195 protein-coding genes, 1 tRNA gene and 3 pseudogenes (2 of these 199 cut by a window edge) are annotated in these 229792 nt (G+C 70.8%); 126 read left to right on the top strand and 73 right to left on the bottom strand.

Annotation, left to right across the window (positions count from 1 at the left end):
* On the top strand, positions 1-5 hold the 3' end of the coding sequence (locus ACSNN8_RS24920; protein ID WP_436651935.1) for a hypothetical protein. The gene continues 271 nt to the left of window position 1, outside the view; only the last 5 of its 276 coding nucleotides appear in the window; its start codon lies off the left edge, out of view; it ends in the stop codon at positions 3-5.
* Here the strand turns inward: ACSNN8_RS24920 and ACSNN8_RS24915 are convergent.
* Positions 2-196, bottom strand: a complete 195-nt coding sequence (locus ACSNN8_RS24915; protein WP_436651933.1) for a hypothetical protein — start codon at positions 194-196, stop codon at positions 2-4. The two genes, ACSNN8_RS24920 and ACSNN8_RS24915, sit on opposite strands and share 4 nt — an antisense overlap.
* A 60-nt stretch (positions 197-256) precedes the next feature.
* Here ACSNN8_RS24915 and ACSNN8_RS24910 point away from each other — a divergent pair, with 60 nt between their 5' ends.
* The 6 genes from ACSNN8_RS24910 (at position 257) to ACSNN8_RS24885 (ending at position 4934) form a co-directional block, all read left to right on the top strand.
* Positions 257-673 (top strand): PPOX class F420-dependent oxidoreductase, encoded by a 417-nt coding sequence (locus tag ACSNN8_RS24910; protein WP_436651931.1) that lies wholly within the window; start codon positions 257-259, stop codon positions 671-673.
* Between the two features lie 129 nt (positions 674-802).
* The gene (gene ald / locus ACSNN8_RS24905; RefSeq protein WP_436651929.1) at positions 803-1918 is read left to right on the top strand and encodes an alanine dehydrogenase; all 1116 of its coding nucleotides are present in this window, start codon (positions 803-805) and stop codon (positions 1916-1918) included.
* Positions 1915-2826, top strand: a complete 912-nt coding sequence (locus ACSNN8_RS24900; RefSeq protein WP_436651983.1) for a site-specific tyrosine recombinase XerD — start codon at positions 1915-1917, stop codon at positions 2824-2826. Before ald ends, ACSNN8_RS24900 begins: the two co-directional genes overlap by 4 nt.
* 127 nt (positions 2827-2953) lie before the next feature.
* A complete protein-coding gene (locus ACSNN8_RS24895) occupies positions 2954-3886 on the top strand; it encodes a ParA family protein (protein WP_436651927.1) in 933 nt (310 codons plus the stop codon).
* 3 nt (positions 3887-3889) lie between these two features.
* Positions 3890-4558: a hypothetical protein gene (locus ACSNN8_RS24890; protein ID WP_436651925.1), complete on the top strand. Its 669-nt coding sequence runs from the start codon at positions 3890-3892 to the stop codon at positions 4556-4558.
* 106 nt (positions 4559-4664) lie between these two features.
* Positions 4665-4934: a hypothetical protein gene (locus ACSNN8_RS24885; RefSeq protein ID WP_436651924.1), complete on the top strand. Its 270-nt coding sequence runs from the start codon at positions 4665-4667 to the stop codon at positions 4932-4934.
* On the opposite strand, the gene ACSNN8_RS24880 is transcribed toward ACSNN8_RS24885, so the two are convergent.
* Together ACSNN8_RS24880 and ACSNN8_RS24875 are read right to left on the bottom strand one after the other, a co-directional pair.
* The gene (locus ACSNN8_RS24880; protein WP_436651982.1) at positions 4879-5532 is read right to left on the bottom strand and encodes a class F sortase; all 654 of its coding nucleotides are present in this window, start codon (positions 5530-5532) and stop codon (positions 4879-4881) included. The genes ACSNN8_RS24885 and ACSNN8_RS24880 overlap by 56 nt on opposite strands.
* Before the next feature lie 50 nt (positions 5533-5582).
* On the bottom strand, positions 5583-6407 hold the full coding sequence (locus ACSNN8_RS24875; protein WP_436651922.1) for a DUF4397 domain-containing protein: 825 nt from the start codon (positions 6405-6407) through the stop codon (positions 5583-5585).
* 138 nt (positions 6408-6545) lie between these two features.
* Here ACSNN8_RS24875 and ACSNN8_RS24870 point away from each other — a divergent pair, with 138 nt between their 5' ends.
* The 3 genes from ACSNN8_RS24870 to ACSNN8_RS24860 all read left to right on the top strand — a co-directional run bounded on the left by ACSNN8_RS24870 (position 6546) and on the right by ACSNN8_RS24860 (position 8520).
* The gene (locus ACSNN8_RS24870; protein WP_436651921.1) at positions 6546-7124 is read left to right on the top strand and encodes an RNA polymerase sigma factor; all 579 of its coding nucleotides are present in this window, start codon (positions 6546-6548) and stop codon (positions 7122-7124) included.
* Entirely contained in the window at positions 7078-7785 is a 708-nt protein-coding gene (locus ACSNN8_RS24865; protein ID WP_436651920.1) for an anti-sigma factor, read from the top strand. The genes ACSNN8_RS24870 and ACSNN8_RS24865 overlap by 47 nt, the downstream gene beginning before the upstream one ends.
* 81 nt (positions 7786-7866) lie before the next feature.
* A complete protein-coding gene (locus tag ACSNN8_RS24860) occupies positions 7867-8520 on the top strand; it encodes a fasciclin domain-containing protein (RefSeq protein ID WP_436651918.1) in 654 nt (217 codons plus the stop codon).
* 91 nt (positions 8521-8611) lie between these two features.
* On the opposite strand, the gene ACSNN8_RS24855 is transcribed toward ACSNN8_RS24860, so the two are convergent.
* A complete protein-coding gene (locus ACSNN8_RS24855) occupies positions 8612-9028 on the bottom strand; it encodes a nitroreductase/quinone reductase family protein (RefSeq protein WP_436651917.1) in 417 nt (138 codons plus the stop codon).
* Positions 9029-9206: 178 nt separating this feature from the next.
* On the opposite strand from ACSNN8_RS24855, the gene ACSNN8_RS24850 reads away from it, so the two are divergent.
* Genes ACSNN8_RS24850 through ACSNN8_RS24835 form a run of 4 tightly spaced genes read left to right on the top strand, consistent with a single transcriptional unit; the run spans position 9207 to position 13178 of the window.
* Positions 9207-10343, top strand: a complete 1137-nt coding sequence (locus ACSNN8_RS24850) for a segregation and condensation protein A (protein WP_436651916.1) — start codon at positions 9207-9209, stop codon at positions 10341-10343.
* Positions 10340-11941 carry an SMC-Scp complex subunit ScpB gene (scpB, locus tag ACSNN8_RS24845; protein WP_436651914.1) on the top strand — a complete coding sequence of 534 codons (1602 nt, stop codon included), beginning with the start codon at positions 10340-10342 and terminating at the stop codon, positions 11939-11941. The genes ACSNN8_RS24850 and scpB overlap by 4 nt, the downstream gene beginning before the upstream one ends.
* Positions 11928-12665: a pseudouridine synthase gene (locus tag ACSNN8_RS24840; RefSeq protein ID WP_436651912.1), complete on the top strand. Its 738-nt coding sequence runs from the start codon at positions 11928-11930 to the stop codon at positions 12663-12665. The genes scpB and ACSNN8_RS24840 overlap by 14 nt, the downstream gene beginning before the upstream one ends.
* A 57-nt stretch (positions 12666-12722) precedes the next feature.
* Positions 12723-13178 carry a DUF4383 domain-containing protein gene (locus ACSNN8_RS24835; RefSeq protein WP_436651910.1) on the top strand — a complete coding sequence of 152 codons (456 nt, stop codon included), beginning with the start codon at positions 12723-12725 and terminating at the stop codon, positions 13176-13178.
* A gap of 169 nt (positions 13179-13347) precedes the next feature.
* Here the strand turns inward: ACSNN8_RS24835 and ACSNN8_RS24830 are convergent, their stop codons facing one another.
* The gene (locus tag ACSNN8_RS24830) at positions 13348-13593 is read right to left on the bottom strand and encodes a hypothetical protein (protein WP_436651909.1); all 246 of its coding nucleotides are present in this window, start codon (positions 13591-13593) and stop codon (positions 13348-13350) included.
* 1066 nt (positions 13594-14659) lie between these two features.
* On the opposite strand from ACSNN8_RS24830, the gene ACSNN8_RS24825 reads away from it, so the two are divergent.
* Together ACSNN8_RS24825 and ACSNN8_RS24820 are read left to right on the top strand one after the other, a co-directional pair.
* On the top strand, positions 14660-14938 hold the full coding sequence (locus ACSNN8_RS24825) for a hypothetical protein (RefSeq protein WP_436651907.1): 279 nt from the start codon (positions 14660-14662) through the stop codon (positions 14936-14938).
* A gap of 486 nt (positions 14939-15424) precedes the next feature.
* The gene (locus ACSNN8_RS24820) at positions 15425-15796 is read left to right on the top strand and encodes a DUF4267 domain-containing protein (RefSeq protein WP_436651906.1); all 372 of its coding nucleotides are present in this window, start codon (positions 15425-15427) and stop codon (positions 15794-15796) included.
* Positions 15797-15816: 20 nt separating this feature from the next.
* On the opposite strand, the gene ACSNN8_RS24815 is transcribed toward ACSNN8_RS24820, so the two are convergent.
* On the bottom strand, positions 15817-16476 hold the full coding sequence (locus tag ACSNN8_RS24815; RefSeq protein WP_436651904.1) for an enoyl-CoA hydratase-related protein: 660 nt from the start codon (positions 16474-16476) through the stop codon (positions 15817-15819).
* Positions 16477-16583: 107 nt separating this feature from the next.
* Here ACSNN8_RS24815 and cmk point away from each other — a divergent pair, with 107 nt between their 5' ends.
* From cmk to ACSNN8_RS24800, 3 genes are all read left to right on the top strand, one after another.
* A complete protein-coding gene (gene cmk / locus ACSNN8_RS24810; protein WP_436651902.1) occupies positions 16584-17264 on the top strand; it encodes a (d)CMP kinase in 681 nt (226 codons plus the stop codon).
* Complete coding sequence (der, locus tag ACSNN8_RS24805; RefSeq protein ID WP_436651900.1) at positions 17261-18646, top strand: ribosome biogenesis GTPase Der; 1386 nt, start codon at positions 17261-17263, stop codon at positions 18644-18646. The genes cmk and der overlap by 4 nt, the downstream gene beginning before the upstream one ends.
* Before the next feature lie 51 nt (positions 18647-18697).
* Positions 18698-18771, top strand: a tRNA-Pro gene (locus ACSNN8_RS24800).
* Positions 18772-18951: 180 nt separating this feature from the next.
* On the opposite strand, the pseudogene ACSNN8_RS24795 reads toward ACSNN8_RS24800, so the two are convergent.
* Positions 18952-19054 (bottom strand): annotated as a pseudogene (locus ACSNN8_RS24795) (site-specific integrase); the annotation flags it as partial.
* A 32-nt stretch (positions 19055-19086) separates the two neighbouring features.
* Between ACSNN8_RS24795 and ACSNN8_RS24790 the strand changes: the two are divergent.
* From ACSNN8_RS24790 to ACSNN8_RS24780, 3 genes are all read left to right on the top strand, one after another.
* Positions 19087-19770: an AAA family ATPase gene (locus tag ACSNN8_RS24790; protein WP_436651898.1), complete on the top strand. Its 684-nt coding sequence runs from the start codon at positions 19087-19089 to the stop codon at positions 19768-19770.
* A 793-nt stretch (positions 19771-20563) separates the two neighbouring features.
* Complete coding sequence (locus tag ACSNN8_RS24785; RefSeq protein WP_436651896.1) at positions 20564-22357, top strand: GmrSD restriction endonuclease domain-containing protein; 1794 nt, start codon at positions 20564-20566, stop codon at positions 22355-22357.
* A gap of 532 nt (positions 22358-22889) precedes the next feature.
* On the top strand, positions 22890-25634 hold the full coding sequence (locus ACSNN8_RS24780; RefSeq protein WP_436651894.1) for an ATP-dependent helicase: 2745 nt from the start codon (positions 22890-22892) through the stop codon (positions 25632-25634).
* 41 nt (positions 25635-25675) lie between these two features.
* Here the strand turns inward: ACSNN8_RS24780 and ACSNN8_RS24775 are convergent, their stop codons facing one another.
* Genes ACSNN8_RS24775 through ACSNN8_RS24750 form a run of 6 tightly spaced genes read right to left on the bottom strand, consistent with a single transcriptional unit; the run spans position 25676 to position 36172 of the window.
* Positions 25676-28357 (bottom strand): site-specific DNA-methyltransferase, encoded by a 2682-nt coding sequence (locus ACSNN8_RS24775; RefSeq protein WP_436651893.1) that lies wholly within the window; start codon positions 28355-28357, stop codon positions 25676-25678.
* Positions 28358-28378: 21 nt separating this feature from the next.
* Entirely contained in the window at positions 28379-31450 is a 3072-nt protein-coding gene (locus ACSNN8_RS24770; RefSeq protein WP_436651892.1) for a BPTD_3080 family restriction endonuclease, read from the bottom strand.
* 37 nt (positions 31451-31487) lie between these two features.
* A complete protein-coding gene (locus tag ACSNN8_RS24765; RefSeq protein WP_436651891.1) occupies positions 31488-32801 on the bottom strand; it encodes an AAA domain-containing protein in 1314 nt (437 codons plus the stop codon).
* Positions 32798-34264, bottom strand: coding sequence for a hypothetical protein (locus ACSNN8_RS24760; protein WP_436651889.1), 1467 nt, complete (start codon positions 34262-34264; stop codon positions 32798-32800). Before ACSNN8_RS24760 ends, ACSNN8_RS24765 begins: the two co-directional genes overlap by 4 nt.
* On the bottom strand, positions 34261-35343 hold the full coding sequence (locus tag ACSNN8_RS24755; RefSeq protein WP_436651887.1) for a hypothetical protein: 1083 nt from the start codon (positions 35341-35343) through the stop codon (positions 34261-34263). The genes ACSNN8_RS24760 and ACSNN8_RS24755 overlap by 4 nt, the downstream gene beginning before the upstream one ends.
* 34 nt (positions 35344-35377) lie before the next feature.
* Positions 35378-36172: a hypothetical protein gene (locus ACSNN8_RS24750; RefSeq protein WP_436651886.1), complete on the bottom strand. Its 795-nt coding sequence runs from the start codon at positions 36170-36172 to the stop codon at positions 35378-35380.
* A 104-nt stretch (positions 36173-36276) separates the two neighbouring features.
* Between ACSNN8_RS24750 and ACSNN8_RS24745 the strand changes: the two genes are divergently transcribed.
* The 10 genes from ACSNN8_RS24745 to ACSNN8_RS24700 all read left to right on the top strand — a co-directional run bounded on the left by ACSNN8_RS24745 (position 36277) and on the right by ACSNN8_RS24700 (position 50437).
* Positions 36277-38262: an AAA family ATPase gene (locus ACSNN8_RS24745; RefSeq protein ID WP_436651884.1), complete on the top strand. Its 1986-nt coding sequence runs from the start codon at positions 36277-36279 to the stop codon at positions 38260-38262.
* Positions 38259-38651: a hypothetical protein gene (locus ACSNN8_RS24740; protein ID WP_436651883.1), complete on the top strand. Its 393-nt coding sequence runs from the start codon at positions 38259-38261 to the stop codon at positions 38649-38651. The genes ACSNN8_RS24745 and ACSNN8_RS24740 overlap by 4 nt, the downstream gene beginning before the upstream one ends.
* Before the next feature lie 508 nt (positions 38652-39159).
* Positions 39160-40068, top strand: coding sequence for an IS5 family transposase (locus tag ACSNN8_RS24735; protein WP_436649504.1), 909 nt, complete (start codon positions 39160-39162; stop codon positions 40066-40068).
* 66 nt (positions 40069-40134) lie between these two features.
* The gene (locus ACSNN8_RS24730; RefSeq protein WP_436651882.1) at positions 40135-41733 is read left to right on the top strand and encodes a hypothetical protein; all 1599 of its coding nucleotides are present in this window, start codon (positions 40135-40137) and stop codon (positions 41731-41733) included.
* Positions 41730-42491 carry a hypothetical protein gene (locus tag ACSNN8_RS24725; protein WP_436651880.1) on the top strand — a complete coding sequence of 254 codons (762 nt, stop codon included), beginning with the start codon at positions 41730-41732 and terminating at the stop codon, positions 42489-42491. The genes ACSNN8_RS24730 and ACSNN8_RS24725 overlap by 4 nt, the downstream gene beginning before the upstream one ends.
* A complete protein-coding gene (locus ACSNN8_RS24720; protein ID WP_436651878.1) occupies positions 42488-46930 on the top strand; it encodes a hypothetical protein in 4443 nt (1480 codons plus the stop codon). The genes ACSNN8_RS24725 and ACSNN8_RS24720 overlap by 4 nt, the downstream gene beginning before the upstream one ends.
* On the top strand, positions 46927-47976 hold the full coding sequence (locus ACSNN8_RS24715; RefSeq protein WP_436651876.1) for a Wadjet anti-phage system protein JetD domain-containing protein: 1050 nt from the start codon (positions 46927-46929) through the stop codon (positions 47974-47976). The genes ACSNN8_RS24720 and ACSNN8_RS24715 overlap by 4 nt, the downstream gene beginning before the upstream one ends.
* A gap of 139 nt (positions 47977-48115) precedes the next feature.
* Positions 48116-49198: a hypothetical protein gene (locus ACSNN8_RS24710; protein WP_436651874.1), complete on the top strand. Its 1083-nt coding sequence runs from the start codon at positions 48116-48118 to the stop codon at positions 49196-49198.
* Positions 49199-49776: 578 nt separating this feature from the next.
* Entirely contained in the window at positions 49777-50025 is a 249-nt protein-coding gene (locus ACSNN8_RS24705) for a hypothetical protein (RefSeq protein WP_436651872.1), read from the top strand.
* 145 nt (positions 50026-50170) lie between these two features.
* Positions 50171-50437 (top strand): hypothetical protein, encoded by a 267-nt coding sequence (locus ACSNN8_RS24700; RefSeq protein WP_436651870.1) that lies wholly within the window; start codon positions 50171-50173, stop codon positions 50435-50437.
* Between the two features lie 95 nt (positions 50438-50532).
* Here the strand turns inward: ACSNN8_RS24700 and ACSNN8_RS24695 are convergent, their stop codons facing one another.
* The gene (locus tag ACSNN8_RS24695; protein WP_436651869.1) at positions 50533-51339 is read right to left on the bottom strand and encodes a hypothetical protein; all 807 of its coding nucleotides are present in this window, start codon (positions 51337-51339) and stop codon (positions 50533-50535) included.
* Positions 51340-51635: 296 nt separating this feature from the next.
* A complete protein-coding gene (locus ACSNN8_RS24690) occupies positions 51636-53102 on the bottom strand; it encodes an FUSC family protein (protein ID WP_436651868.1) in 1467 nt (488 codons plus the stop codon).
* Positions 53103-53341: 239 nt separating this feature from the next.
* Here ACSNN8_RS24690 and ACSNN8_RS24685 point away from each other — a divergent pair, with 239 nt between their 5' ends.
* From ACSNN8_RS24685 to ACSNN8_RS24675, 3 genes are all read left to right on the top strand, one after another.
* Entirely contained in the window at positions 53342-54520 is a 1179-nt protein-coding gene (locus tag ACSNN8_RS24685; protein ID WP_436651866.1) for a helix-turn-helix domain-containing protein, read from the top strand.
* Between the two features lie 612 nt (positions 54521-55132).
* On the top strand, positions 55133-57634 hold the full coding sequence (locus tag ACSNN8_RS24680) for a NucA/NucB deoxyribonuclease domain-containing protein (protein WP_436651864.1): 2502 nt from the start codon (positions 55133-55135) through the stop codon (positions 57632-57634).
* 65 nt (positions 57635-57699) lie between these two features.
* A complete protein-coding gene (locus ACSNN8_RS24675) occupies positions 57700-58167 on the top strand; it encodes a hypothetical protein (RefSeq protein ID WP_436651862.1) in 468 nt (155 codons plus the stop codon).
* A gap of 17 nt (positions 58168-58184) precedes the next feature.
* On the opposite strand, the gene ACSNN8_RS24670 is transcribed toward ACSNN8_RS24675, so the two are convergent.
* The 3 genes from ACSNN8_RS24670 to ACSNN8_RS24660 all read right to left on the bottom strand — a co-directional run bounded on the left by ACSNN8_RS24670 (position 58185) and on the right by ACSNN8_RS24660 (position 60186).
* Positions 58185-58976, bottom strand: coding sequence for an SDR family NAD(P)-dependent oxidoreductase (locus tag ACSNN8_RS24670; protein ID WP_436651860.1), 792 nt, complete (start codon positions 58974-58976; stop codon positions 58185-58187).
* Between the two features lie 176 nt (positions 58977-59152).
* Complete coding sequence (locus tag ACSNN8_RS24665) at positions 59153-59485, bottom strand: hypothetical protein (protein ID WP_436651858.1); 333 nt, start codon at positions 59483-59485, stop codon at positions 59153-59155.
* Positions 59482-60186, bottom strand: coding sequence for a hypothetical protein (locus tag ACSNN8_RS24660; protein ID WP_436651856.1), 705 nt, complete (start codon positions 60184-60186; stop codon positions 59482-59484). Before ACSNN8_RS24660 ends, ACSNN8_RS24665 begins: the two co-directional genes overlap by 4 nt.
* A gap of 194 nt (positions 60187-60380) precedes the next feature.
* Between ACSNN8_RS24660 and ACSNN8_RS24655 the strand changes: the two genes are divergently transcribed.
* Together ACSNN8_RS24655 and ACSNN8_RS24650 are read left to right on the top strand one after the other, a co-directional pair.
* Positions 60381-62321, top strand: a complete 1941-nt coding sequence (locus ACSNN8_RS24655; protein ID WP_436651855.1) for a sensor histidine kinase — start codon at positions 60381-60383, stop codon at positions 62319-62321.
* On the top strand, positions 62318-62980 hold the full coding sequence (locus tag ACSNN8_RS24650) for a response regulator transcription factor (RefSeq protein WP_436651853.1): 663 nt from the start codon (positions 62318-62320) through the stop codon (positions 62978-62980). The genes ACSNN8_RS24655 and ACSNN8_RS24650 overlap by 4 nt, the downstream gene beginning before the upstream one ends.
* A gap of 91 nt (positions 62981-63071) precedes the next feature.
* Here the strand turns inward: ACSNN8_RS24650 and ACSNN8_RS24645 are convergent, their stop codons facing one another.
* Both ACSNN8_RS24645 and ACSNN8_RS24640 read right to left on the bottom strand, forming a co-directional pair.
* Complete coding sequence (locus ACSNN8_RS24645; protein ID WP_436651852.1) at positions 63072-64895, bottom strand: BCCT family transporter; 1824 nt, start codon at positions 64893-64895, stop codon at positions 63072-63074.
* Between the two features lie 171 nt (positions 64896-65066).
* Positions 65067-65318: a Rieske 2Fe-2S domain-containing protein gene (locus ACSNN8_RS24640; protein WP_436651851.1), complete on the bottom strand. Its 252-nt coding sequence runs from the start codon at positions 65316-65318 to the stop codon at positions 65067-65069.
* Positions 65319-65590: 272 nt separating this feature from the next.
* Between ACSNN8_RS24640 and ACSNN8_RS24635 the strand changes: the two genes are divergently transcribed.
* From ACSNN8_RS24635 to ACSNN8_RS24620, 4 genes are read left to right on the top strand one after another with little or no spacing between them, the layout of a single operon-like run.
* Complete coding sequence (locus tag ACSNN8_RS24635) at positions 65591-66838, top strand: sarcosine oxidase subunit beta family protein (protein ID WP_436651849.1); 1248 nt, start codon at positions 65591-65593, stop codon at positions 66836-66838.
* A 16-nt stretch (positions 66839-66854) separates the two neighbouring features.
* Positions 66855-67133 carry a sarcosine oxidase subunit delta gene (locus ACSNN8_RS24630; protein WP_436651848.1) on the top strand — a complete coding sequence of 93 codons (279 nt, stop codon included), beginning with the start codon at positions 66855-66857 and terminating at the stop codon, positions 67131-67133.
* The gene (locus tag ACSNN8_RS24625) at positions 67130-70018 is read left to right on the top strand and encodes a 2Fe-2S iron-sulfur cluster-binding protein (RefSeq protein WP_436651846.1); all 2889 of its coding nucleotides are present in this window, start codon (positions 67130-67132) and stop codon (positions 70016-70018) included. Before ACSNN8_RS24630 ends, ACSNN8_RS24625 begins: the two co-directional genes overlap by 4 nt.
* Complete coding sequence (locus tag ACSNN8_RS24620; RefSeq protein ID WP_436651844.1) at positions 70008-70631, top strand: sarcosine oxidase subunit gamma; 624 nt, start codon at positions 70008-70010, stop codon at positions 70629-70631. The genes ACSNN8_RS24625 and ACSNN8_RS24620 overlap by 11 nt, the downstream gene beginning before the upstream one ends.
* A gap of 206 nt (positions 70632-70837) precedes the next feature.
* On the opposite strand, the gene ACSNN8_RS24615 is transcribed toward ACSNN8_RS24620, so the two are convergent.
* The 5 genes from ACSNN8_RS24615 to ACSNN8_RS24595 all read right to left on the bottom strand — a co-directional run bounded on the left by ACSNN8_RS24615 (position 70838) and on the right by ACSNN8_RS24595 (position 75950).
* Positions 70838-71830, bottom strand: a complete 993-nt coding sequence (locus ACSNN8_RS24615; protein WP_436651842.1) for a DMT family transporter — start codon at positions 71828-71830, stop codon at positions 70838-70840.
* A gap of 28 nt (positions 71831-71858) precedes the next feature.
* A complete protein-coding gene (gene purU, locus ACSNN8_RS24610; RefSeq protein ID WP_436651840.1) occupies positions 71859-72710 on the bottom strand; it encodes a formyltetrahydrofolate deformylase in 852 nt (283 codons plus the stop codon).
* Between the two features lie 10 nt (positions 72711-72720).
* Positions 72721-74097 (bottom strand): L-serine ammonia-lyase, encoded by a 1377-nt coding sequence (locus tag ACSNN8_RS24605; RefSeq protein WP_436651838.1) that lies wholly within the window; start codon positions 74095-74097, stop codon positions 72721-72723.
* A gap of 150 nt (positions 74098-74247) precedes the next feature.
* Complete coding sequence (locus tag ACSNN8_RS24600; protein ID WP_436651981.1) at positions 74248-74607, bottom strand: bifunctional 3-phenylpropionate/cinnamic acid dioxygenase ferredoxin subunit; 360 nt, start codon at positions 74605-74607, stop codon at positions 74248-74250.
* Entirely contained in the window at positions 74607-75950 is a 1344-nt protein-coding gene (locus tag ACSNN8_RS24595; RefSeq protein WP_436651837.1) for an NAD(P)/FAD-dependent oxidoreductase, read from the bottom strand. Before ACSNN8_RS24595 ends, ACSNN8_RS24600 begins: the two co-directional genes overlap by 1 nt.
* A 17-nt stretch (positions 75951-75967) precedes the next feature.
* Here ACSNN8_RS24595 and ACSNN8_RS24590 point away from each other — a divergent pair, with 17 nt between their 5' ends.
* The 9 genes from ACSNN8_RS24590 (at position 75968) to ACSNN8_RS24550 (ending at position 89417) form a co-directional block, all read left to right on the top strand.
* Entirely contained in the window at positions 75968-76759 is a 792-nt protein-coding gene (locus ACSNN8_RS24590; RefSeq protein WP_436651835.1) for an IclR family transcriptional regulator, read from the top strand.
* 3 nt (positions 76760-76762) lie between these two features.
* Positions 76763-78109 carry a serine hydroxymethyltransferase gene (gene glyA, locus ACSNN8_RS24585; RefSeq protein WP_436651834.1) on the top strand — a complete coding sequence of 449 codons (1347 nt, stop codon included), beginning with the start codon at positions 76763-76765 and terminating at the stop codon, positions 78107-78109.
* A gap of 145 nt (positions 78110-78254) precedes the next feature.
* The gene (locus tag ACSNN8_RS24580) at positions 78255-79340 is read left to right on the top strand and encodes an S-(hydroxymethyl)mycothiol dehydrogenase (protein ID WP_436651832.1); all 1086 of its coding nucleotides are present in this window, start codon (positions 78255-78257) and stop codon (positions 79338-79340) included.
* Positions 79341-79595: 255 nt separating this feature from the next.
* The gene (locus tag ACSNN8_RS24575) at positions 79596-82046 is read left to right on the top strand and encodes a GcvT family protein (RefSeq protein ID WP_436651831.1); all 2451 of its coding nucleotides are present in this window, start codon (positions 79596-79598) and stop codon (positions 82044-82046) included.
* Positions 82047-82077: 31 nt separating this feature from the next.
* Complete coding sequence (gene solA / locus ACSNN8_RS24570) at positions 82078-83253, top strand: N-methyl-L-tryptophan oxidase (RefSeq protein ID WP_436651829.1); 1176 nt, start codon at positions 82078-82080, stop codon at positions 83251-83253.
* Positions 83250-84374, top strand: coding sequence for an aromatic ring-hydroxylating oxygenase subunit alpha (locus tag ACSNN8_RS24565; protein ID WP_436651827.1), 1125 nt, complete (start codon positions 83250-83252; stop codon positions 84372-84374). The genes solA and ACSNN8_RS24565 overlap by 4 nt, the downstream gene beginning before the upstream one ends.
* Positions 84375-84776: 402 nt before the next feature.
* Positions 84777-86606, top strand: coding sequence for an amino acid permease (locus ACSNN8_RS24560; protein ID WP_436651825.1), 1830 nt, complete (start codon positions 84777-84779; stop codon positions 86604-86606).
* A complete protein-coding gene (locus ACSNN8_RS24555; protein ID WP_436651823.1) occupies positions 86603-87487 on the top strand; it encodes a universal stress protein in 885 nt (294 codons plus the stop codon). The genes ACSNN8_RS24560 and ACSNN8_RS24555 overlap by 4 nt, the downstream gene beginning before the upstream one ends.
* 586 nt (positions 87488-88073) lie before the next feature.
* Positions 88074-89417, top strand: a complete 1344-nt coding sequence (locus ACSNN8_RS24550) for a threonine/serine ThrE exporter family protein (RefSeq protein WP_436651821.1) — start codon at positions 88074-88076, stop codon at positions 89415-89417.
* A gap of 169 nt (positions 89418-89586) precedes the next feature.
* Here the strand turns inward: ACSNN8_RS24550 and ACSNN8_RS24545 are convergent, their stop codons facing one another.
* The 3 genes from ACSNN8_RS24545 to ACSNN8_RS24535 are packed head-to-tail and all read right to left on the bottom strand — an operon-like array spanning position 89587 to position 90746.
* Positions 89587-90021: a hypothetical protein gene (locus ACSNN8_RS24545; protein WP_436651819.1), complete on the bottom strand. Its 435-nt coding sequence runs from the start codon at positions 90019-90021 to the stop codon at positions 89587-89589.
* Between the two features lie 54 nt (positions 90022-90075).
* Entirely contained in the window at positions 90076-90249 is a 174-nt protein-coding gene (locus ACSNN8_RS24540) for a hypothetical protein (protein ID WP_436651817.1), read from the bottom strand.
* Positions 90250-90296: 47 nt separating this feature from the next.
* Positions 90297-90746 (bottom strand): DUF5994 family protein, encoded by a 450-nt coding sequence (locus ACSNN8_RS24535; RefSeq protein WP_436651815.1) that lies wholly within the window; start codon positions 90744-90746, stop codon positions 90297-90299.
* 313 nt (positions 90747-91059) lie between these two features.
* Between ACSNN8_RS24535 and ACSNN8_RS24530 the strand changes: the two genes are divergently transcribed.
* Entirely contained in the window at positions 91060-92118 is a 1059-nt protein-coding gene (locus tag ACSNN8_RS24530; protein WP_436651813.1) for a fatty acid desaturase family protein, read from the top strand.
* Here ACSNN8_RS24530 and ACSNN8_RS24525 read toward each other — a convergent pair.
* Both ACSNN8_RS24525 and ACSNN8_RS24520 read right to left on the bottom strand, forming a co-directional pair.
* The gene (locus ACSNN8_RS24525) at positions 92078-92728 is read right to left on the bottom strand and encodes a GAF and ANTAR domain-containing protein (protein ID WP_436651812.1); all 651 of its coding nucleotides are present in this window, start codon (positions 92726-92728) and stop codon (positions 92078-92080) included. The genes ACSNN8_RS24530 and ACSNN8_RS24525 overlap by 41 nt on opposite strands.
* 119 nt (positions 92729-92847) lie before the next feature.
* A complete protein-coding gene (locus ACSNN8_RS24520) occupies positions 92848-93585 on the bottom strand; it encodes a GAF and ANTAR domain-containing protein (protein ID WP_436651811.1) in 738 nt (245 codons plus the stop codon).
* A 284-nt stretch (positions 93586-93869) separates the two neighbouring features.
* Here ACSNN8_RS24520 and ACSNN8_RS24515 point away from each other — a divergent pair, with 284 nt between their 5' ends.
* Both ACSNN8_RS24515 and ACSNN8_RS24510 read left to right on the top strand, forming a co-directional pair.
* On the top strand, positions 93870-94676 hold the full coding sequence (locus ACSNN8_RS24515; protein WP_436651809.1) for a SigB/SigF/SigG family RNA polymerase sigma factor: 807 nt from the start codon (positions 93870-93872) through the stop codon (positions 94674-94676).
* A 360-nt stretch (positions 94677-95036) separates the two neighbouring features.
* The gene (locus ACSNN8_RS24510) at positions 95037-96071 is read left to right on the top strand and encodes an ATP-binding protein (protein ID WP_436651808.1); all 1035 of its coding nucleotides are present in this window, start codon (positions 95037-95039) and stop codon (positions 96069-96071) included.
* A 51-nt stretch (positions 96072-96122) separates the two neighbouring features.
* Here the strand turns inward: ACSNN8_RS24510 and ACSNN8_RS24505 are convergent, their stop codons facing one another.
* A complete protein-coding gene (locus ACSNN8_RS24505; RefSeq protein WP_436651806.1) occupies positions 96123-96326 on the bottom strand; it encodes a cold-shock protein in 204 nt (67 codons plus the stop codon).
* A gap of 409 nt (positions 96327-96735) precedes the next feature.
* On the opposite strand from ACSNN8_RS24505, the gene ACSNN8_RS24500 reads away from it, so the two are divergent.
* On the top strand, positions 96736-97401 hold the full coding sequence (locus ACSNN8_RS24500; RefSeq protein WP_436651804.1) for a DivIVA domain-containing protein: 666 nt from the start codon (positions 96736-96738) through the stop codon (positions 97399-97401).
* 10 nt (positions 97402-97411) lie between these two features.
* Positions 97412-98161: a PAQR family membrane homeostasis protein TrhA gene (gene trhA / locus ACSNN8_RS24495; protein ID WP_436651802.1), complete on the top strand. Its 750-nt coding sequence runs from the start codon at positions 97412-97414 to the stop codon at positions 98159-98161.
* A 38-nt stretch (positions 98162-98199) separates the two neighbouring features.
* Here the strand turns inward: trhA and ACSNN8_RS24490 are convergent, their stop codons facing one another.
* Positions 98200-98424, bottom strand: a complete 225-nt coding sequence (locus tag ACSNN8_RS24490; protein ID WP_436651800.1) for a hypothetical protein — start codon at positions 98422-98424, stop codon at positions 98200-98202.
* A gap of 262 nt (positions 98425-98686) precedes the next feature.
* On the opposite strand from ACSNN8_RS24490, the gene ACSNN8_RS24485 reads away from it, so the two are divergent.
* Positions 98687-99136, top strand: coding sequence for a DUF5994 family protein (locus ACSNN8_RS24485; protein WP_436651798.1), 450 nt, complete (start codon positions 98687-98689; stop codon positions 99134-99136).
* 49 nt (positions 99137-99185) lie between these two features.
* Here ACSNN8_RS24485 and ACSNN8_RS24480 read toward each other — a convergent pair whose 3' ends face one another.
* The 4 genes from ACSNN8_RS24480 to ACSNN8_RS24465 all read right to left on the bottom strand — a co-directional run bounded on the left by ACSNN8_RS24480 (position 99186) and on the right by ACSNN8_RS24465 (position 103383).
* Entirely contained in the window at positions 99186-101420 is a 2235-nt protein-coding gene (locus tag ACSNN8_RS24480) for an RCC1 domain-containing protein (RefSeq protein WP_436651797.1), read from the bottom strand.
* Positions 101417-102031, bottom strand: coding sequence for a hypothetical protein (locus ACSNN8_RS24475; RefSeq protein ID WP_436651795.1), 615 nt, complete (start codon positions 102029-102031; stop codon positions 101417-101419). The genes ACSNN8_RS24480 and ACSNN8_RS24475 overlap by 4 nt, the downstream gene beginning before the upstream one ends.
* A gap of 46 nt (positions 102032-102077) precedes the next feature.
* Complete coding sequence (locus tag ACSNN8_RS24470) at positions 102078-102719, bottom strand: hypothetical protein (RefSeq protein WP_436651793.1); 642 nt, start codon at positions 102717-102719, stop codon at positions 102078-102080.
* 73 nt (positions 102720-102792) lie between these two features.
* The gene (locus tag ACSNN8_RS24465; RefSeq protein WP_436651792.1) at positions 102793-103383 is read right to left on the bottom strand and encodes a signal peptidase I; all 591 of its coding nucleotides are present in this window, start codon (positions 103381-103383) and stop codon (positions 102793-102795) included.
* 141 nt (positions 103384-103524) lie between these two features.
* Here ACSNN8_RS24465 and ACSNN8_RS24460 point away from each other — a divergent pair, with 141 nt between their 5' ends.
* The 3 genes from ACSNN8_RS24460 to ACSNN8_RS24450 are packed head-to-tail and all read left to right on the top strand — an operon-like array spanning position 103525 to position 106551.
* The gene (locus tag ACSNN8_RS24460) at positions 103525-104406 is read left to right on the top strand and encodes a hypothetical protein (protein WP_436651791.1); all 882 of its coding nucleotides are present in this window, start codon (positions 103525-103527) and stop codon (positions 104404-104406) included.
* Between the two features lie 46 nt (positions 104407-104452).
* Positions 104453-106006: a diguanylate cyclase gene (locus tag ACSNN8_RS24455; protein WP_436651790.1), complete on the top strand. Its 1554-nt coding sequence runs from the start codon at positions 104453-104455 to the stop codon at positions 106004-106006.
* Positions 106003-106551 carry a hypothetical protein gene (locus ACSNN8_RS24450; protein WP_436651789.1) on the top strand — a complete coding sequence of 183 codons (549 nt, stop codon included), beginning with the start codon at positions 106003-106005 and terminating at the stop codon, positions 106549-106551. The genes ACSNN8_RS24455 and ACSNN8_RS24450 overlap by 4 nt, the downstream gene beginning before the upstream one ends.
* 9 nt (positions 106552-106560) lie before the next feature.
* Here ACSNN8_RS24450 and ACSNN8_RS24445 read toward each other — a convergent pair whose 3' ends face one another.
* Positions 106561-107226, bottom strand: a complete 666-nt coding sequence (locus tag ACSNN8_RS24445; RefSeq protein ID WP_436651788.1) for a VOC family protein — start codon at positions 107224-107226, stop codon at positions 106561-106563.
* A gap of 85 nt (positions 107227-107311) precedes the next feature.
* On the opposite strand from ACSNN8_RS24445, the gene ACSNN8_RS24440 reads away from it, so the two are divergent.
* The gene (locus tag ACSNN8_RS24440) at positions 107312-108343 is read left to right on the top strand and encodes a hypothetical protein (protein WP_436651786.1); all 1032 of its coding nucleotides are present in this window, start codon (positions 107312-107314) and stop codon (positions 108341-108343) included.
* A 73-nt stretch (positions 108344-108416) separates the two neighbouring features.
* Here the strand turns inward: ACSNN8_RS24440 and ACSNN8_RS24435 are convergent, their stop codons facing one another.
* The 3 genes from ACSNN8_RS24435 to ACSNN8_RS24425 are packed head-to-tail and all read right to left on the bottom strand — an operon-like array spanning position 108417 to position 111339.
* Positions 108417-110039, bottom strand: a complete 1623-nt coding sequence (locus ACSNN8_RS24435; protein WP_436651785.1) for an RICIN domain-containing protein — start codon at positions 110037-110039, stop codon at positions 108417-108419.
* On the bottom strand, positions 110036-110689 hold the full coding sequence (locus ACSNN8_RS24430) for a PulJ/GspJ family protein (RefSeq protein ID WP_436651784.1): 654 nt from the start codon (positions 110687-110689) through the stop codon (positions 110036-110038). The genes ACSNN8_RS24435 and ACSNN8_RS24430 overlap by 4 nt, the downstream gene beginning before the upstream one ends.
* Positions 110686-111339, bottom strand: a complete 654-nt coding sequence (locus ACSNN8_RS24425; RefSeq protein WP_436651783.1) for a type IV pilus modification PilV family protein — start codon at positions 111337-111339, stop codon at positions 110686-110688. Before ACSNN8_RS24425 ends, ACSNN8_RS24430 begins: the two co-directional genes overlap by 4 nt.
* A 110-nt stretch (positions 111340-111449) precedes the next feature.
* On the opposite strand from ACSNN8_RS24425, the gene ACSNN8_RS24420 reads away from it, so the two are divergent.
* The 5 genes from ACSNN8_RS24420 to ACSNN8_RS24400 all read left to right on the top strand — a co-directional run bounded on the left by ACSNN8_RS24420 (position 111450) and on the right by ACSNN8_RS24400 (position 113893).
* The gene (locus ACSNN8_RS24420) at positions 111450-111644 is read left to right on the top strand and encodes a hypothetical protein (RefSeq protein WP_436651782.1); all 195 of its coding nucleotides are present in this window, start codon (positions 111450-111452) and stop codon (positions 111642-111644) included.
* A gap of 111 nt (positions 111645-111755) precedes the next feature.
* The gene (locus ACSNN8_RS24415) at positions 111756-112043 is read left to right on the top strand and encodes an NAD-dependent epimerase/dehydratase family protein (protein ID WP_436651780.1); all 288 of its coding nucleotides are present in this window, start codon (positions 111756-111758) and stop codon (positions 112041-112043) included.
* Positions 112044-112052: 9 nt separating this feature from the next.
* A complete protein-coding gene (locus ACSNN8_RS24410; RefSeq protein WP_436651779.1) occupies positions 112053-112481 on the top strand; it encodes a hypothetical protein in 429 nt (142 codons plus the stop codon).
* A 48-nt stretch (positions 112482-112529) separates the two neighbouring features.
* Positions 112530-113150 carry an SGNH/GDSL hydrolase family protein gene (locus ACSNN8_RS24405; protein ID WP_436651777.1) on the top strand — a complete coding sequence of 207 codons (621 nt, stop codon included), beginning with the start codon at positions 112530-112532 and terminating at the stop codon, positions 113148-113150.
* Positions 113151-113212: 62 nt separating this feature from the next.
* On the top strand, positions 113213-113893 hold the full coding sequence (locus ACSNN8_RS24400) for an alpha/beta hydrolase (protein WP_436651776.1): 681 nt from the start codon (positions 113213-113215) through the stop codon (positions 113891-113893).
* Positions 113894-113902: 9 nt separating this feature from the next.
* Here ACSNN8_RS24400 and ACSNN8_RS24395 read toward each other — a convergent pair whose 3' ends face one another.
* From ACSNN8_RS24395 to ACSNN8_RS24360, 8 genes are all read right to left on the bottom strand, one after another.
* Complete coding sequence (locus tag ACSNN8_RS24395) at positions 113903-114049, bottom strand: hypothetical protein (protein WP_436651774.1); 147 nt, start codon at positions 114047-114049, stop codon at positions 113903-113905.
* 6 nt (positions 114050-114055) lie between these two features.
* On the bottom strand, positions 114056-114244 hold the full coding sequence (locus ACSNN8_RS24390) for a hypothetical protein (protein ID WP_436651772.1): 189 nt from the start codon (positions 114242-114244) through the stop codon (positions 114056-114058).
* 104 nt (positions 114245-114348) lie between these two features.
* Positions 114349-116319, bottom strand: coding sequence for a DNA/RNA helicase domain-containing protein (locus ACSNN8_RS24385; protein ID WP_436651771.1), 1971 nt, complete (start codon positions 116317-116319; stop codon positions 114349-114351).
* A 69-nt stretch (positions 116320-116388) separates the two neighbouring features.
* Complete coding sequence (locus ACSNN8_RS24380) at positions 116389-116745, bottom strand: nucleotide pyrophosphohydrolase (RefSeq protein WP_436651769.1); 357 nt, start codon at positions 116743-116745, stop codon at positions 116389-116391.
* A 45-nt stretch (positions 116746-116790) separates the two neighbouring features.
* The gene (locus ACSNN8_RS24375) at positions 116791-117732 is read right to left on the bottom strand and encodes a cyclase family protein (protein ID WP_436651767.1); all 942 of its coding nucleotides are present in this window, start codon (positions 117730-117732) and stop codon (positions 116791-116793) included.
* Positions 117733-117799: 67 nt separating this feature from the next.
* A complete protein-coding gene (locus ACSNN8_RS24370) occupies positions 117800-119245 on the bottom strand; it encodes an MFS transporter (protein ID WP_436651765.1) in 1446 nt (481 codons plus the stop codon).
* Between the two features lie 15 nt (positions 119246-119260).
* Entirely contained in the window at positions 119261-120268 is a 1008-nt protein-coding gene (locus ACSNN8_RS24365) for a PDR/VanB family oxidoreductase (RefSeq protein WP_436651764.1), read from the bottom strand.
* 6 nt (positions 120269-120274) lie between these two features.
* Positions 120275-121465 carry an aromatic ring-hydroxylating dioxygenase subunit alpha gene (locus tag ACSNN8_RS24360; RefSeq protein ID WP_436651762.1) on the bottom strand — a complete coding sequence of 397 codons (1191 nt, stop codon included), beginning with the start codon at positions 121463-121465 and terminating at the stop codon, positions 120275-120277.
* 116 nt (positions 121466-121581) lie between these two features.
* Between ACSNN8_RS24360 and pdxY the strand changes: the two genes are divergently transcribed.
* Entirely contained in the window at positions 121582-122433 is an 852-nt protein-coding gene (pdxY, locus tag ACSNN8_RS24355; protein WP_436651760.1) for a pyridoxal kinase PdxY, read from the top strand.
* Positions 122434-122448: 15 nt separating this feature from the next.
* Here the strand turns inward: pdxY and ACSNN8_RS24350 are convergent, their stop codons facing one another.
* A complete protein-coding gene (locus ACSNN8_RS24350) occupies positions 122449-123702 on the bottom strand; it encodes a GAF domain-containing protein (RefSeq protein WP_436651759.1) in 1254 nt (417 codons plus the stop codon).
* Positions 123703-123815: 113 nt separating this feature from the next.
* Between ACSNN8_RS24350 and ACSNN8_RS24345 the strand changes: the two genes are divergently transcribed.
* A complete protein-coding gene (locus ACSNN8_RS24345) occupies positions 123816-124124 on the top strand; it encodes a putative quinol monooxygenase (RefSeq protein ID WP_436651758.1) in 309 nt (102 codons plus the stop codon).
* Here ACSNN8_RS24345 and ACSNN8_RS24340 read toward each other — a convergent pair.
* Positions 124121-124402 (bottom strand): Atu4866 domain-containing protein, encoded by a 282-nt coding sequence (locus ACSNN8_RS24340; RefSeq protein ID WP_436651756.1) that lies wholly within the window; start codon positions 124400-124402, stop codon positions 124121-124123. The genes ACSNN8_RS24345 and ACSNN8_RS24340 overlap by 4 nt on opposite strands.
* Before the next feature lie 152 nt (positions 124403-124554).
* Here ACSNN8_RS24340 and ACSNN8_RS24335 point away from each other — a divergent pair, with 152 nt between their 5' ends.
* The 4 genes from ACSNN8_RS24335 (at position 124555) to ACSNN8_RS24320 (ending at position 127678) form a co-directional block, all read left to right on the top strand.
* Positions 124555-126072, top strand: coding sequence for a diguanylate cyclase (locus ACSNN8_RS24335; protein ID WP_436651754.1), 1518 nt, complete (start codon positions 124555-124557; stop codon positions 126070-126072).
* Between the two features lie 49 nt (positions 126073-126121).
* Entirely contained in the window at positions 126122-126412 is a 291-nt protein-coding gene (locus ACSNN8_RS24330; RefSeq protein WP_436651752.1) for a YiaA/YiaB family inner membrane protein, read from the top strand.
* 31 nt (positions 126413-126443) lie between these two features.
* Positions 126444-126722, top strand: coding sequence for an SCO0607 family lipoprotein (locus tag ACSNN8_RS24325; protein WP_436651750.1), 279 nt, complete (start codon positions 126444-126446; stop codon positions 126720-126722).
* A 212-nt stretch (positions 126723-126934) separates the two neighbouring features.
* Positions 126935-127678 (top strand): hypothetical protein, encoded by a 744-nt coding sequence (locus ACSNN8_RS24320; protein ID WP_436651748.1) that lies wholly within the window; start codon positions 126935-126937, stop codon positions 127676-127678.
* Between the two features lie 58 nt (positions 127679-127736).
* Here the strand turns inward: ACSNN8_RS24320 and ACSNN8_RS24315 are convergent, their stop codons facing one another.
* On the bottom strand, positions 127737-129320 hold the full coding sequence (locus tag ACSNN8_RS24315) for a lysyl oxidase family protein (protein WP_436651746.1): 1584 nt from the start codon (positions 129318-129320) through the stop codon (positions 127737-127739).
* Positions 129321-129535: 215 nt separating this feature from the next.
* Here ACSNN8_RS24315 and ACSNN8_RS24310 point away from each other — a divergent pair, with 215 nt between their 5' ends.
* The 5 genes from ACSNN8_RS24310 (at position 129536) to ACSNN8_RS24290 (ending at position 134203) form a co-directional block, all read left to right on the top strand.
* Entirely contained in the window at positions 129536-130351 is an 816-nt protein-coding gene (locus ACSNN8_RS24310; RefSeq protein WP_436651744.1) for a transporter substrate-binding domain-containing protein, read from the top strand.
* Between the two features lie 3 nt (positions 130352-130354).
* The gene (locus ACSNN8_RS24305) at positions 130355-131149 is read left to right on the top strand and encodes an amino acid ABC transporter permease (protein ID WP_436651743.1); all 795 of its coding nucleotides are present in this window, start codon (positions 130355-130357) and stop codon (positions 131147-131149) included.
* Between the two features lie 5 nt (positions 131150-131154).
* Positions 131155-131931 (top strand): amino acid ABC transporter ATP-binding protein, encoded by a 777-nt coding sequence (locus ACSNN8_RS24300; RefSeq protein WP_436651741.1) that lies wholly within the window; start codon positions 131155-131157, stop codon positions 131929-131931.
* 87 nt (positions 131932-132018) lie between these two features.
* Positions 132019-132678: a cupin domain-containing protein gene (locus tag ACSNN8_RS24295; protein ID WP_436651739.1), complete on the top strand. Its 660-nt coding sequence runs from the start codon at positions 132019-132021 to the stop codon at positions 132676-132678.
* A gap of 70 nt (positions 132679-132748) precedes the next feature.
* Entirely contained in the window at positions 132749-134203 is a 1455-nt protein-coding gene (locus ACSNN8_RS24290; RefSeq protein WP_436651737.1) for a GGDEF domain-containing protein, read from the top strand.
* A gap of 4 nt (positions 134204-134207) precedes the next feature.
* Here the strand turns inward: ACSNN8_RS24290 and ACSNN8_RS24285 are convergent, their stop codons facing one another.
* Positions 134208-136244 (bottom strand): cellulose binding domain-containing protein, encoded by a 2037-nt coding sequence (locus ACSNN8_RS24285; protein ID WP_436651735.1) that lies wholly within the window; start codon positions 136242-136244, stop codon positions 134208-134210.
* Positions 136245-136445: 201 nt separating this feature from the next.
* Between ACSNN8_RS24285 and ACSNN8_RS24280 the strand changes: the two genes are divergently transcribed.
* The 3 genes from ACSNN8_RS24280 (at position 136446) to ACSNN8_RS24270 (ending at position 141674) form a co-directional block, all read left to right on the top strand.
* Positions 136446-137318, top strand: a complete 873-nt coding sequence (locus ACSNN8_RS24280; protein ID WP_436651733.1) for a hypothetical protein — start codon at positions 136446-136448, stop codon at positions 137316-137318.
* A gap of 1153 nt (positions 137319-138471) precedes the next feature.
* Positions 138472-138939: a hypothetical protein gene (locus ACSNN8_RS24275; RefSeq protein WP_436651732.1), complete on the top strand. Its 468-nt coding sequence runs from the start codon at positions 138472-138474 to the stop codon at positions 138937-138939.
* Positions 138933-141674: a CHAT domain-containing protein gene (locus ACSNN8_RS24270; protein WP_436651730.1), complete on the top strand. Its 2742-nt coding sequence runs from the start codon at positions 138933-138935 to the stop codon at positions 141672-141674. Before ACSNN8_RS24275 ends, ACSNN8_RS24270 begins: the two co-directional genes overlap by 7 nt.
* Here the strand turns inward: ACSNN8_RS24270 and ACSNN8_RS24265 are convergent.
* From ACSNN8_RS24265 to ACSNN8_RS24255, 3 genes are all read right to left on the bottom strand, one after another.
* Positions 141655-142728, bottom strand: a complete 1074-nt coding sequence (locus ACSNN8_RS24265) for a hypothetical protein (protein WP_436651728.1) — start codon at positions 142726-142728, stop codon at positions 141655-141657. The two genes, ACSNN8_RS24270 and ACSNN8_RS24265, sit on opposite strands and share 20 nt — an antisense overlap.
* Positions 142729-143044: 316 nt before the next feature.
* On the bottom strand, positions 143045-146647 hold the full coding sequence (locus ACSNN8_RS24260; RefSeq protein WP_436651726.1) for a CHAT domain-containing protein: 3603 nt from the start codon (positions 146645-146647) through the stop codon (positions 143045-143047).
* Positions 146644-148512 carry a caspase family protein gene (locus ACSNN8_RS24255; protein ID WP_436651724.1) on the bottom strand — a complete coding sequence of 623 codons (1869 nt, stop codon included), beginning with the start codon at positions 148510-148512 and terminating at the stop codon, positions 146644-146646. Before ACSNN8_RS24255 ends, ACSNN8_RS24260 begins: the two co-directional genes overlap by 4 nt.
* A 365-nt stretch (positions 148513-148877) precedes the next feature.
* Between ACSNN8_RS24255 and ACSNN8_RS24250 the strand changes: the two genes are divergently transcribed.
* The 8 genes from ACSNN8_RS24250 (at position 148878) to ACSNN8_RS24215 (ending at position 156045) form a co-directional block, all read left to right on the top strand.
* Positions 148878-149321, top strand: a complete 444-nt coding sequence (locus tag ACSNN8_RS24250; protein ID WP_436651722.1) for a hypothetical protein — start codon at positions 148878-148880, stop codon at positions 149319-149321.
* A gap of 14 nt (positions 149322-149335) precedes the next feature.
* Positions 149336-151111, top strand: a complete 1776-nt coding sequence (locus ACSNN8_RS24245; RefSeq protein ID WP_436651721.1) for a hypothetical protein — start codon at positions 149336-149338, stop codon at positions 151109-151111.
* 1 nt (position 151112) lies between these two features.
* Positions 151113-151340, top strand: a complete 228-nt coding sequence (locus tag ACSNN8_RS24240; protein ID WP_436651720.1) for a hypothetical protein — start codon at positions 151113-151115, stop codon at positions 151338-151340.
* A gap of 2 nt (positions 151341-151342) precedes the next feature.
* Entirely contained in the window at positions 151343-151891 is a 549-nt protein-coding gene (locus tag ACSNN8_RS24235) for a hypothetical protein (RefSeq protein WP_436651718.1), read from the top strand.
* 14 nt (positions 151892-151905) lie between these two features.
* Positions 151906-153471, top strand: a complete 1566-nt coding sequence (locus ACSNN8_RS24230; protein ID WP_436651716.1) for an AAA family ATPase — start codon at positions 151906-151908, stop codon at positions 153469-153471.
* Positions 153472-153886: 415 nt separating this feature from the next.
* A complete protein-coding gene (locus ACSNN8_RS24225; RefSeq protein ID WP_436651714.1) occupies positions 153887-154531 on the top strand; it encodes a hypothetical protein in 645 nt (214 codons plus the stop codon).
* 221 nt (positions 154532-154752) lie between these two features.
* Positions 154753-155334 (top strand): hypothetical protein, encoded by a 582-nt coding sequence (locus tag ACSNN8_RS24220; protein WP_436651712.1) that lies wholly within the window; start codon positions 154753-154755, stop codon positions 155332-155334.
* A 15-nt stretch (positions 155335-155349) separates the two neighbouring features.
* Positions 155350-156045, top strand: a complete 696-nt coding sequence (locus ACSNN8_RS24215; protein WP_436651710.1) for a hypothetical protein — start codon at positions 155350-155352, stop codon at positions 156043-156045.
* Here ACSNN8_RS24215 and ACSNN8_RS24210 read toward each other — a convergent pair.
* Positions 156034-156516 (bottom strand): DUF6197 family protein, encoded by a 483-nt coding sequence (locus ACSNN8_RS24210; protein WP_436651708.1) that lies wholly within the window; start codon positions 156514-156516, stop codon positions 156034-156036. The two genes, ACSNN8_RS24215 and ACSNN8_RS24210, sit on opposite strands and share 12 nt — an antisense overlap.
* 99 nt (positions 156517-156615) lie before the next feature.
* Between ACSNN8_RS24210 and ACSNN8_RS24205 the strand changes: the two genes are divergently transcribed.
* The 3 genes from ACSNN8_RS24205 to ACSNN8_RS24195 all read left to right on the top strand — a co-directional run bounded on the left by ACSNN8_RS24205 (position 156616) and on the right by ACSNN8_RS24195 (position 161362).
* Complete coding sequence (locus ACSNN8_RS24205) at positions 156616-157014, top strand: SRPBCC family protein (protein WP_436651706.1); 399 nt, start codon at positions 156616-156618, stop codon at positions 157012-157014.
* Positions 157015-157043: 29 nt separating this feature from the next.
* Positions 157044-157304 carry a Prokaryotic metallothionein gene (locus ACSNN8_RS24200; protein WP_436651704.1) on the top strand — a complete coding sequence of 87 codons (261 nt, stop codon included), beginning with the start codon at positions 157044-157046 and terminating at the stop codon, positions 157302-157304.
* 158 nt (positions 157305-157462) lie between these two features.
* Positions 157463-161362, top strand: coding sequence for a UvrD-helicase domain-containing protein (locus ACSNN8_RS24195; RefSeq protein ID WP_436651702.1), 3900 nt, complete (start codon positions 157463-157465; stop codon positions 161360-161362).
* 166 nt (positions 161363-161528) lie between these two features.
* Here ACSNN8_RS24195 and ACSNN8_RS24190 read toward each other — a convergent pair whose 3' ends face one another.
* Positions 161529-163733, bottom strand: a complete 2205-nt coding sequence (locus tag ACSNN8_RS24190) for a putative bifunctional diguanylate cyclase/phosphodiesterase (RefSeq protein ID WP_436651700.1) — start codon at positions 163731-163733, stop codon at positions 161529-161531.
* A gap of 91 nt (positions 163734-163824) precedes the next feature.
* Here ACSNN8_RS24190 and ACSNN8_RS24185 point away from each other — a divergent pair, with 91 nt between their 5' ends.
* The 6 genes from ACSNN8_RS24185 (at position 163825) to ACSNN8_RS24160 (ending at position 169409) form a co-directional block, all read left to right on the top strand.
* Complete coding sequence (locus tag ACSNN8_RS24185) at positions 163825-165426, top strand: diguanylate cyclase domain-containing protein (RefSeq protein ID WP_436651698.1); 1602 nt, start codon at positions 163825-163827, stop codon at positions 165424-165426.
* Positions 165427-165469: 43 nt separating this feature from the next.
* A complete protein-coding gene (locus ACSNN8_RS24180) occupies positions 165470-166549 on the top strand; it encodes an NAD(P)/FAD-dependent oxidoreductase (RefSeq protein WP_436651696.1) in 1080 nt (359 codons plus the stop codon).
* The gene (locus ACSNN8_RS24175; RefSeq protein WP_436651695.1) at positions 166546-166836 is read left to right on the top strand and encodes a hypothetical protein; all 291 of its coding nucleotides are present in this window, start codon (positions 166546-166548) and stop codon (positions 166834-166836) included. The genes ACSNN8_RS24180 and ACSNN8_RS24175 overlap by 4 nt, the downstream gene beginning before the upstream one ends.
* Positions 166837-166962: 126 nt before the next feature.
* The gene (locus ACSNN8_RS24170) at positions 166963-167619 is read left to right on the top strand and encodes a hypothetical protein (RefSeq protein ID WP_436651693.1); all 657 of its coding nucleotides are present in this window, start codon (positions 166963-166965) and stop codon (positions 167617-167619) included.
* 69 nt (positions 167620-167688) lie between these two features.
* Positions 167689-168861, top strand: coding sequence for a GTPase HflX (gene hflX, locus ACSNN8_RS24165; protein WP_436651691.1), 1173 nt, complete (start codon positions 167689-167691; stop codon positions 168859-168861).
* Complete coding sequence (locus ACSNN8_RS24160) at positions 168858-169409, top strand: hypothetical protein (RefSeq protein ID WP_436651689.1); 552 nt, start codon at positions 168858-168860, stop codon at positions 169407-169409. The genes hflX and ACSNN8_RS24160 overlap by 4 nt, the downstream gene beginning before the upstream one ends.
* On the opposite strand, the gene ACSNN8_RS24155 is transcribed toward ACSNN8_RS24160, so the two are convergent.
* Complete coding sequence (locus tag ACSNN8_RS24155; RefSeq protein WP_436651687.1) at positions 169363-170868, bottom strand: FAD-dependent oxidoreductase; 1506 nt, start codon at positions 170866-170868, stop codon at positions 169363-169365. The genes ACSNN8_RS24160 and ACSNN8_RS24155 overlap by 47 nt on opposite strands.
* A gap of 38 nt (positions 170869-170906) precedes the next feature.
* Here ACSNN8_RS24155 and ACSNN8_RS24150 point away from each other — a divergent pair, with 38 nt between their 5' ends.
* The 3 genes from ACSNN8_RS24150 (at position 170907) to ACSNN8_RS24140 (ending at position 174919) form a co-directional block, all read left to right on the top strand.
* A complete protein-coding gene (locus ACSNN8_RS24150; protein ID WP_436651686.1) occupies positions 170907-171800 on the top strand; it encodes a DUF6910 family protein in 894 nt (297 codons plus the stop codon).
* Positions 171801-171883: 83 nt separating this feature from the next.
* On the top strand, positions 171884-173989 hold the full coding sequence (glgX, locus tag ACSNN8_RS24145) for a glycogen debranching protein GlgX (RefSeq protein ID WP_436651684.1): 2106 nt from the start codon (positions 171884-171886) through the stop codon (positions 173987-173989).
* Positions 173990-173992: 3 nt separating this feature from the next.
* Positions 173993-174919, top strand: a complete 927-nt coding sequence (locus ACSNN8_RS24140) for a YihY/virulence factor BrkB family protein (protein ID WP_436651683.1) — start codon at positions 173993-173995, stop codon at positions 174917-174919.
* Positions 174920-175041: 122 nt separating this feature from the next.
* Here the strand turns inward: ACSNN8_RS24140 and ACSNN8_RS24135 are convergent.
* The 3 genes and pseudogenes from ACSNN8_RS24135 to ACSNN8_RS24125 form a co-directional block, all read right to left on the bottom strand.
* Positions 175042-175164 (bottom strand): annotated as a pseudogene (locus tag ACSNN8_RS24135) (IS5 family transposase); the annotation flags it as partial.
* A 120-nt stretch (positions 175165-175284) separates the two neighbouring features.
* A complete protein-coding gene (locus tag ACSNN8_RS24130; RefSeq protein ID WP_436651682.1) occupies positions 175285-176028 on the bottom strand; it encodes an SDR family NAD(P)-dependent oxidoreductase in 744 nt (247 codons plus the stop codon).
* On the bottom strand, positions 176025-176900 hold the full coding sequence (locus ACSNN8_RS24125; protein ID WP_436651680.1) for an SDR family NAD(P)-dependent oxidoreductase: 876 nt from the start codon (positions 176898-176900) through the stop codon (positions 176025-176027). Before ACSNN8_RS24125 ends, ACSNN8_RS24130 begins: the two co-directional genes overlap by 4 nt.
* Positions 176901-177096: 196 nt before the next feature.
* Here ACSNN8_RS24125 and ACSNN8_RS24120 point away from each other — a divergent pair, with 196 nt between their 5' ends.
* From ACSNN8_RS24120 to ACSNN8_RS24080, 9 genes are all read left to right on the top strand, one after another.
* On the top strand, positions 177097-177957 hold the full coding sequence (locus ACSNN8_RS24120; protein ID WP_436651678.1) for a helix-turn-helix transcriptional regulator: 861 nt from the start codon (positions 177097-177099) through the stop codon (positions 177955-177957).
* A 170-nt stretch (positions 177958-178127) separates the two neighbouring features.
* Positions 178128-180071: an acyltransferase family protein gene (locus ACSNN8_RS24115; RefSeq protein ID WP_436651677.1), complete on the top strand. Its 1944-nt coding sequence runs from the start codon at positions 178128-178130 to the stop codon at positions 180069-180071.
* A gap of 134 nt (positions 180072-180205) precedes the next feature.
* Positions 180206-181174 carry a hypothetical protein gene (locus ACSNN8_RS24110; RefSeq protein ID WP_436651676.1) on the top strand — a complete coding sequence of 323 codons (969 nt, stop codon included), beginning with the start codon at positions 180206-180208 and terminating at the stop codon, positions 181172-181174.
* Positions 181175-181396: 222 nt separating this feature from the next.
* Positions 181397-182281, top strand: a complete 885-nt coding sequence (locus ACSNN8_RS24105; protein WP_436651675.1) for a dolichyl-phosphate beta-glucosyltransferase — start codon at positions 181397-181399, stop codon at positions 182279-182281.
* Between the two features lie 70 nt (positions 182282-182351).
* The gene (locus ACSNN8_RS24100; protein ID WP_436651674.1) at positions 182352-183734 is read left to right on the top strand and encodes a glycosyltransferase family 4 protein; all 1383 of its coding nucleotides are present in this window, start codon (positions 182352-182354) and stop codon (positions 183732-183734) included.
* Positions 183731-185170 carry a glycosyltransferase family 39 protein gene (locus tag ACSNN8_RS24095; protein WP_436651673.1) on the top strand — a complete coding sequence of 480 codons (1440 nt, stop codon included), beginning with the start codon at positions 183731-183733 and terminating at the stop codon, positions 185168-185170. Before ACSNN8_RS24100 ends, ACSNN8_RS24095 begins: the two co-directional genes overlap by 4 nt.
* Positions 185167-186735 carry a glycosyltransferase family 2 protein gene (locus tag ACSNN8_RS24090; protein WP_436651671.1) on the top strand — a complete coding sequence of 523 codons (1569 nt, stop codon included), beginning with the start codon at positions 185167-185169 and terminating at the stop codon, positions 186733-186735. The genes ACSNN8_RS24095 and ACSNN8_RS24090 overlap by 4 nt, the downstream gene beginning before the upstream one ends.
* Positions 186736-187031: 296 nt before the next feature.
* The gene (locus tag ACSNN8_RS24085; protein ID WP_436651669.1) at positions 187032-190013 is read left to right on the top strand and encodes a PIG-L family deacetylase; all 2982 of its coding nucleotides are present in this window, start codon (positions 187032-187034) and stop codon (positions 190011-190013) included.
* On the top strand, positions 190010-191098 hold the full coding sequence (locus ACSNN8_RS24080) for a glycosyltransferase family 4 protein (RefSeq protein WP_436651668.1): 1089 nt from the start codon (positions 190010-190012) through the stop codon (positions 191096-191098). The genes ACSNN8_RS24085 and ACSNN8_RS24080 overlap by 4 nt, the downstream gene beginning before the upstream one ends.
* Here the strand turns inward: ACSNN8_RS24080 and ACSNN8_RS24075 are convergent.
* The gene (locus ACSNN8_RS24075; protein ID WP_436651667.1) at positions 191088-192983 is read right to left on the bottom strand and encodes an MFS transporter; all 1896 of its coding nucleotides are present in this window, start codon (positions 192981-192983) and stop codon (positions 191088-191090) included. The genes ACSNN8_RS24080 and ACSNN8_RS24075 overlap by 11 nt on opposite strands.
* A gap of 202 nt (positions 192984-193185) precedes the next feature.
* On the opposite strand from ACSNN8_RS24075, the gene ACSNN8_RS24070 reads away from it, so the two are divergent.
* The 4 genes from ACSNN8_RS24070 (at position 193186) to ACSNN8_RS24055 (ending at position 196157) form a co-directional block, all read left to right on the top strand.
* Positions 193186-193617 (top strand): universal stress protein, encoded by a 432-nt coding sequence (locus ACSNN8_RS24070; protein WP_436651666.1) that lies wholly within the window; start codon positions 193186-193188, stop codon positions 193615-193617.
* Between the two features lie 21 nt (positions 193618-193638).
* Positions 193639-194865, top strand: coding sequence for a PP2C family protein-serine/threonine phosphatase (locus tag ACSNN8_RS24065; protein WP_436651664.1), 1227 nt, complete (start codon positions 193639-193641; stop codon positions 194863-194865).
* The gene (locus ACSNN8_RS24060) at positions 194862-195203 is read left to right on the top strand and encodes an STAS domain-containing protein (protein ID WP_436651663.1); all 342 of its coding nucleotides are present in this window, start codon (positions 194862-194864) and stop codon (positions 195201-195203) included. Before ACSNN8_RS24065 ends, ACSNN8_RS24060 begins: the two co-directional genes overlap by 4 nt.
* Positions 195204-195560: 357 nt before the next feature.
* Positions 195561-196157, top strand: coding sequence for a transglycosylase family protein (locus ACSNN8_RS24055; protein WP_436651662.1), 597 nt, complete (start codon positions 195561-195563; stop codon positions 196155-196157).
* Between the two features lie 48 nt (positions 196158-196205).
* Here ACSNN8_RS24055 and ACSNN8_RS24050 read toward each other — a convergent pair whose 3' ends face one another.
* Positions 196206-197315 (bottom strand): serine hydrolase domain-containing protein, encoded by a 1110-nt coding sequence (locus ACSNN8_RS24050; RefSeq protein ID WP_436651661.1) that lies wholly within the window; start codon positions 197313-197315, stop codon positions 196206-196208.
* Positions 197316-197434: 119 nt separating this feature from the next.
* Positions 197435-199429, bottom strand: a complete 1995-nt coding sequence (locus tag ACSNN8_RS24045) for a serine/threonine-protein kinase (RefSeq protein ID WP_436651660.1) — start codon at positions 199427-199429, stop codon at positions 197435-197437.
* 528 nt (positions 199430-199957) lie between these two features.
* Here ACSNN8_RS24045 and ACSNN8_RS24040 point away from each other — a divergent pair.
* The gene (locus tag ACSNN8_RS24040) at positions 199958-201241 is read left to right on the top strand and encodes a cation:proton antiporter (RefSeq protein ID WP_436651659.1); all 1284 of its coding nucleotides are present in this window, start codon (positions 199958-199960) and stop codon (positions 201239-201241) included.
* Between the two features lie 319 nt (positions 201242-201560).
* Here ACSNN8_RS24040 and ACSNN8_RS24035 read toward each other — a convergent pair whose 3' ends face one another.
* Both ACSNN8_RS24035 and pepN read right to left on the bottom strand, forming a co-directional pair.
* The gene (locus ACSNN8_RS24035; protein WP_436651658.1) at positions 201561-202424 is read right to left on the bottom strand and encodes a sulfotransferase domain-containing protein; all 864 of its coding nucleotides are present in this window, start codon (positions 202422-202424) and stop codon (positions 201561-201563) included.
* A 933-nt stretch (positions 202425-203357) separates the two neighbouring features.
* Entirely contained in the window at positions 203358-205772 is a 2415-nt protein-coding gene (gene pepN / locus ACSNN8_RS24030; protein ID WP_436651657.1) for an aminopeptidase N, read from the bottom strand.
* A 143-nt stretch (positions 205773-205915) separates the two neighbouring features.
* Between pepN and ACSNN8_RS24025 the strand changes: the two genes are divergently transcribed.
* The gene (locus ACSNN8_RS24025; RefSeq protein WP_436651656.1) at positions 205916-206869 is read left to right on the top strand and encodes an acetylxylan esterase; all 954 of its coding nucleotides are present in this window, start codon (positions 205916-205918) and stop codon (positions 206867-206869) included.
* Here ACSNN8_RS24025 and ACSNN8_RS24020 read toward each other — a convergent pair.
* Positions 206858-207481, bottom strand: a complete 624-nt coding sequence (locus ACSNN8_RS24020) for an MBL fold metallo-hydrolase (protein ID WP_436651654.1) — start codon at positions 207479-207481, stop codon at positions 206858-206860. The genes ACSNN8_RS24025 and ACSNN8_RS24020 overlap by 12 nt on opposite strands.
* A gap of 65 nt (positions 207482-207546) precedes the next feature.
* Positions 207547-208056 carry a hypothetical protein gene (locus tag ACSNN8_RS24015; protein WP_436651653.1) on the bottom strand — a complete coding sequence of 170 codons (510 nt, stop codon included), beginning with the start codon at positions 208054-208056 and terminating at the stop codon, positions 207547-207549.
* Positions 208057-208332: 276 nt separating this feature from the next.
* Here ACSNN8_RS24015 and ACSNN8_RS24010 point away from each other — a divergent pair, with 276 nt between their 5' ends.
* Positions 208333-210231, top strand: a complete 1899-nt coding sequence (locus ACSNN8_RS24010; protein WP_436651980.1) for a cellulase family glycosylhydrolase — start codon at positions 208333-208335, stop codon at positions 210229-210231.
* Here ACSNN8_RS24010 and ACSNN8_RS24005 read toward each other — a convergent pair.
* A complete protein-coding gene (locus ACSNN8_RS24005) occupies positions 210224-212026 on the bottom strand; it encodes a sensor histidine kinase (RefSeq protein ID WP_436651651.1) in 1803 nt (600 codons plus the stop codon). The genes ACSNN8_RS24010 and ACSNN8_RS24005 overlap by 8 nt on opposite strands.
* Positions 212027-212101: 75 nt before the next feature.
* Between ACSNN8_RS24005 and ACSNN8_RS24000 the strand changes: the two genes are divergently transcribed.
* From ACSNN8_RS24000 to ACSNN8_RS23985, 4 genes are all read left to right on the top strand, one after another.
* Positions 212102-213178 (top strand): Ku protein, encoded by a 1077-nt coding sequence (locus tag ACSNN8_RS24000; RefSeq protein ID WP_436651649.1) that lies wholly within the window; start codon positions 212102-212104, stop codon positions 213176-213178.
* The gene (locus tag ACSNN8_RS23995) at positions 213178-214122 is read left to right on the top strand and encodes a DNA polymerase domain-containing protein (protein WP_436651647.1); all 945 of its coding nucleotides are present in this window, start codon (positions 213178-213180) and stop codon (positions 214120-214122) included. The genes ACSNN8_RS24000 and ACSNN8_RS23995 overlap by 1 nt, the downstream gene beginning before the upstream one ends.
* A gap of 34 nt (positions 214123-214156) precedes the next feature.
* The gene (locus ACSNN8_RS23990; RefSeq protein ID WP_436651646.1) at positions 214157-215113 is read left to right on the top strand and encodes an SDR family NAD(P)-dependent oxidoreductase; all 957 of its coding nucleotides are present in this window, start codon (positions 214157-214159) and stop codon (positions 215111-215113) included.
* Between the two features lie 253 nt (positions 215114-215366).
* The gene (locus ACSNN8_RS23985) at positions 215367-216350 is read left to right on the top strand and encodes a hypothetical protein (protein ID WP_436651645.1); all 984 of its coding nucleotides are present in this window, start codon (positions 215367-215369) and stop codon (positions 216348-216350) included.
* Position 216351: 1 nt separating this feature from the next.
* Here ACSNN8_RS23985 and ACSNN8_RS23980 read toward each other — a convergent pair whose 3' ends face one another.
* Positions 216352-217110: a hypothetical protein gene (locus ACSNN8_RS23980; RefSeq protein WP_436651644.1), complete on the bottom strand. Its 759-nt coding sequence runs from the start codon at positions 217108-217110 to the stop codon at positions 216352-216354.
* A 204-nt stretch (positions 217111-217314) separates the two neighbouring features.
* Here ACSNN8_RS23980 and ACSNN8_RS23975 point away from each other — a divergent pair.
* A pseudogene (locus tag ACSNN8_RS23975) lies at positions 217315-219609 on the top strand (ATP-dependent Clp protease ATP-binding subunit); the annotation flags it as partial.
* A 410-nt stretch (positions 219610-220019) separates the two neighbouring features.
* Here the strand turns inward: ACSNN8_RS23975 and ACSNN8_RS23970 are convergent.
* Positions 220020-221981 carry a GmrSD restriction endonuclease domain-containing protein gene (locus ACSNN8_RS23970; protein WP_436651642.1) on the bottom strand — a complete coding sequence of 654 codons (1962 nt, stop codon included), beginning with the start codon at positions 221979-221981 and terminating at the stop codon, positions 220020-220022.
* A 277-nt stretch (positions 221982-222258) separates the two neighbouring features.
* Here ACSNN8_RS23970 and ACSNN8_RS23965 point away from each other — a divergent pair, with 277 nt between their 5' ends.
* Positions 222259-222903, top strand: coding sequence for an HAD family hydrolase (locus ACSNN8_RS23965; RefSeq protein ID WP_436651640.1), 645 nt, complete (start codon positions 222259-222261; stop codon positions 222901-222903).
* Here ACSNN8_RS23965 and ACSNN8_RS23960 read toward each other — a convergent pair.
* Positions 222816-223490 (bottom strand): TetR/AcrR family transcriptional regulator, encoded by a 675-nt coding sequence (locus ACSNN8_RS23960; protein WP_436651638.1) that lies wholly within the window; start codon positions 223488-223490, stop codon positions 222816-222818. The genes ACSNN8_RS23965 and ACSNN8_RS23960 overlap by 88 nt on opposite strands.
* Before the next feature lie 46 nt (positions 223491-223536).
* On the opposite strand from ACSNN8_RS23960, the gene ACSNN8_RS23955 reads away from it, so the two are divergent.
* A complete protein-coding gene (locus tag ACSNN8_RS23955) occupies positions 223537-224556 on the top strand; it encodes a hypothetical protein (RefSeq protein ID WP_436651637.1) in 1020 nt (339 codons plus the stop codon).
* Positions 224557-224675: 119 nt separating this feature from the next.
* Positions 224676-226124 carry an alpha-amylase gene (locus ACSNN8_RS23950; RefSeq protein WP_436651636.1) on the top strand — a complete coding sequence of 483 codons (1449 nt, stop codon included), beginning with the start codon at positions 224676-224678 and terminating at the stop codon, positions 226122-226124.
* A gap of 14 nt (positions 226125-226138) precedes the next feature.
* Here ACSNN8_RS23950 and ACSNN8_RS23945 read toward each other — a convergent pair whose 3' ends face one another.
* Positions 226139-226387 carry a hypothetical protein gene (locus tag ACSNN8_RS23945; protein WP_436651635.1) on the bottom strand — a complete coding sequence of 83 codons (249 nt, stop codon included), beginning with the start codon at positions 226385-226387 and terminating at the stop codon, positions 226139-226141.
* Positions 226388-226502: 115 nt separating this feature from the next.
* On the opposite strand from ACSNN8_RS23945, the gene ACSNN8_RS23940 reads away from it, so the two are divergent.
* The 3 genes from ACSNN8_RS23940 to ACSNN8_RS23930 all read left to right on the top strand — a co-directional run.
* Complete coding sequence (locus tag ACSNN8_RS23940; RefSeq protein ID WP_436651634.1) at positions 226503-228299, top strand: thiamine pyrophosphate-requiring protein; 1797 nt, start codon at positions 226503-226505, stop codon at positions 228297-228299.
* A gap of 9 nt (positions 228300-228308) precedes the next feature.
* Entirely contained in the window at positions 228309-229496 is a 1188-nt protein-coding gene (locus ACSNN8_RS23935) for a cytochrome P450 family protein (RefSeq protein ID WP_436651633.1), read from the top strand.
* A 66-nt stretch (positions 229497-229562) separates the two neighbouring features.
* Positions 229563-229792 carry the 5' portion of a hypothetical protein gene (locus tag ACSNN8_RS23930; protein ID WP_436651632.1) on the top strand. Its footprint extends 118 nt past the window's final position, so the window shows 230 of its 348 coding nt (coding positions 1-230); it begins with the start codon at positions 229563-229565; the stop codon falls past the right edge of the window.

The raw sequence follows: 229792 nt of genomic DNA, 5'->3' as shown, positions 1-229792 counted from the left end.
GCTAGCGGTCCGCGGGGTTCGGCGGGGGCTCGGCGATCTGGTTGCCGGCGTCGTCGACCAGGCCGGGCGCCATGCTGCCGCCGTGCGCCTGCTCCTCGGGCCGGGCGCGCTCGGCGGGCGACGCCTTGCCGTCGGCGGATCCGGGGCCGTCCTCGGACACGTACTCCTCGTACTGCTCGGTGCGGTCATCGCTCATGATCCGGCTATACCCCACCGGGCTTGACTTCAACGTCGGTTCAAGTCGCAGGGTGGTCGGATGACCTTCACCGAGGCCGAACGGGCCTACCTCGCCTCGCAGCACCTGGGCCGGCTGGCCACCCTGCGCCCCGACGGCACCCTGCAGAACAGCCCGGTCGGCTTCCGCCACAACGAGGCCACCGGCACGATCGACATCGCCGGCCACAACATGGCGGCCAGCCGCAAGTACCGCAACGTCGCCGCGACCGGCCAGGTCGCCTTCGTCGTCGACGACATCTCCTCGACAAGCCCGTGGCGGGTCCGCTGCCTCGAGATCCGCGGCACCGCCGAGGCCCTCGACGCGCCCGCCGACTCCGGCTACGGCACTCCCGGCCCGATCATCCGGATCCACCCGCGCCGCATCCTGAGCTTCGGCCTGGACGAGCCCGACACCGAACCGCACGCGCTGACGCTCAACAGCCGCACCGTGTCCTGAAGCCCCCGCACGGTGAGCCAGTAAGAGGATCATCCGCGCGGTGGGCGGAGTAGTCTGCGGCGGGGCGGGCCGGGCACCCCGGCCGCTACGGGACGTCACTCAGCGTTGAGAAAGGACGGTGTCGGCTCAATGAAGGTCGGCATTCCCAGTGAGGTCAAGAACAACGAGTTCCGGGTGGCCATCACGCCCGCCGGGGTGTACGAGTTCCGGCGCGCGGGGCACGAGGTCTATGTGCAGGCGGGCGCGGGCGCGGGGTCGTCGATCACCGATGGTGACTACGTGGCGGCCGGGGCGACGATCCTCGACGAGGCGGACGACGTGTGGGGCACGGCCGACCTCGTCCTCAAGGTCAAGGAGCCGATCGCGGAGGAGTACCCGCGGATGCGGCCCGGGCAGGTGCTCTTCACCTACCTGCACCTCGCCGCGTCCAAGGAGTGCACCGACGCGCTCATCGACCGCAAGGTGACCGGCATCGCGTACGAGACGGTCGAACTGCCGGACCGCTCGCTGCCGCTGCTGGCCCCGATGAGCGAGGTCGCGGGGCGCCTCGCGCCGCAGGTGGGGGCGTACCACATGATGCGCTCGGGCGGCGGGCGCGGCGTGCTCATGGGCGGCGTGCCGGGCGTCTACGCGGCGAAGGTCGTGGTCATCGGCGCCGGCGTCTCGGGCATGAATGCGGCGGCGATCGCGCTGGGCATGCAGGCCGAGATCCTGGTGCTGGACCGCAACATCGCGCGGCTGCGGGCGGCCGACGCCGACTACCGCGGTCACCTGCAGACGGTGGCCTCCAACGCGTACGAGATCGAGAAGGCGGTCCTGGACGCGGACCTGGTGATCGGCGCGGTGCTGATCCCCGGGGCCAAGGCGCCCAACCTGGTCTCCAACGAGCTCGTGTCGCGGATGAAGCCGGGCAGCGTGCTCGTCGACATCTCGATCGACCAGGGCGGCTGCTTCGAGGACTCGCGCCCCACCACGCACGCCGACCCGGTCTACAAGGTGCACGAGTCGCTGTTCTACTGCGTCGCGAACATGCCGGGCGCGGTGCCGCACACCAGCACCTACGCACTGACCAACGTCACCCTGCCGTACGCCCTGGAACTGGCCAACCTCGGCTGGCGCGACGCGCTGAAGGCCGACCCGGCGCTGGCTCTCGGCCTGAACACGCACGACGGGCACGTCACCTACGGACCGGTCGCGGAGGCGCACGGCATGCGGGCCCTCACCCTCGACGAGGTGCTCAACTGACGGTGCAGCGCGTCATCACGGCCTACCTCGACCACCTGACCGTCGAGCGTGGGCTGTCGCGCAACACCCTCGCGTCGTACCGCGGGGACCTGGAACGGTATGCGCAGGCGCTCGCCGCGGCCGGGATCGACGATCTCGCCGCAGTGGGCGCCGCGCAGATCACCGAGCATCTGGCCACGCTGCGCGCCGAGGGCCTGGCTGCCTCGTCGGCGGCGCGGGCGATCAGCGCGGTCCGCGGGCTGCACCGGTTCGCCGCCCGCGAGGGGCTGGTGGCGGCCGACGTGTCCGCGGACGTGCGCCCGCCGTCACCGGCCAAGCGGCTGCCCAAGGCGCTCGACGTCGACCAGGTGACCCGGCTGCTGGCCGTGCCCGACGACACCCCGCTCGGGCTGCGCGACAAGGCCCTGCTGGAGTTCCTGTACGGCACCGGGGCGCGCATCTCCGAGGCGGTCGGCGCGGCCATCGACGACCTCGAGCTGGGCGACGAGCCGGCCGCGATCCTGCACGGCAAGGGCGGGCGCACCCGGCTGGTGCCGGTGGGCGGCTATGCCAAGGCCGCGCTGGGGGCCTATCTCGTACGGGGAAGGCCCGCGCTCGCCGCGAACGGCCAGGGCACGCCCGCCGTCTTCCTCAACGCGCGCGGCGGCCGGCTGTCGCGGCAGAGCGCGTGGACGATCCTGCGGCGCGCGGCCGAGGCGGCGGGGCTGCCCGTGGAGGGGCCGCACGCGGTGAGCCCGCACACGTTGCGCCACTCGTACGCCACCCACCTGCTCGACGGCGGCGCCGACGTGCGGGTCGTGCAGGAGTTGCTCGGGCACGCGTCGGTGACCACGACGCAGATCTACACACTGGTCACGGTGGACCGACTTCGCGAGGTGTACGCGACCGCTCACCCGCGCGCTCGTTAGAAGCTTGCGCACCCATAGATGGCGACACGCCGAAGGCTGACCCTCCGATCGACGACGCGCGTGGCGTACAGTCGGGCATCGGCTCCACCTCGTACGAGGCTGCACGAGTCGGAAGGGGGCGAGGGTCATGGCAGGAAGCGGCGATCGGGCGGAGGCCTGGACCTCGGTGCTCCGCGAGCAGCAGGGCTCCATGGACCTGGGCGCCGACCTCGGCCCGGCCGACCCGACGGCGTACACGATGCGCCGTCCGATCCCCGAGCCGATGCCCACCGACCGGCACGGACCCGCGCGGATCATCGCCCTGGCGAACCAGAAGGGCGGCGTCGGCAAGACGACGACCACGATCAACCTCGGCGCGGCCCTGGCCGAGTACGGCCGCAAGGTGCTGCTGGTCGACTTCGACCCGCAGGGCGCCTGCTCCGTGGGTCTCGGGGTGAACCCGCACAACCTCGACCTGAGCATCTACAACCTGCTCATGCAGGACGACGTCACCGCCGAGGACGTCATCATCAAGACCGACGTCGCCGGCCTGCACCTGCTGCCCGCCAACATCGACCTGTCGGCCGCCGAGATCCAGCTGGTCAACGAGGTCGCGCGCGAGATGGCGCTGGCCCGGGTGCTGCGCTCGGTCCGCAAGGAGTACGACTTCATCCTGATCGACTGCCAGCCCTCGCTGGGCCTGCTGGCGATCAACGCGCTGACCATCGCGCACGGCGTGCTCATCCCGCTGGAGTGCGAGTTCTTCTCGCTGCGCGGCGTGGCGCTGCTGCTCGACACCATCGACAAGGTGCGCGAGCGGCTCAACTTCGACCTCGAGCTCGAGGGCATCCTCGCCACCATGTACGACTCCCGCACCACCCACTGCCGCCAGGTGCTGCAGCGGGTGGTCGAGGCGTTCGGCGACAAGGTGTACCAGACCGTCATCACCAAGACGGTCAAGTTCCCCGAGTCCACCGTGGCCGGCGCGCCGATCCTGACGCTCGACCCCGCGTCCTCGGGCGCCCGCAACTACCGCCAGCTCGCCCGCGAGGTCATCGCCGCCAAGGCCGAGCGCGGCTGACCCTTGCTCTACGCGCTCGGTGAGCCGGTGGCGTTCTGCGCCCTGGTCGTCTCGTTCCTGCTCGCGCTGGTGCTGCGCGCCTTCGCCATCCGGCTGACCGCGCGCAGCCTGGGCCTGGCCGACCGGCGCGAGTCGATCACACCCCGGCTGCGCGAGGACGTCGACCCGTTCGGCGCCGTGGCGGCCGCGATCGGCGGCATGGGCTGGGGCCGGATGATCTCCGTGGACGAGATCCCGCGCTACCGCGGACGGGCCCGGGCCATCGCGGTGTTCGCGGCCGGGCCACTGGTGTGCATCGTGGTGTCGCAACTGCTCCTGCTGGCGTACGCCCTGACGTACCCGGAGAACGTTCTGTCGTTCATCGGACCGGCGGACGTCCTGCTCGGCATCGGGCTGCCGATCGGGCACCAGGTGCTGCTGTCGCTCGCGGTCGGGCTGCTCTGCTTCGGCCTGCTCGAGCTGATCCCGATCCCGCCGCTCGACGGCTTCGGCATCCTCTACAACGCCGTGAGAAAGCCTGGTCAGGGCCTGCAGTGGATGCGGCTGTGGTTCGAGGACAAGAACGTCGGCGTGCTGGTGCTGCTGATCCTCTGCATCTTCCCGTTCGGCACGCCGTTCCTGCTGCAGATCCTCAACGGGCTCGGCCTGGTGTTCGTCCGCGTCTGGGGGTAACCCCCGAATTCGTGCCTCCGGGAGAAACCTGGAGGCGATCTGTGGCGCGGCAGGCGCACTCTGAGGGTGTTCCTCACTCAAGGCTCTTCCACCGGAGTTGATCGAGATGCGTAACCAGTTGCTCGCCGCCCGCGCCGCCGCCCTGTTCGCCAGCGACCTGCCGTCCGGCTCGCGCCCCAGCCCCGACCTGGTCGAGGCAGCCATCGCCCGTACGGTGCGCCTCAGCGGCGGCACCCGCGGATGCGTCGCCGCCCTCGCCGCCGCCTACGGCGACTACCCCGAGTCCGCATGCGTGCGCATGCGCTGGGCGCGCAGCGTCGTCATGAACGTGTACGACCTGAAGGGAGCACCGGCCGAGATGGCCCTGGCCGCGTGACCGCGGTGACCACCACGTTGTCGCGGTAGTGCCCGGTCGCGGCGTCGAACGGGCCGCCGCACGTGATGAGCGTCAGCCGCACCGCGCCGTCGCGGGCGAAGTACCTCTCGAGCGGGATCGCGGTCTTGCGGAACCGCTCGCGGGCCAAGACCTCGAACGACCGGGCCCGCCCGTCCGCGGCGGTCAGCGTCACGACGTCGCCGGCCTCGAGCGAACCCAGCCGGAAGAACGCGCCCTCGCCCTCGGCCGCGCTGTCGACGTGGCCCGCAATCACGATCGAGCCGGTGCGGGCGGCGAAGCCGGGACCGTAGCGGTACCAGCCGACCCGGTCGACGCTGGGCGGGACGGCGAAGTCGCCGGTCCGCGGGTCGATGCCCACGGCCTCGACGGACGCGTCCAGGTCCAGCGCGGGGATGCGCAGGCGAGCCGGTGCGTCGGCGCCGGTGCGGGCGGGCAGCCGGCCGTCGTCGACGCGGACGCGTACGGCAGCCGCCGCTGAGGCCGGTGCGGCGCTCACCGGGGTGCCGAAGTCGGCCGCGGGCCGCGACCGCCACACGACGGCGCCGGCGGTGGCGGCGAGGACGGCGCCGACGAGCATGAGGAGCAGGGCGCGCCCCGGCCGAGGCCGGGGCGCGCTGTCGTGCGTGCTCATCGGCGGGCGGCGACCAACCGGAAGGCGCCCAGCAGGACGAGCAGGATGCCGGCCCCGCCGAGGCCGTACCAGGGCAGCGACGCTCCCCGGTCGGCGCGGCCACCGCTGCCGCCGGGCACGCCGCCCGGCGCCGAGTGCAGGCCGTCGATCGTCTGGGACACGATGTCCAGCGTCTTGTCCTCGGCCGACCCGACGGCGTACACGATGGTCGCGGCGCCCTCGGCGAGGTTCAGCTCGGCCGGGCCGAGCACCCGGGTCTGCGTGCCGGCGAGCACCACGTCGGCCGAGACGCTGCCCGCGTCCAGGTCCGCCTTGCCCTCCTTGCCGTTGGTCACGTCCTCGAAGACGGGCTTTCCGCCGGCCCGGATGTCGACCGCCGGAGCCGCGGCGGTGTGCCGCACGATCAGCCGGGTCTTGCCGGGGGCGAGCCTGCTGGTGTCGTTGGCGAACGGGGTCAGGGCCGGGTCGCCGCCCTCGTTGAGGTGGGCCACCAGGCTGATGCTCGCGTCGCTCGGGATCTCGGCGTCGTCGACGGTCAGCAGCGCGTTGCCGATCGCGTCGCCGGGCTTGGTGAGCGCGATGTCGTACTGCCCGGTGGGCAGGCTGAGCGGGCCGGCGACCTTGCCGGGCTGGAAGCCGGGGATGCTCCGCTCGCCGTTGACGTAGACGTCCACCGGCTGCCCGGGGATGCCGTGCACCACGTACACCTGCGAATTCGCCCGGGCGGACGCGGGCCCGGGGGTGAACGCGCCGGCGGTGCCGAAGGCGATGAGCGCGACCGCGCCGACCGTGGCCGCGCGGCGGAGGTTCTTCTGTGCCATCGATGCTCCTCGTCGGGGTTGACCTACGCCCGGTCCTTCGCCGCGGCCCCGCCGGATGGATGCACGGAATTTGGATGCATCCATCCGGGCCTCCGGCTCCGAATGACTCGGGAGAACCCCTGCGCGGGAGGGAGGTCGATGAGCTCCGACGACGAGCTCGCCGAGCGTTTACGCGGCGGCGACGAGAAGGCATTGCGAACGGCGTACGAAAGACATGGAGCAGCAGTGTTGTATCTGGCTCAGCGTCTGCTGGGCAACCGGGCGGACGCGGAGGACGTCACCCAGCTGACCTTCGTGGCGGCGTGGACCGGGCGCGACGGGTTCGACCCGCAGCGCGGCACCATGCTGGGCTGGCTGCTGGGGATAGCCCGGCGCAAGGCGGTCGACCGGATGCGGTCGGCGGCCCGCGACGACCGGGTGACCGAGACCGTACGGGCCCAGGTGGCGCCGCCGGACGGCACCGAGACACCCGAGCGGGTCTGCGACCGGCTGGTCGTCGCCGACGAGCTCGGCCGGCTGCCGGAGGAGCAGCGCCGCACCCTGGAGCTGGCGTTCTTCGACGACCTGACCCACCCCCAGATAGCGGCCGTCACCGGGCTCCCGCTCGGTACGGTCAAGAGCCATATCCGGCGGGGAATGGCGAACCTGCGACGTCGTTGGGAGGTGGACGGTGCAGCATTTGGATCCCGATCGGCTGGTCCTACTCGCGCTCTCTGAACAACCCGAGCTGGGCGAGACCGACCACCTGGACGAGTGCGCCGGCTGCCGGCACGACCTGCAGACGCTGCGCGACGTCGCCGGGCTCGGCGCCGAGGGCCAGGACCTGCAGGACCTGCCCGCGCCGCCCGAACGGGTCTGGCGGGCGATCGAGGCTGAGATCGCCTCTCCGGTCGCCCCGGTCGTCGACCTGGCTGATCGCCGTGTGAAGGCGCCCCGGGCCCGTCGGCGCTGGCTGATGCCGGCGATCGCCGCGGCCGCCGCGGCAGTGGTCGCGGTCGCGGGCACGGTGGCCGTCGACCGGGTGCTCGAGCGTCCCGCGACCGAGCCGGTCACGGCGCGGGCGACGCTGAAGCCGCTGTCCACAGTGCCGGCCGACGCGAGCGGGAACGTACGGGTGCTGGCCGACGGGCAGCTGGAGATCGACGTGCGCAACCTGCCGTTGACGACCGGCTTCCACGAGGTGTGGCTGATCGACCCGGACGACACGACCAAGATGGTGGCGCTGGGCAACCTCACCGACCGGCCGGACGTGATGCTGCCGGTGCCCGCGGGCACCGACCTGAACCGCTACCGGCTGGTCGACGTCAGCGACGAACCGCACGACGGCGACGCGGCGCACTCGGGCCGCAGCCTGCTGCGCGGAACTTTGACGTCCTAGGTGCATCCACGGGGGCCCTTCCCGGCGAAGGACGGGATGGTGGCGGAGCTGCCACCATCCCGTACCGGAAAGGACGCACAGATGAGGACCATCCGACTCGGCAAGCGGGCCGCAGCCGTGGCCACCGCCGCTATCGTCGCCTCGGCCCTGACCGCAGCGCCGGCCGCCGCGCACGGAAAGACCAAGCCGCTGGGCACGAAGTCGCTCGCCGCGGTGCTGACCGCCGACAAGAGCGGGTTCGACCACAACGGCCACGACTACGACATCCTCACCGCCGCGGTGCTCGCCGTGCTCAAGGCCAAGCCGGCCAGCCCCGTCGGCGTGCTGACCGACGGCAAGAAGCCGCTGACCGCCTTCGTCCCGAACGACCGCGCGTTCCAGATCCTGGTCGCCGACCTGCAGAAGACCAAGCGGCTGCCGAGCGAGAAGCAGGCGTTCACCGCCGTGGCCGGGCTCGGCATCAACACCGTCGAGGCCGTCCTGCTCTACCACGTGGTGCCCGGCGCCACGATCACCAAGAAGACCGCCCTCAAGTCGGACGGGGCCCGCCTCAAGACGGCGGCCGGCGCGAAGGTGAAGGTCGACGTCTACGGCTACTGGCACAAGAGGGTCAAGCTGATCGACGCCGACCGCAACGACCGCGACCCGCGGATCATCCGGTTCGACATCAACAAGGGCAACCGCCAGATCGCCCACGGCATCGACCGGGTGCTGCGCCCGAGCGACCTTCCCTGATCCACCGCGTACGGACGATGGGGCAGCCCGTGGGCTGCCCCATTTCCGTTTGTCAGCGAACGTTCCTGTTGTCAGCGGGCGGTTTCCGTTGTCAGCGGGCGGTGATGACGGCGACCGGGAACTTGCGGTCGGTCTTGGTCTCGTAGTCGGCGGCGTCGGGCCAGTAGGCCTTCCACAGGCCGTACAGGCGCTCCCAGTCGTCGTCGCGGCCCGGGCGGACGACGCGGTGGTCGGCCTGGAGGGTCTCGGTGCCCAGCTCGATCGTCACGGGGCCGTCGAGGGCCTCGAGGTTGGCGACCCACTGCGGGTCGGAGGGCGCGCCGCCGCCGCTGCCGCAGACGATGTACGAGCCGCCCTCCGGCAGGGCGACGAGCGGGTTGATGGTGACCTTGCCGGACTTGCGGCCGGGGGTGTGCAGCAGGAGCGTGGTCTTGCCCTCCCAGTGGCCGCCCAGCACCCCGTCGTTGGCTCGGAACTGCTCGATGATCTGATCGTTGAACGAAGCCATGATCCCCAGATTAGTTGACGTGCGTAGTTCCTAGGTGGACGGTGTGATCCAGGCTACGTCCGAATAGCGGCTTTCAGGGCAGTCACCCCGTACGGACTCCGGCGTTGATCACCGTGAGCGATGGGAGTGACCTGTGACGCGGGAGCAGGTTGTCGGTGCCGTGGTCTACGGTCAGCACGTGCCTGAAGAGTCGACCCCTCCGCCCGCTGCCGATCCGCCCCTCGCCGAGGAAGAAGTGGCCGCGGCGGTGGCCGGCGTCGTGGAAGACGTGGCGGTCGCCGCCGACGGCGTCGCCGTGGACGCCGACGGCGACCCGGTCGACGACCCCGGCAGGTTCCTGGTCCGGCTCGACAACTTCACCGGCCCGTTCGACCTGCTGCTCCAGCTGATCGGCAAGCACAAGCTCGACGTCACCGAGGTCGCGCTGCACCAGGTCACCGACGACTTCATCGCGTACATCCGGGCGATGGGCGACGACTGGGACCTCGGCGAGGCCAGCGAGTTCCTGCTGGTGGCGGCCACGCTGCTCGACCTCAAGGCGGCCCGGCTGCTGCCCGCCGCCGAGGTCGAGGACGAGGAGGACCTCGCGCTGCTCGAGGCACGCGACCTGCTGTTCGCCCGCCTGCTGCAATACAAGGCGTACAAGGAGGCCGCGGCGCACATCATGGAGCTCGAGGCCACCGGCATGCGCCGCTGGCCGCGGGCGGTCTCCATGGAGCCGCGGTACGCCGAGGCGCTGCCCGACCTCGTGCTCGGCATCGGCCCCGAGCGGCTGTTCAAGCTGGCGCTCAAGCAGTTCGCCCCCAAGCCCGGCCCGCCCCAGGTGTCGATCGCGCACATCCACCAGGTGCGGGTCAGCGTCCGCGAACATGCCGCCCTGCTGCGCGACCGCCTGCGGCGCGCCGGGCAAGCTACGTTCACGCTGCTCGTGGCCGACTGCGAGAACACGCTCGAGGTGGTCGCCCGGTTCCTGGCCCTGCTGGAGCTCTACCGCGAGGGCCTGGTCGACTTCGACCAGCCGGTGTCCCTCGACGAGCTGACCGTACGCTGGATCGGCGGCGACGCGGCCGATGCCGAGCTCGACATCGACGACTACGAGGGCACCAAGCCCACCCCAGACCCCGACGCTGCCTACGATGCGGATCCCGCGCCGGCCGCCGTCGAGCTGGAACAGCCTGACGGTCCTGCCGAGGGCGAGCTCCGCGACCTTGCCGAATCCTCCGAGCTCGTCGACCTGTCCGACGTCGGGCGTGATGGCGGCCGGGCCAGGCATGATGATCTTGACGACGTGGACGACGCGGAGGAGCAGGCGTGAGCAACGACGAGCAGTCGGAATCACTTGCGGCGCAGGCTGCTGCCTGGGTGCCGCCGTGGGAGCGGGCGTCGCGGCCTCCGGATCGGGCATATCAGGCGCAGGCGGAGGAGGAAGCGCGGGCCGCCGCCGCTTCTGCCGAGGCCGAGACCTGGGACGAGGGGGACGGCGCTCGCGCTGGGGATGCCGAGCTGGATGACATTCGCGGGGGCGCGAATGACGGCCGCTCGCGGATCGAGGCACGCGCGGACCAGGCGGACCCGGGGGACGATGGTGCCGGCGCCGGTCAGGGGCCGGGGGACGGGGACTTGCTGGACGAGGCCGGGCTTGCGGACGACGACGACTTCGATCCGGCGTTCGAGGGGCCGGCGCTCGGCTCGCCGGAGGACGAGGGCGTCGGGGTCGACGCGCCGGTGGGGGACGGGGAGCAGGAGCCGGTCGAGGTGACGCCGGGCCCGGAACTGCCGGTGCCGGATGCGATCGAGGAAGCGGCCGAGACGGCGAACGACGACGAGCCAGGCATCCCGGTGGACGCGCCGCTGCCCCCGGACGGCGACGACGCGGGCGACGTGTTCGACGCGGCGGCCGACGACGACGTCAGCGACGACGGCGAGGTGGACCTGCCGTTCGCCGACGAGGTTCCGGCCACGGACCGTGACGACGAAGACCCGCCCGCCTACGAGGACGACTTCGCTGACGACGACGAAGCCGCTGACGACGCCGACGCCGCTATCGCCGAGCATGATGCCGACGCCGCCAGCGCCGAGCACGCCGCTGACGACGACGCTAGCGCCGAGCACGATGCCGACGCCGCGCACGCTGCCGACGCCGCGCACGCTGCCGACGCCGCGCACGCCGCTGACGCCGCGCACGCCGCTGAAGCTGACGTCGACGAGGCTGCCGACGGCGGCGACGATGCCGTGCAGGCGGCCGCTGCTGCGCCGGTCGGTCGGGGCGCGGTGGTGCCCGGGCAGCAACGCCGCGAGGGTGAGCCCTACGGGACGGCGGTGGCTGAGGATCGTACGGCGGAAGTCTTTGATCTGCCGGGGTTGACCGACGACGCCGAGCTGGCGGGGGCGTTGGAGGCGATCATGCTGGTGGTGGACGAGCCGGTGGGGGAGCTGCAGCTCGCGCAGATCCTCGAGCAGCCGACCGAGCGCGTGGCGCGGATGCTCGACAACCTGTCGGCGCGGTACACGGCGGCGGGGCACGGGTTCGACCTGCGGCGCGTCGCGGGTGGGTGGCGTCTCTACACGCGGCCGGAATACGCGGCGTACGTGGAAAGGTTCGTTCTCGACGGGCAGTCCGTGCGGCTGACCCAGGCCGCGCTCGAGACACTGGCTGTGGTCGCGTACAAGCAGCCGGTGACCCGCTCGCGGATCAGCGCCATCCGCGGTGTGAACTGCGACGGCGTCATGCGTACGCTTGTCACCCGCGGCCTGATCGAGGAATGCGGCACCGAGAGCGAAACCGGGGCACACCTGTATCGCACGACCGGGCTGTTCCTCGAGAAGCTCGGCCTCAACTCGGTCGACCAGCTGCCGCCGCTCGCCCCGTTCCTGCCCGACGACGTGGAAGAAGTGCTCGATGCCTCAGGCTGACACCGCCGAACGCCTCCAGAAAGTCCTGGCGGCGGCCGGTGTTGGATCCCGCCGCGCCTGCGAAGACCTGATCTTCCGCCGGCGCGTGACGGTCAACGGCAAGGTCGCCAAGCTCGGCGACAAGGTCGACCCGGCCACCGCCGAGATCCTGGTCGACGGGCAGCGGGTGATCACCGACACCAAGCTCGTCTACCTGGCGCTCAACAAGCCGCGCGGCGTCGTGTCGACGCTCGACGACGAGAAGGGCCGCAGCGAGCTCGCGGACTTCGTCGGCCAGTTCGACGTGCGGCTGCACCACGTGGGCCGGCTCGACGCCGACTCCGAGGGCCTGCTGCTGATCACCAACGACGGCGAGCTCACCAACAAGCTCACCCATCCGCGGTACGGGATCCAGAAGACGTACCTCGCCGAAGTGATCAACGGTCCGCTGCCGCGCAACGTCGGCCGTCAGCTGCTGTCCGGCGTCGAACTGGAGGACGGCCCGGCCAAGGCGGACGCGTTCAAGCTGGTCGGCGCGCTCGGCAAGACCGCGCAGGTGGAGATCACCCTGCACGAGGGCCGCAAGCACATCGTCCGCCGCATGATGGAGGCGGTCGGGCACCCGGTGAGCCGGCTGATCCGTACGGCGGTCGGCCCGGTGCGCCTCGGCGACCTGCGTCCGGGTGGCTTCCGTCACCTCTCGAACGCGGAGATCGCGGCCCTGTTCAAGGCGGCCGGCGACTGACGTTTGTCGCTGCCTGCGCCGGGAATGCGCACGGTCTCATAGGAGAGGACCGTTCTCATGGTTACCCACTCGGCGGCCGGCGGCGTAGCAGGCGTACGCAGCCCAGTCCGTACCGCGGCGCTGGTTGTCAGCGTCGTTTTCCTGCTCGTCGGCGTGGCCGGTTTCATCCCCGGCATCACCACCAACTACAGCGACCTGACCTTCGCCGGGCACCACTCGGACGCGCAGCTGCTCGGCGTGTTCCAGGTGTCCGTGCTCCATAACATCGTGCACGTGCTGTTCGGCGTGGCCGGCCTGCTGCTGGCCCGCACCGCCCCGGGCGCGCGCAACTTCCTCATCGGCGGCGGGGCCGTCTATCTGGTGCTCTGGCTCTACGGGCTGGTCATCGGGCAGAACAGCGCCGCGAACTTCGTGCCGGTGAACACCGCGGACGACTGGCTGCACTTCTTCCTCGGCGTTGGCATGATCGCCCTCGGCCTGCTCACCTCCCGGCGGGCCGCGCCCGCCCGCTGATCACGCGAAAGTGGCCCGAAGCGTGTTCTACGCTTCGGGCCACTTTTCTTTGTTTGTCTTGCCTTCGGTTTCACGCGTTGTCGCCGGCTACGGCGCGCTTTTGCGTGTTGTTGCTTGCCTTGATAGCGCTCGTTGTCGCCGGCTTCGGCGCGCTTTTCCCTGTTGTTGCTCAGTCCGGTCGGTAGTTCGGCGAGTCGCCGGAGGTCGCCCGCGTGTTGTAGCCCGCGCGGTCGACCTCCGCCGGCTGCGGCCCCTCGTCCTGGGTGCCGCGCTTGTCCTCCGGCGCCAGGTCGCCCTGGTCGTCCTCCTCGAACTCGACGGACCGACCGGGCGGTTGCAGCGACGCCTCGTAGGCCGTCGTGCCGTCCGGCTCGTCGGTCGGGTGTATGTCGATGCGGTGCGGTTGCTCGGTCATGACCACCGGATTCCCGCCTGACCCGCGGACAAACCGGTCGGCCGAGCGAACCGCCCCGGCCGGGGCCGACCGTTCCAGCCGGGGCGGACCGTTCTCTAGTCTTAGGCCGATAACTTCAGCGGTGGCTGACCTTTTCAGCCGTGGGCGGACCGTTCCAGCCCAAGCCGGATCTCTTCAGGGGTGGCGGGCCTTTATAGCCGTGGGCGGTCCGTTCTCTGGCCTTAGGTGGATCTCTTCAGCGGTGGCGGGCCTTTGTAGCCGTGGGCGGTCCGTTCTCTGGCCTTAGGTGGATCTCTTCAGCGGTGGCGGGCCTTTGTAGCCGTGGGCGGTCCGTTCTCTGGCCTCAGGCGGATCTCTTCAGCGGTGGCGGACCTTTGCAGCCGTGGGAGGACCGTTGCAGCCCTAGGCTGACCCTCTTCAGCGGTGGGCGGCCCTTTCGGTCGTAGGCGGACCGTTCCAGTCCTGGGGCGGACATCTTCAGTTGAAGGCGGACCATTCCAGCCTTCGGCAGACCTCTTCAGTCGTGGGCAGACCTTTTCGGCCGTGCACAGACCTTTTCAGCCGTGGGGCAGACCGTGCCAGCTCTAGGCAGAGCTCTTCAGCCGTGGGCAGACCATTCCAGCCCTAGGCAGATCCTCTTCAGCGGTGGGGCGGACCTTGCAGCCGTGGGCGGATCGCTCCAGTCCTGGACGGACCCACTTCAGCGGTGGGACGGACCGCAGCCTGGGTGGACCGCTCCAGGCTAGGCAAACCCCACTTCAGCGCTGGGGCGGATCGCGCAGCCGTGGGCGGATCGCTCCAGTCCCAGACGTACCCACTTGCGGTGGGGCGGATCGCGCAGCCGTGGGCGGACCGTCCCAGCCCTTGGCAGACCTCTTCAGTTGTGGGCAGACCATTCCAGCCCTAGGCAGATCCTCTTCAGCCGTGGACGGACCTTGCAGCCGTGGGCGCGCCGGAACCAGCCGTGGGCGCGCCGGAACCAGCCGTGGGTAGCCGAATCGGTGAGGCGACCGGCCGACTGCGGACGCAACGGTGTAATCGGTCGCCGGCTGGGCATGCGGGCTGCATGAACGCTGTCGCCGCGTCGAGTGAGTGGATCGGGTCGGACGGGGTGCGGCAGCCGGGCGGCGAGGTGCACGCCTGGCGGCAGGGCACCAACCAGACCGTGTGCGGGCTGCAACTCAGCCGTACGCGTTTGCGCCGATTCCCGCACGTTCCTTTCGACTTCCGCGCTACCGACCAGGTGACGCCCCAGGACGAGGTGCGCTACATCTGCGAGCGGTGCGTGAAGGCCACGTCCCGGCGCGGGGAGCGGAACTGGACGCGGGTCTCGCCCCGTCCGTGAGGTCCACGCCGCGCAGCGCGAGAAGCGGCTGACACGATGGCGTCCTTCCTCCTGAGGTAGCTGCAGAGAACGGGCCTTCTGAGCTACCTGCAGACAACGGGCCTTCTGAGGTGGCTGCAGAGAACGGGCCTTCTGAGCTAGCTGCAGACAGCGGGCCTTCTGAAGTAGCTGCAGAGAACGTGCCTGCTCGGCGGCAGGCCGTTGCGCGCTTGGTGATGGTCGAGGCCGACGGCCCGGTGCCGATACCCGAGGGCTTCGTCTACCCCGACCCTGGCCCCGCTCGTCTACAAGCTCCTGGTCACCGTGCCCGCCGCTCGACCCTTGGTCACTTGCCGTGCCGCCGCGATGATTAGCCGCTTGCGTTCGACCTGTTCACCGCCGATGTGATCGTGCAGACACGGCCGCTTCCTAGCAGCGCTAGCCGATCTATCGGCGATCTGTTAGCGTCGTTCTTGTTCCTAGCGATGCTAGATCTAAGGATGCTCCGTGTTCACTGTCATTGCCTATGGGCTCGCCATCGTTGTCATCGCTCTCGTGGCCCTCATCGGCCTGCGATTCCTGCTCGCCCCGCGTACCGCGGCCGTCGGCTACGGGGTTTCCGCGAAGGAGAACGGCGACTCCGCGTACCTGACCATCAAGGGACTGCGCGACTTCACGCTCAGCCTCCTCGGCGCGGCGCTGCTGGCGTTCTCGGGCCCGCACGCCGCCGGCTGGTACATGCTCGTCGGCGCCATCATCCCGCTGGGCGACGTGCTGATCGTCCTGCGGCACGGCGGATCCAGGGCCGTGGCATTCGGCATCCACTTCGCCACCGCTGTCGTCCTGTTGATCAGCGCCGCCCTGCTGTTCGCGCTCTGATGCACAGGGCGGACCAGTCGTCAGTCGAGCGCGCGCAGTGCCTCGACCACGGGGGCGTACAGACGGGATTTGATCGTCTCGAGCGTCGGCCCGGCCTTGGCGACGTGGGCGGCGGCGAGCTCGATCGACGCGGTGAGCACCTCGGACTCGCTCACCGCGCGGTCGACGATCTGCCGGGCGTACGCCTCCTCGCCCCCGAAGCGGCGGGCCGTGACCATGGCTTCGTGCGCGGTCTGCGGGGTCAGCCGGGACTGGATGAGCGCCGACATGCCCGGCGTGAACGGAATGTTGATGTCCGCCTCGGGCAGGCACCAGAAACCGCGATCAGCACGCATCACTCGGCAATCGTGCGCAAGCGAGAGCATGGCACCCGCGGCGAACGTGTGGCCCTGCAGTGCGGCAACAGTGAAGAACGGCAGCGTGAGCACGCGGGCGAGCAGCGCCTGCACGCGTACGCCGTACGCGGGAAATTGATCGGGATTTTCGAAGAGCCACTCGAGATCCAGGCCGTTCGACCAGATCTTCCCCGTCGCCGCGGTCACCAGGGCCTTGTCCCCGTCGGACTTCTCCACCTCGTCGAGCAGCGACTCGACCTGCGACAGCCAGTCGGGGTGGAAGCGGTTCTCGCCGTCGCCGAGATCCAGAACGAAGACGGCGTCGCGGCGCTCGAGCGTGGGCATGACGGCTCCCTCCGGTTACTTGCCGGTAACATACCCTAGTTCGTCGCCCCACGGCGCTACGGGCACAATGAGAGGGGTCAGTCGGGCGGGCGAACTCGGGAGGAACGGTGGCGGAAGAAGTACGGCCGGAGAAGTGTGTGGTCGCGGTCGACGGCCCCTCCGGTTCCGGCAAGTCCACCGTGTCGCGGCGGCTGGCCACCCGGCTGGACGGCGTCTACCTGGACACCGGCGCGATGTACCGCGCTGTGACCTGGGCGGTCCTGCAGGGCGGCGCCGACCTCAACGACCCCGACGCGATCGCGAAGATCGCGCTGGAGACCGAGCTGTCGATCGGTACGGACCCGGCGGCTCCGCACTTCGCGGCCAACGGCGTGAACGTCGACGCGCCGATCCGCGGGGCCGAGGTCACGCAGGCCGTGTCCGCGGTTGCCGCCGTGCCCGCCGTACGCAAGCATCTCGTCGCCCTGCAGCAGGCGATCATCGCCGGACACCCGCGTATCGTTGTGGAGGGCCGCGACATCGCGTCGGTGGTCGCCCCCGACGCCACGCTCAAGGTCTACCTGACCGCTTCGTCGGCAGCCCGCGCCCAGCGGCGCAGCGCCGAGGACGCCGCCGACGTCTCGGCCACCGAGGCCGACCTGGCCCGGCGCGACAAGCTCGACTCGTCACGCGCGACCGACCCGCTGCGGCAGGCCTCGGACGCCATCGAGGTCGACACCACCGGCATCGGCATCGACGAGGTGGTCACATACCTCTGGAATCTTTTGAACAGCAAGGTGAGTAAGTGAGCGACGTTCCCGCTTTTGCGGTCGCCGACGAGGAGGTCGCCGGCCCGGTGCCGGTGGTCGCCGTGGTCGGCCGTCCCAACGTGGGCAAGTCCACCCTGGTGAACCGCATCATCGGCCGGCGTCAGGCCGTCGTCGAGGACGTTCCCGGCGTGACCCGCGACCGCGTGCCGTACGACGCCCAGTGGAACGGGCGCCACTTCACGGTCGTCGACACCGGCGGCTGGGAGCCCGACGCGCGCGACCGCGCCGCCGCCATCGCCAACCAGGCCGAGATCGCCGTGCAGACCGCGGACGTCGTCGTGTTCGTCGTGGACGTCACCGTCGGCGCCACCGACGTCGACGAGGCCGCGGTCAAGATGCTGCGCCGCTCGCACAAGCCGGTCATCCTGGTCGCCAACAAGGCCGACAACGCCTCGCTCGAGATGGAGGCCGTGTCGCTGTGGTCGCTGGGCCTCGGCGAACCGCACCCCATCTCTGCCCTGCACGGGCGCAGCTCCGGCGACCTGCTCGACGACATCCTCGCCGCCCTGCCCGAGCCGCCGCCGATCGTTGAGGGCGGCCCCCGCGGTCCTCGCCGCGTCGCCCTGGTCGGCCGTCCCAACGTCGGCAAGTCGTCGCTGCTCAACCGCGTCTCCAAGGAGGAACGCGCCGTCGTCGACTCGGTCGCCGGCACGACGGTCGACCCCGTCGACAGCCTCGTCGAGATGGACGGCGAGCTCTGGCAGTTCGTCGACACCGCCGGCCTGCGCAAACGGGTCAACCAGGCTTCCGGCACGGAGTACTACGCGTCGCTGCGCACCGCCGGCGCGGTCGAGGCGGCCGAGGTCGCGGTCGTCCTGCTCGACTCCTCCGAGGTCATCTCGGAACAGGACCAGCGCGTCCTGTCCCAGGTCGTCGAGGCCGGCAAGGCCCTGGTCATCGCCTTCAACAAGTGGGACCTGGTCGACGCCGACCGCCGGATCTTCCTCGACAAGGAGATCGAGCGCGAGCTCAAGCGCATCCCGTGGGCCGTGCGCGTCAACATCTCCGCCAAGACCGGCCGCGCTGTCGACAAGCTGGCTCCCGCGCTGCGCCGCGCATTGGCGTCGTGGGAGCAGCGCATCCCCACCGGCGCGCTCAACCAGTGGCTGACCGCGCTGACCCAGGCCACCCCCCATCCCGTACGGGGCGGGCGTGCGCCGCGCATCCTGTTCGCCACCCAGGCCGGCGTCGCCCCGCCCCGGTTCGTGCTCTTCACGACCGGCCCGCTCGACGCCGGGTACCTGCGGTTCATCGAGCGCAAGCTGCGCGAGGAGTTCGGGTTCGAGGGTTCGCCCATCGAGCTGTCCGTCAAGCCCCGCAAGAAGACCGGCCCGGGGGGTCGGGGCAAGGCCCACGGGTAGGGCTTGGTAAGCTTTCCTCTGTTGCCGCGCGGTGTTCGTGCCGGGCGGCGGCGGGCTGTAGCGCAGCTTGGTAGCGCACTTGACTGGGGGTCAAGGGGTCGCAGGTTCAAATCCTGTCAGCCCGACGATCAAGAAGGCCGTTTACTGGAGTGTTTGCCCTGGTAAACGGCCTTCTCTTTGTTTTCCTTGATCTTCAAATCCCTACTTGCTTATGGGTTTTTGGGGACCGTTTAGGGATCGGACGACACATTCGCGGACGCCTTGACTCTCGTTTGTCCTGGTCAGACGGCCCGTAGCCGGGGGACCGGCTAGCCAGGTCAGGCCGGTGTGCCGCAGGTCGTGGCGTCGCAGGTGCTCGTAACCCAGCTCGGTGACCACCTCATCCCAGTGCGTGGCGTCCCGCGCGATGGGATGTCAGCGTTTTCACCATCACGGAGGCAATGGTTCTATCCGCGGAGGGCCTAGTCGAGAGCCAATCGCGTTCAAAGCGAGTGGTGCGCGCACCGGAGCAGCCAAGGCCGCGGCCCCAAATTCGCCTTCGTAGTCCGCAGGTGCTTGTGGTGGGTGGCTACGCAGGGAGTGGCAAGACAGAGTTGGGGCGTATCCTCGCTCGGCAAACGGGATGGCCGATGTTAGACAAGGACAAACTTACAAGGCCAGATCTTGAAGCTGCTTTGGAGCTAATCGGCCTTTCTCCGCATGACCGTGAATCGGAGACGTATCTATCATCAATGCGTCCGCGCGAATATGAAGCGCTAATGGCTGCTGCCAATGAGAACGTGTCATGCGGAAATAGTGCAATCCTCGCTGCGCCCTTCATTCGTGAATTCAAGGACACAGCGTGGCTCGACCGTACGGAAGCGGCCTTTGCCGCTCTGAACGCACAGGTTTCGGTGGTGTGGGTCTACTGCGATGCCGACTCAATGCATGGCTACGTAAGGCATCGCGGCGCGGCGAGTGACGGCTTCGAGCTGAACGATTGGGATACCTACCTCAGAGCTATCGACCTAGACTCCCGTCCGCCAGTACCCCATACCGTCATCAACAACTGCACGTCAAGCACGCCGCTGCAAAAGCAAGCCGCGGACTTCTTAGCCGGCATCACGGGTGGCGAGAGCGCGTGAGTGTCGGTGTCATCATGTACGGCCCGCCAGCGTCGGGAAAGGACACGGTCACACAAGCACTGGCGAAGTTGATTCGTGACTATTTGCAATTTCAGCGCCTCAAGGCTGGCGATGGCCGAACCGAGGGATATCGCATGACTAGTGCGCAGCAAATCGCCAGGCTTCGTGAGGCGGGGAATGCATATGGGAAAACGAGCGATATGGTGCAACGTACGTAGTGGATCGCTCTTTTCTGGCAGGTCAGCTATCCCGCGGGGTGCCGGTTCTTCATTTGGGCAGCCGGGGCAATCTCTGCGATCCGCAGCGCATTTCCTGATGTGAAGTGGGTCATTGCATACCTGTGGTGTTCGCGTGAGGTCGCCGAGGCGCGCGTGGTCGCCCGTGCCACAGGGGACTCCGTCGCCAGGATGGAAGCGTGGGATGCGACTGAGCTCATCGCCGCAGACCTCTCGATCGACACGAGGACCATCAGCGCCGATGCCGCGGCCGGCCTAATCCATGAGGCCGCAACGCGCCTATAGTCGGCGGGGTGTCACTGGTGTCACTGGTGTCACCGGATGGCATCTCACCTGCAGAAACGTTGAGTGACACGTTGTGCCGATGTCACTCAAGAGCGGGGACCACGGCCCTTGGGAGCCCATACGCCATGCGCGGCAGTGCGCGGAACCGCACTACCTATGGTCAGGTCGTGCGCAACCCGCCCGCTCATCGAGGGGCGCTCAAGGGCGAACAACCTCTGAAGCTGCCGAGCCGGGTAGAGTCGCCTTGATTACCTGGATGAAGGGGCACAGGCGTGGCCGAGCTGAGTAGCAACCTGATCGTTCGTGGCGAGAATATCCAGACGCTCTATAACGGCTACGTCAGTAACTCGTTCGTTGTAAACCGGCGTTACCAGCGTAAGTTGGTGTGGGTTACTCCGGAGAAGCAAGCTTTTATCGACTCTCTCCGCCGTCAACTGCCCGTGCCGTTGGTACTCACCGCCGAGCGTGTCTCGGATGGGCAAGCTGTATTGGAAATTATCGACGGGCTGCAGAGGCTAAACGCAGTCTTTTCCTTCATCGAGAATGCGTTTGATCTCGATGGTTTTTTCTTCGATCTTGAAACTCTGGCTGAGACCAAGTTGCGTCGGGATAGCGGCCAGTTGGTCCAGCGCGAGCCCAGGATGTCCCGAATCGACTGCGTGCGCATTGCGAACTACGTGCTTCCTATGTCGACGTACCGCGCGCCTAGCGAATCGTTGGTTGAGGAAGTCTTCCGCCGTATCAACTCGAACGGCCGATACCTATCTCGCCAAGAGATCAGGCAGGCAGGGGCGGTATCTAACTTTGCTGACTTGGTCAGGGAAGTGTCGTCGTTCATTCGGGGAGACGCTTCCATTCGGGATCTGGTCAAGCTCACGGCTATGCCGGCCATTAGTATTTCAAGCGATAAAGATTCCCGAGGAATCTTCATTGATGACGTCTTCTGGGTCCACCACAGGATTCTTGAGAAGGATCAGGTGCGTGAATCACGCGATGAAGAAATCGTTGCGGACTTGCTTGCCACCATGGTCCTTGACGTAACGCCTCGGTACCACTCTGAAGCGTTGGATTCATACTACGGGTTGGGCCCGTCAGATACCGACCGGCGTAACGAGCGTATCGAGTCGGCCGTTCAGCGCGATGATCCGGAACTTGTGCGTCAGCGCTTCGAGTATGTGCACGGTGTGCTAGAAGAAATTCTTGCTGCAGCGAAGAAGACTTTCGTGCAATTGGTCTTCAAGTCGCCGAGGCAGCGAGTCCCGCGCTACTATGAAGCGATCTTCCTCGCGCTCTATCAGTTGCTTATTAAAGAAAATCGACAAATCACCAACATGCCGCAGGTCGTCAAGTCCTTGGATGGATCCGGCGACAGGGTGCTGAACATTACCGGTGGCGGCGGGACATGGTCGGCTGAGAATAAGAGAATCAACATTGCGGCGGTTTCGGACTTGCTCCGGGACCACACGGCTCTTGCGGGCGAGTCGCGCGACCTGCTCCTAGAGCCGAACGAATCCAAGATCGATCGCCTGCTTGCAGCGGCTGTCGCCGAGCAGGGTTTGTTTGAGTTGAAGCAGGGCTTGCATAACCTAGATGCGGCGGCCGATCTCAATGCGAGGTTGCTTGATCGAGTTTTGCAAACCGCTTCTGCCATTGCGAATGAAGGACTCAACACGGCTGGGTATATCATCATTGGCATCTCAGACGACAAAGATGACGCGGAGCGTGCTAGGCAAGTCCATGGGACGCCGCTCCTTGCGCGACACGGTTTCTTCATCACTGGTGTGGACAATGAACTGCCCAAGCACGGCGGGACCATTGACGGATATCTAACATTCTTGACGGAAAAGATTAAGAATTCCACGCTGGATCCGGAGCTGGCAGCCAACATCGTTAGAATGATGAGGCCGGCACGTTATCACGGCAGGCTGGTTATCTTGATGCCTGTTCATGCTATCGGCCGGCCTGTTACTTATTCCGATAAGTGGTTCGAGCGTCAGGGCCCCAGTACACGGGAAGTGCCACCCCGTGAGGTGGGACGCCTCTTCGCGCGCTTCCCAACTACCTAGCCACTCACGGGGCTCCGGGACCACCTGGGGACCACACGGTATGTACGCGGGTGCGTGGTCCTGACACTCGACAGTTGCGTGAACGCTGCGCACCGCGCTTGACGTGCGGCAACATCAACCCCAACGGCCTGGGGGTCAAGGGGTCGTAGGTTCAAATCCCGTCAGCCCGACCGCGTTATCAAGCCGCTGATGAGGACGAAAGTCCTGGTCAGCGGCTTTTTCTTATGGATGGATATCGCTCGACGAGATTACGTTAATGTCTCTTGTGGTTGCAGGCGTGGTCACAGGCTCGAGGAGGCGTGGTCACATGGGTGACGGACAAAACCCATCAAGCCACCTGCTGGTCTATATCTACGCGGCAGCTTTGCGAGCTTTGCTCTCATCGCATTTGATTGATTTGAGTGTGCTGTCTGTGGCGTCTGGTGATGCCGTGTCCTAACGAAGACGCCGACACGCCTTAGATGGCGCGCCGGGTTGCCGAACCGAAGGTGCGGCTAGGACTACGCTGTGCGACACCGAGAGGTAGGTGTGGATGTCTTCGCCCAACGCAATCCCACAGCTCACCGGCATGGCGCTCGCCGCCGTTCAACACCGTGGGAGTCACCTGCAGATCATCGCTTCGGCCGGGTCAGGCAAGACCGAGGTGGTCTCCCAGCGCGTTGTGGATCTGCTTGCGGACGGTGTCGATCCCGAGGGCATCGTAGCGTTCACCTTCACCGAGCGGGCGGCCAAGGAGCTGAAGACTCGCATCGTTCAGCGAGTCGAGGGCCGGCTCGGTCGAGGAGTAGTCGATCGGCTCAACGGCTTGTTCGTGGGCACGATCCACGCCTTCTGCTTTCGCCTGCTTCAGCAGCGAGTACCGCGCTTTGAAACCTATGACGTGCTGGACGACAACCAGCTCACGGCCTTTCTGGCCCGGGAGGCGAACCGACTCAACATCCGGACGCTGGACGCGGGCTACCGGCTGTTCGCCTCGATAGAGGCGTTCGGCAAGGGCGTTGACGTGGTGGAGAACGAACTGCTCGACCCGGCATCGATACCCGAACCGCTTGGGCCGATACTGCGCGACTACTACGCGACCCTCGAGCGGTACCGACTTCTGACCTATGGCCAGCAGGTTGTCCAGGCCGTGCGCCAACTCGAACGGCCGGAATTCGCGGCCGAGATCCATGCGACGCTCCGTCACCTGATCGTGGATGAGTACCAGGACGTCAACCCCGCTCAGGAGCGCCTCATCGAGCTTCTCACCGGCCCTCGGGTCGAACTGTGCGTAGTCGGAGACGACCAACAGGCCATCTATCAGTGGCGAGGCTCAGACGTGGCGAACATCGTTACGTTCGCCGACCGCTATCCGAACGTGTCGACTTTCGAGATTACGGTGAACCGGCGCAGTCGGCCCCAGATCATCGCCACAGCCAATCGGTTCGCGCAGACGATTCCGGACCGCATCGACAAGGAGATGCTTCCGTATCGCGAATCCGGGACCGTTCCGGAGTCTGAAGTGGCCGTCTGGTGTGGCTCCGATGAGGAAGAAGAAGCCGGCTGGATCACGTCCTACATCCTCGATCTGGTCGAGCGGGGGCTGCGGTACCGCGATATCGCCGTGCTCGTGCGCAGTCGGGCCGCCTATGGCCGCCTGGTCGAGCAGCTCGCGACGTTCGGCATTCCCGTTCAACCCGGTGGACGATCTGGTCTGTTCGAGATGCCGGAAGCGCGCGTGCTGGGCCGCGTGTTCGCCTGGCTGACCGACACCCATTGGCGGGACTACCGCCAGGCACCGCAACCAGTCACCGACGCGGCCCTCTTTGGCGAGCTGACTCAGGTCTTTGAGCTGGACGCCGTACGACGAGCTGCGGCCATTCGCTTGCTGCGCGAGTGGAAGACGTTTGTACCGAGAGAGACGCGAACCGCCAACCTGGTGGGGGAACTCTATGAGCTGTTCGAGGAGTTGGGCGTACGCCATTGGGATTTGAACGAGCCTGGGGTAATTAACCGGCTCGGTACGTTGGCTCGGGTCTCTGCATTGCTCGCTGACTACGAGTCGGTGCGCCGGCGAGCTCGGCCGGACGCGGACGCTCTTGGCGAACAGGTGGGTGGACAGGATCGTGGCACCTGGTACTACCGGAACCTGGCGCTGCACATCATCAACTACGCCCAGAATGCGTACGAGGGCTTCGACGGTGAGGGTGACTTCACGCTCGATGCGATCGACCTGACGACGGTGCATCGGGCGAAAGGTCTCGAGTGGCCAGTTGTCTTCGTGCCATCGATGACCAAGGGTCGTTTCCCGTCTTCGCGCACCGGGAAGCCGCAAGAGTGGCTTGTACCACGGACGATGTTCGACGCAGCCCGCTACGAAGGATCCGACGCCGACGAGCGGCGGCTATTCTATGTTGCTATGACCCGGGCGCGCGACTGGCTTTCTGTCTCCCGGCACGAGCGCGTAACGACACGGCGAGTTGCGCGAAGCCCGTATCACCAGGAGATCTCTCCTGTTGAGGTTAAGCCAGACGATGTCGGCTTCCCGTCGATCGAGCGAAGGGGATCCGACAGCGATGAGGCCATCACCCTGACTTACAGCCAGATGGCGGCGTTCATGGATTGTGGGCAGGCATTCCGGCTGCGCGAGTTGATCGGCTTCCAGCCGCGGCTGGCGCCCGAGCTCGGTTACGGCAAGGCGGTACACCACGTCTTGCGGTCGGTGGCCGAGTCGACGAAGGTGTCCGGGAAGGTTCCGTCGCCCGCGGAGATCGATGCGCTTCTCGACGCCAGCTTTTTCTTGCCCACCGCCAACAAGGCTGCACATCGGCAGCTGAAAGACGCCGCTCGACGGCTTGTCGGCACCTACACCGACAAGTATGCGAGCGATCTGCACCGCGTGTGGGAGACGGAACGGCCGTTCGAGCTGCACCTTGACGGCGTGATCGTGGCCGGCCGAGCGGATGTGATTCTGGACCTCGAAGGCGGCGTCACTGAGGCGTTGGCGATCGTCGATTACAAGACCTCAATGTCCGGCGACCACGAGCAGCATGCACTTCAACTGCAGGTGTACGCCGATGCCGGGCGTCGAGAGGGACTGGACCTGCGAGCTGCGTACGTGCACGACCTCAAACATGCAACGCGCATGCCGATCGAGGTGGACGCCGGGGCGATTGCGCGAGCGGAGGCGACGGTCACCGAAGCGGCTGAGCGCGTCAAGGCGCGTGACTATCGGCCCAATCCCGGCGCGCGATGCCGCGGATGCGAGGTACGAACAATCTGCGGCTCCGCGCGCTGACTGGCCGATGGGTGGCAGGGCTCCGGCCACCCATCGATGCCTCAGACGGTGAAGACCTTCATGACCTCGTCACCGTAGTCGTTGATCACCTTGACCGCGATCTTGCCGGTGTCCGGACGGGCGAACGGGCGTGACTCCGTGGAGTAAAGGCTCGCCCAGGCATCCGGGTCGATCTCGGCCTTGAGGGCCGCCTTGAGGCGCTTGTACGGGTCCTGCCCGCCGGTGAAGTAGCAGTGGCGAACGAAGAATGACTCGCCGTTGTAAGCCGTGTCGATCATCCACAGTGCGATCTGGTCGGTGCTGTTACTACGCAGCTCACCCGTGTTTGGGTCGTACACGTCGACGCCGTGCAGTAGCACGCGCAGCTCGTCGTCCTCGGTTTTGATCTCGATGTCCGGTTCGCCGAACACGGTGAACAGGTTGCCGGCGCCGGTCTTCTTTAGTTCTTCGCCCATGACCAGGTCGGCGTTCATCCGGACCAGCAAAACGGGCACGCGACCGAGCCGCCGCTCAGCTGCGACGTTCGCGAATCCTTCGGCCGAGGTCACGTACTCCTCGTCCGCCGTGCCGAGCACTGAGGGGTCGAACGCGAATGCTAGAACACAGAGCAGATCAATGTCTTTGGCTCGGATCGCCTCACGGGCTGCATCCTTAATGAACTGCGGACCCACCGTCCCGTATTGCGGGCCGACGGTGATGCCGACTCGCTTCGCGGTGCCATCGTTGGCCTCGTCACGCAGGCCGACAGCCTGGATGTACGGGGAGGCGTAGGGCTCCACCGAGTCGAAGCTGAGGCGTTCGTTCTTGCGGCCGTTCTGAATACCGGCGGTGCGCAGATTGGCCAGGACGGTCTGCTCGAAATTCGTGTCACCGTCGGACGTTTCCTCGTCGGCAACTGCCGTGTTGCCAGTCTGATCAACCGCACTGCCGGCAAATGCCAGGGAGCGGTGGGGAGACAGGCTCTCAACAGTAAATGGGCCAGCAACGCGGACCTTCCGCTTGTCCTCGTACGGTCTGTCGTAGCGCAGCTCGTACTCGGCGTGCCGATTAATGGCCGCATCGATCTCGGCGCGGCTCATACCCTTTCGGATGTCCGGGTTATTGGCAATTGACTTTAGTGTTATGTGCTGAACGCGCTCGTAGACGAAACCCTGCCGGATGTCGCGCTGAGTTTGGGCGAGAGGCAGCGGCTTGCCCAATGCTTCCGCTTCTTTCGCCCGCCCCTCGGGTGAATCAGCGAGCAGGTACCACGGGAAGCGCGCACCCATGATTCGTTGCCTGGCTAGCGCGAGCGCCACTCGCGAGGTGTCAATTGTGATCCAACGCCGCCCCCATTGCTCCGCGACAAAGCCGGTTGTTCCCGATCCGCATGTTGGATCAAGTACAAGATCACCAGGATCCGTTGTCATCATCATGCATCGCTCTACGACTTTAACATTCGTTTGTACGACATATACTTTCGGGTCAGCGAATCCCGATGTGACTGTGTCATCCCACATGTTGCTGTAGGTCCCTACGGGGAAGTCCTCGAGATATCGGGCATATCGAAGCGTTTTACCTACCGGCTTTAGGCGGCCCGCCGTCGCCAGCCGCTTCATGCCCTCAGGGTTAGTCTTCCAGTAGCCGGGATAGGGCCGGAAATCTTTCCCGTCGATTTCCACCGCGAAATCACCGGGAGGTCGCTGGCTGATTACAGTGTCCAGGTAAACTCTTCTTGCGCCGTCTTGCAAGGGCTCTACTCCGGCAATTTGTGCCTTAGTTAGCTTGACTATACGTCCGTCAGGCATTGCGGCATTCGTATACTGCTCAGCTGCGGTCTTGTCCTTATTTGTATAGAGTTTTCTGTACTTCATTGAGCCGATGTCGCGCGCATACCAGACTATGTAGTCTGCTACTCCCGGCAGGCTTGCTGCGGTCGCACTCGCCGTCTTTTTAAACGTCACCAGGCTGACGAAATTCTCGCTTCCAAAAACTTCATCGAGAAGCGAGCGGATAAGATGTAAGTTCTCATCGCCGATCTGAATAAAGATGGATCCGCTTTCCGTCAGCAGCTCCCTGGAGATCGTCAAGCGGTCACGGAGGTAGGAAAGATAGGAACTGATCCCGTACTCCCAGGTGTCGCGGAACGCTTTAATCTGTTCGACCTCACGCGTCGCGTCCTCGAATTTGCCGTCCCTAACTTCCCGCCTTCGTGCCGAAACCTGCCAGTTCGAGCCGAATTTGATGCCGTAAGGCGGGTCGATGTAAACCATCTGGACTTTGCCGCGCAGTCGTTCCCGCTCGGCGAGGCTTGCCATTACGTTGAGCGAATCGCCGAGGATCATGCGGTTCGACCAGTTGGCCTCGTGTTGGTAAAAGTCCACCATGTCGAGTTCGCCGAGGCCGTCGAACGCATCGAACAACGTCAGCTCGGGCTCTTCCCCTGGCGACGCCGCTGTGTCGCGCAGATTTTCGATCAGCACCCGGGGATCGATCTTCTCCTGAATATAGATGGGAGGGACCTTACCCTCGAGGTATTCGGCGAGGTCCTGCTCCTCCTTGCCGCGCCACACGAGCTGGGGACTGTACAGCGGCCGTGGGTACCGGAACGTAAACGGGTATTCCACGTCTGGATCAACGAACTCGTGGGCGTCTGCAGTGGGCAGGTTGACGCGCTTGTCGGGGTGCGTGATCGCGTCGACCGGGGTGGGCCCGGCCGGAGCGGCCTTCTTCCTCGGGGGCATGTCTCGTTCCCTTTCGCAGCGTCAGTCGGGCAGACCGATGATCGGCCGGTCGGCGTACAGGTTCTCGATGGCGTCGTGCAGCACCTCGCGGAACTGCATCGGGTGGGTGGCTTCGACGTAGCCCCAGCGGCCGTACTCACCCCAGTTATTCACGGCGGCGCACCACTCGTGCCTGGCGGTGTGGGCCTTGGCGGCGGTTGGCCCGGGGGACTTGCGGCTCCCTGAGACTTCGACAATGAGCGTCCGTTCGACGTCGTCGGCGTCTCGTGGAACGAGCCGCACGATGAAGTCGGGTACGTAGTCGTGCTGGCGGCCTTCATGGACGTAGGGGATGGTGAAGCCGAGGCGTTCATTCTTGACGTACGCGTGGACCCGCGAGTCTCCCTCGAGGATCTCGGCGAGGCCTTCCTCCCAGGTGTTGCCGCGCTGGCCGTCGAGCACTACCTCGGTGAGGTGAGATTTCTGGGGCGGTGGAGACATGACTACCTTGCGGGTCACGAAGTCGACGTCGTCCGTCGAGCCTTCGGGATCGAATCGGCGCAGGACGGGCATCAGCACCTTGGCGCGGTTGTCGAGCTGGCGGATGATCGATCCGAAGACCTTCTCAGCTGCCCGAGAGGTTGCCTGAACCAGCAGAAGGTTGCCCTTCGACACGTCCGGGTCGGTGGTCACCCACTCCTCCAGCCACTGTCGGCAGATCTCGACAACCTGCGGGAAGAGCCAGGGTCTTTCCACCCCGTCCGCGGCAGCCAGGTACTTCTCGTCCTCCATGAGCCGCTTGGCGATGGTGTAGGCGATGCGTTGGTCGCGAGCACCCCGGATGTCGGCCAGCTCGACCTCCAGCCGTTCGCCCACGACACCCTGGTTCTCCACCCACAGCGCCACGAATTCCTGGGTGACGTGCAGACGTGACTTCTCATCGAAGTCTGCGATCAGCGTTTCGTCTGGAAGCTCGACGCGATAGCCGTCCAGCTTCGGCCACCGGATCGAGAGGTCGGCTCGCTCGGACACCGCATACACCCGAACCGCCGGCCGTATGTCCTTCTGCGGCGGTGGAGTGGCGCGGTCGGACGGGATGAAAGCGAACGGTACGCCGTAAACCTCGGCGTACTCTGGCTCGAACTTGCCGTCTTCGTTCGCGGCATAGCTGCGGCGGCGCAAGCCGCGTCCGACCACCTGCTCGCACAGCAGCTGGCTGCGGAACGGCCGCACGCCGAGGATGTGGGTGACGGTGTTGGCGTCCCAACCCTCCGTCAGCATGGCTACCGAGACGACACATCGGATGTGCTCGCCAAGCTTTCCCTTCTTGCCGATGGTGTTCATCGCCTCGCGGAGCAGGTCGGCGTCGTTGAGCTTCTCCACGTCAGCGCCCGGGTTACGCAGCCGGAACTCCTGCTTGAAAGCCTCGATCTCGCGAGCCGCGGCCTGCTTGAAGTCAGGCCCAAGCGGATCCCCGGACTCCAACGCGACCGAGTCGACCAGGATGGTCCGTTGCCGGGTCGTCCAGACCCCGTCCTCGATGTTGCTGAGCAGTGACAGGTTGCCGGGGCGCAGCCGCTTCTCACCGTCCTGGTCGACCTCCCAGCCGGCAATCCATTCGTAGACCAGCTTGGACACGACCGTGTTCGGGCAGACGATGATCATTACCGGTGGCGGCTCGCCGAGGCCTGCTAGGTCCTTCTCATAGCGGACGTGGTTCTGCTCGTACGAGCGATACAGGCTGCGTATTGCACCCTCAAGGGTTTCCGGCATCACCCATCCCTGCGAGGTGATCGGTGCGCCCTTGGAGGACTGGCGCTGGGGCAGGGGTGGCCGGATGTTGTCCCACAGGTTGAGGTACACCGGCTGCTGGGCAACGGCGTCGTCGTCCACGGGGATGCGCGGAATTTTGACGATGCCGGACTCAATGGCGTCCATCAGCGAGAAGTCGCTGACCACCCAGGGGAAGATGTGCCCCTCGTTGTAGCCGGAACCCTTGAGGTAGTACGGGGTGGCCGACAGGTCGTAGACCGTCTTGATCGACGTCCGGCGCGAGATGTCCTGCAGCCCGCGGAACCACACGCGTGCCTCGCGGTTGCGATCCTTGTCGGATTTGTCAGCGACGTCTTCCGGGTGCTCCAGCAGCTTGTCCTGGTAGCAGTGGTGTGCTTCGTCATTGAAGACGACAAGGCCGCCCTCGGTCGACCCGAACGCGCCGAGCACCCGGTCCGCGACCATTTCCGGGGTTTCCTGGAATGCGTCGGCGTCACCGGGCGGTCGGTTCCCGCGCAGCAGCTTGCGGGTATTGGCGGAGACTCCCTGGATCTCCTTGGCGTCCCTTGGCAGGAACGTGTGGTAGTTGACCACCTTGACGTTCGCTTGGAGGACGGCCTCCCAGAGATCCGGTGGCACCAGGTCCCGTTGGTCGTAGTAGTTGTCGTCCCGCTCAGGCTGCAAGACGCCGAGTCGGTCGCGGATGGTAATGCCCGGCGCCACGATCAAGAATCGTTTCGCGAACCGCGCGTCCCGAGGAGTCATCACCTTGTTGACGGTTTGCCAGGCGATCAGCATGGCCATCACGACGGTCTTGCCGCTGCCCGTGGCCATCTTCAGCGCGACGCGCGGCAGGCCGTCGTTGTGCATGCGGTTTTCTGGCTCCAGCCGCCGACGGTAGTCCGTCGTCCCGTGCCGGCCCGCTACTTCGGCGAGGAAGATGGCGGTTTCTACCGCCTCACGTTGGCAAAACAACACCGGGTCCGCCCGATGTGGCCCGGGCGCCCAGTGGGCCAACAGCTTCCGGGTGTACGGCGTGACACCTGTCCAGTTGTTCGCCCGCCACCTCTCGACCTCGCGGCGGATGTCGTTGACGAGGCTGTTGACTTCCCGCCGTTCGCCGGTGATGTCGAAGTCGAGCGCTTCTTGCACATGCTTCTGTCGTGTCTTGCGACTTGGCGGCAAGGGGATGAACGACTCGCTCGGCCTGCGGCCCGGCTTGAGGACGCCGGTCGGTCCGTGTGGCCCGATCTCGAAGTGTTGCTGCGGCGGCTCGTACGGCGAGTTGATGATCGGGTTGCTGAGGTCGGGCGCCTCTGCCGCGACTTCGGACAAGGTCATGCTCTAGGTCCCCCGGAGGTTCGGTCGGCTGGTGACATCATGCACTCATGGGGATGCGGTGCGTCTCAAGGTGGGTCATTACAGTCTGATTTGCGGCCCAGCCGTCGGGGAACTTGACCGGCTCGTAGAGGTGAACGGGCTCTGTCGACGGGTGGGCGTCGAGCAACTCGTGAATGCCTGCCCGGCCGACGATGACGCAGGTCTGACGGTGGCGGGACGTCAGCACACACAAGCGGCCCGCCTCGAGGTGAAACGCGGTCGCGTCCCGGCGGCCCGACAGCGGATGCAGCACCACCGTCACGTCGTACTCCCGGCCCTGCAAGCGGTTCGCGGTGTCCACCGTGATGTCGGGTTGATCAGCCAAGGCAGCCCGCAACGCGGCGACCTGGTCTCGGTGGGCGGCTCCGACAGCGATGCGAGACGGCGTCACCGGACCTGACGTCGAACCGGACCGGGCGACGGGGCCTCGCTCCACAAAGCGCCGGGCAACGGCGGCCACGGCGTCGACCGCCTCGGCGTCGGTCCGCATGGTGTGCCGGGCGGGCAGCTCGAGGTAGCCCCAGCCGGAAGTCGCGGCTTCCTCGAGCACGGCGTCCACGGGCGTCCGGCCGAGGGCGCGCGTCGTGAACGTCAGCTCCCGCTCACCTGGGCCAGCTCCGGTGCGGAAGCCGGTGAACGGGTAGAACGCCGAGGCGATCAGGTCCTGCGCGGTGTGCGGCAGGCGCCACGAGACCGGTAGCTGGTGCTCGGGCACGCCGTCGTTGTTGCGGAGTAGGCCGGACACCGCCGACTGCATCGGGTCCCAGGTCAGCCCCCGCCAGCGGTCGTTCTCCACCACCGAGAACGGGTCGAGCTGGCCGGGGTCGCCGACGAACAGGGCCCGCTCGAACAGACGGGCAATGGCAAGCAGGGCGTCGGAACGCATCTGATAGGCCTCGTCGACGATGGCCCACTCCCAGGAGCGGTCCTTGACGTACGCCCACTTCGCCGCGGTGGCGACCGTGACCGGGCAGTCGGCGAGGTTGCCGGCGTCCTTGTCGCAGGCGACGTTGGGTAGGCCCGCGACGCGCGCCGACGGCACGTACTCGGCGCTGCTCAGGCGCCCGATCAGCGCGGATGGGAGCCGGCGGGCGAGCGAAGCGGTCAGATCGTCGACCTGCTCGTTCGTCTGGGCGACGATCATCAGGCGCTCGCCGGCCTCGACCAGCTCGGCCGCGGCGCGCACCACCAGGGTGGATTTACCGGCGCCGGGCGGCGAGTTGACCACCACGCCGCGGTGCTTGCCGGAGCGGAAGTCTTCTAGGATGGCCAGCGTCGCCTGCGACGCCTCGACGGCCGGGTCGAAGCTCATTCCCACACCTCGCGGGCGTCGTCGTCGGTCGGCGTGTACGGTTTCGGCGGCCCGCCGTGGGTCCACGGGGTGTCCTCGGGCGCCGGCAGTTCCGGTGAGCGCATGCTCTTCGGGAACACGCTGGTGTAAGTGAGCTCCTCGCCGAGCGTCGGGACGGTGCCCGGTGCGGCGGTTCCGGCGCGGCCCATGCCGTTCTCGATCTGCAGCTCCACCCGGTCGCCGTTGACGCTCAGGATGGTGACGTCCTGCTTCGGGCGGCTGGGGGAGCGCAGCTTGGTCGCGGCGAGGAGCCGAACCGGGTCGCCGGTGCGGACGACGACGCGCGGGCGCAAGACGCGGCGACCCTTGTCCGACAGGATTTTGCGGTCGGGCTCGACCTCGACGACCGTGCCCGCGAAAGCCTCGCCGGTCACCCGGAAGCTTGCCATCACCAGCGGGTCGTCGAAGGCGCACGTGGCGTCGTACTCATTCTGTTCGCGCTCCAGGCGTTGCAGTCGGCGCGCCGCGGCCACCGCCCCGTCGCGACGTGCCTGCGGGAAGCCGCCGCCGCTGACGTAGGTGTGGTAGCTGGTGAACTCGGTACGGTCGTTGGTCCAGCGGACGGGCACCGTGTCGCCCGGCGGCAGCGTGCGCAGCAGGTCGATCGCCCGCCACATAAGCCGCCACGTCGGCTCGAGCTGCGAGCGCAGGTCGCGTTCCAGCACGGCCAGGGCGCGGTCGTGTTTTCCCTCGTCGTACAGGCGGATCGCCGGCGCCAGGATCTCGTTGTCGAAGGTGGGGTCGGTGCTGGGGCCGGCCGGCGGCCAGATCGTCGGGTCCTCGGCTTCGCGCGCGGCGTCAGTCGCGGCCACACCGGCGGGCGGGTCGATCCAGGCCAGCAGGGCGGCGAGGTTGGCGTCCTCCATCGCGCTCTGCCCGGTCGCCCAGTGCCGGCCGAGCGCGGACGTCATGGCGACCAGCGCCGACGAGCCGGGGTGCTCGAACCGCTCACCGAACCAGGTGAGCCAGCGTCCCAGCAGCGGCACCTGCGGCGACACGGCGTACTCGCCGGTCGTGCGCCGGAAGCGGGTCGAGCGGCCGAAGAGGCGCACGAACGCCGCGCCGGCCGGGTTGGGCACCAGCATCTGCGGCGCGTCCAGGTAGCGCGTCCTGGCGTCCTTGCCGTACGTCTCGACGCCCTTGCGGGGGCAATCCTCGATGTACTTGAGGACGATCGTGGCGAGCTGGTCGGCGAAGGCGAACCGCAGGGTGCGGTTGCGCGGCTGCGGCACGAACAGCATCGTCGGGTTGTCCCGGTCGGTGCCGACCATCGCCGCGAGCGGTGCGTTGGCCTCGCCGGCCATGGTGAGCGGCACGAAGGCCAGTGGGTGGTCGCTGAGGTGCAGATGGCGTCGGGTGGCGATGGGGTACGCCCGGCCGGCGTCGACGGCGAGGGCCCGGGCGTACGAGGAGATCGCGCTCATGCCGCCACCGACCCATAGATCTGCGCCGTGGTGCGCAGCATTGCGGCGGCCTCTTCCTCCTCGACGGAGGCAATGGCCTTGCCCTGGGCCAGGTCGAGCGCCCGCCGGACGTACTCGACTCCGCCGAGCTCCTCGCGGACCGTGGTGCCCAGCGCCGACGTGCAGCCGGCGGCCTCGTGGCGGCAGAAGTATGCCATCTCGCAGCTGTTCAGGCAGGACGGCGCGTACCGCGCCTCCATGATGGACAGTGCGGACACCAGCTCGTCGGGGGTGTGAGTGGCGAGGTCGAGGCTGAGCCCGTTCGGCAGCTGCTCGACCAGGTTGTCGATGCGCGCCAGGCGGGTGAGCTGGTGGTCGAGGGTGATCAGCTGCTTGCGGACGTCGATCTTCACCGCGGTGGACTGGTTGGAGAAGTCCTTCGGGCACACCAGCACCACGTCGTGGGAAACCTTGTCGTCGCCGAGCAGGCGGCGCAGCGCGAGAACGTAGACGGCCGACTGCCGTGCGGCCGCGGCGACCTTCGACCCGTCCGCCTGGTCGTCGATGATCGCGAAGGACTTGATCTCGACGACGTGCAGGACGCCGTCGTGGTGGAAGGCGACCAGGTCGGGCTCGAGGTAGACGATGTTGCCGCCGACGTCGAGGCGCAGCAGCGGGTGGTCGAGGAACGTGAGCGGCTCGCGGCCCTCGACGGCGGCCTTGAGGGCCTGGCGGGCGCGGGTGTGCCGCACCTCCTGGCTCGCGTTGCCGCCGACGTCGTTGAGGTCGGTGCTGCCGACCTCCTTGATCTCCAAGCCGAGCACCTCGCGCAGCAGGCGCAGCAGCTCGGCGTACCCGTTGGCCTTGACCTGGGCCTCGAACGAGTTGCCCCGGGTGATCGCGAACTGGGACTGGCCGAACTTGGCAGGGAAACCGATCTGCTTGGCCAGCGCGTCCTTGTCGACGCCGGCCGCGTCGAGCACGGCACGCCGCGCGCATCCGGGGTTTCCGGTCAGGGCGGCCACCGTACGGGCGTTGTGTCGTTTCGCGGGAGCGGAGCCGCGCAGCTGATGAAGTCGGTGGGGGATGTCGTCGGACATCTTCGTTCCTTCGCGGCAGAACGGGAGAACGAGGTCAGGAGCCGGTGGCCGCGGCGCGACCGAGCCGGGTGCCGAACAGTTGTTGTGCCGGGGTGAGCTGGTCGAGGGCCCGCTTCGCGGCCGCTTCGCGGTGCGACCGGTCGGCGTCAAGGTGGATGGCCAGTTCGGCCTGGGCGGCCTCGGCGACGGCAGCCGGAGTCATGGAGTAGGCGCTGGTGGCGGCTCCCGGGATCGTGGCGGCGAAGCGCCACAGCAGCCGCCGGGCGTTCGGGCCCGTCTCGCCGAGCCTTTCCAGATGTTCGGCAAGCCGGGTGGCGGCGGTGAGGAAATCGACGCGCAGACTGAGCGGCCCGATGATCCGCGTGGCCATGGGCCACGACGAGACGGCGATCAGGCCGCGGGCCGGCGCGAGGTGGTCGGCGGTCAGGGCGGCGCAGAGATAGTACGGGCGAGAGTACGGCGCGGACTGGAACGAGCGCTCCTCGTCGCGCCGCAGACTCGTGAGCTTCGTCGGTGTGAGCTCGCCAGTGGCAAACGCTTCGTGTACGGCGACGACGAGCTTGGGAGCAGCCGGAGCGCCGAGCAAGGTCAGCGCTTGGTGCACCTGTTCCCGTACGGGAAGAAGTGGCCCGGAAGCGAGCCGCGGAGCCGGAACCAACGGCGTCTCGTCCGCCAGTTCCTCATCGAGGAGCGCTTCCCACTCGCGCTGCGCCTGGCGTAACTGCTTGCGCAGGCTCGCGACGCGCTCGCGGTCGCCGGCGGTCAGCGCCCGCCGCACTTCGGTGCGCAGATCTTCGATCCGCCGATCGAGGGCCTCGACTTGTTCCATGCCAATACCGTACAGTCTTCCAGCAAGTTCCAGCAATCCCCAGTAACTGTTTAAGGTTGCCTTCCCTGAGGTGGCCCACCGTAACGTCGGCATGGGAGCACACGGTGAGCACGACTCACGCACTTCTGGAGCATCTTTTCGACCGTTTGGCCGAGCGACGTACGTCTGATCAGATTGCCGAGGTCGTTCTCGGCGCCTTCGCGGGGGAACAGCAGCTCCGCGCCGTGCTTGATGGTGCCCCGGCTGACCTGCCTGTCCGGGAGGCCGAGACGGCCGAGCAGCGGCACGTCTTCCTCGAGCGCATCACGGTGACCGGCTTTCGCGGCATCGGCGCCAAGGCCGCGCTGCATCTGCAGCCGCAACCCGGTCTGATGCTGGTCATCGGGCGCAACGGTTCGGGTAAGTCCAGCTTCGCCGAGGCTGTCGAGCTCTCTCTCACCGGCGACAGCAAGCGCTGGGCCGATAACAACCGGATTTTCCGCGAAGGCTGGCGCAACCTGCACCATCCTGACCAGGCGGCCATCGAAGTCACGGCGCGCCTCGACGGATCTCCCGCACCCGTGCACCTGCGCCGCCGCTGGCGCGACGATGCCGCCGAACCCAGCGATGCGGCCGCCGACGTCCGCCACGGCGACCAGACGTACGCCGACGTCGACGCTCTCGGCTGGCGCCAGCCCTTGGAGGCGTACCGCCCGCTGCTGACCGCCAACGATCTGGGCCGGCTCATCTCGTCGCGGCCCAGCGACCTGTTCGACGCGCTCGCGCCGCTGCTGGCCATCGAGCCGATCACTAACGCCGAGAGCCTGCTGAAGCGGATCAGGCGCGAACTGGACGCCCAGCTCAAGGCGGTGTCCGACCGGCGAAAGTCCCTCCGGCAGGCGCTCGGCGAGGTCGATGACGAGCGTGCCCGCGCGGCGGCCAAACTGCTCGCGTCCACTCGGCCCGACCTTGACGCCGTGGACCGGCTGCTGGGCAACACAGACGACGTCTACCCTCAGGTGACGGCGTACCGGAGGCTGGTCAGCCTGCCGCCGTTGCCGACGGCCGAGGAAGTCACCGCGGTGGCGGACACGCTGACGGCGGCTGCGGTCCGCGTCCAGGAGGCACCCAACAGCAGCGTCATCGAGGGCACGGCCCGGCTGCTTGAAGCTGCCACCGAACACTACGACGCGCACGGTGGCGGCCCTTGCCCGTTGTGCCATGCCGGCGTGCTGGACCAGCATTGGCGTACCGACGCTCAAGCGGAACTGGATCGCATCCGCGACGATGCGGCTGCCCGCCGCTCCGCAATGGAGAGCCTGGCCATCGCCCGCCGGAAGGTCCAGGCACTTCCAGTCGGCGCGGGAGTGCCCACGACGCTGCCGGAGGACTTCCCAGCCGAACTCCGCGAGCGGCTCAGGACGGCGTGGACCATCTGGTCGGGTCTCAGCGCCGATGCCCACCCAGAAGCGGTGGCCGCGCATCTCTCCAGCACCTATCCAGCGTTGCTGCAGACGGTCGCGACGGTACGCGAAGCGGCCATCCTTTGGTTGCAGGCGCGTCACGACCAGTGGCGCGACCTCGCTGCCCAGCTGCAGCAGTGGCATGCCGACGCCGTCGCGGCGCGTGTTCACGAGGCTCCGCTGGCGCGCGTCAAGGAGGCCCTCGACTGGTACAAGCCACTGATCGAGAACCTTCGCGCGGAGCAGCTGGCGCCGTTCGCCGCCCGGTCGCAGCAGATCTGGGAGGAGCTGCGCCAGCAAAGCAACGTCGAGCTCGCGGGAATGAAGCTCGACGGGTCGAGCACCCGCCGGAGGGTCGCCTTTCCTGCCACCGTGGACGGCACGGCGACCAGCGCGATGTCGGTGATGAGCCAGGGGGAGATGCAGGCTCTCGGTCTGGCCGTGTTCCTGCCGCGGGCCAGCGCGGACGCCAGCCCGTTCCGGTTCCTCATCATCGACGACCCGGTGCAGAGCATGGACCCGGCCAAGGTGGATGGGCTCGCCCGGGTCTTCGCCGACCTTGCCCAGACCCGGCAGGTCATCGTCTTCACCCACGACGATCGGCTCCCGGAGGCCGTCCGTCGCCTCGAGATCACATCGACCCGGTGAAGCGCTACCTCGATGATGCCGCGGCTCTGGCCAAAACTCGGGACATGCCTGTCGAGGTCCGTACGCCGGTCGTCGTGACCTACTGCCGGTCGGCCCTTGAAGCTCGTTTCCATCAGATCGTCCGTGCCCGTCGCATCGGGCGCGGCGAACCTCATCGCGATGTCGATGCACTGATCGGCCGGGCCCGCACCACGATGCAGGTGGCCGCGCTCGCTCTCTTTGACGACATGGATGCCGGCGGCCAGATCCTCGGCAAGCTCAACACCGCGCACGGCGGGTGGGCGGCAACCGCCCTGCGCACCTGCAAAGAAGGCGCCCACGGCGCCGCCGTCAACGACCCCGAACAGCTTGTGGCCGATGTGGCTCGTCTCGTTGTGAGGCTGAAATGATCTCTGCCGAGAACTACCTGGCCAGCGCCGCAGAGCTGATGACAAAGCCGGCCACTGGCACTCGCGGACTCTGGCCGCGGGCGAGTGCGTGGCTCCTTCGTCTCGCCCTGGAGGCAGCACTGGACCGCTACTGGCAGGCCGTGGCCCCAAGCGTGGCGGAATGTCGTAATCGGCGGGCGCAACTGATGATGCTGCGGAAGTACGCCGGAGCCGAGACTGCACAGCGGGCGGCTTACCTATGGTGGGCGCTGTCGCGGGCCGGACATCATCACGGATACGAACTGGCTCTCACGGCCAGAGAGCTCCGGCACCTGCACACCGAGTCGCGTGCCATGGTCGCGGCCCTCAGGCAGACGTCGAAGTGAACCGTGATTGTCGCGAATTGGACTTCATCAGACACGCCGCGGCTAGGGCGCGTCTCGAAGTGGGTGTGTTGATCATCGATAGACGAAGAGGTCTCCGGTAAAGGGTTCATCGACGAAGAAGTACCTTGAATACCGGAGACCTCGTGGCCACCTTAGCGGTGACGAGGCGGTTCGATCTGACCGACGCACAGTGGGCGCTGCTGGCGGCGTTGCTGCCTGCGCCGAAGCGGTCAGGTCGGCCGTCGCGATGGACGAAACGGCAACTGATCGACGGGATCCGCTGGCGAGTACGCACGGGGGCGCCGTGGCGTGATGTGCCAGACTGTTACGGCTCGTGGCAGGCGGTCTATGCAGTGTTTCGGCGCTGGCAGCGCGCCGGGATCTGGGCGCAGATCGTGACCAGACTGCAGGCCCGCGCGGATGCCGCTGGTCTGATCACCTGGGATGTCAGCGTGGACTCGACCATCGCCCGGGCCCATCAACACGCAGCCGGAGCCCGTAGCGATGTTCAGCGTGAACCCGCCGGCGGGGTCAGACCGGAGCCGACCGATCATGCTCTAGGACGTTCACGCGGTGGCTGGACCACGAAGTTGCATCTGGCCTGCGAGCAAGGTGGTAAGCCGTTGTCGATGCTGCTGACCGCGGGCCACCGTGGTGACAGCCCGCAGTTCGCGCCTGTGCTCGCCGGTATCCGGGTGCCACGCTGCGGGCCTGGCCGCCCACGGGTGCGCCCTGACCTGGTCCTGGCGGATCGGGCCTACACCTCACGCGCGAACCGGGGCTACCTGCGTCGACGCGGGATTAGGGCCTGCATCCCGAGCAAGACAGACCAGGACGCCCACCGCTTGGCCAAAGGCTCACGCGGTGGGCGCCCACCCGCGTTCGACGCTCAGCTCTACCGGCAACGCCACGCCGTCGAGTGCGGCATCAACCGCCTCAAACGACACCGCGCAGTCGCGACCCGCTTCGACAAACTCGCCGTCCGCTACGAAGCCACCCTGCACATCACCGCGATCAACGAGTGGCTACACGCACTTCGAGACGCGCCCTAGCGCAGCCATTGATTGACTTACACCTACGGTTACCGTACGAATACGGAAGTGCATGGAAGGGGACAAGTGGACGACCTGTTCGACTTGCCCAGTGGCTCCGCCGTGTCAGGGTCACCTGCACCAGCGGAGCTCTCCGTCTTCGACCCCACCTTCCCGGCGCGGGTTGCGGTGCTCATGCGGTCGCGCCCGATCACCGAAGCGATCGTCGCCGCCAATCGGCAGGAGTGGCCGGCGGCCACCTACGACGTCGCGACGTTCGCCCTCGCCGCCATTGATCTCGCCATCGCCCAGCAGGGCTTCGCGGAGGAGGCCACGTACAACGACGTCGTAGGCGGACTCACCACACTCGCCCGGCGTACCGCACCGGAACGACCCGCTTCGGAACACCGCCGCATCGGCGAGCACACCGTCGACGCCCTTCTCAACCGAGGCGAGCGCGAGGCGCCGTTCACCTACAGGATCAGCGACTTCACCGACAAAGCCCGGAGCCACCAGCGACGGCAGGTGCAGTTTCGGCTGCTGGTTGAACGAGAGGACCCCGTGCGGGGCGAGGTCGTGCTCTACGCCACCCGAGACGCGATCAACGCGCTGGTGGGTGGGCTCGAGTTCGATGTCGAGGACGAGCAGGTTGCGAACGAAGTGCTGCTGGAACGCCAGCTGGCGAAGGGCGCGTTCGATGCCGCGGAACGTGCCGCGGTCCGGGCTAGGCTGCTGTCGGTGTCGCTCGCCGAGGACCTTCATGAGCTGATCAAGAACACGCGCAGGGATCTGCGCGCCGTTATCCAGGAATGGGCGACGGCCGTTCCGCAACGCCTCACCACGGCTCGGGAACACATCGCCGGCCGCATGGAGGCCGAGCACCGCCTGCTCGCCAAGGTCCGCGAGTCACTGGAATCCGATGATCAGCAGGTGACCATGGCGGCGGCCCGAATCGCCGCGCTGCTCACCGAGTGCTCGCGCCGCCACGACGCATTGCACCGGCAGGTCATCGCCGCCCGAGGGGTGTTCCTCGAGGAGCAAGACCGGCAGTCGTTCCGGCCGCCGGCGCTGGGGCACCTACCCGACATCAGTCGGGAGATCCTTGCCCCATTGCTCGCTCTGGACAGCGAATCTGCGCTGACGGTCACGGACAGGTGGCTGTCGGACATCACGGGTCCGCGACCTCCGAAACTGCCCCGGCTGTACCGACTGATCTACGACCTGTGGGCGGTGCGTGACTCCGCCGCCGATGATCGTGACCTCGACGACGATGACGAGGCGGGAGATCCAGATCCGCCGACGATCGGACCGCACATTCTGGACGCAGCCCGGCGAGTCGTCGTCAGGACCGGCTTGCCTGCTCGTCTGTCGGCCTTGCTTGTTGGCGCCCTGACGGACCCTGGCCTCGACAGCAGCGCTGAACGGCAACGAGCTGCGGAGGTCCTAGCGCTGGCCGCGCTGTGGTGCTTCGCACCCGAGGCGACCGACACCGAACACACCGCATCGGTCGACTTGACCGCACGGATCTTAGGGCCGCGCGCCGTCGCGGACGCTGATGACCTAAAGCTTGATCTGCCGGGCTGGGACGGCGACGACCTGATCATCGCCCCTCACCCCGAAACCTTGGCAACCGCTGCCCCGCAACCGGTCACTGAGCATCCGTGGAAACACGCGGAGGCGGTATGACTCTGACACAGAACGATCACACCGACATCGGAACCCTGATCGCGTACGCGATACAGCCCACCCAGCGTCCCGGACGCAGTCAGGAATACCGCAGGGTGCTCGGCCGATACCGTACCGAGTCCGACTTTCGGATCGCCGCCGATGCCGTTCTGCACGGTTTGTCCGCCCAGGTCCTATCCGACGGCGATTTCGGGCTTGTCCTCGGCGTCAGCCCCGAGTCGCCGTTCGCCTTCCGGGTCGGCGACATGCCCCACGCGGCGACTCGGATCGGGCGATTGATGGCCGGCCTCGTCCTAGTCGGCGTGGCCGCCTACGCCTACCCCACACCGGCCGACCTAGAAGAGGTACGGGTCCGCCGGGTCACGGACGTCGAATTCGAGCAATGGATGCGCGCGATATGCGAGCGCATGCAGAAGCACGACGCCGCCGGCGAGCCGGTTCCCGACGACGGCTTGGACGAGGCGTGGCGCGCCTACCACGAGATGCCCTCCACACTCGTCGGCGACAGAGGTCGTGGCTCCGGACGGCTGTCACCCAAGTGCACCCTGTACTGGGTTCGAAACATTTTGGGCTGGCTCGTGGAGCAAGGCATGGCCCGTGCCGACAGCACCGGCGGGACCTGGATGCTCACCGAGCGATTCCGGATCCAGGTCAAGGACATGGCCAGCGAACCCGCCTACACCTTCCTGGCGGAGATCGCCCGACGGCCGCAGGCCGACAGCCAGCCCTTCGCAGCCGACAGTGGGGAGGAGGCGTGACCTATCATCTGGCCGCGTTCCGGCTCCATTCGATCGGAGAACGATCCGCTCGCTTCACCGATATTACGCTCGACCTCACCGCCCCGGACGGCGGCAGTAGGAGCTCCGCCGATTCGGTCGTGTGGCTGCGCAACGGCGGCGGCAAGTCGTCGCTGCTGTCGCTTTTTTATGCGCTGCTGCTGCCGAGAGCGATCGACTTCATGGGTCGCACGGTCAAACGCAGCCTCACCGACTACGTCGACAGTGGCGACACCGCGCACACCGTCGCGGCATGGCATCCGGCCGCCTCGGACACCTTGGACGGCTCACCGGACCGCATCCTCATCACCGGTGTCGTCTATGAGTGGTCCGACCTGCGCCGGCCCGCCGACGCCGACCGGGCTCGCGACCGGCTCGACACGACCTTCTACGCGTTCTACGCGGTGCCTGGCGTACTCGACCTGCCATGCCTTCCCATCCTCGATGCCGCCGGTGAACCGCGTCGCCGGGCGGACTATGTCGCCGCTCTGAAGGAGTTCGCGGCGACCTACCCCCAGGCCACGGATCTGGTGATCGCCGAGAAGCAACACGAGTGGACGGCCGCGCTGACGAGCCGAGGCCTCGACCCAGCATTATTTCGCACGCAGAAACAGATGAACCACGTCGAGGGCGGCGTGGAGGACATGTTCCGATTTTCGTCGGCCCGCGAGTTCATCGACATGCTCATCGATCTCACGGTCGCACCTGAAGACGCGATCGGCGTCGCGGATCGCCTGGCCTCGATCGCGTCGCTACTCGCGACCAAACCCGCTAAGACAGCCGAGCGTGATTTCTGCCTCGACTCGGCAACGGGCCTGGACCGCGTCCACGTCTGTCAGCAGGAGGTCGGCGCGGCGGCGCTCGCCCTGCAGCGGGCCGTCGACGAGGCGGCCAAGCTGTCCGCCGCCTTCGCCGCGACCGTCTCCCAAGCGAACAACCGAATCGAGGCGCTCGCCGAGCAGCGCGACGGCATCGAGAAGCGCCGCGCTGCCGCCGTGACCGAGGGCGGTGCCGCCTACGAGCTCGTCTACCTGTACGAGGAACGTGCCGCCCAGATGCGACTGCGTGCCGCACAGGAGCAACTCAGCCGGGCCGATGACGACGCCAAGGATGCCGCCGCTCTTATCGAAGCATGGGAGGCAGCCGAACATCTGGCGCAGAAGCAGGAGCTCCAGGACGCGTTGGAGCGCACCCGGCGAGAGGCCAGTAAGGAACGCGAGCGAACCGCGCCATTGCGGCGCGAGCACGACGAGCACAGCGCGCGCCTGAGAACCCGGCTGCGCACCCTAGCGAGGGCACACCAGGCCAAAGCTGAAGCGGCTGCCGAAGCCGCCAAGGCTGCGAAGGCAGACGTGGCGGCCCACCGTGCCGCGGCGAAGGAAGCTGACCAGCAGGCTCAGGCAGCCGACAAGGACGCGGCGACCGCGACAGCGCGGCTAGAGTCGCTGACCACAGACCTCCGTACGGCCGTCCGTGACGGCGCGCTTCCGAACGAAAAGACCGACCCGGCCGAGCACGACGCCGTTCTCGCCGAACAGCACGTGACCCTCACGGGCATTCAGGAAGAGATCCGGAGCCGTCGTGAACAACGCCCGGCGGTTCGACGCGCACTGATGAGCACACTCACCACGCAGACGGGCGAGCAGGTCCGGCTCGACGCGGAACGTACCCGGCTTGCGGAGGAACACGCCGCACTTGCCGAACGCGCTTCCAAGCTGGTCGCCCGCGAACGAGTGCAGGATCTGACCGAGGCAACCGGCGACGCCCCCGTGGATCTCTGGGCCGAGGCGGACACCCTGACCCGCCGGCTGTCAGACGCGATCGTCGATACCGATATGGCTCTCGTCCAGCTGGAGGCCGAACGCATCGACGACCAGCGCATCCTCGACGTGCACGCGCGCACCGGGCTCCTACCCACCACCCTCGACGCCGAACGGGTTCAGGCCGTTCTGGCCGAACATGACATCACCGCCGAAACCGGTTGGGCGCACCTGCGCACGCTGCTACCCAGCGCACGCCTGCTGGAAACGGTCACCGATCCGGACCTCGCGCGCCTCGGCGTTGGTCTCGTGATTCCCACCGGCCAGGCAGACGACGCCGAGATCGCATTGGCCATCGTTGACACGGCAACCACGGCACTCGTCGGGGTCTACACCGCCCAGGCCGCCGCCGCGATCGTCAGCGCCACCAAGGTAGGGCCCGATGGATCGGATCCAGTCTGGACCGGTCTGCATCGAGGCTTGGTGGACCCGGCCTGGGCCGAAGGCAACGTGCGACAGGTCGCCGCCCGCGCCGAGACGTACACCGAGCAGCAGTCCCGGCTGTCCGAAGCGCGTGCGGCCGACCGGGCGTTGCTCGACGAGCTCACCGAGTTGCTCACCGACTGCCCCGGCGGGCACCTCGACAGCCTCACCAGCCGCGTCGACGACCTCGACAACACCCTGCTTGGCATCGCGGCAGCACTCGAAAAAACTGGTGCGGAACTCGCCGCACTTGATGAAGCGGATGCCGGGGACACGGCGGCCGAGCAGGGGACGCAGCGACAGATCTCCCGTATCGAGACATCTCGCGCCCGCCTTTCCAACCTGATTCAAAAAGTGGAGGCAGCCGCGCAGTGGCGTCGCGACCTCGCTGAGGCTGGGTCTCGATCGAAGGACGCCCGCGATCAGGCCGACCGCTGCACGGAGAAGGCGAACAATGCCCTCGACGACGCGACGGAGCAGGGCAGCCTCGCCGATACCGAGGGCAGGACCGCCGACGCATACCGGACCGAGGCCGCCGGCCTGACATTCCTCGACTCCGATCCGGAGAGCCCCGACGATCCGGCGGTATCCCTCGACGTCCTCCGCGCTCGCCATCAGGAGGCCGCCCGCACCTGGCAGGTCCAGGCCTCCCAGTCGGTCCTCGCCGAGCGGGAGCGCAACCTCACCACGGGGCTGTCGACCGAAGAACAGGCGCTCGCCGCGGTCATCGCCGAGACCCGGCAACGCGCTGCCGCCCTGCTTGTAACCGCGGAGGGGCAGACCAAGCCGTCTCGAGCGGCGGCACTGGCTGCCGCCCGGAAGGCGAAGGAGGAGGCGGTCGGCCGGAACGGCCGCGCCTCCGGCGACATCGAACGGCACGATGCGACGCTCGCCAGGATTCGGAGGCGACGCACCGATCCGCCCAAGCGCGCATTGCTGATCGAGCCGACCACCGCGGAGCAGGCCGACGCTTTGGCAGCTGAACAGGATGAGATCGGCCAAGGGTGCGTTGAGAAGCGGACAAACGCGGAGGGCGAACTCCGCGACCTTGAGGGTAAGCAGGGCCACTACCAGGGTCGGATCACTGCCTTTGAGTTGCTCGCCGATGGTCTTCCCGACCCGGCCGGCTGGGTTGTCGCGCCGTTCGCCGGGACCGACGACGAGGCCAAGACCCACAAGCAGGCGCTGATACAGGCCCTGCGTGCTACGGAGAAACGCGCCGGCGACGCTGCAATCTCCCGGGCGAACGCAGTCGGAGACCTACGGACAACAGGCAGCAGGTATCCCGGGGTCACCACACCCGCAAAGGACCGCGTCATCCACGACAACGAAGAAGTACTGGCGCAGCACGCGGGAACCCTCGCGAACCAGCTCAGACTGCGCGCAAACATGATCGACGGCGAACTCGCCGACATCGCCAAGGACCAGGCGATCGTGACCGACTCCCTCGCCCGCCTCGTCTCGAACACCCTCGACACCTTGCGCAAAGCCGAACGCTACTCACGAGTGGCGACGAAGACCGGAGGCTGGGCGGGGAAACAGATGCTCAGAATCTCCTTCGAAGCGCCCGCCAGCGACGCCGACCTGCGCACCTACGTCAACCGCGTCGTCGAGCGGCGTATCGCCGACGGCATCAAACCGGAAGGACTGCCGCTGCTCAAGGACGCCGTTCACGAGGCGGCCGGAACCCGAGGCTTCACCGTCAAGGTCCTCAAACCCGCCCTCGACCTCGTCCCCACCACCGAAGACATCACACGGCTCGGCAAATGGTCCGGCGGAGAAAAACTGACCGTCTGCGTCGCGCTCTACTGCACCATCGCGGCGCTGCGCGCCGCCAACGCCGGACGCCGTGACCGCTCCGGCGGCGTCCTGCTGCTCGACAACCCGATCGGCCGCGCCTCACACGGCAGTCTCGTCGGCCTCCAGCGGACAGTCGCCGCTGCCCACAAAGTTCAGCTGGTGTACACCACCGGGGTGAAAGACCCCGATGCCGTCTCGCGGTTTCCCAACGTCATCCGGCTGGACAACCGGCCGGGTCGCACCCGGAACCGCCGCTACATCGTCCCGGACGACACCCTTACCGACACTGACCAGCGACTCATCACCGGCGTCCGTGTCGCACACGACGAATCGTCCAGCGGCGGGGGAAGCCAGTCCCAGACGGAGGCGTCGCCATGACGACAGCGCTGGGCGACATCATCGCCACCTATGTCGCGGAACAGCCGACAAGCCGCGTACGGGTCGACGGACTGCTGCGGCACGCCACCGCCGTCGACCCCACACTCGTTGGCGATCCCACAGCAAGAACCCGGCTTGCCGCCGTCCTGGCCGGCTTAGCCGAAGCAGGCGCCGTCGTTCTGCCGAAGACACGCTCCGGCTGGGACGACCGGACGAACCCGCCCCTACCGCTCTGGGTGGGCAAGACCGAGCCCCGCCGGGTCCGGACGACACCGACACCGCGAGTCTGGCCGCAAGCACTCGAAGCAGCCGCCGCGATCGCCACCCGGCCGGACGAACACCAACTCCTTGACAGAATCGCCACCTGGCTGCGGAACAATCCCGGCGCCGAAGCTGTCCCTCTCGAGGAGCGCTCGCTGGAGATCCTCGACGATGAGAAGGCTCTCGCCATCGAAACGACTAAACGACTGTTCACTACCGGCGTGCTAACCCTCGACCTCCTTGCCTGCTATCCCACGCCCATACCGTTCCCCTCCCAGCACGTGCCCGGAAGAGGACCGACACGGCTACTAGTGGCGGAGAACAACGCTACGTTCCACTCGCTCCTGCGGGCCGCCCGGCAGCTCGACCCGGATGTTCGCCCGGATCTGCACATCGGTTGGGGCTGCGGCAATCAGTTCCCTACCTCCATTACAGCGGTGGCCCTGCTCGATCCGGCGCCGACTGCGCTCTACTACGTAGGCGACCTTGACGTCGCCGGCTTGCGCATCGCAGTCAGCGCTGCCGCGGTGGCAAACGCCCAACGGCTGCCACCGCTACAACCGGCCGCCGCGCTGTACCGCTGGATCTTTGACCGCGGCGTTCCCCGCCCAGACAGGTCGAACACCGGCGCCAAGGCCTCGAGCACGCTCGTTGCTTGGATGCCGCAAGATCTACACCAGCCAGTCGCGCAACTGCTTGAGCAGCGACAGCGCATCGCCCAAGAGACTCTGGGCCTTCGCGCGTTGCGTGCCGAGCCGGATCTGCTCCTTCGGTCCGTCGAATGATCGCGAGACCAAGACTGGTCGACGCACCGACGGGAGCGGGTGCTGGCCAGCTAAGCCCGTACTTAGCGCATGGCCTCTTACCAGCCCTGTCCTGAAACCTCTACTCGCATGTGGCACTACAACACCTAGGAAGGTGATCGTGAGTCCTGCAGCGCATGTCTTCCGCATTGACGGTGTCGATGCAACGCCGTTCCAGCGCTCTGCCATGGCCGAACAGGGCCTGCTTGAGGTCGAACATCTCGAACGTTGGGTCGTTGACCACCCGGAGATACTCGGCGGCAGTGTACGGATCGTCACGAAGCAGTTTGATCGCTGGGCGACCAGCGGCGGGCAAGTCGCGGCAGAGCGCTTGGATATTCTCGGACTCGACTCCACCGGACAGCTCGTCGTCGTAGAACTTAAACGCGACGGCGATAAGCGCGTGCATCTCCAGGCATTGACGTATGCTGCCCTGGTTGCAGGATTTACCAAGGAATCCCTCGGCTCGGTACACGCGGACTATCTCAATAAGTCACCGCAAGAGTCGCCCGTGACCCCTGAAGCAGGACTTGCGGCATTGGCCGACCACGTCGAAGGCGACTGGGGCGAGGAGCTGCTGACGCGACCTCGCATCGTCCTCATCGCAGAGCGCTTTCCTTCACAAGTCATGACTACCGTCAACTGGTTGACCGAGCTCTCTCCTCGCGATCTCGTTATCCAGTGTATTGAGCTCAGCCTTTTTAGAGAGACGGACGAGTCGAGGAAACTTTGTGCCACGTTTCAACAGATCTTCCCAATTGACGACATCGCAGATCGGATCCTCGGACCAACGGTTCAACACGGTACCTCCGGCGTCAGCGCAGAATTGGCCGCCCGGTCTCGTCGACAACGCTCCGTGGCGGTCATCGTCGATAACGGTCTGATCCCGAAGGGCGCCACTTTAGCGCTGAGCGTCGAGACCCTTGTACGGCCACAATCGGTTGCGGCGGTGCGTGCTTGGATGGAAGCGGACCCGAATCGGTCGACGATTACGTGGACTGGAGATCGAGCGAAGCCTCTTAAATGGGCGGGTGCACCCGATGTCGACTGCTGGTCTGCATCGAAACTTGCGCAGAACATCGTCGAAATGGCAACGGGCGAATCTAGGGTGCTGTCCGGTCCCGATGCTTGGACGTACGAGGGTAAGAGCCTTTACTGGATCGCGAATGAGTTTCTTGCGGGCGCCGACGCTGAAACTACCTAGTGCGATTTTCTGACGTACTGGATGGCAGGCAGAGCACTTGATTTACCGTGGTCACACGCTTGGTCACGGCGTTGATCAACTTCCACTGGATTAGGTGAAATCGGGCGGCACGGAGGTGCCGTTCTGTCCGCTTCTGCGCACGTAAAAGCACCCGTTGGCACCGCTTAACCGAATTGTGATGCGACTGGGGGTCAAGGGGTCGCAGGTTCAAATCCTGTCAGCCCGACTTTTTAGACGTCTTCGCGGGTCAGAAGCCTGCGGAGGCGTTCTTTCCATTTGTGCTGATTGATTCCAAGGGTGCGTGGAGCCCTTTACTGGGCATCCGCGCAAGCGGATCAAATTGCATTCAGGAGGATGTTTTCGCAGCTCAAGGCCGATCCCATGGGTCGGGAGGTCGTTTTCGCGGAGTCCTTTACTTGGCTGCCTTCGCCGTTGATGATCGGATGGTCTTCGAGGCTCCGCTGTGTATCGCTGCAGTTCAGCGGGCCGTGTAGGCCGTTCGGGTGTTGCTCTTGTGGCCGTTGACCAGGCGACACCACTCTTACTCGTGAGCCGGGGGCGCGCTTTCGAGAGAATTCGTGGCTGAGTTGTCACCGGAGGTGGTCGCCTCCGCGCTCCGCCGGGTCGCCGCTGAGGATCGGCTGGTCGCGGGCTGGCTCGACGCCCTGACCGCCTCCGGGCCGATCGGAGCGCTAACCGAGGAACTGGCGACGGCCCGGGCGGCGAACGCCGCACTCCAGAGCCGGGTCGATGAGCTGGAGGAGTGGTGGACGGCCCTTGAGCAGAGCACCGATCCGGGCACCGCAATCCGTCAGCCGGGTAGCTGAGGAGCTTCTGGTGCGCCGGCCGTGGCGATGGCTGCCGGAAGGATGCCGCACCACGCCAGGCCAGCACACCGGCCACCGTGTGCTGGCCTGGTTCCGTCAGCGCTGCGAAAGTGTCGGCCACCCAGTCGGCGATGAAGGTGCTGACGTGAGGGAGATGGTCGAGGCCGATGTGTTCGGTGGCGCCTTGCTCGGGGGTGAAGATGCGCAGCTCGCGGTTGGGAGAGTTGACGGCCTGGTCGTACGAGCGGTGTGCGTATTCGAGGGGATCGGCCGATCGTTGGCGCAGTGGGCGATCAGGAACGGCACGGTGATGTTCTCGACGACGCCGTCGAGCGTATTCACTAAAGCTTTCAGGCGGGCTGATCGGAGAAGCGATCATCTGAGTGCTTCGCCTCGCTGCATGATTGCCTGAGCGTTCCGCCTAGTTCTCTCTTGCCGGCGCAATTGGGCGGCAGGTGAGTATAGTCCTCTATCCTCGCGTTCCACGAAGCACGTTTGGCCGACTCCTTACCCGGTGACCGTGACGGTCGCGAACTCTCTTGACCCGAACTGGTTGGCGTTCCCCACCTCGTCGTACATCGTCGCCGAGTAGACGTGCCACGTACCGACAGGCGCGCCGGCAGCAAGCGTCACGGTGTATTCCCATGTGCCGTTGGTGGGGGTGCCGGACACCTTGGTGCCCCATTCTGACGGGGACCAGTCGCCACTCGGGCTCGCCAAGAAGACCTCGCCAGGCGTGCTGATGACACCGCTCAGGTCATCCGTAGCGTTCACCTGGACCTTCAACACTCGGTCCTGGCTGTTGTCGAAGGTGTCGGCGCTCAACTTCGCTGATTCCCAATGGACGACCGGCGGCGTGGTGTCAGCCTTGCCGATGACAGTGAACGACAGTGGTTTCGTGATCGTCGTCAGGTTTTGTGCCCGGTCCCACAGGTCGGCCTGAAACACCCGCCACGTCCCGGGCGCGGCGAACCGCGGCAGCGTGGTGGCGAACTGCCACAGGCCATCGTTCTCGGTGCCCGAGACCCGGATGACTTCGTTCAGGTCCACTACCATTCCCTGGGGTGACTGCATCCGGAGCTGGATTTGACCCGGCTCCCATCCGCTCCCCTTGTCGGTGATCCGCAGAAGCACTGAGATCCTGCGGATGCCGTCGTTCCACACCACCGCGGGCACGATGCCGCCGGACACGACAGTGACGGCCGGCGGAGTGTGGTCGGACGTAGTCGACGCCGCGGCGGCTGCCGGTTCCGTCGAGGTCAGCATGCTCGCGACGGCGAGGAGTCCGGTTGCGGCAAGGGGGATCAGCCTCACGAGTTGTTCCGTTCCGTTCGAGGGCGAGGTCGGATGAAGCAAGCCATCGACCGGCGATCGCCGCACCTGAGAAGCTACCGACGCCGACTCGTCGTGAGCCCTGTCACGGTGTAGTCAGGTACGCGGCAGACTCGCTGTATGTAGCGCTGATCGTTTTTCACACCGTTTGGCGAGCCTCGTTCGATGGTGATTGGCGTCGCTGCTCCTGCTCGTCCAACCATCGCGGCTCGGCTACGTCCGCGAGTTCAGCAATGGCCGATGCGTGGACCATCGTGCGACCTCGGTGAGTGCCCGGCTCATTCGCTTGACGGCCACCGGCCGGCCCCGGGCTCGGCAGGCCCCGGTTGCCCGGTCGGCGAGGCCGCATCCGGTTCGGTCGCCGGCGACGCCGCATCCTGTACGCCGGCCCGCCCGACCGACGGCTCGGCGCCGGCCTCTCGCCTGCGCGAACGTGCGGCCCGGGGGTCGGGGATGGCCAGGTTCTCCGCCGCCGCGCCCGCGGCGGTGGTCATCATCCGGCGTACCGCTTGGCGGGATCGGTCGGTCACCCTCGGAAGCGTCTGTCCGGCCGCGCCCACGACCCGCCGAGCCGCGCGGCGCGGACGGGTTGCCAACGGCGGCGGACGCCACGGCTGGCCGGCCGGCCGGACCGCAGCCTCGATCTCGACGCGGAGCCGGTCCACCGCAGTGAGCAGCGCGCCGTGCTGCTGCCACGCCGCGGCGTCGGCTCGCGGGTCGACCAGCAGCAGCCGGCCCAGCAGCTCTCGCCGCTGGTGCAGCTCGGCCAGCTGGGCCGCCACCCGGGCGCGAGCAGCGTCGAGCGGCTCGGCGCCCGAGGCGACGTCGGCCACGCCGTCGAAGGCCTTGGCGGCGGCGTCCAGTGCGTCGGCGAGTGCGACGCGAGCAGCGGCGGAGTAGGCCTCCGCCTCGAGCTCGGGCGGCAGATAGAACGTACGGTCGAAGATTTCCCGGGACAGGGTCCGTACGACGATGGTGCAGTACTCGATCGCGGTGAGGGCGGTGCGCAGGCGGGGCTGAGCCATCCGGACCTCGCCGCCGCGCGGATTCAGCACGGCACTCTGCTCGGCCCGGAGCAGCGAGTGGTCGGCCTCCAGGACCGTGACGCTCAGGCCCCGGGCCGCGGTGAGCCAGTCCTGCGCGGCCTGGCGTGACCACTCGGCGCGCAGTTGCGTGGCCAGTGAGCGCAGGAAGTCGCCGAGCCGGGTGGCCAGGCCGGCAACCGCCGAGCCGGCCGACTCCACATGCACCGGCGGCACGATCGCCAGGTTCACCGCGATGCCGGTCGCGGTGCCGATGAGCGTCTCGTACACCCGGCCGGTCGCCGCCTGCGGTGCCGCGCCGCCGCCGACCGCGAGGACGAGCATCGCGCTGATCGGCACCTCCAGGGTGTGGGGTCCCAGGCGGAGAAGCTGCCCGAGTACGAGACTCGCGGCCACCACGAGCCCGAGACTCCACCAGCTCAGCCCGGCGATGGCGGCCAGCCCGACCGAGACCATGACGCCGGCCAGCACGCTCAGGACACGTTGGAATCCCTCGGTGACGGTCTGGAAGACGGTCACCTGCACCACCAGAATCGCGGTCAGCGGCGCGAGGATCGGCGACGGGGTGGTGTTGAGCGAATCGGCGGCTACATAAGCCAGTACGGCGGCAAGCGTGACCTTCGCGGTGCGAATCCCGGGAACGCGACCCCAGCGGACCAGCGCAGCGTCCCACGGCCGGCGCGCAAAGGTGAGCAGCCGCATCGCTCCTCCTCGTCGGCCGTCGCGGCCGCTTCCGGCAGGTGCTGTCGGGGGATGGCCGCCGGGGCCGGTGGCCGAAATTCACCGTAGCGTTCGAATGCCGGTCCAGGCGACATCGCAGCGCGTAGCCGTTACGCGCCACGCCGGCGATGAGGTGCCCGGACGCGGGTCCGGGTTCATGCCATGGATCTCGCGCTAGCCTGAGGATGCGTCGGGCGCTGTCCTCTACCGGGGAGCATCACATGGCCGCCTCGATCGGTGAACGACTTCGGCAGCTGCGTAGCGAACGCGGTCTGACCCAGCAGGAATTGGCGCGTCTCGCCGGCGTGAGCGTCGACCTGATCAAGAGACTGGAGCAAGGCCGCCGCGAGTCTGCGCGGCTGAGCTCGCTGGCGGCATTGGCCGATGCTCTCGATGTTCCGCTGGCCGAACTGACAGACAAACGACCCCGGCTCGACGGCGCCGGCGACCGGCTCGTGCTCAGCCTTCGCGATGTGCTGCTGTCTCCCGGTCTTCTGCCGGGCCTGGAGGACGACGAGCACGAGCCCGCACCGACGCCTCAGCTGCAATCACTGCTCAGAGACGGATGGCGCGACTACTGGTCGGGCCGGTTCGGCGAGTTGGCGCGGCGCGTACCCGGATTGGTCGCCGAAGCCCGCAGCACCGGGCGCGCCGGTGCGGACGGCAGCGACGTTCTGCTGTCGCAGGCCTACCAGCTCGCCGCTTGTCTGCTCGTTCACCTCGGCCGTGACGACCTTGCATTGATCGGAGCCGAGCGGTCCGTCACCGCGGTGGAGGCCGGGTCCGACGAGCTGCAGTGGGGCGCCGCGCATGGCACGTACGCGTGGGTCCTGATGAACCGGGCCCGCAACGATGAAGCCGAGCGGGTCGCCCGCCGCATCGCTGACCGGATCGAGCCGCGGCTGAGCACCGCCACCCCGCAGCACCTGACCGTGTGGGGCGGCATGGTGCTCTGGGGGATGGCCGCCGCGTGCGCCGCCGGCCGGGCCGACGCCACCGACGACTACCTGACCTTGGCCCGGGCCGGCTCCGCCCGGATGTCCTCCGACCGGCTCGACCACGCCCTCAACTTCGGGCCGACGCAGGTGGCGATGCAGGACACTTTCGCTCAGGTGTCCCTCGATCGGCCAAATCGGGCGCTGGCCGCGGCGCAGCTGGTCGACCCGACACGACTACGGCCCATCTCGTACGGACGGCACCTGCTCGACGTCGCCCGGGCGCAGGCGGATCTGCGTCGAGACGCCGACGCCGTGGACACGCTCGTGCAAGCCGAGGCGATGGTGCCGGTGTGGTTCCGTCACCAGGTGCAGGCTCGCGCTCTGGTCGCTGAGGTGTGCGAGCGGCGTGCGCGCCTGACGCCTTCGATGCGCGATCTCGTCCGGTCGCTCGACGCGCGTTGAGAGGACACAGCGTCCTCCCTGGACGTCAACACGCCAACCAGTAGGGGCATGGTGTTCCTGTCGGCCGTGTGATCGCCGCCCTGGGTTCCGAGGTGGGCGGCGGACGGCACCCCCAGAGCACGTTCGCCGCCTTGCGGACCGGGCGAGGGGGTACGGATGCCGCCAAGAATCGAGGTCGTACGCCGGCTGTTGTGGCGGCGCCGCGTGGCTGCTGCCTATGCGTGGCGGGACGCCGAACGCGTCCAGGCAGCTGAGCACAGCGACGCCGTACGGCGGATTCTCGACCAGGCAGCCATGTCATCTGCGGAGCGGCGGCGGCCCTCGTGACGAGGATCGTGACCCTTACGGCGCGAGTGCGATGGACGCGGACCAGCTCGAGCAGCTGCGCGTCGAGCTGGTGGCCGAGGCGGCAGCTGGGGGGCTGTAGGAGCCCGGATCCGGGCGGCGCGGTCCGATGGTCCGGCGAGACTCTGTGTTGATCGGCTCCCTGACAGTGCCCCCACAGCATCGACGATCGCGGATATAGTCCGCCATGGAGTGTTGGGAGCGCTCCCACCTCGGTTCGCCTGGCTGTCGTGCCGGGGTGAGTCCACGGGGAAACGGGGATCTGCCATGAGCCTGACCAGAAGACCGACCGCGGCGCTGGCCGCCGCTGGAGCACTGCTCGCCATGGCCGCGACGGCGCCCGCTCCGGCGGCTGCCGCACCGGCGCCTGTCGCGGCTCAGCAAGCCGAAGCCGACCGGCACGTCATGGGAATGGTGCCGGCCGGGAAGCCGATCCCCGTCGCGCCCAGCGCCGCTGAGCGCCGCAGCGCCGCCGCCGACCCAGCCCCGCTGACGGTGCAGCAGGCGCAGCACGAGGCCCGCCGGCACGCCAGGCCCGCGCCGGCCGAGGAAGCCGGGTTCGACGTGGCCCGGGCGGCCGGACCGCGCATCCTGCGTGAGAAGTTCTCGCCGCCGTCGCAACCGGAGGACGACTTCGTCTCCGAATGTCAGACCACGGCGGCGGCCACCAGCGAGCGCGGGCACATGCGCAACCGGCTGATGTGGTGCGCCCGCTACGACGCGTACGACTACATCCTCGACACCCGCGGGCGGCAGACCGGCTTCCTGTTCATGCCGGTCATCGCGATCGGGTACGGGCGGGACGACGGGCAGCGCAACATCACCATGTTCCTGCGGCCCGAAGCCGTGTACGTCGGTGGCAGCTACACGCCGGCGTCGACGTTCGGCTTCGAGATGGAGTGCTACCGCAACACGCCGGGCTGTTCGATCAGCGGCGGCAAGCAGCTGCTGCCGGTGGCGGCGTGGCTGGCCCACGCCACGGCCAAGACCTGGGTGTCGTGGCAGCTCGACTCCGACGAGACGGTGTCCACCCTGGACGACAAGGCGCTGTACCACCCGTTCAACTTCGAGGTGACCGCGCGCGACGGGCGCACCGCCGACGAGGAGAACCAGTACTTCGTCCGCTGTGACTCCGCCGAGTACTTCCTGGCCTCGCGGACCAAGGCGTGCATCTTCCACGACGTCATCCCGCATCTGCAGTACCGCATGTACGAGGCCGACGGCAGCCGTACGGTCGTATATGCCGTCGCCGAGCACATCCGGGACGCCTTCGCCAACCCCGACGCCACGTACCCCCGCAAGCTGGACGGGCCGAAGCGGATTCCGGGCCGGTACGGCGCCCAGCCGGTGCAGGAGCAGTACCTGGAGCGGGTGCCGGTCGGCGGGACCGTGCACACGGCCAACGGCCGGGAGAAGGACCGCGCCTGCGACCGGACGACGCCGTACCAGGACACCGGTCTGCCGCAGTCGCCGGGCGAGGGCGAGCAGTGCGACGAGTACCCGTTCGCCAGCACCCAGCAGGGCGCGTCCAACCCGAATTGGGACTTCTCCGTACGGGCCGTGCCCACCGGCGACAACAGCCGGGCCGGGTCGGCGCTGCGCGACTTCTACCGCGACGACCGGATCCTGTACTCGGAGAACAAGCCGTTCGGGGAGTGGAACGACGCCTTCTACGTGGAGATCATCGAGTCGTCCGGCGGCTCCGGTGGCGGCTCCGGCGAGGTCGACCACGCGCCGGTGGTCAACGCCGGGCCCAATGTCAGCGGTGACGAGGGCTCGGCGATCGCCCTGCACGGCTCGGCCGCCGACCGCGAGTCCAGTCCGGCCGTGTCGTGGAGCTACACGCCGGGTACGGACGTCGACGCCGGAGCCACCTGCCGGTTCGCCGACGCGAACGACCCGCAGACCTCGATCACCTGCACCGACGACGGCACGTTCACCGTCACCCTGACCGCCGACGACGGCGTCAACGCGCCGGTGTCCGACAGCGCCACCGTCTCGATCGACAACGTCGCCCCGCGGCTGACCCTGACCGCCCCGAACCCGTGGCAGCTGTTCAGGGCCCGCACCTCGATGGCCGTCACCGCCACCTTCACCGACCCGGGCACCAACGACACCCACACCTGCACCGTCGACTGGGACGACAACGCCACCGGCAGCGCCGCCGCCGACAACCGCACCTGTACGCTGCGCCGCGCGTTCGCCCACGCCGGCATGTACACCCTCGGCGTACGGGTGACCGACGACGACGGTGGCGCCGACGACGGCGGCGTCATGATCGTCGTCTACGACCCCGACGCCGGCTGGGTCAACCTCGACGCCGCCACCGCCACCCCGGCCGGCGCGCTGACCGGCGCCAACCCGGCCGCCTGGAGCTGGTCGCACCTGACCGCGCGCTACTACACCCAGGCGGGCCCGCCGACCGGCGAGGCGAAGACGTGGATCCCGGACGTGTTCCGCATGGAACCCACGTCGCGGCTGGAGTGGCTGGTCGTCACGCCGGACGGCAAGGTCGCCGCCAAGGGCACCAGCACCACCGGCACCGGCACCGCGGTCGGGTTCGTCCTCTACGGTTACCGGGGATGCGCCGCCACCGGACCGGACTGTCAGGCCGGGCCGTCGCGGATGCGCGCGGTCGTGTGGCCCAGCAGCACCGGAGCCATTCCCGGCGCGACGATCACGTACGACAATGTGCGGGGCGGTGACTACGACATCGACCGCTTCACGCCGCTGCCCCTGACCTCAGGGTCCGTCCAGATCCACCACTGATCACCGTACGGCTGGGCCGGTCCTGGTGAGGGCCGGCCCAGCGCCGCGTCTCTCCGGGAGGCACCGTGGCAACGTTGCTCGGCCGCGTCGAAGCTGCCGTCATGCCCGAGCGCCGGCTGATCACTCTGATCGGCGCCGAGTTCGACGGATTCGAGCATCCGGACCCCGACCGGTGGCCGCTGTGCTGGGCCGGGACCGAGCAGATCCACCTCTTCAGCGAGCTCGCCGACGGCCATCAGGCACTGGTCACAGCCGAGGCGTGGGACGGCCCCGCCCCGGCGCTGAGAGCCGAAGCGACCGGCGTCGCGCAGCTGCGCTCCATCAGCGGGCGGATCCTGATCAGCATCCTGGACGAACGGGCTCTCACCGACTACCTGCAGCTCGGCGAGCCCGGTGACTACACCGTCGACGTCCAGGTCACCGGCCGGCAGCAATTGCGCGCGCTGTCGCGCCAACCCGCCTGGTACGACAGCACGCCCCGCGGCGTGGAGCACTTCCAGGTACGGCTGTGGCCGTCGGACCGCGATCGCTGAGCCCGCGTCGGTGCGGCTCACAGCGTGGTGGTCAGGACGCCCCCGTCGACCCGTACGGCCGATCCGTTGATGGCGGACGCGGCGGGACTGGCGAGGAAGGTCACTGCGGCGGCGATCTCGCGGGGCTCGATGAATCGTCCCAGCAGGGTGGTCCGGTTGGCTCCGATGATCGCCGCTTTCATCTGCTCCTCCGGGAGGGACTTGGCGGCGGCCAGCGTCCGGACTGTGTCGGCGACGCCGTCGGAGTAGGTGGGTCCGCCGAGCACCGAGTTGACGGTCACGGCGGAGCCTTTGGTGAGCTTCGCCAGGCCGTTGCCGACCGCGAGCATGGCCGCCTTCGACGTGCCGTAGTGGATCATGTCGGCCGGGATGTCGACGCCTGACTCGCTGCTCACGAAGACGATCCGGCCCCAGCCGCGCTCGAGCATCGTCGGCAGGACGCGGCGGGCGAGCCGGACTCCGCTGAGTACGTTGATCTCGTAGTAGCGCCGCCAGTCGTCGTCGGAGATGAGCTCGAACGGCTTGAGTTCGAAGAGGCCGACGTTGTTGACGAGGATGTCGATGTGGGGCAGTTCGGCGCACAGCCGGTCGACGTCGTCCGAGATGGCGAAGTCTGCGCGCAGGCTGGTGATCGACGCGCCGGGCACCTCGCTGCGCAGCGTCTCGACCGCGGCGGTGAGTTTCGCTGTGTCGCGGCCGTTGAGGATCACATCGACGCCTTCGCCGGCCAGGGCCTTGGCGGTCGTGTATCCGATGCCGCGGCTGGATCCGCTGATGAAGGCGGTCTTGCCATTGAGTTGCAGGTCCACGTGGTACTCCTCGTCACCAGTCGCCGGCCGAACCCGGCTCGAAGCCCCGCCGGATCGCCCGGCGGGTGTGCGTCTCCAAGGTGCCGCGGGCCGATGAGCATCTGATGAGCGGCCGATCTTGCCGCTGGGCGCCGGGGTGCCCCGTCTCCGCGGCACCCCGGCTCCGGTGATTCTGATCAGGCCGGCGCCCGCCGGGCCGTGGTTCTGAGGCAGGCCGCAGCCAGCAGCAGGCCGCACAGGCTGACGGTCAGGCCGATGACGGCTCCCTCGCGGGCGGACACCAGGGCGACCAGCGCGCCGGCCACGTTCAGCGCGGCGACGACGGTGACGGCCCAGGGGGCCCACGGTGCTCTGCGGACCAGACCCACGGCGGCCACGAGACCGGCCACGCCGAGCAGCGTGACCAGCCACCCGAGCGGCGCGGCGACGTCCGCGTCGAAGGCGAACGGCAGGTTCAGCAAAGCCATCAGGACGGTCACGGTGGCTGTCGCGTACGTCAGGAATTTCACGACTCCCCCCGCGGCCGACGCAGCAGCTGGACCCCGACGGCGGCGAACCCGATGCCTTGCACGATTGCCCCGGCAACCTCGAACAACTCGACTCCGGCCGCCAGGCCGGCGATGTGCAGCAGCGGCCAGGCCATGATCGCGGCGCCGGCCCATCGGGGGACCGCCCGGGAGCGCCACAACGCCAGACCCAGCAGGAACGTCCCGACGATGTTGCCGAGGACGAACAACAGGAAGACCCACGTGCCGGCGGCGAACTCCTGCCTGGTGTCGAGCACCCGGGCGAACTCGGCCATCGGGCCGCCGACGCGAACCATCGCGAGGGTGGTGAGGTCGGACATCAGCACGGCCAGGTAACAGACGTAGCCGGCGGCGACCAGCGTGCCGCCGATGAAGGACAGCCGCCCGGCTCCGGCGATCCGGGCCGCCCCGAGCGCCGCCGGAATCATCAGCAGCGCGCCGATCATGCCGAAGAGGACGACGTTGTACAGCAGGTCCGGATGGGCCGCGGCCGCGGCGAGTGAGTCCGCGCCGGTTTCGTCGCTCGCGCCGTCGGCCTGCGCCATCGCCCAGCCGGTGTTGCAGGCGAGAAGGAACCAGGGCGCGAGCAGCGTGCCGGCGGCGAGGCCGAACCGTCTCAGGCCGGTGCCGGGTGGGCGCACGGCTGTCGCCCCGGCTCGTTCGGATTTCATGGAAGTAGTCATGGCATCAGCCTGTGTCCGGCCGCCGACCCTGGACCAGGGTGCCGGTTCCCGGGTGCCGGGAGAAGCTCCCGACCGGCCGGGAACGGCGGCCATTGCGTTGCCGGTCGGCCCGGCGGCATGCTCGGCTCATCGTCACGCGAACTGTTTCAGCCAGGTTCGGCGCCGGCCGGTGGGCGGCGGCGACGCTGGTTGCTGTGTTCGCCGGGACGGTGTTCCTGACGGTGTGGGCGGCGTCCGGCCGGGCGACGCCCGTCGGCCAGGATCAGCTGCCGGCCTGGGTGAGCCCCATGGTCACGATGATCTCGTACGGGGTGGCCGGCGCGGTCCTGCTCGACCGGCGGCCGGATCTGCCGTTCGGGTGGCTGCTCAGTGCGGTCGCGGTGCTCCTCGTGGTCGAGGTCGTCGTGGCCTTCCCCGCGGCCGACGCGATCACCGGCGGTGACCGCGGCGGCCTGGCGAGGTGGGCGCTGACGCCGCTGACCTTCGGCTTCCTGCCGGTGGCGGTGCAAGGGCTGGTCAACGTACGGTTCCCCACGGGTCGCCCCGCGACCAGGGCCGGCGCCTGGCTGGAGAAGGCGATCGTGGCCGGAACCGTTCTGGTGGTGCTCGGCGGGTTTCTCGGCGGCACGATGGACGGTCTGGTCGACGGGGCGGCGTCGCTGGCCCATCCGCTCACCGCCGGCACCGTGGCCGGTCGGGCCGGCGACGCCCTGGTGCTGCTGGCTCCGGTGGTCGTGCTGCTGGGCCTGGTGGCCGGCATCGGCGTGGTGTGGCGGTTCATCCGCTCCGCCGGGCTGCAACGCCAGCAGCTCAAGTGGCGGGCCGCCGGCGTGGTCCTCGCGCTTGCCATGTTTCCGCTGGCCGTCACCGACGGGCTCGGCGCGCTCGGCGTCCTGGACGCCCCGGTTTTCGTGCTGACCCTCGCGATCCCGGTGATGCGCTACCGGTTGTGGGCCATCGACACCATCCTGCGGCGCTCGATCGCGTACGCCGTGGTGACCGCCCTCCTGGTCGTGGCCTACGTCGCCGTCGCCGTCGCGGTCAGCAGGATCGCCTCGGCCCGGGTCGCGGCCCCGGTCGCCGCCGCAGTGGTCGCTCTGTCGTTCGCGCCGGTGGTCCGATGGGCGCAACGCCTGGTCGACGGCCTGTTCTACGGCGATCGCAGCGACCCGTACCGGACGCTGCGCGCGCTCGGGCGGCGGCTCAGCGCGATGCCGCACCACGACGTGCTCGAGTCGCTCGTCCAGTCGATCGCCACCTCGTTGCGGCTGCCCTACGTGGCCGTCGAGCGGCCGGACGGCACCCTCCTGGCCGAGCACGGGGTGCCGGGCGCGAGCCGGGAGCGCTGGCCCCTGACGTACGAGCAGCGGTGTGAGGGATTCCTCGTTGCCTCGCCGCGCCGTGGCGAGGACGTCTTCGACGACCGCGACCAGGCGCTGCTGAGTGACGTCGCCGAGCAGGTGGGCGTCGCCGTGCACGCGGTCGGCCTGACCGCCGAGCTGCTGGTCTCCCGCCAGCGGCTGGTCACCGCCCGCGAGGAGGAACGCCGGCGGCTGCGCCGGGAGCTGCACGACGGCCTGGGTCCCGTGCTCACCGCCGTCGGGCTGAACCTCGACGCGGCGCAGGCCGGTGTGGGCACCGACCCGGCGGCCGCCCGCACCCATCTCGGGAACGCGAGGAAGGCGACGACGCAGGCGCTGGGCGACCTGCGCCGGCTCGTGCACGACCTGCGACCGCCGGCCCTCGACCTCGGGCTCGCCGCTGCGCTGCGCGTCCAGATCGAAAGTCTCACCGCGGGCTCGGCGCTGTCGGCCACCGTCGCGGCTCCCGAGCTGCCCGAGTTGCCCGCCGCCGTGGAGGTGGCGGTGTTCCGGATCGCCGTCGAGGCCGTCACCAACGCCGTACGCCACAGTGGCGCCACCCGGTGCGAGGTGTGCCTCAGCGTGACCGGCGACGAGCTGACCGTGCGTGTCCACGACGACGGCGCCTCCACCCGGTCGTGGACGCCCGGCGTGGGCATGACCGCGATGTGGGAACGCGCAGCCGAGCTGGGCGGCACGTTGCGGGCCGGACCGGAAGCGACCGGTGGCGCCACGGTCGTCGCCACCTTCCCACTGGCGAGGACGGACCGATGATCCGCGTGCTTCTGGCCGACGACCATCCGCTGGTCCGCCAGGGACTGCGGGCGGTGTTCGCGACCACCACCGACATCGAGGTGGCCGGCGAGGCGGGCGACGGACCCGAGGCGGTGCGCAGCACGGTCCGGCTGTCCCCGGACGTCGTCGTGATGGACCTGCAACTGCCCGGCCTGCACGGCACCGAGGCCACCCGGCAGATCCTCGACCGCAAGCCCGGCACCACCGTGCTGGTGCTCACCATGTTCGAGGACGACGACACCGTGTTCGCCGCCATGCAGGCCGGAGCCACCGGCTATCTCGTCAAGGGCGCGGACGGCGCGGACATCATCGCGGCCGTCCGAGCTGCGGCGGCCGGGCAACCCGTGTTCGGGGCGGCGCTGGCCGGTCGCCTGCGGCGGTGGTTCGCCGCTCCACCACAGCGCGACACGCCGTTCCCGCAACTCACCGAGCGGGAGTTGCAGATCCTCGACCGCCTGGCCGCCGGGATGTCGAACACCGAGATCGGCCGGCAGCTGCACCTGTCGGCGAAGACCATCGCCAACAACGTGTCGACCATCCTGACCAAGCTGCGGGTGTCGCAGCGCACGCAGGCGATCGTGCAGGCACGGGAGGCCGGACTCGGTCGCCTGGGTCAGCGCACCGATCCGGGCCCGTGATCCGTCTCCGCCGGAGTGCTCGACTACTGGTGGTCCATCACCCGGCGCCCCAGCGGCGGGGTCGCCCGATCGACCTCACCGGTCTTTGACGTCAATCGGGCCGGCTCGCGCCCTTCGTCTCCGCGATGCCATCGCTGCTCGGCTGCTCCGGGATCGGCCCGGCCGGCTTCTGCTGGTCCGGGCCGGCCACGGAGGCTGTCGCGCCGTCCGCGACGCCACCGGCCGGCATCGGCTTGACCGTCAAGAAGAAGCTGTCGCCATAGCTCTGCGTGCCGAAATCGACTGCCTGCTCGATAGCCCGAGCGCAGCGTTGGCCGCGACGAACCAGCGGATCGTTACGCAAGTCCTTCGTCAGCGCGACGCACATGACCACCATGACCAGCAGGAACGGCGCGGCCATGATGATCGTGACGTTCTGGATGCCCGACAGCGCGTCGCTGCCGCCTACCAGAAGCATCAGCGCCGCGACCGCACCCATGGCGACCCCCCAGAACACCACCGAGCGGCGCGGGGGGTGAATCGTTCCCCGCTGCGACAGCGTGCCCATCACGATCGAGGCCGCGTCGGCGCCGGAGACGAAGAAGATCGCGGTCAGCGTCATCGCCACGACACCGAGCACGGAGCCGAGCGGCAGCGTGTCGAGCAGACCGAACAGCTGACCCTCGATGGGCTGCGACGCAAGGTCGGTGCCGCCTCGCTGGGCCGTGATCGCCGCACCACCGAAGATGGCGAACCAGAGAAGGCTGACCGCGCTCGGGATGAGAATGACTCCCGCGACGAATTGCCGGATGGTGCGGCCGCGGCTGATCCGGGCGATGAACATACCGACGAACGGCGTCCACGAGATCCACCAGGCCCAGTAGAAGACCGTCCACCCGGAGAGCCACTCGGCTGTGGCATCGCCGCCGCTCGCGGCGGTGCGGGCGGCCATCTGTGCGAGGTTCCCGAAATAGTCTCCGATCATGGTGGGCAGCAGGTTGAGGATCAGGATGGTCGGGCCACCCACGAAAACGACCAGCGCCAGCAGCGCGGCGAGCACCATGTTGACGTTCGACAGCCATTGGATCCCTTTGGCTACGCCCGACACCGCGGACGCCACAAAGGCGATCGTCAACACCACGATGATGATGACTGACAGGCCCGTCCCGACCGAGTCGATGAACCCACCGGCCCGCAGGCCGCCGCCGATCTGCAGCGCCCCCAGCCCCAGGGATGCGGCGGAGCCGAACAGCGTCGCGAAGATCGCCAGGATGTCGACGGTGCGGCCGAAGAATCCGTCGGTCCGGTGGTGGCCCAGCAGCGGGGCGAACGCCGAGCTGATCAGCTGCCGGCGGCCGCGGCGGAACGTCCCGTACGCGATGGCCAAGCCGACCACGGCGTAGATCGCCCAGGGATGCAGCGTCCAGTGGAACAGCGTGGTGGCCATCGCCACGTCCAACGCCTCCGGCGTGTCAGGTGACACCGTGCCGGGCGGCGGCGACGTGTAATGCGACAGCGGCTCGCCGACGCCGTAGAACATGAGACCGATGCCCATTCCGGCGCTGAACATCATCGCGATCCATGACACGGTGCGGAACTCCGGGACCTGGCCGTCGCGGCCCAACGGGATACGCCCGTACTTGCTGAGCGCGAGCCAGAGCGCGAACACGACGAAGCCGCTCGCTGTCAGGACGAACGCCCACCCGCCGCCGGTGATGACCCCGGTCAGCGCGGTCGCGGACACGTCGCTCAGCGTCTCCGTGTCCACCACGCCCCAGACGATGAACGCCATCACGAGCAGTGCGGACACCGCGAAGACCACCCAGTCGGTCGGGTAGTGCTGCCCCTCCGCCTCCTGCTGAAGGGACGGCGGTTCGAACGGCGGGTGAACCCCGGGGTCAGGTTCGTGGCGTTTGTCGTGCGCGTTGACGGCCATCAGCGGACGCTCCCTCGTCAGTTGTGTTCGGACGGGAACCGTCCGACTGGTCTGGTTCTCGTCGCGCCCGGCACGGATGTTGTTGTGGTCAGGTCCTGGACCGGCCGACAGTGGCAAGCTCCCGGCGCAGGCGGGTGAACAGTCGAGGACTGTTCATCGCAAGGACTGCGGTCAGGTGCCGGCAGGAGCCGATGCCTGCGTCGAATGCAGCGGGCACTCGATCGAACAGCCCTCGAGCCATCCCTGCGACAACGACGCGTCCTGATACGTACAGGTGTCGTCGATCGCGAGCAGCACGCCGTCGACGGTGAGAACCGCAATGGGGACATGCGTGGTGACGCGCATCGACTCGCCCGGATGAGAATCTGCCGGCGCGCATATTCTGATCACGCGGCCTCCAATGCGTTCGGCGCATCGAGCCATGCTGGGCGGTGCGGGAGATTGCCGAGCGTGGATTCACGATGCGCCTCTTTTCCCGGGCGCGTCAAGAGCGCGGATCGGGTGCGGACAGCGCGATGTGTCGACGTCGCCGAGGCCTTGCAGAGCGGTGATTCGGCCTGCTTTCGAGCGAACTTGACGCTCTACATCGACGGTCGTAGCCTACCGCGAGGGGTCGAATATGTCGTTGCTGCGCGAGCCGGCGCCCCGTTTGGCGACACGATGTCCCCTCCACCCACAGCCGGCGGAGGTCTTCGATGACCACGGTAGACAGCGGACCAGTGCGTCCCGGAGCCCACCTACCGGAACACCCCGACTTCCTGTGGCGCAATCCGGAGCCGAAGCGCTCGTACGACGTGGTTGTCGTCGGCGGAGGTGGGCACGGCCTCGCGGCGGCGCACTATCTCGCCAAGAACCACGGCATCACCGATGTCGCGGTGCTGGAGCGGGGTTGGCTGGCGGGCGGCAACATGGCCCGGAACACGACGATCATCCGGTCCAATTATCTGTGGGACGAGAGCGCCGCACTCTACGAGCATGCCCTGAAGCTGTGGGAGACCCTCGAGCAGGAGCTCGATTATCCCATTCTGTTCAGTCAGCGAGGCGTCCTGAACCTTGCGCACACTCTGCAGGACGTGCGCGACAGCGTGCGGCGTGCCGAGGCGAACAGGCTCAACGGGATCGACGCGGAGTGGCTCACTCCCGATGAGGTCAAGAAGGTCTGCCCGATCGTCAACATCTCGCAGGAGCTGCGCTATCCGGTGCTCGGCGCCGTCTACCAACCGCGCGCCGGGATCGCGAAGCACGACTACGTCGCATGGGGATACGCGCGCCGCGCCGACCAGGCCGGTGTGGACATCATTCAGGACTGCGCGGTCACCGGCTTCGTCACGGACGGCGATCGGGTCACCGGTGTGCGGACGACGCGGGGGGACATCGCGGCGGGCCGGGTGGCGTTGTGCGCGGCGGGCAGTACGACCGTGCTGACCGACATGCTCGGTCTGCGGGTCCCGGTGCAGAGTCACCCGCTGCAGGCGCTGGTGTCCGAGCTCCTCGAGCCGGTCCACCCGACCGTGGTGATGTCCAATTACGTGCACGTCTACGTCTCGCAGGCGCACAAGGGCGAACTGGTGATGGGCGCCGGCATCGACCCCTACAACGGCTACGGTCAGCGCGGCTCCTTTCACATCATCGAGCGGCAGATGGCGGCCGCGGTGGAGCTGTTCCCGGTGTTCGCCCGAGCGCACCTGTTGCGCAGCTGGGCCGGAGTCGTCGATGTGTGCCCCGACGCGTCTCCCATCGTCAGCAAGACACCGTACGAGGGGCTGTACCTGAACTGCGGGTGGGGCACCGGCGGGTTCAAAGCCACGCCCGGCGTCGGATGGTGTCTCGCGCACACGATCGCCAACGACGAACCGCACCCGTACAACGCCCCGTTCAGCCTCGACCGTTTCGTCACCGGGGCTCTGATCGACGAACACGGCGCCGCCGGCGTCGCGCACTGACCCCCGAGGAGCGATCGTGCAGCTGATCCGGTGCCCGTGGTGCGGGCCGCGCGAGGAGGTCGAGTTCCACTACGGCGGCCAGGCGCATGTGCCGTATCCGGCGGATCCGAGCGCAGTGTCCGACGAGGAGTGGGCGCGCTACTTGTTCTTCCGTGACAACCCCCGTGGCCTCTTCGCCGAGCGGTGGATGCACGCCCTGGGGTGCCGGCGCTGGTTCAACGCGGTCCGCGACACCGTCACCTACCGCTTCCACCATGTCTATCGGCCCGACCAGACGAAGCCGGAGACGACATGAGCGACGTCGGCGAGGGGCCCACCACGTCCGCGGCGTCGCTGCGCCTTCCCTCCGGCGGCCGGATCGACCGCACCGCCACCTACGGGTTCACCTTCGACGGCCGTCGCCTCACCGGGCATCCGGGGGACACGCTCGCGTCAGCGCTGCTGGCCAACGACGTGCACCGGATCACCACCAGCATCAAGCTCGGCCGGCCCCGTGGAATCGGAGCAGCCTGGGCCGAGGACCCGAACGGCCTGGTACAGATCGAGGAGCCGTTTCCGGAGCCGATGCTGCTGGCCACGACGGTCGAGCTGACCGACGGCCTCGTCGCCCGCGGCATTCCCGGTCAGGGCCGGCTCGCCGACGTCGCCGACTCCGCCCGCTACGACGCCCGGAACGTGCATACCGACGTACTCGTGATCGGCGCCGGCCCCGCGGGCCTCGTCGCTGCGCTCACCGTGGCGCGAGCGGGCGGCCGCGTCGTGCTCGTCGACGAGCAGTCCGAGGCGGGTGGGTCGCTCCTCGGGAGCAACGACCGCGTCGACGACCGCCCGGGCCTCGACTGGGTGGGCGCGGTCACCGCTGAGCTGGCTGGTTTCGCCGACGTCCGGCATCTGCAGAGAACGACGGCCTTCGGGTATTTCGACGACGGTTTCGTGCTGGCGCTCGAGCGGCGCACCGACCACCTCGGCGCCGCCGCCCCGCGCAACCGGTCCCGGCAGCGGGTCTGGCGGATCCGGGCCCGGCACGTGGTGATCGCGACCGGCGCGCACGAGCGCCCTGTCGTGTTCAACGACAACGACCGGCCGGGGATCATGCTGGCCGGTGGTGCGCGGACGTTCCTGCACCGCTACGGCGTCCTGGCCGGACGCGACGTCGTGGTGTTCACCACGGACGACAGCGCCTACGCCGCGGCAGTCGACCTGGCGGCGGCGGGGGCGCGTGTGCACGCGGTCGTCGACGCCCGCGCCGAGACGCCCGCCGCAGGGACCGAGGCCTGCGCACGGCAGGGGATCGAGGTGCGTGCGGGTCAGGTCGTTATCGGGACTGAGGGTGTCGAGCGGGTTGCCGCTGTTCGGGTAGCGGCCTTCGGCGACACGTCGCCGGCACGCAGCGAGCGCATCCCCTGTGACCTGTTGCTGGTCAGCGGCGGCTGGAACCCGGCGGTCCACCTGTTCAGCCAGGGTGGCGGCCGGCTTCGCTACGACGGCCGCCTCGGCGCGTTCGTGCCCGGTGAGGACCTGAGCGGCACGACGGTCGCCGGAGCCGCCGCCGGAGTCGTGGAGCTGGGCGACTGCCTCGACGACGGCCGGGTGGCCGCCGAGGCGGCGCTCACCTCGCTCGGTATGCGCGGCCCGGAGCAGCGGGTGGCCCCCAGCACCGAGCCCGGCCCCGGCCGGCTTGCGCCGCTGGTGCTCTGGCGGGTACCGGATCCGGACGGCGACGGAACGACGCAGTTCGTCGACCTGCAGCGCGACGCCACGGTGGCGGACATCGCCCGCGCCGTGGGTGCCGGAATGCGCACGGTCGAGCACATCAAGCGCTATACGACGATCGGCACCGCACACGACCAGGGAAAGACCTCCGGGGTCGTGGCCTCCGGGATCGCCGCCGAGCTGACGGGACGGCCGGTCGAGGACATGGGCACCACGACCTTCCGGCCGCCCTACACCCCGGTGGCGTTCGCCGCGTTGGCCGGTCGCCACCGCGGAGCTCTGTTCGACCCCGAGCGCACCACCGCCGTGCATGCCTGGCACCTCGCGCGCGGCGCGGTGTGGGAGGACGTCGGGCAATGGAAGCGTCCGCGGTATTACCCGCTCGCAGGCGAGGACATGGAGACCGCCGTGCTACGCGAATGTGCGGCGGTCCGCACCGGGGTCGGCATGATCGACGGCTCGACCCTAGGCAAGATCGATGTGCAGGGGCCCGACGCCGGGGTGTTCCTGGACCGGATCTACACCAACATGATGAGCAGCCTGAAGGTCGGCTCCATCCGGTACGGCGTCATGTGCCGGGCCGACGGCATGGTCCTCGACGACGGAACGGTGTTGCGGCTCGCCGACGATCGGTTCCTCGCCTACACCACCACCGGGAGCGCCGCCGCGGTCGTCGACTGGATGGAGGAGTGGCGGCAGACCGAATGGCCCGACCTGCGGGTGTACCTGACCTCGGTGACCGAGCAGTGGGCGACGTTCCCGGTGGTCGGCCCGCGCTCCCGGGATGTCGTCGGCGCCGTCTTCGCCGACGTGGACGTGTCGAAAGCGGCGTTCCCGTTCATGACCTGGCGCGACACGACGATCGGCGATGTGCCCGTGCGCCTGGCCCGGGTCAGCTTCTCGGGCGAGCTCGCCTACGAGGTCAACGTCGGCGCGTGGTACGCCGAGGCGCTGTGGGACCGGCTGATGGCGGCCGGGAAACAGTACGGGATCACCCCGTACGGAACCGAGACCATGCACGTGCTGCGGGCGGAGAAGGCGTACCCGATCGTCGGTCAGGACACCGACGGAACCGTGACCCCGCAAGACCTGGGGATGGACTGGGTGGTCTCGAAGAAGAAGCCCGACTTCATCGGGAAGCGATCCTTCGCACGTGCCGAGAACCGCCGTCCCGACCGCAAGCAGCTCGTCGCGCTGCTGCCGCAGGACCGGAGTCTGCTGCTGCCCGAAGGTGCACAGGTGGTCGACGGCCCGGCGCTGCCGGCGCCGCCGGTCCCCATGCTCGGGCACGTCACCTCCAGCTACCACAGTGCCGAGCTGGACCGATCGTTCGCGCTGGCCCTGGTCAAGGCCGGTCGTAGCCGGGTCGGGGAGACGGTGTACGTCACGGTGGCCGGCTCGCTGGTTCCGGTGGAGGTTGCCGGACCTGTCCTGGTTGACCCGGAAGGAGCTCGCCGTGACGGCTGAGGCGCTGGCTCGCACCAGTCCACTGCAGCAGTTCATCGAGTCCGCCTCCCACCGGCCCGGCGACGCTCGTGGGCCCCTGCTCCTCGGATTTCCGGCGAGCGCGCAGGTCGTGCCCGAGCCGTTCATCGCGATGGCCGATCTCCGGGTTGATCCAGCCGGCGCCGCCGCCGCGGACGTCGGCAGTCACCTGGGCATCGATCTGCCCACCACGCCCTCCACCTGGGTGGAATCGGGGGACAGGCGGGCGATCTGGCTGGGGCCCGACGAGTGGCTGGTCACCGATCGCTCCCGGACGCCGCAGGAGCTGGAGGCCGGACTGCGGGAGGCGGTCAGGGGGCGCGGCGCAGTGGTCGACGTCTCGGCGCAGCGCACCACCTTGAGGCTCGCCGGTGCGAACGCCCGGGACGTGCTGGCGGCCGGGTGCTCGATCGACCTGCATCCCGCCGTCTTCCGTCGTGGTGCGGCGGCGCAGACCCTGCTCGGGCTCACCGGCGTGGTGCTGATCGCCCTCGACGACACCGGGAACAATTATCAGATCCTGGTCCGCTCGTCGTTCGCCACCTACCTGGCGCGATGGCTGCTCGACGCAGCGGTGGAGTACCGCGACAGCTGATCCTCCGGACCATCGAGACCCTCGGCGGTCTGCACAAGCCCAAGTAGGTAAGGGCCAGCCGTCCGGCGCCCTGTTCAGCGGCGTCCGCGAAGGTGTCCGGCCATCACGAGACCGGGAAGGAAGAGGCGATGCAGGAGAACGAGCGGTCGGCAGGCCAGGAGAAACACACCGAGGAGGCGCCGGTGGCGGTGACCTCGGGTACCGCTTCAGGCCTGCACGAGACGTTCCTCGGTGGGGGGCAGCGCGGCCACCGCGATGAGGATCAGGGCTCCCCCCAGCAGGGCCGGCCAGGGCAGGCGCTCGCCGAGTAACGCGGTGGCGAGCACGGCCGCGGACACCGGCTCGAGCAGTGTCGCCACGGTTGCGGCCGACCCTGACGTGGTGCGCAGACCGGCGTACAGCAAGAAGTACGCCAGCGCCATGGTGGCGATGCCGAGATAGGTCAGCAGGACCAGCGACCCCGGGCTGGCCCCGAGCAGAGGGTGGCCACCGATCGCTGTGACCGGCAGGACCGGAACGAGGACGAGGGCGCCGACGGTGGTGGTACAGGTCGTCAATGCCACCGGGTCGCTCCGTTGCGCAGCGCCGTGTCCGAGAACCGTCGTCGCAGCGTATGCCGCCCCGGCGGCCCCAGCCGAGAGCAGACCCAGGTACGGCGAGCCGCCCGTTCCTCCCGATCCGTGGTCTGCTGTCGCGCCGATCAGGACCAGCCCGGCCAGCGCGGCAGCCAGCACCCCTGCCTGCCGCGCCGAGGGCCGGGTGCGGGCCCGCAGATGTTCCCAGGTCGCGGACAGAAGTGGGGCGAGGCCCATCGTGACCACGGTCGCCACGCTGACCCCGACCTCCAGCACCGAGACGAAGAAGAGGCCCTGAAAGGCGGCGGTGCAGCAGCCCATCACGACGGCCAGGACCGGCTGCTCGCGCATCGTCGCCCGGACCGATGTCCACCGACGTGTCGCGACGGCGCACCCGATCAGCGTGGCCGTCGCGAGCAGCATCCGCCAGGCGCTGACGGTCAACACGCCGAGCCCGTCGCGTTGGTGCAGCACGGTGACGGCCAGACCGCCGGTTCCCCACAGAACTCCGGCGGCGCAGACCTGAAGCAGACCGATCCGGGACCTTCCCCGATCGAACCGTGGTGCGCCGCGGGCAGATCGGACGGACGACCGACGCTTCCCGGGATCGGCGACCCCGGTCAAACCGGCCCTCTCTCAGCGGCGCCCACGCTCATCGGAAGACCACCGTGCTCCGCTCGTTGAGCAGTACGCGTCGTTCGGAGTGCCAGCGCACGGCCCGGGACAGCGCGAGTGCCTCGGCGTCCTGGCCGATGGTCGCCAGCGCCCGGGGATCGTAGCTGTGATCGATCCGGATCACCTCCTGCTCGATGATCGGACCCTCGTCGAGGTCCGGCGTCACGTAGTGGGCGGTGGCCCCGACCAGTTTCACGCCCCGGTCGTAGGCCTGGTGGTACGGCTTCGCCCCCTTGAACCCGGGCAGGAAGGAGTGGTGGATGTTGATGGCTCGTCCGAGCAGTCTCAGGCACAGATTGTCCGAGAGAACCTGCATGTAACGAGCAAGAACCACCAGTTCGGCGCGATGCTCATCGACGATCTCGAGCAATCGTTGCTCGGCCTGCGGTTTGGACACGGGCGTGACCGGCACGTGGTAGAACGGCAGCCCCGCGGCCTCCGCCATCGAGCGGAGATCCTCGTGATTGGACACCACGGCGACGAGGTCGGCGTTGAGGCTGCCGGCGCGCCACCGGAAGATCAGGTCGTTGAGGCAGTGCCCCATCCGGGAGACCATCACCACGACCCGCTCGGGGCTGCCGTCCGACAACAGGAATGTCATCCCGAACTCGTCGGCGACCTCGCTCTTGAAGGCGTCGGACAGTTTCCCGGCGTCGGCGTCGCCGACCATCGCGAATTCGGTCCGGAGGAACAGCGCCCCCCGGATGGGATCGTCGAACTGCTGGTGCTCCACGATGTCGCAGCCGTGGGCGAAGAGGAACGCGGTGACCGCATGGACGATACCCGGGCGCTGGGGACAGCTCAGGGTGACGATGAACGTTCGTGACATCGAAGCCTCCTCAGCACTCGATCACGTTGACTGCCAGACCGCCGCGGGCCGTCTCCTTGTACTTGTCTTTCATGTCCGCCCCGGTGTCCCGCATGGTCTTGATGGCCTTGTCCAGGGAGACGAACTGCTCGCCGTCGCCGCGCACGGCCATCCGCGCGGCGGTGATGGCCTTGATCGACCCGATGGAGTTGCGTTCGATGCAGGGAATCTGCACCAGCCCACCGATCGGGTCGCAGGTCAGCCCGAGGTTGTGTTCGATCCCGATCTCTGCTGCGTTCTCGACCTGATCCGGGGTGCCGCCGAGAACCTCGGCGAGCCCGGCGGCCGCCATCGAACACGCCGACCCGACCTCTCCTTGGCAGCCGACTTCCGCCCCGGAGATGGAGGCGTTCTCCTTGAACAGGATGCCGACCGCCGCGGCGGTCAGCAGGAACCGCACCACCCCGTCCTCGGAACAGGACCCGACGAAGTCCCGGTAGTAGTGCAGAACGGCCGGAACGATGCCGGCGGCGCCGTTCGTGGGCGCGGTGACCACGCGACCTCCCGCCGCGTTCTCCTCGTTGACGGCAAGCGCGTACAAGGTCACCCATTCCATGGCCCGGAGCGGGTCGTTGCGGTCCTCGGTGGCCTCCAGGGTCTGGCGCAGAAGCCCTGCGCGCCGCCGCACGTTGAGCCCGCCCGGCAGGGTTCCCGTTCCCCGGATGCCGCGATCGACGCAATCCTGCATCACCGACCAGATGTGCAGCAGGCCGGAACGCGTTTCCTCCTCGCTGCGTCGGCTCGCCTCGTTGGCGAGCATGAGATCGCTGATGCTCAGGCCCGTCTCGCGGGTGCGCCGCACCAGCTCGTCGCCGGAACTGAACGGATACGGCACCGGCCTCTGCCGGTCGTCAGCCATGAGGTCGGAGTGCTCGATCTCGTCCTCGTCCAGCACGAAGCCGCCGCCGACCGAGTAGTACTCCCTGCTCATCAGCACGTGCCCGGTGGCGTCCCGGGCCCTGAAGCGCATGCCGTTGGTGTGGAAGGGGAGTCTCTTGCCGCGATGCAACACCAGATCGTCGTCCATCGAGAAGGGGATGGGCCGGGTGCCTGCCAGCCGTAGCTGCCTCTGCGTGCGGACGGCTTCCACGCGTGGCTCGGCGGCCGCCGGATCCACCAGGTCGGGCTGTTCGCTCTCGAGCCCGAGCACCACGGCCTTGACGGTGCCGTGGCCGTGGCCGGTGACGCCCAGCGAGCCGAACATCTCGGCTCCGACGCCGCAGGTGCGGTCGAGCAGACCCTTGGAAATTAACCGGGCCACGAAAGAGTTCGCCGCACGCATCGGACCGACCGTGTGGGAGCTCGACGGCCCGATTCCCACCTTGTACATGTCGAAGACGCTGATCATATCGGGCCCCCAGGAAGCCGGCCGTTCTCGAACCGAACATGTCACTTTCCCCGGTGCCGGCGCCGATCATGCCCTTACCGGGGCCGTGCCGGCCGCGACCGTGCCGGGAAGGAACTCACGGCCTGGCGATTGCTCGATGCTTCGCGCGCCTCACGCCGGTCGGTCGCCGGCGGCGGTCGCCGGACCGGGTGGCAGGTTCGGCTCCTGGCCGGACAGCGCGACGTGGACGATGCCGTCGCTGATCATGACTTGGTGGGTGCGCACCGGTCTTTTCGCCGGGGGCGCATCGACCTGTCCGGTGCGCAGATCGAAGCGGGACGCGTGCAGCGGGCACTCCACCTCGCAGCCTTCGAGCCAGCCGTCGGCCAGCGACGCGTCCTGATGGGTGCACGTGTCGTCGATGGCGAAGACCTGGCCGTCCTCGGTGTGGAAGATCGCCACCGGGGGATCGGCCGCCCAGCGGTAGGACTCGCCGGGCGGGATCGAGCTGAGGGGGCAGACAGGGAACATCACGCACTCTCCTGTTGCGGTAGGTTGCTGACGCCTGACGGGAACCCGGTCCGGGCCACGGCGTGCAGCCCACGGGCACGGTCGGGGATGTGCACCTGGCGCCGCCACCGCGTGAACAGCTTCGGCTTGTTCATGGCGAGCACCGCGACGGTCCGGCCATCGCGCTCATACACCGCGAGGAAGCTGCGGTCCTCGGTGGCGCCCTCCACGATGCGAACCGTGTCGCCTTCCCTGCGGTGCCCGGCGAACTGGATGCGCACGCCGTACTGATCCGACCAGAAGTACGGCACGGCCGTGTGCAGCGGGCCGCCGTGCCGGCCTGCGAGGAGCGTTGCGACGGCAGTAGCCGGCTGCTCAAGGGCGTGCGTCCAGTGCTCGCTGCGGACGATGCCGTCGGCGTACGGGTTGAAGGGAGCCGCGCAGTCACCCGTCGCGACGATGTTCGGCAGGTTGGTCGCGCAGGTTGCATCGGTCACCACTCCACCGAGGATCTCCAGTCCCGAATCGGCCAGCCACTCGACGTTGGGCTGGGCGCCGACTCCGACCAGCACCACGTCGGCGGGCAGCCGGGTCCCGTCCAGGAGCTCGACCGCTTCCACACGGCCGCGGCCGGTGATGCGGGCGACCCCGGTCCCGGTGATGAGGCGTACGCCATGGTCGGCGTGCAGCGCCGCGCATGCCGATCCCATCTGCGCGCCCAGCGGCCCGGCGAGCGGCGTGGGAAGGGCTTCGACGACGGTGACGTCGAGGCCGAGCGAGCGGGCGCTCGAGGCGACTTCCGCACCGATGAAGCCGGCCCCGACCACGACGAGCCGTTCGGCGCCGGAGAGCGCGGCACGCAGGCCGACGGCGTCGTCGAGGGTGCGCAGGGTGTGCACACCCGCCAGTCCCTCCGTGCCCGGCAGCCGCCGGGCCCGTGCGCCGGTCGCGAGGACGACGCCGTCGACCCGGATCTCCTGACCGCCGTCGAGGATGATCGTGCGGCGGTGGTGATCCAGCCGCACTGCGGCGGCGCCGAGGCGCCAGTCGACCTCCAGCGCCTCATCGGGGTCCCGCAGGGCGAGGTCGGCCTCCGTGCACCGTCCGGTCAGGAAGTCCTTGGAGAGCGGCGGTCGGTCGTACGGCTCGTGCCGCTCCGCGCCGATGCCGATGATCTGACCGTCATAGGACTGCCGGCGCAGAGCGCGGACGGCGGACAAGCCTGCCAGCGACGCACCGACGACCGCGATCCTGCGCATCATCGCCCGGCCTCCGTTGTGTAATAAAAAACAATTACTGTGATACGCAACAGAGTCCACCCGTACGAGGACCCCGTCAAGGGGGTTCGGATGCGAAAGCGTCACTCGCTTATCGTTGCGTCATGAGCAACTCAGCTGACATGCCGGCCGGCGAGCCCGGTCCAGCCCTCGTCCAGTCGGTCGACCGGGCGCTCGCCATCCTGGAGATCCTCGCCCGTCGTCGCGACGCCGGAGTCACCGACATCGGCAAGGAGCTGGGGGTGCACAAGTCGACCGCGTTTCGGCTGCTGGCGGCGCTGGAGAGCCGGGGGTTCGTGGAGCAGTCCGAAGACCGTGGCAGCTACCGGCTCGGTTTCGGCATCGTCCGGCTGGCCGGCACGGTCACCGCGCAGCTGGACATCACCCGGCAGAGCCGGTCGGCGTGTGAGCGTCTCGCCGCCGAAGTGGGGGAGACGGTCAATATCGCGATTCTCGACGGCGACCGGGCCGTCAACATCACCCAGGTGCGCGGCGGCGCGTCGATCGCCAGCCACAACTGGGTCGGTCAGCAGACTCCGTTGCACGCCACGTCCAGTGGCAAGGTGCTCCTCGCGTACGCGCCGGCCGACGTTCGTGCGGCCGTGCTCACCGCGCCCCTGCAGCGGTTCACGGCGGCGACGATCGTGGACGCCGCCGCCCTCAAGGACGTGCTGGGGGAGGTCGCGACCGCCGGCTGGGCCGGCACGGAGGAGGAGTACGAGGTCGGGCTCAACGGGGTCGCCGCCCCCGTCCGTGGTGCCGACGGGTCGGTGATCGCCGCGCTCAGCGTCTCCGGTCCGGCCTACCGCCTGCAGCCCGCCACCTATCCCGAAGTGGCGCGACTGGTCCGGTCGGCCGCGGACGAGGTGAGCGCCCGGATGGGATTCTTCGCCTAGCCGTTGTGCTGTGCGCAACACGCATCGTATGGTGCAACTTCGCCGTCTGTAGCGAAGGAGTCACCCACGATGCACGTCACGTCCCCCTCCCTCCTCGATCGGCCCCTGGCGGAACTTGATCCAGAGGTTGCCGTCGCCGTCCGGCAGGAACTGCGGCGCCAGCAGTCGACGCTGGAAATGATCGCGTCCGAGAACTTCGCCCCCCGCGCCGTCATGGAGGCGCAGGGATCGGTGCTGACCAACAAGTACGCCGAGGGGTACCCGGGACGCCGCTACTACGGCGGGTGCGAGTTCGTCGACGTCACCGAGCAGCTCGCGATCGATCGGGTGAAGGCCCTGTTCGGCGCCGAGTACGCCAACGTGCAGCCGCACTCCGGCGCCCAGGCCAATGCCGCGGCGATGATGGCGCTGCTCGCACCCGGCGACACGATTCTCGGTCTCGACCTCGCGCACGGCGGCCACCTCACGCACGGCATGCGGATCAACTTCTCCGGCAAGCTCTACAATGTCGTCGCGTATCACGTTCGCGAGTCCGACTGCCTGGTCGACATGGACGAGATCGAGCGGCTGGCACGCGAGCACCGGCCGAAGCTCATCATCGCCGGCTGGTCGGCGTATCCGCGCCACCTCGACTTCGCGCACTTCCGCCGCATCGCCGACGAGGTCGGCGCCTACCTGATGGTGGACATGGCGCACTTCGCCGGCCTCGTCGCGGCGGGCCTGCACCCGAATCCCGTGCCACACGCGCACGTGGTCACGACCACCACCCACAAGACGCTCGGCGGCCCCCGGGGTGGCGTCATCCTGGCCACCGGTGACATCGCGAAGAAACTGAACTCGGCGGTGTTCCCGGGGCAGCAGGGTGGTCCGCTCGAGCATGTGATCGCAGCGAAGGCCGTCGCCTTCAAGATGGCTGCTTCGGAGGACTTCCGCGACCGGCAGGCGCGCACCTTGGCGGGGGCTCGCATCGTGGCCGAGCGCCTTGCCGGTAGCGATCCGGCGGCCGGGGTGAAGGTGCTCACCGGCGGCACGGATGTGCACCTGGTGCTCGTCGATCTTCGCGAGTCGGCACTCGACGGACAGCAGGCCGAGGACCGGCTGCATCAGGTCGGGATCACGGTGAACCGGAACGCCGTACCGTTCGACCCCCGTCCGCCGATGATCACCTCCGGGCTGCGCATCGGCACCCCGGCGCTGGCCACCCGCGGCTTCGGTCCCGAGGACTTCCACGAGGTGGCCGAGGTGATCGCCACAGCACTGCACCCGGGCTTCGACCACGCGGTCGGCGCCGACCTGCGCGACCGCGTTGCCAAGCTCGCCGACCGGCATCCGCTCTACACGGGCTTCTGACGCCCCGCCGACCCGGTCGGGCGCGACGTCGAATGCCTGGCGCTCGACCACGGTGCCCGCCGATCGTCGCGCGCTCCGGTGTGTTGCACCCCGATCGCGCGGCCGTCTTCCCGCTCATCAACTCACGGACAGGAGCGCAACCACGATGGCACACGAGGTACGCGGAGTCGTCGCCCGGCGCAAGGGCGAACCCGTTTCGGTCGAGACGATCATCGTCCCCGATCCGGGCCCGGGGGAGGCCCTGGTCAAGGTGCAGGCCTGCGGCGTCTGCCACACCGACCTGCATTACCGCGAGGGCGGCATCAACGACGAATTCCCCTTCCTGCTCGGCCACGAGGCCGCCGGAGTGGTCGAGGCGGTCGGTGACGGGGTGACCGGGGTGGTTCCCGGCGACTTCGTCGTCCTGAACTGGCGCGCAGTCTGCGGTCAGTGCCGGGCGTGCCGGCGGGGCCGGCCGTGGTACTGCTTCGACACCCACAATGCGACTCAGAAGATGACCCTCGCGGACGGCACGCCGCTCTCGCCGGCGCTGGGGATCGGCGCCTTCGTCGAGAAGACCCTGGTGGCGGCGGGCCAGTGCACGAAGGTGGACGCCTCGGCGTCGCCGGCTGCGGTCGGGCTGCTGGGCTGCGGCGTCATGGCCGGGCTGGGCGCCGCCCTCAACACCGGCGCGGTGGGCCGCGGTGACTCCGTGGCGGTCATCGGGTGCGGTGGCGTCGGGACCGCGGCGATCGTCGGCGCGCATCTGGCCGGCGCGACGACGGTCATCGCCGTCGACCTGGACGACCGCAAGCTCGACGGGGCGAAGGGACTGGGCGCCACCCACGCGATCAACGCCGGCGCCGGTGACCCGGTCCAAGCGATCAGGGATCTCACCGGCGGGAACGGCGCAGACGTCGTGATCGACGCGGTCGGCCGGCCGGAGACGTACCGGCAGGCGTTCTACGCCCGTGACCTGGCCGGCACGGTGGTGCTCGTGGGCGTCCCGACGCCGGAGATGACGCTGGAATTGCCACTGCTGGACGTCTTCGGCCGCGGTGGGGCGCTCAAGTCCAGCTGGTACGGCGACTGTCTGCCGTCGCGTGACTTCCCGATGCTCGTCGAGCTGTACCGGCAGGGCCGCCTCGACCTCGACGCGTTCGTCACCGAGAGGATCAAGCTCGACGAAGTGGAGGCCGCGTTCGACAAGATGCACCACGGCGACGTGCTGCGCTCGGTGGTCATGTTCTGATGACCGCACGGATGGAGCACCTGACCACGTCCGGCACGTTCAGCCTCGACGGCGGCACTCGATGCCGCGCCGATGACGACGTTGTCTGCGCGTCTCGGCCATGAGCCCGTAGCAGGCTTCAGGACCGGAAACTTCACTCTCATCGGATGTCTTGACTACGCGTTGCGTACGACGCATTCTGTTGCGTATTCCGCTACTCGCTGCAGCTGGTCGAACACGCAGGGGTCGCGCACCGAGCCACCTGAAAGGACGCTCATGACCAAGCCCTCCCGCGTGGTGATCATCGGCGCCGGCATCGTCGGCGCTTCGCTCGCCGACGAGTTGACCGACCGCGGCTGGACCGATGTCACCGTGGTCGACCAGGGACCGCTCTTCGCCACCGGCGGCTCGAGCTCCCATGCGCCTGGCCTGGTGTTCCAGACGAACGGCTCGAAGACGATGACCGAGTTCGCGACCTACACGGTACGCAAGCTCAGTGACCTGACGCTGGACGGCCAGTGGTGCTTCCGGCAGGTGGGCGGCCTCGAGGTCGCCACCACCGAGGAGCGGTGGGCCGACCTGAAGCGCAAGCACGGCCTGGCCACGTCCTGGGGCGTCGAGGGTGTCCTGCTCAGCGCCGAAGAGTGCGCGGCCCGGCACCCGCTGCTCGAAGCGAGCAAGGTGCTGGGCGGTCTGTACGTCCCCACCGACGGTCTGGCCAAGCCGGTGCGGGCGGTCGAGGCGCAAGCGCGGCGCGCGATCGAGCGCGGCGCCCGGTTCCTCGGCGGCCACACCGTGGTCGGCATCGCGCAGGAGGACGGACGAGTCACCGGCGTGCAGACCGATCAGGGTCTCATCGCCTGCGACATCGCGGTGTGCGCGGCCGGCTTCTGGGGCCCCAGGATCGGGGAGATGGTGGGCCTGACCATCCCGCTGCTGCCGCTGGCGCACCAGTACGCCAAGACCGGTCAGGTGGCGTCGCTCGTCGGGGTCACCGATCCGGCCCTCGAGGCCGGTAGCCCCATCCTGCGCCATCAGGATCACGACCTCTACTACCGCGAGCACGGCGACCGCATCGGCATCGGCTACTACGGGCACCGCCCGATGCCGGTCCGGATCGACGAGGTGCTCTCGTCGGCCGAGGCGCCGGTCATGCCCTCGGTGCTTCCGTTCACCGAGGAGGACTTCGAGCAGGCGTGGGAGCAGAGCGTCGCCCTGCTGCCGTCCCTGGCCGAGACCAAAGTGGAGGAGGGCATGAACGGCATCTTCTCCTTCACTCCCGACGGGGCGCCGCTCATGGGCGAGCATCGGGAACTCGCAGGCTTCTGGGTAGCCGAGGCGGTATGGGTGACCCACTCGGCGGGCGTCGCGCGCGCCATGGCGGAGTGGCTCGTGGAGGGCCGGCCGCGGACCGACGTCCACGAGTGCGACCTGCACCGTTTCGAGCAGGTGCAGCTGGCCCCCGACTACATCGCCGAGCGCGGCCGGCAGAACTTCGTCGAGGTCTACGACATCATCCATCCGCTGCAGCCCATGGAACGGCCCCGGCCGCTGCGCACCAGCCCCTTCTACGCCCGTCAGCAGGAACTCGGTGCCTTCTTCCTGGAAGGCGCCGGCTGGGAACGGCCGTACTGGTACGACGCCAACGCCGGCCTGCTGGACTCCGTGGAGGTTCCCGGCCGCGACGCGTGGTCGGCGCGCTACTGGTCACCGATCGCGGCGGCGGAGGCCAAGGCGACCCGCGAGCGGGTCGCGATGTACGACATGACGCCGCTCACCCGCTTCGAGGTGACCGGTCGCGGCGCGCTGGATTTCCTGCAGCGCATGACGACCAACAACCTCGCGAAGTCGGTGGGCTCGGTCACCTACACCCTCATGCTCGACCACGACGGCGGCATCCGCAGCGACCTGACGGTGGCGCGCCTCGGGGAGAGCGTGTTCCAGGTCGGCGCGAACGGCCCGCTGGACGAGGACTGGATGCGCCGGCACCTACCGGCCGACGGTTCGGTCCAGATACGCGACATCACGGCCGGGACCTGCTGTATCGGCCTGTGGGGCCCGCTGGCCCGGACGCTCGTCCAGCCACTGACCACAGCGGACCTGTCCCACACCGGCTTCAAGTACTTCCGCGCCAAGTCGGCCTACATCGGCGAGGTCCCGGTCACCGCGATGCGCCTGTCCTACGTCGGTGAGCTCGGGTGGGAGATCTACACCGGCGCCGACACCGGCCTGAAGCTCTGGGACACGCTCTGGGCCGCGGGCCAGGAGCACGGCGTCATCGCCGCCGGGCGTAGCGCCTTCAACAGCCTTCGGCTGGAGAAGGGCTACCGGGCGTGGGGCACCGACATGACGACCGAGCACGATCCGTACGAGTCGGGCCTCGGCTTCGCCGTGCGGATGGACAAGGGCGACTTCGTAGGCCGCGCAGCCCTCGAAGGCCGCTCGGCGGAGACCGCGGGGCGCCGGCTCACCTGCCTGACACTGGACGACCCGGCGTCGGTGGTCATGGGCAAGGAACCGGTGTTCGCGGCGGGCGACCCCGCCGGCTATGTCACCAGCGCCTCCTTCGGCTACAGCATCGGGCGCACGATCGCGTACGCCTGGCTTCCCAGCGCAGTGTCGGTGCCCGGCACCGCCGTGACCATCGAGTACTTCGGCGAGCACCTGCCGGCGACCGTGGCCGAGGAGCCGCTGTTCGATCCGCAGATGGAGCACATCCGCCGTTGACGGCCGATCCCGGAAATGGGGCAACAGACCAATGGCAAGCTATGACGTCATCGTCGTCGGACTCGGCGGCATGGGCAGCGCCGCGGCCTATCACCTGGCGGCCCGAGGGCGGCGGGTCCTCGGCCTGGAGCGCTTCGGACCCGTGCACAACCGCGGGTCCAGCCACGGCGGCTCGCGCATCATCCGGCAGTCGTACTTCGAGGACCCGGCCTATGTGCCGCTTCTTCTGCGTGCCTACGAGCTGTGGGAGAAACTGGAGCGCGACACCGGACGGGACATCTTCTCGCTCACCGGTGGCGTGTTCATCGGCAGACAGGACAGCCTCACGTTCTCCGGCAGCCTCCGCGCCTCCCGGCAGTGGGGCCTGGCGCACGAGGTCCTCGACGCCGCCGAGATCCGTCGTCGTTTCCCGACGCTGAGCCCGCACGACGACGAGTTCGGGCTGTACGAGGCGATGGCCGGCTTCGCACGCCCGGAGGCGACGGTCGCCGCCCACCTGCAGCTGGCGGAGCGGTCCGGTGCCGATCTGCGCTACGAGGAGCCGGTCCGCAGCTGGAAGGCGTCGGCCGGCGGCGGCGTGCAGGTCACGACCGTGGACGGTGTGTACACCGCCGATCAGCTGGTGATCTGTCCTGGCGCCTGGGCTCCCGATCTGCTCGCCGACCTGGGTCTGCCGTTCGCCGTGGAGCGGCAGGTCATGTACTGGTGGCAGCCCGAGGCCGGGGTGGCCGCGTTCCGGCCCGAGCGCCATCCCGTCTACATCCACGAGGACGCTTCCGCCACACAGATCTACGGCTTTCCGGCCATCGACGGTCCGGAAGGGGGAGCGAAGGTCGCGTTCTTCCGCCGGGGGCAGATCTGCACTCCGGAGACGATCGACCGGAAGGTGCACCCGGAGGAGATCCGCGCCATGGGTGATCACCTGGCCGGGGTGCTGCCCACTCTGCCCGGGCGTTTCCTGCGCGCGGCGACCTGTATGTACACGAACACTCCGGACCAGCATTTCGTCATCGCGAACCATCCGGAGCACCCACAGGTCACCGTCGCTTGCGGGTTCTCCGGGCACGGTTTCAAGTTCGTGCCGGTCGTCGGCGAGGTGCTCGCCGATCTCGCTACCGCCGGCTCCACCTCCCATCCCATCAGCCTGTTCGACCCGCGGCGTGACTTCTCGACGTCGCCCGAGGCCCTCCTTGAGGTGTACCCGTGACTGCTGTCAACCTGCCCGCCAGCCTCATCCCGACGCTGGCCGGCGAGTACTACACCGATCCGGGCGTCTTCCGGCGGGAACAGTCGCACATCTTCGAGAACATGTGGTTCTGCGCCGTGCGCGCAAGCGACCTCGCCACGCCGGGAAGTTTCCGGTCAGTGCAGGTCGGCCGGGAAAGCGTGCTGGTCGCACGCGGACGCGACGGCCGGCTGCGCGCCTTCCTCAACATCTGCCGGCACCGCGGGGCCAAGCTGTGCACCGACGAGGCGGGCGAGGTCAAGCGCGCCTTCCAATGCCCGTACCACGCATGGACCTACGGGCTAGACGGCAAGCTCATCGCCGCCCCGAACCTGACCAGCATGCCGGACATCGACCGTACCGAGTACGGCCTGGTCGCCGTGCACCTGCACGAGTGGCTCGGGTACGCCTGGGTCTGCCTGGCCGACGAGCCGCCGTCGTTCGCCGAGCAGGTGCAGGGGGCGGTGACCGAGCGGCTCGGGTCGCTCGAGGCGATCGACGCGTACGAGATCGAGGACCTCCAGGTCGGCCGGCGGATCACGTACGACGTGAAGGCCAACTGGAAGCTGATCGTCGAGAACTTCATGGAGTGCTACCACTGCGCCACGATCCACCCCGAGCTCACCGAGGTTCTGCCGGAGTTCGCCGACGGGTATGCCGCGCAGTTCTTCGTCGGCCACGGCGCAGAATTCGGCGAGGAGATCAAGGGCTTCACCGTCGACGGCAGTGAGGGCTTCGACAAGCTGCCAGGGGTGCACGACGAGCAGGACCGGCGCTACTACGCCATCACCGTCAAGCCCACCGTCTTCATCAACCTGGTGCCCGACCACATCATCTTCCACCGGATGTTCCCGGTCGCGCAGGACCGCACCATCGTGGAGTGCGACTGGCTGTACTCCAAGGCGGTCGTCTCGTCCGGCCGGGACGTCTCCTCCTCGGTCGAGCTGTTCCACCGGGTCAACCGGCAGGACTTCGACGCGTGTGAGCGGTGCCAGCCGGCGATGGACTCCCGCGCGTACGCGAGGGGCGGCGTCCTCGTTCCGTCCGAGCACCACATCGGGGCCTTCCACGACTGGGTCGTCTCGAGCATCGGCAGTCAGTGAGCGCGGCGGGCCGGGACCGCGGCAGGCCATGTCGCGGACAGGCCCCCATCCCTGCGCGCGGCGGCCAGATGGCGCGGTTCACAGCTGTTTCCTGACGACCCCCGCCACCATTCAAACCATGGGCGTCTCTATTGGGGACTTCGCGAAAGTCCGCGATGTGCCGCTTCTACCACTTGACCGGCAACCACCGTGCCCTGCACTGTGGCCTATAGCACGATCCCATGCACGTAACGCAGCGGAGGACCTGATGAATCAGGCGCGCTCTCCGGCTGTTTACCTCGGAGAGCCGGCCTCGTATTCGGTCCGCGAACCGTTCGCGTCGTCCCATCCAGACTGCGATTGATTTCGCCATCCCCTGCGCGTGCGCGCAGCGGGACATGCCGATGGAGCCGGAGGGTTTCCATGAGCGCAACAAGCTTGAAGAAAGGGCTCAGCGACCGCCAGCTGAGGATGATCGCTATCGGCGGAGTCATCGGAGCCGGACTGTTCGTCGGCTCCGGCGTCGTCATCGACAGCGCCGGACCCGGTTCGTTCCTCGCTTATGCGATGTGCGGGTTCCTGGTCATCATGGTCATGCGGATGCTCGCAGAAATGGCGGTGGCCAACCCTTCGACCGGGTCGTTCGCCGACTATGCGCGCGCTGCGCTGGGAAATTGGGCCGGCTTCTCGGTCGGCTGGCTCTACTGGTACTTCTGGGTGATCATCGTCGGGTTCGAGGCGATCGCCGGAGCGAAGATCGTACAGTACTGGATACCCGGCATCCCGTTGTGGTTGTGCTCGCTGGTGCTATTGACCGCCATGACGCTGACGAACCTGTTCTCGGTCTCGTCGTTCGGCGAGTTCGAGTACTGGTTCGCCGGCATCAAAGTCGCCGCGATCATCGCCTTCCTCGCGCTCGGCGCCGCCTTCGTGTTGGGTCTGTGGCCGGACAAGTCGGTGAACTTCACCAACCTGACAGCCCACGGCGGATTCCTGCCGCACGGGTTCGTCGGCATCACCGCCGCCATTGTGACCGTGATCTTCTCGATGACGGGAGCCGAGGTGGCCACCATTGCCGCGGCCGAGTCGAAGAATCCGGAAAAGGCGGTGGCCAAGGCGGCCAATTCGGTGATCGCGCGCATCGCGATCTTCTACGTCGGCTCCATCTTCCTGTTGACCGCCATCATTCCGTGGAACGATCAGCTGGTCGCCGCGTCGCCGTTCGTCGCCGCGTTCACCGAGATGGGGCTGCCCTACGCCGACCACGTCATGAACGCCGTGGTGCTCACAGCGGTGCTGAGCTGCTTGAACTCGGGCATGTACACCGCATCGCGCATGCTCTTCGTCCTCGCCGCGCGCCGTGAGGCGCCGATGCAACTGGTCAGCGTCACCAAGCGTGGAGTTCCCGCCGTCGCCATTCTCGTGTCGTCGATCATCGGCTTCCTGTGCGTCATCGCGGCGGCGGTCTCGCCGGACACGGTCTTCGCGTTCCTGTTGAATTCCAGCGGCGCCGTCATCCTGTTCATCTACTGCCTCATCGGCATCTCTCAGATCGTGCTGCGGCGTCGCATCGGGTCGGCGAACCTTCGCGTGAAGATGTGGTTGTTCCCGGTGTTGTCGATCTTCACGGTCGCGGCGATCGTGGCGATTCTGACGCAGATGGGCCTCTCGAAGGATTCGCGGTCGCAGCTGATCCTGAGCCTGCTGTCCTGGGCGGTCGTGATCGTCTTCTACGTCGCCAACAAGCGCTTCATCGCCCGTCGTCCGGTGCCGGCCGAGCTTGCTCCGGCTGTCGAACCCCGCCGGGTCCTGGTGCTGGCCAACGAGACGGCCAACTCCGCCGAGCTGCTCGACGAGTTGCGCCGCATCGGCGCCGACCATGCCTCCCAGTACTACGTCGTGGTGCCTGCCAGCCCGATCGAGACCGGCGTCGCTGCGACCCATGGCCCGCTCGACGTGATGGAGGCAACCCAGCAGGCGGCCAGCGCACGGCTGGAGCACACGGTGTCGGCCCTGCGCTCCGAGAACCACCGTGCCGACGGCGCGCTCGGCGACTACCGGCCACTGCGCGCTCTGGCCAACGCCGTCGACACCTTCCACCCGGATCAGATCGTGATCGCGACGCTGCCGCTCGACGAATCCGTGTGGCATCGGTTCGAAGTGGTCGACCGGGCCCGCGCCGAGTATCCCACCGTGCCGGTCACGCACATCGTGGCGACTCCGGTGGCGTCGGCGGCACAGGCCTTCCGATGACGATCATCGCCGCGTTCAGCTCGAGCCGGTTGGGCAGCGCGCCGGTCAACCTGGCGGCGCGCTTGGCCCGCACCACGGGCGAGAAGGTCATCGCCGCCGTCGTCGTCGAGCGGTCGCTGCCGGCCGGCGTCGATCCGATCGAGGACGAGTACCGCGGCTACCTCGCGTCCCGGGCCACCGCCTCGCTGGAACGGGTGGTCGAACAGGTGCGTGGCGACCTGGACATCTCCGTGGTGGTCCACGATGCGACCTCGATCCCCAACGGGTTGACCGAATTGGTGAGTCGGCACGGCGCGGATCTGGTGGTGGTCGGGTCGTCGTCCTCCGGTCTGCTCGGCCGGGTCACCCTGGGAAGTGTCACGGAGCGGCTGATCTACACCTCGCGCGTGCCGGTGGCGCTTGCACCGCGTGGTTATCCCGCGAGTCCCGTTCCCGTTCGGCGGCTGACGGTGGCCTACGGGGGCGCCGCGGACGCGGTGGGGCTCATCGCCACCAGCGCCGAACTGGCGAAGCAGTGGAACGCGCGGCTGCGGATCGTGTCGTTCCACGTCTCACCGGTGGGATCGTTCGGCATGTCGATCGAGCGTTCCGCCGAGGATCTCGTCGTCCGGCAGTGGGCGCGCAAAACCATGGAGGCGGCGGCCCGTCAACTCGACGACGTCCGCTCCACGGTGACGCTTCCCGACGTGGACGTCGTGATCGGAACCGGCGTCGATTGGCGGGGGGCCGTCGACGACGTTGCCTGGGAAGACGGTGACATGCTGTTGCTCGGATCCGGAGCGGCCGCCCCCGCGTCACAGGTGTTCCTCGGTTCGGTCGCGTCGCGAATCCTGCGCCACGTGCCCGTCCCGGCCATGATCGTGCCCAGGCGGCAGACCTAGCGCTCCGAGACGAGACGAGGCCCGCGCGATGCGTCCGGACCGGTCGGCGCGGGGCCGGGAGCAGTTGTGCTTCACGGATGCTTTCTCCCTTGCCGGTCGTGGGAGAAAGCTCCACCAGCGGCGTTAGCCCCGAGCTCGAGGAGACCCGGCGGGCCCGCCGCGGAACGCCGCCCATGGACCAACCATCTGAGCGGCCGAAACGTCGATTCCGCGGCGTCGTGGGCTCGGCGGTCACGCCGATCGGCGGCCGTCCCCTGCGTGGCCTTCCTGTCGGAGCCGTCCTGCCTGCGGCGGTCCCGAATCCCGTCCCTCTCGTGGTGCCGGTGCCCCCGCCGTCGTCGCGCGTTTCCGCGTCCGGCGCCTGAGCGCCTGACGACTTCGGCGTTTGTCCGTCCCGATCGAGGGCTGTGCACGGTGCGAAGCTTCGGCCGCGGAGGGACCGGACTGTGCTCCACGCCGCGTGACCCGCAGGCCTCAGCGCACCTGAGCTCGCCGTCAGCACCAGCCGTGTCCCAAGCCGACATGATTCGTTGGATGTCAAACCGCGGCGGAACAGACGGAGAGGGAACGCATGCAACGGGGCCGGATGGTCCACCGGCTCCGCGGAGTGGTGCGGCGCGAGGCGCGCGACCTGATGCGTGGCGGGGAGCCCACCGCCGAGCTGCTCCGGCACATCGGACCGGACGTGCCGACGGACATGCAGGTGCTCGAGGTCCTTGACCTCTGTATGCAGGTCGGTGGGGTGCTGCTCTCCACCGGTGAGCCGGCCGGCGAGACCTCCGCCACGATGATGCGGCTGGCCGCGGCCTGCGGGCTGCCCGCCGTCGACGTCGACATCACGTTCAACTCGATCACCATGTGCTGTCATCGCGGGAACGTGGCGGCGCCCGTGACCACGATGCGGCTCGCGCACCACCGCACCACGGATCTGACACGACTGGCCCTGACCACCCGGATCGTCGACGAGGTGATGCGGGCGAGGATGACCGTCCCCGCCGCCGCGTCCGCCATGGCCGCGGCCGTCGACGCCCGCCATCCGTACCCCCGCTGGGTGGCCACCGCCGGGTGGGCCGGACTGGCCGCCGCGGTGGCGGTCCTGCTCGGTGGCTCGGCGATGATCGCCATGACGGCGTGTGCCGTGACCGCGCTCATCGACCGACTCGGCCGGCTGCTCAACCGGTGGGGTGTCGCGCCGTTCTTCCTCCAGCTCGCCGGGGCGCTGGTGGCCACCACTGCCACGCTCGCACTGTTCGCGGCCGGCGCGCTGCCCTCGGGAACCCAGCCGTCACTGGTCATCGCGGCCGGCATCACGGCCCTGCTCTCCGGATTGTCGGTGGTGGGTACCGTCCAGGACGCCATCTCCGGCTTTTACGTCACGGCCGCCGGCCGCGCGGCGGAGATCGCGCTGCTGTCGGCCGGGCTGCTCGCGGGCGTCATCCTCGGCTTGAAACTGGGCCTCGTGCTCGACATCAACCTCGATCCCTCCGAGCCGGTCGGAGCCGACGTCGCCCGCTTCGGTCTCTCCGCGGCGGCCGCCGCCACGTCGGCCGCCATGTTCGCGCTGGCCAGCTATGCGCCGCTGCGCTCCTTGCCCGCAGCCTTCGCCACAGGGGGTACGGCTTGGGCCTGTTACGGCGCGATCACCCTGTTCACCGATCTCGGCTCCGTAGCGGCCACCGGCGCCGCGGCCACCGTCGTCGGACTCGCGACCGGCGTGTCGCGCCGCGGCGCGGGCGCGCTCACGCAGATCATCCTGCTGTCCGGGATCATCCCGTTGTTGCCGGGCCTCACCGCCTATCGCGGTTTCTATCAGCTGGCCACCCACGACGTGGTGCACGGCCTGGTCACGATCATTCTTGCGCTCGCCATCGGCTTGGCCCTGGCCGCGGGCGTGGCGCTCGGCGATTTCGTCGGCCGGCGCGGCGCCTGATTCAGGTTGATCTCGTGGTCCCCTCGACCTCAGCCGTGTCCATCCGCTGCGCGGCGCTCGGCCGCGATGACGGCGGCGCCCATTGCTGTGCGCGCCCGCCGCAACCGAAGCGTTGATCCACGAGCTGCGTCGCGCCCATCCGCGGTGGGGTTACCGCCGGATCGTGCACTCACAGTGCGCGAGGTGCCGGCGGCTCGGCCCCAATACCCGTCTCCGCAGCCCTTGTGCGTCCTTGCTTGCGATCGCTGGCGCTGCCGGCCGCCGACCCGCGCACTCCTTTGGACCAGGGGGATGACGAGGGCGCCGTCGAAGTTGCGCTCGTGCCGGGCGCGCTCGGCCGCGAGCTCCTCGACATGGCCTCGGACGGTGCGCGCCCACTCGGCGATCTCCGCCTGCAGCTTGTTCCGGTCTCCGGGTGGACGGTGCGCCAGGCCTGGAAACCCGGCAACCATTGTTCATGTATGCGGGTGCCGCGCGTGAGGACCGTACGGGCGCACGCCAGCGCCTCGTCCTCGACGGTGAACGCCGCGTCCGGGTCGAAGCGGAGCAGCCGGTTGGTCGCGGCGATCTCGTCGGCGGCGATGACGTGGACGTGGTGGTCCAACGGGCTGGTTCCTGGTGCGGCGTCCGGGTCGAGCGGGCCGCGCGCACGGCCGGGTCAGGACGGGTCGGGGTCGGCCAGGTCGGACGCGTTGAGGCGAAGTGTGGCCAGCAGCCCGCCGTGGCGGGCGGGGTCGATGCGGTCGGGTAGGTTCCGGTCGACGAAGTCGGCCCGGGCGTGCTGGCCGCGCTCGTGAAGAACGGCGACTACGGCCGCCTTGGCGATGGTCATTGTGCTGCCTTCCTGACGGGTCGAGCCGCCGAAGTCCGGAGCGACAGTCAGTTGACTGCCTTGACCGCGGCGAGGAGCTCGGGCGTGTGGCGGTTGTCGGTCGCGTCGGCCGCGGCGGCCAGTGCCGTCTCGGCCGAGGCCCGGCTCGCTCCCGGCGGGACCACCAGCAGATCGAAACGGTCCTGCCCGAAGTCGCCCATGATGGTGATCAGCCCGGCCGGCTGGGAGGTGAACCAGCCCAGCCGCACCGTCTGACCACCGGCAGTGGTCCGACGCGGGTGCGGTAGATCCCACTCGCCGGCGTTCAGCAGGACGTGCGTGATCCGGCCGCGCAGACCGGCCAGGGCTTCGACGAGCGCGGGAAGCTCCGCGACGGCGTCGGTCGACCGTGGCCACCAGGCCCCGTCGAGGACGGTGGTGCGCGACGGCACCGCGTCCATCCGCAGGCGTACGGCGTTGTCCTGTGCTCGTGGGGTGCGGGTCTTCGTGCTCTTCATCGGGGTGCCTTCCTGTCGGCGACGTCCGCGCCATCGAAAGGCGGGCGCGGTGCGCTCGTCGGAGGAGACGTCGAGAAGCCGGGTGTCCTTCCACCGTACGCGCGCTCCTCCCGGTTGCGCGCCCGCGCCGGCCCGGTCGAGCAGACCGGCCTGTTTACCCCCTCGCGGTACGGGTAGGCAGCACGGACACGTTGCACCGTCTCGGGCGGTGACGCGTCGGCCGTCCAGACTCCGCGGCCGTCGTCAGTTCTTCGTTCGCCGGGTTTCTCGCCATCGGCGTACCCGGCAAGCAGTGTTCGTGAGGAGTCGCTCCATGAGTGCACCGGCAAGACCGCGTCCGAAGACCGCCGGCAGTGACTTTGCCGTGCTGAACCGTCAGATCGTCGAGTCCGGACTGCTCGAACGCCGGCCCGCCTACTATGCCGTACGCATGAGCGTCGTCACGGTGATGCTCACCGGTGCGTGGGCCGCCTTCGCGCTGATCGGCTCGTCCTGGTGGAACATGGCGGTGGCCGGGCTGCTGGGCGTGGTGTACTCGCAGACGGCTCTGCTGGCCCACGACATCGCGCACCGGCAGGTGTTCCGGACGAAGGCGTCCAGCACGTTGGTGGGCCGGATGGTGGCGAACGTCGCCGTCGGGATGAGTTACGGCTGGTGGAATGAGAAGCACACCCGTCACCACAACAACCCCAACCACGACGATCTCGACCCCGACGTGCAACCCGAGGTGCTGATCTGGGCCACCGAGTCGGCCTGGGGCCGGCGCGGCATCAAGGGCTTCGTCAGCCGGCACCAGGCCGGGCTGTTCTTCCCCCTGCTGACGTTGCTCAGCATCGACCTGCGCATATCCAGCATCAAGGCGCTGCGGCGCCCGGACATGAAGCGCCGCGGCCTGGAGGCGAGCCTGATGGGGCTGCACCTGGCCGCCTACGTGGCCGCGCTGGTGCTGGTGCTGTCCCCGCTGCAGGCCGTGGTCTTCTTCCTCGTGCACCACGCGGTGTTCGGCGTGTACCTGGGGATGACCTTCGCGCCCAACCACAAGGGCATGCCGCACCCGACCGGCGACGAGGACTTCCTGCGCAAGCAGGTGCTGCCCTCCCGCAACGTCAAGGGCGGCCGGTTCACCGACGTGGCCCTGGGCGGGCTGAACTACCAGATCGAGCACCACCTGTTCCCGGCGATGCCCACCCCGAACCTGCCCAAGGCGCAGCCCATCGTCAGGGCGTACTGCGACCGGATCGGCGTCTCCTACGAGGAGACGAGCCTGATCGAGTCGTACCGGCGGGCGCTGAAGCATCTGCACGAGGTCGGAGCCCCGCTGCGGGCGGGCGTCACCGCCGCCCCAGGTCGGGAAGGCGCGGCAGCCCGGTGACGATGGTTTCCGCCACCTCGCCGAGGCGTCGGTTGTTCCGGCGGGCGAAATCGCGGATCAGCAGGAACGCGTCGTCCGGGCTCACCGCGCGCGCCTGCGCGACGATGCCCTTCGCCTGTTCGATCACGACGCGACTGTTCAGAGCGCCCTGAAGCTGGCCGGTCAGCTCCTCGCCGCGGCGGATGGCGCGCTCCTGCAGCAGCCCGATCACGGCGACATCGGCCAGCGACTGCACGATGTGGGCATCCGCATCGTCCAGCTCGGTGGAGCTGCCGAACACGCCCATGGCACCGATCACCTCTTTGCGCAGCCGCAACGGGAAGGCGTGCACCGACTCGAAGCCGGCCAGGGCGGCGCGGGGGGCGAATCTCGGCCACTTGGCGGCCGCGGCAGCCAGGTCCACGTTGGTCACCGGCTGCGCGGTCCGGAACGCGTCGAGGCACGGGCCGTCGCCGTGCTGCAGCTGGAACAACTCCATGAGCCGGGCGCTCTCGTCCGAGGCGGCCATGAACGTCAACCGGTCACGGTGATCGGCAAGCATCAACCCCACCTCGCCGGTCGCGAACAGGTCCGCCACCCGGCGAGTGAGCATCTGCAGGAACTCCACCACGTCGAACTCGTCGACGAGCGTGTCGGCGAGGTCGACGAACAGGGTCGCCAGCCGCTCGGGGGAAACGGTCGTCACAGCGGTCTACCGCCCCTTCTGGCAAATGTCCGGACCGGCGGCGGTCACCATCGGCCGCTGTCGAACGAGACCCTCCGTGCCACCACGTCGCGTGCGACGTCGCCCAACGGCTTGTCCTCGGCGTACGCGTGAGCGCGTAACCGAGCCAGTGCGTCCGCCAAGGAGATACCCAGCTGCACCGCCACCATCCCCTGCGCCTGGAACAACTCGGCCCGGTGGCCTACCACGTCGTCGTCCAGCCCGTCGGCGGCCGACCCCGGCGCCGCCCGAGCCTGACCGTCGAGCAGCGTGGACACCGCCACGTCGGCGAAGGTCAACGCGTCGCGGAACTCTCCGGCGGTCAGGGAGCCCGCCTCGGTTCGGAAGACGTCGAGCGCCCCCAGGCGCGCGGCGCCGATCTGCAGAGGGAACGCGAACATCGCTCGCACACCGCTGTCGTGCAATGCGGCCGTGTAGCCCGGCCACCGTCTCACCGCCTCGGCCGGCAGGTCGGGCACGAGCACGGGCCGGCGACTGGCCACCGCGTCCATGCACGGACCTTCGCCGAGCGAGAACTGGTACTCCTCCAGCGGCTCGTAGGCCGGCTCGGACACCGCGGCCACACCGGGCATCCCGTTGCCGGCCAGCACACTGATCCCGGCGCCCGAGGCGGACAGGGCCCGACCGGCGGCACTGCACAGCCGGCGCAGCTTTCCCGCGGTGCCGCGACTGTCACCCGGGCGCGTCGGCTCGTCCGCGACCAGGCGTTTCACCCGGACGATGCGTTCATCCGGCGTGGTCATCGGACGATCGGCGTCTGCGCGGCTTCGGGACATTCGTGGCTGGTCATGGCTGCACCTCTGCCTGAGTGAGGGAAACCGCCGAGGGCCAAGGCAGCAGCAAGTCGGACATTCAACCGCCAGATCTCACCCTACGCCTGCGGGCGCCTGGGTACGCCCGACGTCGGCCATCCACCGTTCGGCGGCGTCGACGAGCTGTTTGGCCGAGTTTGACCAGGTCCAGGAAGTGGGCATAGGGGGAGCGAGGTGCCGGCTGTCGCCGGAGCCAGGACGTGAGGAGTCAGTTCATGACGGTTGTCGCCAGCCCCGCCACCAGCACCGTTGATGCTGCCGAGGAGCCGGCGACGACCGACCGGGCCAGTGAACTGATCGCCGCCCTGGCGGCGCTGCCGGACGGGCACCCGTCACGGCCGGCGGTGCGGGAGCGGGCGATCGAGGCGTGGATGCCGATGGCCCGGCACCTGGCGAACCGGTACGCCGGGCGGGGGGAGCCGAGCGACGACCTGTTCCAGGTGGCGCTCGTCGGCCTGATCAAGTCGGTGGACCGGTACGAGGCCGACCGCGGCGTCGAATTCGCCGGGTTCGCCATCCCCACCATCGTGGGCGAGCTCAAGCGGCACTTCCGTGACCGCACCTGGTCGATCCGGGTGCCCCGCCGGCTGCAGGAGCTGCGCCTGGCCATCACCGGCGCGAACACCGCGCTGAGCCACACGCTGGGCCGTTCGCCTACGGTCGCCGACATCGCCACCTACCTCGACGTCAGTGAGGAAGAGGTCCTGGAAGGCCTGGAGGGCGCCCGCGCGTACAACGCGACGAGTCTGTCCACCCCGGTCGGCGCCGAGGGCACCACCGAGCTCGGGGAGACCCTCGGCGCGGAAGACCGCGAGTACGAGCTCGCCGAGACCCGACTGGCGCTCGAGCCGGCGATGGCGGCGCTGGACGACCGTGAGCAGAAGATCGTCAGCCTGCGGTTCTACGGCAACCTGACCCAGACGCAGATCGCCGAGCAGGTCGGCATCTCGCAGATGCACGTCTCACGTCTGCTCACCAAGGCTCTGGCCAAGATGCGCGGCCACCTGGACGTCGCCGCCTGACCCGGGCCGCGCCGGACGTGCGCGCGTGCGATGACTTCCTCCGCCTTCGTGGAACGGACACCGAAGGTGAATCACGTGCGGGTTGGTGACGGGTAATCGGGGTACTCCTTGGAGCAGTTCATCCCTTTTGGCTTTTCTGAGGAGATCTTGTGCCCGTTACCGTGCCGGCGTTCTCGGTCGAAACGTCTGCCACTGCGGCGCCGCGCCGCCCGGTGGCCGACCGCAGCGTGGAGACGATGCAGCGCTTGCGGCACCCGTTTCGGGCGCAGCCGGACCGCGACAACGACCCCATGTCTGATGCGTCCTGACAGCGCGGCGTGTGCCGCCGCGTACCCCTTGTGAAGGACTGCAGGACATGACGTGCACGTTCCTCGGCCCGGCGCCACCCGTGAAACGACCATGACGCCGGAACGGGAACACGGCCACGGCACGGCGCACACCGCGCTGGTCACCGACTCGGACGACGAACTGCTCACCGTGCTCGTACCCGAGCTGCTCCGCTCGGCCGGTCGCTACGACGAGATCCTGCTCGTGGTCGGCAGCGACACCCGCACCGCGCTGGCCGGGCGCGTCGGCGACCTCGGCGGCGCGCTGCGGTGGGGCAACCCGTCGGGCTTCTACCAGCGGCTCGGATTCGCCTACGAGGGCTTCCGCCGCCACCTGGCGGAGCAACACGCCGCCGGTCGCCGGGTGCATGTGGTCGCCGAGCCCGACCTGACCGGTGGCGTGGACGCCGGCATGCAAACCGACCGTGCGGTGGCTTACCTGGCCTACGAGGCGGTGTGCAACGAGACCTACGACCCGTACGGCGGGGCGGTCACCTGCATCTGGAACCAGCGGCACCATCCGGCAGCCGTCCTCGACGGAGTCCGCGCCACGCACCGCTACCTGCTCACGCCGGCCGGCCGCGTCCCGTCCCCGCAGTACCGGGACGCCGAGCGCTACCTGATCGAACACGACATGCCGCTGCAGCCCGCTCCGGCCGACGTCGAGCACGAGATCATCTTGGCCGACGTGGCCGATCTGAGCCGGCTTCGCGCGGTGCTGCACCAGTGGGCCGGCAGACACCACTTCGCCGAGGAACCCGCCGACGACCTCGTCGTGGCCGCCGTCGAAGTGGCCGCCAACGGACTGCGCCACGGCGCTGCGCCGGTGCGTGTGCGCTGCTGGCACCGCCACGACACCCTCATCGTCCAGTGCGACGACACCGCAGGCCGTCCGGTTCCGGCCACGGCCGGCTACCGCCGCCCCGGGCTGGCCGGCACCGCTCCGGACGGCCGCGGGCTGTGGCTGGCCCGGCAACTCGCCGACGTCGTGATCACCGAATCGGTGCCGGGCCGCACCTCGGTCCGGCTGCATTTCCCGTACGAGGTCATGCACCCCACCCCGGCATAGCCGAACGGCGGCCCGCTGAACCAGTCGGGCCGCCGTTCGACGAATTGCGGATCAGAGCACGCGAATATTTTCCGCCTGCAGGCCGCGCTGGCCCTGGGCGATGTCGAACTCCACCCGCTGATTCTCGTCGAGGCTGCGGAATCCGCTTCCCGAGATCGCCGAGAAATGAGCGAACACGTCGGCGCCGCCACCGTCCTGGGCGATGAAGCCGAACCCCTTGTCGCCGTTGAACCACTTCACAGTGCCTGTCGTCATGTCTGCTCCCTCGCAGTTGTCGCCGGACCGCACCCTGCGGACCCGCACGCCGCCGCGTTGATGACCTGCGCCGGAACCGACACACAAAACGAAAAAGCGCCTGGATGGATCACCAATCCATCAGGCGCTGAAAACGTCTCCGGAAACCAAAACTGCAACCCGGCGAGCGTAGCACAGAAATCGCCCGCCACTTCCCTCCGCGAATTCCGTGCAGGGCCGGGGCAGTTGATCGCACTCTTCACGGACCGGCACGCCCATCTTCGCCGGCACTGCGGCGGTTGCTCGATCATCCGCGTACAGTGGCCTTGCTCCAGCGTTTCGCGCCTCCCCGGCGACGATCACCGCCGGCCGTCCCACGGCCGGGCATCCATCCGATCGCGCCCCCCATCACCGCGACCCAGGGAGCACCATGACCTTGACACCGGCCGACATCCACAACACAGAGTTCACGAAGGCATCTCTCGGCCGGCGTGGCTACGACAAAGACGACGTCGACGTGCTCCTGGACGAGGCCACCGCAGAGATGATCAGACTCCTCGAGGAGAACGACGCGTTGCGGAACAGGCTGGATGCCGCCGGCCCGGACCGGCCCGGCCGGGCTGCTCGAGCCGAGTTGTCCGCGGCGACCGCCGCGCTCGACCGCGCCCGTCAGGCATGCGACCGTGCCGAGCACGACGCCCGGCTGACTCGGGGGCATCTCGACGAGGCGCGCCGGGCCGCCGCCGTGGCGGAGACCGCCCGTGGCGAGGGGTCCCCGGAGCGGGTTCTGGCGAAGGCGCAGCAGACCGCTGACGTGTACGTGCGCGAGGCTCAGGAGAAGTCCCGGGGCCTGCTCGCCGAGGCCCGCGATCGGGCCGACCGCATGGTCCGCGATGCTCAGGACATGGTCGATGCCATCGACCGGAAAGCGCGCGACCGTCGCAACGAGGCCGCAGCCGACGTGGCGGGCGTCGTCCGGGACATCGACGAACTGGCCCGGTTCGCCGCGGAGTACCACACCGCCTTGGAACGCCACCTGCGCCGCCAAGGACAGGTTCAGGCCGAGTCGACGTTAGCGCGACCTACAGCCGGGTAAGCGCGGTGCCGTGTGTACGGACCGTGCACGGCGAACAGAAGCCGACGACCACCCGGGCACAGGCCCGGATGCCGATCCGCATCGGCTGGAGGATCGGATCGAGCAGGGCCTGGACCACATCAACGCCGTGCTCAAGCCCCGGCTCCGGGGGTGGCTGCACGCCGGCACCTTTCCTCTCGCGGTCGCCGCCGGCGGGCTGTTGACCATGTGGTCCCCGGACGCCCGTTCCCGGCTCGCGCTGGCGCTGTTCACGCTGTCGGCTGCGCTGCTGTTCGGCATCAGCGCGGTCTACCATCGCGGCACCTGGAGCGCGCGCACCCACAAGGTGCTGCAGCGGTTCGACCACGCCAACATCTTCCTGATCATCGCCGGCACCTACACGCCGTTCTGCGTGCTCGTGCTGCCGCCCGGGCAGGCCCGGACCCTGCTGTGGATCGTGTGGTGCGGCGCGCTGGCCGGCGTCGCGTTCCGGGTCCTGTGGACCGACGCTCCACGGTGGCTGTACGTGCCGGTGTACATCGCCCTGGGATGGGTCGCCGTGATCCACCTGCCCGGATTCTGGCGCTCCGGCGGCGCTCCGGTCGTCACGTTCCTGTTTCTCGGCGGCGTGCTCTACACCCTCGGCGCTGTGGTCTACGGCTTCAAGCGGCCCGACCCCAGCCCGCGCTGGTTCGGCTTCCACGAGGTCTTCCACGCCCTGACCGTCGTCGCCTTCGCCGCTCACTGCATCGGCATCTCCATCGCCCTGCGCACCGCCTGACGGCCTGCCGGCCTCCGCTCGACGGGGTTGGCGTCCCGTCAGAGCACAGCGCCGCGAGGCGCGACCTCGATCGCCGCCACCCCCCGCCCGTACAGCACGACGAGCCGGTCACCGTGGTTCGCGCGCAGTACACCCGAATCCTCTGCCAGTGTCGCGATCACGTGTTCGACAAGCTGGTCCTCGTCGGAGACGTCCGGCTTGTCGTACGTGATGTCCATGCGGTCGCCGCCAATGAGCCGGACGCGTAGCACCGTGGTCGCCATGTCCAAACGCTACCCGCACGGCTGCCGTAGCCGGTCACGCTGTCGCGAGCCGCGCGGCCCTCTCGCGCAGCCATGCCACTGAGTGTCGAGAGCGTACAGTGGGTGGTAACCGGTGGCTTCGTCATCGGTGCCGGCCTCGGCCGGCGTGCGCGGCGCGGCACGTGCCGGAGCCGCGCCCTTCACCGGCCTCGGTGGACCTCGTCTCGCCCTTGTCATCGGGCTGGGCCCGCGCCTGCGTTGGTCCTGACGACGGGAACCTCTCATGGCATCACCGACCTACCAGCCTCATTCGCCCACCCCCTGCGCATCGCCTCAGGTGCAGCCCGAGCCGAACGGATCTCGTCGCACATCCCTCGACGCGGACTGGTGGTTCAGTTCGACCGACCTCGACGCGGAGTTGCGCGTCCTGGTGCCGGTCCTTGATCACGTGCGGGGTCCGGTGAAACGGCTGCTGTTGAGCGCCGGAGGCTGGGCGGCCCGGCCGCACGAGATCGTCATGGACGGCCGCACGGTCACCGTCGGCTACCTGGCTGCGCAGTCCCCCTTGATGATGACAGTGCTCTGCGCCGACGGCGGCACGTTCACCATGCGGGTGGCTCCCCCGGGAACGACACCCGGCGCACCGAGCCGGCCGGGAACCGGACGGGACGAGAATCGCTGCCGGATCGAGGAAGGCGGGCTCGGCCTGCCGCCGAACCGGGCAGCTCGATGACGCCGGCGATCGGACCGCGCACCCGCCAGGACCGTCGCACGGGGTCGCTCTAGTAGCCGATCAGCGACATCATGTTCGAGGCGGGACCGCCGGCCAGGGGGCGGCCGGTCACGCCGATTCGTACGGGTGTGAGTTGGTCGGTGAACGAGCTGCCCAGACCGAGCTGACCCCGGGAGTTGGCGCCCCAGCACCAGACGGAGTTGTCGGCGCGGACCCCGCAGGTGTTCGGGTTGCCGCCGCTCACCTTGCGCCACGCGCTCGACCCGGTGGTCTGGGTGGGCACGTATTTGTCGCTGGTGGCGCCGTTGCCGAGGCGGCCGTTCCACCCCGTGCCCCAGCACCACAGCGTCCCGTTGTTCTTGATCCCGCAGCTGTGGTCGGTGCCGAGTCCGACCCAGATGTACCCGCCGGTGCCCGAGACGGCGGTGGGGGAGAGGGCCGGGGGAGCGCCGGAGCCGAGGCCGAGCCGGCCGCTGCCGTCGCTGCCCCAGCAGTAGATCTTCGTGTCCGTGCGCAGCGCGCAGGCGTGCTGGAAACCGGCGCTCACCTGCACCCACCCGGTCGCGGCCGGGCTGGTCACCGGCGCCGGAGTGGTCTGCGGCGTACCCGAGAAACCCTGGCCGGTCTCGCCGAAGGTGTTCTGGCCCCAGCAGTACATGGTGGTGTCGGAGCGGATGCCACAGGTGTAGAGGGCGCCGGCCGAGATGCTGGTCCAGCCGCCGGCGGCCGGGCTCGTGACCTGCACCGGGCTGTTCTGCTGAGTGTTGTTGCCCTGCCCGGTCTGCCCGTAGTTGGCCGCCCCCCAGCACCACAACGTGGTGTCCGTGCCGACCGCGCAGGCGTGCACGTTGCCCGCGGTGACCTGGCTGAACGCCGTACCGGCGGTGGTGGTGACCGCGGTCGGCGCGAAGTGGCTGGCGGTGTCGCCCGTACCCAGCCGGCCGCCGGACTGCGGGCCGAAACAGTAGAGCGCGCCGGCGTCGCGGATGCCGCACGCGAACTGGTCGCCGACCGCGGACTGATGCCACGTCGTGGCGGTGCCGACCTGGGTGGGCAGGAAGAGCGGCAGACCGGTCAACCCCCAGCACCACAGCGTGGCGTCCGTGCGGATCGCGCAGGACAGGTTGGCGATCTCCCCGGGCGCCACCGTCGACCACACCGATCCGCCGATCCTGACGGGCGAGTACTGGTCGGTGACCCCGCCGTCGCCCACCTGGCCCCACGTGTTCGCGCCCCAGCACCAGAGCGAGTTGTCGGTCCGGGTGGCGCAGGTGTGCGCCTGACCGGCGGACACCGATCGCCACGTGGTCGTGATGCCGCCGACGAGCGCCGGGCCGGTGGTGGTGGAGGCGGTGGAGCCGCGGCCCAGCCGTCCGGATGCGCCGTCGCCCCAGCAGTAGAGCTGGCCGGTGGTGTTGATACCGCAGGTGTGGTTCGACCCGGCCGTGACGCTCGTCCAGGATCCGAGGACCGGCGCCGGCGAGGGGAACGGAGCGGTGCCGACCTGGCCGAGCCGGTTGGCGCCGCCGTCACCCCAGCAGGACAGCGCGCTGCCCTGCAGGCCGCAGGCATGCTGGTAGCCCAGCGCGACGGAGGTCCACCCGCTGCCGGCGACCGGCAGGGGCGTACTCGAAGAACCGGGCGTGGTGGCGCCGATGCCCAGCTGGCCCTGGGAGTTCCTGCCCCAGCAATAGAGGGTGCCGTCCGTCCGGGTGGCGCACGTGAAATCGGTGCCGGCCGACACCGACGACCATCCCGCGGCGGCCGGGATCGTCACCTGGGCGGGCGTCTTGGCCGACGTGATGCTCGTGCTCTGCGCGAGCTGACCCGAGTTGTTGGCACCCCAGCACCACAGCGTGCCGTCCGACTGGATCCCGCACGTGTGGTTGGACCCGGCCGCGACGGTGGTCCAGTCCGCCGTGCCGACCTGCTGGGCCGTGTAGTGCGCTGCCGTGTCGTTCACGCCCTGTTGCCCGCTGCCGTTGTTGCTGCCGAGGCAGAACAGCTTGCCGCCGGCGATCCCGCACGCCAGGTGGTCGCCGACCGTGGCCGAGGTCCAGCCGGTCGCCGTGCCGATCCGGCTCGGGCTCAGCTGGACGCCTCCGTTGTCGCCCCACACGTACAGGGCGCCGTTGATCGAGAAGTCGGTGTCCGAGGCGAACGAGTTGCCGGTGTTGGTGATCGTGGAGATGAAGACCGCCTGCGCGGGTACGACGACGAACCACGCCAGGACGACAACGACGGCGACGGCGGCGGCGAGCGCACGGTAGGAGCGAGTGATCATGCCCGCGCATCCCAGGTGAACGACGCCGTCGCCGACCGGCCGCGCGCCGCCGCCGGGTCGAGCACGTCGACGGTGAGCTGATACCAGTGCGCCTCGTTGGTGGCCCAGTTGAGTTTGGGGTCGGTGAGGCCGGTGGCCTGGCCGGACGGGTATCCCGCGAGGGTTCCGCTGTAGAGCACCCCCGGGCCCAGCAGGTTGTAGTCGGTGGTGTCCGCGGTGAAGCCGGTGCAGGCGGGGAACGTGCCGGTCACGCCGGCGCCGCGGGTCACCGACACCATGAGGTGGTCCTCGAGGCCGGTGCCGCCGGTCGTGGCGCCGAACAGCCTGATGGTGGAGTTCAGCGTGCCCTCGTACACGACCTTGACGCACCGGCTGGGCGCGACACCCGGCCGGAGCCCGGTCACCGTCATCAGCGTCTGACCGGCGGAATTGTCGGTGAGCACCACGGTTCCCGCGTTCAGTTGGTTGCCCGGGCTCGTCGTCCGGCCGCTGAAGGCCGAGTGGGTCGCGTTCGCGGTGAGCAGCGCGGCGACGAGGGCGCCGGCGACCAGCGAGCGCGCGACACGGCCACCGCCGTTCCGGCGGTGGCGCCCGCCGGTACGAGTCCTCACGAACACCCGATCGGCGTCATCCGGCCAAAAGAAAGCACAACGGCGATCAGGCCTGTGCTTCCCAGACGACCTTGAATCGGACCGCGTCGCCCTGTGCCGAGTTGGTCGCCGCGGAGGAGAACGCGTAGGTGAACTGGAAGGTTCGCCACTGGTTGCGGGTGACGGTTCCCCAGTTCGACGCCAGGCTGTGCGCGAAGTCGGTGTTGGCAGTGGCGAGCGTACGGATGCTGGTGGCCGGCGTCACGTCGGTGAAGGTGCCGGCGCAGCTGTTGCCGGGATTGCTCGCGGAATCGGTCGTGCTGACCTGGATGCGCAGCGTGGTGAGGTCGTCGACCTCAGCGGCGGTGGTGGTGTCGGTCAGAGGCGCCCAGATTCCACTTGTCATGTCGTACTCGGCGGCGTCGGTGAAGTACATCCGGATGGCCGGCGAGGTCAGCGAGCCCGTGTACTGCACGCCCATGCACACCGTGGCCGAGGCGCCCGGCGCCAGCGGCGCCGACGCGGTGTCGAACATGGCCGAAGCGGTGTTGTCGGCGATGCTCACCGTACCGGCGCCGAGCGTGTTCACGCCGTTGGACGTGGTGGCGCTGAACGCGGCGTGCGAGGACTGCCACACGACGGCCGAGCAGGCCATGAGACCGACCAGAACGGCGAGGGCGCCGCGGCGACGACGCTTGTTGTCGGACACTTGTCGAGCTCCTGTCTTCCGGCTGGCGAGAGGGGGTTCTCGCGACACGGGGCGATTCGTGTCCAGCCGGGTGTCATTTCGGTTGCAGCTCGGGGCGGCTCCAGGCTTTCGGCGGTTGCAGAACGGTTGCCGGTTTCCGGGCGCGCGGCTGCCACATGATCAGCGCCAGCAGAAGGACGGCGGCGGCCACGACCGGGATGAGCTCACCCTGGCGCACCCACAGGAACGGCAGGCCCGCGAACGGCACGCGGAGCTTGGCGATCCCCACGACGTCCGACGGGGGCACGGGGGTGCTGTCCGGGGCCGCGTTGGCGTCGCCCTGCAGCACCAGGCGGCCGTCGTCGTCGTAGCGCACGAGGCGGTGCATCAGCAGCTCGCCCGGCTCGACCGGATCCTCGACCAGTACGACCGTGCCGGGAGGAATGCTGCTCCGGCCGATGCCGTGCACCGGCTGGGCCGCCACGACATCGCCCGGCCGGATGCGCGGTCCCATCGAGCCGGAGACCACCACGGTGGAGGTCCACCCGAACAGGACCGGTGCGACGGACACCAGCAGCATCCCCACGACGAAGGCGACGACCACGTCCCGCAGATCCAGCAGCGCTCCGGAAACCTGCTCGGCCGGGTCCCAGGCTCTGCGATGCCGGCCCGCGCGCGACCGCATCGCGCCCCCTCCCTCGACCTTCTGTCCTTTCCATCGGCGCCGGTACGGATGTGCTGAGCCATGCCGGAGGGGTGATTCCTCAACAGGGCCCACCCCGTACCGATAGCCACTTGCCGGCCGGGACACCGAGGGGAGAGGGCGTTGGCTGACCTTCTGCCGTCCGACGCCGCCCCCACCCGGCTGACCGCCCCCGTGCTGATCACCCTGGGCGCAGCCGGAATGCTGCTGTTCGCTGCCGCCGGCGGACCGGCCACCGGCTCGTCCGACCGGCTCGAGCAGATCTCCCTCGCGGCCGGCGACAGCTCACGGGCGCTGTTCGAGGCGCGGCAGCTGGTGCCCGGCCACACCGTCAGCAACTGCCTGTCGATCACCGGCGGCGGCAGGAACGGCCGCGAGGTGCGCCTGAGCGCCACCGACCTCACCGGAACGCTCGTCAGCGGGCTGAACCTGCGGGTGGAGGTCGGCGTCGGCGGCTGCGCCGTCTTCACCGGTCGCACCGTGTTCGACGGCCCGCTGACGGCCCTGGCCGCGGCGGGCGCCACCGGCGTCACCACCGGCTGGGCGCCGGTCGCCCGCGAGACCCGCACCTATCGCCTGACGGTCCGGGTCGCGGACGACAACCGGTTCCAGCACGCCACGGCGGGCGCCACGTTCTCATGGCTCGACGTGGCCCGGGAAGAACCGAAGTCGGCCCGGCAACCGTCGCCCGGGACCCCGGTCACGTCGGCGCCGGCGGACGATGAGCGCCGGCCTGCGGGACGCACTCCGCCGGAATCACCGGACAGTACGCACTCGTCCGGCCCCGGCCTGCTTTCCGCCCTGGCACAGACCGCGTGGAAGCTGCTCGTCGCCACCGCGGGGCACCCGTGGTACCTCGCGATCTCGCTCATCGCGATGTGGCTGTTCCTGTTCATCGCCGACCGGCGCGAGGAACGAGACCCCAAGCTGTCGCTGGCCCCGGTGCTGCGCGACCCGTACCTGACCTTCCCCCGGAACGAGGACCACCGTGCCGAGACGGACTGAACATGCGCGCACCTCGAGACACGGCCTGGTCAAACCCGGTGAGCTGGTGCCCATCGCCGACCGCATCCGATGGGTCCTCGGCTGGCGGGCCGTCCTGGCCGTCATGGTGCTGGCCATCTTGTGGTTCAGCGACGCGCCGCACGGCTCGGACACCACCTGGGTCGGCTGGGCGGTCGCCTGGCCCGCCGTCACCGCGCTGTCGTTGCTCGCCCTGCGGGCCGGGCGGCGCGTCGCGCGGGGTTCGCTGACCCTGTCGCTGCTCGGCGACGGCATCCTCCTCGGCGCCGCGAACTGGGCTCTGCCCGACCAGCACGACGCCCTGGCCTTCCTGATCGTCCTGCACGCGATGGCCGTCACGCTGCTCGCCTCGTTCCGCACCGGCATCCGGATCGCGATCTGGCACTGCGTGATCACGGTGCTGTTCGTCGACGCGATCACCCTGGGAATGCTCGCGGACACCCGGCCCAACGTCTCGGGGGCCACGCTCTGGCTCCAGTTCGCCGCGCTGTGGCTGGCGGTGCTGAGCACGGCCGCGTTTGCCGCCAAGAACGAGCGCGAACTGCGGCGCCGCCGCCACGACGCCGACCTGCTGCGCCAGTTCGGGCTCGAGGTGACCTCGGCCCCGGACACCGTCACCGTGGCGGCCGCGCTGGCCGAGTTCGGCCACACCGAGCTGGCGGCGCGCCGCACCCTCGTGCTCGCGCACATCGACGGCCGCGGCGCGGGCGGCGAGCGGCGCGGCATCGCGGTCACCGTCGGGAACGGCCGGGTCGTCCCGCTGAGCGATGTGGGCCCGGACAGCGAGCCGGGTCCGCGCTCGGTGCTGCGGCGCGCCATCACGGCGGGCCCCCAGCTGGAGCGTGGCATCGACCCCCGGACCGACCCGTGGCTCGCCCGGATGCTGCCGGACGCCCGCAACATCGTCGTCGTGCCGTTCGCCCTCGACAAGGTCGCCGGTGCGCTCGTCGTCGAGGTGGCTCGGCGCCGGGTCGAGCGCCGGGTCGTGGAGACGACCGCGCAGGCGGCCCTGCACGCCTCGGTGGCACTGGACCGCGTCACCCTCACCGAGCAGATCCGGTCCGCCGCCGAGACCGACGGCCTCACCGGCGTCGCCAACCGTAAGCGGTTCGACGAGGCGTTCGCGGCCGAACTGCGGCGCTCCGCAGCCGACGGCACCGACCTCGCCCTGACTTTGGTCGACGTCGACCACTTCAAGAAGCTCAACGACACCTTCGGCCACCTCACCGGCGACGAGGTGCTCCGGCTGATCGCCGCCGCCATCACACAGGCGGCCGGCGACACCGACCTCGTCGCCCGCTACGGCGGCGAGGAGTTCGCGGTCATCATGCCCGGCCGGGACGCCGCGGCGGCGCTGGCGGTCGCCGAACGGATCCGTCTGCGGATCGGCGCCATCGGGACGGTCGCGCCGGTGTCGGCCAGCCTCGGCGTGGCCATGTGCCCGGCGCACGGCACGGAACCGGCGGACCTGATCGCGTCGGCCGACGCGGCGCTCTATCGCTCGAAGGGCGACGGACGCGACCGGGTGACATTCGCCGAGGCGGCGTCCGGGTCGCAGCTCCGGTCGTGGGCGGTGCGATGAACCGCCGCCGGATCGCCTTCCTCGCCGGCCTGGTGACCGTGGCCGGCGTGGTCGTGCAGGCGACCCACGCGTCGCTGTCGGAGACAGTGGTCAACTCGGGCAACAGCTGGGCGACCGGGGCGGTGACGGTGACCGACAACGATCACGGCCAGGCGCTGTTCTCGGACACGGCGCTGGCGCCCGGCACCGGACCGGCCACGTGTGTCGAGGTCACCTATCGCGGCGACGTCGACGCCGAAGTCCGGTTGTATCTCACCGGCCTGGACGAGCGCGGGCAGCGGCTCGGCACCCTGTTGAGGCTGCGCATCGACATCGGGTCGGGCGCCTCGTGTGCCGCGCCGGGCACCTGGATCCTGCTCGGCGACGCGACCCTGCGCGAGACGGCCGCGGCCAGGAACTGGTCGACCGGGCTCCGGCCCGGGCTGTGGCGTCCCCGGCCGGCCCAGACGCGGCCGTACCGCTTCACGCCCACGCTCGCCGACGACAACGCGGCGCAGGGCAGCCGGGCGGACTTCGGGTTGATCTGGGAGGCCCGCAGCCGATGACGGCGAGACCTAGGGGGCACCGGGCGTGCGGCGGCTCAGCCATGGGCCGAGGCCCTGGTCGTTCTCGGCGGCGATGAAGGCCGCCGGCGCGTTGATCAGCGCCTCCTCGGCGTGCGTCAGGCAGCCCCACACCGTCACGCCCCAGGTGTCGGCGAGCTTGACCTCCGCCGGCTGCGAACAGGAGCCGCCGTCGGGGGCGCCGATCTGGCACGAGGCCGGCGCGTCGCCGCGACGGCTGAGCGCCTCGGCGGCCTGCCGGATCAGGGAGGAGCGGGTTGCCGGGTCGACAGGGGCAGCGGTCCCGGTCCGGGGGGAGCGTTGCCCCACCAGGACGACGTTGCCGTCGGGGTCGTGGACGCGGATCTCACCGCCGGGTGCGTGGTCGGGACGACCGACCACCTCGTACGGGCGCCCCACCTCCTCGAGCCGCTGCTGGACCCGCTGCAGGTCGAAGACGTACAGGTAGACCAGCAGGGGCAGCTCGGCCTGGAACAGCGGAGGCTGGACCGACGCCAGCAACAGGGTGTGCTCGCCGCACTGCAGGTACGACCAGCGCGCGTCGTTGTCGCCGCCCGTCTGGGCCTCGCGGTAGCCGAACAGCTCGTAGAAGTCCCGGGCGGACTCGATGGCGCGTACGTACAACACCGGCACCGCCGCCTGTACCCCGATCTGCATGCGCGCAAGGTACCGCAGCGGGGGACCCCGGGCACCGGCCTCCCCCGCCGGGGTGAGGACGGCGGCGAGGTGGGTAGGCGACCGGATGCGTTGGACGCGCGAGGACGAGCCTCGATCCATCACGGCGGTGCTGCTGCTTCTGCTGACCGTACTGCCGGCCGCCGGGTCGCCGCCCGCAGTGCGCGAGGGCCCGGCGCGGGCGGTGGCCGGATATCTCGGCGTCGTCGCCCGGCGCGACGGCACCCTCAGCGCCGCGCAGACCGACCGGGCCGCGGCACTGCGCGACCGGCTCTCTGCCGTACAGCGGGACAGGCTCGACGAGGTGCTGGCTGGGGCCTTACCGGCGGCGCAGGGCTACCTCGCGGCGGCGTTCGCGGCCGGGCACCCGGTCGCCGAGATCGCGTCGTTCGCCGCGACAGTCGCCGGGCGTACGCCGTATTGGTTGCGGAGCCGCCTGCGGCCGGTCGATGCCACGAGACCCGGCGCGGTGCAGTTCCGCGGCAATCGGATCGGGCAGTACGACGACACCACGTGCGGGTCCACCGCCGTGCTGGTCGCCCGGGCGTACGTGGATCCGCTGTACGCGCTGTACCTGACCACCGGCGGCCGACCGGGCACCGCGGAGGAGTCCGACGAGCGCTTCCTGCGCCGGTTGCAGGAGGAGGAGCAGCGCATCCACGACGAGACCGACGTGCTGTGGCCGCAGATCGCCGGGACGCCGCCCTGGGGGCTCAGCGAGCGGCTGAACCGGGACCCGGTCGCGCTGGGCGGCCGGTACCGGTGGCGGCCCGCGCTGCCGGTGCCCGGCGTCGACCGGGCGGTCCTGCGGCAGGCGCTGACCGAGGCGAACCGCGGCTACCCGGTGCCGGTGCTGATCGGCGACGTCGTTCCCCGCCACTACGTGCTGCTGTTGCGGCACGACGACGCGGGCGGGTGGTTCTACGAGCCGACCACCGCCGAGATCGTTCTCGTGCCGCCTCGTGACCTGGACCGCCGCGACTTCGGCCGGCTCGGCTATCCCCGTCTCGCCGGCGTGATTCTGCCGTCGCCGGGAAACGGCTCGATGTCGGGCCGGGGCGCGAGTCCGGACAGTGGCCGGGGAACGCAACAGCAGTAGATGCCGCCGGTCGCCGTGCTCGACCCCGAGCTCTACGCGCAGACCAGGGGCGCGCGGACACGCGGTCGTGCTTCTACTTCTCGCGGTAGTCCGACACCACGGAGCTCAGGATGCTGGGTGAGGCGTTCCACTTCTGCAGGTTGGCACCCGTGCAGGCGGCCAGGACCAGCTTGCTGATCTTCATGGCGCTGAACTGGTCCCAGTAGTCCGTCGGCGACGGCTGCATGCAGTACGGGGCCGACGCGTTCGTCCCGAACGTCGACTCGATGCGGTACGAGGTCTGGTTGACGCCGGTGAACACCCGCCGCGTCCACATTTGGTTGGCGGGGATGGCGGTCGTCAGATCGCACAGCGCAACCCGCACGTACGCCCCCGCCGCGGTCGAACCGGGACTGTAGAGGCAGTACGTCGTGACGCCGTTGCTGCCCTTGAGATAGACCCGGCCCTGCCCCGAGGTGCTGCCCGTGGCGACAGCGGGCAGGAACCACACCTGATTCCACTGGATGATCTTGTTGGGTGACTGCTTGCACGGGAAGACGACCAGGAACGCGTAATTGACGTCGTTGGCCGTCACGTCCAGGCAGCGGCCGAACTGGTCGTAGTTGACCAGCTGCTTGGTGACGTCGCCGGCAGCGCCGGTGCCCGCGCTCGGGTCCGGGAAGAACGTCTTGTACTTGGTGTAGTCGCCGGAGATGCCGCTGCACGGGGTGCCGTCGGTGCCGTCGCCCTGGGTGTTGGCGACCCGGTTGCTGTTGTTCCCCAGCACGTTGTTGATCACGACGGTGGGCGGCACCGTCGTCCAGTCGACGTTGAAGCACTTGCCGTTGGGGTTCTCGCCGTCGGTGGTGCCCTCGAAGTTGTCCCGGTTGTTCAGGCTCCAGATCTGAGTGCGTTTGGTCGCGTCGCAGTCGGCGAAGGTCACGGGAGTGTGGTCGACGCTGGCCGCGGAAAGGCAGGCGCCGTGCGGGAAGCTCGCCGACCCCTCACTGCCCTTGAGCTCGACCAGCAGAGTGGGATTGTAGGTGAACACCTGCTTCGGATCGTTCGCGGCGCAGGTCGCCAGGACCAGTTGCGCGCCTACGGCCAGCGGGAGCGAGTCGGCCGGGCCGCGCGGCGCGGCGAGGCACTGGTCGCTGTTGTAGACCTTGATCGTGCCGCCGGGCACGTTCGGCTTGGTGCGGCTCTGGAACAGGTAGGTGGCCTGCAGCGACCGTTTGGCGTTTCCCGCCGTGCCGGTCGCGGCCAGCAGCGCGTACATCGGCGCGGTGCTGACCCCGCCACCCGCGGCGCAGCCGAGGCGGTTGGTGCGTGCCCACGACTCCTGGTCGGTGTCCGACGGCGGGACGGACGGCACGTAGTAGACGTTGACGGTGTAGGCCGTCGGCCGGCCGGCGGCGACCGCCCCGGAGAGAACCAGGTTCGGGCTGCCCGCGCCCGCGACGCAGGGCAGGCTGGACAGCGCCGCGTCGCCGGTGGCGTTGACCGGCAGGCCCCGCAACTGGGCCAGGCCGGTCTCGACGCCGCTCTGGGCGGCGTTCAACGCCATGGACCGGTCGGCGTCGTACCGGGTGTTGCCGAGCTGCCGGACGACGGTGTTGCCCAGCAGCGACAGCGCGCCCATGCCGACGATCGTCAGGAGCATCACCAGCGGCAGGGACCCGCGCTCGTCAGTGGGCCGCAACCAGCGCATCGTCATGACCGGACCGCCGTGTCGTAGCAGGGCTCCGCCGTGGCGGCCAGAGCGTTCCCATCGGCATCGAGCGCGGTGCTCGCGTACGTGTTGAGAGCGGTGTAGGTCAGCGCGCTGCTCTTGGCCGACGTGCCGGAAAGGGCGCTCAACCGCACGGTGAGCAGCTGGTGGTTGAGCGCTGCGGTGGGCTGCGTGCGCACGAACGGCGCCGACCCGGCGGTCGTCGTCAGGTTCGCCGCCAGCGGTGTCCACGTGGTCAGGCTGCCCGGCGCCGCCTGCTTCCAGGATCGCTGCTGCAGTTGCAGGTTCTGCGGGTCGGCCCCGGTCAGCCGCAGCTGCACACAGCGCTTGACGTAGGTTGACTGGCCGGGCACCGGCGCCAGGGTCAGATATTCGACGTACGTACCGCCGGCCTCGGTGTGAACGGCGCCGATCGAGTACGCGTACCGCAGCGAGTTGTCCAGGCGCAGCAGCGCCTGGCTGAGCTGGGACTGGATCGCCAAGTCGGCCTCTCCCGCGGCCGCGGTGCGGTAGATCTGCAGAATGCCGGTCGTGAAGATCGTGCCGACGATCGACATGATGCCGAGCACCACCAGGATCTCGACCAGGCTGAAGCCGTCGTCGTCGCGCCGCCCGGCGCCGGTCCGGGCGGTCATCCGCCGAGGAAGGGGTCGGTGACGGCCGAACTGAACAGGCCGGCCTCGGCGTAGGCGCAGGTACCGCCCTCGCACTGGGCGTCACTCCAGGTGACGGCGACGACCAGCCGAACCAGCGAGGCGGAGGTGACCGTCGTGCCACAGCTGATGTCCGCGGTGCTGGTGGTGACCGCGGGCTGCGAGCAGGCGCCGACGTGGTAGTAACGCTTGAACCAGCGGCCGTCGAGCCGTACGACTTCCGGGTCGAGGGGCGAGTCGACCACCGACCCGTCCGGCTGGGTGCCCGGCTGGGGCACGGTCAGCGTGCCGGCGGCGGCCGCGTCCCAGCGCACGGCGCCCGCGAGCAGCGTGCCGGCCACCGGCGCGGCGACGGGCGAGCAGCCGCTGTCGCACGCGGCGCGGCCGCTGAGCAGCGCGGAGCCGCGCACGCCGCGCGCCTTCTCCATGCCGTCGACGGCCAGCTGCACCGCGGTGTCGCGCAGCGTGGCATAGCGCTGCGCCTTCCGGGAATTGATCATGAAGACCGTCAGCGACGTCAGCACCATGGTGAGCAGGGCGAGCGACACGATGACCTCGACGAGGGTGAACCCTTCGTCGTCGCAGCGGGGCTTCGAGGTCACGATGTACCGATCGGCCACCGCCGTGGACATCTGAAGCTCCTTGTCGTTCCGGTTCCACCTGTCCCTCGCCGCTGCGACCTCTTTCGCCATGATCGCGACGAACGTGTGCCTGCGGCGGCTCGAGCAGCGGGGAACGACGGGTGCTGCCGGCCGGCCTGGGCGGCCCGGACACCGACTGGCAGCCGGGGGCGCGTTGCGCGCCGGCCGAGACGCGGTGGGTGGGCCCGCTGCCGGTCGACCCCGGCCAGGAGGCCGGCCGACGGGAGCGGGACGGCATGACCGAGCCGAGCAGCCCGGCGATCCGCAACCACCTGCTGTGCTGCCCGACGGCGTAAGGCGGATCGACGTCTTCCTGCAGCCCGATCTGTTCCCGATCTTCCGGCAGCCGGTGAGTCTGCCGCCCGGGCCGGATCTCCCTGTATGACGACAACACCAGGAGGGATGCGATGACGGCAATCGCCGGAAGATCCGTACTTGTGGTCGGTGGCAGCCGCGGCCTCGGGCGCGGCATCGCCCATGCCGCACGCGATGCCGGGGCACGGGTGACCGCTGTGGCCCGTGACGTCGTTGCTTCGGACGGCATCGACGCGGAGCGGGGCGACGCCACCGACGAGACGTTCGCCGACAAGGTGCTCGCCCGTGTCCGCCCCGACCTGCTGGTCGTCACGGCCGACGCGATCCCACCGATGGGGCGGCTGACCGAGCACACCTGGGAGACGTTCTCCGCGCACTAGCACACCGACGTGCGGATCGCGTTCGCCTGGCTGCGGGCCGTGCTGCGGCTGCCGCTTGCGTCCGGCGCTCGGGTGGTGATGTTCGGCAGCGCCGCTGAGCTGCGCGGCTCCCCGCTGAGCGGGGGCTATGCGGGCGCGAAGGCCACCGTACGGCTGATCACCGGCTACGCCGCGGGCGAGGCGAGCGGTACGGGCATCACGATGACCACCGTGCTGCCGGTCATCACGCCCGGCACGACTGTCGGTGACACCGCGATCGAGGGGTACGCGCGAAGCTCCGGCCGGACGCCGCAGCAGTTCCGTGACGCGTTGCCGGCCGCGCCCAGCCCGGCGTCCGTGGGAGCTGCCGTGGTCGGCCTGGCGGCGATCCCCGACGCCGATCTGGCGAGCGCCTATCTGGTGGATGCCGGCGGGCTGCGGCCGCTCGGTTCGGCGTGATCCTGCCGCCGTGGGAAGCGACCCGGAGGTGGGGCAGTTGTACCTTGAGTGACACTCAAGTTCGCGATCTTCGGCGACTCGATCGCCTACGGCCAGGGTGCCTCCTCCGCCGCCGACACGGTGGCGCAGCGTCTCTCGGCCGATATGACAGCCCATGACCTTCCCAACGAGGTGCGGGTCTTCGCCGTGCCCGGAGCCCAGAGCCGCGACCTGCGGGCCCAGGTGGAGCGGGGACTCGCCTGGCGGCCGCAGCTCGCACTGATCATCATCGGGGCCAACGACCTGACCCGCTTCGTGCCGCCGGAGCAGGCCGCCGCCCAGCTCGCCGACGCCGTCCGGCGCCTGCGCGCGGCCGGCGCCGAGGTGGTGGTCGCGCCCGCGCCCGACCTCAGCGTGGTGCCGTGGGTGCCGCCGCAGATGCGGGCGATCGTCCGGGCCGGCAGCCGGGTGCTGCACGACGCGCAGAGCCGGGCCGCGCTCGCCGAGGGCGCCCGGGTGGCCGACATCGGGATCACCTCGGCGGCGGGCTTCGCCGTCGACCAGGACCTGTTCAGCGCCGACCGGTTCCATCCGTCCAGCGCCGGGTACGCGGTCATCGCCGGCGCGCTGGCCGCCACGGTGCGCGAGGCAGCGGCGGCGGCCGTCGCCGGCCTCGAGGATCGGGTCTGACGGCTGCTTCCGGGGCGCCGATGGCCGCGGTTTCACGCCGGTCGGCCGGGGTAGGCGGCCGGATGAGCAGAGGATCGGGGCAGGCCGGTCGCGGCCGGCTGGGCGTACGCCTCGGAGCGACGCCGTCCGCGACCGGCCCGACCGGGACGATGCCGATCGAGGACACCGACGGCGGCCTGCTCGCGCTGGTCTTCGTCCCGCAGCCCGCCGGCGGCACCGCGTACCGGCTGGTGGTGTCGTTGCACGGCGCGGGCGGGTCGGCCCGGCACGGGCTCGGCCTGCTGCTGCCGGTCGCCGCCGAGCAGGGCCTGCTGATCGTCGCGCCGCAGTCGTCCGGGTCCAGCTGGGACATGATCCACGGTCGCTTCGGCCCGGACGTACGGCGGCTCGACCGGGTGCTGACCGGGATCCTCGAGCAATACCCCGTCGATCGGATGGCCATCGGCGGGTTCTCCGACGGAGCCTCGTACGCCCTTTCGCTCGGCATGGCGAACGGCGACCTCTTCGAGGCGGTGCTGGCCTTCTCGCCGGGCTTCGCCGCGCCGCAGGTCCGCACCGGCGAGCCGCGGATCTTCGTGTCGCACGGCACCGCCGACCGGGTCCTTCCCATCGACCGGTGCAGCCGGCGCCTGGTGCCGCGGCTGCAGGCCATGGGCTACGACGTCACGTACGAGGAGTTCGCCGGCGGCCACGAGGTGCCGGCCCACCTGGTGCGGCAGGCCGCGGCATGGTTGCCGGCGTAACGCTCGCGCTCAGTCCGAGGGCTCCGTCGTTCCGGCTTCCGGCTCGTCGGACTGCTCGGGCCCGACACGGACGTCGTCGCCGGCCGGCAGAACCGGCGCGTCACCCTCGGTCTCGGTTCCGTCGTCGTTGGTGGGCTGCTGCGGTTCTGTGGTCATGGTGCCTCAGTCCTGGGGCTTGAGCGGTTCGTCGGGCAGCGAACGTGCCGGCTGATCACCGGCCGGGCCGCCGTGAGTCGGCCGCGCCGTCGCCTCGGGGGTGGTGCCGGGTTCGCCCTGGGCCCGTTCGGGGTGGGCGTCGCTGTCGGCCAGGGAGCCCTGGTTGGCTCCCGCCCTGTTCTCCTGCTCGGACACGTCGGTCCCCTCTGTTCCGCCGCGATGGCTGGCAGGGCCTGGCATACCGTTTCCCGAGTCATGTAAACGCCACTACGCTCGGTGCCCGCGGCCGGAGAAGGCCTTCAGCTGGAGAGAGCCTCGTCGGCCGGATTGACGATGCTGGCGAGCATCTCCACCGTCCGGGGGTCCGTGGAGTAAAGGATCACGCCACGCATGGCCCGTGTCAGCAGGACCCGGTACTGGTTGCGCACCCGGGCTGCAGCGGTGGGATCGCGGCGGTGCAGGCTGACCAGCTTCTTGTACTTCGACTCCTCCATGCGCACGGTCATCTGCTCGGTCTCGGCATTCCACACCAGGTCGGGGCCGATGATGACGCCGCAGCGGTCGAACTCGAAGCCTTGCGCGGTGAAGATCGAGCCGACCTGTTCGGCGCCTCGCGGGTCGTGGGCCCAGGCGGTGTCCCTCGGGAAGCCGTCGATGCCCTTGCGGAGGTTCCAGCGCTTGTGCCAGCCCTCGATGGAGATGTCGGCGGGAACGTCCTCGATGGTGATGGCCCCGGGAGGCGGGGTGCTCCATTCCCAGCAGAAGCCGGCCAGCAGGCGCGCCTTCTCCTCGGCGGCGTTCTCGAGGGTGAGGCGTTCCAGTTCTTGAGGGGACCGAGCGACCCGTACGGTGAAGTTGTCCTCGTCGTGCCAGACGGTGGGCGTGCCGTCGAGGAGGGCGTCGACCCAGGCCTCGTACGCCTCGGAGCCGCCGCTGCGGTGCTGCTCGCGCAACTCGAAGATGTCGAACGAGGCGCCCGTGCGCTGAGCGACGCTCAGTGCCTCGTCGATGGTGACGAAATCGCGGTACGTGGACGCCTGGTCCTCGTCGATGAACAGGACCAGCACCTTCGCCGACTTCTTGAGTTCGAAGATCTGCGTGATGTGCTGTTCTTCCAGCTGTTGTTGCAACGTGCGCGGATTGGCATGGCCGGTGCGTACCGTGTATTGCTCGAGCCGGTGGGCCTCGTCGACGATCAGCAGGTCGAGCGGGTGGCGCCAGCGCGAGCTGTCCCAGTACGTGCGGGCAGAGGTGATGAGCTCCTTGGCGGGTGCGTCGAAGGTGGAGCGGAAGTCGGCGGACTTCTGCAGGGCCTCCCGCAACGAGCCGGAATTCGTCGCGTACGCCACCTGACGCCGGGCGTGCGCGTTCGCGCCCAGCAGGTGCATGGCGATCCACGTCTTGCCGGTCCCTGGGCCGCCTTTCACGACGAAAACGGCCTGATTGCGGTCGGCGGTCACGCTCATCGCGTCCGAGACCGCATTCTGAATCTCGGCGAAGATGGCGTACTGGTCGTCGGTGAGCGGATAGCGGGCGGGGTCGCTGAAGATTGCCGCGGCTGCCTCGAGCAGAGCCGGGCCCTGCTCGTAATGGGCGTCCATGAGCCGGTCCTTGACCGGCGTGCCGCTCCGATCCGCATCGAAGATCTCGAGGAGCCGCTCGCTGAAGCGCCGGCGCCCCACACCGTCGCCGCTGAACGTGCCGGTGCTGCGGCGGTGACCCGCGGTCCGCAGCGTCTCGATGGACGCCTCCGTCGCGTTGTGCAGAAAAGCGGCCGCCTCGATCGTCACCTCGGATTCGTCATGCATGCCCGAGGTGTAATTGCGAATGAATTGCGCGTACGCCGCCGCCTGATCATAGGGGTGACGCGGCGTCTCGTAACGCGCCCCCGTGTCCGTGACCTGTTCGCGCACGGAATCCCAGACAGCCCGCTGCCACTGCTTGAGCTCCACGACGACGTATGCCGGCCGCCCGTTGTCACCGACGCCCATGAGCACCGCGTCGGCCCGGCGGAATCCCGCGTGGAACGGCCGGAACTCGAGCGCGATCGAGAGCCGCGTCAGGCCGGCCTCGTGCAACACATCGGCGAGCGCGGGCAGGCTCGCGGCCCAGGAAGCGGTCTCGCCACGATCGAGTACGGGCCGGTTGTTGCTCAGCAAGGCAATGAGGTTCGAAATGGTGTGCGGTCGAGTAGCGTCGTGGAAGTCCTGGACGGAACCGATATAACCTGCGCGCCGCACAAAACCCCCTCGAAGGTCCCCGCGGACCATTCCGGACACCTTAAAAAGGGGTCGGGTGGGCAGCGGCCTAGTTGGCGGGCGACTAGGTTGAGCGGGAATTCAGCGTCTTTTCGCGGCGGAACCGCGGGCGGCCTCGACGGGGTAGCGGCGGGCGGAGTCGGTGAGCTTGTCGTTCGCCGCCTCGATGAGGTCGACGCCGAGGACGTCGGCCAGGCGGGTCAGGTAGATCATGACGTCGCCGATCTCGGCGCGTACGCGGGGGCCCAGCTCGGGGTCGGCCATGACGGTCCGCGACTGCTCGGGAGTGAGCCACTGGAGCTCGGCGAGCAGCTCGCCCACCTCGCCGGCCAGGGCCATCGACAGGTTCTTCGGGGTATGGAACTGCTCCCACTGACGGTCGGTCGCGAAGGCACGCACGCGGTCGGTCAGGTCGGTCAGGTCGTCGTTGGTGGCCACGGCAGCAGCCTAGGTGGGCGCATGGCCCGGAGGCGGGTGGCGCGGTCAGAAGAGGGCGATCGGGTTGACCGGGCTTCCGGAGGTGCCGGCGAAGCGGACCGGGGCGACGGTGAGGTGGAAGTCCCACTGGCCCAGCTCGGCCGCCGTCGTGGCGCACGCCTCGAGGTCGCAGTTGTCGAGCAGCCACAGGCCCATCGCGACGAGGCCCACGGCGTGCACCGGCATCAGCACGTCGTCGTAGCCTGCGGGCTGTACGTCCTGAGGGGTGTCGGCGCCGATCAGTGCCACCTCCCGGTCGTGCAGCCAGGGCAGGCAGGACGCGTGCCAGCCGGGGTGGGTGAAACCGCCGGCCGTGCCGGTCTCGTGCCGGGCGCGGCCGTGGCCGGTGCGCAGCAGCACGGCGTCGCCGGACCGGACCCGTACGCCCTGGCGACGCTCGGCCTCCTCGAGGTCGGCGGGGAACACACCCTGCCCGGGTTCCAGCCACGGCACGTCGCGGACGGCGGCGATGTCGAGCACGACGCCACGCGTGCTGATGCCGTTCGCCGCCGCGGTGACGGCCGCCCAGGCCGAGCCGGTTGCGGCGTCGACCAGCGAGTGCGACCGGCCGTTGTACATGGTGCCGTCCCAGTAGAGGTGGCACGGCGAGTCGAGGTGGGTGACGGAGTTGCCGTGGAACGTGAGGCCGAGCCGCTCGGACGAGAAGCCCCAGCGGCGGTCGGCCTGGAAGGCGGGCAGCGGCATGTTCTCCGCTCCCGGCATGTCGGCGGCGCGGGGGCAGGTCGTCGTCGACCGCTCCATGTCCTGCGGTCCGGCGACCTCCCACGCGCACGACACGCTCCGGCCGTGGCGCACTGCCCGCGCCGCCGCCAGCCGGACGTCGTCGGTGATGTGGTTCAGCGTGCCGAGCTCGTCGTCGTCGCCCCACCGTCCCCAGTTCGAGAGCGTACGGAAGTACCCGAGCACGTCGTTCCGGTCTGCCGTCATCCCGGGCATCGCCTCCTTCGGGCCGCGGTAGGAAGCGCCCCGAGCAGGGTATCGGCCCGGGCCGGGGTCAGGCGGGCTCGAAGTCCTCGTGGTGGGCGGGGGTCCGTTCGCGGACGAAGACCCACAGCACGAAGGCGACGGCCATGATGGCGGCGGCGACGAACACGCCGGGCGCCCAGCTGCCGGTCTGGTCGCGCAGGATGCCGCTGACGACCGGGCTGGCGACGGCGCCGATCTCGGAGATCAGGTTCTCCAGGCCGAAGGCCGAGCCGCGCTGGTCGTCGGGCACGAGGTCGCCGGTCATGCCCTGAGCGATGGGTTGCAGGGCGTTGAAGAACAGGCCCGAGGTGAACAGCAGCGCCCCGAGCAGCAGCAGCGAGGGCTCGCGGCCGCCGGCGATGCTCCAGCCGAACAGGACGACCAGCACGGTGTAGACGGCGGTGCAGCCCAGCAGCAGCGGCTTGCGTCCGGTGCCGGTGCGCACGGCCCGGTCGGCGAGCCAGCCGCCGACGGGGAAGCCGATGATGCCCGCGCCGGCGTTGAACGCGGCGGTGAGCCCGGCGGCCACCAGGCTGCTGGAGGCGGCCTCGCGGACGATCTGGACCGACCAGAAGCTGAAGAACCACAGGTTGTACAGGATGGCGATGTAGCCGACGTAGATCAGCGTGATGTCGCGGCCGAACAGCGTCGCGCCCTGGCCGGAGCCGCGGACCCGGTGCACGATGACGACGATGTAGATCAGCGCCAGCACGCCGACGGCGGAGGCGGTCGCCCATTCCGGCCAGCCGAACGTCTCGGCCACCAGGAAGATCGCCACGATGAACACGAAGGTGGGCAGGGAGTAGAGCGCGAGCCGGCCGGCCGGCGCGCCCAGGCTCAGCGGGCCGCCCAGGCGTGAGCGGAAGTACGCGAAGGCGACCGCGGCGATGACGATCGACACGCCGCCGAAGATGTAGAACGGCAGCCGCCAGGCCTCGTCGCCCATGCCGAGGTCGCCGCCCCAGTTGATGAAGATCGGCGTGAGCAGGATGCCGGCGGTCAGGCCGATCGACAGGCCGGCGATGACCACGCCCAGCCCGAGCGTGCGGCGGGGGACGGGGGTGTGCTTCATGATCAGCGTACGGTCGTTGGAGTAGAACACGCCCTCGCCCAGGCCGGTGAGCACGCGGGCGGCGACGAACGCGACCAGACCGACGAGCGCGCCGGAGAGGATCGTCATGATGCCGGCCCAGAGCAGCGACACGACGATCATCTCGCGGTGGCCGTACCGGTCGCCGAGGCGCCCGCCCGGGTACTGGGTGAGCATGTAGCCGGCGAAGAACATCGAGCCGACCAGGCCGCCGAGCGTGGCGGGGTTGGCGGCGTCGCCGATGAAGCCGGACTGGGTGGAGATCATCCACGCGATGACCGGTCCGGTGACCGTACGGTCGGCGTAGCTGATCACCCAGCCGAACAGCAGCAGTGCCCACAGGCTGGTGTACCGGCCGGTCGTCCGGCTCGTCAGGGAACTCATGGTCACCTCACCTCCTCAGGGGATGTCGATGGTGAGCACGGCGTCGCCGGGGTCGGTCCCGACGCCGCCGGTGCGCTGGCTGACCGCCCGCGAGACGCAGGTGCACATGCGGTCGCCCCGGCCGTGCTGGGCCTCGCTGAAGAACACGTCGCGGTGGTCGAGCAGCCCGTGCGCCTCGAGGACCTTGACCTCGCACAGCCCGCACTCGCCGCGCCGGCAGTCGAACATCATGTCCGCCCCGGCCGCCTCGAGCGCCTCGAGCATGCTCACGTCGTGCGCGACGGTGGCCTCCAGCCCGAGCCGGGGGATCCGGACGCGGAACGACTCCGGGGCGAAGCGGCCGCTGCTGCCGAAGGTCTCGAAGCGCAGCCCGAACGGCGGCCGCCCGGCCTGGGCCCAGGCGGCGCGGATCGCGTCGAGCATCGGGATCGGGCCGCAGACGTACATCTCGGTGCCCGGGGAGCAGCCGTCGACCAGCTTGCGCACGTCGAGGCGGTTGTCCTCCTCGTCGACGTACACCTCCAGCCGGTCGCCGTGCTCGGCCTGCAGCTCGTCGAGGAAGGCCATCACCTTGCGCGAGCGGGCGCCGTACACGAACCGGTAGTCGGCGCCGCGGGCCTTGAGCGCCTTGCCCATGGCCACCAGGGCGGTGATGCCGATGCCGCCGGCGGCCAGGACGTACTGCGGGCGGCCGTACGTGAGAGGAAAGTTCTGCAGCGGCTGGGTCACGCTCACCCGGGCGCCGCGGCGCAGCGCGTGCATGTACGCCGAGCCGCCGCGGCTCTGCCGGGCCAGCTGCACGCCGAGCACGAGCTGATAGCCGTACGGTCCGGCGCCCACGATCGAGTACGAGCGGATGTCGCGGCTGCCGTTGACGTACACCTCGATGTCCAGGTGGCTGCCCGGCGGCGGCGCCGGACCCGGCTCGGCGGGCTCGAGCACGACCTGACGGATGTGCTGGGCCACCTCGCACACGTCGACGACCGTGGCCGGGCCCCACCGTTTCTGGCTGGTGGCTCCCATGGCGGCTCAGAGCCCGCGCTCGAGCAGGGTGGCCGGCTGCTCGAAGCGGCCGGGCAGGTCGGGGTTGACCTCGTGCGGGGGCACGGTCACGTCGGCCGCCGTGGGCGCCGGCGCCTGCCGTACGGCGTCTTGGGTGCCCTTCTCCTGCTCGGCGTCGATCATCCGCTGGACGAGCCGGCGCGCCCACATGCCGCCGGCGTCGATGTTGAGGTTGTAGAAGTCGTAGCCCGGGTTGGCGTCGATGCCGTTCTGCTGCGCCTCGAGCATCGTCTCGTCCTCGAAGAACACCCCCGACACGCCCTCGCGCAGCCGCGTGGTGATCGCCTGCTCGCCGAGACACCAGTTGCGGGCGAACGCCCACAGGTAGTGGCAGCTCTTGTCGGTCTCCGGGGTCATCGTGTTGAGCACCATGCCGTTGACGCCCTGGCTGAGGTCGCCCTGGGGCGCGCCCGTCCCGGCCTTGGCCACCCCGACGCTGATGCACACCGTCGCCGGCGCCTCGAACGTGATGATCTGCCAGCGGTCGACCGGTCCGTCGTACCCGGGGAACTTGTCCTGGAGGTTCTTGAGCCAGAACGGCGGCGCCTCGATGCCCATCATCCACTTGCTGACGGTCACCGTACGCTCGTCGTGGGTCACCTCCATCTCCGACTCGCTCAGCTCCTCCTGGCCGATGCTCGAGCCGTGCACGAACTGCTCGTGGGTGAGGTCCATGAGGTTGTCGGTGATCAGGCGGTAGTCGCACGCGGCCCGGATCGTCTTGCCGTCGCCGGCCCACTGCGGGTCGTGGTTCCAGTGCATGTCGGGCACCAGCGCGGGGTCTGCCAGCGCCGGGTCGCCCGGCCACACCCAGATGAAGCGGTGCCGCTCCACCACCGGGTACGAGTGCACGCTCGCGCTCGGGTTGATCGTCTCCTGCGCCGGCATGAAGGTGGCGCGGCCGTCGGCGTCGAAGCAGATGCCGTGGTAGCCGCACTGGATCTCGTCGTCGCCGTGCAGCCGTCCCATCGACAGCGGCACCAGCCGGTGCCAGCAGGCGTTGGCGAGCGCGACCGGCCGGCCGGCGGTGGTGCGGTAGAGCACCATCGGGCGGTTGCAGACGGTCTTGGGCAGCAGCGTCCGGGCGACCTCCACGTCCCAGGCGGCGGCGTACCAGGCGTTGAGAGGGAAGGGCTGCTGACCGGGGAACGGGAACAAGGGGTGCCTCCTGGAACCTGAGCTGCGCGTTGCGCCGACTGTCCCTCCGCCCGGACGGGCCGCCCAAGCGGGCTTCTGCCCAGCGGGAGGCGCCCCCGGGTCTCTAGGCTGGTGGGATGAAGGTCTTGTCCATCCAGTCGGCGGTCGCCCACGGCCACGTCGGGAACTCGGCGGCGGTGTTCCCGCTGCAGCGCATCGGCGTCGAGGTCGTCCCGGTTCTCACGGTCAACTTCTCCAACCACACCGGTTACGGGGCCTGGCGCGGGCCGCTCATCCCGCCCGCCGACGTGGCCGAGGTGCTGCTGGGCGTGGAGGAGCGGGGAGTGTTCCCGCAGATCGACGCGGTGCTCTCCGGATACCAGGGCGGGGTCGGCATCGGCGACGTCATCGTCGACGCCGTGCGCCGGGTGAAGGCCGCCAACCCCGCGGCGGTCTACGCGTGCGACCCGGTCATGGGCAACGCCAGGTCCGGGTGCTTCGTCGCGCCGGAGATCCCCGACCTGCTGCGCGACCGGGTGGTGCCGGTCGCCGACATCATCACCCCCAACCAGTTCGAGCTGGGCTATCTGACCGGCACCGAGCCGGCGAGCATCGAGTCGACGCTCGCCTCGGTCGACCTGGCCCGCGCCATGGGTCCCTCGACGGTGCTGGTCACGAGCGTGGAGCGCCCCGACCGCGAGGAGGGCACGATCGAGATGCTGGTCGTGGACGACGCCGGCGGCTGGATCGTGCGCACCCCGCACCTGCCGTTCAAGGCCAACGGGTCCGGTGACGTCACGGCCGCGCTGTTCACGGCCCACTACGTCGCCACCAAGGACGCCGCGGTGGCGCTGGAGCGTACGGCCTCCAGCGTCTTCGACCTGATCGAGCTCACCTACCGCTCCGGCGAGCGCGAGCTGCAGCTGGTGCCGGCGCAGGAGTTCTACGCCCACCCGCGCATGCAGTTCAGCGCGGAGCGGGTGCGCTGAGACGCGCGGCCGGGGTCAGCGGTTGACGTAGGCGGCCAGCCCGCCGAGCTCCTCGCTGGCGATGAAGACCGACCGTACGTTGATGATCGCCTCCTCGACGTGCGCCGGGCAGCCCCACGCCGCGTCGCCCCACGAGTCGGCGATCTTGACCTCGGCCGGTTCGGAGCACCCGGCCGCGCCGCCGAGCTCGCAGCGCTCGGGGTGCGGCCTGGTCGCCTGCGCGGCCGCGGCGGCACGCATCCGGCCGGCGAGCTCCGCGGCGGCCGTGGCCCGCTGCTCGGCCTCGGCGCGCAGCTTCTGCTCGGCGCGCACCGCCGTGGCCAGCTCCTCGTTGGCCGCCTTGGCGCGGGCCTCGGCGGCCGCCTTCTCCTGCTCGATGTGGTGACGTTCGACGGCCAGCGCCGCGGTGCCGGTGAAGATCCGGGCGAGCGCGAGGTCGGCGTCCTGCGGGACCCGCGGGGTGCGGTGGTACATGGCGAAGGTGCCCAGCAGGCTGCCGTCGCGACCGAGGATCGGCGTCGACCAGCAGGCCGCGAGCCCGGCCCGCCCGGCCAGGTCGCGGAAGTCGGTCCAGAACGGGTCGGTGGCGATGTCGGTGACGATCACCGGCTCCCGGCGGTGGGCGGCGGTGCCGCAGGAGCCGACGCCCTCGCCGGTCGCGATCCCGTCGATCGCCTCGTTGTAGAACTCCGGCAGGCTGGGCGCGGCGCCGTGCCGCAGGTGCGCGCCGTCGGGGTCGGCGAGCAGCACCGAGACGAGCACCTCCTGCGGGGCCAGCCTCTCGATGCTGCGGGCCATGCCGTCGAGCACCTCGCCCAGCGGCGCCTGCCGGGCGATCTCCTCGAGCAGGGCGCGGTGCTCGGCCATCAGCCGCTGGGCGTGCCGGACCTGGGTGGTCTCCACGCCGATCACGCGGATGCCGGTCACCGCGCCGCCGGCGTCGCGGCGCGGCTCGTAGGTGAAGTCGAAGAACGCCTCGCGCGCGCTCGGGCCGGCGCCCAGCACGATCCGCACGTCGCGGCCGGTGCAGGGCTCGCCGGTGCGGTAGACCTGGTCGAGCAGCGCGAGAAAGCCCTGGCCGGCCAGGTCGGGCATCAGCTCGGCCAGCGGGGCGCCGGCGTCGGTGCGCTGCCGGCCGACGGCGGCGAAGAACGCGGGGTTCGCGGTTTCGACCACGTGGCCCGGCCCGGTGAGCGACGCGAACACGGCGATCGACTCCCCGAACACCGCCCGCAGGTCCTCGTCGGCCGCCTGCCCGGAAACCGCCATGTCGTGTCCCGCCTTCCGTCCACGGGCGAGCCGCGTGGCTGTCGATCAGCGGCCGGAGGGGCGCGCTCCCGATGCTTGCATTCGGGCAAGAGTACAGGCATAGGGTGGGAGCCATGTTCGCGCTGGTTGTTCGCTTCGACTGCCGAGACCTCGCCGCGGCCCGGCGGTTCGACGAGCTGACCGCCGAGGTGGTGAGCGCCATCGCGGAGAAGGAGCCGGGCACGCTGACGTACGCGACCCACGCGGTGGCCGACGAGCCGCTGGCCCGGATCTTCTACGAGGTGTACCGCGACCGGGAGGCGTTCCAGGCGCACGAGGACGCCGAGCACGTGCGCCGGTTCCACGCCCGCAAGGACCCGCTGCTGACCGGCGCCCGGGTCGAGTTCCTGCAGCCCGGGGTGAGCGCCGAGGCCGGCCGCTAGCTCGAGGCGGTCCGGGCCTGCCGGTGGGCGGGGCTGCCCTCGCGGTAGAACAGGTAGCCGCCGTGGTGCAGCACGTCGCCGTCGAAGCGGCCGCCGGCGGTGAAGCCGGTGTCGTCCCAGTAGCGGATGTCGGCGCCGCGCACCTCGTAGCGGCCGGTGTACGCGCTGCGCCGTGTGCCGCGCGCCTCGTCGTACCGCCCGGTGGGCAGCAGTTCCTGCCGGATGTGGTCGTCCGCGGTCACCCACATGCCGACGTACGGGTGTGTCTCGGTTGCCATGCCTCCACCCTGCTCGGCCGGCGCCCGGACTGGGAGGGTGCATCGCACCCACGCCCGGCGCGCACCGTCGGCGGCCGCCTCGGGCTCAACCCTGCGGCCGGTCGGCCGATAACAGTCGAAGGGGCATCGGGCGGATCAGGGACGAGGTGCGTATGCGGCGGACGGCCGGCGGGCTCGGCACGCGCCTCGCGCTGCCCGCGGCCGTCACCGTGGTCACCGCCGCGCTGGCAGGCTGGTGCCTGGCGACCTCGGCCGGGCTGCGGCTGCAGGTGGTCGCCTGCTGGCTGGCGGTCGCCGTGTTCGCGTCGCTCATGTCGTACCACGCGTACCGGGCCGGCCGGCAGATGGCGCCGGACGATCCGCGCCGCCGGTTCTGGATCGCGCTGGCGGTCGCGAGCGGGATCTTCGCCGCGGGGGAGTGGGCGCAGGTCGCGACCGCCGCGGGCGCGCCGTTCGACGTGGCGTCGCTGACCGGCACGGGAACGCTGCGGACGGCCGCGCTCGCGCTCGGGTGCGCCGTGATCGTCGTGGTCGTCCTGACCTACCCCATCCCGCACCGGTCGGCGCGGGAGCGGCTCTGCTACCTGCTCGACCTGGCGACGGTGGTGACCGCGGCCGGCGTCTACGGGCTGTACTGCACGGTGTCGACGTCGGTCGTGGCGCACGACCTCGTCGTGGTGGCGACCGGGCCGGTCGTGGCCATGCTGACGGCGTTCGCCGTGTGCCGGCTGTTCCTCAGCGGCGCCGCGCCGTTCCGCTGGCACATCGGCGTGGTCGGCCCCTTCGCCGCCGCGGTGGAGGCGCTGGCCCGCGCGCTCGGCCCCGAGCTGGTCCGCGACGGCCGCTCGACCCTGATCTTCACGCTGACCCTGTGCTCGCACGCGATGCTGACGATCGTCACCTGGGCCCAGCACCGCTCGGCGGACAGCGCCCCGCGCAAGCGCGACGCCGCCGGCAAGCGGCCGTTCAGCCTGCTGCCGTACGCGGCTCTGGTGGCGACCTTCGCCCTGCTGGTCATCACGCTGGCCGTGCACGGGCTCGACCTGCGCGCGTGGGTTGCGGTCGCGGGCGTCGCCGCCATCACCGGCATCGTCGTGGTCCGGCAGCTCACCGCGTTCGTCGACAACGCGAACCTGCTCCGGCAGCGCGACATGCTCGCGGCGCGCCTGCACAGCATGGCGTTCACCGACAGTCTCACCGGGCTCGGCAACCGCGCGTTCTTCCTCGACCACCTCGGCGACGCCCTGCGCGCGGGCGACGGCGGCACGGGCGTCCTGCTGATCGACCTCGACGACTTCAAACCGGTAAACGACTCGTACGGGCATGCCGCCGGCGACGCCGTGCTGGTGGAGACCGCGGCGCGGCTGCGAGCGTGCGTACGCCCGGAGGACGTGGTGGCCCGGCTGGGCGGCGACGAGTTCGCCGTGCTGCTCGACGGGCTGCCCCGCGAGCGCATCACCGTGGTGGCGGACCGCATCGTCGAGGCGGTCGGCGCGTCCTGCCGGCTGACCGGCGGTGAACAGGTGCGGGTGCAGGCAAGCGTGGGGGTGGCCGTGGCCGGCGGCGACGAGCGGGACGCCTCGGCGTTGCTCAAGAAGGCCGACGACGCCATGTACGCCGCCAAGGGGTCCGGCAAGGGCTCGTTCCGCGTGGCCGCCGCGGCGGAATGAGTACCGGCACTCACGCGGATCGATCGCCGCCCGGCCGACGATGAGCGCCATGGACATTCCTGCCGCACCCAAAGTCACTGCCGCGTTCTACGTGCAGGCGGCCGCCTCCTTCGCCCTCGCCCTGTTCGGTCTGGCCGCCGGGATCTTCTATCTGCCCGTCGGCGGCTGGATCCGCGCCTTCCTCGGACTCGGGCTCGCGTACGTGGTCACGTCCGCGTTCACGCTCGCCAAGACGATCCGCGACGCCCAGGAGGTCGGCACCGTCGTCCGCCGCGTCGACCAGGCCCGCATCGACAAGCTGCTCAACGAGCACGACCCGTTCAAGACCCCGGCGAGCTGAGCGGGCCGCGGTGTCGGCCACACTTTCCCGCATGGTGCTGCGCCGGATCCCGTACGTCGTCCTCACCGCCACCCTCGCCGGCGGGCTCGCCGGGGGCTGCTCGTTGCGCGAGGCGATCTGCGGCTCCGGCGAGTACCCGGTCGCGGCGGTGGACAGCCTCACCGGGCGGGCCTGCGTGCCGGAGGGCGAGGAACCCCCGGTCGGCTACGTGCGTTTCCCGGCCGGCAAGGAGCCCCGCCACGTCGACGACGAGTGGGACAAGTACTGGAGCAAGCACAAGCTCGACGAGCACGGCAACGAGACGCCCTGACCGGCGTCACCTCCGGGTGATGGTGGCGCCTCGGTCCCGGCCGCCATGCCCTGCTCGGCCCGCCCACCTGTGCCACCTGTTGCCCGTGCTTTTCGAGCCGGGGCGATCCTGGAGCTCACGGTGGACTGACGGCCATCTATCGTGTCCTCGCCGTTGATCGACGCGAGGAATGGGGATCGGCGATGTTCATGGGCAGACTCGGAGCGACCTGCTTGGCGTTCCTGCTGCTGGCCGGGTGTACGTCGGCGAAGCCGGCCCCCTCGCCGGAGCCGGTGCCGAGCGCGTCGGCGCCGGACGCCGACGCCTCCCCGGAGCTGATTGCGGCCATCCGAAGGACGGCGGCCGCAAGCTTCACCTTCACGGTCGTGGGGAGGACCAAAGACGGCGACGTCCACCGGGCCGGCGGCGTCTTCGATCCGCAAGGTGGCAAACTGCGCTACAACTTGCGGGTCACCGGTGGTCCTGAGGCGAACCCGTACCACGACGAGATCCTCATCGGTAGCAACGACTGGATGCGCAGCGCCGCCGGCGACGAGTGGATCCATATGTACCAGCGGAAGCTGGCCGAGGACAGCCCCTGGCGGGTCGATCTGAAGGATCCCTCCGGGCTGGGCGCCTTCGCCGAACGTGCCGCCGGCGGGAAGGTGAGCCGGACGGGTCCGAACGCGTTCCAGGGGGAGTTCGACGTCCACCCGGCAGGGCATGTGACGTCGTTGCCGGTCGGTCCCGCCTACCTGCACTCGGGGTCCACGGCCCCGGAACGTATCCACTTCAAGGCCACCACCGGCGGCGCGGGGTGGGTGACCGCGGTCACGGTGGAGTATGCGTCGCTCGGGCTGAAGGTTCCGCACGACGTTTACACCACCAAGCTGACCGGCCACGGCAAGCCGGTCACCGTGAGAAAGCCGTCGGACACTGCCGAAGCTGACGCGGCAAGCTACCGCGAGACTCTCTGACAGTTGCCGTGCCGGGTGTCCCGGGCCCGCGCGGGCGACCGGGACACCCGGGCCGGGCTCAGCCGTCGATGCCGTGCACGGGCGGGACGGTCAGCGTGCGGGCCTCGGGGGTGCCGCCGAGGACGATCTCGCGCAGCGCCGAGTTGTTCTTCGTGTCGAGCTCGGCCAGCTTGTTCGACGGGTTGGCCAGCACCTGGATGTAGTAGGTGCCGTTGGGCAGGTCGGTGATCTCGAACGACTGGCCCGGCCGGAACTGGCTGTACGTGTCGCCGTTGCCGATGTCGAGCACCTCACGCACGGCGACGACGGTGTTCGCGCCGCACGAGGTGGACAGGTCGGTGTTCTCCGGCCGCCACTTCGCGCCCGGGATGGTGAAGTCGACCGCGTCGGTGTTGGCCAGGCAGAACGCCTCCTTGCCGCTGCGTACGGCGAGCTTCTGGGTCGAGTCGAGCAGGTTGTACTGCGCGAAGTCGGTGAAGTGCCAGTGCTTGTGGCCCTCGCGCGGGTCCCACTCCATGGTGCCGGCGGGACGGCTGCCCACCTGGTTGCCCTTGGCGTCGAAGAAGTACTGGTACGCGTCCATCAGCTCGGTGCCGCTGCGGCGGAACCCGTCGACCAGCAGCGGCGAGGTGCCCGCGTTCCAGACGGTGGCGCCGAAGTTCACGTACGCCTTGCCGTCCTCCTGCGACAGCGAGATGTCCCACGCCGGCAGCGAGCGCAGGTCGGGCCGCGGGCCGCCGGTCGGGGTGGCCTTGAGCGGGGTGGGCCGCTTGGCGGGGGCGCGCAGCTCCGGCACGTGCGCGGAGACCTGCCGCTTCGCGTCGCCCTCGGCGCTGTGGATCGAGTGCTCGTCGGCCTGCGCGGCGGGGCCCGCGTCCGCGGCCTTGATCCGGGCCAGCCCGGCCTTGTCGATCTCGGCGTCCACGACGGTCACCTCGACCTTCGCGGTGCCCTGCTCCGCGGGGATGCCGAGCAGCTCGCGGTACGCCGGGTTGACGGTGGCGGTGGCGGTGTACTTGCCCACCGGCAGGTCGAACGAGTCGCCCCGGCCGGACCCGGGCTGGTCGAGGACCGCGGCGTCCCAGCCGGCCTGCACGCCCCAGACGGCGCCGAGCGTGAACGGGTTGTCCCCGCCGCAGCTGGTCGGGTACGGGGTGGTGGCGGGGGCGTCGGGGCGGGTGCGCGCCGACGACCACGTGTTGCCGCAGAACGGGGTCTTGTACTCGGTGACGACCTTGCCGGCCTCGTCGGCGATCGAGATCGTGGTGAAGTCCTTGAGGCCGGTGAAGTCGGTGACCAGCCCGGCCGGCAGCGCGACCTTCTTCTTCTTGCCGTTCTGCACCACGGTCCGCTCGGCCACGATCGGCTTGTCGTAGCCGGCGCGGCGGGCCCAGATCTCCAGCGGGTCCTTGCCGGCGATCACGTGCAGGCCGAGGTCGAACGAGAAGTACACCTCGCCGTCGCCGTAGTCGTAGCGCTCGGCGGTCACCTGCGGGGTCGCGGCGACGAACGACACCGGCGGCGGGGTGGCGGCGGCCTGCGCCACCCCCACGCCGGCGGCGGTCAGGGCCAGCGCCGCGGCCACGGCGCCGTACGTCATCAGGCGCGAGCGCCGGCGGCGGTGCTTCGACGGATCGGTCATGGGGTCCTTCCGGTCGGGCGGCCGATGAGGGAGCGGCCGTTGCGGGGACCATCCAAAGGAGACGGATGTGAGGTTCCTGTGAGGTCGGCCCCCGATGGCACGAATCCGGGAGAAAGATCGGCCGAAAGACATATGTCGATGGTCGTGTGACGGCCGACATAGGGAGCGGTCGTCTAACCTGACATGATCGCGGCCGATCGACCGGGGAGAGAAGCATGAACGTACGAGGACTGGCCGGTCTGGCGGCCGCCGCGGCGCTGGCGATCGGCGCCGTCGCGGGCTGCGCCAAGGACGACACCGGCGGCAGCACCGAGAGCGGCGTGGCGCTGGTCAAGGCCGGGGTGCTGACCACGTGCACGCACCTGCCGTACGCCCCCTTCCAGTCGAAGGACGCGAGCGGCAAGGTCGTCGGCTTCGACGTCGCGCTGATCGACCTGGTCGCCGCGAAGCTCGGGGTCAAGCAGGAGATCGTCGACACGCCGTTCGAGGGCATCAAGAGCGGCGCCGACCTCAACTCGGGCAAGTGCGACGTGGCCGCGGCGGGCATGACGATCACCGACGAGCGCAAGAAGGTGCTCGACTTCTCCGAGCCGTACTTCGACGCCACCCAGGCGCTGGCCACGCAGACCGGCAAGGAGGTCAAGACCCTCGAGGAGCTGGCCGGCAAGCGTCTGGGCGTGCAGGGCGGCACGACCGGCGAGGAGTACGTCAACGCCCAGGTCAAGCAGAAGGGCCTCAAGGTCGAGGTGGTCTCGTTCCGCGACCTCGCCGCCCTGCAGCAGGCGCTCGCCACCAACCAGGTGGTGGCCGCCGTCAACGACCTGCCGGTGTGGAACGAGTACATCAAGGCCAACCCCGGCAAGGTGGTGGTCGCGGCCGGCTTCGACACCGGCGAGCAGTACGGCTTCGCCGTGAAGAAGGGCAACGCCGACCTGCTCAAGGCCGTGAACGACGCCATCGCGGCGGCGCGCACCGACGGCACGTACGACAAGATCTACGCGGAGTGGATCGGCGCGAAGCCGGCCGCCTGACCCATGAAGCTCACTCCCCGCCGGCGGCGCCGCATCGTCCGCGTCGCCGGCTACGTCGTGTTCGTCCTGGCGATCGTCGCGGTGCTGGCCGCCGCGGACTGGGGCCGGCTGTCGGACGCGTTCTTCCGGACCGACGTCGCCGGCAGCATGTTCCCCGAGGCGATCACCATCGCGCTGCGGAACACCATCGTCTACACGCTGCTGGCGTTCGTGTTCGGCCTGACGCTCGGGCTCGTGCTCGCGCTGATGCGGCTGTCGACGATCCTGCCGTACCGCTGGTTCGCCACCGCCTACATCGAGCTGTTCCGCGGCCTGCCCGCGCTGCTGGTCCTCTTCATGATCGGCTACGGCGTCCCGCTGGCCTTCCCCGACCGCGAGATCCCCGGCGGCGTCTACGGCTCGGTCACCGTCGGCCTGGGGCTGACGGCCGCGGCGTACATGGCCGAGACCCTGCGCGCCGGCATCCAGGCCGTGCCCAAGGGCCAGCTCGAGGCGGCCCGCACGCTGGGCATGTCGCATCCGCGCGCGATGGTCTCGATCGTTCTGCCGCAGGCGTTCCGCATCGTGATCCCGCCGCTGACCAACGAGATCATCCTGCTGACCAAGGACACCTCGCTGGTGTACGTGCTGGGCGTCACCTCGTCGACGGTCGAGCTCACCAAGTTCGCCGGCGACGCGCTCAACACGCGGGTCAACCCGACGCCGCTCGTGGTGGCCGGGCTGCTCTACCTGGTGATCACCCTGCCGCTGTCGCAGGTCGTGCGCGGGCTCGAGCGCCGGGCCGGGAGGGAGAGGTGACCGGGATGTCCACCATCGAGATCGCCGGCCTGCACAAGTCGTTCGGCAAGCTGGAGGTGCTGCGCGGCATCGACCTGGCGGTCGAGCCCGGCGAGGTGGTCTGCGTCATCGGGCCGTCCGGCTCCGGCAAGTCCACGCTGCTGCGCTGCGTCAACCTGCTCGAGGAGCCGACAAGCGGGTCGATCCGGGTGGCGGGGGTCGAGGTCACCGATCCGGACTGCGACATCGACGCCGTACGCCGGGGGATCGGCATGGTGTTCCAGCAGTTCAACCTGTTCGGGCATCTGACCGTACGGGAGAACGTCACCATCGCCCAGCGCCGCGTGCTCGGGCGGGGCCGCGCCGAGGCGAACCGCGTCGCGTCGGCGAACCTGGCCCGGGTGGGGCTCACCGACAAGGCGGACGCGTACCCCGCACAGCTCTCCGGCGGGCAGCAGCAGCGCGTCGCCATCGCCCGCGCGCTCGCGATGGACCCGCGGCTGATGCTGTTCGACGAGCCGACCAGCGCGCTGGACCCGGAGCTGGTCGGCGAGGTCCTCGCGGTCATGCGGGGCCTGGCCGCCGAGGGCATGACGATGCTCGTGGTCACCCACGAGATGGCGTTCGCCCGCGAGGTCGCCTCGCGCGTCGTCTTCATGGACGGCGGCGTGATCGTCGAACAGGGGCCGCCCGCCCAGGTGTTCGGCAGCCCGCGCGAGGAGCGCACCCGCGAGTTCCTGCACCGGGTGCTCGAGCCCACCCGGGTCAGCGAGTCCGAGATCGGCGTGCCCCCGGCCGACTGAGCCCGCTGACCGGCTCCCGACAGCGCCGGACGGGCCGCGGGCTCATCCTCGAAGGGCAAGGGGTCCACCGCACCCGGGGAGGCAGCCGTGTCCATCCGGCCCGAGGTCGCCGGCGCCGGCCGGCTCGGTCACGTCTTCGAGAACCCGGCCACCAAGGAACGCGCCGTCATGCTGAGCGACCCCGCCGTGCGGGCCGACCGGTCGCTGGTGGGGCATCTGTACGTGGCGCCGGGCGGGCGGGTGGCGGCCGCGCACATGCATCCGCAGTCGGTGGAGCGGTTCCACGTCATCCGCGGCCGCGTCGGGTTCGAGATCGGCGGCGAGCGGCGCGAACTCGGGCCGGGCGAGGACGCCGAGGTGCCCCCGGGCGTACGGCACGACTGGTGGCAGGTCGGCGACGAGCCCGCCGAGGTGCTCGTCGACATGGCGCCGGGCGACCGGTTCGCGGACATGCTGGTCACCGTGTTCGGGCTGGTGCGCGACGGCCTGGTGGACCGGCGGGGGATGCCCCGGCTGCTGCAGCTCGCGGTCACCGCGAACGCGTACCGCGACGCCATGGTCTTCGCCTCGCCGCCGCCGTGGGTGCAGCGGGCGCTGTTCGGCGTGCTGGCCCCGGCCGGGCGGCTGCTCGGGCGGCGGCCGGTGTACGAGCGCTACCTCACCTCGGCGGAGGTCGTGGTCCCGGACGCGTACGCGCTGACGCTGCTCGACCAGCACGGACGGCTGCGGCGCGCTCCCGGCCGATGACGGGCGGCCTGTGACGTACGCCCTGAAAACTGTCGTCATGCTCGCGGGCCGGCGGCCGATGGCATCACTCGTGGAACTTCTTCGGGGTCGGCAGCTGTGGCAGTGGTGGCTGGTCGTCGGCGGGGTGGTCGCCGCGATCTATCTGGCGCTGCCGTCGGACAACCCGTGGATCTGGGCGGTCTACAACGCTTTCGGGCTGGCCGCGGCCGCCGCGGTGGTGGTGGGCGTACGCCGGAACCGGCCGCGTCGTGCCGGGCCGTGGTACTTCTTCGCGGGCGCGATGGCGATGTGGGCGGCCGGCGACATCGTCTACGAGCTCCAGTACTTCTCGTGGGGCTGGGAGACGTTCCCGGCGCCGGCCGACGGGCCCTACCTGCTGGCCTATCCGCTGTTCGCGATCGGCGCCTACCGGCTGATCAAGGGCCGCATCTCCGGCCGCGACCGGGCCGGCCTGCTGGACGCGGCGATCGTGTCGGTGAGCCTGTCGCTGCTGTCCTGGTCGTTCCTCATGCGGCCGATCGCGGCCGACGAGTCGCTCGGGCTGCTGCAGCGGGTGGTCGCGCTCGCGTACCCGGCGGGGGACCTGCTGCTGCTGGTGATGGTGGTGCGGCTGGTCACCACGCCGGGCGCGCGGACGGCGAGCTACCGCCTGCTGATCGCCGCGATCGGCGCCCAGCTGGTCAGCGACATCGGCTACGCGGTCGTCAACATGTTCACCACCTACACCGACGGCCTGCTCGACGCCGGCTGGATCGCGATGTACCTGTTCTGGGGCGCCGCGGCGCTGCACCCGTCGATGCGGGCGCTCTCCGAGGTGGCGCCGGACCGGGCGGAACGCTTCACCACCCGGCGGCTCGCGCTGCTGACGGTCGCGTCGCTGCTGGCGCCGGTCGTGCTGATCGTGCAGGGGCTCACCGGCGCGGCGAGCATCGACTGGTCCGCCATCGGGCTCAGCTCGATCGCGCTGTTCCTGCTCGTGCTCGCCCGCATGGCGGGCCTGATCTCCCGCATCCAGGACCAGGCGGCCCAGCTGCGCGCGCTCGCCCACAACGACGCGCTCACCGGCGTGCCCAACCGGCGCGCGTGGGACCTGGAGCTCAGCCGCGAGATGGCCAAGGCGGTGCGGTCCGGCGAGCCGGTCGCGGTCGCGCTGCTGGACCTCGACCACTTCAAGCGGTTCAACGACACGTTCGGCCACCCGGCCGGCGACCGGCTGCTCAAGGAGGCCGCGGCCGCCTGGCGCGACCAGCTGCGCACGGGCGACCTGCTGGCCCGCTACGGCGGCGAGGAGTTCGGGGTGCTGCTGGTCGGCCAGTCGCTGGAGACCGGGCTCGCCGTGCTGGAGCGGATGCGCGCGGTCACCCCGCACGGGCAGACGTTCTCGGCCGGGCTGGCGCTGTGGGACGGCCACGAGATCCCGGAGCAGCTCGTGGCCCGCGCCGACGAGGCGCTGTACGAGGCCAAGCACGGCGGCCGCGATCGCGTCGAGGCCGCCGTGCCTGCCACCATGACTTCCGTGCGCTGACCGGTCAGGCGCTCGTGCAGACCGTCCCGTTGAGGGTGAACACGGCCGGGAACACGTTGGGACCGCTGTAGGAGCCGACGAACCCGACCGTGGTGGTCGCGCCGGGCGCGAGGGCGGCGTCGCTGGTCACCCGGACCGCACGGCCGCTCTGGGTCCAGGTGGCGCTCCAGCCGCTGCTGACGCTCTGCCACCCGGTGGGCCAGGTGAAGCCCAGCGTCCAGCCGCTGACCGGACCGGCCGCGTTGTTGGTGATGTCGATCGACCCGACGAAGCCGTTGCCCCAGTCGTTGGTATCGCGGAACTTCACCGTGCACGCCGCGCCCGCGGGGGTGCCGGTGGTGAAGGTCAGCGGCGGCGAGGCGGCGGAGAGCCGGCCGGCGGCGCTGCGGGCCAGGACGTTGACGGTGTAGCGACGGCCGGGCTCCAGGTTCCGTACGGTCAGGGAGGTGCCGGTCGTCTCGCCGAGCAGCTCGCTGACGCCCCCGTTCTGCCGGTACACCTCGTACTTGACGCCCGCGGCAGCGGCGGGCCACGAGATCGTCGCGGTGCGGTCGGTGACGGTGGCGGTGGGCCGGCCCGGGGCCTGCGGCAGGGCGCCTCCGGCGGCGGCCGGGTGCAGGGTGAGCAGTGTGAGCGAGTACGGCGGCAGCGTCTGCGCCGCCGCGGTGCCCGCCCGGGCGGTGGTGATCGCGTCGGCGCCGTTGGTGAAAGTGGCGACGGTGGGCGCGCCGGCGGCGGGCGTGAAGCCGTGGTAGTTCAGGGCCACGGTGCGGGCGGCGTCGGGGTCCTTGTTGACGAGCAGGACGTTGACGTCGCCGTTCGGACGCCGCACGGCGTGGGTGCTGACCAGGGCGTCCTCGCTGCCCGTGCCGACGAACTGGTCGCCGGGCCGCGCGAAGTCGCCCATCAGCGAGAGCGCGTGATACGGCGCGAACGGCGTGTTGAGCGGCGGCTGGCACACGGAGTTGTCGGCGTTGCAGTTGCCGCTGGAGAGCAGCCCGTAGTCGTCGTAGTCCGTCTCGCCCGCGACCGTGGTGACCTCGCCCATGCCGTTGTGGACGTTCCACCAGTGCACCGTGAAGACGCCCTGGGCGAGCAGCTGGCTGTAGACGTCGGCCAGGAACAGCGCGCCGGGCTGGGTGTTGCGGCCGATCTCGACGTTCGTCTCGGTCATGCTGATGCCGATGCGCCCGGCGTTCTCCCCGGCGTACGTGTCGATCTGCTGCCGCAGCAGGTGCACGGCGTCGTCGATGTGCTCGGGCTTGGTGAGCGTCTCGGCGGGGGTGGCGCCGCCGGGGTACCAGTGCACGTCCACGAAGTCGATGGCCGCGCCGGCCCGCTTCAGGACCTCCTGGTTCCAGCTGCCCTCGTCGCCCGCGCCGACGATGCCGTCCGGCCAGTTGCCGGGCATGGTCAGCACGGCGCCCACCTTGATGGACGGGTCGACGGCCTTCATGGCTTGCGAGTACGCCACGACGGTCGCCGCGTACTCCTTCGGGCTCTTGTCGGCGTGCTCGTCGGCCTCCCACGCGGAGCCGTAGTGGCCGTTGCCGTAGTTCTCGTTGCCGATCGTCCAGTAGGTGGCGTCGTACCCCTTGGTGACGTTGGCGTAGCGCACCCAGTCGGCGGCCTCCTGGGCCGTGCCGGTGCCGTAGTTCGCGATGATCATCGGCTCGGCGCCGGTGCGCTGCGCGGCGGCCATGAACGTGTCGAAGTCGGTGTTGGGCGCGACGTAGCCGCCGGGCGCGGTGTGGTCGCGCCAGTGGTAGATGTCGGCGTACGAGCCGCCGGGGTAGCGCAGCATCTGCACACCGGCGTCCTTGAGCAGGTCCGAGACGGCGGGCGTGCCGAGCGTGGTGTCCCAGATGGCGTGGTTGACGCCGAGCGCGCCGGTGGCCACGGTGGCGAGGCCGGCCCGCACGTCGACGTCGACGCGGGTGGGCGCCGCGGGGGCGGCGGCTCGGGCGCCCGGTGGCGCGACGACGGCGGCGGCGGCGAGCAGGACGGCGCTCGCCAGGGTGCGCCTGAGGAATGTGTGCACGTGGTTCTCCCCGGGAGTGGGCTGTTGGGAGCGCTCCCATCCTCTGCCGGGTAATGACGCCTGTCAATAAGTCGGACCGCTCGCCCGGAACGGGTCGGATGATCGGCCATCCAGCATGCGCCGCTCGACGCATTCAGGGGCGTCCGGGCGTGCCCTAGCGTTCCTGGGGCCGACGTCGTTCCCGACCTCCTAGGTGGACCCTTGTCGTCGTATGTCGTGCACGAGCTGGGCCGGACCGTGGCCGTGCGGTGGCGCCGCGACCTCGCCCCGACGCAGCACTGGACCACCAAGGTGAACTACTACCGGGCCGTCGAGGAGTTGCTGGCCGGCGGTGCCGACGCCGGGCGCCTGTCCTGGTCGGACGTCGTCGCCGCGGTGCAGCCGCAGGGGTCGCGGACCACCTTCTTCGCCGTCGCCGGGCCGCACGCCAAGAAACCGCTGGCCGGCGCGTACCGGGCCGGCAGCCGCCGCGAGCTCGCCCGGTGCGCCGACCGCGCCGGCGCGCCGGAGATGCTCGTCGACGAGACCAAGGTGTGGAGCTACTGGCCGCACCGCGACGGGTGGATGGACGAGCTGTTCCGCGCGGGCGAGGCCACCGCCGCGGTCGAATGCCTGCTGCGGGTGCTGCTCGACTGGGCCGTACGGGAACCCGCGCTCGCGGCCGCCCTCGACCACGCGCCGCCGGTCTGCGCCGTGGAGGACCTCGTCGTGCTGCGCGGCGGATACACCCCGGCGGACGCCGCCGCGCGGCTGCTGCGCGAGGCGATCCGGCTGCGGCTCGTCGACGGCCACGGCACCGAGGGCGTGCTGCACCAGCTGCGCCACGAGCTGCGCCCCGACCCCGATCCCACCCCCGGCAACCGCCCGCTGGCGCGCGCCCTCGACCAGCTGATGCGCAACTCCCGTACGCCCTCCGACCAGCGCCGCCAGGCCGTGGCGATGCTGCGCGACGCGCTCACCGTGCTCGAGTCCGAGCCCGACGCGCTGACCGTGCTCGAGTCGGAGCCGGGCGCGCTCACCGTGCTCGAGTCGGAGCCCGGCGCGCTCACCGTGCTCGAGTCGGAGCCGGAGTGAGCGCCCGGTGCCCCGACCGAACGACGACGAGCGCCGGCTGAGCGCCCGCCTGCACACGCTGATCGGAGCCGGCAGCCTCGCGGGGCTGACGGACCTGCTCGAGGAGGCCGCCGCCCGGCTGGGCGCCGATCACGAGGTCGTGCTCGCGGTGGAGTATGCGCTCGAGGCGCGTCGCGACGGCGGGCGTACGCCGGTGGAGTCCTTGGCGGTGTGGGCCGGGTTGTGCCGGCGGGCGGGAGGGTCGGCGGCCGTTCGGGGGCGGTATCGGCGGCAGTTGCTGGCTTGTGGGCGGTGGGGGGATCTCGAGGAGGTGGTCGCCCTGTGCCGCGGCGAGTCCGACTCCGAGGCGCGGATCGACTTGGCGTTGGCGTTGCGGGATCGCGCTAGATTCGCCGGCCCGGGGCCGTTGTTCTGTGTGTCGGCTGCTTCCACGCCGAGCACGCCTGGGTCGGCTGTTTCTGCGTCGCTCATGCCTGGGTCAGTTGTTTCTGCGTCGCTCACGCCGGGGTCGCGTGCTTCTGCGTCGCTCATGCCTGAGTCGGCTGCTTTTGATTTACTCACGCCTAGGTCGGCTGCTCCTGCGCCGCTCACACCTGGGTCGGCCGTTTCTGCGCCGCTTACGCCGGGGTCGCCTGCGTCTGAGCTGCCAGCTCCCGCTTCGTCCGTGTCTGAGCTGCGGGCTTCTGTCTCTACCCGCCTTTCCTCAGCGATGCCTGTGTCCGATGCGTCCAGCCCGGCCGGGCGTGTCGTCCCGCCGGCTGTCTGCGGGGCGTCAGTGTCTGAGCCGGCGGCCACCGGGCTGAGTGCCTTCCCTCCGTCCGTTACTGCCGTGCCCATCTCCAATTCCCGACGCCTTGCCTCGGCGCCACCTGCCATCTCCTCGTCCGAGCCGGGCGTCGCTGCCGCATCCGGATCCCCGGCCACCGCTCTTCCTTCCGAATGGCCCGTCTCCGCGCCGCCCGCCGAGGGGGCGGGTGGCGCGGAGACGGCGCAGGCCGGCGATCTGCGGCAGGCGGCGGAGGGTGAGCTGTCGTCGCGTGTGGCGGAGGGTGGGCTGTCGCGGGCGGCGGAGGGTGGGCTGCCGCCGCGGGTGGATGAGGGTGAAAGTCGGGCGTGCGGCGCTGAGGGGGCCTGCCACGACTGGATGGGGGACGTGGAGTCTTCGGAGGCCCGGGTAGCGGGACCGGTCGGGGGTGCGGGCGGCGGGGACCTGGGCGAGGCGTTGGCGATCGCGGAGGGGGAGGTGCGCCGGCGGGGGACTGACCCGGGGGCGCGGCACGCTCTCGTCGAGGTGTTGCTGGGGCTGGGATGGGGGGAGCGGGCACTGCGCGAGGCCGAGCGGCTGGTGGAGGACGAGCGGCCGGGGGCGCGGACCCTGCTGGCGGAGGCACTGTTGCTGCAAGGGCGTGTGGCGGAGGCGGCCCGGGTGGCTCGTCTCGCGTACGCCCTGGAAAGCGGGGACCGCGGGCGGGCGCTGCTGGTCGTCGCGCGCACGGAGGTGGGGGAGCAGGCCGTGGCCACGGCCAGGGCGGCGCTGGAGCAGCGGGTGGGGTTCTATCCGGCGGAGAGCCACTACGTGCTCGAGGCGCGCCGGGTGGTCGAGGAGCTGTCGCGGTGCTGATCGCGGACCCGCTGGTGCTGTTGCGGGAGATTCCGGCGTTCTCCGCGGGCGAGCTCGACGGGCTGATCGCGGAGCTGAGACGGCCCGAGCTGAGGCCTACGGGGGCGCACGACCTGGCGCGGGCGCACGCGCTGGCGGCCAGGTACGCGCACGACGGTGATCCGGCCACGTTGGACGCGGCCGTGAAGACGTACGAGGAAAGCTCTTATCGGGGCCGCGCCCGGGGGAGCGTGGGGCGGGCGCTGGCGATGCGCATCCTGCAGGCGGGGCTGATGGGCAGGCCGGTGGACGGGCGGCGGGTGCGGGCGCTCATCGAGGACGCCGGCGACGACCCCGCGATGCCGGGCTCGATGACGGCGCTGCGGACGCTGGCCGACGTGCTGGCGGCGGAGGCGGACGACCCGCGGTACGACCGGGACGAGGCGCTGCGCCGGCTCGACGAGGCGGTCGCCGCGATCCCGCCGGAGAGCCCGCTGGCGGGGCTGGTGTCGGTGTCGCGTACGGCGTTGTCCGTCAAGCAGTCCATGGTGATCAACGACTACGGCACGGCGGAGGTCGCGGCGCGGCAGGCCCGTACGGTGCTCGCCCGCAACGATCTCTCCGACCGCGACCGGACGCTGGCGGAGAGCATGCTGGTGGCGTCGGAGGCCATGGCGGCGGCCCAGCACGGCGACGTCGACAGCGCGCTGGGCACGGTGGAGGCGCTCGCGGGCATGGTGGATCGGCTGCCCGCGGGCGACCCGACGGCCACGGCGATGCGCGGGCTGCTGTCGGCGCTGCACAGCACGGACGCGAAGGACGCCGACGACCCGTACCTGTCGGACGCCGAACGCGCGTGGCGGCTCATGACGATCGGCAACAACGTCGTGCGGGCCGCGGTGGACAAGCGGAACGCGGCCGAGCTGTCGCGGGGCATCGGGCTGCTGCGCCGCGCCCTGCAGACGGCACCCGACGGCTACCAGCACCGGGTGCTGATCCTGACGTTGCTGGGCGGCGCGCTGATCCCGACCTGCCAGCTCGGCGGCGGCCGGTCGGCGCTCGACGAGGCGGTGCGGCGGCTCACCGACGCGCAGAACGAAGCGGGCCACCCCGGCCATCCCCTGTGGACGGCCAGCGCGCAGGCGCTCGGCATGGCGTACCGGCTCGATGGTCGCGCGGCGCGCAGCCGGGAAGCGGGTCGCCGGGCCCTGCGCGGGCACGCGTGGTCGGTGCTGCTGCAGGCGGGAACCGCCGACGCCGCGGCCGCCGCCCGGCACGCCGCCGACGACGCCCGGCAGGTCGCGCGCTGGTTCCTCGCCGACGGCGACCCGGCGGGCGCCGCGGAGGTGCTGGACGCCGGCCGCTGCCTGATGCTGTACGCCGCGACGGTCACCATGGACGTCCCCGCGCGGCTGACCGGCCTCGGCCGCGAGGATCTGCTGGCCCGCTGGCGGCGCAACTCCGACGACCCCGATCTGCGGTACGAGATCCTGACCGTGCTCACCGGGGCTCCATTGTCCGAGGCGGCCGTTCCGGACGTGCTCGACCCGCCGGGCGCGGCCGAGGTGGGCCGGGCGCTGACCGAGGTACGCGCCGACGTGCTCGTGTATCTGATGCCCCGCGACGACGAGGGGCCCGGCGGAGCGGTGCTCGTGCCGGCGTCCGGGCTTGCCGGGGCGCGGCCGGTGTTCCTGCCGCTGCCTCGCCTGGGGGCCACTGATGTGGTGGCGCGGCACGTGGACGCTCTCGGCGGGCGCGACGCTTCGTTCGGCGGGCGCGACGCTTCGTTCGGCGGGCGCGACGCTTCGCTCGGGGCGCGCGACGCTTCGCTCGGGGCGCGCGACGCCGGTGAGGCCGGTGACGCTCCCGCCGCCGGGTCGACGCTGGACGAGGTCTGCGACTGGGCGTGGCCCGCGGTGGTGGGCCCGCTGCTCGACATGCTGGACCGGTGGCCGATCGGCCGCGCGCCGCGGATCGTGCTCGTGCCGATGGGCGACCTCGCCGCGGTGCCCTGGCACGCCGCCCGCGACCGCGACGGCACGCGCGCCGTGGAGATCGCCACCTTCTCGTACGCCCCCTCGGCGAGGCTGCTGTGCCAGAACGCCGAACGCCCGCCCATCGCCCCCGGCGCCTCCGCCCTCATCGTCGCCGACCCCGAGCGCAACCTGCCCGACGCCGAGGCCGAGGCCGACGCGATCCGCGCCGCGTTCCTGCCCGGCGCCACCGCCCTGCACGGCGCCGAGGCAACCCCCGAGGCCGTACGGGACTGGTTGCACTCCGGCGGCGGCACCGTGCTGCACCTGGCCTGCCACGGCGCCGTACGCCCCGGGGTGGACGGCTCGTACCTGCGGCTCGCGGACTCCCGCCGCCTCACAGCGCACGAGATCCTTCGCTCCCGCCGCGCCACCGGTATCGGCCTCGTCGCGCTGGCCGCCTGCACCACCGGCGTGCCGAGCGGCGCGTACGACGAAGCCTTCAGCCTGACCACCGCTTTCCTGGCCGCCGGCGCACGCAGCGTCTTCGGCTCTTTGTGGCCCGTGCCCGGGGAGGCCACCTCGCTGCTGATGTACATGGCCCACCACTACCTGTGGTCGGAGGGCAAGCGGCCGATGGATGCGCTCAACCATGCACAGCGCTGGATGCTGAACCCGGACCGCGAGACCCCACCCACGATGCCGGCTCCACTGCGCGCCCTGGTGCCCCGCCTGACCGGCGACGTGGCCGCTTGGGCCGGCTTCACCCATCAGGGCCGCTGACCGCAAGCAGTTCGAGCAGCCGCAGCAGGTAGGGCGGGAGCAGTACGGGAAGCAGCTCGTAGAGCCCGTCGGGCAGCAGCTCCTGCAGCCACAGCAGTTGCTGCGCCTGCCACAGCAGGATCACCGCGGTCAAGGCTGCCCCACTCGGCGTGTGCTTGTCCTGCAGCACCGCCCGGATCTCCAGCCGGCCGGGTCCGAGACCGGCGGCCGCCATGCGCCACTGGGCGACAGCCGCACCGGGCACGCCGTCGTCCAGCTCGGCCTCGACCGCCGCGCACAGGCCGAGCGCCCAGGCCCGGCGGTCGGTCGCCGAGATCCACCCGGCCCGCAGCCGTTCGAGCGACGACTCGTTCACGACCCGCCACAGGGTCTCCTGCATCGGCCCGGTCGGCAGGAGCGTCCGTCCGGTCTCGTCGCCAACCTCGGTCGCCTCGATACCGTCCGGATATTCGAGCATCGACGCCCCCGGGACGGCCGTGCCCTCGGGTGCCGTAGAGCGGATGACGTCGGCCATCTCGGTCCCGGTGAGCTCGGACCCGTCGAGAGCCACGGCTGTCGCCATGAGACTCAGCCCCGCGGGGCTCAGCGGCTCGTCGTGCGTGGGTCCTCGGTCGAAGCGGGCCAGTTCGGGTGGTGCCGGCGACATCCCGACGGCCGCGACGCGCGCATCGATGCGCCGCATACGCCGCGGCACCAGGACTGCCCCGGGCCGGCCGGACATATTCTCTGCCGGCGGCAGCTGCGCGGCGTCGCGGAAGGCGGCGCGGACGGTGTGCTGCGGAACGGCGAGCCCGTCGCCGAAAGCGCGCAGCGCCACGTCGTGTGTGCGCTGACCCCGCCGCATGTGCCGACCCAGCCACACGGCGAGCTCCGCGACGCCCGGCGCCGGCTCCGAGGTGCTGCCGCGACCTCGCCCGAGATGCCGCCGCGCGTTCGCCGGCAGCAGGCCGACACGACGCCATCGCTCCAGCTGCGTGGCCGTCACCGTGACGCCTTGGGCGCGCGCGGCCTCGATCAAGGTCCGATCGGCCGGACTGGCCGGCTGGCGTGCCACCCGGACACCGTACGCGATAGAACCCCGCGACCTCGATGGTTTTGCATCCGACGTGCGGTGGTCTGCTGTCACCACGCCGGTCGAACCGACTGCGCCGGCCACGCTGAGAGGAACGAACGACATGCCCGACGCCTCGTCGCGGACGTCCCGACGCCGCCGGATGTCCGCCGCAGCCCGCTGGTCCGCCGTGACAATGGTGGCGGTGGGAACAGGAGTTCTGGCTGCCCGCAGCTCGGCCTGGGCGGGTGGCCTCGAGACCGCGGCGGCGGTCGCCGCGCTTGCCCTTGCCGCCGCCAGGCGTCGATGAGCTGCCTGCTCACCGGCCCTGGTGGGTGAAGGCGGCCCAGCAGCGGGGCTCGGACGGCCGCGGGCCGGTGCAATGGCGGGCCAGCTCCGGCGGCATGCCGGCCGGTGGGCGGCGGTCCGGGTCGAGCATCCACAGCTGGGCGCGGTGCAGGGCGTCGACCGGGGCGCAGCCCTGCGCCAGGTGGTGGTGCACGACGAACATGAGCACGGAAGTCTCGGCGTCGGGGACCTGCCACAGGGAGCCGAACGCGGTGCGCGCCCCCGCGGCGAGGAAGGCGGTCGTGAGGCTGAACGCCTCGTCGTGGTCGAGGCCGGTCAGGCCGGTGGTGCAGGCGGCGAGGAAGACCTGTTCGATCTCGAGCTCGGCGGTGCGGGAAGCGTCGAGCAGGCGCCGGGCGGTCAGCTCGCCGCCGGACAGGCGCAGGCAGGCGTCGGCGGGGTGGGCGGGGTCGGTGCGGCCGTGGCAGGCCAGGTGCAGCAGCGAAGGGCCGGGCGCGGCGGTGGCGATCCAGTCGAGCACCGCAGCGGGGCTGTCGGCGAAGGCGGCGTCGGGGTAGAAGGCCGCGCCGATCGCGCGGGCCTCCACGCCGGCGTGCGGCAGGTCGCCGGTGGGGTCGCCGACGATCAAGACCGATTTCACCGTACGGGTGGACTCGCGCGCGCTCTCGACGAAGGCGCGGCCCGAGACGGCGTACGAGATGACGGCCTCTTCGACGGCGTAGTGGCGGCGCTGCCCGTCCGTATGGAAGGCCGCGTGCCACGGAACCGACGACAGTGGACCGGTGGGCACGAGGACCAGCCGCAGCGGTCCGTCGTCGCGGTGCAGTCCCGACCGGCGCAGCAGCGGCTCCATCGCGGCCGTCCACGCCCACCGGCACAGGTCGTCCGGGCCGGAGTCGGGCCGTCCGGCATCCCCGGCCGGCCCGGCGTCGCGCACCCCGTCGGCTGGGAAGAGCGGCGATCCTGCGGTGGGAGAGAGTGGCGAGCCCGCGGCGGGGAAGAGCGGCGAATCCGCGGCGGGGAAGAGCGGCGGGCTGGCGTCGGCGGGACAGGGCGACGATCCGGCACCGGCGGGGGAGGGCGGCGATCCGGCGGCGGGAGGGAGCGGCGATCCGGCGGCGGGAGGGAGCGGCGAATCCGCGGCGGGGAAGAGCGGCGGGCTGGCGTCGGCGGGAGTGAGCGGCGATCCGGCACCGGCGGGGGAGGGCGGCGATCCGGCGGCGGGAGGGAGCGGCGAATCCGCGGCGGGGAAGAGCGGCGATCCGGCGGCGGCGGGGGAGGTCGGCAACCCGGCGGCGGGAGAGGGCCGCGATCCGGCGGCGGTGGGGGAGAGCGGTGAACCCGAGCCGGCGGCGCGGACCCCGGCGGCCGTACGGGCCAGGCGTGAACCCGGCCCGGTGATGAGCGCGGGAAGCACGACCAGCGTCGGTTCCCCCGCGGCCGGCACGACGACGGCGGCGCCGGGGTGCTCGGGGCTGGACGGGACCAGGTAGACCAGGGCGTCGGCGCCGGCGGCGGTGAGGCCGGCGCGGAGGTCGGGGACGGAGGCGGGCGTCGGGGCGCTCAGGTCGAGGGCCCGCAGCACCCGGGCGCGCAGATCGTCGGGAACCTCCAAGCCGCCGGCGCCGGTCGGGGACAGGGGATCGCCGGTGACCGCGTCGCTGCCGTAGCCGGCCGAGTCGCGCCACTGCGACGCCAGCTCGGGGTGGCCGGCCTCGGTCAGCCGTTCGGCGATGGTCCGGGAGGCGGTCGCGGCGTACAGGACCAGGCCGCGGCCGGTGTCGAGCGCGGCCACGAGGTCGTCGAGGGCGCCGTCGGCCTGGCACCAGCCGGCCACGCGGCGGGCGGCGGCGCCGGCCTCGGCGGCGACGACCACGGCGTCGTCGGTGCCGGACTGCAGCAGCACCTGCCAGCCGAAGCCCTGCAGGGCGGCGAGGCCCCAGCGGCGCGACTCGGCGCGGTCGCCGTCGGTGAGGTGCCGCAACGCCTCGCCGCGGGACAGCGCGAACGCGGACCACCGCGGGTGGTCGGGGCCGGCCGCGATGCGCAGGCCGTCGGTGGTCCAGCGCAGCAGGCGCCGGGCCGCGTCCTGGTCGCCGGGCTCGTCGAACAGCAGCGCGTCGCCGGCCATGACGGCCAGGCCGGCGCCGATCAGCCGCAGCAGGTGGCCGGGCGGCAGGACGGCGAGCAGCTCGTCGAAACGCTCGGCGCACTCGCGCAGCGCGGGTACGTCGTGCCGGGTGCGGGCGGCCTGCAGGGGGCCGATCAGCGCCCGCAGCGCGCGGTCGGCGGCGGGCACGTCCCCGGCCGGGATCGGCGTGCGGTCGACCGGCTGGAAGGCGCCGTCGCCCGCGGCGATCGCCGAGTCCAGCATCGTCAGCAGCGGCGTGAGGGTCTGCCGGGCCACGTACGACAGCGGCTCGGTGCGCAGCCGGGCGAGCAGCACGGCCAGCTCGTCGCGGGCGATCGCGTCGCCGCGCTGGACGCGGTCGAGCAGCTCGAACGTCCGGCCGAGCAGCCGCGCCTCGGGGTCGTCCGAGGCCCGGAAGCGGTCGATCGCGGTGCGCAGCGAGCGCCGGTCGCCGGTCTGCACCGCCCGCGCCGCCATGAACAGCGTCGCCACCGACTGCAGCTCCTGCGCCTCGTCCGCGTCGGCGCTGCCGTCGCGCAGCGGGGCGATCAGCGTGTCGAGCGCGTCGTCGGGCAGCCGGCCGCCAGACCGGGCCTGATCGGTGTAGCGGACCAGCGCGTCCATCGTGTTCAGCTGCTGCGCCCAGCCCCGCGGCGGCTCGCGCAGCGTGCGCGCGGCGGCCGCCATCTCGCCGAGCCAGGCGGTGTCGATCGCGTCGGGGTTCGTCTGCCAGGCGAGCACCGCGGCGGCGCCGAGCGTGCCGGCCAGCCGGGCGCGGTCGTCGTGCTCCCCGGCGCCGCTGTCCCACGCCCGGCGCGCCGCCCGGATCACCTCCAGCATGTCCGCGGCGGCCGGGGGCGTACGGGTGGGATCGGCGGCCGTCTGCGCCTCGAGCAGCAGCTGCGCCACCGCGAGCCGGTCGACGTAGGACGCGATGCGCCACTCCGGAGTCGGCGGGTCGGCGAGCCCACGGTCGAGGTTGCGCGCCGCCTGCTCCAGGTCGGTCAGGTCGCCGCCGAGACGGTGGCGCAGCAGGTACGCCGTTCCCAGCTGCCACCACGGCTGCCCGCCCGCGGCCACGGACTGCTCGAACAGCGCGATCGACGCGCTCGCGTCCGCGGGGTCGCCGTCGCTCTCGCCGCGCTCGCCGAGCAGCCGCGCGCACTCGGCCAGCCCGTCGGCGTCCTCGACCAGCTCCAGCACGGCCAGCCAGTGCCCGATCGCGCGATCGCGGTCGGCCGGGTCCGCGCCGGCGTCCCACCGGAACTCGTACGCCCACGCCAGCGCATGCCGGACGTACGGGTCCCCGTGGCCGGCCGCGCGTTCCCCCGCCGCCACGGCGAGGTCGAGCTCGGCGGGCGACTGGAGGTCGACGGCCCGTTGCAGGTGCGCGCGGCACAGGTCGGCGCAGGCCTCGTCGTGCTCCGCCGTGCCGGGCGTGAGCCGGTCGAGCTCGGCGGTCAGCCGTTCGACCTCGCTCACGCCGGCACCTCGGTCACCACGCCCAGCACGGTGGCGGCCCAGTCGTACGGGTCGTCCTCGCCCGGCCCGGCGTCGCGGGTCATCCCGAACCGGCCCGGAACGCCGCGGGCGCCCGCGAGGCCGAGCGCCTCCTGCTCGAACGGGCGCCCGCTGAACTCCTGCTCGGCGACGACCAGCTTGAGCCAGTCCACGGTCGACGTGCCCGGCGCCGGGGTCTGCCCCGCGGGCAGGCTGAACTGCACCGGCCGGCCGTCCAGCGCCGCCCCGCACAGGCGTGCCCCGACGAAGCCGCCCGGGAACAGCCCGGCGTGGATGCGGTAGCGGCCGGTGAGGTCGAGCAGCACGCAGTAGAGCGGCCGGTCGGTCGTGTTGCGCAGCCGGAGGAACACCGTCGGCGCGACCCACCGGCCCTCCCACCGGTAGCGCAGGCGCAGCAGGCCGTCGGGGCCGGGCCGCAGCGGCTGCCGGTCGAGCGGGGCGGTCCGTTCGCCGGAAAGGGCGGGAACGACCTCCAGGCGTACGGCCCCGGCGACGCCCGCCGCCGGGTTGGTGAACGCGCGCACCTGCCGCCAGCGGGCGATGTGCTCGCCGGCCCGGACCGTGCGCGCGACCCGGCGTACGGGATCGTCCTCGTCGATGTCGGGCGCCAGGACCGACCCGTCCGTGCCCAGGATCCGCGCCCGCCCCGGCCGCGGCTGCGACACCCGCAGATCCGGTGCGTCGGGGTCGTCGGGCGCGGCGATGCGCACCCACGCCGACCCGGACGCGGCGCGGCGCCAGGCGTCGGCGGGCTCGTCCACGGCCAGCGTCAGCGGCGGCTGGGGCAGCTCGGTGAAGACGACGTGGTACTGCCGCGCGGGATCGGGCGTCCAGCCGAGGGGCTCCACATGGGACCGGTCGACCAGCACCGAGACCACCCGGGCGGACCGGGCCGGCCCGTCGCCCGCCACCGCCACCCGTACCGCTCCGGCGGCGGGCTGCGGGACGCCGTGGCACGCGCCCGCGTCGATCTCCCACCGGCCGCCGAGGTGGCGCATCGTGATGCCGGAGGCGGGCGCGCGCAGGCTGCCGCCCAGGAACGGCCGGTCGGCGGGCCCGTCCCCGGACAGTTGCGGCACCTGGGCACGTACCCTGTCCTCGACCCTGCAACGCGCGGCCGCCAGCAGCTCGCGGTAGGTCGCGCCGGGGCCGAGCTGGTTGAGCGCGCCCAGCAGCGCCCAGCTGAACACGCCGCGCGTGCCCTCCGCCCGTACGCGCAGCTCGGCCGCCTCCTGATCGGAGCGGCACGCGGTGAGCGCCACCAGCCGGCTGCGGTCCGGCAGCGCCGACCAGCCGTGCCGCAGCTCGGGGATGAGCAGCCTCGCGTCCGGCGTCAGCAGGTCCTCCCCGACGCTGCGGACCCGGGCGGCGCCCTCGGGAAGCCCGCGCAGCGCGCCCGCCGAGTGGCAGCTGTCGAGCACGGCGGCGACGTGCGCGCCGGCCGCTGCGGGCCGGTCGAGCAGGACCGACAGCTCCTTGTCGTAGAGGTCGGGCACGTCCCCGTCGCGGGAGTCCGCGCACACCAGCGTCTGCAGGCGGCCCTCCGGCTCCAGATGCCACAGCTCGCGCGGCGCCCGGCCCAGCGAGCCGTGCCCCGAGAACCACAGCAGCGCGGTGTCGCCCTCGCGGGCCCGGCCCAGGTGATCGCGGATCGCGTCGACGACCGCCGCCCGGGTCGCCTTGCCGTCGTGCAGCTCCACGGCGTTCAGCTCGCCCGCCGGAACCCGCGACCGCAGGTACGCCATGGCGGCCGTCGCGTCGTTGACGCATCCGCGCAGCGAGGGCACCGCGCGGTAGTCGTCAATTCCGATGAGAAGCGCGTGCACCGAGCCCATCCGGCCATTCCCGTCCCTGACGCCGCCGATATGCGCCGCAACAGTACACGGTGGATCTCCGCCATTGTCGATCTTCTGTTCCGGGTAAATCGACGTTTTCGCGGAATGGCGCTGATCAGCGCTGGTGCAGCGGCTCCGGCCTGCTGCTTCGAGGCTAGCCGGTATGGGTCGTCCCATCGGTCAGTTCGTATTGGCGATCATCCCGGGTCGTCCTCTGAACGGCATTTCCCCGGATGGACGGAACGGTCGAAGGCATTGACGACCCCTGGTGAGTACGTCATTTCTGTTGTTAGTGTCTCGCCACCGGCCCCGGTGCCGGAAATCCCCATGCAAGATCGTCAGACGACCGGAGAACAATGGAATTCGCGCGACGGCGGCGCGTCGAGATGCGCCCCGACCTCCGATCGACCGCCGGGCAGGACCGGCAACTGTTCCGGCCCGACCACCGGCAACGACGCAGTCCGAGGCACGCCGGCATCCTGGAGGCGGCGCACCGCTGCGACGCGGGGCTCGACGCCGCGACCCGGGCGCAGCTCGCCGGGTGGATCCGCGCCGAGTACGAGAGCGAGTTCGGCGACGTGCCGCTCGGCCTGTTCTCGCTGTGCCACCTCGGCCCGCCGTACGTCGACCACCGGCTCGACCTGTGGCAGTCCATCTTGGAGCACTACGCCCCGGCCGACGCCGTGCCGGAGCCGTTCAACCAGGCCCGGATGCTGGTCCGCTCCGGCGCCTACGAGTTCGTCGAGGTCTACGCGAGCGGAGAGCTGCGGCCCGTCCTCGCCGACGGCTCGGTCGTCTGAGAGGAGTCCGGGTCATGTCGGAGATCGATTACACGCTGCGCCGCAAGGTCGAAGAGGTGCAGGGGCTCGTCCTGCGGGTCGAGCAGGGCGTCGGCCAGGTCGGCATGCAGGTCGCCACGGTCGGCCAGCAGGCGCAGGAGACCAGCAACCGGCTCCAGCAGCTGACGCAGGAGTTCCAGAAGTTCGTGCTGGAGGCGCAGCGCACCGCGCACGTGCAGCGGGCGGAGACGCGCATCGGCGTCGTCGAGGGCCAGCTCGAGCACCGCTTCGGCCACTACAAGAAGGTCCGGCACGTGGCCACCGGCATGCTGCAGGGCTTCGACGTCGGCCTGATCAGCGACGACGTCGCCCGCCAGGTGAGCCAGCAGCTGATGATGGAGACGCCGCGGTACTGGCTGGCGCCCGTGCTGGTGGCGCTGCAGGCGTGGATCGCCGATCAGCCCGAGCTGTGCGAGCAGGCGGTCCAGGAGGCGTACCGCCGCTCGCCGGCCAAGACGTCGCTGTTCATGGCGCTCACGCTGCGCCGGCAGGGCCGCGGGGAGAGCTCGCTGCGCTGGCTGCGGCACTACCTGGCGGCGCTCGACCCCAGCGAGCTGGGCCGCGAGTTCGCGATGATCCTCGAGTCGGTGTCGCAGGGCGCGTTCGGCCCGGCCGGGGTGGCCCTGATCCAGGAGCGCCTCGACGCGTGGCGCACCCAGCTGCTGGCCGACGAGAGCCGCGAGCGCGCCCAGATCGACCGGTGGCGCGCCGAGCTCGAGCGGCACGTGGCGCCGTCGTCGTCCGCGAAGTACCCGAGGCTGGTCGCGGTGTCGCCGCAGTGGCCGCAGATGGACGCGGCGCTGGGCCGGGCGGGCGCGCACGAGAACCTGATCCGCGAGTACTCCGCGATGGCCGCCGAGGCGCCCACCCCGGCGGACCGCCTCGAGGACCAGGTGGACGACATCCTCGACCTGCTCGTCACCGGCTACGACGACGAGGAGCTGCCGCTGCGCCGCGAGCACGCCGAGCACCACGCCATCGTCCGCTCCGGCGGCGACCTGGTGGCCGCGCGCCAGGCGCTGGACACCGACCTGCTGGCGCTGGACAAGAAGCTCGACTACCTCACCATCCAGAGCGAGTCCGCGCTCAACCCCGGCAAGCTCGGCGTCTCGCGGGCCACGCAGCGGATGGCGGTGTCGTCGTGTCACGACTGGTTCACGCAGGCGCACGCCGGTTACAGCCGCGACTACCGCGCCGCCGTGCCGTCCAACGTCGAGGCGGTCTTCGAGGGCACGCACAACGCCGCGGGGGTGGTGTTCCAGCTGCCCCGCTGGGTCGGCTCGTTCACCCAGCCGATGGAGGCGCTGGAACGCTCGCTCGGCGACCACTGGGACCGCGCGGCGCAGCCGTTCATCGACGGCCTCGCGTACCGCTGGGGCAGAAACCTCGTCCTGCCGGTCGCCGTCGTCGTGGTGCTGTTCGTCTGCACCGCCGTCAGCAAGAACTGGGCGCTGATCCTGGTGCCGCTGCTCGTGGGCGGCGTCTGGGGCGCGATCATCTGGCAGCAGTCGCAGGCCGCGGCCAGACGCCAGGACGAGGTACGCAACCTGCTCGCCCGTGCCAAGCAGGACTCGCTGCACCAGCTGCGCGGCGCCGGCGCCGAGGTCGTCGACTGGTCCAACGCCTTCCGGCGTGCCGACGGCCGCGAGCCCGAGGTGCGCGCGCTGATCGCCGACCTCGGGCGGGCCGGCAACGCGTCCTCCCCCTACGAGCGGCGCGTCGCCGACGCCGGCGCGCGGAGCGGAGCCTGACATGACCCAGCCTGCCAACGGCCACCACCCGCAGATCCCCCAGCAGCACGTGCCCGCCGCCGAGCCGCTGTTCCCGGCGGCCGCGGCCGAGGACGTGCCGTGGGCCCGGCAGAGCAAGCCGCACGAGCGGGTCACCGGGCGCAGCCGCCGCCACGTGCGCGGCCTGCCCGGCTGGGATCCGCTGCCGCCCGGCGAGATGCTGGTCCAGCGCCACCACCGGGCGGACTGACCATGTGGCTGACCGGAGGGGCGTACCACGCCTGGACCTCGTTCCTCGACCAGTGGGCGGACGGAGCTCAGGCCGACCCGGCGACACTGCCGCCGCTGGAGCCCGCGGACTTCGCCGCGGACACGTGGGGACGCCTGATGAACCAGGTCACTGCGGCCCTCGACAAGCGGCTTCGTACCTGGTCCGACACGCTGCTGCGCGAGCTCAGCGGCGCGGGCGGCGACGAGTTCGCCGCGGCTCGCGCGCTCAACCACGCCCGCTGGGGGCTGCCGCCGATCCGCGCGCTGGCCGCGGCGCCTGGACTGACCGAGGGGATGCGCACCCAGCTCACCGCCACCGTCGACAGCCGGATCCGCTCCACGCAGGAAGACATCGACACGTCCGTGCAGCAGATGCGGCGCAACGGCTGGCCGTCCACCGCGGTCGAGGCGCGGCTGCGAACCGTACGCGACAACCCGCTCACCGCCGTGCTGGGCCAGGCCCACGCCACCGGCGACGGGTGGGACGCCGACCCGACCGTGACGCCGCGGCGCCGCGTGATCCCTCACTGATTGCGGAGCACGACATGTCGAACTACGCCGAGTCCGCCAGGGACCTCGACAGCTACATCTCCGCCCGGGTGCCGCTGATCGGCGTGCGCAGCATCGAGCAGACCCGGGCGCTGCGGCTGGTCAAGCAGACGGCCGTCAACCCGCGCCGGGCCAGCCTGCCGTTCTGGGTCTACACCCGGGCCACCGGCCTGCGCGACCTGCGCACCAACGCGCACGCCCAGGAGGACCGGTCGCTGACCGGCGCGATGGACTTCGCCGCGCAGCAGTTCACCAGCCGCGCCCAGGCGACCGTCGTCTTCGTCGACCCGGAGAACCTCAGCGACGACAACGCCGCCAGCCGCCACGTCGCCGAGCTGGCCCGCCTCGCGGACGCCAACTCGGGCAGCGTCGTCATCGTCACCGACACCCCGCTGTGGAGCGGCCTCGAACGGCTCGGCATGAGCGTCACGCTCGACCTGCCGGACGCGGGCGAGATGTACGAGGTGATCGTCGAGTTCCTGCGCGACCACCACGGCATCGTCCCGATCGCGTGGACCGAGCAGGACGCGCGGACCGCGGCCGAGTTCCTGGTCGGCGTGCCCGAGGGCACCGCGGTCAACGTCATGGCCACGCTGGTCGCCAAGGGCTCGGTGGAGAAGGACGACGTCGCGCGGCTGGCGGAGTTCAAGGACAAGCACTTCGGCTCGCTGTCGGGCCTCGAACGCGTGAAGCTCCAGCCGGCCGACTCCCTGGTGGGCGGGCTCAGCAGCCTGCGCGCGTGGCTCGGCCGCAAGCAGCGGATCATGACGTCCGACCTGCGCGGCACCGAGCTGCGGCCGCCGCGCGGGGTGCTGCTGGTCGGCGTGCCCGGCTGCGGCAAGTCGCTGTCGGCCAAGGCGATCGCGGCGGAGTGGCGGCTGCCGCTGTACCGGCTCGACCTCGGCGCGATCCTCGGGCAGTACGTCGGGCAGTCCGAGGGGCGGCTGCGCGAGGCGCTGGAGACCGCCGACCGGGTGGCGCCGTGCGTGCTGTGGATCGACGAGATCGAGAAGGGGCTCGCCGGGCAGCACGACAGCACCGGGGTGAGCCAGCGGCTGATCGGGCAGTTCCTGTTCTGGCTGCAGGAGTCGCGCCACCGCGTCTTCGTCGTGGCGACCAGCAACAACGTACGGTCGCTGCCGCCCGAGCTGCTGCGCAAGGGCCGCTTCGACGAGCTGTTCTTCGTCGACCTGCCCGACACGACCGACCGCCACGAGATCATCGAGATGTACTACCGGCGGTACGTCCGGCAGGAACCCCAGCCCGAGCTGGTGGACAAGCTCGTGGGGCTCTCCGAGGGCTTCGCGGGCTCGGACATCGAGTCGGCGCTGCACGAGGTCGGCGAGCAGATCTTCCTGAACGGCCCGCAGTCGCTGCGGCCCGAGTTCGTGGTGGACACGTTCGCGAACACCATGCCGCTGAGCCGCACCAACCCGGAGCAGATCGAGGAGATCCGGGCCTGGGGCCGCGACCGCGCCGTCCCCGCCGGCAAGCCGCCCGTGACCGCCGACGTGGGCGCCGGCGCTCCCCGCAGCCGCCGCGTCGTCGTCTTCGGAGACTGACATGCCCGAGCCCGAACAACCCGGCGGCCTGTGGGACACGTCTTCCCTCTTCTCCGGCGAGCCCTCGCCGCCGCCCACCTCCGCGCCCCCGCCCGCAGCCCCTCCTGCCGCGTCGTCGCCGTCCGGACCGCCGCCGACTGCGCAGCCTTTCGCCCCGCCGGCCGCCTCGGGGGCCCAGCCTTCCGTCGCGCCGGCGCCGCCCTCCGACGCCCCGCCTTCGTCCTACCCACCGCCGTTCTTCGACCCTCCACCTTCGGCCTATCCGCCGCCGTCCTTCGACCCTCCGCCCTCGGCCTATCCGCCCCCTCCTTCGGACGTCCCACCTCCGGCCTACCCGCCCCCTCCTTTGGACGCCCGACCTCCGGCCAACCCCTCGCCCTCCTCCGGGCCGGGTGGGGGACGTCGTCTGCTCGTGATGGGTGGCGCGGCGGCTGCGGTGCTGGCGGCCGTCGCCACGGTGACGGTGATCGTGATGGGCCAGGGCGACAAGCCGGAGGCGCAGGCCGAACCGTTCGGGGCGCCGCCCGCGACCGTCGCGACGACGCTTCCCGAGGACCCCGCGACCACGCCGCCGGAGACGACCGCGCCGGAGACGACCGCGCCGGAGACCACCCCGCCCGAGACGCCGCCGACCGAGGACGCCACCACCGAGGAGGGGGCGCTCGAGCAACTCGAGCAGCTCAGGGCGGACGGGCTGGCGACGGTCTCGTTCGACGACCAGTACGCGGCCCAGATCGCCTCGAAGTATCCGGGGATCGTCGACAAGTTCCAGACCACGCCGACCGGCTCGCACACGTTCGAGGCCACGGACATCCTCGCCGAGCACGTGGCCCTGCGCGACGAGCACGGCAGCGCCGACCACCCGGTGATCCTGGTGAAGAGCACCGACTACGGCAAGCGCCAGGTCGTGAACGGCAAGTTCCTGTGGGTCACGTTCGCGATCGGCGACTTCGCCGACCCGCAGGCGGTACGCGACTGGTGCGGCAACCAGTTCCCCGGGCTCTCCGACGGAGAACTGAAGAACCAGTGCGCCGTACGCCAATTGAAGCCCGGCCGATGACCGACGAACCCCCTCCCTGGGCCCGCCCCCGCGAGGACTCCGGCCACCTGTACGCCTCCCGCCGCGTCCGCCAGGAGACGCCCGAAACGGCGCCCCCACCGGCCACTTCAGGCGGGCCTCCACCCGGCCGCATGCCCCCTCCGCTCGGCAGCACGCCCGCCGGGGTGCCATCTCCTCCGCTCGGCAACAGGCCTCCTCCGCCCGGCCGCATGCCGCCCCCGATGCCCGCCGATGGTGCCGGGGCGGAGGCCGTCCGGAAGGACCCCCATGTCGGGCTTATCGCCGGCCCGGTCACCTTCACCCAGGTCGCGGAGGCGCAGCGGCCCGGCATCGGCGTGGTGGCCGTTGCCATGAGCGCGGTGATCGCCCTGGTGGCGCTGGTGGCGACCGCGCTCGCGGGGCGGGCCGGCACGGGTCTGCTCGTGGTGGGCTCTGCCGTGGTGGTGGTCTGCGTGGCGGCGGTCGCGCTCGCGGACCGGCTGGCGTTGCGGCGGGGGCTGGCGTCGGAGTGCCGGTTCGCGCTGCGGGCCGAGACCGGCGAGACGGTCGTCTGGACGCTGCACGGTGCCGGGCAGTCGAGTGTCCTGCGCATCGGCGACTTGGTCCGGGTGGTCCCCGACGGCGGTCGCGGGTCCGGCCCGGGGCGGAAGGCCCGGTCCGTCGACGTGCTGGCCGGGCCGGACGGACCGGTCCTGCGCAGGCTCGCCGGGCGGTCCCTGCTCGCGCCGGTGCAGTGGGCGGGTCTCGCTCTCGCCGTCGTGCTGCTCGCCCTGACCACCGCCGTCCTGTTCGGCGCGTTCTAGAGAGAAGAGAGGACCATGCGCAGGTTTCTGCTCCGGATAGGCACCCTGTGGGTCGGGACGATCACGCTCGTCGTGGGCCTGTCCGTGATGATCGGCGTCGGCAGCGGCAGCGGCGGCGCGTTCCTCGGCAGCATCGTGCTGTGGCTGTTCGCGCTCGCGGGCGGTGTCGCGCTGAGCGCGCCGGCCTTCCTGAACCCGCCCGACGACGACGGCGGCATCTGGTCCTTCCGGCTGCCGCTGCCGTTGTGGATGTTCCTGATGATGATGAAGCTGGCGTCCTGGATCGGGTTCCACATTTTGCTCGGCACCTGGATGCTGATCTTCAAGGTGTGGCACAACCACCGGAACAACGCCCTGCCCACGTTCGGCAACGCGCCCGGCGGCGGAGCCCAGCCCTTCGCCGCGCAGCCCGGCGGCGGCGCGTGGCAGTCCGGTGGTGGTCCGCAGTCGTTCGGCGCGCAGCCGGGCGGCGGCGCGTGGCCGTCCGGTGGGGGCCCGCAGTCGTTCGGTCAGCCGTACGGCAGCCGGCCCTTCGTCCCGCAGCCACAGGTTCCTCAGCCGCGGGCGGCCATGCCGCAGGCGTCGTGGCAGGCGGACCCGACGGGGCGCTACCCGCACCGCTGGTGGGACGGCACGCGCTGGACCGACCGCGTCGCGAACGGCACCTTCCAGGGCGTCGACCCGCTGTACGGCCCCGGGTCAGCGCGCTGACACGGGCGACACCCGCGCCGCGGTCAGCTCGACCAGGCGGACAACCTCGTCCTGGGTGCGGTACGGGCGGTCGTTCCAGGTGGTGAGGTCGCGCACCCGGGCGGCGCGGACCACGGGGGAGACCGGCGGGCCCACCGGGTCGGCTCCGGCGGCGGCGCCCGCCTCGAACAGCGTGCGCCACAGGGCGTCGATCGCGGGATAGGCGTACTCGGGACGGGGGCTCAGCTGCCACGCGCCCTGCAGGACGCCGCCCACCAGGCACGCGCCCACCACCTGGCTGCGGTCGAGCCTGGCGGGCAGGAACAGCTCAGAGAGGCGGCGACGGCCCGCGGGCGGCCTGGTGACGTACCAGGTGTGCTGGGTCCATCCGCGGCTGATCACGGTGCGCGTGGCGCTCAGGACGAGCAGCGCGCTCTCGTGACGGGGCGGGCGGATCTCGAGCGGGCGCTGTGGGACGACAGTGGTCGACACGTCCACCTCCTGACCGAGTGACGCGGCATTCCGATTGTCGCGCGCGGTCCGTACGGCCGGAAGAGGCGTGAAGCGTCGCGTGCGGGGAATTGTGGCGGCATGCCCGCACACATCAGCGACCGTTCCGAGTTCAACGCGCCCGCGGAGGTGGTCTTCGGGGTGCTGACCGACCCCGACCGGATCACCCGGTGGCTGCCGCGCGGCATGCGTACGGAATCGGTCAAGGACCAGCGCGTACGCGTGGAGGCCGGCTCGCGGCTGCACGAGTTCACGGTCGACACGGACGCGGAGGAGCTGCGCGTACGGTGGCGGTCGCTCGACGTCTCGGGCCTGCAGGCCGTTGCCCGCGTGCAGGACGCGCCCGCCGGCGGCAGCGTGCTCGAGGCCGAGGTGGAGGCGCCCGACGGGCTGGTGGACGAGTCGCGGCTGCGCGACCTGCTCGCCGAGACCATGACCCACCTGGGGCGCGACGTCTCCGACAACTTCAACGCGGGCTGACCAGCGGCGCGACGACGAGGGAGGCACCCATGGCGACATGCGAGGTGTGCGGGAACGACTACCGGCTGAGCTTCGAGGTGCACGCGGCGGGCAACGTCCACGTGTTCGACTCGTTCGAGTGCGCGATCCACAAGCTGGCCCCGGTCTGCGAGCACTGCGGGGTCAAGGTCGTCGGCCACGGCGTGGAGGCCGACGGCGTGTTCTACTGCTGCGCGCACTGCGCCCGGCACGGCAAGCAGGCCAGCGCCGCCGAGCTCGTGGACCACGCCGGTCGAGCGCCCGGGGAGTGAACGGGCCGGTGATCGCCCTGCGCGTCGCGTGACGCGTTCTTGTCGTACCCCTCTGCTTTGCTTGCGACACGGTCAGTTGCTGATCATGCGAATGGGTGATGGTTGCCGCTGCAACCTTCGCGCATCGTGGACTGGTCGCTCGTGAGGGAGGAGTGCCGGTGGAGCCGGGCGCGGAGGTTCTTGCAGCCGAGCAGAGGTACTTCGACCACGTGTCGGACCACCGCGAGCGCATGCGGCGCGCGCTGCTCGACGCCCCGGCCGCCGCGGCCAACGCGGGGGCCGCCGCGCGGCTGCGCAAGGACGCCGAGGCCCGCGTGCAGCGCATCGGCGAGCCCGACGACGCGGTCGCGGTCGGCCGCATGGACGACGAGGACGGCGAGACGCTGTACGTCGGCTACCACACGATCTTCGACGACGACTCCGAGGTGCTGGTCGTCAACTGGCAGGCCCCGGCCGCCGCGCGGTACTTCACGGCCACCCACGCCGACGCCGCCGGCCTGGTGATGAAACGCAGCTTCGACTGCACCGGCAACGTCATCGACGCGTTCAGCGACGTGGTGTTCCGTCAGCTCGCCGCCGCGGTGGCCGAGCTCGAGGAGCCCGGCGACGCGCTGCTCGACGACCTCAACCGCGACCGCACCGGCCAGATGCAGGACATCGTCCGCACCATCCAGGCCGCCCAGTTCGAGCTGATCCGCGCGCCGCTCGACGAGATGCTGATCATTCAGGGCGGTCCCGGCACGGGCAAGACGGCCGTGGCGCTGCACCGGGTGTCGTGGCTGCTCTACAACTACCGCGACGAGCTGTCCGCGCAGGACGTGCTGATCGTCGGTCCGACGCCGACGTTCACCCGATACACCCGCACGGTGCTGCCCAGCCTCGGCGACACCAGCGTCGTGCAGCGCGACATCGGGCAGTTCCACCCGCCGGTCAAGCGCGGGCGCGCCGAGAGCGCCGAGGTCGCCCGGCTCAAGGGCGACGGGCGGATGGCCGGGCTGCTGCGGCGGGCCCTCTACGACCGCGTCGGCGTGCCGGCCGACCAGCGGCCCCTCGAGGTGCAGCTCGACGGGCGGCCGGTGGTGTTCACCGCCGACGAGATCGGCCAGTTCGTGGCGCGCAGCCGGCAGACCCCCGGCACGTTCGCCCAGCAGCGGCAGATCTTCCGCAGCCTCATGGTCAACGCGGCCACCGAGCGGGCCCGCGAGCGCCGGCTCGGCGTGCGGGCGAGCCTCGACCAGCTCATCGAGCGGGTGTGGCCGTCGTTCACCGCGGCGGCGTTCCTGCGCGAGCTCTACGGCTCGCGCGACCGGCTGATCGCCGCCGCGGGCGCGTCGCTCACCGCCCGAGACATCGCGCTGCTGCACCGCCGGCCCGGCGAGCGGTTGTCCGAGGAGGTGTGGAGCGACGCCGACCTGCCCCTGCTCGACCACCTCGAGGCGCAGATCAACGGCATCGACGAGCGCTACGGGCACATCGTCGTCGACGAGGCGCAGGACCTCTCGCCCATGCAGCTGCGCTCGATCGCGCTGCGCTGCGGGTCCGGCTCGATGACCGTGGTCGGCGACATCGCCCAGTCCACCGGCCTGTGGGCCCGCGACGACTGGGACGACGTGCTCGAGCACCTGCCCGCCCAGCTGCCGCAGCGCATCGCCGAGCTGCGCTACGGCTACCGCGTTCCCCGCCAGGTGTTCGAGGTCGCCGAGCGGCTCCTGCCGATCGCGGCGCCCGGCATCGTCGCGCCGCAGGTGGTCCGCGACGGCCCCGCCGACCCGGTGTTCCGCCTGGTCGACGACGACAGCCGGGCCGGCGTCGCGGTCGAGGCCGCGATGGCGCACGCCTCCCACGGCCGCTCCGTGGCCATCATCTGCCCCGCCGCCCACCGCTCCGAGATCGAGACCGAGCTGGCGCTGCGCGACGTGGCGTGGCGGGCGGCCTCGCGCAACGAGCTGGGCCAGGGCGTCAACCTGGTCAGCCCGCAGGAGGCCAAGGGCCTCGAGTTCGACGCCGCCGTGGTGGTCGAGCCCAAGGCGATCCTCGCCGAGGACGACCGCGGCCACCGGCTGCTCTACGTGGCCCTGACCCGGACCACCCGCTACCTGCACGTGGTCGGCGTCCTGCCCGCGGTGGGCGAGCCCTCACCGATCGGCCGGTACGAGCTCACCCGCACCATCACCGTGCCCCCCGCAATCGGCACGGCCGCCGTGCCTGCGCCGCGCATGGCCGAGCCGACCTTCGTCGTTCCCGAGCCGGTGCTCGACGTGCCGGCGCTGGATGTGCCGGTGCTCGATGTGTCTGTGTTCGCGGTTGACCTGCCTCGGTCGGCGGTTGACTCGCCTGGGCGCGTGGTCGATGCGCCAGAGTCGGCGTTCGGCGTCCCCGGGCCGGTGTTCGATCGCTCTTCTGCAGCGGTCGCCGCGCCCGGACACGTTATTGACGCGCCTGAGCCGGCGTTCGACGCCTCGGGACTGGTGTTCGATGGGCCTCGGTCAGTGATCGACGTGCCTGAACGCGTAGTAGACGCGCCTGAGGCTGCGTCGGACATGCCCGGGCCGGTGCGGCGTTTGACGGAGCCCTCGTTCCTGTTGAGCGAGCTGTCGTTCTCCTGGGGCGAGCCGGTGGACGAGTCGGGCCCGCGGCTTGCCGGGCCGGAGCCGGTGTCTCGCACGAGCGAACCCGAGCCGGCGACCTCCCTGGCCGTCGAGCCCGGTCCGTTGTCCCCCTTCGGAGAGCGGGCGACCTCCCTGGCCGTTGAGCCGGAGCCCGTGCCCTCCTCGGGGCTGCGGGAGCCTTCGCTTTCCGCCGAGTCGGTGCCGACGTTCGCGCCGGGCGGTGAGGCGGCTTTCCGCACTGCTGAGCCGCATTCCGCTCGGTCGGCGTTCCCCGCGGTCGGCCCAGAGTCCGGGCCGCGCCCGGCTCAGTCGGCGTTCCGCGCGGACGAGCCCGAGTCGGCGCCTCGCGCCGCTGAGCCGGTGATCCGTTTGCCGGAACAGGCCGGGCGTGTGCTCGAACCGGAGGGGTCACTCCGCCGGGACGGGCAGGCCCATAGCGGCGAGCCGGACTCGGCAGTCCGCATCACCGAGACGGGGGACCGGTCGCGCGTCCCTGGGCAGAGGCCGGCACTTGGTGGGGTCGGCTGGGAACCGGTGTCTCGCACGACCGAGCCGGAGCCGGTGTCTCGCACGACCGAGCCGGAGCCGGTGTATCGGACGGCCGGGCCGGAGCCGGTGTCTCGGACGGCCGAGCCGGACTGGCGGATGCTCGAGTTCGAGCGGGGGCGTGGGGCGGCCGAGCCGGAGCCGCCGCTCCGCCCGGTCGATAGCGAGCCGTCGTCGTACGTGGCCGGGTCGGTGCCGGCACCGCGTGAGACGGAGCAGGAACCGTCGCGTGCGTCCGAGCCGCCGTCGCGCGTGGCGGGACCGGTCCCGATATCCCGCGGGACCGAGCCGAAACCGTTGTTGCGTGCGTCCGAAGCTGGGCCTGTGGTGGGTGCGACCGAACGGGAGCAGCCGGCGCCGGTCCCCCGGGCGGCGCCTGCGGTGCGCGGAGCAGACGGGGCGTCGCGGCCGCGCGTTCCCGGGGCGGAGCCTGTGGTCGGCGTGGCAGGCGGGGAGCCGCGGTCCGGTGTCTCCGGGGCGGAGCCTGCGGTGGGCGCGACAGACGGAGTGCCGCGGGCGCGCGTTCCTGAGGCGGAGCCTGTGGTTGGCGCGGCAGGAGGCGCCCTGCGGGCGCGCGTCTCTGGGGCGGACTGTGCGGTCGGCGCGGCAGAAGGGGACCTGTGGGCGCGCGTCTCTGGGGCGGACCGTGCGGTGGGCGCGGCAGAAGGGGACCTGCGGGCGCGTGTGTCCGAGTCGGACTCTGTGGTGGACGTGGCGCAGGCGGAGCCGCGGGAGCGGGATTCGGCCGGCCGTGGGGTGGCGCCGGGGCGGGGAAGGTCGCTGGCGGAGCAGATCGTGGAGCTGGTGGCCGCCGAGCTGGCGGGGCAGATCCGGGAGAACGTGCGGCCGGCGCAGTGGCGGGCCGTGCTCGGGAGGGTGGGTGAGCTGCTGGACGAGGAGTGATCGCGAACGGCTCGGCCGGATGGGCGGTGTATGCCTCGGGGGCGGTGCGCCGTGGAGCTTCCGGTCGGACGAACGAGAGCGCCCGCATGCCCCTGCTCGAGTGACGGGCGCCTGAGACCGAGCGGCCGCATGAGGGAGCGGGCTGATCCGGCGCCGTTCGACGCCGCTAGGAGGCGTCGGAGAGGGCCGGGGTGGTGAGCAGGTGCTCGATCGTCTCGGCGTCGGCCGGGCGGCCGAACAGGTAGCCCTGGCCGTAGTCGCAGCCCAGCCGGCGCAGCGTCGCCCACTGGTCGTCGGTCTCGATGCCCTCGGCCACGGTCTGCAGCTGCAGCGCCTGGCCCAGGCTCACCACCGCGTCGACCAGCGCCTTGTCCTCGGCGTCGGTGGCCACCTGGGTGATGAACGCCCGGTCGATCTTGAGGATGTCGACGGGGAGGCGCTTGAGGTAGTTCAGCGACGAGTACCCCGTGCCGAAGTCGTCGATGGCCAGGCGCACGCCCAGGCGGCGCAGCGCGTGCAGCGTCTCGGTCGCCGCGTCGATGTCCTGGAGCAGCATCGACTCGGTGAGCTCCAGCGTGATGCAGGCGGGGTCGACGCCGGAGGTGGCCAGCGCGTCGCGGACGTCGGCGACCAGGTGGGCGTCCTGGAACTGGCGGGCCGACAGGTTGATGTTCATCCGCAGGCCGGCCTGGTTCCAGCGGGCCAGCTGGCGGCAGGACTCCTGCAGCACCCAGCGGCCCAGCGGCACGATCAGGCCGCTCTCCTCCGCGGTGTCGATGAAGTGCTGCGGGGCGAGCAGCCCGCGCTCCGGGTGCTGCCAGCGGACCAGGGCCTCGACGCCGGTGACGCGCTGGGTGGGCAGGTCGACCACGGGCTGGTAGTGCACGACGAACTGCTCGCCGGCCAGCGCCGCCTCCATCTCGGTGCGCACCTGGGCCTCGTTGACCAGGCTCGCGTACATGCCGGGGTCGAACAGGGCGTACGCGTTGCGGCCCTGCCGCTTGGCCGCGTACATCGCCAGGTCGGCGTTGCGCAGCAGCTCCTCGCCCGCCGGGCCGCTGAGGTCGCGGCTGTCGGCCACGCCGATGCTGGCCGTGCACCGGATGTCGCGGCTGCCCAGCCGCATCGGCTGGCGCAGCTCGCGCAGCAGCCGGTCGGCCAGCGCGCCGGGGTCGCGGCCGTCCAGGTCCTCGATCAGCACGGCGAACTCGTCGCCGCCGAGCCGGGCGAGCGTGTCGCCGGGGCGCACGTTGTCGCGCAGCCGCGCGGCGAGCGTGGTGAGCAGCTCGTCGCCGGCGCTGTGCCCGAGGTTGTCGTTGACGTCCTTGAAGTCGTCCAGGTCGATCAGCAGCACGGTCACGCCGGCGTCGCGGCGGGCGGTGGCGTGGTGCAGGCGATCGCGGAACAGCGCCCGGTTGGACAGGCCGGTGAGCGCGTCGGTGAACGCCTGCCGGCTGAGCTGCTCCTCGAGCGCCTTGCGGCTGCCGACGTCGCGCGCGCTGAGCACGACGCTTCCCAGGTCGGGGTCGGCGAGGCAGTTGGTGCCGATCGCGTCCAGCACGGCCCACGAGCCGTCGGCCCGGCGGAGCCTGGTCTCCACCTCGGCGGTCGTGCCCGGCGCCGACCCGCGCAGCGTCGCCGTCCAGGTGCGCATCCGCGGCAGGTCGTCGGGGTGGACCAGCTCGGTCAGCAGCGTGCCGGTGACCGATGCGGGGTCGTAGCCGAGCACCGACCGGACAGACGGTGAGACGTACCGGACGTCCCCGTCGCGCCCGAGGGCGACGACCACCTCGGGCGAGTTCTGCAGCAGCGCCTCGGTGCGCCGCTCCGCCACCCGGCGCCGGTCGTCGAGCCGCCGCCGGTTGTGCGCGATGATCGAGGTGATCAGCACGACGCAGCCCATGACCGACACCATCCCGGCGATCAGGGCCGTGCCGGTGCCGGGGTGCCCGGGCAGCAGCGCGAAGAAGCCGGCGATCGCCACGACGCCCAGCGCGGCCACGACGACGGTGCGGTACAGCGCGGTGGCGAGGATGACGATCAGCATGGCGCACGGCAGGTAGAAGACGACCCCGTTCGGATCCTTGTACGCCACGGCCGCCAGCGCCGGGATCTCGAGCACCCACCAGAGGATCAGAGCCGTGCGGACGCCGGCGTCGCGGACCCAGCGCCGCCACGGCATCAGGGCCAGCGAGCCCTGGGCCAGCGCCGCCCCGATCAGCGGCGCCGCCCACCAGCGCTCCGCGGGCGCCCAGTTGGCGAGCACCTGGACCGCGCCCAGCAGGGTGACCAGCAGGGCGATGAGCGCGCCGACGCGGACCTGGCGTGCCCAGTAATCGGCCCCGTGTTCGTCGAGGCGGTTGACCGGCATGACCGCCTCCATCGGCAGCCCGCCCGGCATCCTGAGCGCCCTTCGGCCCGGAAGTCTTCAGCGGGCGGCCCGGCCGGCCGATACCGGGAGTATGGATCCTGCGGACCGCGAGGCCGTCCTGACCGCGACCCTCGCGCGGCACCCCGGCGCTTTCATCGGCGCCATCGGCACGTCCGGGATGTTCGTGCCGCTGCCCGACGAGCTGGCCGGCGCCGGGCTGCGGCCGATCGAGGGCCCGGCGTCGGCGCTCGACCTGGTCGTCGGCGCCGACCACAAGGCCGTCATCGACGCCTGGCACCGGCTGCTGGCCGACGGGGCGGCGGACTGCGTGGTGCACCCGATCGCCGACCCGGAGCGGCAGGCGCGGCTGCACCTGATAGACCTCACCCACCGGCTCGGCGTGCACGTCGGCGTGATCAGCGGCATGGAGGACCACGCGGCCGTCTCGCTGACGCACGGCGACGTACGCCCGCGGATGGTCACGGTGCACAAGGACCGCAACGCGGTGATCACCGCGGCGGGCGCGGAGATCACGGCGCTGCTCGGCTGGCCGGCCGGCGAGGTGGTCGGGCGGCGCGCCCTGGACCTGGTGCACCCCGACGACCACGAGCGCGCGATCGCGAGCTGGATGGACCTGCTCAACACGGCGCCCGGGTCGGCCCGCCGCGTGCGGCTGCGGCACCTGCACCGCGACGGGCACGCGGTGTGGTTCGAGATCACCAACCACAACCGGCTCGGCGACCCCGTGCGGCCCGGCGTGGTCGGCGAGATGCTGGACATCTCCGACGAGATGGCCGCGCAGGAGGCGGTGCGCGCCGGCGAGCAGCTGCTGCGCCGGCTCACCGAGACGCTGCCGATGGGCATCCTGCAGATCGACGCCGAGCGCCGTATCACCTACCTCAACGACCGCGCCGCCCGCACGGTGGGCGCCCGGGCCGGCGACGCGCTGGGCGAGAGGCTGTTGCGCACCGTCCTGCCCGCCGACCGCCCGGCCGTCGACGACGCGCTCGCGCGGGCGCTGAGTTCGGGTGTCGACGCCGACCTCGAGTACGGGTATCACGAGCCGCACGGCGTGCGCCGGATCCGCGCGAACCTGCGGGCGCTGACCGGCGAGGACGGCGCCGTGACCGGCGCGATCGTCTGCCTGGCCGACGTCACCGAGGACGTCCGCCTGCGCGAGGAGCTGCGGCACCGCGCCACCTTCGACGCCCTGACCGGCTGCCTCAACCGGGCCGCCACGCTCACCGCGCTGCAGGAGGCGGTGGCCGCGCCGGACGCGCACGCGGGAACCGCCGTGGTCTTCGTCGACCTCAACGGCTTCAAGCAGACCAACGACCGGTACGGGCACGCGGCCGGCGACCTGCTGCTGACCCACGTGGCGGCCCGGCTGCGGCTCGCGGTCCCGGCCGGCGGCGTGGTCGGGCGGATGGGCGGCGACGAGTTCGTGGTGATCTGCCGGGAGGTGACCGGGCCCGAGCACGCCCGCCGGGTGGCCGCGGGGCTGCTCACGGCGCTCGAGGGCGGCGGCGCCGACTTCGACGGACAGCTGCTGACGCCGCAGGCCAGCGTGGGCGTCGCGTGGGCCCCGCGCGGCACCGCCGAGGCCGACGAGCTGATCGCCCGCGCCGATGCCGCGATGTACGAGGCGAAGAAGAACCGGACCGGACCGCTCGCGCTGGTGCTCGCGGCCTGACGGAGGCGCGCATGGCCGCGGTCGCCCGGGGTACGCGGGTGCCGTGGTCGATGTCGCCGTCGTGGGAGCCGGGATCCTGGGGGCCGCCCTGGCCGAGGCGCTGACGCGCCGGGGCGCCGCCGTCACCGTGATCGACGCCGCCGAGCCCGGCTCCGGCACCAGCGGGTCGAGCCTGGCCTGGCTCAACGCCAACCACAAGCTGCCGCGCCACTACCACGACCTCAACGTGCGGGGGATCGCCTCGTGGCGCGAGCTCGCCGCGGGCGAGCCGTGGCACGTGCCGACCGGCAGCCTCACCTGGGCCGGCCCGGGCGAGCTGGACGACCGGCTGCGCCGCCTGCGGGACTGGGGCTACCCGGTCGAGGAGCTGACCGCCGGGCGGGCCGCCGTGCTGGAGCCGGCGCTGCGGGTCCCGGACGACGCCCAGGTCGCGTTCTTTCCCGGCGAGGCCTTCGTGTACGGGGACCAGGCCGTGCAGGCCCTGCTGACCCGCGCGCGGGAGCGCGGCGCCCGGCTGGTCGTCACGGGCGGGGACGTGTCGTTCGAGGCCCGGGGCTCGCGCGTGGCCGCCGTCCGGCTGCCCGGCGGTGAGCGGCTGCACGCCGACGTCTACGTGTCCTGCGCCGGCTGGCGGATCCCGCGCCTGCTGGAACCGCTCGGCGCCTCGGTGCCGCTGGTGCCCGCCGAGGAGCCCGGCTCGCCCGCGCCGTGCCTGGTGACCCGGGCCTTCGGCGCCGTGCCGGTGGGGCGGGTGGTCAACGCGCCGGGGCTGAGCCTGCGCCCCGTGCGTGGCGGGGTGCAGCTGGAGGCGGGCGACACCGATGACGGCGAGGTGGTGCTCGCCCGCGCCCGTGAGCTGATCGCCGGATTCGAGCCGCGCGAGGCGCAGCACCGGGTCTGCGTGCGGCCGCTGCCGGTGGACGGGCACCCGCTGGTCGGCTGGCTGCCGGGGCTGGAGAACGCGTACGTGAGCGTGACGCACAGCGGCATGACGCTCGGCCCGCTGCTGGGCGAGCTCGCCGCCCGCGAGATCGTCGCCGGGCAGCCGGGCGACGACCTCGGCCCCTACCGGCCCGGCCGGCCGTTACACGACCCCGAGAGGTGGGTAACCGCTCCTCCATGAGCGAATCGACTGAAGGCGTCTGGCGCGACGAGAGCAAGCTGCCGCTGTCCGAGCTGACCCGGGCGATGGCGAGCAACTCGCAGGACGGACAGGTCGACGACCTGACGGGCGAGGACGCCGGCTCCGAGACCGAGTACGGCCACGGCGCGCGGGCGCAGGACCGCGACACCGAGCAGCAGGCGGCCGGCGAGGAGCAGGGCGACCCTGACCCCACCTCGGAGGAGGGACGACGGCTGCGCCCGTCCCCGGACGGCACTTCGCCTTTCGGGCGGACCGGCCCGAACTGACCGGTCGCCGCCGTCAGGCGCGCGGATTGGCACACATCTGCATCGGTGACGCCGATTGAAGGCCGGAGTCGCGGGAACGCGGCTCCGGCTTCTGTGTGCCGAGAGCGCCGCCGAGAGGTGACGACCATGAATCCGTTGCAGAGCGGCGAGCTGCCGCCCTTCGACTCCGGCGAGTACCCCGTCGTGCCGCGCCCCGGGACGCGGCAGGGCACGATGCTCGCCCCGACGTGGGTGGAGGCGGCCGCGCTGCGCCGGGGGCTGTCCGCGGACGGCGAGAGCCGGCTGACCGTACGGCCCGTCGGCCCCGGCTACCGTCGTGCCCGGCGCGCCGCGCTGAGCCCCGACGTGCTGGAGAGCCCCGTGCTGGCCGTGGCGGGCTTCGGCCAGCCGCTCGCGCCCAGCCTGCGTCCCGGCGACGTCGTGGTGGCCGGCGAGGTGCGCGCCGACGCGCTGACCGAGGGACGCGTGCCGGGAACGCTGCGGCTGCGCAGCGCCACCGCCGTCGCCGAGGCCCTGCGCCGGCGCGGCCTGACCGTGCACGTCTGCGCGGTGGTCAGCACCGACCGGCTCTCCGACCCGAGCGCGCGTGACCGCCTCACCATGACCAGCGCCGTGGTCGCCGACCTCGACAGCGCGTGGCTGCTCGCCCGGCGCCGCGGCGACCGCCCGGCGGCGTGCGTGCGCGTCGTGGCCCCGCCGGGGATCACCCGCCGCCGCGCCGCGCTGCGCGTGCTGACCACCGTGGCCGCCGGGCTGGAGGAGTGGGCCGCAAGCATCGCGTAGCGGTGCGGGGCATGAGCGGCCGCCTCGCGGGTACGCGGCCCGGATCACCGAGACGAGAAGAGGGTGCCGATGGCCGGCGTGTGGTTGCTGGGAGCGGGCGTCCAGGACGGGACCGGGCGACCGGGGGCGGTGCTGATCGCCGTCCGCGCGGACGACGCCGCCGACGCGGCGCCGGGCACGCGCACCTCGCTGGACGAGCTGCGCCGGCTCGCCGACACCGACGGCCTGACCGTCGTGGACGAGGTCGTGCAGGTGCGCAACCGGCCCGACCCGGCGACGTTCCTCGGCTCCGGGCGCGCCCGGGAGCTCGCGGCGGTGGTGCGGCGCCACGGCGCCCACGTGGTCGTCGCGGACGGCGAGCTGACCCCCGGCCAGGCGCGCAACCTGCAGGACGTCGCGGGGGTGCCGGTCGTCGACCGTACGGCGCTGATCCTCGACATCTTCGGCGAGCACGCCCGCTCCAGCGAGGGCCGCCTGCAGGTGGAGCTGGCCCGGATCGTCTACGAGCTGCCCCGGCTGCGCGGCGAGGGCCGGGCGTTGTCGCGGGTCGGCGGCGGGCGGATGGCCGGCGGCGCCGGCATGGGCGTGCGCGGCCCGGGCGAGATGCGCCTCGAGGTGCAGCGCCGCACGCTGCGCCGCCGCGCGACCCGGCTGCGCGCCGAGACGGCCGAGCTGGCGCGCCGGCGCGAGCGGTTGCGCCGGCGCCGCGCCCGCAACCAGCTGCCCTCGGTCGCGATCACCGGCTACACCAACGCCGGCAAGTCGGCGCTGCTCAACCGGCTGACCGGCGCCGGCATGCCGACCGGGGACGTCCTGTTCGCCACCCTCGACCCGACGGTGCGGCGGGTCACCGCGGAAGGGTCGGCGTTCACGCTGACCGACACGGTCGGCTTCGTGCGCAACCTCCCGCACCAGCTGGTCGACGCGTTCCGCTCGACGCTGGAGGAGGTCACCCGCAGCGACCTGGTGCTGCACGTGGTGGACGCGTCGGCGGCCGACGCCATCGGCCAGATCACCACCGTGCACGGCGTGCTGCACGAGATCGGCGCCGGGCAGCTGCCCGAGCAGCTGGTGCTCAACAAGATCGACATTGCGCCGCCGGAGTGGGTCACCGCGCTGCGCCGGGCCTATCCGGACGCGCTGGCCGTCTCCGCGCTGACCGGCGAGGGCGTCCCCGAGCTGCGGGACGCGCTGGCCGCGCTGGCCCAGAAGGCCGCGGCGACCCCGGCGGTGCTGCGATGACGATGAGGCGGGCGCTGTGGCAGGGCGCCGTCGCAGGCCTGGCCGGCGCGGCGGTGATGACGGCGGGGGAGAAGCTCGAGCAGCGGCTCACCCGGCGCCCGGACTCGTACGTGCCGGGGCTGGTGCTCACCAGGCTGGTGGGCCTGCCGGAGGGCCGCGGGCGCCCGCCGCGGTGGCGCAACCTGACGATGCACTTCGGGCAGGCGGCGCTGGTCGGCGTGGTGCGCGGCGTGATGGCGCAGGCCGGGCTGCGCGGCCCGGTGGCCTCCGGCATGTTCACCGTCGTCCGGCTGACCACCGACCAGATCCTGGAGAACGCCACCGGGGTGGGCGCGCCGCCGCAGACCTGGCCGCGCGACGAGCTGGTCGTCGACGTGCTGCACAAGGCGGTGTACGGCTTCGCCACCGGCGCGGTCGCCGACGCCCTCGCCGCGCGCGACGGCCCGGGCCCCGGGCAGCGGCACGCCGCGCGCCGCCCCGGCCGGCACTCCGACGCCGGGCCTACACGTCCTCGGGCTGCAGGGGGTGCACGGCCGGGCCGTGGATGACCGCGCCGTCGGTGGCGAACCTCGAGCCGTGGCAGGGGCAGTCCCAGCTGGTCTCGGCGTCGTTGAAGGTCACGATGCAGCCGAGGTGGGTGCAGCGCGCCGACACGGCGTGCACGCCGCCGGCCTCGTCGCGGTAGACGGCGCACTGCCGCCCGCCCACCCGCACGACCGCGCCCGTACCGGGCTCGAGGTCGTCCACCGACGCGACGGGCGAGGGCCGCAGCCGGTCGCCGACGAAGTGACCCGCGACCTTCGCCTGGAACTTCAGCCCCGCCACGCCCTCGCGCAGCGGGTTGAGCCGGCGCGGGTCGTACAGACCCGCCCAGGGCGGTGGCGCCCCGGTGATCGTCGCGGCGAGCAGCTGCCCCGCCAGCACGCCGTTGCTCATCCCCCACCCGCCGAAGCCGGTGGCCACGAACACCCGGTCGGTGCCCGGATGGAACGGCCCGATGAAGGGCACGCCGTCGGTGGTGGTGTTGTCCTGGGTCGCCCAGCGGTAGGCGACGTCCGTGCCGGGGAAGCGCTCGCGCATCCAGCCGTCCAGCCGCTCGAAGCGCTCGCCGACCCGCGCCGTCCCGGGCGTGAAGTGCTCGCCGGTGACGATCAGCAGGCGCTGCCCGTCGCCGTACGGGGCGGTGCGCACCGACCGGGTGTTCTGCTCGGGCGTGATGAGCACGCCCCGCGGGTCGAGCTCGGCCGGGATCGGGCCGGCGACCACGAGCTCGCGGCGCGGCTCCAGCCGGGCGAACAGCAGCGCCCGGTCGAACACCGGGTAGTGGGTGGCGACGACCACGTGCGGGGCGGTGACGGTTTGCCCGCCCTCGGTGGCCACCGTGCACGGGTGGCCGTCGTGCAGGTCGACGGCACGGGTCCGTTCGAAGATCCGGCCGCCGCGCCGGGTCAGGTCGCCGGCGAGCGCGAGCAGGTACTTGCGCGGGTGGAACTGGGCCTGGTTCTCCACCCGGACGGCGCCGGTCACGGCGAACGGCAGCCCGGTCTCGGTGACGTACGAGGCGGCCAGCCCCGCCTCCGCGGCGGCCTCGGCCTCGGCCCGCAGCTGCTCCGCGCCCCCGGCCGACTCGGCCCACGTGTACGCGGGCACCCGTTCCAGGTCGCAGTCGATGCCGAGCCGCCCGGCCGTCGCCTCGACCCGCTCCACCGCCTGCTGCTGCGAGGTGGCGTACTGCCGGGCCGCCTCGCGGCCGGACGAGCGCCGCAGCTCGTCGTAGATGGTCGTGTGCAGCACGGACAGCTTCGCCGTGGTGTGCCCGGTGACGCCCGCCGCGATCCGGTCCGCCTCCACCAGCACCACCCGGCGGCCCGCCTCGGTCAGCTCCCACGCCGTGCACAGCCCGGCGATGCCCCCGCCGACCACCACCACGTCGGCCTCCGCGTCGCCGCTCAGGGCCGGGTACGCGGTGGCCGGCGTCGACCCCATCCAGTACGACTCCTGCACCATCGCCTGCGCGTACCCGCCCGAGACGCGAAGATGCAGACATGCGCTTACGGGTCGACCAGGTGTCCGCGCTGACCTTCGACGACGGGACCCCGGTGCGGGCCGCCTCGGCGATCGCCCCGTTCGGCGACGGCTGGCTGGTCGTGCAGGACGACGCGACCCACGCCGCGTGGCTGCGGCCGGACTTGGTCACCGCCGTGCGGGTCGTCGGCGCGGTCGACGGCCACGAGGTGTTCGGCTCGGCGGCGGGCACCAAGCACCTCAAGCCCGACTTCGAGGCGGCCTGTGCCGTCCGCGGCGGCGTGCTCCTGCTCGGGTCGGGCTCGACGGCCGCGCGGATGCGAGTCTCGCTGGTCACGCCCGGCGCGGGCTTCGAGGTGACCGATCTGAGACCGCTGTACGAGCGGGTCGCCGCCGCGCTCGGGATCCCGCTCGCGCAGCTCAACCTGGAGGGCGCGTGCCCGGTCGGGGAGCGGCTGCGGTGGTTCCAGCGCGGCAACTCCGCCGCCGGGGTGCCCACGGCGTCGGTGGACGTCGACCTGGCCGCGCTGCTCGCGGCGACGGGCGGCGCGGTGGCGGAGGCGATCGAGGTGACCGGCGTGCGCCGCTACGAGCTCGGCGCCGTGCGCGGGGTGTCGCTGGCGGTCACCGACGCGGTGGCGCTGCCGGACGGGCGGGTCCTGGTGAGCGCCGCCGCGGAGGACACGCCGAACGCGGTGGACGACGGCCCGGTCGTCGGCGCCGCGCTGGCCGTGCTCGACGACGACACCGTACGGGCCGTGGCCGAGCTGCCGGCGGTGGACGGGCTCGCGCCGAAGGTCGAGGGCCTGGCCGTGCGCGAGGTGACCGGGGGCGGGGTGGGGGTGCTGGCGGTCGTCGATGCGGACGACCCGGTGGTCCCGTCGCGGGCGCTGAAGATCACCCTTGAGTGGTGAGCGGCTCACCCGCCCGTACGTCTGAGGCCGCCGGAAATGGGTAAACGCCCTGCTTCAACCGCGAGAGAGACGAGTTCTGACCCATGAAGATCTGGCCCGGTTCGCCGTACCCGCTGGGGGCCTCCTACGACGGCGGCGGAACCAACTTCGCGCTGTTCTCGGAGGTCGCCGAGCGCGTCGAGCTGTGCCTGTTCGACGAGGACGGCACCGAGACGCGCATCGACCTGCCCGAGCGGGAGGCGATGGTGTGGCACGGCTACCTGCCGCGGATCGTGCCCGGGCAGCGCTACGGCTACCGCGTGCACGGCCCGTACGACCCCTCGCGGGGGCTGCGCTGCAACCCGAGCAAGCTGTTGCTCGACCCGTACGCGAAGGCCATCGACGGGCACAACGACTGGAACGAGTCGCTGTTCTCGTACCGCTTCGACGACAACGAGGCGTTCAACGACGACGACTCCGGGCCGTACGCGATGAAGTCGGTGGTGGTGAACCCGTTCTTCGACTGGGCCAACGACCGGCCGCTGCGGATCCCGTTCCACCAGACCGTGATCTACGAGGCCCACGTCAAGGGCATGACCGCCCGCAACCCGAAGATCCCCGAGGACGTACGGGGCACCTACTCCGGCCTCGCGCACCCCGCGATGATCAAGCACTTCAAGGACCTCGGCGTGACCGCGGTCGAGCTGATGCCGGTGCACCAGTTCGTGCACGACAGCCACCTGGTCGAGCGCGGGCAGAGCAACTACTGGGGCTACAACACCATCGGCTTCTTCGCCCCGCACAACGACTACGCCTCGTTCGGCGGCCGCGGCGGGCAGGTGCAGGAGTTCAAGTCGATGGTCAAGGCCCTGCACGCGGCGGGCATCGAGGTGATCCTCGACGTGGTCTACAACCACACGGCCGAGGGCAACCACATGGGCCCCACGCTGTCGTTCAAGGGCATCGACAACGCGGCGTACTACCGGCTCGTCCCCGACGACCAGCAGTACTACTACGACACCACCGGCACCGGCAACAGCCTCAACGTGCGCCACCACGAGTCGCTGCGGCTCATCATGGACTCGCTGCGCTATTGGGTGACCGAGATGCACGTCGACGGGTTCCGGTTCGACCTGGCCGCGTCGCTGGCCCGCGACTTCCACGAGGTGAACCGGCTCGCCGCGTTCTTCGACCTGGTCAACCAGGACCCGATCGTGTCGCAGGTGAAGCTGATCGCCGAGCCGTGGGACGTCGGCGACGGCGGCTACCAGGTGGGCGGGTTCCCGCCGCTCTGGACCGAGTGGAACGGCAAGTACCGCGACAGCGTGCGCGACTTCTGGCGCGGCGAGCCGGCCTCGCTGGGCGAGTTCGCCTCGCGCTTCGCGGGCAGCTCCGACCTGTACGAGATCGACGGCCGCCGGCCGATCGCGTCGATCAACTTCGTGACCGCGCACGATGGGTTCACGCTGGAGGACCTGGTCTCGTACAACGAGAAGCACAACGAGGCCAACGGCGAGGACAACCGCGACGGCGAGAGCCACAACCGGTCGTGGAACTGCGGCGTGGAGGGCCCGACCGAGGAGTCCGACGTCGTGGCGCTGCGCGAGCGGCAGAAGCGCAACTTCCTCGCCACGCTGCTGCTGTCGCAGGGCGTGCCGATGATCGCGCACGGCGACGAGCTGGGCCGCACCCAGGGCGGCAACAACAACGTGTACGCCCAGGACAACGAGATCAGCTGGATCGACTGGGAGAACGCGCGGCACCACGACGTGCTGACCGTCTTCACCCGCAGCCTGACGAAGCTGCGCGCCGACCACCCGATCTTCCGGCGCCGGCGGTTCTTCACCGGCGAGCCGGCCGGCGACTCGGGGCTGCCCGGCATCGCGTGGCTGCGGCACGACGGCACCCCGATGGGCGAGCAGGACTGGGCGCCCGAGGCGGCCCGCACGATCGGGGTGTTCCTCAACGGCCACGGCATCCCCGAGGCGGACGCCCTGGGCGAGGCGATCGTCGACGACTCGTTCCTGCTGCTGTTCAACCCGTCGCCGGGCGAGGTCGAGTTCACGCTGCCCGACTCCGCGTACGGCCAGGTGTGGGAGGTCGCCATCGACACCGCCGACCCGCTGCTGGCCACGCACAGCACCGTCAAGGCGCAGGAGAGCCTGCGGCTGCGCGCCCACGCGATGCTCGTGCTGCGCTGCCAGTACTGACCGATGCCCACCCCACCCGCCAGCCCTGCCGACCTGCCCGGACGGGCGTGGTGGGCCACCCTCAAGCGCACCGCGAAGGAGTTCAACGACGACGGGCTCATGGACTGGGCGGCCGCCCTGACCTACTACGGCGTCCTGTCCGTGTTCCCCGGCCTGATCCTGCTCGCCTCCGTGCTGGGGCTGATCGGCACGTCGGTGATCCAGCCGATGATCGACAGCCTCAGCGAGGTGGCGCCCGGCCCGGTCCGCGACATCCTCACCGAGAGCCTGGCCAACCTCGGGCGCAGCGAGCAGGCGGCCGGGTCGCTCGCGCTGGTGGGCCTGGCCGGCTCGCTGTGGTCGGCGTCCGGCTACGTGGGCGCGTTCATGCGCGCCTCCAACGCCATCTACGACGTGCCCGAGGGCCGGCCGATCTGGAAGACGCTGCCCATCCGGCTCGGCGTGACGGTGGTGGTGGGCGCGGTGCTGGCGGCCAGCGCGCTGATCGTGGTGTTCACCGGTGAGCTGGCCGAATGGCTGGGCCGGCTCATCGGCGCCGGCCCCACCGCGGTCACGGTGTGGTCGATCGCCAAGTGGCCGGTGCTGGTGTTCCTGATCAGCTGCCTGTTCGCGCTGCTGTACTGGGCGGCGCCCAACGCGAAGCAGGCCGGGCTGCGCTGGATCAGCCCGGGCGGCGTGCTCGCCGTGCTGCTCTGGATCGCGGCGTCGGTGGGCTTCGGGGTGTACGCGGCCCACTTCGGCTCGTACAACAAGACGTACGGCACGCTCGGCGGGGTCGCGGTGTTCCTGGTCTGGCTGTGGATCTCGAACATCGCGATCCTGCTGGGCGCCGAGCTCGACGCCGAGCTGCACCGCAGCCGCGCCATCGCGGCCGGCCACCCGCCCGACGAGGAGCCGTACGTGCCGCTGCGCGACACCGGCGCGCTCTAGAGGGCTGAGTCGGCTCGGCGGTCACCGCCTCGAGGACCACCTCGCAGGTCAGACCCGAACCCCGGGCAGCACTCGACCGTCCTGACCGTCGTAGCGGGTGGCCACACCGCTGTGGCGTTTGAGCCCAGAGCGTGATCGTCCGGCTCGTCATGCACGGCGCCGGGTGGTTCCTTCTGCAAATGGCCGTCCCTGCGGGCGCCGGCGGCGTGTTGATGGGCGTGACTGGTCATCGAATCCACGGCCACGCCTGACTTTCGAACCGGCAGCTCAATCTTGTGAAGCACGCCTCAGGCGCCCCGACATGTCGTTCGGCGGCGTGCTGCCGCGGGCCGGCGTGCCGGGCGATGGGGGCGTGAAGGTGGAGATCAGCCCATAGCGGCGCCGTCGACGGTGAGTTCCCGGCCGCTGACGAAGGCGGCAAGGGTGGAGGCGAGGAAGACGGCGAGTGGTCCCACGTCGTCGGGGCGAGCGGAGCGGCCCATCGGGTTGAGGGCAGCGAAACGCGCGATGGCGTCCGGTGGGAGGTCGGCCGTGATGCCGGCACCCTCCACGAGCCCTGGGGCGAGCAGGTTCACCGTAATCCTGCGGGGGCCGAGTTCCCGGGCGAGGGCGAGGACGAGGGGGCGCAGTGCCGCCTTGCTGGCGGCGTAGACGGTGGAGCCCGGTGGTGCGTAGTCCGCGATCGTCGAGCCGGTGACGATGATGCGGCCGCCGTCCGTGAGGTCTTTGGCGGCGCGTCGCAGGAGCAGTATGGTGCCGCGGAGATTCAGGTTCAGGACTCGGTCGATGTCGTCGATACTGGATTCCAGCAGGGTGGGGCCGACAAGTTCGACCCCCGCGTTGGCGACGACGATGTCGATGTGCCCGAATTCGGTAATCGTCCGGTCGAAGAGGGCGTCGATGTCGTCGGCCTTGGACGCGTCGCTGCGCAGGAGCAGGAATGTGGCGCCGAGGGCGTGGAGTTCGGTGGTGAGCGCGTCGGCGGTGCCTTCGTCCCGGTGGGACAGCGCGAGCGTCGCGCCGGCGTGGGCGAAGGCCAGGGCGATGGCGCGGCCGATTCCGCGGCTCGCTCCGGTGAGCAGGACGACCCTGCCCGTCAGGTCGGTCATGAGTTTCCCCGATCGCGTCCCTGGACGGCGGCGACGGTCCCGCCGATGCCGGTGAGCGAGGCGGTGGCCTGCCACAGCGCTGCAGCGGTGGCCGGGTTCCGGGCAGCTCGGCTGGGCTTGTGGATGACAGGGTGGCCGGTGAAGTGGAACAGGCCGTCCGGGCCGACGTACGCGTTGCCGGGCACGTTCTGGGTGGCCGCGTAGAGGATCGGGAGCGCGGCAGGTTCGACGTCTTGGACGAGGCCCGGGAAGCGATTGACGATGTTCAGCCATGAGTGCGCGTTGAGCTCGCTACGGACGACGCCAGGGTGCGCGACGATCGAGCGCACGGGGCTGCCGGCGGCGGTCAGGCGGCGCTGCAGCTCCAGGGAGAACAACACGATGGCGAGCTTGGACGCGTTGTACTTGTCGAGGACCGTTCGGAACCTGCGCTGGTGCCAGTCGAGGTCGTCGAGGTGGATTCTGCCGAACTGGTGCAGTTGACTCGAGACGCTGACGACGCGGTCGGTCACCCGGGGCAGCAGCAGGTTGGTGAGCACGAACGGCCCGAAATAGTTGGTCGCGGTTTCCACATCGAGTCCCTGCGCAGTCCGCGCCGCGGGGATGTTGGCCACTCCGGCGTTGTTGATCAAAATGTCGACCACGCCGGTGTACGACTGCGCGAACGCATGCACCGAGTCGAGGTCGGCGACGTCGAGTTGCTTGAACTCGACGTCGCGGCCGACGCCCGCCAGCGCCCGGCGCGCCTTCACCACATCGCGGACGGCAAGCACCAGGTGAGCACCAGCCGTGGCGAGGTCACGGGCCACGACGAGCCCGATGCCTCTGCCGCCACCCGTGATCACCACCGTCCGGCCGGTCATGTCGGGCATGTGATTGGCGGTCCATTTTTTCATGGACAGGACTCCTCTTGAGGAACACTGCGATCTCCTGACGTCCACCAGTAGAGGTCACTCTGTGCACCGGATGAAGGGCCCGCCTAGCCTTTGACTGCCGGAACCTGGATAACCGTCGCCTGCTGACCGGATCATGAAAGGACGTGCACGGTACGACCGAGGCGGGAGCCCCATGGATGACGTGAAGCTTGACGGTGACGGCCTGGCGGCGTTCTTGCGTGGCCGCCGGTTGGCGCTCCAACCGGAGGACGTCGGGCTGCGGCGTGGCCCTCGGCGGCGTACCAGCGGTCTGCGCCGCGAGGAGGTCGCCGAACTGTGCGGCATGTCTGCCGATTACCTGGTCCGTCTGGAGCGCGGCACCAAGTCGAAGCCGTCTCGACAGATGGCTGCAGCGATCGCCCGCGGCCTGCGCCTGACCCCGGAGGAACGCAACCACCTGTTCCTGCTCTGCGGCCACCGTCCCGACGCCCTCGATCCACGGGACGCGCACATCAGTCCCGGGCTGTTGCGGGTCATGGACCGGCTCCAGGACACCCCGGCCGAGATCATCGGACCCCTCGGTGACACGCTCCAGCAGACACCGCCCGCGGTGGCCCTGCTCGGCGACGAGACTCGCCACACGGGCTCAACGCGCAGCGCCTTCTACCGATGGTTCACCGATCCGGCTGCCCGAGCCCGGTATCTGCCCGAGGACCACGGACTGCACAGCCGCGTGTACGTCTCCGTCCTGCGCGCCGCGGCCACCGCGCAGGGCAGCGGATCGTCAGCTGCCGCGCTCGTAGCCCAGTTGCAGCAGTACCAGGAGTTCGCCGAGTTGTGGCAGCGTCAAGAGGTGGGGCTGCGGTGGAGCAGCGCCAAACGCTTCGTCCACCCAGAGGTAGGGCGCATCGACCTGTATTGCCAGACGCTGCTGGACCCCGACGAGGGACAGTCACTGCTCATCTTCACCGCAACACCCGGCACCGAGAGTTACGACAAGCTCGCCCTCCTGAGCGTGCTCGGCACCGACAGATTCGCCGGCTCGGCATCGTAAGCCACGCTTGCCGACGCAAAACCCTTGCGCAACGCCGGTCCTGCGCCGCCGGTCTGGCGCGACCAGCCTGGGGATGTCGCCGGTCGAATACAGCGGTGCAAGCGACGTTCAACCCGGGTCGGGTCGGCGAATCGCCGGTGTAGACCCCGTCGTGCGGGGAAGGCCCCGCGGTGCGCTACCACCCGAGCATCGACGGCGTCCGGGCGCTGGCCGTCACCGCGGTCGTGCTGTTCCACGGCGGGGTCGCCGCGGCCGGCGGCGGCTTCCTCGGCGTGGACGCGTTCTTCGTCGTGTCCGGCTTCCTCATCACGTCGTTGCTGCTCGCCGAGCACCGCGACACCGGGCGCATCGACCTGCCGGCGTTCTGGGCGCGCCGCGCCCGGCGGCTGCTGCCCGCGCTGCTCGTGCTGCTCGCCGCGGTGCTCGCGGCCGGCCACTGGCTGCTCGCCCCCGAGGAGCTGCCGGCGCTGCGGCTCGACGCCTTCGCCGCGCTCGCCTACGTGGCCAACTGGCGGATGGCCGACCGGGGCGGCGGCTACTTCGCCGGGACGGCCGCGCCCTCGCCGCTGCAGCACACCTGGTCGCTGGGCATCGAGGAGCAGTTCTACCTGCTCTGGCCGTTGATCGTCGTGGCCGTGCTGCTGCTCGCCCGGCGCGGGCTGCTCGCGGTGTGCCTGACGGGCGCCGCGGCCTCCGCGACCGCGTTGTTCCTGCAGGCCGACCCGGACCGCGCCTACTACGGCACGGACACCCGGGCGGTCGCGCTGCTCATCGGCGCGGCGCTGGCCGTCGTCCTCTCCGGCCGGACCGTGCGGGCCCGGCGCCTGCTGGGCGTGCTCGCGGCCGCCGGCGCGCTCACCACCGGCTGGCTGTGGTCCACGGCGGACGGCGACGACCAGTGGCTGTACCGCGGCGGCTTCGTCGTCGCCGCGCTCGCGGTCGCGGCCGTCCTCGCCCACGCCGTGATCTCGCCGGGCTCGCCGACGGCCCGGCTGCTCGCCGTGGCGCCGCTGGTGTGGCTCGGCCGCATCTCGTACGGCGTCTATCTGTGGCACTGGCCGCTGTTCCAGTGGGTCGACGCGGACCGCACCGGGCTGACCGGACCGGCCCTGCTGGGCGTCCGATGTGCGGCGACGCTGGTCGTGGCGACCGTGTCGTACGTGCTGATCGAGCAACCCGTGCGCCGGGCCCGCCGGCTCCGCCGCCCGGCGCGCACCCCGATCCTCGCCGCCGCCGCGATGGCCGCCGTGGCCGGGGTCGTCGTGCCGGCCACGGTGCCGCCGCCGGTGCCGCCCGCCCCGCCGATCGACCTCGACCAGGCGCTGACCGTGCCGTCCACCGCACCATTGCCGGACACCTCTCCCGCGCTCGGCGCCTCCCGCCCGCCGGCCGCGACGAGTCCGCCGGCCCCGGTGGACCGTCCCGGGCGCCGCGCCGGCGACAAGCCGCGGATCAGCATCTTCGGCGACTCGGTGGCCTGGTCGCTGGGCACGTACCTGCCGGAGCAGACGCGCCTCGAGGTCAAGGCGCGCGGCGTGCAGGGCTGCGGCATCGCCCGGCTGCCCGACATCCGCTACATCGGCGAGCCGCACACCAACTATCCCGGCTGCGACACCTGGGACCGGCGCTGGGGCAGGGACGTAGGCCGGGACGATCCGGACGTGGCGGTGATCCTGCTGGACCGCTGGGAGTTGATGGACCGCCGGCTCGCCGGCCGCTACCGGCACGTCGGCCAGCCCGACTACGACGCCTACCTGCGCCGGGAGCTCGACCTGGCGATCGGCGTCGTCACCCGCCGCGGCGCCCTGCCCGTGCTGCTGACCGCGCCCTACACCCGGCGGGCGGAACGCCCCGACGGCGGCCTCTGGCCCGAGGACGAGCCCGAGCGCGTCGACGCGTGGAACGGGCTGCTGCGCGACGCCGCCGTTCGCCACCACGCCGTCGTGCTCGACCTCAACCGCCGCGTCTGCCCCGGCGGCGAGTTCACCTGGCGCGCCGGCGGGGTCCGCATCCGCAGCGACGGGCTGCACTTCACCCCCGCGGGCGTCCGGCGTCACATCGCGCCCTGGCTGCTGCCGCAGCTCGCCCGGCTGGCCGTGCGCGGCGGGAGCTGAATCGATTCGTTACTCACCGCCGAGGCGGGGTAGGCACCGGCATGGACAACCCCGTCGAGGCCCGGTGAACGAACCCCGGGAGGAAACAAAGCGCCTGTACGGTGGCGGCGAGCGACCGCGGGAGGGGACCCTCGATGCGACTGCTGCCACGGATGGCCCTGGCGCTGGCGATCGCGCTTCCCGTCGTCGTGGGCGTCGTCGCGACCGCCGCGGAGCGGGAGGAACAAGACCGTACGCCCAGGGTTCTCTGGGGGATCGGGGACCAGCTCGGGCCCGCGCGCGAGAGCCGGTTCCACCGCGAGGGGACGGCGGGGATGGTGACGGCCTGGTTCAACGGGCCGGGCGACCTGGCCTGGATGCGCGACGCCGAGCCGCCGGCGGTGCGGCAGGTGCACGCGGCGGGCGAAGCCGTTCAGCTGATCGTGTGGCTGGCGGACCACCCGGAGTACGCGGTGGGCGAGCAGTTCCAGCGGGACGTCCGGACGCTGGTGAAGCTGCACGAGGGCGACAACGGCGAGCCGCTGTACGTGGTGCTGTTCACCGAGTTCGAGACGTACGCGGACGGGGACCCGGGCTACCGGGCGCGGCTGCTGGAGGCCTACCGCAAGGCCGTGAAGGTCATCCACGACGAGTACGGCGGCGCGCGCGTCGCGCTGGGGTTCGGGGGATACGCCTGGGACGGGACGAACCCGCGGGACCTGACGGCGTACCACGATGCGATCGCTGTGAGCGACTTCACCGCGGTGCAGCAGATGCAGGCGTGTGACAGCAAGGTGGACGGTCGAAACATCGCGGTCGACAAGACGCGCAGCTCCGTGCGGCAGCTGGGCGGGTTCGGCAAGCCGGTGATGGTGTCGCACTTCAAGCTGTGGGGCGACCGGGCATGCCAGGTCTCCGCCTTCGGGGAGTTCGCCGCGGAGGTGTTCACGGAGTCCTCGCTGCGGGCCCTGGTCCAGGACGGACTGTTCGCCTGGACCTTCATGGCCGACCACTACATCAACGACGCAGGGCCGGGTTACGACGCCGCCGTCGCGCGGCTGCGCCCGCACGCGGCCGCCCCGCGGCCGGGGGCCGGCGGGCCCACCGCGGGCCTGCCCCGATAAATGCACGAAACATTCAGGCCATGTGCCGGCAACTCATACGGATGAACATGCGGTTACCAATTCCGGGAATGTGACCGGGCACAAAGATCAGTAAAGAGAAATGGACGCGGACCCGCTTGACAGGCGGGGGTGGTAATCGCCAGTGTCGGCAGGGTCATCAGCAATTGAGATCCATCAAGATCACGTATTTCGTCATTCGTGACGCACTGGGGGTGCAAGGCGATGGGCTCGACGCAGGATCAGATTTCCCGCCCGGCGGTGATCGGCGGGGTCGGCCGGCCGCCCGTCGATCTCGAAGTGGTCATCCCGGCGTTCAACGAGGAGGGCCGGCTCGCCCGCACCCTGAGCGACACCGTCGACGCGCTGGCCGACCGGCCGTGGAGCAGCAGCGTCGTCGTCGTCGACAACGGCAGCACCGACCGCACGGCCGAGGTGGTCGACGCGGCCGGTGACCGCCTGCCGATCCGGGTGATCGGCTGTTCCCGGCAGGGCAAGGGCGCCGCCGTGCGCCGGGGGGTGCTCACCTCCGCGGCGCGCTGGGTGGGCTACACCGACGCGGACGCCGCCACCCCGGCCGAGCTGATCGCCCCGGCCATGGATCTGCTGCTCACGGGCCATCGCATCGTGGTGGGCTCGCGCTACTGCGCCGGCGGGCGCCTGCTCGTGCGGCAGCCGCTGATGCGCCGGATCGGCAGCAGGGGCTTCCGCTCGCTCAGCCGCGGCATGGTCGGCGAGGTGTCCGACACGCAGTGCGGCTTCAAGTTCTTCGAGACCGCGCTGGCGCGGCGGCTGTTCGCGCAGTCCCGGCTGACCGGGTTCGCGTTCGACATCGAGCTGCTGGCGCTCGCGCACCGCGCGCACGTGCCGATCACCGAACTGCCGGTCGACTGGAGCGAGCACGGCGGCTCCTCGCTGCGCGGCGTCGCCGACGGTCTGCGCGCCTACCGCGAATTGATCAGCCTGCGGATGCTGGACGCCGGCCCGGGCGACATTCTCGCGCTCAATCCGAGCCTCCTGCCGCCCCGGCTCGCCGAGACCGGTTCCATTCCCGCGAAAATCGCGATTACCGGGAACGTGATGATTCCCGAAAACGCCGTCGCGGCCTGAGTCGACAATTTGCGCAATGCCGTCGACGGCATCAGTGCGCCCGAAAATCATCTGGAGGTGCACCGTGGGCATGGCTCACGTTGCTGTGCTGAACTGGCGCGACGGCAGCCATCCGCGCGCCGGCGGCGCCGAGCTCTATTGCGAGCGCGTCGCCACCGAACTGGTCCAAGAAGGCGTGACTGTCACGTATCTGACCTCACGGGTCGCCGGCCGCCCGGCGGTCGAGGAGCGCAACGGGTTCCGGCTGGTCCGCACGGGCGGCACCCTGACCGTCTATCTGGCCGTGCTCGTCTGGCTGTGGCGGCACCGCCGCGAGCTCGACGGCGTCATCGACTCGCAGAACGGGATCCCGTTCTTCGCGCCGCTCGTCGTCGGCCGCCGGGTGCCGGTGGTGCTGCTCATCCACCACGTCCACCAGCGGCAGTTCCGGCAGCACTTCGGATGGCCGATGTCCACGGTGGGGCGCTGGCTGGAGAAGAACGGCACGGCGATGGCGTACGGCCGCCGGCCGATCGTCACCGTGTCGCCGTCGTCGCGGCACGCCATCCGCCGCGAGCTGGGCCTGCGCGGCAACGTCTTCGTCGCGCCCTGCGGCATGGACGTGCCGGCCCCGGCCGGGCCCGCCGGGCGGGCGGCGGCGCCGCGCATCGTCTGCGTGACGCGGCTGGTGCCGCACAAGCGGGTCGACCTGGTGCTCGAGGCGGTGGCCGAGGCCCGCAAGCGCGTGCCGGAGCTCCAGATGCACCTGGTCGGCGACGGGCCGCACCGCGCGGCCGTGACCCGGCACATCGAACGGCTCGGCCTGGGCGGCTGCGCCGTCGTGCACGGCCGGGTCAGCGACGCCGAGAAGACCAGCCTGCTGCGCTCGGCGTGGATGACGGTCAGCGCGTCCTCGGGGGAGGGCTGGGGCCTGAGCCTGGTGGAGGCGAGCGCGCTCGGCGTTCCCGTGGTGGCGCTGCGGGTGCCGGGCGTGCAGGACGCCGTACGGGACGGGCGCACCGGGCTGCTCGTCGACCGGGAGGCGGGGCTGGCCGCCGCGATCGCCGACATGGCCGAGCTGCTCGCGGACGACGACGAGGCCGGCCGGTGGAGGGACCGCGCGCACGCGTGGGCGGCCGGCTTCCGGTGGTCGCGCACGGCGCAGCAGATCCGGCTGGTGCTCGAGGCCGACGCGGCCCGGCTGGCCCGTGGCGCGGCGGACCGGCGTACGGCCTCGGACACGGCCACGCTCGTCGAGCTGACCGGGGCCGTGCCGGACGTGGAGCGCCTGCGCGAGCTGACGCGCCGCACCGACAGCTGGTCGCGGCGCGGCGACACGGTGGTGGGGCTGCTGCGCAACGCCGACGAGGTGGACGCGCTGAGCGTGCTGCACCGGCTGGGCCTCGCGGCCACCGAGGACCTGCGCGTCCACCTGCGGGTGGTGCGTCCCCACGACCTGCTGAGGTATGCGTGACGACCGCCCCCGTCCTGGACCGCCCCGCGGTCACTGCTCCCCGGCGCGACCACGACGTCGCCGTCCTGGCCGCCATCACCACCGTCGGCGCGCTGCTGCGGCTGTGGCCGGTGCGCAGCGTCTGGCTGGACGAGGCGATCAGCATCGGCCAGGCCCGGCTGCCGTTCGGCCGGATGCTGCACGACCTGATGTACGCCGACCTGCACCCGCCGCTGTGGGGCATCGTGCTCTGGGCCGACGTGCGCCTGTTCGGCGACGGGCCCCTGGCCGTGCGCATCCCGTCGCTGCTGCTGGGCACCGCGTGCATCCCGCTGATGTGCCTGCTCGGCCGCGAGCTGTTCGACCGGCGTACGGGGCTGGTGGCGGCCGCCTTCACCGCGCTCGCGCCGCTGGCGGTGTGGTACTCGGGCGAGGCCCGGATGTACGCGCTGTACCTGTTCTTCGCCGTCCTGGCGCTGCTCGGTCAGGCGCGGGCCGTCCGCCGTGGCGACCTGACCGGCTGGGCGCTGTTCGTGCTGGGCTCGGCGGGCCTGTTCGCCAGCCACTACTTCGGCGTGCTGCAGTTGCTGGCCCAGCATCTGGTGTTCGCGGTGCTGGCCGTCCGGCAACCCCGCCTCCGGAAGCCGTGGCTGCTGTCGTCCGTGGCGACCGCCGTGGTGCTGCTGCCGTTGGCGCCGTACGTGCTCGAACAGCTCAGCCACGCGGGCGCTCCCGGCGGCGCGCCGGCCGACGCCGGTGGCACGGTCTCGCTCTACGTGGTGCTGGCCAACCTGGTGTGGGGCCTGTGGGGCTACCACTCCGACGCCGCGATGACCCAGCTCGTCGCGCTCTGGCCGGTGCTCGTGCTCGGCGTGCTCGCGCTGCTCGGCAAGGGCCGGTCGTGGGCCACCACGCTGCTCGCCGGCGCCGTCGCGGTGCCCGTGCTGCTGGCCTTCGCGATCAGCCTGAAGGCGCGCAACTTCTTCGAGGTGCGCTACTTCCTCTCCGTGCTGCCCGCGCTGCTGCTGCTCGGCGCGCGAGCCGTCACCGGCTGGTTCACGAGCACCGCAGCCCGGGCCGCAGCGGCCGGTGTGGTCGCGCTGACGCTGCTGGCCGGGCTCGCCGACCAGCAGCTCGACCCCGCCAACCCCCGGGTGTACGACTACCGCAGCGCGTTCGCCTACGCCGACGCGCAGGCGCAGCCGGGCGACCTGATCGTGTACGCCCCCGACTACCTCGGCTACGTCGTCGACTACTACGACCCCGCCGCGCCGGCCCAGCCGCTGCAGCAGGCGGCGCCCGGGCACCGCGGCCGGATCGTCCTGCTGGCCAGCTTCCTCGACCAGCCCGGCACCGCCGCGCAGGTCGGCCAGGCGCTGTCCACCTTGGAGCAGGGCGGCCGCGCCGTCCGGCAGACGAAGCACTGGGAGAACGTGACGCTGTGGATCCTCGCATGAGCCGCCCCGATCCGCGCACCACGCCGCCGCCCTGGCAGCCGCCGCGGGTCACCCGCCGCGACACGCTGACCTTCCGGCTGCTCGTCGCGCTCTGCACGGCGGCGTCGATCTGGTACTTCGCCTGGCTGCTGCAGCCCGGCCGGGTCGGCAACCCGCTGCTGTACGGGCTGCTGGTGCTCGCGGAGCTGTTCAACCTGGTGCAGGCCGTCGGCTTCTGGTGGACCTGCCTGTACCGCCGGAAGCCGCAACCGCCGCCGGTCGCCGCGCGCCGCTGGGACGTCGACGTGTTCATCCCGGTCTACAACGAGCCCGTCGAGGTGGTCGAACCGGTGGTCCGCGCGGCGGTCGCGCTGGGCGGCGCGGGCGTGCACGTCGCCCTGCTCGACGACGGCAGGAATCCCGCGATGGAGGAGCTGGCGCTGCGGCACGGCGCCGCATACCTGCGCCGGCCCACGAACCGTGGCGCCAAGGCGGGCAACATCAACGACGCGCTGCGGCGCACCGGCGCCCCGCTGGTGGCGGTGCTCGACTGCGACCACGTGCCCGGGCCGCGCTTCCTCGAGGCCACGGTCGGGCACTTCGCGGACGACGACGTCGCGTTCGTGCAGACGCCGCAGTACTACGCCAACGCGGCGGACAACGCGACGGCCCGCGCGGCGTGGTCGCAGCAGGCGTTGTTCTTCGGCAGCATCGCCATCGGCAAGGCCGGGCTCGCCGCGATGTTCTGCTGCGGCACGAACGTGATCTTCCGCCGTACGGCCCTGGAGGCCGCCGGCGGTTTCCCGGAGAACTCGGTGACCGAGGACTTCGAGCTGTCGGTCGGGATGCACGCGAGCGGGTGGCGGTCGGTGTACGTCCCCGAGGTGCTCGTGCAGGGGCTCGGGCCCGAGGACGCGGCGTCGTACGTGAGCCAGCAGCTGCGCTGGTCGCGGGGCTGCATCTCGGCGATCCCGCGGGTGCTGCGGGCCCGGCTGCCGCTGCGCACCCGGTTGCAGTACCTGCTGTCGGCCTCGTACTTCCTCTCCGGCTGGACGCTGGTCGTCTACATGCTGATGCCGCTGCTGCGGATCGCGTTCGGCGCGCAGCCCCTGGCCTCGGCGAGCGCGGCGGACTTCCTCGTGCACTTCGCGCCGTACTTCGTGCTCTCCATCGTCAGCGTGGCGCGGGCCGGCGCCGGGGCGTACACCTTCGCCGCGTTCGCCCTGGCCGCCGCGAACTTCTGGATCGGCATCGTGTCCACGGTCCGCGAGGTGCTGCGCCGGCCCGCCCGGTTCGTGGTCACCCCCAAGCACGGGGCCGGCTCGTGGCAGCCCCGGGTCGTCGCGCCCGCCCTGGCCGCCGCCGGCGTGCTCACCGCGGTGTCGGTGTGGGGGCTGGTCCGCGATCCCAGCGCGGGCATCCTCAACGGCGTCGCGTTCGCCATGATCCACGCGATCATCCTGGTGAGCGGCTCGGCCGCGGCCCTGCAGCCGGCCCGCCGCCGACGCGTACGCCCACCCGAGCCCCGCCCGGCGCCCGCCGCGGCCGGCGACCGTCCCGCCGTCCTCACCGGGACCCCGTCGTGACGGCCGGCGCGCTTCCCGGCCCTACCCCTCGCGGGTCCGGCGGCGTTCCCGGCCCGGCCCCTCGCGGGTCCGGCGGGCTTCCCGGCCCGGCCCCTCGCGGGTCCGGTGGGCTTCCTGGCGGTGCTGTTGGCGAGCTTGGCGGGCTTTCCAGCCGTGCTTCTCGCGGGTCCGATGGGCTTCCCGGCCGTGCCCCGCACGAGCCCGGCGGGCGTCCCGGCGGCGAGCCTGGCGGGCGTCTCGACCGTGCCTCTCGCACCTCTGGCGGAGACACGCTGCGGTCGGCGTCGCGGTGGCTCATGCTGTCGACGGTCGCGGCCGGCGTGCTCAACTACGCCTACACGCTGGTGCTGCTCCGGCTGCTGCCCGCGGCCGACTACTCCACCTTCGCCGCCGGGCAGGCGCTGCTGCTCACCGCCGGGTCGGTCGCCCAGTGCGCGGTGCCGTGGGTGCTGGCGCACGAACTCGGCGGCGCCCGCGACGACCCGGCCCGGCGCCGCGCGGCGGTGTCGTTCGCCGTGCTGGCCAACACCGTCGCGGGCGTGGCCGGCGCGGTGGTCGCCGCGACGGTGGCCGCCCGCTTCGCCACGTGGACGGCCTGCCTGATCGTCGCGCTGTCGGTCGTCGCCATCTTCGTGTCCAACACGACGATCGGCTGGCTGCAGGGCGAACGGCGGTTCGGCGCGCTCGCCACGGTCGTCGTCTCCGAGGTTGCCGTGAAGCTCGTCGTCGGCGCCGCCCTGGTCGCCGCGGGCTTCGGCGGCGCCGGCGCGCTCGCCGGTTTCGCGGCCGGCGCCGTGTTCGCCATCGTGCTCGGCGTGGTCTGGATGCGGCACGACCTGCGTCCCGTCCTCGCCGTCGACCACCTGCGGCGCTCGCTGCGCACCACGGTGGCGATGACCACGATGCAGGGCCTGCTTGCCGTGCAGGCCAACCTCGACGTGCTGCTGGTCTCGGTGCTGCCCGTGCCGGTGGCCACCGCCGCCGACTACCAGGCCGCCGCGGTCCTGGGCCGCGTCCCCGTCTTCCTCTCCGCCGGCCTGTCGGTCGTCATGTTTCCCCTGCTCGCCGACGCCCGAGACCGTACGGCCGTGCTCCGCACCGCGATGGCCGGCTACGCCGTCGTCGCCGTCGGCATCACCGCCACGCTCGTCACCGCACCCGCCGACCTGGTCCGCCTCATCATCCCCGCCCAGTTCGCCGGCGCCGCCGCCCTGCTCCCCGTGCTCGCCGCCGTAGGCGCGGCCACCGGCGTCCTCGGCCTGCTCACCGCCTATCTGCAGGGCCTGGGCCGCTACCGCGTCGCCGTTCCCCTGCAGCTCGCCGGCCTGTTGACCACCACGGCCGCCGTCACCGCCGGCTGGTTCCTCGGCGGCCCGACCGGCATCGCCGTCGGCGCCGCCGCCTCAGCCTCCGCCACGGCCATCGTCCTGCAGGCCGTCGCCCACGGCTCCTGGCGCCGCTGGAACCCCGTGCCCCTGTGGTCCTTGGCCCTCTTGGCAGCCTTGACCGCCCTCCTCCTGCCGCTGCGCACCCACCCTCTCGCCTGGTTGACCACCGCCACCTTCATCGGCGCCGCCTGCGCCTACGCCCTGCTGCGCGCCCGCCGCCGCCCGGCCGCACTCCCAGCCCAGCCACCCCCCACGCCCGCACCGCCCGCGCCCGCGCCGACCCCCACGCCCGCGCCGACCCGCGCGCCTGCGCCCGTGCCGACCCGCGCGTCCGCGCCGACCCGCGCGCCTGCGCCCAGCCCTGCGCCCGCGCCGACCCGCGCGTCCGCGCCGACCCGCGCGCCTGCGCCTAGCCCTGCGCCCGTGCCGACCCGCGCGTCCGCGCCTAGCCCTGCGCCCGTGCCGACCCGCGCGCCCGCGCCGACCCCCGCGTCCGCGCCGACCCGCGCGCCTGCGCCCAGCCCTGCGCCCGTGCCGACCCGCGCGTCCGCGCCTAGCCCTGCGCCCGTGCCGACCCGCGCGCCCGCGCCGACCCCCGCGTCCGCGCCGACCCGCGCGCCCGCGCCGACCCCCGCGTCCGCGCCGACCCGCGCGCCTGCGCCCAGCCCTGCGCCCGCGCCGACCCGCGCGTCCGCGCCTAGCCCTGCGCCCGTGCCGACCCGCGCGTCCGCGCCGACCCGCGCGCCTGCGCCCAGCCCTGCGCCCGCGCCGACCCCCGCGTCCGCGCCGACCCCCGCGTCCGCGGCGCAGCCAAGCTCCGCGTCCACGGCGCAGCCGGGCCTCGCGCCGCAGGCAAGCCGCGTGCCGCATCCGCGCCGCACGCCCGAGGCGCATCCGAGTCCCGACCCCGTGGCTCACCCGCACTCGGAGCCCGCACCTCCAGCACCCCCAGCGCAACGGAACCTCGCACCACGCTCGGACCGCGCACCCGCAGCACATCGAGACCCCGCGCCCACGGCACATCGAGACCCCGCGCCCACGGCACGTTCGGGCCTCGCACCGGCGGCGCGCTCGGGCCTCGCAACGCCGGACCGCGCAGCGGCGCAAGAGGACATTCACCCAGCGGAGGACCCCGCCCGGATCTTCCCCGGCCCGTACCTGTTCGTGTCACCTCACCTCGACGACGGTGTGCTCTCCTGCGGTGCCCTCCTGACGGCTCTGAGCGGCAACCACCAGGTCACGGTGGCGACGCTGTTCACCGCGGCCGCGGCGCCGCCATTGTCGCTGTCGGCGCGCATGTATCTGCGCCAGTGCGGGGCGCGCGACCCCGAGGCCCTGTATCGCCTGCGCCGCGACGAGGACCACGACGTCCTGGCCCGGCTCGGCGTCGAGGCGGTGCACCTGGGGCTGGTCGAGGCCCTCTTCCGCCGCCCGGACACCACCGCGCCGGCCCGGGCGCTGGCCGGCCGGTGCCTGCCGGAGCTCGCGCTGACGTATCCGACCTACCGCTACCACGTCACCGCCGGTGTCCCTGCCGCGCGCGACGCAGCCACCATAGAGCAGGCCACCGACAAAATTCTGGCGCTCGTGGAGAGTCGCCGCCCGGGCACCGTGTTCTTCCCGCTCGGCCTCGGCGGCCACGTCGACCACGTCATCGCCCGGTCCATCGGCGCGCGCTGCCCGGCGCCGGCCGTCTACTACGCCGACTTCCCCTACTCGATGAGCCATGAGCCCCGCGAGGACGGACTCGCGGCGATCGACTGGCATCACGGCATCGCCGGGAAGCCCAGCCTGATCAAGGCGTACGCCTCGCAGTTTCCGTCCCTTTTCCCCGGCGGCGTGGTGCCCGCGCAGCCGGAACGCTACTTCGTGGAAGGGATCCTCCGATGAGAGCGCCGCGCGTCGTCATCTCCATCTTCGACCATCCCGCCTATCCGGGCGGCGGTCAGGTGGTGGTGCGCCGGATCATCGAGACGCTGGCCCGCGACTACGAGGTCGTGCTGGTGACCGCGGGCTCGCCGGTCGACCACGCCGGCATGCGGGCCGGGGTGCGGGTCGTCAGCCTGCCGGTGGGCTGGGCCGGCCCGCGGCTCGGCCAGCTGCTCTACCATCCGCTGCTCGTGCTCGCGGCGCTGTTCCTGCGGCACGACCTGTGGATCGAGAGCTTCACCCCGCCGTTCTCGTCGAGTTTCCTGCCGGTGGTGACCGGCCGGCCGGTCGTGGGCCTCGCGCAGACCTTGTCCGCCCGGGAGATGGCCCGCAAGTACCGGCTGGCGTTCCTGCTGCGGATCGAGCGGTTCGCGCTGCGCCGCTACGGCCACGTGGTGGTCTTCAACCCGTACGACCGGCAGCTCGTCAGCGACTGCAACCCGCGCGCCAGCGTCCGGCTGATCCCGAACGTGCTGACGATGCCCGCCGAGCCGCCCGCCGGGCCGGGCGCCGAGGACTTCTGCCTGTTCCTGGGCCGGCTCGACATCACGCAAAAGGGCCTGGACCTGCTGGCCGACGCGTACGCCGGCGCCGCCCCGGGGACGCTGCCGCTGGTGATCGCGGGCTCCGGCACCCGCCTCGACGAACACCGCCTCGGCGAGCTCATGCGACCCCACGCGGAACGCGTACGCCTCGTCGGGCACGTCGCCGGCGAGCGCAAGGCCGCGCTGCTCACCGGCGCCGCGTTCGTGGTCATGCCCTCGCGCGACGAGACGTTCGGCCTGGTCGCGCTCGAGGCGATGGCCCACGGCAAGCCGGTGGTCCACTTCGACGTGCCGCAGCTGTCGTGGATCCCGGCCGACTGCGGGGTCAAGGTGCCGGCCTTCGACGCGGCGGCGCTCGCCGGGGCCGTCGGGGAACTGTCCCGCGACGGCGCCCGGCGAGCCGAGCTCGGCCGCAACGCCCGTGCCTTCACCGAGCGCCACAACGCCGTGGCCGCCTCGGACGCCTACGCCGACCTGGTGGGGGAGATCCTCACTCGGTGACCGCTCGCCGCTCCGCCGTGTCCGCCGTGTCCGCCTTGAACATGCGCTCCTCGTCGAGGGCGGAGGTCTGCACCACCAGCACATCGCAGACCGCGTTGCGGACCACCCCCGCGGGCACCGAGCCGAGCAGCTGGCCCTGGCTGGCGCCCAGGCCCCGGTTGCCGACGACGATCAGGTTGGCGGGGTTGTTGCCGACCGTGTCGAGCAGCGCCTGCGCCGGGTCGCCGCGAACCAGCAGCTGTTCGATGTAGCGGGCCCTTTCCCGGGTCAGGCCGGTGACCGACCGCGCCAGCGCGTCGCGGGCCGCGTCCGCGCCGTACAGGTCGCGGTGCACGCCCTCGGCCGCCTCGCCGGCCTGGTCGTCGCCGTCGCGGTAGGCGGTGACGACCACGAGCCTCGCCTGCGCCGCCTGCGCGACCTCGGCCGCGCGGTCCACCGCGTACAGGCTGGTGGGTGTGCCGTCGGAGCCCACCACCACCCGGTCGTACACGGTGATGCTCCGGCGTCCGCCCAGCGGCACGATCGGGGACTCGTCGTTCTCGGCGGGCGGGTTGACCCACAGCATCGCGACGGCGCCGATGCCGAGCAGCACGCCGGCCAGCGTGATCGCGTTGCTGCCGCTGCTGTTCAGCCAGTGCTTGTAGATCCAGCCGAACGTGACGGTCTGGATCAGCATCGGCACCACGATCATCATGTTGAGGATGCCCATGTAGACGCCGGTGCGCTTGGCCGGGACCATGCTGGCCACCATCAGGTACGGCACGCCGACCGCGCTGGCCCAGAAGATGCCGACGCCGATCATGGGGACCAGCGCGACGTACTGGTTGTCGATCCGCGCGAGCCAGACCAGCGACAACGCGGCCAGACCGAGGGCGATCGCGTGTACCCGCTTGGCGCCGATCCGCTGGGCGAAGCCGACCAGGAACAGCGCGGACACCATCGTGACGAAGTTGTAGGCGCCGTTCTCCAGGCCGCTCCACGCGATCGCGTCGTCCCAGGCGGCGCCGCCCTGCTCGGGGTTGGCGCCGAACACGGTCTCGCCGATGCTGACCGCCAGGAACTGCCAGTAGATGAACATCGCGTACCACTGGAACGCGAACACCACGCCGATCTTGTGCATGGCGACGGGCATCGTGCGGACCGCGTCCGCGATCTCCCGTACGGCCGGGCCGACGCCCTTGGGCGCCGCGCGCATCTCGGCCAGCTCCTCCTCGGAAGGCTTGAGTTCCCTCGTACGGGCCATCGCCGTCAGCACCGTGAGCAGGATGCAGACCGTACCGATCATGAAGCAGGCGAACATCCAGTACGGGACCCCGTTGCCCGCCTCGGTCTGCAGGGCCTCGACCTTCTGCAGCGCGAACAGCGACACGTTCGCGAGCACCGCGCCCGCGCCGGTGAACATGCTCTGGGTCAGGAAGCCGCGCGCCAGCTGCGACTTGGGCAGCCGGTCGGAGATGAACGCCCGGTACGGCTCCATCGAGGTGTTGTTGCCGGCGTCGAGCAGCCAGAAGCAGATCACGCCCAGCCACAGCACGCCGACGAACGGGAACGCGAACAGGATGATCGCGCAGAGGATCGCGCCGACCGTGATGAACGGCCGTCGCCGTCCCCACTTGGGATGCCAGGTACGGTCGCTGATCGCCCCGATGAGGGGCTGGATGACCAGGCCGGTGACCGGCCCGGCGAGGTTGAGGATCGGCAGCTGTTCCGGATCGGCGCCGATGAGCAGGAACAGCGGGTTCACCGCGGACTGGGTGAGGCCGAAGCTGAACTGCACTCCGAAGAACCCGAGGTTCATCATCAGCAGAGCGGTACCGCTCATCAGCGGTTTGCGGTCGGCCGATCCCTCCGGTGCCGAGACGGTTTCCGACGTCGTGGTGGTCATGGGCGAGCCCCCTTCGACCTGCGGCTGGAGCCGGAGGTGATCTAGATCACAGACTCCGTTTCCCGACGCTAAACCGATACCTCAGACCTCGCAACCAGAGATGTCGATACGCGCATCTGGCTGCCGTTTCCCGGCGCAGACGTTGACCCCCGCGTGGCTCGGGACCTGTAATGAGGGCCCGAATCGAGCGGAGGTGGCGGCGATGAGCAGCTGGACGACGATCGTGGTCGGCGTCGACGGGTCACCCAGCAGCCGCAAGGCGCTGAACTGGGCCGCGGCGGAGGCAGCGGACCACGGGTCCGAGCTGCTCGTGCTGAACGTGTGGGAGCACACGCTGCTGCCGCCGGCGGGCAGCGTCAGCGTGTCGGAGCGCATGGTGCCCGAGCCCAGCCAGGCCACCACCGAGGAGCTCCTCCAGGTGATCAAGGAGGAGCTGGGGGAGGAGCCGCCCGTGCCGGTCAAGGCGCACGTGCGGCAGGGCCGGCCCGCGAAGGTGCTCATCGACGAGTCGTCGAGCGCCGACCTGCTGGTCGTGGGGCACCGTGGGCACGGCGGCTTCGCGGGGCTGGTGCTCGGCTCGGTCAGCCAGCACGTCGCCGCGTACGCGAAATGCCCGGTGACGGTGGTGCGCTGACCACAGCCGTAGGGTTGTGCCATGGATCAGAGCTCCGGGCAGCGATGGTTCGAGGCGCTCCAGCAGATTCTGGCCGGCACGCACCTGTGGCGGCCCGAGGAGCTCGCTCCTGCGCTCGACGAGGCGATGGCGCGGCTCGGCGTGCGCACCCGCGTCTGGGTGATCGACTACGAGCAGACGACACTGCTGCCGCTGCCGCAGCCCGGCGCACCGGCGGAGGAGTCGCTGCCGATCGGCGGGTCGCTCGCCGGGCGGGTCTTCGCCGGCATGAAGTCGCAGGTCGGCGACGGTGGCCGCCACTGGGTGCCGATGGTGGACGGCACCGACCGCCTCGGCGTGATCGAGTTCGTCGCCGACACCGGCGACCCGGGTTTTCTGCGCCGGTGCGAGCTCGTCGGCGGGCTGATCGGGCACCTGCTGGCCTCGACGTCGGAGCGCGGCGACCTGATCGAGCGGGTCCGCCGGTCCCGGCCGATGAGCCCGGCGGCCGAGCTGCTCTGGCGGCTGCTGCCGCCGCTGACCGCCAGCTTCGACCGCGCGGTGGTCAGCGCGGTGCTGCAGCCCTGCTACGAGGTGGGCGGCGACGGGTACGACTACGCCGTCGACGACGGCGCCATGCACCTGACCGTGCTCGACGCGGTCGGCCGCGGGCTGGAGGCGGGGCTGACCTGCGCCGTCGCGCTGTCCGCGCTGAGGGCCTCGAGGCGGGCGGGCGGCAGCCTCACCGACCAGGCCCGCGCCGCCGACACCGCGATCGCCGGGCAGTTCCGCGACAGCCGCTTCGTCACTGCGGTGCTGGCCCGGCTCGATCTGGAGACCGGAGAGCTGCTCTACCTCAACGCCGGGCATCCCCGGCCGCTGGTGCTGCGTGGCGGCCGCGCGGAGCTCGAGCTGCAGCAGGGGCGCCGGCTGCCGCTGGGTCTGGAGGACAGGGTGGTCGAGCCGGCCCGGGAGCAGCTGCTGCCCGACGACCGGCTGCTGCTCTACACCGACGGGGTGACCGAGGCGCGCACCCCCGGCGGTGACCGGTTCGGCCTGCCCCGCCTGGTCGAGCTCGTGGAGCGCAACGCCGAGGCCGGGCTGCCCGCGCCCGAGACGCTGCGGCGGCTGTCGCACGCGGTCCTCGAGCACCAGGGCGGCCCGCCGGCCGACGACGCGACACTCGTGTTCATGCAGTGGTCGGCGACCGCGGCGTTGATGACGGTGCCGGGGGCACTGGAGCCGGGCGGGAACGAGGACGGGGCATGACGGAGCTGCTGACGGTCGCAGTGGGCAAGGCCGACGGGCGGGTGACCGTGCTCACCGTCGCCGGCGAGCTCGACCGTGACAGCGTGCACGTGCTCGAGACGGCGGGCGAGGAGGCGCTGGCGTCCGGTGTCGAGCGGCTCGTGCTCGACCTGCGCGCGGTCACGTTCTGCGACTCCAGCGGGCTGCGCGTCTTCGTCCACCTGCACCGGACGGCCGCCGGCGGGGGCTCGTCGCTGCGTCTCGCCGAGGTGCACCCGCCCGTCTCCATGGTGATCGAGGCGGTGAGCCTCGACCGCCTGCTGGAGCTGCATGCGACCGTCGAGGATGCCCTGGATTGACTGTTTTCCCGGGCCTGCCGGCACATGAGAACAACCTCACCTTCGGGCCCCGGGATTTGGCCGTACGGGTGCCCGCGTGGTTACCGTCGGCGAGTCCCACGATCGTGGGCACCCCGGGCGGGAACGCCGAATCCTGCCGCCGCCCGGCGGACTCAACCCAAGGCATGGAGCGGGGGACCCACATGTTCTCCGGCGCGCTGACGCGTGCCCCGCGGCTCTCGCGGGGCAGGTGGGTGCGCGTTCCGCGAAGTCCGTGGGACGTGCCGCAGCGCGCCTCGGGGTGAAGCCGCCACCCGCGGCCGGGCAGCCCAGCCCGAACCCGACAGCTCACCTCGCAGGCGTGGAGGTAGTTCCGTCATGGCACAGTTCGCGAAGAAGACCCGTGTTGCCCTCGGCCTGACCGCCGCCGGCGTCGCCGGAGCGGTGGGCCTGCTCGGCCCGGCCTCGCCGGCACAGGCGTCGGGCGTCAACTGGGACGCAGTCGCCCAGTGCGAGTCCAGCGGCAACTGGAGCATCAACACCGGTAACGGCTACTACGGCGGTCTGCAGTTCAGCCGCAGCACGTGGAAGGCGTACGGCGGCACCAAGTACGCGTCGACCGCCGACAAGGCGACCCGCGCCGAGCAGATCAAGATCGCCGAGAAGGTGCTCAAGGGCCAGGGCATCGGCGCCTGGCCGGTCTGCGGCAAGAAGGCCGGCTCGTCCAAGAAGTACGCGGCCAAGAACACCGGCGGCGCGAAGTCGACGGCCAAGAAGTCCACGGCCAAGAAGACGGCCGTCACGAAGGTCACCGTCGCCAAGAGCGGCACGTACGTGGTCCGCTCCGGCGACACGCTGGCGAAGATCGCGGCGAAGAAGCACGTCAAGGGCGGCTGGAAGGCTCTCTACCAGCTCAACCGCTCGGTCCTCGACAGCCCGAACCTGATCTTCCCGGGTCAGCGGATCGCGGTGTGACACCCGTGGGACCGGCCCGGCCGTCGAGGCCGGGCCGGTCCCGTACGGTCAACCGCAGATCACGTCGTCGATCAGGTGCGAGGCGCGCTGCTCGACGGCACGCGCGGGCTGCGGATCGCGCAACTGCGTGGTCATGGCCAGCACGAGCACGCGCCCGCCGTCGGCGCTCACCGCGTTGACGGTGTTCGTGCCGAGCACGCCGCCGCCGTGCGACCAGTAGCCGCCGCACCGGTTGGGGAAGAACTCGATGCCCAGCCCGTACCGGGCGCCCGGCCTGTCCTCCTGCCACGACTCGGCCACCACCGTGTCGCGCATCTGGGCGAGCTGGGCCGGGCGCAGCAGCCGCCCCTGCTGCAGCCCCTGCCAGAACCGGGCCAGGTCGGACGGGGTGGTGACCAGGCTGCCGGCGGGCCCCGCGGCCGTCGCGTTGAAGACGGTGGTGTCGGTCAGCGGCCCGCCCGGCGCCCACTGGTGGTAGCCCTTGGCGTGCGGCCGGGGCAGCGACGCCCGGTCGCCGGGCGCGAACGTGTGCCGCAACCCGAGCGGCCGCAGGATCCGGTCGCGGACCTCGGCGGCCCACGGCCGGCCGGTCACCCTCTCGATGACCATGCCCGCCAGCAGGTAGTTGGTGTTCGAGTAGTCCCAGCTCGTGCCGGGCGCGAAGTCCGGCTCGTGCCGCATCGCCGTCGCGACCAGGTCGGCGGTCTCGTAGTGGTCGAACCGGTGGGCCAGGTAGGACTCGTACGACTTCAGCACGGGCAGCTCGCCGGTGGCGTCGTGCAGACCGCTGGTGTGCTGCAACAGCATCCGTACGGTGATGCGCCGGCCGTCGTTGCCGTTGCCCCGCACCACGCCCGGCAGCCGGCTCTCCACCGTGTCGTCCAGCGCCAGCCGGCCCTCGCCGACCAGCTGCAGCGCCACCACCGCGGTGAACGTCTTGGTGTTGCTGCCCATCCGGAAGTAGCTGTCCCGCGGCACCGGGGTCTTCCTGCCGAGGTCACCCCAGCCCGCGCGGGCCTGGGTCGTTCGGCCGTCGACGCGCGCGAAGCCCTGCACGCCCACGACGCCGGCTCTGTGCAGATCGGTGACCGCTTGGTGCAGCGGCGCGGGTGCGGGGACGACCAGCGCCGTGGCCAGCATCGTCGTCGCAACGAACATGTCGTACCTCCAGCTCGGATTCGCCAGAACCCGACCGTACGAACGTCCGCGGCCTCAGCCGATAGAGCTGGCTCCCCTATCGACGGTGGTGCTGGGTCCACCCTCGCCTTCGTTCCGGCTCACTCGTCGTCGTCCTCGTCCTCGCCCTCGTCGTCGTCGCCCCCGACCTTCTTGACCTTTTTCTCGGCCTTCTTCGGCGGCGGCGGCGCAGGCTCGGCCGGTCGTGCCGCCGGCGCAGGCGCGGGCGGCCGAGCCGCGGGCGCCCGCGGGGCCGAGGCGGTGGTCGGCGCGGCCACGGAGAGGAACGCCCGGCACACCGTCTCGTTGAGCCGGAACTGGTCGGGAAGAGCATTCACCTTGGTGTACGTCCCCCGGATCGTGGCCGTGCTGGACCGTCCCGCCGGCAGGTCGGCGATCTTCGCGGAGACCGTACGGCCACTCTGCCGCCACGTGCCCGGCGTGCCCGCGGTGAGCTTCTGCGGCCCCGGCATGGTGAAGGTCAGCCGCGCCCCCTTGATCGGCACCTGGCCGGTGTTGGCGATGCTCACCCTCCCGGCGAACCTGCCGTGCGCCGTCGTGGCCACGGTGTAGCCGACGGTGCACCGGGGCGCCTGCCGTCCGGTCCCTCCCGTCGCCGTCCCGCCTGTGGCTGTCCCGCCGGCCGCGGCGTCTCCCGGCGCTGTTCCTCCGGTCGCGGCGACGGCCTTGGCCGGGGTCACCGCCCGGTCGTCCGGCAGCAGCTTGAGCCCGACCGTTCCCGTCAGCACGAACGCCGCGACCGTTCCCGCAGCGACGAACCGCCGCCGCCGTGGCAGTTGCTCCCAGCGGCGCAGCATTGCTTGCGCCCCTGCTCTGACGGGCGCCGCTGCCGCCGCTGCGCCCGCTCTTACGCGCCCGGCCGCTGTGCTCAGGCCAGCCTTCGGGTGGTCGGCTCCTGCTTTCGCGCGCGCCTTCACGGGCCCGGCTGCCGCGTTTGCACCTGCTTCGGCGCGCCCGGTCGCCGCGTTTATGCCTGCTTGCGCGCGGTCGGTCTCTTCGTTTGTGCCTGCTTGCACGCGGTCCAGTCGCGCGTTTTCGCTTGCTTTTGCGTGGTCGACCGCCGCGTTTGCTGTTGCCGCGTCGGCTCCCATCACCGTGCCCGTGGACAGTGCGGTGTGGGCTGCCGTTGCCGCCAGGGTGTCCTGCCCCGCTTCCATCGCGGCGGCCCAGCCGGCGCCGGCGCCCGCTGACGAGCCGGGCAGCAGACCGAAGCCCGTCCCGGCCGCCGCGTCGGTGAAGCCGAGCGCGTCCGGCGGAAGTCCCGCCACGTCGCCCAGCATGGCCGCCACCTCGGCGGCCGTCGGCCGTACTTCCGGGTCCTTCTTCAGGCACTGCCGGCACAGCTCCCGCACCTCGGCGGGCAGCTCGTCGACGTCCGGCAGTTCGGCCGGCTCCTGGTAGCGGTGGGCGAGCAGCATCTGCGTGGCGGTCGACGCCTGCCACGGCAGGTGCCCCGCCAGCGTGCGATAGAGCAGCAGGCCCAGCGCGTACACATCGGTCGCCGGCCGGACCACGCCCTCCTCGAGACGCTCCGGAGCCAGGTAGGCGGGCGTGCCCAGCAGCTGCCCGGCGTCCCGGTCCTCCTCGCCCGGCGCCGCCGAGATGCCGAAGTCGACCAGCTTCACCCGCGAACCGCCGACCATGACGTTGCCCGGCTTCACGTCCCGGTGCACCACACCTCGCGCATGCGCCGCGGCCAGCGCCGCCGCCACCTGCGCACAGATCACGACCGCGAGCCGCCACGGCAGCGCGCCGCCGGTGAGAAGCTGCGACAGCTGGCGCCCTTCGACGACTTCCATCACGACGTACGGGATGGTCCGCCCGAGCGGCCCGCGCGCCTCGCCGTAGTCGTACACGTCCACCACGTTCGGATGGCGCAACCGCGCAACCGCCCGCGCCTCGGACCGCACCCGCGCCAGCAGCTGCGGATCACGCGCCAGCCCCGGCGAGAGCACCTTGACCGCCACGTCCCGGTCGAGCACGTCGTCGTGGGCACGCCACACCACCGACATGCCCCCGGCCCCGAGCCGGTCGCTCAGCCGAAAGCGTTCATCCAGGAGGTCGCCGGTTCTCATCGGACTCGGGGTTGCCCGGCAACCCGGCCACGGAAACCCGGCTCGCACCCGAAGATCACCCGCACACCGCTCACCGTGCACCTCCGCGCAGGCGTCAATCGCCCGCTCGGCGGTCACACCCGCCGCGCGCTCCAAACGCCGCGCCGCTCCGTTCTCCACTTCCACCGTGCGTCGCGCCGTCCCTCACTTCCGCCGACCGACGCGCCTTCCCGTCCTCATTTCCGCCGAGCGACGTGCCGCGCCGTTCTCCACTTCCGCCGAGTGTCGCGCCGCGCCGTTCCCCACTTCCGCCGACCGCCGCGCCATGCCGTTCCCCGCTTCCATCGAGCGCCGCGCCGCGCCGTCACCTCCTCCGAGCGCCGTGCCGTTCTCCACTTCTTCCGTGCCGCCTTGCCCAGGCACAACGCGGTGCCGCGGCGTAAGCGGCCGACCGTTCCCCTCCCTCTGCCCTTGATCCCTCCGCGGCGGCCAGACCTGTCGTGACGAAGTACGCGGTTAGTTCAATTCTTTGAGGGGCAGTTTGCTGCGGTGACCAAAGCTGACGTGGTTTTCGCGGTGATCGGTTTCGGTGCTCTGCTGGCCGGCATCCTGCCGCGTCTGCTGGAGCGCCGGCCGCTGTCCATGCCGATCGCCTTCCTGGCGCTGGGCATGCTCGTGTTCGCCCTGCCCATCGGCCTCCCGAACGCGGACCCGCTGCTCCACCCGAAGGTCACCGAGCACCTCACCGAGATCGGCGTGATCGTCGCACTGATGGGCGCCGGCCTGAAGATCGACCGTCCACTCAGCCTCCGCGGCTGGTCGTCGACCTGGCGGCTGCTGGTGATCGCCATGCCGGTCACGATCGCGGCGATGGCGCTGCTCGGCTGGTGGTGGGCCGGGATGGTGCCGGCCACCGCCCTGTTGCTGGGCGCCGCGCTCGCGCCGACCGACCCCGTGCTGGCCTCGGACGTCCAGGTCGGCGAGCCCACCGACGAGGAGGACTCCGAGGACGAGGTCCGCTTCGCGCTCACCTCCGAGGCCGGCCTCAACGACGGCCTGGCGTTCCCCTTCGTCTACGCCGCGATCGCCATGGCCACAGCCGGCGCCGCCGGGATGGGCTGGCTGGGCGAGTGGGCGTGGAAGGACCTGCTCTACCGGCTGGCCGTCGGCGTCGTCGCGGGCATCGTCGTCGGCCGTGTGCTCGGCTGGCTGTTCTTCCGCGCTCGCAAGGAGGAGCTGCGCCTGGCGAAGCACTCCGAGGGCTTCCTCGCGCTGGCCGCAACGTTTTTGGCGTACGGCGTTGCCGAGGTCGCCCAGGGCTACGGGTTCCTGGCCGTGTTCGTGGCCGCCCGCGCCATCCGCGCAGCCGAACGCTCTCACGACTATCACCAGGTCTTGCACGATTTCGCCGAACAGACCGAACGTTTGCTCACGGTCCTGCTGCTCCTGCTGTTCGGCGGCGCCGTCGTCGGTGGCCTGCTCGAGCCGCTGACCTGGCCCGCCGCCCTCGCCGGCCTGGCGCTGATCCTCGTGATCCGCCCGCTGTCCGGCTTCCTGTCCCTGCGCGGCGCGCCGGGCCACACCGCGGAACACTGGGTGATAGCCGCTTTCGGCATCCGTGGCATCGGGTCGTTCTACTACTTGTCGTACGCGCTGACCCACGCCGAATTCCCCGGAGCCGACCTGGTGTGGGCCATGATCGGTTTCGTCGTGCTGGTCTCCGTGGTTCTGCACGGTGTCGCCGTGACCCCGGTGATGCGCCTGCTGGACCGCGCCAACGAACGCACCGGAAAGCCGAACGACTCCTCGGGCGAGCCCGTATCGGCCGGCTGACCGCGCAGCGCCGCCCACCTCCGACCACCCAGTCGCGCCCTGCCTTGTCCCGCCGAGGGCGCGGCCGGCCGATCACCTGGTCGCGCCGTGCCTTGTCACGCCGACGGGCGGCCTGCCAACGACCGTTGCATCGGCCGCGGGCGTCGGCGCCGCCGCTGCCGCCGATCCAGTACACGGCGTCGTCTCTGATGTGCGCCGTGGACGGACGACCCGGTGGCCTGATGCCGCGATGCCCGGTGCCGCTATCGCCCATGCCTGCGTAAACCCTGCCCGGTCACCCCCGACGTTCCCGGCGAGTCGCGAACCGAACGGACCACTGCTATTTCTGCTGGAAGGACGGGTAGCCGAGGCGGTCGACGAGGTCGCCGGTGGCGTCGGCGAAAGCTTCGTAGATGTCGTCGTCGAAGTGGTTCTGCCAGTCGCCGGCCTGGCCCTTGCGGTAGTGGGAGACCTTGGCGGTGCCCTTGCGGTCGTTCATCCGCGAGAAGCTGTAGCGGTCGAGCAGCGTGGTCAGCTCGTCCGGCGACAGCGTGATGCCGCAGTGCCTCAGCAACAGGTCGACCTCGTCGCGCTGGTTTTCGCCGGTCAGGTCCTCGTAGCGGACGAGGCGCACCTCTTCGGACGCGGGCGCGTCGACCCACGACCGGATGGCGTCGAAGCGGTTCTTCCTCTTCATGTCGCCGATCAGCCAGAGCATGCCCTCCTTGCGCGGCTTCTCGAGCAGCACCTTGCGCACCTCGAGCACGTCACCCATCGGGCCGTGCGAGTTGCGTGTGGAGAAGTAGTTCGACACCACCATGTCCCGCGGGTCCCGCATGACGAAGAACGTGCGGAAACGCGGAGGTTTCGGCATCTTGTCGTAGCGGGCGCGGGGGAAGAACAGCGACAGCCCGATGCGCTGCGGCGGAACGACGCGCGGGTGCTTCCAGCCGTAGAAACGCGGGTCGTACGTCAGCAGTCCGGTGTGCTTGTAGACGAGCGAGTCGCTGAACAGTTCCTTGATCCACTGGCTGGCGGTCTTGCGGACCGCGCAGTGGTAGATGTTCTCGAACTCGCTGTGTGCCGTCACCGGCACGGTGAGTCGCATCTTGGTGTTGTACGCCTCGAGCTGCGCGCGGCGTGCAAGAACGCGCACCGGCTCCGGCGTCCGTTGCTTGGCGAACATGACTGCGCTGTTGAACATCGTCCGAGCCCGTGTCCTTAAATCTGCGAAATCGCGGGAGACGCTTACGACAGTGGTTCGCGGTCATGACACAAGATGATCTTGCGTGACCATTTGTGCCCGGACTTTACAACAAAATCGATCAACTTTGTCCGCACGGCGCCTGAGAGCTTCCTGTGTAGATGTGTCTGAAAGCAGACTGCTCAGAGCGCCACAAACGACGAAGAGGACAGACCCGGACGGGTGCAGCCAAGAGGCCGCGCGGGCCGAAGCGGCGACGGATAGGCGCGGGCCGAAGTAGCAGGGATATGCGTGGTCGGGCGAGTGAAAAGGGGAGGTGTAAAGCGAGGGCGGCGCGGGAGGAAGCACCAAGAGCGAATTCGGGCGGGCTGGTAAGAGCACGGCGGGGGAGCAGCGCGGCGGAAGCAGTAAGGGACGGCGGGTGGAGTGGCGAGGGGGCGGTGGGCGAAACGGCGGCGGTGGCGAAGTGGCGTGGGGCGGCGGGTGGAGTGGCGAGGGGGCGGTGGTTGAAACGGCGGCGGCGGTGGCGGAGTGGCGTGGGGCGGCGGGTGGAGTGGCGAGGGGGGGCGGTGGTTGAAACGGCGGCGGCGGTGGCGGAGTGGCGCGGGGCGGCGGGTAAAGCAGTGAGTGGCGGCGGGGAATCCGCGAAGGGGCCAGGTGAACCGGTGAGCGGCGGCGGGGATTAGCGAAGGGCGCCGGGTGAAGCAGCGAGAGTCGACGCGGTGAGCCGCTCGCGGCGGCGAAACCCGGCGTCGGGTGGCAGTGGCGGGGTGAGCTGCTTGCGGAGATGGCGCCTTGCTTCGGGTGGCGGTGGCGGGGTGAGTTGCTTGCGGAGGTGACGCTCGGCTTCGGACGGAGGTAACAGGTCGGCGGCGCGTAAAGGTGGGGCCGCGGGCGGAGCGGACCGGGCGGGCGGTGGCCGGAAGGACCGGGTCAGCCGCGGGCGCGGAGCATGCGGCGTAGTTCGTCGGCGCGCTCGAGGACGGTCTGGCGTACGACGGGGGCGGCGTCGGTGACGGCCTTCTCGGCGCGGGCGGGAAAGTCGGCGGGCACGCCGAAGCGGGGGAGCAAAAGCCCCGAGTAGACCATCGCGGGGACCATGCCGCCCCGGGCGAAGTCGGTCAGCAGGGCGAGGTAGCGGTCGCCGTAGCCGGACAGCACAGCGTCCTGGCCGGGGCGCCAGAACGAGGCTGCCACGGCGCGCATGTGGCCGATCGGCACGGTGCGGTCGACGGCGACGGCCTGCCAGATGGCGGCCTTCTCGCCGGCGTCGGCGCGGGCGGCGCGCACGGCCAGGGCCCGGAAGCCGGCGTCGGGGTCGGGGTCGCGGTCGAGCAGGTCCCGTACGCCGGCCGTGGTGTCGCCGCCGAGTTCGGCCGCACGGGTGAGGCAGCGCCAGAGCAGGTCGAAGTCGCCGTCGGCGTCCTGCTGCAAACGCGCAACAGTGTCGAGGTTCGCGGCGGAACGGATGAGACCACGCAGCGCGACCTGGCGGCGGGCGGGCTGGTCGGCGAGCCGCGCGCAGGAATCGTGGAAAGCGGCCATCAGTGCGGGGCGGTTGTGGTCGCCCGACCACAGCTCGGCCGCGTCGCCGGCCAGGCGCAGGTACGGCTCGATCACCGTGTCGGAGGTCTCGACGGCCAGCACGGCGGTCAGGCAGCGGACGACCTCGTCGGGGGTCGCCTCGCCGTTGGTCAGCATGTCCCACATGGTGGCGACGGCGACCCCGCGCGACACCGGGGTGGGCAGCTCGCCGGCGAGCTCGAACAGCGCGTCGCGGGGTGACGGCCGGGTGGTGGCGAACGTCAGGTCCTCGTCGTTGACCAGGTAGAGGTCGGCGCCGGGCGGCAGCGGCACCGGCGTGCTGCGGCCCTGCACGTCGACGAGCTCGAGCGCCGTCCGTGTCAGGCCGCCGGCTCCGCGGGTGTAGGCGCCGACCGCGACGACCTGCGGGCGGGGCGGCCCGGCGGGCCCGGCGCCGACGAGGTCGGAGCCGTCCAGGACCAGCCGGTCCACCCCGGCGGTCTCCAGCCAGCCGGCGCGCCACGCGTTCAGGTCGCGCCCCGACGTCGAGGCCAGCGCGTCGATCAGGTCCTGCAGGGTCGTGCTGCCCCAGGCGTGCCGGGCGAAGTAGTGCTTCATGCCGGCGACGAAGGTGTCCTCACCGACGTACGTCATGAGTTGGCGCAGCACCGCGGCGCCCTTGGGATACGTGATCGCGTCGAAGATGGACGCCGCCTCGGCGACATCGCGCACGGGCTGGTGGATCGGGTGCGACACCGGACCCTGGTCGGCGAGGTACGCGGTGAGTTTCTCGCCCGCGAGCAGCCCGACCCACGCGTTGGTGTGCCGGGTGGCGCGCACGGCGGCCCAAAAGCACGCGAACTCGGCGAACGCCTCGTTCAGCCACAGGTCGTCCCACCAGCGCATCGTCACGAGGTTGCCGAACCACATGTGCGACATCTCGTGCAGCAGCACGACCGCCAGGAACTCCTGCTCGGCCGGCGTCGGGTCGGACCGGCGCAGGAACGTGTCGTCCCAGGTGACGCAGCCCCAGTTCTCCATCGCGCCACCGAAGTCGGGCACGAACACCTGGTCGTACTTGCGCTGCGGGAACGGCAGCCCGAAGACGTCGCCGAAGAACGCGAGGCCCTGCGCGCTGACCGTGAAGATCTGCTCGGCGTCGCGCTCGAGCACCGCGGCGAGCGAGCGGCGGCAGAACAGGCCCAGGTCGTGCCCGCCGGCCTCGCGCCGCACCTCGTGGAACGGTCCGGCGTTGACCACGCAGTTGTAGGTCGCGAGCTTCGGCGTGTCGGGGAACGTCCACCGCCGTACGCCGTCAAGATCTTGAATCTGCGGGTCGCCGCTGTTGGACGTCACCGTCCAGCCGGCGGGCGCGGTCACGGTGAAGGCGTGCGGCGCCTTGAGGTCCGGCTGGTCGAAACACGCGAAAACGTGCCGGGCCTCGTCGGGCGCGAACGTCGTCCACACGTAGACCTCGCCGTCGGCCGGGTCGACCACCTTGTGCACACCGGCGCCGTCGGTCGTGTCGTCCTGCACGGTGTCGACGCGCACCACGTTGCTCTCGGCAAGATCGTGCAGCGCGATCCGGCCCTCCTCGGCGGGCGGCAACGGCCGGCCGTTGAGGGTGGCGGACACGACCCGCGCCACACAGTCGACAAAAGTCGACGCACCCGGCTCCCGGCAAGTGAAGGTCACCGTGGAGGAACAAGTTACTTCGGGGCCGGTCGGCAGATCCGTGAAGTCGAACGAGATGTCGTAGTGCTCCACGGCGATCAACGCTGCCCGCTGCTCGGCTTCGACCTGCGTCAGGCTCCGGAGGCTCATGCGGCCGATCGTAGAGACCCGCTCCCGAGTCGCGCGCGGGATATTCCGCACGTACGGCGCGAAGAGGATCATGAGGGGGGCATGCGCGCGGTGGAAGGTCGGCGGGGGGCTTCCCGGGTTGTTCGCTCCGTGACAATGGGCGGATGGCTCAGTTCGATCTTCCCCTCGACGCGCTGGCGTCGTACGCCCCGACCATCCCGGAGCCGGCCGGCTTCGACGACTTCTGGAAGCGCACGCTCGACGAGGCGGCCGGGCACGACCTGGCGCCGGCCTTCGAGCCGTACGACGCCCTGCTGCCCGGCGTGAACGTCTTCGACGTGCGCTTCACCGGTTTCGGCGGGCAGCGCGTCGCCGCGTGGTTCCTCACGCCGCGGCACACCTCCGGCCCGCTGCCGGCGATCGTCCAGTACATCGGGTACGGCGGCGGGCGCGGCCGCCCGCACGAGTGGTTGCTGTGGCCGGCGGCCGGCTACGCGGTGCTGGTCATGGACACGCGCGGCCAGGGCGACGGCGACACGCCCGACGGCGCCCACGCCGGCCCGCAGCACGTCGGCCTGATGACGCGCGGTGTGCTCGACCCGGACGACTACTACTACCGGCGGCTGTTCACCGACGCCGTGCGGGCCGTGGACGCGGTGAAGACCCGCCCGGAGGTCGACCCGTCGCGCGTGGTGGTCGCCGGCGGCAGCCAGGGCGGCGCGATCACCCAGGCGGTCGCCGGGCTGCGCTCGGACCTGCGCGGCGCGCTCGTGGACGTGCCGTTCCTGACGCACTTCCGCCGGGCCACCGAGATCACCGACGCGTACCCGTACCGGGAGCTCGCCGACATGTTCGCCGTCAACCGTGACAAGGTCGAGCAGACCTTCGCCACCCTTGCGTACTTCGACGGCGTTCACTTCGCCGCGCGCGCGACCGCGCCCGCGCTGTACTCGGTCGGCCTGATGGACGCGGTGTGCCCGCCGTCCACCGTGTACGCCGCCTTCAACCGCTACGGCGGCCCCAAGCAGATGGTCGTCTGGCCCTACAACGGCCACGAGGGCGGCGCGACCTTCCAGCCGCTGCACAGCCTGCCGTGGCTGCGTGAGCTATTCGGCTAGGGCTGCGCGCTCGGCCTCGATCGTGGTGTCCTCGCCGTGCCCGGTGTGCACGACGGTGTCGCCCGCCAGCGTGAACAGCTTGGCCCGGATCGAGGCGACGATGAGGTCGGCGTCGGAGTACGAACGGCCGGTGGCGCCCGGCCCGCCGTGGAACAGCGTGTCACCGGTGAAGACGCAGCCCAGGTCGGGGGCGTGCAGGCAGACCGCGCCGGGCGCGTGACCTGGGGTGTGCAGCACGGTCAGCGCCGTGCCCGCGACCTCGACCCGCGCGCCGTCGGCGAGGTCGGTGTCCCAGGCGACCGCCGTGCCGTGGGTGAGCTCCCACAGCGGGCGGTCGTCGGGGTGCAGCAGGATCGGCGCGCCGGTGCGCTCGCGCAGGGCGGGCGCGACGCGTACGTGGTCGTCGTGCGCGTGGGTGCAGACGATCGCCCGGACCGTGCGCCCGCCCACGACGGCCAGGATCGCGTCGACGTCGTGCGGCGCGTCGATCACCACGCACTCGGTGTCGTCGCCGACCACCCAGATGTTGTTGTCGACGTCGAAGGTCTGGCCGTCGAGGCTGAACGTGCCCGCGACCACGCCGTGGTCGACGCGCGCCTGTCCGTGCTGCATGGTGCTCCCTCCGCCGTCCGGGTCGGTGCCCACAATAACGACCGGCGACGAGCGGCACCGCCGGGTCAGCTGCAGTGGCGCTGAACCGGGGAGAGCCACTGGGTCATCGTCGGCCCGAGGGTCTTGCTGACGTCCTTGCCGGTCTTGATGCCGGCGAAGAACGTGGCGTCGGTCGATTTGGCGTGCATGCGCGCGGCGGCCTGCTTGCCGTCGGCCTTGAGCTGGGCGTCGGCGCTGGACGCGGTCGCCTCCTGCACGGCGGTGGCGAAGGCGGCCAGCGACTGCTGAGCCGTCGCGATGGTCTTGCGGTCGGCCACGTACTCGGTCAGGGCCCGGGCGAAGGGCGCCATGTTCTTGCCGTACGCCTGGCCGAGCGCCTCGCACGTGGTCTTGATCGCGGCGGGGGCCGCGGCGCCGGTGGCGGCCGGGCCGGTGCCGGCTCCGGCGGCGGAGGCGGGCGGGGCGGCCGCGGGCGGTGCGGCGGACGTGGAGCCCGGCTGGTCCTTCGCGGTGCCGCAGGCCGCGGCGGTCAGCAGCAGACCGCCGGCGAGCAGCGAGATCACGGTGCGGCGCATCGGTGCAACCCCTTGGGGGAGAGGGACGGGTGAGGTGGGAGCGCTCCCACCATCGCAGCACGATACGACCGCAAGAGACGCTTGTCGATCGTCGGGCACGAACAAGGTCTTGTTCAGATGAAGAACGCATTAAATACTGTCGATGGGAGCGCTCCCACTGTTGTCGGCGCTCCGGCAAGTGCCCCGCTTCCGATCCCCGTCCTCGATCCGGGAGTTCATGTGTTCCTCAGCAGAGCAAGCAAGTGCCTGGCCGCCGCGGTCGGCCTCACGTTGGCGATGCCCAGCGTGGCAGCCACCGCGGCCCCCGAGACGGCGCCACGAGCGGCCGAGGTCGCCGCGGCGCCGGGCAGCGACTGGCTGCACGTCTCCGGCAACCAGATCGTCGACGCGGCCGGCAACCCGGTCTGGCTGACCGGCGCCAACTGGTTCGGCTTCAACGCGTCCGAACGCGTCTTCCACGGCCTCTGGTCGGCCAACATCACCGACATCACCCGGTCGATGGCGCAGCGCGGCATCAACATCGTCCGGGTGCCGATCTCGACCCAGCTGCTGCTGGAGTGGAAGAACGGCCAGGCCACCGCCCCCAACGTCAACACGTACGCGAACCCGGAGCTCGCGGGCAAGAACAGCCTCGAGATCTTCGAGTTCTGGCTGCAACTGTGCGAAACGTACGGCATCAAGGTTCTTCTGGACGTGCATTCGGCAGAAGCCGACAACTCCGGGCACATTCATCCCGTCTGGTACAAGGGCACGGTCACGCCGGAGCTGTACTACCAGGCGTGGGAATGGGCAGCAACGCGCTGGAAGACCAACGACACGGTCGTCGCGTTCGACCTCAAGAACGAGCCGCACGGCACGCCCAACGACACCGTCCGCGCGAAGTGGGACGGCTCCACCGACGTCGACAACTGGAAGAACACGGCCGAGACCGCGGCCAAGCGGATCCTCGCGATCAACCCCGACGTGCTGGTCCTGGTCGAGGGCATCGAGACCTACCCGCGCGAGGGCGAGACCTGGAACTCGCCGAACACCGACCCCGACCTGTCGCCGAACTACTACAACAACTGGTGGGGCGGCAACCTGCGCGGCGTCAAGGACCACCCGATCAACCTGGGCGCGAACCAGGACCAGCTGGTGTACTCCCCGCACGACTACGGCCCGCTCGTGTACAACCAGCCGTGGTTCGACAAGCCGTTCGACAAGGCCTCGCTGACCAACGACGTGTGGCGGCCGAACTGGTTCTACCTGCACGAGAACGGCACCGCGCCGCTGCTGATCGGCGAGTGGGGCGGCCGGCTCGGGCAGGACGCGCGCCAGGACAAGTGGATGACCGCGCTGCGCGACCTGATTGTCGAGAACAAGCTGCACCAGACGTTCTGGGTGCTCAACCCCAACTCCGGCGACACCGGGGGCCTGTTGCTCGACGACTGGAAGACCTGGGACGAGCAGAAGTACGCGTTGCTCAAGCCCGCGCTCTGGCAGTACTCGGGCAAGTTCGTCGGCCTGGACCATCAGGTTCCGCTCGGCGGCACGGGCAGCACGACCGGCATCAGCCTGGCCCAGCGCTACAGCGACGGCGGCGGCGGGACCGACACGGTCGCGCCCACCGCGCCGGGGCAGCCGGCGGCTAGCGCGATCACCGGCACCGGCGTGACCCTGACCTGGGCCGCCGCGACCGACAACGTGGGCGTCACCGCGTACGACGTCCTGCGCGGCAGCACGGTGATCGCCACGGTGTCCGGGACGACGTACGCCGTCACGGGTCTGACGCCGTCCACGGCGTACACGTTCAGTGTCCGCGCCCGTGATGCGGCCGGTAACGTCTCGGCCGCCTCCGCGGCACGCAGCGTGACCACGACAACCGGCGGCGGCAACACCAGCCAGGGCTGCTCGGCGACCTACAAGACGACCAGCTCGTGGACCGGTGGCTTCCAGGCCGAGGTCGCCGTGCGCAACACCGGCACCACCGCCGGCACGCGGTGGACCGTCACGTGGACGTACCCGGGCGGCACCACGGTCGGGTCGCTGTGGAACGGCGTGCTCACGACCCCGGCCGTGACCGTGCGCAACGCCGACCACAACGGCGCCCTCGCCGCCGGCGCGAGCACGTCGTTCGGCCTGGTCGGCAGCGGCCCCGCGGCCACCCCGGCCGACGTGAGCTGCACCCTCAGTTAGCGGACCGCCCCGCCATCTCGACACCGGAGGTGGCGGGGCTCCCCGCGCGCTCGGGGATCGTGAACCAGAAGATGCTCCCGCCGCCCGGGTTCGCGTCGATGCCGACCGTTCCGTGGTGGCGCTCGACGATCCGGTGGACGATGGCCAGGCCGAGCCCCGTACCGGGGAAGTTCTGGCTGCCGTCGGCCCGCGCGAACGCCTCGAACACGGCCTCGCGATCCCGCTCCGGGATGCCGATCCCGTTGTCGGCCACCTCGCAGCGCCACCTGCCGTCACCGAGAGCGCGGCAGCCGACCCGCACGCGCGGTTCCCGGTCCGGCGGCGTGTACTTGATCGCGTTGCCGATGAGGTTGTCGAGCACCTGGCGCAGCAGGGTCGGATCGCCCTCCACGGTCGGCAGCTCGCCCACCTCCACCCGCGCCGGCCGCTCCGCCGCCCGGTCCCGCGCCACCTGCTCGGCGAGCCCGCGCAGGTCGACCGGAGCGGTGGCCATCGGCCGGTTCTCCGCGGTCGCGTAGTCGAGCAGGTCGTCGATCAGCACCCGCATGTGGTCGGCGCCCGAGCGCAGCCGCCTCAGGAAGTCACGCTGCGTGCCGTCGAGCCGGTCGTACGCCTCCTCGTGCAGGAAGTCGGCGTACCCCATGATCCGGGCCAGCGGGCTGCGCAGGTCGTGGGCCACGACGCCCGCGAACCCCACCAGCTCGGCCTCCCGCTGCCGCAGCCGCTGCTCGACCTCCTGGCGCCGGGTGATGTCGTCGCGCAGCGCCGCGGTGGCCTCGTCGACCCGGCGCTCGGCCCGGTTCCGCGACGTCACGACCGCTCCGGTGAGCGCCACCAGCAGCCCGGTCAGCACGATCCCGACCACCCAGGCCAGCTTGTCGAGCCCCTGGAAGGTGCCGGCCAGCAGCCGTTCGGTGGCCTCCACCCGCAGGTCCCAGCCGCGCTGCGCGACCGCGACCCGGGTGTCGATCAGGCCGGCGTCCGCGTCGAGCCGCACGTCCGGCCGCCAGTCCGCCACCGCCTCACCGCCGTCCAGCAGGGTGACCGCCACCGCGTCCCCGGCCGAGGCCGCCACCACCTCCCGCAGAAAGTCCTCCCCGCGTACGCCGAGCAGCAGCCAGCCGCGGAAACGGCCCGCGTCCGGCGCGCCGGGCGACGTCGCATACACCGGCGCGACGAAGACGAACGAGAGCTGGCGCCGGTCGGGCGGCACGTCGGCGTCCTTGAGCAGGCGGTACGAGCGGCTGACCGTCACCCGGAAGCTGCGCTCGGCGGTGTTCATCGCGGCAACCGCCGCGGCCGACGGGGTCACGTCCATCCCGGCGGACGAGCCGGTGCCGTCCAGCGACTTGTGCAGCACCGCGAACCGGTGCGGGCCCGGACCGGCCGGGCGCAGGGTGAGCCCCGTGGCGCCGCGCTCCCGCCACTCCGCCTGCACTGCCGCGACGCGGGCCGCCTCGGCGGGCACCACGAACGTGAGGCCCGTGGCGCCCGGCAGCCGCCGCCGGTCGACCGAGCCGGTGATCGCGCTGAACTCGGCCGCCTCCAGCCGCGCCTGCGCGCCGGTCGCCGCCGCCAGGTCGGACAGCGAGGTGACGTACCGGTTGACCTCGCCCGCGATCGCCTGCTGGACCATCGCGGTGCGCTGGTGCAGGGCGCGGGTCAGCCGGTCCTGCTCGGTGTTACGCAGCGCGATGGCCGCCAGCGCGGTGCCGGCCAGCCCCACGGCCGCCACCAGCACGAGGGCGACGAGGGAGCGGCGCACCCGGGCGGGTTCTCCGGCACTGCGCGTCACCATTTGCACGGTACGCCGGATAAGCGTGCCACCACCGACGATTCCGGGCGCAGCCTTCGGGGTAATGCATTTCGCATGGCGCGACCGATCTGGACAGGAGCCATCACTTTCGGCCTGGTGTCGGTGCCGGTGGCGATGTACTCGGCCACCCACGAGCACGAAGTGAGCTTCCATCAGTTCGAGAAGGGCACGGCGGACCGCATCCGGTACCGCCGCGTCAACGAGCGCACCGGCAAGGAGGTCGAGTTCGACGACATCGTCAAGGGCGCCGACGTCGGCGGCGGCGACTACGTGATGCTCGACCAGGACGAGCTCGACTCGGTCGCGCCCGGCAGGTCGCGCAGCCTCGACATCCACCGGTTCGTCGAGCTGGCCGACATCGACCCGCTGTACTACCAGAAGACGTACTGGCTGGGGCCGGGCAGCAGCGAGACGGCCAAGGTGTACGGGCTGCTGCGCGACGCGATGGCCGACACCGGCCGGGCGGCCGTGGGCACGTTGGTGATGCGCGGCAAGGAGTATCTGACCGCGATCCGCGCCGACGGCGAGCTGCTCGTGCTGCAGACCATGTACTTCGCCGACGAGGTGCGCGACCCCGCCGACCAGATCGACGAGCTGCCGCGCCGCAACCAGGCGAAGCCGGCCGAGATGCACATGGCCGAGCAGCTGATCGACTCGATGTCCGGGCCGTGGAAGCCGTCGGACTTCCGCGACACGTACACCGAGCGGGTCAACGAGCTGATCGAGGCGAAGAAGAAGGGCAAGGAGATCACGCCCGCCGAGGACGCGCCGGAGCCGACCGCCGCCTCCGACCTGTTCGAGGTGCTGCGCCGCAGCGTCGAGGCCGCCTCCCAGCGCCGGGCCGCCTCCTCCGGCTCTGCTGGTTCTTCCTCGAAGTCCTCCACTTCTGCCAAGTCCGCCCGGTCGGGCAAGTCGCCGGCCTCCCGGAAGTCGTCCGCTTCTGCCGGGTCCTCCAAGAAGTCCGCCACCGGCGCGAAGACCGCGGCCAAGGGACGGTCCACCGACCTCGGCGCGATGACGAAGAGCGACCTGCTCAAGCTGGCCCGCGATCTCGACGTCCCCGGCCGGACGAAGCTGGACCGTCCCGAGCTGGAGAAGGCCGTCCGCAAAGCCCAGCGCCGAGCCGCCTAGTGTCACCGGTCGCGGTCGACGAGCTGGCCTCCCTCGGGCAGGCCGGCACCTGGTCGGTCTTCGGCCGGGAGCTCAAGGTCACCAACCTCGACAAGGTGCTGTTCCCGGCCCGCCCGGGGGAGCAGGCCGTCACCAAGCGTGACTTCCTGCGCTACACCGCCCGCGTCGCCCCGGTCCTCACGCCGTACCTCGCCGGTCGCCCCCTCAACATGCACCGCTATCCCCACGGCGCCGGCACCAAGGGTTTCTGGCACAAGGAGCTGCCCACGCACGCGCCCGCCTGGCTGTCGCGCTGGACCAACCCGGAGGCCGGCCCCGGCGAGACCCGCACCTACCTGGTCGTCGACGAGCCCGCCGCGCTGATCTGGGCCGCGAACTTCGGCGCGCTCGAGTGGCACCCGTGGACCTCGACGGTCGAGGATCAGCACCGGCCCACGTACGCCCTGGTCGACCTCGACCCCGGCGAGCGCACCAGCTGGGACGACATTCTCACGCTCGCCCGCCTGCACCGCACCGCGTTCGAGCACCTCGGCGTCGCCGCCCGCCCCAAGGTCACCGGCCGCCGCGGCATCCAGATCTGGGTCCCCGTGGCGCCCGGCCTCTCCTTCGACGACACCCGGGCGTGGGTTCGGGACCTCTCCCGTACGGTCGGCGCAGTCGTACCCGACCTGATCAGCTGGAGCTGGTACCGGTCCGGCCGCAACGGCCTCGCCCGCCTCGACTACACGCAGAACGCCATCAACCGCACGCTCGTCGCCCCGTACAGTCCGCGCCCCGCTCCCGGCGCCCCCGTCTCCGCTCCCATCGACTGGTCCGAGCTCGACGACCCCACGCTGCGCCCCGACGGTTTCACGCTTCCGCACGTTCTCGCGCGTCTGGAGGAACGCGGCGACCTGTTCGCCGACGTTCTCGACCGTTCGCAGCGACTTCCGCCGCTGAGCTGAGCATCATCCGCACCCGCCGGGGTACGCCCGCGCGATGCCTCGTACCGTCGTCGTCACCGGAGCCTCCAGTGGCATCGGCCTGTGCACGGCCCGCGCCTTCGCCCGTCGCGGCGACAACGTGGTGCTGGTCGCCCGCGGCCGCCGGCGGCTGGCCGAGGCTGTCCGGCAATGCGCGCAACTCGGCGCCCGCGTTCTCGCCGTGCCCGGCGACGTCACCGACGCCGCCCGCATGGAACAGGTCGTCAGCTCCGCCGCCGAGGCGTTCGGCCGCGTCGACGTGTGGGTCAACAACGCCGGCACCAGCCTGTGGGGCCCGTTCGAGCGCATCCCCGCCGACGTCGACCGCCGCCTGGTGGAGGTCGACCTGATCGGCGCCCTCAACGGCGCCCACGCCGTCGTCCCGCACTTCCTCGCCCACGGCGGCACCGGCGTCCTCGTCAACGTCGTCTCCATCGGCGGCCGCCTGCCCACCGCCTGGGCCACCGGTTACGTCGCCGCCAAGCACGGCCTCGCCGGCTTCACCGACGCCCTGCGCGCCGAGCTGGCCGTCCGCTCCAGCATCGAGGTCTGCGGCGTCTACCCCGCCTTCGTCGACACCCCGACCGCGCTCACCTCGGGCAACTACACCGGCCGCACCCTGCGCCCCGTCCCGCCCGTGGTCCCTCCCGAACGGGTCGCCGCCGCCATCGTGCGCTCCGTCGACCATCCCCGCCGGGCCCGCCGCGTGGGCTCCGCCAACCTGCTCGGCGTCCCCCAGTCCCTGGCCCCGGACGTCACCGCCCGCCTGATGGCCCACCTGGGCCGCCGCTACTTCCTGCACGCCGGCACCCCGGCCGCCCCCACCCCCGGCGGCCTGTTCACCTCCCGCCCCGGCCCCGCCGCGGCCCGCGGCGGCTGGGGCGAGCCGGGTCGCACGTACGCCCGCCGCGCAGTCGCCGGCGTGGCCGCGGCGGCGGCTCTGCTCGTCGCGCGGCGCTACGGCCGTCGGTGACCAGTCACCTCCACCGGTGACCCTGCAGCGGCCGACGCGTCGATCTGGCTACGCTGCTGCGATGCCCGTGTCGCGCAAGCGCAGGAAGAAGCCGGGGCGCCGCGGACGGCACCCCCAGCGAGCCGAGCAGTGGTCCCTGGAGCAGACACTGGCACGGGGAGAGCAGAGCAGGGCCCGTCGGGTGCGGCTGGCCGGTCCGCCGGCGGCGGCGTTGGTCGCGGACCTCACGGCCTGCTCCGCCGAGCGTCAACCGGTGTCCGGTCTCGAGGACGAGCTGTGCAGGCGGCTGGGGCCGCTGCTCGACGAGCTGAGCAGCCGGCGCGACAAGTATGTCGGCCCGGAACACTTCGCCCCCGCGCTGCTCGCGGCGGCCGCCGGCGCGGTGGACGGGGAGGAGGTTCCGCCCGGGGCGCGGCAAGTGCTGGCCGCGGTGCTCGGCATCATGCCCGGCGAGCTTGCCCGGGAGGTCGGCTGGGAGCCGGACGAGAAGCGCCCGGTGGGCGAGGTGTCGTGGACGCGGGACCGCTACGGCAGTCGCTTCGCGGTGCTCGCGCCGTTCGCCCCTCCGGGTGATCGCGTCCGGTGGTACCTCTGGGACGTCGACGCCTGCGCCCAGCCGATCACTGTGCACAGCGGCTACTACGCGTCGCCGGAGGAGGCGCTTGCCGATTGGCGGGCCGGCGTCGGCGGGTTCGCGTCGGCCGGCGCGCGGTGGGCTCCGATCGACGACACGGTTCTGCTGGAGGCCGTTCTCCCGCGCGTGGAGGGCATGATCGCGCTCGGCGGCGAGTCGGTCGAGCAGTTCGCGGAGTACCTCCGATGCCGCCGGCTGGCCGAGATCGTGCTGGCGGAGGTGAGGGAAGACCCGGCGCGCGGGCCGCGCCCCGGCGTCCCGGAACCGGCAGCCTTCGTGCAATGGCGCGTCGCCCGGGGAGTCGCTCGGCGGGACGACGCCGACCTGGCGGAAGCGCTGGCCGAGGTGTGGCCGCGCGAGGTCGCCGAGCTGTACTCCTGTTGCTCCCCGCACCGGATCGCCCACGTGGTGCTCGCGCTGCGCGACGAGTTCGGCGACGACTACGCGGAGCAGGCCCGACACGTGCTGCCGGACTGGGTGGCGTGGCTGTCCGAACGTGCGGGCACCGCTCCCGAGCTGGTCGACCGTGCCCTGGCGGCCGCGGAAGGGCAGCCTCGCCCGGCGCTGGGCGCGCAGGACTACCGGGCGCGGATCGCCGAGTAGCTCACACGCCGACGGGCTGCTGGTCCTGGTCGGCGGGCACGACGTGGGTGGTGTGCTCGCCGTCGCGGCGTACCTCGTACGCGATCGGGGGGCCCGACTGCGGCCAGCGGACGCCGACCACCGTGCCGCCGCGCAGGCGGGTGCCGGGGGCGTGGCCCTCGAAGGGCGCCACCAGGAGCGCGTCGAGGGTTTGCCTCGTGGCGGCGAGTGAGCTGCGAAGGCTCACTGTACGGAGTTCCCGGCCCAGGGTGATCGACACGTCGCGTACGCGCCGGTCCTGGCCTGTCTCGCCCGCGGTCAGCGCGCCCTCGATGCGGGTCCACAGGCGCCACGAGTCGTCGTCGAGCAGCAGGCGGGCCGCCCGGTCGAGCGCCACGCAGGTGATGTCGACGGCGGTCTCCTCGCCCAGTTCGGCCACCCACGACAGTTCCCCGGGATCGGGACAGGCGTCGCGGAGCACGGCGTAGAGCATGGCGAGAATGGTTTGCCGGCCCGGACCGTCGAAAAGGGGACCGGCCGGCGTGTGCATCCGCGGAAATCGGGCGGTCAGATGGGCGGCGCGGCCGAGCGGGAGATCGACGGCCTCGCGCGTGTCGCGGACCCGCGCGTGGAAGGGGCGTTGTTCGCGCTGCGCGAACAGCAATCGGCGGTGGTCGTTGGCGAGCAGGCGGGCGGCGACCGAATAGGCCACGCCCAGCTGGGCTGCCAGGGCACGGATGGCACGCCGGCGCGCGCGGTCGGGTCGCTTCGTCTCCGTCATCGCTGTCCTCCCTGGCGCCATCGTAGGACGGGCCGCGTTATGGTGAGGGGGCAGCCGCGCCTGCACGAGCGTTGCGAGGCCCCCCACGCGGGCCGCGCGTCCACGCCAAGAGGCTCCGCCTCAGCGCATTCCACCCGACCGCGATGACGCGCGTCCGACCATCGGTGGAGTGCGTGGGGCTCCGCCCGCGAGGACGTGAGTGCCGTGTTCGAACGATTCACCGACCGTGCCCGCCGGGTGATCGTGCTGGCCCAAGAAGAAGCCCGCATGCTCAACCACAACGTCATCGGCACGGAACACCTTCTGCTCGGCCTTCTCCACGAGGGCGACGGCGTGGCGGCAAAGGCCTTGCAGAGCCTCGGCGTCACGCTTGAGGGCGTACGCGGAAGGCTCGAAGAGGGCGAGGTCCCGCCGGGCGGCCACATGCCGTTCACGCCCCGCGCCAAAAAGGTGCTCGAACTGTCGCTGCGCGAGGCGCTGCAGCTCGGCCACAGCTACATCGGCACCGAGCACATCCTGCTCGGGCTCATCCGCGAGGATTCCCACGTGACCGGAGCAGACCCGGTTCGCGTACGCGAAAAGGTGCTCGCGCTGCTGCAGGGCGAGGCCACTCCCGCCGTTGTCGAAAGTGCCCCGTCCACGCTGCTCGAGCAGTTCGGGGTGAACCTGACACAGCGCGCGCGGGACGGAAAGCTCGACCCGGTCATCGGCCGCGACCGCGAGGTCGAGCGGGTCATGGTCGTGCTCTCCTGCCGCACGAAGAACAACCCGGTGCTGCTCGGCGAGCCCGGCGTCGGCAAGACCGCGGTCGTGGACGCACTGTGCCACCGGATCGTGCGCGGCGACGTGCCCGAAACGCTGCGGGCCAAGCAGGTCTACACCCTCGACCTGAGCTCGCTGGTGGCGGGATCGCGCTATCGCGGCGACTTCGAGGAACGGCTCAAGAAGGTCGTCAAGGAATGCCGCACCCGCGGCGACATCCTCCTGTTCATCGACGAGATTCACTCCCTGGTCGGCGCGGGCGCCGCCGAGGGTGCGATCGACGCAGCCAGCATCCTCAAACCGATGCTGGCCCGCGGCGAGCTGCAGACGATCGGCGCCACGACCACCGCCGAATACCGCAAATACTTCGAGAAGGACGCTGCGCTGGCCCGGCGCTTCCAATCCGTGCAGATCGAGGAACCGACGCACGCGCAGGCGATCGAGATCCTCAAGGGCTTGCGCCACCGTTACGAGGCGCACCACCGCGTCTCGTACAGCGATGCCGCCCTGACCGCGGCGGTGACGATGGCCGATCGCTATGTGTCCGACCGGTTCCTGCCCGACAAGGCGATCGACCTGATCGACGAGGCGGGCGCGCGCATGCGGATCCGGCGCCTTTCGTCCCCGTCGCCCGCCGAGGAACGGCTGGCCAGGTTGCGGCGCGACAAGGAGGCCGCGATCGACGCGCAGGACTTCGAACGGGCCGCCCGCATCCGCGACGAGGAGGCCTCGGGGCCGCGGGAGGAAATGCTCGAGGTCGGCCAGGAGCAGATCGCCGAGGTTCTCGCGAACTGGACCGGCATTCCGGTGCACGAGCTGACCGAGGAGGAGACCACCCGGCTGCTGGGCATGGAGGACGAACTGCACAAGCGCGTCATCGGCCAGGACGACGCCGTCGCCGCCGTGTCGCGCGCTATCCGCCGTACGCGGGCCGGTTTGAAGGATCCGAAACGGCCGTCCGGATCGTTCATCTTCGCCGGCCCGTCGGGCGTGGGGAAAACGTCGCTCGCCCGCGCGCTCGCCGCATTCCTGTTCGGCTCCGAGGACGCACTGCTGCAGCTCGACATGTCGGAATTCCACGACCGTTCCACCGTGGCGCGGCTCGTCGGGGCGCCTCCCGGCTATGTCGGCTACGAGGAGGGCGGGCAACTGACCGAGAAGGTGCGGCGGCGCCCGTTCTCGGTGGTGTTGTTCGACGAGATCGAGAAGGCGCACGCGGACGTCTTCACCACGCTGCTGCAGATTCTCGAGGACGGCCGCCTCACCGACGGTCAGGGCCGGATCGTCGACTTCAAGAACACTGTCATCATCATGACGACCAATCTGGGCAGCCGTTCCCTTGGCGGCGTCCCGGTCGGCTTCGCGACGCCGGCCGACACGACGCACGACCACATGAAGCGTCAGGTCGGCGATGCGCTCAAGGAGCATTTCCGCCCCGAGTTCCTCAACCGCATCGACGAAACGATCGTCTTCCCCCGGCTGACCGAGGCCGAGGTGCTGCGCATCGTCGACGTCATGATGGCGGACATCGATGCCCGGATGCGCAACAAGGACATGGCCGTCGAGCTCACCGACCGGGCCCGCGAATACCTGGCCCGCAAGGGCTTCGACCCGTCGATGGGCGCGCGGCCTTTGCGCCGCACGATCCAGCGCGAGGTCGAGGACGCACTGGCCGAGAAGATCCTCTTCAACGAGCTCCGCCCCGGCCACCACGTCATAGTCGACGGCGACGACGACGGCCTCGTGTTCGCAGAGCGCGTGCCGGTCTGACGCGTCTTGTGCCCTCCATCCTCGGAACATGTCACGGGGTTGCCGCTTGCCTCCACCCTCCCCGCCGCCGTCTCGCTGCAAGCGCCGCGACCGGCGCAGGAGCCAGCCGGCTCCGTGCGCGCGGCCGCGGCGCCGCAGGGGCCGAGGTCAGTCTTGCGCGACTGCGTCGCCTCGGTAATTAATCGCTGGGGTTCATCCGCGTGCCGTCCCTTCCCGTCGTCCCTTGGCAGCATCCGGATGTGAACCTGTGAGTCACGCGGCGGACCACCTTGCGAGCCGAATTACCGATGAAATGACGTTCTGAACGGGTGAGACAAGCAGAAGCCGTACTAACGAGTGCACGGGCGGTGATCAGCACTGCTCACCGCCCGCACGACCTACGCCGCAATGAGGCCGGATTCCCCGGTGGTGGGTACGACGCCAGCACTTTGGGCGTTACGGCGAAGGACGAATTGTCGAAGCGCGTCAACCGACGTGAACACCTGATATCCCAACTCGTTGAGGCGCGACAGCGCGCCGCCCTCGTCGAGCTCGAGAACGACCGGCTCACCGAGACCGGGCTGCAGGCCGTCCGGCCACAGCGCCTCGGCGATAATCAGCGGTCGACGGGATACCGGGTCGGTGATTTCGACGTCCAGCTCCGGCTCGGCACACCCAAGCTTAGTCAGTTCCGCGACCAGCTTCTCGACCTGTTGGGTGCGTTCGTCGATGTCTTCTTCGTCGACAGCTGCCATCCGCATGAGCGGCTCAGTCGTGGGCGCCGCGCCGTCTCGGAGCTTGGCCAGGAAGCCATTGGCGGCGGAAGCTAGCAGCTCGCGGCGGGCAGAGAGGAAGTCGAGGTAATTTTCCGGCTTCCACAGGTCCCGTTCCAGCGGAATCCACTGCGAGGCCAGGGCGCCGGGCTGCTTGGCCTCCACTTCGGCGAAGTATTCCTCAGGTGACCGCTTGCCGATTTTGAGGTTGGTCTGCTGGGTGAGGAAGCAGAAGTTCGCTACGGCATTCACCTCAGCGCGCCGATATCCTTGCTTGTACAGCAGCGCCTTCGGGAAGATGTGATGGACCTGGAGTGAGGTGAGATGCCCCAGCATCTCACTCTTGAGCGGAAGTCCGGTACCAAGATCGCGGGCGTCAAGTACGCGGGTGAGTAGATAAAGCAGCGGATAGAAGCGGGAGCCGCGTCCGAAGCCCTCAAAGTCTTGGCCGTCGATGGTCAGGTTTCCGCCGCGCCACCTCGTCAGACTTGCAATCAGCCCATCGACGCTACCTCGGTTCAGGGTTTCATAATCCTGGGTGAGTACCGTTTCTGTAGAGCCAGCAAAACGTCCCCATAGCGCCGCCTGGACGTACCAATACAGCATGCGGTCCCGCTCCGCCGCGTCGCGAAATCCGCCGCCGTTGAGGTGCAGGAAGCGCGACACCACGGGAATCGCGTACCGGCCCATCAGTACGCGGTTGTGATCAAGCCCCAGACGTCCCGAGACAGCGTCGAGGAATCCACTGACATGCTTCGTGGAGTCCCGCAGCGCGCCCGCGAATTCGTCGGGCGCGACGTTCTCGAGCGCGTCGAATTGCGCCCGTCCGGTGGCAACAGCGTTCACGTTGCGCAGCAACCAGTCGAGGTTGAACTGGAATCCGGCCTTGTCCCAGGTCTGCAGGTACTTGCGCATCGTGGCGCGGGCTTCCGGCCACTCGGCGCAAATCTTGGCCAGTGCCAAGTCACCCTTGGACAGCTTCGTGCCGCCTGAGTTGACGCGGTTGAAGATCTCCACGACGGCGTCAACGCCCATGTCATGCCCGGTGATCTTCTCCTGGTGGAACTCCCGCTGCAGGATATTGTGCAGCTTGCTCAGCCGCTCAACGTAGACCGCCAAATGCGGCGCAGTGACGGGATCCGCAGACAGTGCCGTGATCTGCGGGGCCAGGCCTTCGACGAAGAGCCCGGTCACATCCACCCAGCGTTGATCTCCGTTCATCTTTGCGGGAGCGTGGAACTCGAATGTCTGCTCATCGACGTTGAAGCGCAACCCGGTAAAGGTCGCCGCCTCTCCCTCGAAGAACGCCGGCGGGCGTCCCCGGACCACTCCATAGAGTGATGTGATCCGCTGCTGCCCGTCCAAGAGCAGCAGCTTGACACCAGCGCCGACCTGTCCGGTTCCGCGAACGGATCCCGGATCGGTTTCCGTCTCCCAGACCAACAGCGCACCGACCGGATATCCCAGATACAAGGACCTCATCAGGCCTCGGACCTGATCGCGGTTCCAGACGTATCCGCGCTGGAACTCCGGAAGCAGCATCGTGCCGCTGTCAATCTGGTCGAGGATCGTGGCAAGCTTGCTCATCGCTCTCCGCTCAAGGGGGTTACCGGTAGACGTACGTTAGGCGCTGACCGCGCGGATCGGTGTCATTCGGGGTGGGCTTTTCCGGTTCTGTTCGCGGCCCATCGGCTACTCAGTTCGGCCAGCTCGTACCAGTAAGCCGGTTGGCTTGCCGGAGATCGTTGCCGCTCAGGCGCCACATCGGCGCGGTGCTGTCTGAAGCGAATCCGGCGGATATGGGCAGCCTGCTGTGAGCCCCTGCGTGGCTTGCTGCGCCAGGTTCTGCGGCTAGCCTGAAGTCGTGATCCGGGCCGTGGTGTTCGACGTCGGAGAGTGCCTCGTCGACGAGACGCGGGAGTACGGCACCTGGGCCGACTGGCTGGGCGTGCCCCGGCATACGTTCTCGGCGATGTTCGGTGCGGTGATCTCGCAGGGACGCGACTACCGCGAGACGTTTCAAGTCTTCCGGCCGGGCTTCGATCTGACGGAAGAGCGCGAGAAGCGGGCCGCGGCGGGCCGGCCCGAGTCGTTCGGCGAGGATGACCTGTATCCAGACGTGCGGCCGGCGCTCAAGGCGCTGCGGGCGGCCGGGGTCTGGGTCGGCATCGCGGGCAACCAGACGGTTCGTGCTGGGCGTATCCTGCGGTCGCTCGACCTGCCGGCCGACCTTGTGGCCACTTCCGACGACTGGGGTGTCTCGAAGCCGGACTTGCGGTTCTTCGAGGCGCTCGCCGAGCGGATGCCATGCCGGCCGGAGGAGGCGTTGTACGTGGGTGACCGGCTGGACAACGACATCAGGCCTGCGGCACTCGCCGGGTTCAGAACTGCGCTCGTCCGTCGAGGTCCGTGGGCAACGATTCAGCGAGACGGTCCGGAGGGAATGCGACTGCCGACCATGCGGATCGACTCGCTGGCCGAACTGCCGGGGCTCGTTGCAGCCTTCTGACGCTGTCTGCCGCGGCCGCGGACGAGGGGGAGGAAGACCTCGTCGACGATCTCGAGCAGCACCTCGTCGGGGACGGAGGGGACGCCGCGCATCGCGTACTCGGCGCGCAGCAGCATCATCGGGGTGGTGGCGACCCGCAGATGCACGGCCGCCGGCGGGGCCTCGCCGCGGGCGGCGGCCCGGTCGAGCATGGTGAGCCAGGCGCGGTCCATGGTGTCGGCGCCGGAGCGTTCGCGCATGAGGGTGAGCAGCTCCGGGTCGTCGGCCGCGGCGGTGAGCAGGGCGCGCAGGACGGCGCCGTGCGGGGAGGACCACGTCCGGTTCGCCAGGCGCAGCATCTCCAGGGCGTCGCCCCGCAGGCTGCCCGTGTCGGGGTCGGGCATCACGGTGTCGGTCAGGTGCCGGTACGCCGCGACGCCCAGCGCCGCGCGGTGCGGCCACCGGCGGTAGAGGGCGTTCTTGTTGGTGCCGGCGCGAGCGGCGACCCGGTCCATGGTAATGCCCGCGTAGCCGGACTCGCGCAGCTCGGCCGCCGCCGCCTCCAGGATCGCCCGTTCCAGCTCCGCGCCCCGGCGCCTCGTGCTCATGGCTTGTAGGGTACGTGCCGTACCCTAAAGGTGAGGAGGCCCCGGGATGCGCGTCTACGGCATGAACTACGACACCGGCTTCGTGAGCGCCGGGTCCACCACGCACGAGCCGTTCGATCCGGGGACCGTACGGCGGGATCTGCACGTCATCCGCGACGAGCTGCACTGTGACGCGGTCCGTGTCACCGGCGGCGTCCAGGACCGGCTCGAGCTGACCGCGCGCCTGGCCGCCGAGGCCGGGCTCGAGGTGTGGTACTGCCCGTTCACCAACGGGCTCGACCGCGAGACGCTGCTGGCGTTCGTGCTCGACGGGGCCGAGCGCGCGGAGCGGCTGCGGCGCAGCGGGGCCGGGGTCGTGTACGTCACCGGCTCGGAGATCTCGATGTTCACCGACGGCTTCCTGCCCGGCCGTGACCTGGCCGAGCGCATGGCGCTGTTCACGGACCCGATGCGGATGCGGGAGTCGGTGCCGGCCGCGCAGGCCGCGGTGCGCGACTTCTTCGCCGAGGCGGTGCCGGCGGTGCGGGAACGGTTCGGCGGCCCCGTCACGTACGCCTCGATCCCTCTGGAAGCCGTGGACTGGTCGGCGTTCGACATCATCGCCAGCGATGCGGGCTACCGCGACGCCACCAACGCCGCCGCCTTTCCGCAGTCCTTGGCCGCGGCAGTGAGCCGAGGGAAGCCGTACGCCGCGACGGAGTTCGGCTGCTGCACCTTCCGCGGCGCCGCCGACGTGGCCGGGGCGTCGGAGCCGGTGACGTACGACGAGCACGGCGTCGCCGCGAAGCTCACCGCCGAGCTGGAGCGCGACGAGCAGGGCCAGGCCCGCTACATCCTGGACCTGCTGCGCGACTACGAGGCCGGGGGCGCGGACGCGGCCTTCGTCTACACCTTCGCGAACCGGCACCTGCCCACGACCAGCGACCCGGAGCGCGACTTCGACCTGGCCGCCCGCGGGGTCGTCCGGGTGCTGCCGGACGGTTCCTGGACGCCGAAGGCCGCCTTCCACGCCCTCGCCGAGTACGGTCGTTCGCGCGCCGGAGCCGGCCGGGGCGGGGGCCGCTGACCCGTCGTCGACCCGGGAAGCGGAACGTCTCGCCTTCTGCCGGACCTCGGGGTCGCCGGGCGATTACGGTGGCAGCGTGCCCCTCGTGGGGCCGGGCCGAGCGGGGGGAAGGACCGACGATGACCGGATGGCCGGACGCACCGGCGGTGTACGAGATCGACACCTGGCCGTGGCTGGCCGGTCTGAGCCGGCGCTTCGGGCGGGCGGTGACGCTCGGCGACGTGCCCGGCGAGGTGTGGGACGAGCTGCGCGGGCACGACGCGGTCTGGCTCATGGGGGTGTGGGAGCGCAGCCCGGCCGGGATGGCGGTCGCGCTGGCGAACGAGGGGCTGTGCAAGGAGTTCGAGGCGGCGCTGGCGGACTTCGCCGACGAGGACGTGGTGGGCTCGCCCTACTGCGTGCGCCGGTACGAGGTCGACGAGCGGCTGGGCGGGGCGGCGGGGCTGCTGGTGGCCCGCGCGGAGCTGCTGCGGCGGGGGCTGCGGCTGATCCTCGACTACGTGCCCAACCACGTGGCGCCCGACCACCCCGCGATCACCGAGCTCCCGGACTGGTTCGTCAACGGCACGGCGGAGGACCTGGCGCGCGACCCGGACGGCTGGTTCGCGGCGGGCGACCGGGTCATCGCGCGCGGGCGGGACCCGTACTTCCCGCCGTGGCCGGATGTCGCGCAGCTCAACGCGTTCCATCCGGAGCTGCGCCGGGCCACCGTGGACACGCTGCTGGCGATCGCCGACCAGTGCGACGGCGTCCGCGTCGACATGGCGATGCTGATGTTCAACGACATCTTCGCGGGCACCTGGGGGCGGTGGGCCGGGCCCCGGCCCGAGGCGGAGTTCTGGCCGGAGATCGTCGCCCAGCTGCCCGAGGACTTCGTGCTGATCGCCGAGGCGTACTGGGACACCGAGTGGGAGCTGCAGCAGCAGGGGTTCCACTTCTGCTACGACAAGCGGCTGTACGACCGGCTGGCGCACGAGGACGCGGCTTCGGTACGCGCGCATCTCACGGCGGGGCTGGACTTCCAGGCGAAGCTGGTGCGCTTCACCGAGAACCACGACGAGCCGCGCGCCGCGACGGCGCTGCCGGGGGCGCGGGGGCGGGCGGCGGCGGTCGTGATCGCCACGCTGCCGGGCGCGACGCTCTGGCACGACGGGCAGTTCGAGGGGCGCACGGTGAAGCTGCCGGTGTTCCTGGGCCGCTACCCCGACGAGCCGGTCGACGAGGAGCTACGGGCCTTCCACCGGCGGCTGGCGGGGCTCGGCGTCAGGCAGGGGGAGTGGCGGCTGCTCGACGACCGCGACGTGCTCGCCTGGACGTGGCAGGACGAACGGACCCGGCACCTGGTCGTGGTCAACTTCGCGGACCGTCCGGCGTGGACCCGCGTACGGCTGCCGTGGTCGTCGGCGGGAAAGCAGTGGCGCCTGATCGATCTGCTCGACGACCGCGTCTTCGACCGCGACGGCGACGAGCTCGAGAACCTGGGACTGTACGTGGAGCTGCCCGCCTGGGGCTGTCACGTGCTGAGCTGTTCCGTGCTGAGCGGAGGGCCGGCCGCGTCGGTGGCGTGACCGGCCCACGGAACTCACGCGCCGGATCGGCGGCGGTCCGCCTCCGCGTCGTCCTCGCCGACCGGCACGCCGTCGGAGTCGCGGTTGGCGTCGCCGGTGATGGTGCCGTCGGCTCCGGAGCGCACCGCGTCGGCGTCGGCGTCGGCCGCGCCCACGGTCGGGGCGTCGGCGCCGGCGCCGCTGTCCTCGCGGACCTTGTCGCCGAATTCCTCCGACAGCGCCCCGGCCAGGGGGACGCCCTGCGGGCCTGAGGGGTTCGTCATGACGGTTCCTTTCCGAGCGGGAGGGGTCGACGAGCAGATACCCGCCGCGGCCCGTCCTTATCCCCGCGGCGGGCAGGGCACGGTTGGCGCGTACCCACGTGGGTAGTCGCCAGGCATGAGCGACGAGCGGACGGTCTCGGACCTGCTGGTGGAGCGCCTGTCGGCGTGGGGTGTCGAGCGGGTGTTCGGCTACTCCGGCGATGGGATCGACGGCGTGGTGGGGGCGCTGCGCCGGGCCGGGAAGCCCGCCTTCGTGCAGGCCCGCCACGAGGAGAACGCGGCCTTCATGGCGGTCGGCCACGCCAAGTACACCGGCGGTGTCGGCGTCTGTCTGTCCACCCAGGGGCCGGGCGCCGTGCACCTGCTCAACGGGCTCTACGACGCCAAGCTCGACAGCAAGCCGGTGGTCGCCGTCGTCGGGCAGCAGGCCTCGACCGTGCTCGGCAGCGCGTACCAGCAGGAGATCGACCTGCAGCGGCTGTTCGGCGACGTGTGCGCCCAGTTCGTGCAGACCGCGCACGCGCCGGAGCAGTTGCCCATGCTGATCGACCGGGCCTTCCGTACGGCGCTCGCGACCCGCAGCCCGACGTGCGTGATCGTGCCGCACGACGTGCAGACGGCCCCGGCGCCCGATCCGCAGGCCCAGCAGCACGGGGTGATGGTGACCAGCCCCGGCCTGCGCCCCGCGCGGGTCCTGCCCTACGACGACGACCTGCGTGCGGCCGCCGAGGTGCTCTCCAGCGGCGAGCGCGTCGCCATCATGGTGGGGCAGGGGGCGTACGCGGCCGCCGCCGAGGTGGTCGAGCTGGCCGAGCGGCTGGGCGCGGGTATCACCGCGTCGCTGCTGGGCAAGCCCGTGCTCGACGAGACCCTGCCGTTCCACACCGGCGTGATGGGCCACCTCGGGTCCACGGCCAGCGCGCAGCTGATGGAGGAGTGCGACACGCTGCTGCTGGTCGGCACCAACGACCCGTGGACCGAGTTCTACCCCAGGCCGGGCCAGGCGCGGGCGGTGCAGATCGACATCGACGGACGGCAATTGGGCGTACGGTATCCGGTCGAAGTGCCGCTCGTCGGGGACGCGGCCGAGACCGTGCGCGCGCTCAACGCCCTCGTGAAGCCCAGCGGCGACCGCGGCTGGCGCGAGCGCGTCGAGGGCTGGGTGCGCCGCTGGCACGAGATCGCCGCCGCGCGCGCCGACGCCCCGGCCGAACCGCTCAACCCGCAGCACGTCGTGCGCTCGCTCACCGGCCGGCTGCCCGCCGACGCGCAGCTCGCCGTCGACGTCGGGTCCACTGTCTACTGGTACGCGCGCCACCTCCGGCTGCCGCGCGGCGTGCCCGCCCACCTGTCCAGCACGCTCGCCTCGATGGGGTGCGGGATCCCGTACGGCGTCGCGGCGAAACTGGCCGCGCCGCAGCGCCCGGTCGTGGTGCTCACCGGCGACGGCGCGATGCAGATGACCGGGCTGGCCGAGCTGGTCACCGTGGCCGCCCGCTGGCGTGACTGGGCCGATCCGCGGTTCGTGGTGTGCGTGCTGAACAACCGGGACCTCGCCGAGGTGAGCTGGGAGCAGCGCGAGATGGAGAAGGAGCCGCGGTTCGCGACCTCACAGGACCTGCCCGACGTGCCGTACGCCAAGTACGCCGACCTGCTCGGCCTGCGTGGGCTGGAGGTCTCGTCCCCGGCGGAGATGACCCAGGCGTGGGAGACGGCTCTGGCCGCGGACCGGCCGGTGGTGATCGACGCCCGGACGGACGCCGCCGTGCCGCTGCTGCCGCCGAACCAGCCGTACGAGCAGGTCAAGGGCATGTACGCCGGTCTCGCCGCCGAGCAGGGCGAACTCGCGCGCCGCGCCGAGCAGCATCTGCGCCGCGAACGGGCGGACGAAGGATTCGACGATCCTCGATAGGGTGGGAGCATGTCGCAGCCTGCCCCGGACAACCTGGCCGACCGGCGATTCCACGCCGACCCGCATCCCTCGTACGCGCAGTGGCGGCGCGACGGCCCGGTGCGGGAGGTGCGGGTGGCGAGCGGGGCGATCGTCTGGCTGGTCACCAGGTACGACGACGCGCGCAAGGTGCTGACCGACCCGCGGTTCTCCAAGCGCGGGCCCGGCACCGGCCACCCGTCGGACGCCATCGGCCGGGCACTGTCCAGCCACATGCTCGCGGTCGACCCGCCCGACCACACCCGCCTGCGCCGGCTGGTGTCCGCCGCCTTCACCGCACGCCGCATCGAGGCCCTGCGCCCGCGCATCTCGCAGATCACCACCTCGCTGCTGGACGCCTTCCCCCGTACGGGCTCCTTCGACCTGATCGACGCGTTCGCGTTCCCGCTGCCCATCCAGGTGATCTGCGAGCTGCTCGGCATCCCGGCCGACGACCGCGACTCGTTCCGGGCCTGGTCGAACATCATCGTGGGCGGCGTCGCGTACCAGGCCGAGTTCCCCGGCGCGGCGCAGGCGATGGTCGCCTACATCCGCGGGCTGATCGACGCCCGCCGCACCGACCCCGGCGAGGACCTGCTGTCCGGGCTCATCGAGGTGCGCGACAGCGCGGACCGGCTCAGCGAGGACGAGCTGATCTCGATGGTGTTCCTGCTGCTGATCGCCGGCCACGAGACCACGGTCAACCTGATCGGCAACGGCATGTACCTGCTGCTGTCGCGGCGCGACCGCTGGGAGACGCTGTGCGCCGACCCGTCGCTCGTGCCCACCGCGATCGAGGAGTTCCTGCGGTACGAGAGCCCGGTCGAGACGGCCACGTTTCGCCTCACGACCGAGCCCGTCGAGCTGGGCGGCCGGACGATCCCCGCGAACGCGCCCGTGCTGGTCGGTCTGCTCTCCGCCAACCGCGACGAGGACCGGTTCGCCGACCCCGACACGCTCCAGCTGGACCGCCCGCAGAACCCGCACCTGGCGTTCGGGCACGGCATCCACTACTGCCTCGGGGCGCCGCTCGCCCGGCTCGAGGCGCAGATCGCCTTCGCGGCGCTGGCCTCGCGGTATCCCTCGCTGCGGCTGGCCGTGCCCGAGTCGGAGCTGACCTGGCGGCCCGGGCTGCTGCTGCGCGGGCTGTTCACCCTGCCGGTGACCGCCGCGCCGTAGCCTCCTCCCAGCGCGCGACGGGGACCCGGATGATCGGCCGGCCGGGGCTTTTGGCATGCTTCCGGCGTGGAAGCACTCCGGTTGATCCTGCTCTTCATCCACCTCGTCGGCTTCGCGCTGCTGCTCGGCGGGGCGATCGCGCAATACCTGACGGGCAAGTTCCGGATCAACGCGGCGGTGCTCTGGGGCTCGATCATCCAGCTCGTCTCGGGCCTCGGCCTGGCGGCGCCGCTGCGCGGCGGGGGAGACGACGAGCCGAGCCCGATCAAGCTGGGCGTCAAGCTGCTGCTGGCGAT

The organism is Actinoplanes sp. URMC 104 (assembly GCF_051386375.1).
Lineage (GTDB): Bacteria > Actinomycetota > Actinomycetes > Mycobacteriales > Micromonosporaceae > Actinoplanes.
Note: the sequence above shows the minus strand (reverse complement) of the source record. Positions and strands in the feature narration are given on the sequence as shown.

Coding starts and splice junctions, on each gene's coding strand:
- ACSNN8_RS24915 (WP_436651933.1), bottom strand. CDS start 196: ATGAGCGATGACCGCACCGAGCAGTACGAGGAGTACGTGTCCGAGGAC.
- ACSNN8_RS24910 (WP_436651931.1), top strand. CDS start 257: ATGACCTTCACCGAGGCCGAACGGGCCTACCTCGCCTCGCAGCACCTG.
- ald (WP_436651929.1), top strand. CDS start 803: ATGAAGGTCGGCATTCCCAGTGAGGTCAAGAACAACGAGTTCCGGGTG.
- ACSNN8_RS24895 (WP_436651927.1), top strand. CDS start 2,954: ATGGCAGGAAGCGGCGATCGGGCGGAGGCCTGGACCTCGGTGCTCCGC.
- ACSNN8_RS24885 (WP_436651924.1), top strand. CDS start 4,665: ATGCGTAACCAGTTGCTCGCCGCCCGCGCCGCCGCCCTGTTCGCCAGC.
- ACSNN8_RS24880 (WP_436651982.1), bottom strand. CDS start 5,532: ATGCTCGTCGGCGCCGTCCTCGCCGCCACCGCCGGCGCCGTCGTGTGG.
- ACSNN8_RS24875 (WP_436651922.1), bottom strand. CDS start 6,407: ATGGCACAGAAGAACCTCCGCCGCGCGGCCACGGTCGGCGCGGTCGCG.
- ACSNN8_RS24870 (WP_436651921.1), top strand. CDS start 6,546: ATGAGCTCCGACGACGAGCTCGCCGAGCGTTTACGCGGCGGCGACGAG.
- ACSNN8_RS24860 (WP_436651918.1), top strand. CDS start 7,867: ATGAGGACCATCCGACTCGGCAAGCGGGCCGCAGCCGTGGCCACCGCC.
- ACSNN8_RS24855 (WP_436651917.1), bottom strand. CDS start 9,028: ATGGCTTCGTTCAACGATCAGATCATCGAGCAGTTCCGAGCCAACGAC.
- ACSNN8_RS24840 (WP_436651912.1), top strand. CDS start 11,928: ATGCCTCAGGCTGACACCGCCGAACGCCTCCAGAAAGTCCTGGCGGCG.
- ACSNN8_RS24835 (WP_436651910.1), top strand. CDS start 12,723: ATGGTTACCCACTCGGCGGCCGGCGGCGTAGCAGGCGTACGCAGCCCA.
- ACSNN8_RS24830 (WP_436651909.1), bottom strand. CDS start 13,593: ATGACCGAGCAACCGCACCGCATCGACATACACCCGACCGACGAGCCG.
- ACSNN8_RS24825 (WP_436651907.1), top strand. CDS start 14,660: ATGAACGCTGTCGCCGCGTCGAGTGAGTGGATCGGGTCGGACGGGGTG.
- ACSNN8_RS24815 (WP_436651904.1), bottom strand. CDS start 16,476: ATGCCCACGCTCGAGCGCCGCGACGCCGTCTTCGTTCTGGATCTCGGC.
- ACSNN8_RS24790 (WP_436651898.1), top strand. CDS start 19,087: ATGGTTCTATCCGCGGAGGGCCTAGTCGAGAGCCAATCGCGTTCAAAG.
- ACSNN8_RS24780 (WP_436651894.1), top strand. CDS start 22,890: ATGTCTTCGCCCAACGCAATCCCACAGCTCACCGGCATGGCGCTCGCC.
- ACSNN8_RS24775 (WP_436651893.1), bottom strand. CDS start 28,357: ATGCCCCCGAGGAAGAAGGCCGCTCCGGCCGGGCCCACCCCGGTCGAC.
- ACSNN8_RS24770 (WP_436651892.1), bottom strand. CDS start 31,450: ATGACCTTGTCCGAAGTCGCGGCAGAGGCGCCCGACCTCAGCAACCCG.
- ACSNN8_RS24765 (WP_436651891.1), bottom strand. CDS start 32,801: ATGAGCTTCGACCCGGCCGTCGAGGCGTCGCAGGCGACGCTGGCCATC.
- ACSNN8_RS24760 (WP_436651889.1), bottom strand. CDS start 34,264: ATGAGCGCGATCTCCTCGTACGCCCGGGCCCTCGCCGTCGACGCCGGC.
- ACSNN8_RS24755 (WP_436651887.1), bottom strand. CDS start 35,343: ATGTCCGACGACATCCCCCACCGACTTCATCAGCTGCGCGGCTCCGCT.
- ACSNN8_RS24750 (WP_436651886.1), bottom strand. CDS start 36,172: ATGGAACAAGTCGAGGCCCTCGATCGGCGGATCGAAGATCTGCGCACC.
- ACSNN8_RS24725 (WP_436651880.1), top strand. CDS start 41,730: ATGACTCTGACACAGAACGATCACACCGACATCGGAACCCTGATCGCG.
- ACSNN8_RS24715 (WP_436651876.1), top strand. CDS start 46,927: ATGACGACAGCGCTGGGCGACATCATCGCCACCTATGTCGCGGAACAG.
- ACSNN8_RS24690 (WP_436651868.1), bottom strand. CDS start 53,102: ATGCGGCTGCTCACCTTTGCGCGCCGGCCGTGGGACGCTGCGCTGGTC.
- ACSNN8_RS24685 (WP_436651866.1), top strand. CDS start 53,342: ATGGCCGCCTCGATCGGTGAACGACTTCGGCAGCTGCGTAGCGAACGC.
- ACSNN8_RS24680 (WP_436651864.1), top strand. CDS start 55,133: ATGAGCCTGACCAGAAGACCGACCGCGGCGCTGGCCGCCGCTGGAGCA.
- ACSNN8_RS24660 (WP_436651856.1), bottom strand. CDS start 60,186: ATGACTACTTCCATGAAATCCGAACGAGCCGGGGCGACAGCCGTGCGC.
- ACSNN8_RS24650 (WP_436651853.1), top strand. CDS start 62,318: ATGATCCGCGTGCTTCTGGCCGACGACCATCCGCTGGTCCGCCAGGGA.
- ACSNN8_RS24645 (WP_436651852.1), bottom strand. CDS start 64,895: ATGGCCGTCAACGCGCACGACAAACGCCACGAACCTGACCCCGGGGTT.
- ACSNN8_RS24640 (WP_436651851.1), bottom strand. CDS start 65,318: ATGGCTCGATGCGCCGAACGCATTGGAGGCCGCGTGATCAGAATATGC.
- ACSNN8_RS24635 (WP_436651849.1), top strand. CDS start 65,591: ATGACCACGGTAGACAGCGGACCAGTGCGTCCCGGAGCCCACCTACCG.
- ACSNN8_RS24625 (WP_436651846.1), top strand. CDS start 67,130: ATGAGCGACGTCGGCGAGGGGCCCACCACGTCCGCGGCGTCGCTGCGC.
- purU (WP_436651840.1), bottom strand. CDS start 72,710: ATGTCACGAACGTTCATCGTCACCCTGAGCTGTCCCCAGCGCCCGGGT.
- ACSNN8_RS24605 (WP_436651838.1), bottom strand. CDS start 74,097: ATGATCAGCGTCTTCGACATGTACAAGGTGGGAATCGGGCCGTCGAGC.
- ACSNN8_RS24600 (WP_436651981.1), bottom strand. CDS start 74,607: ATGTTCCCTGTCTGCCCCCTCAGCTCGATCCCGCCCGGCGAGTCCTAC.
- ACSNN8_RS24590 (WP_436651835.1), top strand. CDS start 75,968: ATGAGCAACTCAGCTGACATGCCGGCCGGCGAGCCCGGTCCAGCCCTC.
- ACSNN8_RS24580 (WP_436651832.1), top strand. CDS start 78,255: ATGGCACACGAGGTACGCGGAGTCGTCGCCCGGCGCAAGGGCGAACCC.
- ACSNN8_RS24575 (WP_436651831.1), top strand. CDS start 79,596: ATGACCAAGCCCTCCCGCGTGGTGATCATCGGCGCCGGCATCGTCGGC.
- solA (WP_436651829.1), top strand. CDS start 82,078: ATGGCAAGCTATGACGTCATCGTCGTCGGACTCGGCGGCATGGGCAGC.
- ACSNN8_RS24560 (WP_436651825.1), top strand. CDS start 84,777: ATGAGCGCAACAAGCTTGAAGAAAGGGCTCAGCGACCGCCAGCTGAGG.
- ACSNN8_RS24555 (WP_436651823.1), top strand. CDS start 86,603: ATGACGATCATCGCCGCGTTCAGCTCGAGCCGGTTGGGCAGCGCGCCG.
- ACSNN8_RS24550 (WP_436651821.1), top strand. CDS start 88,074: ATGGTCCACCGGCTCCGCGGAGTGGTGCGGCGCGAGGCGCGCGACCTG.
- ACSNN8_RS24540 (WP_436651817.1), bottom strand. CDS start 90,249: ATGACCATCGCCAAGGCGGCCGTAGTCGCCGTTCTTCACGAGCGCGGC.
- ACSNN8_RS24535 (WP_436651815.1), bottom strand. CDS start 90,746: ATGAAGAGCACGAAGACCCGCACCCCACGAGCACAGGACAACGCCGTA.
- ACSNN8_RS24530 (WP_436651813.1), top strand. CDS start 91,060: ATGAGTGCACCGGCAAGACCGCGTCCGAAGACCGCCGGCAGTGACTTT.
- ACSNN8_RS24520 (WP_436651811.1), bottom strand. CDS start 93,585: ATGACCACGCCGGATGAACGCATCGTCCGGGTGAAACGCCTGGTCGCG.
- ACSNN8_RS24515 (WP_436651809.1), top strand. CDS start 93,870: ATGACGGTTGTCGCCAGCCCCGCCACCAGCACCGTTGATGCTGCCGAG.
- ACSNN8_RS24505 (WP_436651806.1), bottom strand. CDS start 96,326: ATGACGACAGGCACTGTGAAGTGGTTCAACGGCGACAAGGGGTTCGGC.
- ACSNN8_RS24500 (WP_436651804.1), top strand. CDS start 96,736: ATGACCTTGACACCGGCCGACATCCACAACACAGAGTTCACGAAGGCA.
- ACSNN8_RS24490 (WP_436651800.1), bottom strand. CDS start 98,424: ATGGCGACCACGGTGCTACGCGTCCGGCTCATTGGCGGCGACCGCATG.
- ACSNN8_RS24485 (WP_436651798.1), top strand. CDS start 98,687: ATGGCATCACCGACCTACCAGCCTCATTCGCCCACCCCCTGCGCATCG.
- ACSNN8_RS24480 (WP_436651797.1), bottom strand. CDS start 101,420: ATGATCACTCGCTCCTACCGTGCGCTCGCCGCCGCCGTCGCCGTCGTT.
- ACSNN8_RS24465 (WP_436651792.1), bottom strand. CDS start 103,383: ATGCGGTCGCGCGCGGGCCGGCATCGCAGAGCCTGGGACCCGGCCGAG.
- ACSNN8_RS24450 (WP_436651789.1), top strand. CDS start 106,003: ATGAACCGCCGCCGGATCGCCTTCCTCGCCGGCCTGGTGACCGTGGCC.
- ACSNN8_RS24445 (WP_436651788.1), bottom strand. CDS start 107,226: ATGCAGATCGGGGTACAGGCGGCGGTGCCGGTGTTGTACGTACGCGCC.
- ACSNN8_RS24440 (WP_436651786.1), top strand. CDS start 107,312: ATGCGTTGGACGCGCGAGGACGAGCCTCGATCCATCACGGCGGTGCTG.
- ACSNN8_RS24435 (WP_436651785.1), bottom strand. CDS start 110,039: ATGACGATGCGCTGGTTGCGGCCCACTGACGAGCGCGGGTCCCTGCCG.
- ACSNN8_RS24430 (WP_436651784.1), bottom strand. CDS start 110,689: ATGACCGCCCGGACCGGCGCCGGGCGGCGCGACGACGACGGCTTCAGC.
- ACSNN8_RS24425 (WP_436651783.1), bottom strand. CDS start 111,339: ATGTCCACGGCGGTGGCCGATCGGTACATCGTGACCTCGAAGCCCCGC.
- ACSNN8_RS24415 (WP_436651780.1), top strand. CDS start 111,756: ATGACGGCAATCGCCGGAAGATCCGTACTTGTGGTCGGTGGCAGCCGC.
- ACSNN8_RS24400 (WP_436651776.1), top strand. CDS start 113,213: ATGAGCAGAGGATCGGGGCAGGCCGGTCGCGGCCGGCTGGGCGTACGC.
- ACSNN8_RS24395 (WP_436651774.1), bottom strand. CDS start 114,049: ATGACCACAGAACCGCAGCAGCCCACCAACGACGACGGAACCGAGACC.
- ACSNN8_RS24385 (WP_436651771.1), bottom strand. CDS start 116,319: ATGGTCCGCGGGGACCTTCGAGGGGGTTTTGTGCGGCGCGCAGGTTAT.
- ACSNN8_RS24375 (WP_436651767.1), bottom strand. CDS start 117,732: ATGACGGCAGACCGGAACGACGTGCTCGGGTACTTCCGTACGCTCTCG.
- ACSNN8_RS24370 (WP_436651765.1), bottom strand. CDS start 119,245: ATGAGTTCCCTGACGAGCCGGACGACCGGCCGGTACACCAGCCTGTGG.
- ACSNN8_RS24365 (WP_436651764.1), bottom strand. CDS start 120,268: ATGGGAGCCACCAGCCAGAAACGGTGGGGCCCGGCCACGGTCGTCGAC.
- pdxY (WP_436651760.1), top strand. CDS start 121,582: ATGAAGGTCTTGTCCATCCAGTCGGCGGTCGCCCACGGCCACGTCGGG.
- ACSNN8_RS24350 (WP_436651759.1), bottom strand. CDS start 123,702: ATGGCGGTTTCCGGGCAGGCGGCCGACGAGGACCTGCGGGCGGTGTTC.
- ACSNN8_RS24345 (WP_436651758.1), top strand. CDS start 123,816: ATGTTCGCGCTGGTTGTTCGCTTCGACTGCCGAGACCTCGCCGCGGCC.
- ACSNN8_RS24340 (WP_436651756.1), bottom strand. CDS start 124,402: ATGGCAACCGAGACACACCCGTACGTCGGCATGTGGGTGACCGCGGAC.
- ACSNN8_RS24335 (WP_436651754.1), top strand. CDS start 124,555: ATGCGGCGGACGGCCGGCGGGCTCGGCACGCGCCTCGCGCTGCCCGCG.
- ACSNN8_RS24330 (WP_436651752.1), top strand. CDS start 126,122: ATGGACATTCCTGCCGCACCCAAAGTCACTGCCGCGTTCTACGTGCAG.
- ACSNN8_RS24325 (WP_436651750.1), top strand. CDS start 126,444: ATGGTGCTGCGCCGGATCCCGTACGTCGTCCTCACCGCCACCCTCGCC.
- ACSNN8_RS24315 (WP_436651746.1), bottom strand. CDS start 129,320: ATGACCGATCCGTCGAAGCACCGCCGCCGGCGCTCGCGCCTGATGACG.
- ACSNN8_RS24310 (WP_436651744.1), top strand. CDS start 129,536: ATGAACGTACGAGGACTGGCCGGTCTGGCGGCCGCCGCGGCGCTGGCG.
- ACSNN8_RS24305 (WP_436651743.1), top strand. CDS start 130,355: ATGAAGCTCACTCCCCGCCGGCGGCGCCGCATCGTCCGCGTCGCCGGC.
- ACSNN8_RS24300 (WP_436651741.1), top strand. CDS start 131,155: ATGTCCACCATCGAGATCGCCGGCCTGCACAAGTCGTTCGGCAAGCTG.
- ACSNN8_RS24250 (WP_436651722.1), top strand. CDS start 148,878: ATGGAATTCGCGCGACGGCGGCGCGTCGAGATGCGCCCCGACCTCCGA.
- ACSNN8_RS24245 (WP_436651721.1), top strand. CDS start 149,336: ATGTCGGAGATCGATTACACGCTGCGCCGCAAGGTCGAAGAGGTGCAG.
- ACSNN8_RS24240 (WP_436651720.1), top strand. CDS start 151,113: ATGACCCAGCCTGCCAACGGCCACCACCCGCAGATCCCCCAGCAGCAC.
- ACSNN8_RS24235 (WP_436651718.1), top strand. CDS start 151,343: ATGTGGCTGACCGGAGGGGCGTACCACGCCTGGACCTCGTTCCTCGAC.
- ACSNN8_RS24230 (WP_436651716.1), top strand. CDS start 151,906: ATGTCGAACTACGCCGAGTCCGCCAGGGACCTCGACAGCTACATCTCC.
- ACSNN8_RS24225 (WP_436651714.1), top strand. CDS start 153,887: ATGGGTGGCGCGGCGGCTGCGGTGCTGGCGGCCGTCGCCACGGTGACG.
- ACSNN8_RS24220 (WP_436651712.1), top strand. CDS start 154,753: ATGCCCGCCGATGGTGCCGGGGCGGAGGCCGTCCGGAAGGACCCCCAT.
- ACSNN8_RS24215 (WP_436651710.1), top strand. CDS start 155,350: ATGCGCAGGTTTCTGCTCCGGATAGGCACCCTGTGGGTCGGGACGATC.
- ACSNN8_RS24205 (WP_436651706.1), top strand. CDS start 156,616: ATGCCCGCACACATCAGCGACCGTTCCGAGTTCAACGCGCCCGCGGAG.
- ACSNN8_RS24200 (WP_436651704.1), top strand. CDS start 157,044: ATGGCGACATGCGAGGTGTGCGGGAACGACTACCGGCTGAGCTTCGAG.
- ACSNN8_RS24190 (WP_436651700.1), bottom strand. CDS start 163,733: ATGCCGGTCAACCGCCTCGACGAACACGGGGCCGATTACTGGGCACGC.
- ACSNN8_RS24185 (WP_436651698.1), top strand. CDS start 163,825: ATGGATCCTGCGGACCGCGAGGCCGTCCTGACCGCGACCCTCGCGCGG.
- ACSNN8_RS24175 (WP_436651695.1), top strand. CDS start 166,546: ATGAGCGAATCGACTGAAGGCGTCTGGCGCGACGAGAGCAAGCTGCCG.
- ACSNN8_RS24170 (WP_436651693.1), top strand. CDS start 166,963: ATGAATCCGTTGCAGAGCGGCGAGCTGCCGCCCTTCGACTCCGGCGAG.
- hflX (WP_436651691.1), top strand. CDS start 167,689: ATGGCCGGCGTGTGGTTGCTGGGAGCGGGCGTCCAGGACGGGACCGGG.
- ACSNN8_RS24160 (WP_436651689.1), top strand. CDS start 168,858: ATGACGATGAGGCGGGCGCTGTGGCAGGGCGCCGTCGCAGGCCTGGCC.
- ACSNN8_RS24155 (WP_436651687.1), bottom strand. CDS start 170,868: ATGGTGCAGGAGTCGTACTGGATGGGGTCGACGCCGGCCACCGCGTAC.
- ACSNN8_RS24150 (WP_436651686.1), top strand. CDS start 170,907: ATGCGCTTACGGGTCGACCAGGTGTCCGCGCTGACCTTCGACGACGGG.
- glgX (WP_436651684.1), top strand. CDS start 171,884: ATGAAGATCTGGCCCGGTTCGCCGTACCCGCTGGGGGCCTCCTACGAC.
- ACSNN8_RS24140 (WP_436651683.1), top strand. CDS start 173,993: ATGCCCACCCCACCCGCCAGCCCTGCCGACCTGCCCGGACGGGCGTGG.
- ACSNN8_RS24130 (WP_436651682.1), bottom strand. CDS start 176,028: ATGACCGACCTGACGGGCAGGGTCGTCCTGCTCACCGGAGCGAGCCGC.
- ACSNN8_RS24125 (WP_436651680.1), bottom strand. CDS start 176,900: ATGCCCGACATGACCGGCCGGACGGTGGTGATCACGGGTGGCGGCAGA.
- ACSNN8_RS24120 (WP_436651678.1), top strand. CDS start 177,097: ATGGATGACGTGAAGCTTGACGGTGACGGCCTGGCGGCGTTCTTGCGT.
- ACSNN8_RS24110 (WP_436651676.1), top strand. CDS start 180,206: ATGCGACTGCTGCCACGGATGGCCCTGGCGCTGGCGATCGCGCTTCCC.
- ACSNN8_RS24105 (WP_436651675.1), top strand. CDS start 181,397: ATGGGCTCGACGCAGGATCAGATTTCCCGCCCGGCGGTGATCGGCGGG.
- ACSNN8_RS24100 (WP_436651674.1), top strand. CDS start 182,352: ATGGCTCACGTTGCTGTGCTGAACTGGCGCGACGGCAGCCATCCGCGC.
- ACSNN8_RS24090 (WP_436651671.1), top strand. CDS start 185,167: ATGAGCCGCCCCGATCCGCGCACCACGCCGCCGCCCTGGCAGCCGCCG.
- ACSNN8_RS24085 (WP_436651669.1), top strand. CDS start 187,032: ATGCTGTCGACGGTCGCGGCCGGCGTGCTCAACTACGCCTACACGCTG.
- ACSNN8_RS24080 (WP_436651668.1), top strand. CDS start 190,010: ATGAGAGCGCCGCGCGTCGTCATCTCCATCTTCGACCATCCCGCCTAT.
- ACSNN8_RS24075 (WP_436651667.1), bottom strand. CDS start 192,983: ATGACCACCACGACGTCGGAAACCGTCTCGGCACCGGAGGGATCGGCC.
- ACSNN8_RS24070 (WP_436651666.1), top strand. CDS start 193,186: ATGAGCAGCTGGACGACGATCGTGGTCGGCGTCGACGGGTCACCCAGC.
- ACSNN8_RS24065 (WP_436651664.1), top strand. CDS start 193,639: ATGGATCAGAGCTCCGGGCAGCGATGGTTCGAGGCGCTCCAGCAGATT.
- ACSNN8_RS24060 (WP_436651663.1), top strand. CDS start 194,862: ATGACGGAGCTGCTGACGGTCGCAGTGGGCAAGGCCGACGGGCGGGTG.
- ACSNN8_RS24055 (WP_436651662.1), top strand. CDS start 195,561: ATGGCACAGTTCGCGAAGAAGACCCGTGTTGCCCTCGGCCTGACCGCC.
- ACSNN8_RS24050 (WP_436651661.1), bottom strand. CDS start 197,315: ATGTTCGTTGCGACGACGATGCTGGCCACGGCGCTGGTCGTCCCCGCA.
- ACSNN8_RS24045 (WP_436651660.1), bottom strand. CDS start 199,429: ATGAGAACCGGCGACCTCCTGGATGAACGCTTTCGGCTGAGCGACCGG.
- ACSNN8_RS24035 (WP_436651658.1), bottom strand. CDS start 202,424: ATGTTCAACAGCGCAGTCATGTTCGCCAAGCAACGGACGCCGGAGCCG.
- pepN (WP_436651657.1), bottom strand. CDS start 205,772: ATGAGCCTCCGGAGCCTGACGCAGGTCGAAGCCGAGCAGCGGGCAGCG.
- ACSNN8_RS24025 (WP_436651656.1), top strand. CDS start 205,916: ATGGCTCAGTTCGATCTTCCCCTCGACGCGCTGGCGTCGTACGCCCCG.
- ACSNN8_RS24020 (WP_436651654.1), bottom strand. CDS start 207,481: ATGCAGCACGGACAGGCGCGCGTCGACCACGGCGTGGTCGCGGGCACG.
- ACSNN8_RS24015 (WP_436651653.1), bottom strand. CDS start 208,056: ATGCGCCGCACCGTGATCTCGCTGCTCGCCGGCGGTCTGCTGCTGACC.
- ACSNN8_RS24010 (WP_436651980.1), top strand. CDS start 208,333: ATGCCCAGCGTGGCAGCCACCGCGGCCCCCGAGACGGCGCCACGAGCG.
- ACSNN8_RS24000 (WP_436651649.1), top strand. CDS start 212,102: ATGGCGCGACCGATCTGGACAGGAGCCATCACTTTCGGCCTGGTGTCG.
- ACSNN8_RS23990 (WP_436651646.1), top strand. CDS start 214,157: ATGCCTCGTACCGTCGTCGTCACCGGAGCCTCCAGTGGCATCGGCCTG.
- ACSNN8_RS23980 (WP_436651644.1), bottom strand. CDS start 217,110: ATGACGGAGACGAAGCGACCCGACCGCGCGCGCCGGCGTGCCATCCGT.
- ACSNN8_RS23970 (WP_436651642.1), bottom strand. CDS start 221,981: ATGAGCAAGCTTGCCACGATCCTCGACCAGATTGACAGCGGCACGATG.
- ACSNN8_RS23960 (WP_436651638.1), bottom strand. CDS start 223,490: ATGAGCACGAGGCGCCGGGGCGCGGAGCTGGAACGGGCGATCCTGGAG.
- ACSNN8_RS23955 (WP_436651637.1), top strand. CDS start 223,537: ATGCGCGTCTACGGCATGAACTACGACACCGGCTTCGTGAGCGCCGGG.
- ACSNN8_RS23950 (WP_436651636.1), top strand. CDS start 224,676: ATGACCGGATGGCCGGACGCACCGGCGGTGTACGAGATCGACACCTGG.
- ACSNN8_RS23945 (WP_436651635.1), bottom strand. CDS start 226,387: ATGACGAACCCCTCAGGCCCGCAGGGCGTCCCCCTGGCCGGGGCGCTG.
- ACSNN8_RS23940 (WP_436651634.1), top strand. CDS start 226,503: ATGAGCGACGAGCGGACGGTCTCGGACCTGCTGGTGGAGCGCCTGTCG.
- ACSNN8_RS23935 (WP_436651633.1), top strand. CDS start 228,309: ATGTCGCAGCCTGCCCCGGACAACCTGGCCGACCGGCGATTCCACGCC.